This window comes from Roseibium salinum (assembly GCF_026240905.1).
GTDB lineage: Bacteria > Pseudomonadota > Alphaproteobacteria > Rhizobiales > Stappiaceae > Roseibium > Roseibium salinum.
Genome location: NZ_JAPEVI010000003.1, coordinates 2,345,723 through 2,574,698, shown reverse-complemented (window position 1 = coordinate 2,574,698; position 228,976 = coordinate 2,345,723). Strand labels below are relative to the sequence as shown.

Annotated in this window: 209 protein-coding genes, 5 pseudogenes and 2 riboswitches (2 of these 216 cut by a window edge); of the genes and pseudogenes, 123 read left to right on the top strand and 91 right to left on the bottom strand. The window is 62.5% G+C overall.

Annotated features, from left to right (window positions below; all coding sequences use genetic code 11):
- Positions 1-513: the 5' portion of a complex I NDUFA9 subunit family protein gene (locus ON753_RS16480; RefSeq protein WP_265963702.1), read on the bottom strand. The gene continues 408 nt to the left of window position 1, outside the view; the window shows 513 of its 921 coding nt (coding positions 1-513); its start codon is at positions 511-513; the stop codon falls past the left edge of the window.
- A 54-nt stretch (positions 514-567) separates the two neighbouring features.
- Positions 568-873 (bottom strand): DUF2934 domain-containing protein, encoded by a 306-nt coding sequence (locus ON753_RS16475; RefSeq protein WP_265963701.1) that lies wholly within the window; start codon positions 871-873, stop codon positions 568-570.
- Between the two features lie 124 nt (positions 874-997).
- Here ON753_RS16475 and ON753_RS16470 point away from each other — a divergent pair, with 124 nt between their 5' ends.
- The 10 genes from ON753_RS16470 to ON753_RS16425 all read left to right on the top strand — a co-directional run bounded on the left by ON753_RS16470 (position 998) and on the right by ON753_RS16425 (position 12,162).
- Positions 998-1,150, top strand: coding sequence for a hypothetical protein (locus ON753_RS16470; protein ID WP_265963700.1), 153 nt, complete (start codon positions 998-1,000; stop codon positions 1,148-1,150).
- Positions 1,151-1,165: 15 nt separating this feature from the next.
- Complete coding sequence (locus ON753_RS16465; RefSeq protein ID WP_265963699.1) at positions 1,166-1,822, top strand: hypothetical protein; 657 nt, start codon at positions 1,166-1,168, stop codon at positions 1,820-1,822.
- Between the two features lie 183 nt (positions 1,823-2,005).
- The gene (locus ON753_RS16460) at positions 2,006-3,946 is read left to right on the top strand and encodes an aconitate hydratase (protein ID WP_265963698.1); all 1,941 of its coding nucleotides are present in this window, start codon (positions 2,006-2,008) and stop codon (positions 3,944-3,946) included.
- Positions 3,946-5,721 (top strand): NAD-dependent epimerase/dehydratase family protein, encoded by a 1,776-nt coding sequence (locus ON753_RS16455; protein WP_265963697.1) that lies wholly within the window; start codon positions 3,946-3,948, stop codon positions 5,719-5,721. The genes ON753_RS16460 and ON753_RS16455 overlap by 1 nt, the downstream gene beginning before the upstream one ends.
- Complete coding sequence (locus ON753_RS16450) at positions 5,694-6,443, top strand: vitamin K epoxide reductase family protein (protein WP_265963696.1); 750 nt, start codon at positions 5,694-5,696, stop codon at positions 6,441-6,443. The genes ON753_RS16455 and ON753_RS16450 overlap by 28 nt, the downstream gene beginning before the upstream one ends.
- A 34-nt stretch (positions 6,444-6,477) precedes the next feature.
- A complete protein-coding gene (locus tag ON753_RS16445) occupies positions 6,478-7,512 on the top strand; it encodes a sodium:calcium antiporter (RefSeq protein WP_265963695.1) in 1,035 nt (344 codons plus the stop codon).
- A gap of 74 nt (positions 7,513-7,586) precedes the next feature.
- Positions 7,587-8,684 (top strand): pyruvate dehydrogenase (acetyl-transferring) E1 component subunit alpha, encoded by a 1,098-nt coding sequence (gene pdhA, locus ON753_RS16440; RefSeq protein WP_265963694.1) that lies wholly within the window; start codon positions 7,587-7,589, stop codon positions 8,682-8,684.
- Positions 8,677-9,657: an alpha-ketoacid dehydrogenase subunit beta gene (locus tag ON753_RS16435; protein WP_265963693.1), complete on the top strand. Its 981-nt coding sequence runs from the start codon at positions 8,677-8,679 to the stop codon at positions 9,655-9,657. Before pdhA ends, ON753_RS16435 begins: the two co-directional genes overlap by 8 nt.
- A gap of 22 nt (positions 9,658-9,679) precedes the next feature.
- Positions 9,680-11,149: a dihydrolipoamide acetyltransferase family protein gene (locus tag ON753_RS16430; protein WP_265963692.1), complete on the top strand. Its 1,470-nt coding sequence runs from the start codon at positions 9,680-9,682 to the stop codon at positions 11,147-11,149.
- Positions 11,150-11,241: 92 nt separating this feature from the next.
- Positions 11,242-12,162 carry a DMT family transporter gene (locus ON753_RS16425; RefSeq protein ID WP_265963691.1) on the top strand — a complete coding sequence of 307 codons (921 nt, stop codon included), beginning with the start codon at positions 11,242-11,244 and terminating at the stop codon, positions 12,160-12,162.
- Positions 12,163-12,228: 66 nt separating this feature from the next.
- Here ON753_RS16425 and ON753_RS16420 read toward each other — a convergent pair whose 3' ends face one another.
- Genes ON753_RS16420 through ON753_RS16410 form a run of 3 tightly spaced genes read right to left on the bottom strand, consistent with a single transcriptional unit; the run spans position 12,229 to position 15,624 of the window.
- Positions 12,229-14,259, bottom strand: a complete 2,031-nt coding sequence (locus ON753_RS16420; protein WP_265963690.1) for a CocE/NonD family hydrolase — start codon at positions 14,257-14,259, stop codon at positions 12,229-12,231.
- 19 nt (positions 14,260-14,278) lie between these two features.
- Complete coding sequence (locus ON753_RS16415; RefSeq protein WP_265963689.1) at positions 14,279-15,157, bottom strand: ATP-grasp domain-containing protein; 879 nt, start codon at positions 15,155-15,157, stop codon at positions 14,279-14,281.
- Entirely contained in the window at positions 15,154-15,624 is a 471-nt protein-coding gene (locus tag ON753_RS16410) for an ATP-grasp domain-containing protein (RefSeq protein ID WP_265963688.1), read from the bottom strand. The genes ON753_RS16415 and ON753_RS16410 overlap by 4 nt, the downstream gene beginning before the upstream one ends.
- 347 nt (positions 15,625-15,971) lie before the next feature.
- Between ON753_RS16410 and ON753_RS16405 the strand changes: the two genes are divergently transcribed.
- From ON753_RS16405 to ON753_RS16385, 5 genes are all read left to right on the top strand, one after another.
- Complete coding sequence (locus ON753_RS16405; RefSeq protein WP_265963687.1) at positions 15,972-16,997, top strand: sodium:calcium antiporter; 1,026 nt, start codon at positions 15,972-15,974, stop codon at positions 16,995-16,997.
- 137 nt (positions 16,998-17,134) lie between these two features.
- Positions 17,135-17,527, top strand: a complete 393-nt coding sequence (locus ON753_RS16400) for an ElaB/YgaM/YqjD family protein (protein WP_265963686.1) — start codon at positions 17,135-17,137, stop codon at positions 17,525-17,527.
- Positions 17,527-17,946 (top strand): phage holin family protein, encoded by a 420-nt coding sequence (locus ON753_RS16395; protein WP_265963685.1) that lies wholly within the window; start codon positions 17,527-17,529, stop codon positions 17,944-17,946. Before ON753_RS16400 ends, ON753_RS16395 begins: the two co-directional genes overlap by 1 nt.
- Positions 17,947-18,022: 76 nt before the next feature.
- Positions 18,023-18,274 (top strand): hypothetical protein, encoded by a 252-nt coding sequence (locus ON753_RS16390; protein WP_265963684.1) that lies wholly within the window; start codon positions 18,023-18,025, stop codon positions 18,272-18,274.
- Positions 18,275-18,402: 128 nt separating this feature from the next.
- Entirely contained in the window at positions 18,403-19,380 is a 978-nt protein-coding gene (locus ON753_RS16385; RefSeq protein ID WP_265963683.1) for an SDR family oxidoreductase, read from the top strand.
- Between the two features lie 48 nt (positions 19,381-19,428).
- Here the strand turns inward: ON753_RS16385 and ON753_RS16380 are convergent, their stop codons facing one another.
- The gene (locus ON753_RS16380) at positions 19,429-19,821 is read right to left on the bottom strand and encodes a VOC family protein (protein WP_265963682.1); all 393 of its coding nucleotides are present in this window, start codon (positions 19,819-19,821) and stop codon (positions 19,429-19,431) included.
- Positions 19,822-20,127: 306 nt separating this feature from the next.
- Here ON753_RS16380 and ON753_RS16375 point away from each other — a divergent pair, with 306 nt between their 5' ends.
- The 3 genes from ON753_RS16375 to ON753_RS16365 all read left to right on the top strand — a co-directional run bounded on the left by ON753_RS16375 (position 20,128) and on the right by ON753_RS16365 (position 22,127).
- Positions 20,128-20,955 carry a sulfite exporter TauE/SafE family protein gene (locus ON753_RS16375; protein WP_265963681.1) on the top strand — a complete coding sequence of 276 codons (828 nt, stop codon included), beginning with the start codon at positions 20,128-20,130 and terminating at the stop codon, positions 20,953-20,955.
- 157 nt (positions 20,956-21,112) lie between these two features.
- The gene (locus ON753_RS16370; protein ID WP_265963680.1) at positions 21,113-21,814 is read left to right on the top strand and encodes an AzlC family ABC transporter permease; all 702 of its coding nucleotides are present in this window, start codon (positions 21,113-21,115) and stop codon (positions 21,812-21,814) included.
- Complete coding sequence (locus ON753_RS16365; protein WP_265963679.1) at positions 21,807-22,127, top strand: AzlD family protein; 321 nt, start codon at positions 21,807-21,809, stop codon at positions 22,125-22,127. Before ON753_RS16370 ends, ON753_RS16365 begins: the two co-directional genes overlap by 8 nt.
- A 322-nt stretch (positions 22,128-22,449) precedes the next feature.
- Here the strand turns inward: ON753_RS16365 and ON753_RS16360 are convergent, their stop codons facing one another.
- Positions 22,450-23,997, bottom strand: a complete 1,548-nt coding sequence (locus ON753_RS16360; RefSeq protein WP_265963678.1) for a bifunctional aminoglycoside phosphotransferase/ATP-binding protein — start codon at positions 23,995-23,997, stop codon at positions 22,450-22,452.
- Between the two features lie 210 nt (positions 23,998-24,207).
- Here ON753_RS16360 and ON753_RS16355 point away from each other — a divergent pair, with 210 nt between their 5' ends.
- Positions 24,208-24,588, top strand: a complete 381-nt coding sequence (locus tag ON753_RS16355; RefSeq protein ID WP_265963677.1) for a hypothetical protein — start codon at positions 24,208-24,210, stop codon at positions 24,586-24,588.
- Positions 24,589-24,799: 211 nt separating this feature from the next.
- Entirely contained in the window at positions 24,800-26,464 is a 1,665-nt protein-coding gene (locus ON753_RS16350; protein ID WP_265963676.1) for a thiamine pyrophosphate-binding protein, read from the top strand.
- 9 nt (positions 26,465-26,473) lie between these two features.
- Here ON753_RS16350 and ON753_RS16345 read toward each other — a convergent pair whose 3' ends face one another.
- Positions 26,474-29,212, bottom strand: a complete 2,739-nt coding sequence (locus ON753_RS16345) for a bifunctional acetate--CoA ligase family protein/GNAT family N-acetyltransferase (RefSeq protein ID WP_265963675.1) — start codon at positions 29,210-29,212, stop codon at positions 26,474-26,476.
- A gap of 117 nt (positions 29,213-29,329) precedes the next feature.
- On the bottom strand, positions 29,330-30,163 hold the full coding sequence (locus ON753_RS16340; RefSeq protein WP_265963674.1) for a universal stress protein: 834 nt from the start codon (positions 30,161-30,163) through the stop codon (positions 29,330-29,332).
- Between the two features lie 144 nt (positions 30,164-30,307).
- On the opposite strand from ON753_RS16340, the gene ON753_RS16335 reads away from it, so the two are divergent.
- The 5 genes from ON753_RS16335 (at position 30,308) to ON753_RS16315 (ending at position 36,808) form a co-directional block, all read left to right on the top strand.
- Positions 30,308-32,074, top strand: coding sequence for a sensor histidine kinase (locus ON753_RS16335; protein ID WP_265963673.1), 1,767 nt, complete (start codon positions 30,308-30,310; stop codon positions 32,072-32,074).
- A complete protein-coding gene (locus ON753_RS16330; protein WP_265963672.1) occupies positions 32,071-33,468 on the top strand; it encodes a sigma-54-dependent transcriptional regulator in 1,398 nt (465 codons plus the stop codon). The genes ON753_RS16335 and ON753_RS16330 overlap by 4 nt, the downstream gene beginning before the upstream one ends.
- Positions 33,469-33,702: 234 nt before the next feature.
- Positions 33,703-34,719, top strand: a complete 1,017-nt coding sequence (locus tag ON753_RS16325; RefSeq protein WP_265963671.1) for a C4-dicarboxylate TRAP transporter substrate-binding protein — start codon at positions 33,703-33,705, stop codon at positions 34,717-34,719.
- A 77-nt stretch (positions 34,720-34,796) separates the two neighbouring features.
- On the top strand, positions 34,797-35,441 hold the full coding sequence (locus tag ON753_RS16320) for a TRAP transporter small permease subunit (protein WP_265963670.1): 645 nt from the start codon (positions 34,797-34,799) through the stop codon (positions 35,439-35,441).
- A complete protein-coding gene (locus tag ON753_RS16315) occupies positions 35,438-36,808 on the top strand; it encodes a TRAP transporter large permease (protein WP_265963669.1) in 1,371 nt (456 codons plus the stop codon). The genes ON753_RS16320 and ON753_RS16315 overlap by 4 nt, the downstream gene beginning before the upstream one ends.
- A gap of 101 nt (positions 36,809-36,909) precedes the next feature.
- On the opposite strand, the gene ON753_RS16310 is transcribed toward ON753_RS16315, so the two are convergent.
- A complete protein-coding gene (locus ON753_RS16310; RefSeq protein ID WP_265963668.1) occupies positions 36,910-37,353 on the bottom strand; it encodes a DUF805 domain-containing protein in 444 nt (147 codons plus the stop codon).
- A gap of 260 nt (positions 37,354-37,613) precedes the next feature.
- Positions 37,614-39,176: an exodeoxyribonuclease VII large subunit gene (xseA, locus tag ON753_RS16305; RefSeq protein ID WP_265963667.1), complete on the bottom strand. Its 1,563-nt coding sequence runs from the start codon at positions 39,174-39,176 to the stop codon at positions 37,614-37,616.
- A 245-nt stretch (positions 39,177-39,421) separates the two neighbouring features.
- Here xseA and ON753_RS16300 point away from each other — a divergent pair, with 245 nt between their 5' ends.
- The 4 genes from ON753_RS16300 to ON753_RS16285 all read left to right on the top strand — a co-directional run bounded on the left by ON753_RS16300 (position 39,422) and on the right by ON753_RS16285 (position 44,397).
- A complete protein-coding gene (locus ON753_RS16300; protein WP_265963666.1) occupies positions 39,422-40,180 on the top strand; it encodes a 16S rRNA (uracil(1498)-N(3))-methyltransferase in 759 nt (252 codons plus the stop codon).
- Positions 40,181-40,184: 4 nt separating this feature from the next.
- Positions 40,185-41,945 (top strand): adenylate/guanylate cyclase domain-containing protein, encoded by a 1,761-nt coding sequence (locus tag ON753_RS16295; RefSeq protein WP_265963665.1) that lies wholly within the window; start codon positions 40,185-40,187, stop codon positions 41,943-41,945.
- Positions 41,946-42,066: 121 nt separating this feature from the next.
- Positions 42,067-43,440 (top strand): glutamate--cysteine ligase, encoded by a 1,374-nt coding sequence (locus ON753_RS16290; protein WP_265963664.1) that lies wholly within the window; start codon positions 42,067-42,069, stop codon positions 43,438-43,440.
- 165 nt (positions 43,441-43,605) lie between these two features.
- Entirely contained in the window at positions 43,606-44,397 is a 792-nt protein-coding gene (locus tag ON753_RS16285; protein WP_265963663.1) for a DUF937 domain-containing protein, read from the top strand.
- 380 nt (positions 44,398-44,777) lie between these two features.
- Here the strand turns inward: ON753_RS16285 and ON753_RS16280 are convergent, their stop codons facing one another.
- On the bottom strand, positions 44,778-45,095 hold the full coding sequence (locus tag ON753_RS16280) for a DUF1127 domain-containing protein (protein ID WP_265963662.1): 318 nt from the start codon (positions 45,093-45,095) through the stop codon (positions 44,778-44,780).
- Between the two features lie 266 nt (positions 45,096-45,361).
- Between ON753_RS16280 and ON753_RS16275 the strand changes: the two genes are divergently transcribed.
- The gene (locus ON753_RS16275) at positions 45,362-46,237 is read left to right on the top strand and encodes a LysR substrate-binding domain-containing protein (protein ID WP_265967183.1); all 876 of its coding nucleotides are present in this window, start codon (positions 45,362-45,364) and stop codon (positions 46,235-46,237) included.
- Positions 46,238-46,406: 169 nt separating this feature from the next.
- Complete coding sequence (locus ON753_RS16270) at positions 46,407-47,297, top strand: LysR substrate-binding domain-containing protein (RefSeq protein ID WP_265963661.1); 891 nt, start codon at positions 46,407-46,409, stop codon at positions 47,295-47,297.
- Position 47,298: 1 nt separating this feature from the next.
- Here the strand turns inward: ON753_RS16270 and ON753_RS16265 are convergent, their stop codons facing one another.
- Positions 47,299-48,216 carry a DMT family transporter gene (locus ON753_RS16265; protein WP_265963660.1) on the bottom strand — a complete coding sequence of 306 codons (918 nt, stop codon included), beginning with the start codon at positions 48,214-48,216 and terminating at the stop codon, positions 47,299-47,301.
- Positions 48,217-48,374: 158 nt separating this feature from the next.
- On the opposite strand from ON753_RS16265, the gene ON753_RS16260 reads away from it, so the two are divergent.
- Entirely contained in the window at positions 48,375-49,073 is a 699-nt protein-coding gene (locus ON753_RS16260; RefSeq protein WP_265963659.1) for a type 1 glutamine amidotransferase, read from the top strand.
- Between the two features lie 4 nt (positions 49,074-49,077).
- On the opposite strand, the gene ON753_RS16255 is transcribed toward ON753_RS16260, so the two are convergent.
- Complete coding sequence (locus tag ON753_RS16255; protein WP_265963658.1) at positions 49,078-50,055, bottom strand: threonine dehydratase; 978 nt, start codon at positions 50,053-50,055, stop codon at positions 49,078-49,080.
- Positions 50,056-50,184: 129 nt separating this feature from the next.
- On the opposite strand from ON753_RS16255, the gene ON753_RS16250 reads away from it, so the two are divergent.
- Entirely contained in the window at positions 50,185-51,018 is an 834-nt protein-coding gene (locus tag ON753_RS16250; RefSeq protein WP_265963657.1) for an AraC family transcriptional regulator, read from the top strand.
- On the opposite strand, the gene ON753_RS16245 is transcribed toward ON753_RS16250, so the two are convergent.
- Complete coding sequence (locus tag ON753_RS16245; RefSeq protein WP_265963656.1) at positions 50,966-52,183, bottom strand: alpha-hydroxy acid oxidase; 1,218 nt, start codon at positions 52,181-52,183, stop codon at positions 50,966-50,968. The two genes, ON753_RS16250 and ON753_RS16245, sit on opposite strands and share 53 nt — an antisense overlap.
- 20 nt (positions 52,184-52,203) lie before the next feature.
- Positions 52,204-52,979 (bottom strand): annotated as a pseudogene (locus ON753_RS26740) (FadR/GntR family transcriptional regulator).
- A gap of 191 nt (positions 52,980-53,170) precedes the next feature.
- Between ON753_RS26740 and ON753_RS16230 the strand changes: the two are divergent.
- Complete coding sequence (locus ON753_RS16230) at positions 53,171-54,469, top strand: DUF3422 family protein (protein WP_265963653.1); 1,299 nt, start codon at positions 53,171-53,173, stop codon at positions 54,467-54,469.
- A 146-nt stretch (positions 54,470-54,615) separates the two neighbouring features.
- On the opposite strand, the gene ON753_RS16225 is transcribed toward ON753_RS16230, so the two are convergent.
- Together ON753_RS16225 and ON753_RS16220 are read right to left on the bottom strand one after the other, a co-directional pair.
- Positions 54,616-55,011, bottom strand: coding sequence for a c-type cytochrome (locus ON753_RS16225; RefSeq protein ID WP_265963652.1), 396 nt, complete (start codon positions 55,009-55,011; stop codon positions 54,616-54,618).
- Between the two features lie 167 nt (positions 55,012-55,178).
- Positions 55,179-56,120, bottom strand: coding sequence for a LysR family transcriptional regulator (locus ON753_RS16220; RefSeq protein ID WP_265963651.1), 942 nt, complete (start codon positions 56,118-56,120; stop codon positions 55,179-55,181).
- Between the two features lie 168 nt (positions 56,121-56,288).
- Here ON753_RS16220 and ON753_RS16215 point away from each other — a divergent pair, with 168 nt between their 5' ends.
- The 4 genes from ON753_RS16215 (at position 56,289) to glcF (ending at position 60,891) form a co-directional block, all read left to right on the top strand.
- Positions 56,289-57,770 carry an FAD-linked oxidase C-terminal domain-containing protein gene (locus ON753_RS16215; RefSeq protein WP_377046986.1) on the top strand — a complete coding sequence of 494 codons (1,482 nt, stop codon included), beginning with the start codon at positions 56,289-56,291 and terminating at the stop codon, positions 57,768-57,770.
- 10 nt (positions 57,771-57,780) lie between these two features.
- The gene (gene glcE, locus ON753_RS16210; protein ID WP_265963649.1) at positions 57,781-58,971 is read left to right on the top strand and encodes a glycolate oxidase subunit GlcE; all 1,191 of its coding nucleotides are present in this window, start codon (positions 57,781-57,783) and stop codon (positions 58,969-58,971) included.
- A 47-nt stretch (positions 58,972-59,018) separates the two neighbouring features.
- Complete coding sequence (locus tag ON753_RS16205; protein WP_265963648.1) at positions 59,019-59,378, top strand: DUF4870 family protein; 360 nt, start codon at positions 59,019-59,021, stop codon at positions 59,376-59,378.
- 175 nt (positions 59,379-59,553) lie between these two features.
- A complete protein-coding gene (glcF, locus tag ON753_RS16200) occupies positions 59,554-60,891 on the top strand; it encodes a glycolate oxidase subunit GlcF (RefSeq protein ID WP_265963647.1) in 1,338 nt (445 codons plus the stop codon).
- A 44-nt stretch (positions 60,892-60,935) separates the two neighbouring features.
- On the opposite strand, the gene clcA is transcribed toward glcF, so the two are convergent.
- From clcA to ON753_RS16185, 3 genes are all read right to left on the bottom strand, one after another.
- Positions 60,936-62,291, bottom strand: a complete 1,356-nt coding sequence (clcA, locus tag ON753_RS16195) for a H(+)/Cl(-) exchange transporter ClcA (protein ID WP_265963646.1) — start codon at positions 62,289-62,291, stop codon at positions 60,936-60,938.
- Between the two features lie 209 nt (positions 62,292-62,500).
- Positions 62,501-63,250, bottom strand: a complete 750-nt coding sequence (locus ON753_RS16190) for a L,D-transpeptidase (protein WP_377046890.1) — start codon at positions 63,248-63,250, stop codon at positions 62,501-62,503.
- A gap of 280 nt (positions 63,251-63,530) precedes the next feature.
- Positions 63,531-64,247, bottom strand: coding sequence for a DUF2927 domain-containing protein (locus ON753_RS16185; protein ID WP_265963645.1), 717 nt, complete (start codon positions 64,245-64,247; stop codon positions 63,531-63,533).
- A 338-nt stretch (positions 64,248-64,585) separates the two neighbouring features.
- On the opposite strand from ON753_RS16185, the gene ON753_RS16180 reads away from it, so the two are divergent.
- On the top strand, positions 64,586-65,230 hold the full coding sequence (locus tag ON753_RS16180; RefSeq protein ID WP_265963644.1) for a protein phosphatase CheZ: 645 nt from the start codon (positions 64,586-64,588) through the stop codon (positions 65,228-65,230).
- A gap of 192 nt (positions 65,231-65,422) precedes the next feature.
- Complete coding sequence (locus tag ON753_RS16175; RefSeq protein WP_265963643.1) at positions 65,423-66,097, top strand: DNA-3-methyladenine glycosylase I; 675 nt, start codon at positions 65,423-65,425, stop codon at positions 66,095-66,097.
- A gap of 317 nt (positions 66,098-66,414) precedes the next feature.
- Here ON753_RS16175 and hisG read toward each other — a convergent pair whose 3' ends face one another.
- Genes hisG through hisS form a run of 3 tightly spaced genes read right to left on the bottom strand, consistent with a single transcriptional unit; the run spans position 66,415 to position 70,159 of the window.
- Positions 66,415-67,383, bottom strand: a complete 969-nt coding sequence (gene hisG / locus ON753_RS16170; protein ID WP_265963642.1) for an ATP phosphoribosyltransferase — start codon at positions 67,381-67,383, stop codon at positions 66,415-66,417.
- A 3-nt stretch (positions 67,384-67,386) separates the two neighbouring features.
- Complete coding sequence (locus tag ON753_RS16165; protein WP_265963641.1) at positions 67,387-68,541, bottom strand: ATP phosphoribosyltransferase regulatory subunit; 1,155 nt, start codon at positions 68,539-68,541, stop codon at positions 67,387-67,389.
- Between the two features lie 4 nt (positions 68,542-68,545).
- Positions 68,546-70,159 (bottom strand): histidine--tRNA ligase, encoded by a 1,614-nt coding sequence (gene hisS, locus ON753_RS16160; protein WP_265963640.1) that lies wholly within the window; start codon positions 70,157-70,159, stop codon positions 68,546-68,548.
- Between the two features lie 371 nt (positions 70,160-70,530).
- Here hisS and ON753_RS16155 point away from each other — a divergent pair, with 371 nt between their 5' ends.
- From ON753_RS16155 to ON753_RS16140, 4 genes are all read left to right on the top strand, one after another.
- Positions 70,531-71,691: a glycosyltransferase gene (locus ON753_RS16155; protein WP_265963639.1), complete on the top strand. Its 1,161-nt coding sequence runs from the start codon at positions 70,531-70,533 to the stop codon at positions 71,689-71,691.
- Between the two features lie 12 nt (positions 71,692-71,703).
- Entirely contained in the window at positions 71,704-73,200 is a 1,497-nt protein-coding gene (locus tag ON753_RS16150; RefSeq protein ID WP_265963638.1) for an ArnT family glycosyltransferase, read from the top strand.
- Positions 73,201-73,305: 105 nt separating this feature from the next.
- Entirely contained in the window at positions 73,306-74,103 is a 798-nt protein-coding gene (locus ON753_RS16145; RefSeq protein ID WP_265963637.1) for a ChbG/HpnK family deacetylase, read from the top strand.
- Between the two features lie 185 nt (positions 74,104-74,288).
- Positions 74,289-74,981: a Crp/Fnr family transcriptional regulator gene (locus tag ON753_RS16140; protein ID WP_265963636.1), complete on the top strand. Its 693-nt coding sequence runs from the start codon at positions 74,289-74,291 to the stop codon at positions 74,979-74,981.
- 227 nt (positions 74,982-75,208) lie between these two features.
- Here the strand turns inward: ON753_RS16140 and ON753_RS16135 are convergent, their stop codons facing one another.
- Entirely contained in the window at positions 75,209-75,637 is a 429-nt protein-coding gene (locus ON753_RS16135; protein WP_265963635.1) for an RrF2 family transcriptional regulator, read from the bottom strand.
- Positions 75,638-75,713: 76 nt separating this feature from the next.
- Between ON753_RS16135 and ON753_RS16130 the strand changes: the two genes are divergently transcribed.
- From ON753_RS16130 to ON753_RS16120, 3 genes are all read left to right on the top strand, one after another.
- Positions 75,714-76,232, top strand: coding sequence for a group III truncated hemoglobin (locus tag ON753_RS16130; RefSeq protein WP_265963634.1), 519 nt, complete (start codon positions 75,714-75,716; stop codon positions 76,230-76,232).
- The gene (locus tag ON753_RS16125; protein WP_265963633.1) at positions 76,226-76,447 is read left to right on the top strand and encodes a hypothetical protein; all 222 of its coding nucleotides are present in this window, start codon (positions 76,226-76,228) and stop codon (positions 76,445-76,447) included. The genes ON753_RS16130 and ON753_RS16125 overlap by 7 nt, the downstream gene beginning before the upstream one ends.
- A gap of 234 nt (positions 76,448-76,681) precedes the next feature.
- Complete coding sequence (locus ON753_RS16120) at positions 76,682-77,026, top strand: acyl-CoA thioesterase (protein WP_265967181.1); 345 nt, start codon at positions 76,682-76,684, stop codon at positions 77,024-77,026.
- A 97-nt stretch (positions 77,027-77,123) separates the two neighbouring features.
- On the opposite strand, the gene ON753_RS16115 is transcribed toward ON753_RS16120, so the two are convergent.
- The 5 genes from ON753_RS16115 to ON753_RS16095 all read right to left on the bottom strand — a co-directional run bounded on the left by ON753_RS16115 (position 77,124) and on the right by ON753_RS16095 (position 81,139).
- Positions 77,124-77,351 carry a hypothetical protein gene (locus tag ON753_RS16115; RefSeq protein ID WP_265963632.1) on the bottom strand — a complete coding sequence of 76 codons (228 nt, stop codon included), beginning with the start codon at positions 77,349-77,351 and terminating at the stop codon, positions 77,124-77,126.
- Positions 77,352-77,452: 101 nt separating this feature from the next.
- Positions 77,453-77,576: riboswitch (SAM-I-IV-variant riboswitch) on the bottom strand.
- A gap of 234 nt (positions 77,577-77,810) precedes the next feature.
- The gene (locus ON753_RS16110; RefSeq protein WP_265963631.1) at positions 77,811-78,533 is read right to left on the bottom strand and encodes an ABC transporter ATP-binding protein; all 723 of its coding nucleotides are present in this window, start codon (positions 78,531-78,533) and stop codon (positions 77,811-77,813) included.
- Entirely contained in the window at positions 78,530-79,768 is a 1,239-nt protein-coding gene (locus ON753_RS16105; RefSeq protein ID WP_265963630.1) for an ABC transporter permease, read from the bottom strand. Before ON753_RS16105 ends, ON753_RS16110 begins: the two co-directional genes overlap by 4 nt.
- Positions 79,765-80,769 (bottom strand): efflux RND transporter periplasmic adaptor subunit, encoded by a 1,005-nt coding sequence (locus ON753_RS16100; protein ID WP_265963629.1) that lies wholly within the window; start codon positions 80,767-80,769, stop codon positions 79,765-79,767. Before ON753_RS16100 ends, ON753_RS16105 begins: the two co-directional genes overlap by 4 nt.
- A gap of 157 nt (positions 80,770-80,926) precedes the next feature.
- Positions 80,927-81,139 (bottom strand): SlyX family protein, encoded by a 213-nt coding sequence (locus ON753_RS16095; RefSeq protein ID WP_265963628.1) that lies wholly within the window; start codon positions 81,137-81,139, stop codon positions 80,927-80,929.
- A gap of 185 nt (positions 81,140-81,324) precedes the next feature.
- Here ON753_RS16095 and ON753_RS16090 point away from each other — a divergent pair, with 185 nt between their 5' ends.
- The gene (locus ON753_RS16090; RefSeq protein ID WP_265963627.1) at positions 81,325-82,029 is read left to right on the top strand and encodes a glutathione binding-like protein; all 705 of its coding nucleotides are present in this window, start codon (positions 81,325-81,327) and stop codon (positions 82,027-82,029) included.
- Positions 82,030-82,343: 314 nt separating this feature from the next.
- Here ON753_RS16090 and groL read toward each other — a convergent pair whose 3' ends face one another.
- From groL to ON753_RS16060, 6 genes and pseudogenes are all read right to left on the bottom strand, one after another.
- Entirely contained in the window at positions 82,344-83,987 is a 1,644-nt protein-coding gene (gene groL, locus ON753_RS16085) for a chaperonin GroEL (RefSeq protein WP_265963626.1), read from the bottom strand.
- Positions 83,988-84,043: 56 nt separating this feature from the next.
- Positions 84,044-84,331: a co-chaperone GroES gene (groES, locus tag ON753_RS16080; RefSeq protein ID WP_265963625.1), complete on the bottom strand. Its 288-nt coding sequence runs from the start codon at positions 84,329-84,331 to the stop codon at positions 84,044-84,046.
- Positions 84,332-84,644: 313 nt separating this feature from the next.
- Complete coding sequence (locus tag ON753_RS16075) at positions 84,645-85,217, bottom strand: hypothetical protein (protein ID WP_265963624.1); 573 nt, start codon at positions 85,215-85,217, stop codon at positions 84,645-84,647.
- A gap of 173 nt (positions 85,218-85,390) precedes the next feature.
- On the bottom strand, positions 85,391-86,242 hold the full coding sequence (locus ON753_RS16070; RefSeq protein ID WP_265963623.1) for a sigma 54-interacting transcriptional regulator: 852 nt from the start codon (positions 86,240-86,242) through the stop codon (positions 85,391-85,393).
- 322 nt (positions 86,243-86,564) lie between these two features.
- Positions 86,565-86,873, bottom strand: a pseudogene (locus tag ON753_RS16065) (sigma-54-dependent Fis family transcriptional regulator); the annotation flags it as partial.
- 172 nt (positions 86,874-87,045) lie between these two features.
- Positions 87,046-87,819, bottom strand: coding sequence for a hypothetical protein (locus ON753_RS16060; protein WP_265963622.1), 774 nt, complete (start codon positions 87,817-87,819; stop codon positions 87,046-87,048).
- Positions 87,820-88,163: 344 nt separating this feature from the next.
- Between ON753_RS16060 and ON753_RS16055 the strand changes: the two genes are divergently transcribed.
- The gene (locus tag ON753_RS16055; RefSeq protein ID WP_265963621.1) at positions 88,164-89,705 is read left to right on the top strand and encodes an EAL domain-containing protein; all 1,542 of its coding nucleotides are present in this window, start codon (positions 88,164-88,166) and stop codon (positions 89,703-89,705) included.
- A 313-nt stretch (positions 89,706-90,018) separates the two neighbouring features.
- On the opposite strand, the gene ON753_RS16050 is transcribed toward ON753_RS16055, so the two are convergent.
- The 5 genes from ON753_RS16050 to ileS all read right to left on the bottom strand — a co-directional run bounded on the left by ON753_RS16050 (position 90,019) and on the right by ileS (position 97,519).
- Positions 90,019-91,344: a M16 family metallopeptidase gene (locus ON753_RS16050; RefSeq protein WP_265963620.1), complete on the bottom strand. Its 1,326-nt coding sequence runs from the start codon at positions 91,342-91,344 to the stop codon at positions 90,019-90,021.
- Between the two features lie 3 nt (positions 91,345-91,347).
- Positions 91,348-92,718 (bottom strand): M16 family metallopeptidase, encoded by a 1,371-nt coding sequence (locus ON753_RS16045; RefSeq protein ID WP_377046987.1) that lies wholly within the window; start codon positions 92,716-92,718, stop codon positions 91,348-91,350.
- A 507-nt stretch (positions 92,719-93,225) separates the two neighbouring features.
- The gene (locus ON753_RS16040; protein WP_265963618.1) at positions 93,226-93,936 is read right to left on the bottom strand and encodes a hypothetical protein; all 711 of its coding nucleotides are present in this window, start codon (positions 93,934-93,936) and stop codon (positions 93,226-93,228) included.
- Between the two features lie 73 nt (positions 93,937-94,009).
- A complete protein-coding gene (gene lspA, locus ON753_RS16035; RefSeq protein WP_265963617.1) occupies positions 94,010-94,546 on the bottom strand; it encodes a signal peptidase II in 537 nt (178 codons plus the stop codon).
- A gap of 12 nt (positions 94,547-94,558) precedes the next feature.
- Positions 94,559-97,519, bottom strand: a complete 2,961-nt coding sequence (ileS, locus tag ON753_RS16030) for an isoleucine--tRNA ligase (protein WP_265963616.1) — start codon at positions 97,517-97,519, stop codon at positions 94,559-94,561.
- A gap of 374 nt (positions 97,520-97,893) precedes the next feature.
- Between ileS and ON753_RS16025 the strand changes: the two genes are divergently transcribed.
- Positions 97,894-99,195, top strand: coding sequence for a glycosyltransferase family 87 protein (locus tag ON753_RS16025; protein ID WP_265963615.1), 1,302 nt, complete (start codon positions 97,894-97,896; stop codon positions 99,193-99,195).
- On the opposite strand, the gene ON753_RS16020 is transcribed toward ON753_RS16025, so the two are convergent.
- Complete coding sequence (locus ON753_RS16020; protein ID WP_265963614.1) at positions 99,187-99,879, bottom strand: DMT family transporter; 693 nt, start codon at positions 99,877-99,879, stop codon at positions 99,187-99,189. The genes ON753_RS16025 and ON753_RS16020 overlap by 9 nt on opposite strands.
- Before the next feature lie 38 nt (positions 99,880-99,917).
- Between ON753_RS16020 and ON753_RS16015 the strand changes: the two genes are divergently transcribed.
- On the top strand, positions 99,918-100,082 hold the full coding sequence (locus tag ON753_RS16015; protein WP_265963613.1) for a hypothetical protein: 165 nt from the start codon (positions 99,918-99,920) through the stop codon (positions 100,080-100,082).
- A 28-nt stretch (positions 100,083-100,110) separates the two neighbouring features.
- Here the strand turns inward: ON753_RS16015 and ON753_RS16010 are convergent, their stop codons facing one another.
- Together ON753_RS16010 and ON753_RS16005 are read right to left on the bottom strand one after the other, a co-directional pair.
- The gene (locus tag ON753_RS16010) at positions 100,111-101,109 is read right to left on the bottom strand and encodes a bifunctional riboflavin kinase/FAD synthetase (RefSeq protein WP_265963612.1); all 999 of its coding nucleotides are present in this window, start codon (positions 101,107-101,109) and stop codon (positions 100,111-100,113) included.
- 194 nt (positions 101,110-101,303) lie between these two features.
- Positions 101,304-101,741: a MaoC family dehydratase gene (locus tag ON753_RS16005; protein WP_265963611.1), complete on the bottom strand. Its 438-nt coding sequence runs from the start codon at positions 101,739-101,741 to the stop codon at positions 101,304-101,306.
- A 249-nt stretch (positions 101,742-101,990) separates the two neighbouring features.
- Between ON753_RS16005 and ON753_RS16000 the strand changes: the two are divergent.
- A pseudogene (locus ON753_RS16000) lies at positions 101,991-102,375 on the top strand (response regulator).
- A gap of 128 nt (positions 102,376-102,503) precedes the next feature.
- Positions 102,504-103,238 carry a protein phosphatase CheZ gene (locus ON753_RS15995; RefSeq protein ID WP_265963610.1) on the top strand — a complete coding sequence of 245 codons (735 nt, stop codon included), beginning with the start codon at positions 102,504-102,506 and terminating at the stop codon, positions 103,236-103,238.
- Positions 103,239-103,376: 138 nt separating this feature from the next.
- On the opposite strand, the gene ON753_RS15990 is transcribed toward ON753_RS15995, so the two are convergent.
- Positions 103,377-104,252: a TIGR01459 family HAD-type hydrolase gene (locus ON753_RS15990; RefSeq protein ID WP_265963609.1), complete on the bottom strand. Its 876-nt coding sequence runs from the start codon at positions 104,250-104,252 to the stop codon at positions 103,377-103,379.
- A 116-nt stretch (positions 104,253-104,368) separates the two neighbouring features.
- On the opposite strand from ON753_RS15990, the gene mutL reads away from it, so the two are divergent.
- Both mutL and ON753_RS15980 read left to right on the top strand, forming a co-directional pair.
- Positions 104,369-106,273, top strand: a complete 1,905-nt coding sequence (gene mutL / locus ON753_RS15985; protein ID WP_265963608.1) for a DNA mismatch repair endonuclease MutL — start codon at positions 104,369-104,371, stop codon at positions 106,271-106,273.
- Between the two features lie 43 nt (positions 106,274-106,316).
- Positions 106,317-107,147 carry an alpha/beta hydrolase gene (locus ON753_RS15980; RefSeq protein WP_265963607.1) on the top strand — a complete coding sequence of 277 codons (831 nt, stop codon included), beginning with the start codon at positions 106,317-106,319 and terminating at the stop codon, positions 107,145-107,147.
- Between the two features lie 87 nt (positions 107,148-107,234).
- Here the strand turns inward: ON753_RS15980 and ON753_RS15975 are convergent, their stop codons facing one another.
- Complete coding sequence (locus ON753_RS15975; RefSeq protein ID WP_265963606.1) at positions 107,235-107,699, bottom strand: nucleoside deaminase; 465 nt, start codon at positions 107,697-107,699, stop codon at positions 107,235-107,237.
- Positions 107,700-107,893: 194 nt separating this feature from the next.
- On the opposite strand from ON753_RS15975, the gene ON753_RS15970 reads away from it, so the two are divergent.
- Both ON753_RS15970 and rsmD read left to right on the top strand, forming a co-directional pair.
- Complete coding sequence (locus ON753_RS15970) at positions 107,894-109,537, top strand: pseudouridine synthase (RefSeq protein ID WP_265963605.1); 1,644 nt, start codon at positions 107,894-107,896, stop codon at positions 109,535-109,537.
- A complete protein-coding gene (gene rsmD, locus ON753_RS15965) occupies positions 109,534-110,115 on the top strand; it encodes a 16S rRNA (guanine(966)-N(2))-methyltransferase RsmD (protein WP_265963604.1) in 582 nt (193 codons plus the stop codon). Before ON753_RS15970 ends, rsmD begins: the two co-directional genes overlap by 4 nt.
- On the opposite strand, the gene ON753_RS15960 is transcribed toward rsmD, so the two are convergent.
- From ON753_RS15960 to purD, 6 genes are all read right to left on the bottom strand, one after another.
- Positions 110,093-110,965 carry an MBL fold metallo-hydrolase gene (locus ON753_RS15960; protein ID WP_265963603.1) on the bottom strand — a complete coding sequence of 291 codons (873 nt, stop codon included), beginning with the start codon at positions 110,963-110,965 and terminating at the stop codon, positions 110,093-110,095. The genes rsmD and ON753_RS15960 overlap by 23 nt on opposite strands.
- Before the next feature lie 203 nt (positions 110,966-111,168).
- Positions 111,169-111,486, bottom strand: a complete 318-nt coding sequence (locus ON753_RS15955; RefSeq protein WP_265963602.1) for a hypothetical protein — start codon at positions 111,484-111,486, stop codon at positions 111,169-111,171.
- A gap of 140 nt (positions 111,487-111,626) precedes the next feature.
- Positions 111,627-112,406 carry a patatin-like phospholipase family protein gene (locus ON753_RS15950; protein WP_418068008.1) on the bottom strand — a complete coding sequence of 260 codons (780 nt, stop codon included), beginning with the start codon at positions 112,404-112,406 and terminating at the stop codon, positions 111,627-111,629.
- A 269-nt stretch (positions 112,407-112,675) separates the two neighbouring features.
- On the bottom strand, positions 112,676-115,846 hold the full coding sequence (locus ON753_RS15945; protein ID WP_265963601.1) for a putative bifunctional diguanylate cyclase/phosphodiesterase: 3,171 nt from the start codon (positions 115,844-115,846) through the stop codon (positions 112,676-112,678).
- A gap of 279 nt (positions 115,847-116,125) precedes the next feature.
- A complete protein-coding gene (locus tag ON753_RS15940) occupies positions 116,126-117,031 on the bottom strand; it encodes an alpha/beta fold hydrolase (RefSeq protein WP_265963600.1) in 906 nt (301 codons plus the stop codon).
- A gap of 20 nt (positions 117,032-117,051) precedes the next feature.
- Positions 117,052-118,320 carry a phosphoribosylamine--glycine ligase gene (gene purD / locus ON753_RS15935; RefSeq protein WP_265963599.1) on the bottom strand — a complete coding sequence of 423 codons (1,269 nt, stop codon included), beginning with the start codon at positions 118,318-118,320 and terminating at the stop codon, positions 117,052-117,054.
- A gap of 328 nt (positions 118,321-118,648) precedes the next feature.
- Between purD and ubiA the strand changes: the two genes are divergently transcribed.
- Positions 118,649-119,593 carry a 4-hydroxybenzoate octaprenyltransferase gene (gene ubiA / locus ON753_RS15930; RefSeq protein WP_265963598.1) on the top strand — a complete coding sequence of 315 codons (945 nt, stop codon included), beginning with the start codon at positions 118,649-118,651 and terminating at the stop codon, positions 119,591-119,593.
- A 325-nt stretch (positions 119,594-119,918) separates the two neighbouring features.
- Here the strand turns inward: ubiA and ON753_RS15925 are convergent, their stop codons facing one another.
- Positions 119,919-120,509: a DUF6101 family protein gene (locus tag ON753_RS15925; protein WP_265963597.1), complete on the bottom strand. Its 591-nt coding sequence runs from the start codon at positions 120,507-120,509 to the stop codon at positions 119,919-119,921.
- Positions 120,510-120,932: 423 nt separating this feature from the next.
- Here ON753_RS15925 and ON753_RS15920 point away from each other — a divergent pair, with 423 nt between their 5' ends.
- The 6 genes from ON753_RS15920 to lpxK all read left to right on the top strand — a co-directional run bounded on the left by ON753_RS15920 (position 120,933) and on the right by lpxK (position 126,450).
- The gene (locus ON753_RS15920) at positions 120,933-122,276 is read left to right on the top strand and encodes a TldD/PmbA family protein (protein WP_265963596.1); all 1,344 of its coding nucleotides are present in this window, start codon (positions 120,933-120,935) and stop codon (positions 122,274-122,276) included.
- A 34-nt stretch (positions 122,277-122,310) separates the two neighbouring features.
- On the top strand, positions 122,311-123,075 hold the full coding sequence (locus ON753_RS15915; RefSeq protein ID WP_265967179.1) for a 3'(2'),5'-bisphosphate nucleotidase CysQ: 765 nt from the start codon (positions 122,311-122,313) through the stop codon (positions 123,073-123,075).
- Between the two features lie 97 nt (positions 123,076-123,172).
- A complete protein-coding gene (locus ON753_RS15910; RefSeq protein ID WP_265963595.1) occupies positions 123,173-123,412 on the top strand; it encodes a DUF4170 domain-containing protein in 240 nt (79 codons plus the stop codon).
- A gap of 27 nt (positions 123,413-123,439) precedes the next feature.
- Positions 123,440-124,138, top strand: a complete 699-nt coding sequence (locus ON753_RS15905; RefSeq protein WP_265963594.1) for a lysophospholipid acyltransferase family protein — start codon at positions 123,440-123,442, stop codon at positions 124,136-124,138.
- Entirely contained in the window at positions 124,131-125,444 is a 1,314-nt protein-coding gene (locus ON753_RS15900) for a 3-deoxy-D-manno-octulosonic acid transferase (protein ID WP_265963593.1), read from the top strand. The genes ON753_RS15905 and ON753_RS15900 overlap by 8 nt, the downstream gene beginning before the upstream one ends.
- Positions 125,428-126,450 carry a tetraacyldisaccharide 4'-kinase gene (gene lpxK / locus ON753_RS15895; protein WP_265963592.1) on the top strand — a complete coding sequence of 341 codons (1,023 nt, stop codon included), beginning with the start codon at positions 125,428-125,430 and terminating at the stop codon, positions 126,448-126,450. The genes ON753_RS15900 and lpxK overlap by 17 nt, the downstream gene beginning before the upstream one ends.
- A 6-nt stretch (positions 126,451-126,456) precedes the next feature.
- Here lpxK and ON753_RS15890 read toward each other — a convergent pair whose 3' ends face one another.
- The 3 genes from ON753_RS15890 to ON753_RS15880 form a co-directional block, all read right to left on the bottom strand.
- Positions 126,457-126,675: a DUF2093 domain-containing protein gene (locus ON753_RS15890; protein ID WP_265963591.1), complete on the bottom strand. Its 219-nt coding sequence runs from the start codon at positions 126,673-126,675 to the stop codon at positions 126,457-126,459.
- A gap of 95 nt (positions 126,676-126,770) precedes the next feature.
- Positions 126,771-126,998 carry a hypothetical protein gene (locus tag ON753_RS15885; RefSeq protein ID WP_265963590.1) on the bottom strand — a complete coding sequence of 76 codons (228 nt, stop codon included), beginning with the start codon at positions 126,996-126,998 and terminating at the stop codon, positions 126,771-126,773.
- Positions 126,995-127,222, bottom strand: a complete 228-nt coding sequence (locus ON753_RS15880; protein ID WP_265963589.1) for a hypothetical protein — start codon at positions 127,220-127,222, stop codon at positions 126,995-126,997. Before ON753_RS15880 ends, ON753_RS15885 begins: the two co-directional genes overlap by 4 nt.
- A gap of 285 nt (positions 127,223-127,507) precedes the next feature.
- Here ON753_RS15880 and tldD point away from each other — a divergent pair, with 285 nt between their 5' ends.
- The 3 genes from tldD (at position 127,508) to ON753_RS15865 (ending at position 131,718) form a co-directional block, all read left to right on the top strand.
- A complete protein-coding gene (tldD, locus tag ON753_RS15875; RefSeq protein ID WP_265963588.1) occupies positions 127,508-128,932 on the top strand; it encodes a metalloprotease TldD in 1,425 nt (474 codons plus the stop codon).
- 24 nt (positions 128,933-128,956) lie between these two features.
- On the top strand, positions 128,957-129,571 hold the full coding sequence (locus tag ON753_RS15870; protein WP_265963587.1) for an HAD family hydrolase: 615 nt from the start codon (positions 128,957-128,959) through the stop codon (positions 129,569-129,571).
- 359 nt (positions 129,572-129,930) lie between these two features.
- On the top strand, positions 129,931-131,718 hold the full coding sequence (locus ON753_RS15865; protein ID WP_265963586.1) for a monovalent cation:proton antiporter-2 (CPA2) family protein: 1,788 nt from the start codon (positions 129,931-129,933) through the stop codon (positions 131,716-131,718).
- A gap of 26 nt (positions 131,719-131,744) precedes the next feature.
- On the opposite strand, the gene ON753_RS15860 is transcribed toward ON753_RS15865, so the two are convergent.
- Positions 131,745-132,269 (bottom strand): invasion associated locus B family protein, encoded by a 525-nt coding sequence (locus tag ON753_RS15860; protein ID WP_265967178.1) that lies wholly within the window; start codon positions 132,267-132,269, stop codon positions 131,745-131,747.
- A gap of 575 nt (positions 132,270-132,844) precedes the next feature.
- Between ON753_RS15860 and coxB the strand changes: the two genes are divergently transcribed.
- From coxB to ON753_RS15820, 8 genes are all read left to right on the top strand, one after another.
- Positions 132,845-133,747 (top strand): cytochrome c oxidase subunit II, encoded by a 903-nt coding sequence (gene coxB / locus ON753_RS15855; protein WP_265967177.1) that lies wholly within the window; start codon positions 132,845-132,847, stop codon positions 133,745-133,747.
- Positions 133,748-133,823: 76 nt separating this feature from the next.
- Positions 133,824-135,419: a cytochrome c oxidase subunit I gene (ctaD, locus tag ON753_RS15850; RefSeq protein WP_265963585.1), complete on the top strand. Its 1,596-nt coding sequence runs from the start codon at positions 133,824-133,826 to the stop codon at positions 135,417-135,419.
- Positions 135,420-135,569: 150 nt separating this feature from the next.
- Entirely contained in the window at positions 135,570-136,505 is a 936-nt protein-coding gene (locus ON753_RS15845; RefSeq protein WP_377046989.1) for a heme o synthase, read from the top strand.
- 4 nt (positions 136,506-136,509) lie between these two features.
- Positions 136,510-136,674, top strand: a complete 165-nt coding sequence (locus ON753_RS15840) for a hypothetical protein (protein WP_265963584.1) — start codon at positions 136,510-136,512, stop codon at positions 136,672-136,674.
- 20 nt (positions 136,675-136,694) lie between these two features.
- Positions 136,695-137,291, top strand: coding sequence for a cytochrome c oxidase assembly protein (locus ON753_RS15835; RefSeq protein ID WP_265967175.1), 597 nt, complete (start codon positions 136,695-136,697; stop codon positions 137,289-137,291).
- A gap of 48 nt (positions 137,292-137,339) precedes the next feature.
- Positions 137,340-138,212, top strand: coding sequence for a cytochrome c oxidase subunit 3 (locus ON753_RS15830; protein WP_265963583.1), 873 nt, complete (start codon positions 137,340-137,342; stop codon positions 138,210-138,212).
- A gap of 85 nt (positions 138,213-138,297) precedes the next feature.
- Positions 138,298-138,687 carry a DUF983 domain-containing protein gene (locus tag ON753_RS15825; protein ID WP_265967174.1) on the top strand — a complete coding sequence of 130 codons (390 nt, stop codon included), beginning with the start codon at positions 138,298-138,300 and terminating at the stop codon, positions 138,685-138,687.
- Between the two features lie 21 nt (positions 138,688-138,708).
- Positions 138,709-139,464, top strand: a complete 756-nt coding sequence (locus ON753_RS15820; protein WP_265963582.1) for an SURF1 family protein — start codon at positions 138,709-138,711, stop codon at positions 139,462-139,464.
- A gap of 255 nt (positions 139,465-139,719) precedes the next feature.
- Here the strand turns inward: ON753_RS15820 and ON753_RS15815 are convergent, their stop codons facing one another.
- Both ON753_RS15815 and ON753_RS15810 read right to left on the bottom strand, forming a co-directional pair.
- Positions 139,720-140,208 carry a peroxiredoxin gene (locus ON753_RS15815; protein WP_265963581.1) on the bottom strand — a complete coding sequence of 163 codons (489 nt, stop codon included), beginning with the start codon at positions 140,206-140,208 and terminating at the stop codon, positions 139,720-139,722.
- 162 nt (positions 140,209-140,370) lie between these two features.
- Positions 140,371-141,195: a protein-disulfide reductase DsbD domain-containing protein gene (locus ON753_RS15810; RefSeq protein ID WP_265963580.1), complete on the bottom strand. Its 825-nt coding sequence runs from the start codon at positions 141,193-141,195 to the stop codon at positions 140,371-140,373.
- A gap of 179 nt (positions 141,196-141,374) precedes the next feature.
- Here ON753_RS15810 and ON753_RS15805 point away from each other — a divergent pair, with 179 nt between their 5' ends.
- The 5 genes from ON753_RS15805 (at position 141,375) to ON753_RS15785 (ending at position 148,599) form a co-directional block, all read left to right on the top strand.
- Entirely contained in the window at positions 141,375-141,971 is a 597-nt protein-coding gene (locus ON753_RS15805; protein WP_265963579.1) for a YqgE/AlgH family protein, read from the top strand.
- A gap of 331 nt (positions 141,972-142,302) precedes the next feature.
- Entirely contained in the window at positions 142,303-143,709 is a 1,407-nt protein-coding gene (gene thrC / locus ON753_RS15800) for a threonine synthase (protein WP_265963578.1), read from the top strand.
- A 4-nt stretch (positions 143,710-143,713) separates the two neighbouring features.
- The gene (locus ON753_RS15795; RefSeq protein WP_265963577.1) at positions 143,714-145,003 is read left to right on the top strand and encodes a M16 family metallopeptidase; all 1,290 of its coding nucleotides are present in this window, start codon (positions 143,714-143,716) and stop codon (positions 145,001-145,003) included.
- A 16-nt stretch (positions 145,004-145,019) separates the two neighbouring features.
- Positions 145,020-145,658, top strand: coding sequence for a GNAT family N-acetyltransferase (locus tag ON753_RS15790; protein WP_265963576.1), 639 nt, complete (start codon positions 145,020-145,022; stop codon positions 145,656-145,658).
- 31 nt (positions 145,659-145,689) lie between these two features.
- Positions 145,690-148,599 (top strand): EAL domain-containing protein, encoded by a 2,910-nt coding sequence (locus tag ON753_RS15785; RefSeq protein WP_265963575.1) that lies wholly within the window; start codon positions 145,690-145,692, stop codon positions 148,597-148,599.
- 28 nt (positions 148,600-148,627) lie between these two features.
- Here the strand turns inward: ON753_RS15785 and ON753_RS15780 are convergent, their stop codons facing one another.
- The 4 genes from ON753_RS15780 to ispH form a co-directional block, all read right to left on the bottom strand.
- Complete coding sequence (locus ON753_RS15780) at positions 148,628-149,512, bottom strand: diacylglycerol/lipid kinase family protein (RefSeq protein ID WP_265963574.1); 885 nt, start codon at positions 149,510-149,512, stop codon at positions 148,628-148,630.
- 111 nt (positions 149,513-149,623) lie between these two features.
- A complete protein-coding gene (gene rnhA / locus ON753_RS15775; RefSeq protein ID WP_265963573.1) occupies positions 149,624-150,076 on the bottom strand; it encodes a ribonuclease HI in 453 nt (150 codons plus the stop codon).
- Positions 150,073-151,038, bottom strand: coding sequence for a homoserine kinase (gene thrB / locus ON753_RS15770; protein ID WP_265963572.1), 966 nt, complete (start codon positions 151,036-151,038; stop codon positions 150,073-150,075). Before thrB ends, rnhA begins: the two co-directional genes overlap by 4 nt.
- A gap of 4 nt (positions 151,039-151,042) precedes the next feature.
- Positions 151,043-152,041 carry a 4-hydroxy-3-methylbut-2-enyl diphosphate reductase gene (gene ispH, locus ON753_RS15765; protein ID WP_265963571.1) on the bottom strand — a complete coding sequence of 333 codons (999 nt, stop codon included), beginning with the start codon at positions 152,039-152,041 and terminating at the stop codon, positions 151,043-151,045.
- A 186-nt stretch (positions 152,042-152,227) separates the two neighbouring features.
- On the opposite strand from ispH, the gene ON753_RS15760 reads away from it, so the two are divergent.
- The 6 genes from ON753_RS15760 (at position 152,228) to gcvPB (ending at position 158,486) form a co-directional block, all read left to right on the top strand.
- Positions 152,228-152,809 (top strand): hypothetical protein, encoded by a 582-nt coding sequence (locus tag ON753_RS15760; protein WP_265963570.1) that lies wholly within the window; start codon positions 152,228-152,230, stop codon positions 152,807-152,809.
- 145 nt (positions 152,810-152,954) lie between these two features.
- A riboswitch (glycine riboswitch) is annotated at positions 152,955-153,047 on the top strand.
- Between the two features lie 183 nt (positions 153,048-153,230).
- Positions 153,231-154,382: a glycine cleavage system aminomethyltransferase GcvT gene (gcvT, locus tag ON753_RS15755; RefSeq protein WP_265963569.1), complete on the top strand. Its 1,152-nt coding sequence runs from the start codon at positions 153,231-153,233 to the stop codon at positions 154,380-154,382.
- Positions 154,383-154,402: 20 nt separating this feature from the next.
- Complete coding sequence (gene gcvH / locus ON753_RS15750) at positions 154,403-154,774, top strand: glycine cleavage system protein GcvH (RefSeq protein ID WP_265963568.1); 372 nt, start codon at positions 154,403-154,405, stop codon at positions 154,772-154,774.
- A 3-nt stretch (positions 154,775-154,777) separates the two neighbouring features.
- On the top strand, positions 154,778-155,281 hold the full coding sequence (locus ON753_RS15745) for an OsmC family protein (protein WP_265963567.1): 504 nt from the start codon (positions 154,778-154,780) through the stop codon (positions 155,279-155,281).
- Positions 155,282-155,550: 269 nt separating this feature from the next.
- Positions 155,551-156,897 carry an aminomethyl-transferring glycine dehydrogenase subunit GcvPA gene (gcvPA, locus tag ON753_RS15740; RefSeq protein WP_265963566.1) on the top strand — a complete coding sequence of 449 codons (1,347 nt, stop codon included), beginning with the start codon at positions 155,551-155,553 and terminating at the stop codon, positions 156,895-156,897.
- On the top strand, positions 156,894-158,486 hold the full coding sequence (gcvPB, locus tag ON753_RS15735; RefSeq protein ID WP_265963565.1) for an aminomethyl-transferring glycine dehydrogenase subunit GcvPB: 1,593 nt from the start codon (positions 156,894-156,896) through the stop codon (positions 158,484-158,486). The genes gcvPA and gcvPB overlap by 4 nt, the downstream gene beginning before the upstream one ends.
- 494 nt (positions 158,487-158,980) lie before the next feature.
- Here gcvPB and ON753_RS15730 read toward each other — a convergent pair whose 3' ends face one another.
- Complete coding sequence (locus ON753_RS15730) at positions 158,981-159,685, bottom strand: glutathione S-transferase family protein (RefSeq protein ID WP_265963564.1); 705 nt, start codon at positions 159,683-159,685, stop codon at positions 158,981-158,983.
- Between the two features lie 132 nt (positions 159,686-159,817).
- On the opposite strand from ON753_RS15730, the gene ON753_RS15725 reads away from it, so the two are divergent.
- From ON753_RS15725 to tyrS, 3 genes are all read left to right on the top strand, one after another.
- Positions 159,818-160,231 carry a MarR family winged helix-turn-helix transcriptional regulator gene (locus ON753_RS15725; RefSeq protein ID WP_265963563.1) on the top strand — a complete coding sequence of 138 codons (414 nt, stop codon included), beginning with the start codon at positions 159,818-159,820 and terminating at the stop codon, positions 160,229-160,231.
- Between the two features lie 122 nt (positions 160,232-160,353).
- On the top strand, positions 160,354-160,938 hold the full coding sequence (locus ON753_RS15720; protein WP_265963562.1) for a hemerythrin domain-containing protein: 585 nt from the start codon (positions 160,354-160,356) through the stop codon (positions 160,936-160,938).
- Between the two features lie 468 nt (positions 160,939-161,406).
- Entirely contained in the window at positions 161,407-162,684 is a 1,278-nt protein-coding gene (gene tyrS, locus ON753_RS15715; RefSeq protein WP_265963561.1) for a tyrosine--tRNA ligase, read from the top strand.
- Here the strand turns inward: tyrS and ON753_RS15710 are convergent.
- From ON753_RS15710 to ON753_RS15695, 4 genes are all read right to left on the bottom strand, one after another.
- On the bottom strand, positions 162,643-163,254 hold the full coding sequence (locus tag ON753_RS15710) for a DUF4166 domain-containing protein (RefSeq protein ID WP_265963560.1): 612 nt from the start codon (positions 163,252-163,254) through the stop codon (positions 162,643-162,645). The two genes, tyrS and ON753_RS15710, sit on opposite strands and share 42 nt — an antisense overlap.
- 127 nt (positions 163,255-163,381) lie before the next feature.
- Positions 163,382-163,591 carry a tautomerase family protein gene (locus ON753_RS15705; RefSeq protein ID WP_265967173.1) on the bottom strand — a complete coding sequence of 70 codons (210 nt, stop codon included), beginning with the start codon at positions 163,589-163,591 and terminating at the stop codon, positions 163,382-163,384.
- A gap of 2 nt (positions 163,592-163,593) precedes the next feature.
- Positions 163,594-163,974 carry a nuclear transport factor 2 family protein gene (locus tag ON753_RS15700; protein ID WP_265963559.1) on the bottom strand — a complete coding sequence of 127 codons (381 nt, stop codon included), beginning with the start codon at positions 163,972-163,974 and terminating at the stop codon, positions 163,594-163,596.
- On the bottom strand, positions 163,971-164,582 hold the full coding sequence (locus ON753_RS15695) for a glutathione binding-like protein (RefSeq protein ID WP_265963558.1): 612 nt from the start codon (positions 164,580-164,582) through the stop codon (positions 163,971-163,973). The genes ON753_RS15700 and ON753_RS15695 overlap by 4 nt, the downstream gene beginning before the upstream one ends.
- A gap of 132 nt (positions 164,583-164,714) precedes the next feature.
- Here ON753_RS15695 and ON753_RS15690 point away from each other — a divergent pair, with 132 nt between their 5' ends.
- Positions 164,715-165,089 carry a winged helix-turn-helix transcriptional regulator gene (locus ON753_RS15690; RefSeq protein WP_265963557.1) on the top strand — a complete coding sequence of 125 codons (375 nt, stop codon included), beginning with the start codon at positions 164,715-164,717 and terminating at the stop codon, positions 165,087-165,089.
- 100 nt (positions 165,090-165,189) lie between these two features.
- On the opposite strand, the gene adh is transcribed toward ON753_RS15690, so the two are convergent.
- From adh to ON753_RS15660, 6 genes are all read right to left on the bottom strand, one after another.
- Entirely contained in the window at positions 165,190-166,710 is a 1,521-nt protein-coding gene (gene adh / locus ON753_RS15685; protein ID WP_265963556.1) for an aldehyde dehydrogenase, read from the bottom strand.
- Between the two features lie 123 nt (positions 166,711-166,833).
- The gene (locus ON753_RS15680; RefSeq protein WP_265963555.1) at positions 166,834-167,766 is read right to left on the bottom strand and encodes a GAF domain-containing protein; all 933 of its coding nucleotides are present in this window, start codon (positions 167,764-167,766) and stop codon (positions 166,834-166,836) included.
- 545 nt (positions 167,767-168,311) lie between these two features.
- Positions 168,312-169,451, bottom strand: coding sequence for a site-specific DNA-methyltransferase (locus tag ON753_RS15675; RefSeq protein ID WP_265963554.1), 1,140 nt, complete (start codon positions 169,449-169,451; stop codon positions 168,312-168,314).
- An 85-nt stretch (positions 169,452-169,536) separates the two neighbouring features.
- The gene (locus ON753_RS15670) at positions 169,537-170,268 is read right to left on the bottom strand and encodes a DNA-3-methyladenine glycosylase I (protein ID WP_265963553.1); all 732 of its coding nucleotides are present in this window, start codon (positions 170,266-170,268) and stop codon (positions 169,537-169,539) included.
- A 79-nt stretch (positions 170,269-170,347) separates the two neighbouring features.
- Positions 170,348-171,154, bottom strand: coding sequence for an amino acid ABC transporter permease (locus ON753_RS15665; RefSeq protein WP_265963552.1), 807 nt, complete (start codon positions 171,152-171,154; stop codon positions 170,348-170,350).
- A gap of 96 nt (positions 171,155-171,250) precedes the next feature.
- On the bottom strand, positions 171,251-172,051 hold the full coding sequence (locus ON753_RS15660) for a transporter substrate-binding domain-containing protein (RefSeq protein WP_265963551.1): 801 nt from the start codon (positions 172,049-172,051) through the stop codon (positions 171,251-171,253).
- A 255-nt stretch (positions 172,052-172,306) separates the two neighbouring features.
- On the opposite strand from ON753_RS15660, the gene ON753_RS15655 reads away from it, so the two are divergent.
- Positions 172,307-173,818: an AMP nucleosidase gene (locus ON753_RS15655; protein WP_265963550.1), complete on the top strand. Its 1,512-nt coding sequence runs from the start codon at positions 172,307-172,309 to the stop codon at positions 173,816-173,818.
- Positions 173,819-174,079: 261 nt separating this feature from the next.
- Here ON753_RS15655 and bfr read toward each other — a convergent pair whose 3' ends face one another.
- From bfr to mutY, 3 genes are all read right to left on the bottom strand, one after another.
- Complete coding sequence (gene bfr / locus ON753_RS15650) at positions 174,080-174,565, bottom strand: bacterioferritin (protein ID WP_265963549.1); 486 nt, start codon at positions 174,563-174,565, stop codon at positions 174,080-174,082.
- 242 nt (positions 174,566-174,807) lie between these two features.
- Complete coding sequence (locus ON753_RS15645) at positions 174,808-175,185, bottom strand: 2OG-Fe(II) oxygenase (RefSeq protein ID WP_265963548.1); 378 nt, start codon at positions 175,183-175,185, stop codon at positions 174,808-174,810.
- 302 nt (positions 175,186-175,487) lie between these two features.
- Positions 175,488-176,555, bottom strand: coding sequence for an A/G-specific adenine glycosylase (gene mutY / locus ON753_RS15640; RefSeq protein ID WP_265963547.1), 1,068 nt, complete (start codon positions 176,553-176,555; stop codon positions 175,488-175,490).
- Between the two features lie 202 nt (positions 176,556-176,757).
- On the opposite strand from mutY, the gene ON753_RS15635 reads away from it, so the two are divergent.
- The 8 genes and pseudogenes from ON753_RS15635 to ON753_RS15600 all read left to right on the top strand — a co-directional run bounded on the left by ON753_RS15635 (position 176,758) and on the right by ON753_RS15600 (position 184,457).
- The gene (locus tag ON753_RS15635; RefSeq protein ID WP_265967172.1) at positions 176,758-177,291 is read left to right on the top strand and encodes a DUF721 domain-containing protein; all 534 of its coding nucleotides are present in this window, start codon (positions 176,758-176,760) and stop codon (positions 177,289-177,291) included.
- Between the two features lie 158 nt (positions 177,292-177,449).
- The gene (locus ON753_RS15630; RefSeq protein WP_265963546.1) at positions 177,450-178,085 is read left to right on the top strand and encodes a thioredoxin domain-containing protein; all 636 of its coding nucleotides are present in this window, start codon (positions 177,450-177,452) and stop codon (positions 178,083-178,085) included.
- Between the two features lie 87 nt (positions 178,086-178,172).
- Positions 178,173-181,632: pseudogene (gene smc, locus ON753_RS15625) on the top strand (chromosome segregation protein SMC).
- 207 nt (positions 181,633-181,839) lie between these two features.
- On the top strand, positions 181,840-182,229 hold the full coding sequence (locus tag ON753_RS15620; RefSeq protein ID WP_265963545.1) for an AtpZ/AtpI family protein: 390 nt from the start codon (positions 181,840-181,842) through the stop codon (positions 182,227-182,229).
- Positions 182,230-182,282: 53 nt separating this feature from the next.
- Complete coding sequence (locus tag ON753_RS15615) at positions 182,283-183,032, top strand: F0F1 ATP synthase subunit A (RefSeq protein ID WP_265963544.1); 750 nt, start codon at positions 182,283-182,285, stop codon at positions 183,030-183,032.
- 80 nt (positions 183,033-183,112) lie between these two features.
- Complete coding sequence (locus ON753_RS15610; RefSeq protein ID WP_008191441.1) at positions 183,113-183,340, top strand: F0F1 ATP synthase subunit C; 228 nt, start codon at positions 183,113-183,115, stop codon at positions 183,338-183,340.
- Between the two features lie 78 nt (positions 183,341-183,418).
- The gene (locus ON753_RS15605; RefSeq protein WP_265963543.1) at positions 183,419-183,967 is read left to right on the top strand and encodes a F0F1 ATP synthase subunit B; all 549 of its coding nucleotides are present in this window, start codon (positions 183,419-183,421) and stop codon (positions 183,965-183,967) included.
- A gap of 4 nt (positions 183,968-183,971) precedes the next feature.
- The gene (locus ON753_RS15600) at positions 183,972-184,457 is read left to right on the top strand and encodes a F0F1 ATP synthase subunit B family protein (RefSeq protein ID WP_265967171.1); all 486 of its coding nucleotides are present in this window, start codon (positions 183,972-183,974) and stop codon (positions 184,455-184,457) included.
- A 131-nt stretch (positions 184,458-184,588) separates the two neighbouring features.
- Here the strand turns inward: ON753_RS15600 and ON753_RS15595 are convergent, their stop codons facing one another.
- A complete protein-coding gene (locus ON753_RS15595; protein ID WP_265963542.1) occupies positions 184,589-185,260 on the bottom strand; it encodes a ribonuclease HII in 672 nt (223 codons plus the stop codon).
- A gap of 45 nt (positions 185,261-185,305) precedes the next feature.
- Complete coding sequence (locus ON753_RS15590; protein ID WP_265963541.1) at positions 185,306-186,439, bottom strand: PA0069 family radical SAM protein; 1,134 nt, start codon at positions 186,437-186,439, stop codon at positions 185,306-185,308.
- A gap of 114 nt (positions 186,440-186,553) precedes the next feature.
- Between ON753_RS15590 and ON753_RS15585 the strand changes: the two genes are divergently transcribed.
- Complete coding sequence (locus ON753_RS15585) at positions 186,554-187,246, top strand: glycosyltransferase (RefSeq protein ID WP_265963540.1); 693 nt, start codon at positions 186,554-186,556, stop codon at positions 187,244-187,246.
- 17 nt (positions 187,247-187,263) lie between these two features.
- Here the strand turns inward: ON753_RS15585 and ON753_RS15580 are convergent, their stop codons facing one another.
- Both ON753_RS15580 and moaB read right to left on the bottom strand, forming a co-directional pair.
- Positions 187,264-187,764 (bottom strand): GNAT family N-acetyltransferase, encoded by a 501-nt coding sequence (locus tag ON753_RS15580; protein ID WP_265963539.1) that lies wholly within the window; start codon positions 187,762-187,764, stop codon positions 187,264-187,266.
- 4 nt (positions 187,765-187,768) lie between these two features.
- Positions 187,769-188,326, bottom strand: a complete 558-nt coding sequence (moaB, locus tag ON753_RS15575; RefSeq protein WP_265963538.1) for a molybdenum cofactor biosynthesis protein B — start codon at positions 188,324-188,326, stop codon at positions 187,769-187,771.
- Positions 188,327-188,512: 186 nt separating this feature from the next.
- On the opposite strand from moaB, the gene ON753_RS15570 reads away from it, so the two are divergent.
- The 6 genes and pseudogenes from ON753_RS15570 (at position 188,513) to ON753_RS15540 (ending at position 196,122) form a co-directional block, all read left to right on the top strand.
- A complete protein-coding gene (locus ON753_RS15570) occupies positions 188,513-189,751 on the top strand; it encodes an aminotransferase-like domain-containing protein (RefSeq protein WP_265963537.1) in 1,239 nt (412 codons plus the stop codon).
- 26 nt (positions 189,752-189,777) lie between these two features.
- Positions 189,778-190,422: a hypothetical protein gene (locus ON753_RS15565; RefSeq protein WP_265963536.1), complete on the top strand. Its 645-nt coding sequence runs from the start codon at positions 189,778-189,780 to the stop codon at positions 190,420-190,422.
- A 126-nt stretch (positions 190,423-190,548) separates the two neighbouring features.
- Positions 190,549-192,846 carry an NADP-dependent malic enzyme gene (locus ON753_RS15560; RefSeq protein WP_265963535.1) on the top strand — a complete coding sequence of 766 codons (2,298 nt, stop codon included), beginning with the start codon at positions 190,549-190,551 and terminating at the stop codon, positions 192,844-192,846.
- A 99-nt stretch (positions 192,847-192,945) separates the two neighbouring features.
- Positions 192,946-193,281 (top strand): chorismate mutase, encoded by a 336-nt coding sequence (locus ON753_RS15555; protein ID WP_265963534.1) that lies wholly within the window; start codon positions 192,946-192,948, stop codon positions 193,279-193,281.
- Positions 193,282-193,371: 90 nt separating this feature from the next.
- Positions 193,372-194,489, top strand: a pseudogene (locus ON753_RS26825) (PQQ-dependent sugar dehydrogenase).
- A 331-nt stretch (positions 194,490-194,820) separates the two neighbouring features.
- A complete protein-coding gene (locus ON753_RS15540) occupies positions 194,821-196,122 on the top strand; it encodes a DEAD/DEAH box helicase (protein WP_265963532.1) in 1,302 nt (433 codons plus the stop codon).
- 1,200 nt (positions 196,123-197,322) lie between these two features.
- On the opposite strand, the gene ON753_RS15535 is transcribed toward ON753_RS15540, so the two are convergent.
- The gene (locus ON753_RS15535; RefSeq protein ID WP_265963531.1) at positions 197,323-198,999 is read right to left on the bottom strand and encodes an electron transfer flavoprotein-ubiquinone oxidoreductase; all 1,677 of its coding nucleotides are present in this window, start codon (positions 198,997-198,999) and stop codon (positions 197,323-197,325) included.
- Between the two features lie 314 nt (positions 199,000-199,313).
- Here ON753_RS15535 and ON753_RS15530 point away from each other — a divergent pair, with 314 nt between their 5' ends.
- From ON753_RS15530 to ON753_RS15510, 5 genes are all read left to right on the top strand, one after another.
- A complete protein-coding gene (locus tag ON753_RS15530; RefSeq protein WP_265963530.1) occupies positions 199,314-200,246 on the top strand; it encodes a uracil-DNA glycosylase in 933 nt (310 codons plus the stop codon).
- 265 nt (positions 200,247-200,511) lie between these two features.
- A complete protein-coding gene (locus ON753_RS15525) occupies positions 200,512-201,135 on the top strand; it encodes a PilZ domain-containing protein (RefSeq protein ID WP_265963529.1) in 624 nt (207 codons plus the stop codon).
- 239 nt (positions 201,136-201,374) lie between these two features.
- A complete protein-coding gene (locus tag ON753_RS15520) occupies positions 201,375-201,923 on the top strand; it encodes a PilZ domain-containing protein (RefSeq protein ID WP_265963528.1) in 549 nt (182 codons plus the stop codon).
- A 132-nt stretch (positions 201,924-202,055) separates the two neighbouring features.
- Positions 202,056-202,913 (top strand): S49 family peptidase, encoded by an 858-nt coding sequence (locus tag ON753_RS15515; protein ID WP_265963527.1) that lies wholly within the window; start codon positions 202,056-202,058, stop codon positions 202,911-202,913.
- Between the two features lie 45 nt (positions 202,914-202,958).
- Complete coding sequence (locus ON753_RS15510) at positions 202,959-203,144, top strand: hypothetical protein (RefSeq protein ID WP_265963526.1); 186 nt, start codon at positions 202,959-202,961, stop codon at positions 203,142-203,144.
- Between the two features lie 74 nt (positions 203,145-203,218).
- On the opposite strand, the gene ON753_RS15505 is transcribed toward ON753_RS15510, so the two are convergent.
- Positions 203,219-204,610 (bottom strand): MATE family efflux transporter, encoded by a 1,392-nt coding sequence (locus ON753_RS15505; protein ID WP_265963525.1) that lies wholly within the window; start codon positions 204,608-204,610, stop codon positions 203,219-203,221.
- Positions 204,611-204,954: 344 nt separating this feature from the next.
- On the opposite strand from ON753_RS15505, the gene ON753_RS15500 reads away from it, so the two are divergent.
- The 3 genes from ON753_RS15500 to ON753_RS15490 all read left to right on the top strand — a co-directional run bounded on the left by ON753_RS15500 (position 204,955) and on the right by ON753_RS15490 (position 208,543).
- Positions 204,955-205,896, top strand: a complete 942-nt coding sequence (locus ON753_RS15500; RefSeq protein WP_377046991.1) for a glycine--tRNA ligase subunit alpha — start codon at positions 204,955-204,957, stop codon at positions 205,894-205,896.
- Between the two features lie 140 nt (positions 205,897-206,036).
- A complete protein-coding gene (locus tag ON753_RS15495) occupies positions 206,037-206,594 on the top strand; it encodes a LemA family protein (RefSeq protein WP_265963523.1) in 558 nt (185 codons plus the stop codon).
- A 17-nt stretch (positions 206,595-206,611) separates the two neighbouring features.
- Positions 206,612-208,543, top strand: a complete 1,932-nt coding sequence (locus tag ON753_RS15490) for a DUF2207 domain-containing protein (RefSeq protein WP_377046992.1) — start codon at positions 206,612-206,614, stop codon at positions 208,541-208,543.
- Between the two features lie 44 nt (positions 208,544-208,587).
- On the opposite strand, the gene ON753_RS15485 is transcribed toward ON753_RS15490, so the two are convergent.
- On the bottom strand, positions 208,588-210,123 hold the full coding sequence (locus ON753_RS15485; protein WP_265963521.1) for a putative bifunctional diguanylate cyclase/phosphodiesterase: 1,536 nt from the start codon (positions 210,121-210,123) through the stop codon (positions 208,588-208,590).
- 264 nt (positions 210,124-210,387) lie between these two features.
- Here ON753_RS15485 and glyS point away from each other — a divergent pair, with 264 nt between their 5' ends.
- Together glyS and ON753_RS15475 are read left to right on the top strand one after the other, a co-directional pair.
- A complete protein-coding gene (gene glyS, locus ON753_RS15480; RefSeq protein ID WP_265963520.1) occupies positions 210,388-212,475 on the top strand; it encodes a glycine--tRNA ligase subunit beta in 2,088 nt (695 codons plus the stop codon).
- 266 nt (positions 212,476-212,741) lie between these two features.
- Positions 212,742-213,152, top strand: coding sequence for a type II toxin-antitoxin system death-on-curing family toxin (locus ON753_RS15475; protein ID WP_265963519.1), 411 nt, complete (start codon positions 212,742-212,744; stop codon positions 213,150-213,152).
- A 15-nt stretch (positions 213,153-213,167) separates the two neighbouring features.
- Here the strand turns inward: ON753_RS15475 and ON753_RS15470 are convergent, their stop codons facing one another.
- Positions 213,168-214,403 carry an MFS transporter gene (locus ON753_RS15470; protein ID WP_265963518.1) on the bottom strand — a complete coding sequence of 412 codons (1,236 nt, stop codon included), beginning with the start codon at positions 214,401-214,403 and terminating at the stop codon, positions 213,168-213,170.
- 450 nt (positions 214,404-214,853) lie between these two features.
- Between ON753_RS15470 and nadA the strand changes: the two genes are divergently transcribed.
- The 3 genes from nadA to nadC all read left to right on the top strand — a co-directional run bounded on the left by nadA (position 214,854) and on the right by nadC (position 218,603).
- Positions 214,854-215,936 (top strand): quinolinate synthase NadA, encoded by a 1,083-nt coding sequence (nadA, locus tag ON753_RS15465; RefSeq protein ID WP_265963517.1) that lies wholly within the window; start codon positions 214,854-214,856, stop codon positions 215,934-215,936.
- A 189-nt stretch (positions 215,937-216,125) separates the two neighbouring features.
- Positions 216,126-217,727: an L-aspartate oxidase gene (locus ON753_RS15460; protein WP_265963516.1), complete on the top strand. Its 1,602-nt coding sequence runs from the start codon at positions 216,126-216,128 to the stop codon at positions 217,725-217,727.
- Positions 217,728-217,739: 12 nt separating this feature from the next.
- Positions 217,740-218,603 (top strand): carboxylating nicotinate-nucleotide diphosphorylase, encoded by an 864-nt coding sequence (gene nadC, locus ON753_RS15455; protein WP_265963515.1) that lies wholly within the window; start codon positions 217,740-217,742, stop codon positions 218,601-218,603.
- A 212-nt stretch (positions 218,604-218,815) separates the two neighbouring features.
- Here nadC and ON753_RS15450 read toward each other — a convergent pair whose 3' ends face one another.
- The 6 genes from ON753_RS15450 to ygfZ all read right to left on the bottom strand — a co-directional run bounded on the left by ON753_RS15450 (position 218,816) and on the right by ygfZ (position 224,470).
- Positions 218,816-219,409, bottom strand: a complete 594-nt coding sequence (locus ON753_RS15450; RefSeq protein ID WP_265963514.1) for a HupE/UreJ family protein — start codon at positions 219,407-219,409, stop codon at positions 218,816-218,818.
- A 321-nt stretch (positions 219,410-219,730) separates the two neighbouring features.
- Complete coding sequence (locus tag ON753_RS15445; RefSeq protein WP_465269495.1) at positions 219,731-220,891, bottom strand: cell wall hydrolase; 1,161 nt, start codon at positions 220,889-220,891, stop codon at positions 219,731-219,733.
- 416 nt (positions 220,892-221,307) lie between these two features.
- On the bottom strand, positions 221,308-222,291 hold the full coding sequence (locus tag ON753_RS15440; RefSeq protein ID WP_265963512.1) for an NUDIX hydrolase: 984 nt from the start codon (positions 222,289-222,291) through the stop codon (positions 221,308-221,310).
- A gap of 40 nt (positions 222,292-222,331) precedes the next feature.
- Positions 222,332-222,838 (bottom strand): tyrosine phosphatase family protein, encoded by a 507-nt coding sequence (locus tag ON753_RS15435; protein ID WP_265963511.1) that lies wholly within the window; start codon positions 222,836-222,838, stop codon positions 222,332-222,334.
- Positions 222,839-222,892: 54 nt separating this feature from the next.
- On the bottom strand, positions 222,893-223,555 hold the full coding sequence (locus ON753_RS15430; protein WP_265963510.1) for an HD family hydrolase: 663 nt from the start codon (positions 223,553-223,555) through the stop codon (positions 222,893-222,895).
- 24 nt (positions 223,556-223,579) lie between these two features.
- Complete coding sequence (gene ygfZ, locus ON753_RS15425) at positions 223,580-224,470, bottom strand: CAF17-like 4Fe-4S cluster assembly/insertion protein YgfZ (RefSeq protein ID WP_265963509.1); 891 nt, start codon at positions 224,468-224,470, stop codon at positions 223,580-223,582.
- A 199-nt stretch (positions 224,471-224,669) separates the two neighbouring features.
- Between ygfZ and ON753_RS15420 the strand changes: the two genes are divergently transcribed.
- The 4 genes from ON753_RS15420 to ON753_RS26820 all read left to right on the top strand — a co-directional run.
- Complete coding sequence (locus ON753_RS15420) at positions 224,670-226,016, top strand: dihydroorotase (protein WP_265963508.1); 1,347 nt, start codon at positions 224,670-224,672, stop codon at positions 226,014-226,016.
- A 331-nt stretch (positions 226,017-226,347) separates the two neighbouring features.
- Positions 226,348-227,541: a L,D-transpeptidase family protein gene (locus tag ON753_RS15415; protein WP_265963507.1), complete on the top strand. Its 1,194-nt coding sequence runs from the start codon at positions 226,348-226,350 to the stop codon at positions 227,539-227,541.
- Between the two features lie 176 nt (positions 227,542-227,717).
- Complete coding sequence (locus tag ON753_RS15410; RefSeq protein ID WP_418067951.1) at positions 227,718-228,671, top strand: BtaA family protein; 954 nt, start codon at positions 227,718-227,720, stop codon at positions 228,669-228,671.
- Positions 228,602-228,976 carry the 5' portion of a DUF3419 family protein gene (locus tag ON753_RS26820; protein WP_418067950.1) on the top strand. It continues 3 nt past the right edge of the window, so the window shows 375 of its 378 coding nt (coding positions 1-375); it begins with the start codon at positions 228,602-228,604; the stop codon falls past the right edge of the window. The genes ON753_RS15410 and ON753_RS26820 overlap by 70 nt, the downstream gene beginning before the upstream one ends.

Sequence of the window (228,976 nt, the reverse complement as noted above, 5' to 3'; positions counted from 1 at the left end):
CATCCATTTGGCAAGCGAGAGGAAAGCGCTGAGAAGGGCATCGTCCGGCCCGAACATCGCGCTCGGGCGGAAGATCGTGGCATGTTCGAAACCGGTGTTGACTTCCTCCTCTCCCTGGGCGCGGCTGCGCACGTAGGATGAAGAAGAGGCAATGTCGGCGCCGATGCCGGACAGGTGTATCAGCCGCTCCGCGCCGCAAGCGCTGGCCGCCTCGGCGACCCGGCGGGCGCCCTCGACATGAATGGCGTTGAAGGTCAGCTCGCCGCGCTCCACGTAAAGACTGACCGCATTGACCACGCCGTCGGCGCCGTCGACCGCCTGTTCGACCTGGCTGCGGTCGCGGATATCCGTCCTCACGGGAACCATCCGGCCGGTCGCGTCCGCGGGCGGCCTCACGCTGTCAGGGTGACGCGATGCGATCCGCACGGTCACGCCGTTCCGCAACAGCTTGTTGCTGATTCTGTGGCCGAGGAACCCGGTGCCCCCGAATATCGTTACTTCTGTCGCAGGCATGCTGAAGTCTTCCGAGGGTATGACCCGTCGGGAGGGCAACGTGAGGGAATATGGTTATGTTCCATCATCATTCCGCTGCCGTGGCCATTTGGGCTCTGCCGTCGTCTCGCCCTGGTCCGTGAGGGTGGGAAATTCTCCCTGGTTCTCCAGGGCTATGCCGGACTCGGCCCCGTCGGTGTCGGCGGTGGCTTCCTTGACCGGCCGGGTGGCGAATTTCGGATCCTCCTCAAGTGCGATCAACTGGCGTGCCTCTTCCCGGAACTCGTCCATTTGCCCTTTCGGCTTTCCCGCAGCTTCCCACAAATGCCGTGCGCGCTCTTCGATGCGCCGGTCCAGTTCCCTGTCTTCCGCGTCGGACATGTTTCGGCTCCTTTTCAGTTATGGGCCTAACTGCCGAGTTGCCGGTCGGTTCCCTGGAACTCAAGTTGGAACTCAAGACGTTGTGATGGGTTGGTCAGGGGAACAATCCGTAAAGGAGGCCCTTATGCCACCGCGCAAGGAACCGCCCGAGCATTCGGCGCAGGATGTGAGCCAGGGCGAGATCATTCTCAAGAGACGCTGGCAACGAACGGTGTTTGTCGCCGGACTTGTCGGTATCGTCCTGCTGGTGCTGTTCCTGGCCGTGGCCGGACTATAGACAGGAAAGTCGACAATGCCCGAGCATGATCCCCAAAGCCTCGCCAAGTCGGTTCTGCGCCGCTATCCGCACAGCTTTGCCGACGAGTTGCATATGGACCTGAGCAGCAATACGCCGTCGCCGCTTTACCAGTGGCTGATCGCCTCGCTGCTGTTCAGCACCCGCATCGCCGCGCCGCAGGCTGCGAAGGCCGCCGAGGCCTTGTTTGCCGAAGGCTGGCGCACGCCGGAAAAGATGGCGGCAACGACATGGGAAGAGCGGGTCAAGGTCCTCAACCGCTCCGGCTATGCCCGCTATGACGAAAGCACCGCCCGCTACATCGCTGACACGACGCAATTGCTCCTGGATGAATACAAGGGCGACCTGCGCCGGCTGCGGGATGACGCCGACAAGGATCCGGCACGCGAGCGCACGCTGCTCAAGGAGTTCAAGGGCATCGGCGACGTCGGCGTCGACATCTTCTTCCGCGAAGTGCAACTGGCCTGGGACGAGCTCTATCCCTTCGCCGACCGGAAGGCGCTCGACACGGCACGCGATCTCGGCCTCGGCGACGACGCCGAAGCACTGGCGCGCCTGGTCGGCAAAAAGCGGGATCTGCCCCGCCTGCTCTCGGGTCTTGTGCATGTGTCGCTCGCCAAGGAGGCCGACGAGATACGCGCCGAGGCCGGCTGACTAGCGGAACATATCGCCCTGGCTGACGTTTATCGGACGGGGTCGCATTCGGCCGCGCAGATTACCGCGCATTCAGATTGAACCCGCTGGATGCTGATAAGTTGATGAATTTCAAGGCACTGGAGCAGCCCGGCCCGGCCGGACGCACAGTGCTCCAGCCAGATTTTCGCTGTGGGGAAGGCAATGGGAAAACCAGTCGCGCACAAACTGCTAGAGACGCATCTGGTCGACGGCCAGATGGAGCCGGGCGCCGAAATCGCGCTCCGCATGGACCAGGCGCTGCTGCAGGATGCAACCGGCACACTGGTCATGCTGACCCTTGAGGCGCTGGAGCTTGAACGCGCCGCGACCGAGGTCGCCGTGCAATATGTCGATCACAATCTGCTGCAGGAAGACAGCCGCAACCCGGAGGACCATCTTTTCCTTGAAAGCGCGGCACGCCGCTTCGGGCTGTGGTTCAGTCCACCCGGCAACGGCGTCAGCCACCCGCTGCACATGGCGCGCTTCGGCGTACCGGGCAAGTCGCTGATCGGTTCGGACAGCCACACCCCGGCTTCGGGCGCGCTCGGCATGCTGGCCTTCGGCGCCGGCGGGGTCGACGTCGCCATGGCCATTGCCGGCGAACCCTACACCATCACGATGCCGGAGATCTGGGGCGTTCATCTGACGGGCAGCCTGCCCGAAGGTGTCAGCGCCAAGGACATCATCCTGGAAATGCTGCGCCGGCACGGCGTGTCCGGCGGCCTCAAGCGCATTATCGAATACACCGGGCCGGGTCTCGACAACCTGACGGCCATGGACCGCCATGTCATCGCCAATATGGGGACGGAACTGGGGGCGACGACAACAGTGTTTCCGTCCGACGAGACAGTGAAGGCCTTCATGGTCGCGCATGGCCGTGAAGACGAGTGGGTGGAGCTCCTGCCGGACGAGGAGCCCGACTACGACCTGGAAGAAGAGATCGATCTCTCCGGGCTCGAACCGCTGATTGCCAAGCCGTCCAGTCCGGAAAATGTCGTGCCGGTGCGCGAACTTGCCTCTGAGCCGATCTATCAGGCCTACATCGGGTCGTCGGCCAATCCGGGTTATCGCGACTTTGCCGTTGCAGCCAGGATCGTCGCGGGAGAACGCATCCCGCCCGGCGTGTCGCTGGACATCAATCCCACCAGCCGAGTGGTCTTGAGCGAACTGTCGCGCAATGGCCATCTGGTCAACCTGCTGGCGGCCGGGGCGCGGCTTCACCAGGCCGGCTGCAACGGCTGCATCGGCATGGGCCAGGCCCCGGCCACGGGACGGATCAGCCTGCGGACCGTGCCGCGCAATTTCCCCGGACGGTCCGGCACAGTGGAAGATGCGGTCTATCTGTGCAGCCCGGAAACCGCCGCCGCCTCCGCCCTTGCGGGACGGATCACGGATCCCCGCACGCTCGGCGCCCGGGCCGCGCGTACCGGCATCGAGGATGGCCTGATGGCCGAGCCCGGCATGTTCGCCGCGCCGCCGCCGCCGGAAGACGCCGCGCAGGTGGAACTCGTGAAGGGCTCCAACATCGCCTCCCTGCCGTCCTTCTCCGCCCTGCCGGACGAGCTGGAACTCCCGGTGCTTCTAGTGGCGCCCGACGATATCTCGACGGATGAGATCATGCCCGCGGGCGCCGAGGTTCTGCCATTCCGCAGCAATATTCCCAGGATCGCCCGGTTCGTCTTCCGCGACGTCGATCCCGACTATCCCGAACGGGCGGACGCCGTTTTCCACGAGGGCGGGCACGCGGTCGTCGGCGGCGAAAACTACGGCCAGGGGTCGAGCCGCGAACATGCCGCGCTGGCCCCGCGATCGCTCGGCCTGCGTGCCGTGATCGCCCGGTCCTTTGCCAGGATCCACCGTCAGAACCTGATCAATTACGGAGTCCTGCCGCTGACATTGCCGGACGGGCAGGAGGCACCGTCGGAAGGACAGATCCTTCGCTTCGCCGGCCTCAGAAACGCGGTCACTGACGGGACCACCGTGCGCGCCTCGATCAAGGATGGGCCCGATATCGAACTGACACTTGAAGCCACGCGCCGCGAGCGGGACATGCTGCTCAAGGGCGGCGTGATCAACCGGTACCGCGACCAAAGGGCCGCCTGATGGCCAAAAAGACCACAAAGACCCCGAAAACAAAGCCGGCGGCCAAGCCGGTTGTCCTCATCACAGGAGCGGCGGGCGATATCGGTTCGGCGCTGATATCCGCCCTTTCGCCGAATTACACGCTGGCCGGGCTCGATCTTGAGGGAAAGAAGGCCGACTGCGAACTGTTCGGGCTCGACCTGTCCTCCGAGGATTCGGTGAAACTGGCTCTGCGCCGCTTTCGCGACAAATACGGCGGCAGGATCGCCTCTGTGATCCACCTGGCAGCCTATTTCGACTTCACCGGAAAGGACCACCCGTTATACGAAAAGGTCAATATCGAGGGCACGCGCAATCTGCTGCGCGGCTTGCAGGATTTCGAGGTCGAGCAGCTCGTCTATTCCGGCACCATGCTGGTCCACCGGGCAGGCAGTCCGGGAGAGCCTGTTGACGAACGCACTCCCGTCGAGCCGAACTGGGCCTACCCGCAGTCCAAGGCCCGGGCGGAGGAGGTGATACGCGAGGAGCACGGAGAAATCCCCTATGTGCTTCTGCACCTTGCCGGTCTCTACGACGAACGCACCGCGGTGCCGACACTGTCGGAGCAGATCAGGCGCATCTATGAACGTGATCCCAAGGCGCATGCCTATTCGGGGTCAACCGAGACCGGCCAGTCCTTCATTCACAAGGATGACATGGTCGATGCCTTCGTCAGAGCCGTCGACCGGCGCGCGAAGCTGCCCGCCGAGACGACCATCCTGGTCGGCGAGCCCGAGGCGGCCTCCTATCAGGCGCTGCAGGAAAAGATCGCCGATTTGATCCACGGTGAAGAGGACTGGCGCACCTACAAGATCCCCAAAACGCTCGCCGGGGCCGGTGCCTGGCTTGAGGCCAAGAGCGAGCCGATCATTCCCGACGATTTCGACCAGGGCGAAAAACCGTTCATCCGCCCGTTCATGGTGGAGATTGCCGACGATCACTATGAACTCGACATCTCCCGGGCGCGCGAGCTTCTGGGATGGGAACCGAAGCATTTCATCCTGGATACGATCCCGGACATGATCGCGAACCTCAAGGCGGATCCGCTTGGCTGGTACGAGGCCAACGGCATCACGCCTCCGCCCTGGCTGGAGACGGCCGGTGAACGGAGCGAGCGGCCGGACAAACTGCGTGCCGATGCCGAGGCAGCCTATCGCGACGCCCATGAGCGCTTCCGATGGGCCGCTTTCCTCAACATGGGCCTGGGCGCCTGGCTCATTACCAGCCCGCCGATGCTCGGTTATGAATCCCCCTGGATGTTCTGGAGCGACGGCATTTCCGGCGCCCTTGTGATTGCGCTCGCCTTCGTCTCGCTGTCCTGGCGCTTCGGGCTGATCCGCTGGCCGCTTGCGGCCGTCGGTGCCTGGGTCATGACGGCGCCGCTCGTCTTCTGGGCACCGACGGCGGCCGCCTATCTGAACGGCACGCTGGTCGGTGCGCTGATCTTCGGCTTTGCGGTGCTGACGCGGCCTCCGGCGGGCGTGAGCATTCCCGCCGCGACCACCGGGCCGACCATCCCGCCCGGCTGGGACTATTCGCCGTCGAGCTGGTTCCAGCGCTTGCCGATCATCATCCTGGCCGTCCTGGGGCTGTACGTGTCGCGCTACATGGCCGCCTATCAGCTCGGCCACATCGACGGCGTCTGGGAGCCTTTTTCGCAGGCGCCGCGGGCGATCCGAAGAACGGCACCGAGGAAATCATCACGTCCAGCGTCTCCGAGGCCTGGCCCGTGCCGGATGCCGGCCTGGGCGCGTTGACATACATGCTGGAGATCCTCACGGGGATCGTCGGTTCCTCGCGCCGCTGGCGCACCATGCCATGGCTGGTGGTCATCTTCGGGATCATGATCGTACCGCTCGGCGTGGTCTCCATCACCTTTATCGTCATCCAGCCGATCGTGCTCGGCACGTGGTGCACGCTGTGCCTGATCGCGGCTGCCGCAATGGTGATCCAGATACCGTATTCGGTCGACGAACTGATTGCCACCGGCCAGTTCCTGGCCCGCAGGCGCCGCGCCGGCCGGCCGATCCTGCGCGTCTTCCTGAGCGGCGACACGGACGAAGGTGACAGCCGCGAGGGCGAAGACAGCTTCGAGCAATCGCCGCTCGCCGTTATCCGGGAAATGCTCGCCGGTGGCATCGGCGTCACCTGGACGCTGGCGCTCTCCGCGCTGATCGGCGTGTGGCTCATGTTCACGCGGCTGACACTCGGCGCGAGCGGCGTAATGGCCGACGCGGACCATCTCATCGGGTCGCTGGTGATCACCGTGAGCGTGGCCGCCATGGCCGAGGCGGCGCGTGCCTTGCGGTTCCTCAATGCCCTGTTCGGGCTCGCCCTCATCATCATACCCTTCGTGGCCAGTGCGAGCGCATTGCAGACGGCGGTAGGCAGCCTCGCCGGGTTTGCCCTGATAGCGCTCTGCGTACCGCGCGGTCCTATCCGCAACCGCTATGGAAGCTGGAGCCGCGTCGTCGTGTGATGCCACGCAACAGCACGGACCATGAGAGTGATACATGCTAGCGTTCACCGGTTTCCCGATCTGGGTGAATATTGTCGCCTTCGCGATTTCGGCAGGCGCGGTCTGGGTGGCCGGAACACGGCTTTCCTATTACGCCGATGCGATAGCGCGCCATACCGGGATCGGCCACGCCGCCCTCGGCGTTCTCCTGCTCGGCGGCATCACGTCGCTGCCGGAAATCGCCGTGACCGGCGCCGCCACCATCGGCGGCAACGCCCATCTGGCGGTCAACAATCTGCTCGGTGGCTTTGCCATGCAGGTCGTGGTACTGGCCGTGGCGGATCTGGCCATCAGGCGCAATGCGCTCACCTTCGCGGTACCCGATCCGATCGTGTTGCTGCAGGGCACGCTGGGTATTCTGCTGCTTTCGCTCGTCTGCGCCGGCATCATCGTCGGGGATGTCGAATTCCTTGGGGCGGGCGCCTGGACCTGGGGCGTCTTCGCCCTCTTCCTGGTGTCGATCCGGCTTGTGGCGCACTCGGAGGGTCGTCCGTCCTGGCAGATTGTCGGCCAGCCCCCGGGGCCGGAAATCGGCCAGACCGAAGCGCAGGTCGAACACTCCTTGCGCTACGCGGTAACCGGAACGGTCATCGCGGGCCTCGTCATCCTTTTCTTCGGTGCCGTGCTGTCGCAAAGCGGCGAGGCGCTGGCCGAGCAGACCGGACTGGGGTCGAGCTTTTTCGGCGCCGTATTCGTCGCGATTTCTACTTCCTTGCCCGAAGTCAGCACGGTTCTGGCCGCCATACGACTGCGCCGCTACGTGATGGCGGTTTCGGACATTTTCGGCACGAACCTGTTCGACGTTGCCATCATCTTCCTGGTGGACGTTCTCTATTTCGAGGGCGCGGTCCTCAACGAAGTCGGCAACTTCTCGGTCCTGGCCGGGTTGCTCGGTATCCTGGTCACGGGCCTCTATGTCGTCGGGCTGATCGAGCGCAGAAACCCGACGATCCTTGGTGTCGGTGTGGATTCCATTCTCGTGACCGTCACGTATCTCGGCGGGATCGGAATTCTCTACACCATGCGCTGAAGGTTGAAAAACCAACCCCCCGCCGGGTGTGGAACGAACGCCGCCTGCGGGCATTAACAAGTCAGGAGGACGCGATGCCGCTGACCGAGACGGGACCGGATTCGAAAATCGAATACCTGTCGATCCTGAACGAGGATGGCGAGCTGGACAAAGAGCTGGCCCCGCAATTCACAGACGACCTCTTGTTGAAAGGCTACCGGACGATGCTGTTGGCGCGCCGTTTCGACGAACGGCGGCTGAAATTGCAGCGCTCCGGCCGGATCGGCACGTTCGCCCCGGTCAACGGCCAGGAAGCCGCGCAGGTCGGCACCATATCAGCGCTCAGGGAAGACGACTGGTTCGTCCCGTCCTATCGTGAGACCGCAGCCAATTTCTGGCGCGGCACCAACCCGGCGGACATGCTCGTGTTCGATGCGGGTTACAACGAAGGCATCGTTATTCCGGAAGGAGCGCGCAACCTGCCCAATTCCGTTCCGGTCGGCACCCAGATGCTGCAGGCCGCGGGCATCGCATACGCGGCGCGCCTGGAAGGCACCGGCGAAGTGGCCATGACCTATTTCGGCGACGGCGCCACCTCGCAGGGCGACTTTCACGAGGCGCTGAATTTCGCCTCGGTCTTCGATTGTCCCGTGGTCTTCGTCTGCCAGAACAATCAGTATGCGATTTCAGTACCGCGCGCGCGCCAGACGCGCTCGCAGACGCTTGCCCAGAAGGCGCTGGCCTACGGGATGGACGGCATCCAGGTCGACGGCAACGACATCTTCGCCTGTTTCGCAGCAGCGGATGACGCGGTGCGGCGGGCGAGGGAGACCTTCCGTCCGACCCTCATCGAATGCGTCACCTACCGGCTGGAAATGCACACGACGGCGGACGATCCAAGTCGCTACCGCGATGAGGAAGAAGTCGAAAAATGGGAAAAGCGGGATCCGATCGAGCGGTTCGGCAGCTTGCTGCGGGAGCGCGGCCTTCTGGACGACGGCAGCCTTGAGGATATGGAAGCAAAGATTGCCGAGACAATCGACGCGGCATGGGACGAGGCCGAGAAGCGTATCGAAAAGGCCGAGGGGGTAAGCGCCATATTCGACCATATTCTTGAACAGGAAACGCACGAGCAAGTCCGCCAGAAGCAGCAGATGAGCGACGGTCTCGGAGGTGTATCCGGTTATGGCTGAACTGACGATGGTCGAAGCAATCAACCTCGCCCTGCGCCAGGAGATGGAGCAGGACGAGAAAGTCGTGATCCTCGGCGAGGATGTCGGCTGGGACGGCGGCATTTTCCGTGTCACGGAAGGGTTGGTCGAGCAATTCGGCGAAGACCGGGTCATTGATACGCCGCTTGCCGAAAGCGGCATTCTGGGCTTTTCCATCGGCATGGCGATCCACGGCATGAAACCGGTGCCGGAAATGCAGTTCTCAGGCTTTTCCTATCTCGGTTTTCACCAGATCGAATCCCATGCCTCCAGGTTGCGCTGGCGCTCGCAAGGGCGGTTCACCGTCCCCATGACGGTGCGCATGCCTTATGGCGGCGGAGTGCGCGCGCTGGAACACCATTCCGAAAGCCGCGAAGTCTTCTATGCGCACATGCCCGGCCTCAAGTTTGTCGTGCCCTCCGGGCCGCGCAACGCGCGTGCCTTGCTGGTCGCGGCAATCCGTGATCCCGATCCGGTGGTTTTCTTCGAACCGAAGAAAAGCTACCGCGCCTTCCGCGAGGAAGTTCCGGACGAAGACGAGCCGGCGGAAATCGGTCCGGCCTCCATCGTGAGGCCCGGCGACGGGCTGACGATGGTTGCCTGGGGCTCGATGCTGCCGGCCACGCTGGAAGCCGCCGAGCGGATCGCCGAGGAAGAGGGTGCCGAACCGGAGGTCATCGACGTCACGACCCTGGCGCCGCTCGACTACGGGACCGTCGCCGGCTCCGTGAAGAAGACCGGCCGCTGCGTCGTCGTGCAGGAAGCGCCGCTGACCTATGGCCCGGCCGGCGAGATCGCGGCGCGCCTCCAGGAAGAGGCGTTCCTGCGGCTGAAGGCTCCGGTGGCAAGGGTCGCCGGTCCCGATGTCCACATGCCCTATTTCGCGCGCGAGAAGTCCTATCTGCCGGGTGCGGAGCGGATCATCCAGGCGTCGCGCGCCGCACTGCACTACTGATCGACCGCGGGGAGATGACGCAATGGCCTACGAATTCCGCCTACAGGATCCCGGCGAAGGCATTCACGAAGCAGAAATCATCGAACTCAAGGTTTCCAAAGGATCGCATGTCAAGGAAGGCGACGATGTGCTCGTGGCCGAAACCGACAAGGCGGCCGTCGATATCCCGACGCCGGTCTCAGGTGAGGTCATCGAAATCAGGGTTTCGGAGGGCGATATCGTTGAGGTCGGCGATGTGCTGATGGTGATCGAGGAAGAGGGAGCCGAAGCGGCGGAAGACGACGAGAAGGCCTCTGAAACACAGGACGGCGACGAAAAGGAGCAGGACCGGGAGCGGGACGAGGCCCGGGACGAGGCCCGGGACGAGGAAGAAGATCAGGACGAGAAAGAAGATCACGGGGACAAGGCGCAGGATGAGGGCCGGGACCGGCAGACAACCGGCAAGTCCAAGGCCGCCGAAGCGGAACCCGAAGCCGGCCGGAATAAGCGGAAAAGCGAGCCTAAAGATGCGCAGGAGAAAGAAACGGACGCCGGCGCTTCGGAGGAAGAGAAGGACGAAGACCGTGGCAAGGCCGAGGCCGGCAGCGAGAAGACGCAACGACCCGAGGACGGCGACGTTCAGGCGACGCCCGCGGTGCGCGGCCTTGCGCGCGAGCTGGGGGTGAAACTCGATGAGGTGACTGGAAGCGGCGAGGACGGGCGTATCCTGGAAGAGGATGTGCGCAAAGCCGCTGAAGGTGCGCAGTCGCGGGAAGGGAAGCAGGCTCCCGCAGAGGACGGGGTTTCCGAGCGCGTAAAGCTGCGCTCGCTTCGTCGCAGCACCGCGCGGCGCATGACGAAGGCGTGGCGCGAGATCCCGCATGTCACCCATCACGACGCCATCGACATTACCGAAATCGAGCGTATGCGCCGCAAGCATGCCGCCGACGCCGAGGAGAGCGGCATCAAGCTCACGCTGACGCCATTCCTCATGAAGGCGCTGGCCGGTGCGCTGGTCGAGCACCCGCGCTTCAACGCGCGTTTCGACGCCGAAAACCAGGAGATCGAACTTGTGCGCGCCGTCAATGTCGGCGTCGCGCTCGATACCGACCGCGGCCTGATCGTTCCTGTCCTGCGCGACGTCCGGCGCAAGACGCTGCTGGATCTGGCGGAGGAACTGACCGGTATCTCGCGGCAACTGGGCGAAGACCGCGCGAGCCCGGAAATGCTGAAGGGCGGCACGATCACGCTGACCAATGTCGGCAGCATTGGCGGCACCGGCTTTACACCGATCATCAATCCGCCCCAGGTGGCCATATTCGGGGCCGGGCGCGCCGAACTGCGCCAGGTTCTGGAAGGCGATATCGACCGGGCCACAGCGGTGACGAGGCTCATTCTGCCGGTCTGCATCGCTTTCGATCATCGCGTCAATGACGGCGCGGATGCCGCCCGCTTCATGAACAGCGTGAAGCTGCTGATGTCCGATCCGCAACAGTTCATGTTGCGGAGCTGAGATGATCTTGGCCGGTGAACCTGAACCCGCCGCGGCATCTCCAACCATTCGCCAGGCACTGCGATTGCCGCAACAGCATGTGGAAACCGGACATGGCCCGCTCTGACAAACTGCTCAGCGTCTTTTTCCTGTTTGCCGGCATGGCGATCTTCGGCAGCGCCACGCCGGTGAGCAAGCTGGTCGGGGAATCGTTTCCGATATTCGTCGCGTCCTTCTTCCGCGTGCTGTTGGGCGCGATCGTGCTTTTGCCGTTCGTCTACCGCGATCTTGTCGAGGAGTTCCGCGGCATCGGTGCGTGGGACTGGCTTTATATCGGTCTGATATCGCTTTTCGGCATGGTCGGTTTCACGGCTTTCCTCATCTTCGGCATGCGTTTCATTTCCGGTGTCGCGGGCAGCCTGATCATGAGCTTCACCCCGGCGCTTACCGCCGGCGCCGCCTATCTCTTCATGCAGGCGCCGCTCGGGTGGCGCCGTCTGACGGCGATCGCGTTGGGCGTTGCCGGTATAATCGTCCTGAGCCTGTTCAAGGGCAAATTCGGCGGTGAAGGGTCCGGCGCCGCTTTCTATCTCGGGGTGGTTCTGGTGCTGCTCGCGATCTGCTGCGAGGCTTCCTATACGCTGCTCGGCAAGAAGGTGACCCGGGATCTTCCGCCCGTCCTGACCAGCTTCCTGGCCTGTGCGCTTTCCATACCGCTGTTTCTGGTCCTGGCCGCGACACAGCTCTCCGGCTTCTCCTTAGCCGGACCGTCGCCCGGATCCTGGATCGCGCTGATCTGGTGGGGCGTCGGAACGCTCGGGGCCGGCTCGGCCTTGTGGTATTCGGGCGTTGCCCGGGCAGAAGGGACAACCGCCGCGGGCTTCATGTCGGTGATGCCGGTGACCGCCCTGCTGCTGTCCTATTTCCTTCTCGGCGAACAGTTCCATCCGGTTCATCTGGTGGGCATCGGGCTGGTGCTCGGGTCCGTCGTCATCATGAGCCTGGTTCACATGACCGGCAGTGATGACGAGTAGATGCCGTCATGTGCCGGAGAGCGCAGAGCGCCCTTCCGTCCCTCGAAAGCGAAGGCCCGGCCCCGCTCAGACCAGATCCCGGGGAATGGTTTCGTTCCAGCTCAGGCAACGGATCCGGGCGCCGTCTTCATAGGCGTCGAGTTCGGCCGTGACATAGAAATTCTCGCGGTCGGAGGTGAGGCGGGTCCGGGTCCGGGTTTCGATATGCCAGTCCTCCCGGCTGAGCGTGCGGACCCATTCGGTCTCGCCCGTCGACGAGGTGAAGTCCCCCGTCGCCACGCCATATTTCTCGATCCCGCATGCCCCCACCATCAGGTCGATATCGTTCAGCCGGAAGATGCCGCGATCGTCCGTCACCTTCAGCTCGGTCCACTGGTTGCCGAGATCCTGGCGGATCAGCCATTCGTGGGTCGGAGCCTCGATGACCGACAGCGTCGGACCGCGCGCCTGCACCGGTTCGCCGAACCCGGTGACGGCCTCGTCCTCGACCCGCTCGCGAACAGGCAGGGTGAGTGAGCTTTTCTCTGTGCGGATCGTCAGCTTGACCGGCTCCGGCGGCGTCCAGGCGAGCGGCCAGTAGACGGTGGAGATCGACAGCCGCACCCGGTGTCCGCGCGGCACGCGCTGCGCGATGTAGCAGAGCGGTACGCGCACCCTGTAGAACCGGCCGGGCTCCAGTTTCTCCGGATGCTGGCGGCTGTCGCGGTGGGTGAGGTTGAGCATGCCGTAGCTGATGCGGGTCACCTGGTGGTCGGGCCGCATGTCTGAGAGCCGCACCGCGACCAGCGCCACCGGCTGGTCGGCGGCCAGTTCGAGCTCGACATCGGGGCGGCCCAGCAGGTCAAGATCCTCCTCCAGCGGTTCGCTCTGGAATATCAGGCCGCCGCCGTCGTCCAGCCGCTGGTCGCCGGAAAGATCGGGGCCATTCGCGTAGGAACACCACTTGCCCGAATGCAGCCCGAGCGTGGCGGGAGACTGCACGTCCAGTTCGACCTGTTCTTCTTCTCCGGCCGGATACCGGTCTTCAGGCCGCAATGTTCGAGGCCCCGCAATGTAGCGGCGGTTGGAGACGCGCGGCGAGGGCCACTCGGCTTCGCTCGCCCAATGGCCGGGCCGGTAGTCGTAATCCGGGTTCGGCGGAACGCTGTCCTGCATCCAGGCGCAGATCATCGGGTCGTTCTCGATACCGGTTTCCTTGCCCTTCAGCCAGCGGTCCCACCAGCGCAGCAGTTCGGACAGGAAGTCTATGGCCGGGCCCGGCCGGCCGAAATGCGGATAGATGTGTCCCCAGGGGCCGACAAGCCCCTTGCGGGGCACATCAAGGTTCTCCATCAGCCGGAACACCGAATTGGTGTAGCCGTCGGCCCAGCCGCTGACCGCATAGACCGGGATCTTGATTGCCGAATAATCCTCGCAGACCGAGCCGTGCCGCCAGTAGGCGTCGCGCCGCTGGTGCTGCAGCCATGTCTTCAGCCACAGGCCGCTGTGGTCGAGACGCTCCAGCCACATGTCGCGCCAGCGGTCGCCGACAAGAGCCGGATCCGGAGGCATCGTGTTGTAGGAGAACATCACGGAAGACCAGCTCAGATTGTCGCCCAGAAGCGTGCCGCCCATGTGGTGGATGTCATCGGAATACCGGTCGTCGCTGGAGGCGATGGTGACGATGGCCTTCAGGGGCTCCGGCTGCATCGCTGCGATCTGCAGCGCATTGAAGCCGCCCCAGGAAATGCCCATCATGCCGATATTGCCGTCGCACCAGTCCTGTTCGGCAATCCAGTGGAGCGCGGCCACGCCGTCGTCCAGCTCGGACTGAAGATACTCATCGCTCAGCACGCCCTCGCTTTCGCCGCTGCCCCGGATGTCGAGCCGGATACAGGCATAGCCGTGGCCGGCGAGGTATTTGTGCGTGTGCTCGTCCCGCACAGAGGTTCCGAACCGCTTGCGATAGGGGATGTATTCCAGGATGGCCGGGACCGGCTGCTCGCTGGAGCCCTCCGGCCGCCAGATCCGCGCCGCGAGCCGCAGCCCGTCGGTTGCGGGAATGAATACGTTCTCCTCTTCGAGGATTTTGTACGGAAACTCCTCGACGGTCTTCATGTCGCCTCCTTTGCCGCTTCTACCGCACGGATTCCCGCGGCATCGGCTGGATCAGGAAACCCAGAGAATCGCGGCACCGCTCATAGGCGTCGCGGATCATCTCGGTGTTGTTGCCGCCCAGGAAGATGTCCATGAGTTCATAGGAGTAGCTGTCCTGGTCGGAGAGGTCGGACAGGCGTGCCCCTTCCTTGATCAGCACCTGCACCATCAGGTCCGGCAGAAGCTTCCGGAGTTCGTTGACCTCGGTGTCGCTTGGCACCCGCCTGACGATGCCGTCGGCTTCGTGCGAGCGGACCATGAACTTGGCCGCCATCTCGTCCTTGCCCTTGCCTTCCGGCAGTTTCGGGCGCTCCCCGAGGGCCGCCTGGATCGCCTGCCGGTGGTTCGAGGCGCCGTCGACCATGTGGAACAGCGGCGAATGCGATTTCGATATGCGCGGATTGATCTCCAGGAGCCGCAGCGTATTGCTGATCGGGTCGAGAAAGAGTTCGGCATTGAAGACGTCGCTGTCGAAACCGATCCGTTTCAGGACCTTGTCGACGATCACGCGGGCGTCCTCGATCACGTCGTCCGGCAGTTCGGCAGGATAGTGATAGCTCGACAGACTGGACATGTGCTGCCCGGTCCGCAGCGTCTCTATGGCGCCGTATACCACCGTCTCGCCCTGGTGGACGAAGCCTTCGATCGTGAACAGGCGCTCCTCGGAAATCAGTTCCTCGGCGATCGCATGATTGCCGTTTGCTTCCTTGGGAATCTTCGCATCTTTCGAAAGATGGCCGAGGAACGTGTTGAACGGCTCGCCGTAGAAGTGGATGGCCTGCCGGCAGGCATGCAATGCGCGTTCGTACTCGAACAGTTCGCGGATCTTGAACCCGAGCTTGGATGAATGCGCCTTCACCGGCTTGAGCCAGAAGGTGTAGGGCAGGGAGGTGCCTGCTGTGCCTCCGTCGAAAACGGGTTGAGCGCGCGCACCTTGGGGGTGGTTTCCGGCATCACCTCGCGCTGCAGCTTGCGCATCCAGAACTTGTGCTCGCAGCGGGCCACCGCTTCTGGCGATGCGCCCGGCAGGCCGTAATGCCGGCAGAGCAGGCTGACGAGCGCCGTGACCGGGAAGTCGAGATGGCCGACGATCGCGTCCGGCGCCTGATCCAGATCGTCGATAGTCTCCCGGGCGCGGTTGTAAAGCACGTCGAACTCGAAGAGGCCGTGTTCCGGCTGGACCTCGGTGCGGTGCAGAACCGGCACCAGCCGCCAGTCCTTTGCTTCGGGTATCTTGCCGATCAGTTTCTGATGGAAATCGTCCGTTCCCACCACGCAGATAAGTTTCTTTCTCTTCTGCGTACCGTTTGCAGGACTTTTCGCCATGATTCGGATCCAGTTTTTCGGTTGAGGTCCCTGCCTGTGGTGTTGCCCTTCAACGCAGTGGCGACGGTCTTTGTTCCAACCCGAATCCATGGCCGGTGCCATGGGAAGATCGGCTCCGGGTCGCTGCCACTCGTCGCCCGCACGGGGAACCAGCTGCCGGATCGCGCGTTCATCCGTTTACGAATGAAACCGCTGTTTTGCAGACGCACACCCCGCAAGCTCCCGGAGATGACCATTCCGTTCGAAAGCAACATCGAGGCGATAGGACCCGGACCGCATCGCGGACGTTGTCATGGCGCACGCGCGGCCCGATCCGCATGGGCGTACGGCGCGGATTGCAGCTCCCCATGCTGAGCGGTGTCTCCTACTGGATCCTGATCGCCGTCTTTGCCGGTGCGACGGTTGCCGTGGTGGTCGCCGGCGTCCGCGTCGCCCGGACCGCCGACACCCTTGCGGACAGGACGAACCTGGGCGAGGTCATTGCCGGGGCTCTGTTCGTGGGGGCAAGCACCTCGCTGCCCGGCGCAATCACGTCGGTCAGCACCGCGGCCCAGGGTTTCCCATCGCTCGCGGTCGGCAATGCGCTTGGCGGATTGACCGCGCAAACCGCCTTTCTGGTCATCGCGGACATTGCCTACCGACGGGCGAACCTGGAACATGCCGCTGCGAGCGCGACAGGCCTCACGCAGGGCGTGCTGCTCGTCGTGCTGCTGTCGCTTCCCCTTATCGCATCCGTTCAGCCGGCCTACACGATCTGGGGCGTGCACCCGGTCTCGATCCTGACAGTGCTTGCCTATGCCGCCGGACTGCGCCTTCTGAGGGACGTCAGCAACGAGCCTATGTGGAAGCCGGTCCAGACCTCGGAAACCCGGGAGGAGGTTTCCAGTGTCTCCGACGCGGAAGCCCGGCGGAGCATGTCGGGACTGTGGACGGAGTTCGCCATTGCGGCCGCCGTCACGGCGCTGGCGGGCTATGTGGTTGGACAGGTGGGGATCGAACTGGTGAACCGGTCCGGCATATCGGCCACGCTTGTCGGCACCGCGCTGCTTGCCGTGGTCAACTCCCTGCCCGAACTGGTGACCGCGATTGCGGCTGTGCGCATCGGGGCGGTCAGCCTGGCCGTCGGCGATGTGATCGGAGGCAACGCGTTCGAGGTCCTGTTCCTCAGCGCGGCGGATGTTGTCAGTGAGGGCTCGATCTACGCGGCCTTCACCTGGCAGGATCAGGCCACTGCCCTGTTTGCAATGCTGATGACCGGCGTGCTGCTCCTCGGGCTGATCCGGCGGGAAAGGTGCGGTTTCGGGGGCATCGGTTTCGAAAGCGCGCTGGTTCTCTTCCTCTATGCGGTTTCGATCGGGCAGCTTTTTCTCTGACCCTGTTCACCTGGCACAGAAGGCGGGAAACGCGGCTGGACCCTCCGACAAACTTCGTAGGGAACAATTACCAACCTGCGGCGTTGGAAAAGTGATGCCGTACGGCAGAAACTCATCCCAGAGCAAAAGGTGAAGTCATGGCCCCACGCAATACGACCACAAGCACGAGCGGCGACAACTCTGCGAAGCACGCGGCGACGCAAGAGAATTGGGATCAGGTTACCGAACAGCTCCAGAAATTGCGCGAGGACATCGGCAACGTCAGCTCGGCCCTCCAGGGACTGGCGAGGGCCGGCGTCACAGAAGGCCAGGATCGCGCCATGGCGCAGATGGACGGTTTTCTGCGGCACACGCGTGAAATGACAGACGAACTTACCGACCAGGGAAAGCGCGCCGCCCGGAAGGCGAGCGACACGGCCAACTCCGCGGCACGCGAAGCTGAAGATGCGATCCATCGCAATCCGCTGACGGCGCTGGCAGTTGCCCTCGGCCTGGGGTTCCTGATCGGCCTCATCTCGCGCCGCCAGTAATGGGCGCAGGTCAGATGCTCTACAATGTGGCAACCTCTATCGCCGCCAAGGCAGGCGACACGGTAAAACGCGCGGCGCGGAGCGCCGTGTTTGCCGTTGTCGGCCTGTTCTTTCTGACGTTTGCCCTGATCTTTGCGGCGATCGCCCTGTTTCTCTGGCTCGAGACGTTCATGGAACCGCCGCTTGCCGGCCTTGTCATCGCCATGGGCTTCCTGGTCGTCGCACTCATGTTCTTCCTGCTTGCGAGACGACAGCAGCGGCCGAAACCCGTAAGCCGCAGACCCGCGCAAACGGCGGAAGGCGCTCTCAAGGAGGCCGAAGCCCTGGGCCGTAATCTCGGCAAGAACGTCAGCGGCTATCCCATGGTCCTGACGGCCTTCATGATCGGCATCCTGCTCGGCGTCAAACGCGGCAAATGAGATGCCGCCTGAAACGGCATGATCGGATGGAACGCTTCGGACCTCTTTCCGTTAGGGACGCAGAAGGAGACTTGAAATGGCTGAGAAGCGCAAGGCTGAGACCGACAGGGACGTACGTGAAACAGATCTTGCCCAGCAACGCATGGGCAAGAACAGACTGCAGGGAGACGATCAGTCCAATGTGCGCAACGAGCGCCATGCTGTTTCCGACGTCAAGCAGGAACCCGACGATGACGTGATCGAGACTTTCGAGAAGCTCGACAAGGACAAGCGTGCCCGCGAAGATCTCAACAAGGGCGTGCGCAAGTCCCGCAATACCAAGGACTAGAAACGACGGACGCCGGGGATCCCCCCGGCGATCGCTTCAATACTTTCAGATCAGTCAGCTTCTGAACGTTCGATCGGTTCCGATTGAATGCTCTCCTGTGACGCACCCTGAAAGAGAGGTGACGAACCATGACGGACAAAAGGCAACGAGAAGCCGAGGCCGCGGCGGAAAACCAGCGCGACGTGCAGCGCCAGGTCGACCGGACCGAGGAGAAGAATCCCGGCGCCAAGGAAGACGGGCCGATGCAGGCCGGTGCACGCGAATACCCGGAACCTCCCTTTCCCGAACAGCACCAGCCCAAGCCGGGAACGGAACGCACGCTGGACCCCGAACCACTCTACGATGCGCCCTTCTACAAGGGATCGGGCAAGCTGGAGGGCAAGGTCGCGCTGATCACGGGCGGCGACTCCGGCATCGGACGGTCCGTGGCCGTGTTGTTCGCCCGCGAAGGCGCCGACGTTGCCATCACGTTCCTGACCGAAGAAGCCGACGCTGAGGAGACAAAGCGGGCGGTGGAAAAGGAGGGCCGGAAATGCCTGCTGCTGCCCGGCGATGTCAGTCTGCAGGAATACTGCGAAGACGCGGTGGAAAGGGTGATCGCAGCATTCGGGAAGCTCGATATCCTCGTCAACAACGCCGCCTTTCAGTACCATGCCCGTTCGCTGGAAGAACTGACGGCCAGGCATTTCGACACCACCATCAGGACCAACCTCGCGGGCTATTTCTTCATGAGCAAGGCGGCGGTGCCGCATATGAAGCCGGGGGCGGCCATCGTCAATTCCGGTTCGGTGACCGGTATTCGCGGCAGTACCGAGTTGCTGGACTATTCCATGACCAAGGGCGGTATCCACGCTTTCACGCGCGCGCTCGCATCCAATCTCGTTCCGCGCGGCATCCGCGTGAATGCCGTAGCTCCGGGCCCGGTATGGACGCCGCTCAACCCGTCAGAACGACCGCCCGAAGAGGTTGCCCAGTTCGGGTCCGGCACTCCGATGAAACGCCCGGCCCAGCCGGAGGAAGTCGCCCCGGCCTATGTCTTCCTCGCGTCACCGCAGTGTTCCAGCTACATCACCGGCGAGATCCTGCCGATCATCGGCGGATACTGATGACAGAGCCGGCCATTGGGCCGGCGGTCCGCCGGCCGTCTACGGATTTCAGCCGCCGCTTCCATACGGCCGGGTGAGGATTTCCAGGGAATGACCGTCGGGGTCGTCGAAATAGAGGCCGCGTCCGCCATCGCGGCGATTGATCTCGCCCGGCTTTTCTTTGGCCGGGTCGGCCCAGTACTGCATGCTCCGCTCCCGGATCCGCTTGAAAATCTCGTCAAACTCGGACTCGCTGACAAGAAAGGCATAATGCTGGGGCGTGATCTCTGCGTCCGTGTCCAGGAAATCGATGTTGACGCCGTTGCCGGTCGTTACGACCCGGAAGTGACTGAACGTCCTCGGCGACGGCAGTCCCAGGATTTCGGTCAGGAACGCTGCCGAGGCGTTCTTGTCCCGGGACCAGACGATCGTATGGTTGAAGTCGACACTCACCTTGTTCACCCTCGCTCATGTGTGGAAAGGCCGGACCGGCCTGCCAATGCCGGCTATCGGTTGGCGGCCGGAAACCGGTCCCGTCGGTAGGGGTTCCGGTATCCGCGGAACTCGCGTTTTCCAACGCGTGCCACCCTCGAAAGTTCCTGGAGGACGGCAGGCCCAAAGGAGGCTCACCGGCAGATTGTGTCCCGCGACTTGAAACTGATTGTCCGCGATACCCGCTGGTAAAAAACGTGGGACTCGGCTAATCGCTGCTGGAATGCCTATGCTGGCGCCGGTCGTGCGACGCTTTTCGGGAACAAGGATTTCAGCGTGGAAGATCTCAGCCTCTTATACCTCGGCCTGCTGGCCGCCGCTCTGCTGGCAACAGGCCTGGTGGCGGGGATCATCGCGGGCCTTCTCGGGGTCGGCGGCGGGATCGTCATCGTTCCGGTGCTCTATTACATGTTCATTGCGCTGAAGATCGACCCGTCTGTGCTGATGCATGTTGCCGTGGGCACGTCGCTGGCGACGATCCTGGCGACCGGAACCTCGTCCGCCCGCGCGCATTATCTGCGCGGCAGCGTCGATATGGACCTTCTGAAACGCTGGTGGTGGGCGATCGCGATCGGGGTCGTGGCCGGGGCGATACTCGCCGGCAACATTTCCGGCGGTGCGCTGACCCTGGTCTTCGGCTTCGTGGCCCTGGCGGTTTCCCTCAACATGATGTTCCGGAAAAACGTCCCGGCAGTTGCGGAGGCGTTGCCCGGAACCCCGCTCAAGGAGATACTCGGCTTCCTGATCGGCGGTATCTCCGTGATGATGGGCATCGGCGGTGGAACGCTCGGCGTGCCGACGCTCACCCTGTTCAATTATCCGATCCGCAAGGCCGTGGGGACGGCGGCCGCCATCGGCCTGATCATCGCGGTGCCGGGCACATTGCTGTCGATCTATTTCGGCTGGGACGTGGAGGGCCGTCCGCCGTTTTCGCTCGGCTACGTCAATCTCGTCGGCTTCTTCCTCATCATTCCCGCTTCGATCTTATCGGCCCCGCTCGGCGCCAAAATCGCCCATGCGATCGACCCGTCGAAACTCAAACTGGTATTTGCCCTCTTCCTCGGCTTCACGGGTCTGCGCATGATCTATGGGGTCATGGCTTGAGCGAGCCCGGCTGACTGCGCGCTCCGCGCTGCCTCGTGCTGCCAACACTATCTTTGATAGGTGCATCAAAAGGATTTATTGGTTCGGGGCGGGCTAATCAGGGATAGTGCCCTTTCTTTGCGCGGGCCGCTGCAGCGCCCGGAATTCGTGGACAGCCATGCTTGAAAAAAATGTCACCCTCAGCCTCAAAGGCTGTGTGCAGGGCGCTGCGATGTGCATTCCGGTGTCTCCCGGCATCATCGCGCTCGGCGCTGCCTTCGGCACCGTTGCCGTGCAAAAGGGGCTGACCTTTCTCGAAACCCTGATGATCAATTCGCTGGTCTTTGCCGGCGCAAGCCAGTTCGTCGCCATGGAGGTCTACAGCGATCCGCTCACCTGGGGCGCGCTGGTCGCCATGGTCGGGGTGACCGGCGCGGTCAACATGCGCATGCTCCTGATCGGCGCCAGCCTGCGGCCCTGGCTCGGCCGGGTGCCTGCTCACAAGACCTATCCGGCCCTGTTCTTCCTCACCGATCTCAACTGGCTGCTGGCGCTGTCCGAATACAACAAGGGCACCCGCGACTGGGGGATCTATCTCGGCAGCGGCCTCTTCACCTGGGCCGTCTGGTCGCTGTCGGTGGTGCCCGGCTATTTTGCCGGCAGCCTCATTTCCGATCCGAAGGCCTTCGGCCTGGATGTCATCCTGCCGGCTTTTTTCGCCGCGCTGCTGGTGCCGCTGTGGAAGGGAAAGCGCCAGACGGTGAGCTGGCTGATCGCCGGCGGCGTTGCCACGGTCACCTGGATGCTTGTCGGCGGCTACTGGAGCATCTTCACCGGTGCGATCGCCGGGGCCGTTGCGGGGGCCTACCTCGATGACTGACGCTGCCTTTTCCGCGGACCGGATGTTCATCCTGGCTGTCCTGGGCATGACCCTGGTCACCTACACGCTCAGGGCCGGCGGCTACTGGGTCATGGGCCGTCTGCCGATCACGCCGCGGGTCCGGCGCGGCCTCGAAGCACTTCCGGGCGCCATCATCGTCTCGACCGTTCTTCCCATCGTTTTGCAGGGAGGACTCGCCGTCGGGCTTTGCCTCATCGTTGCCGCCGCTGCCCAGGTGCGGCTGAGGAAGGAATACATCGCGGTGTTCTGCGCCGCAGCCGTCGCCGCCGGGCTGAGGGCCGCGGGGGTTTAGATTCGGAATTTCACCAGGCCGTTCGCGGTGCGAATGAATGGCTCGGTTGCAACAAAGACCCCATCCTGAGCAAGTGCGGAGCGGTGTCTCGAAGGACGGGGCCGCTTGAGCATGCCGCCCATGCTTCGAGACGGGCCTTACGGCCCTCCCCAGCATGAGGGAGGGGGAGTTTGGCCGGCCCTGAGTTCGCCATCTGCAACAAAGACCTCATGCTGAGGAAGTGCGCAGCGCTGTCTCGAAGCATGGGCCACTTGCGCGTGAGCATGCCACCCGTCCTTCGAGACGGACCTGTCGTTCCCAACTGACCGACCATATCGGCCGGTCAGGTCGCGAGGACGCTGCGGGCCTGCTCCGCGGTCTCTTCCATGCTGCCGCCGGCTTCGATTTCGCTCCAGGTCATCTTTCCGAGATCGTAACCGAGTTGCTGGTCGACGACAGCCGAAGTCGCGTCGGAGGCGTCGCTTTCGCGCCCGGCAACCCGCTCTTTCAGCACGTCAACCGGCGCCCGCAGCCACAGGCCGGTGAAATCGGCTTCGACATGACGGGCAATTTCCTCGGCCCGGTCCCGTTCGCTCTGCGCCGCGAAAACCGCATCGAATATGGCGCAGTGGCCGGCGGCCAGCACCGACTGGATCGACAGGTCCAGCGCATCGTAGACCTTCTTTGACGCCTCGGAGGTGTAGGCTTCCGGCGGCGCCTTGTCCGCCTCCGGGATATTCAGGATCCGCTTGCGCATCACGTCCGTGCGCAGCACCCGCGCGCCGGGCGCATGGCCGATGCCGGGGGCGATGGTGTAGGCAAGCGTGGTCTTGCCGGTGCCGGAGAGGCCGCCGATGGCGACCAGTCGGGGCTTTGATGGTTCGATGAAGGCAAGCGCATGCCTGAAATAGGTGCGCGCCTGCTCCCGCTGGTTCTGCTTCTGCGCCTCGTCGGACTGGTTGAGGGCCGCGGTTGCGGCGATCTTCGAGCGGATCGCCGCCCGCATCATCAGATAGAAGGGCAGCGCGGCCAGGCCTTCGGGATGGTCTTCGAGACGTGACTTGTCGAGATAGCGGTTGAACACCCGGTTCGCCGCCCGGTGCTGATCCCGTTCCCAAAGGTCCATCAGCAGGAAAGCAAGGTCATAAAGCACGTCGCCGGTGGCAATGGCGTCGGAGAACTCGATCGCGTCGAACAGGACGGGCTGGCCGTCGATCAGAACGATGTTGCGCAGATGCGCATCGCCGTGACAGCGCCGGACCAGGCCCAGTTCGCCCCTCTTCATGATCAACTCATGGATGGAAGACAGCATCGACCGCGACGCGTCGGTGAGATGACGCACCTCGTCAGCCGGAAACAGGTCGGGATGCTCATGAAACGCCGTGTCATTCTGCTCCACGTAGGAAGAAAGCTCGTCGTGAAAGCCGGGACCGCTGCGCAGCGGCGCTTCCTCGTGGGCATCCGCCATCATCTGCGCGAGCCGGTCGGCCAGATCGTCCGTCAAGGGGCCTTTGGCCGCCAGGATATCCAGTTCCATCGACTGATCGAAGCGGTTCATTTCAACCGCCCATTCCACCGGCTTGCCTTCGCCATCGAGCGCCAGGCCGCCATCGGGCTCCCGCGTTATCGGAACGGCTCTCAGATAGATTTGCGGCGCGTTCGGCCGGTTGACGGTGATTTCGGCCTTGCAGGCCTCCTCGCGCAACTCCAGGCTCGAATAGTCAAGAAAAGGAAACGTGACGTCCCGCTTGACCTTGTAGGCCTTGCTGCCGGCCAGGAAGACGATATTTGCATGGGTATCGATCCGCTTGACGTCCTCTTGCCCGGAGGTGCCGGAGAGCTCGTTCGTCAGGAATTCAAGGACTTCGTTTTGGGAGCGGGCCTGATCCATGGTGTGTCCTTTAAGTGCGCATTTGGGTCTCTGCCCGGAAGTCGGGGGCGATCAATTGGGTTTATTGTTTCTACAAACAGGTCAACCTTTCCGCTCTTGTCGCGTTCCACACAAAGCAGCCGGATCTTCGGTACGGCTTTGATTATTCTCAATGTGCAGTAACAGCGATGTGGCACATAAATCTTGGATTGTCAGTATAAGGAGGGTTCCATGAGCGATTATCCGGCATTGAAGAAGATCAGGCTGAACCTGGCCCGGACGAAAGAGTTTCCGCAGGGCTCGGCGCACCATGGCTACGAGTTCACCGCTCCTCTGGATGCGACCGGCCATATCGATGCCGCGCTCTGGAAAAAGAAGCGCGATCAGTGCCGTGTCCGCCGCTTCTGGGGCGACGAGGAAGAGGAAATCGGCCATCTGGTTCACCGTCCCGGCGGATCCTGGGCCTTTCACTATGACGTCAATGGCGAGGACGATGACGAAGCCGGCTACCGCTTCGGTGCCCATGCCTTCAATCCCGGAGAATATGTTTCCATCAAGGACGAGGACGGCGACCTGCACACGTTCCAGGTCGTGACGGTGCAGTCGATCTGACCCCGTCCCGCATCGCCGGAACTGCGGGGCACCAACAAACGCTGGTGCCCCGTGTTCGGGAGGCCCGTTACGCGATCGGTACCCGACCATTGCCGACTTCTTTCCATTCCGGAATGAATTCATTGCGAATTAATCTGGTTTTTGCCTCTGACGGGCCGATCTTTCATACGCTATAGAATGATCAATGGGTTATTCGAGCAGGAGTCGGGACATGAGCCAGAAGACCGGCGGTGAATTGTTGGTGGAAGCGCTTGAGCGTCACGGGGCGGAACGGGTGTTCTGTGTGCCCGGAGAGAGCTATCTGGCGGTCCTGGACGCGCTGTACGATGCCTCCATACCGGTCACCGTGTGCCGTCAGGAGGGCGGGGCCACGATGATGGCGGATGCCTATGGCAAGCTCACCGGCCGGCCGGGCGTCGCGATGGTCACCCGCGGCCCCGGCGCCACCAACGCCTCCTCCGGCGTTCATGTCGCCGCTCAGGATTCCACGCCGATGATCCTGTTTATCGGCCAGATCGAGCGCGGCATGCGCGAGCGGGAAGCTTTTCAGGAAATCGACTACCGTCAGATGTTCGGCGGCATCGCCAAATGGGTTGCCGAGATCGACCACGCGCACCGGGTGCCGGAATTCGTCTCCCGTGCCTATCACGTGGCTACCTCCGGGCGCCCGGGACCTGTCGTCCTGGCCCTGCCGGAAGACATGCTCGTGGAAACGGCGGACGCGCCGCAGCCGCCCGCCTGGAGCCAGGTGGAGACCCATCCGGGCCTGACGCTCATGGCCGACCTGCAAAAGCGCCTCTGGGCCGCCGAACGGCCGATCGCCATTCTGGGCGGCAGCCGCTGGTCGGCGGACGCGGTGTCCACCTTCACGCGTTTTGCCGAACGGTTCGACCTGCCGGTTGCCTGTTCCTTCCGCCGCCAGATGCTGTTCGACAATCTTCACCCGAACTATGCGGGCGACGTCGGCATCGGCATCAATCCGAAACTGCTGGCACGGATCAAGGCGTCGGACCTGATCCTGCTGGTCGGCGGGCGGCTGTCGGAGATGCCGAGCCAGTCCTATTCCCTCCTGGATATTCCAGGGCCCGCGCAGCAACTCGTGCATGTTCATGCGGATGCGGAAGAGTTCGGCCGGGTCTACCGTCCCGCGCTTGCAATCCACGCCAGTCCGGCGGCTTTCTGCAAGGCCGCCGAGGGCCTGCAGCCACCGAACGAAATAGAGGGGGCAGGCGAAGCCGCCAGGGCGCATCAGGACTATCTCGACTGGTCGGGCGCGCGGCCGGAAATCCCGGGAAGCCTGCAGATGGCCGGTGTGATGGACTGGCTTGAAAGCAATCTTCCCGAGGATGCGATCATGACCAACGGCGCCGGCAACTATGCCACCTGGCTGCACCGTTTCCACCGTTTCCGCCGCTACGGCACCCAGGCCGCGCCGACCTCCGGCTCCATGGGCTATGGCCTTCCCGCGGCTGTCGCGGCGAAGCTGACGTTTCCCGAGCGCGAAGTGGTCTGTTTCGCCGGTGACGGCTGTCTGCAGATGACCATGCAGGAATTCGGAACCGCCTGCCAGGATGGCGCCAACATCATTGTGCTGGCGATCGACAACGGCATGTACGGCACGATCCGCATGCACCAGGAGCGTCATTACCCGGGCCGGCCGTCGGCGACGAAACTGGTGAACCCGGACTTCGCCGCGCTTGCCCGCACCTACGGCGCCTTCGGGGAAACGGTTGAGACAACGGATGAATTCGGGCCGGCCTTCGAACGCGCCCGTGCCTCCGGTATGCCCGCCATTCTGCACCTGAAGCTCGACCCGGAGGCAATCACCCCATCGGCATCGCTGAGCCAGATCCGCGCGGCTGCAACGGCCAAATGAGCTGAAGTCTCAGCGCGGCTGGTCTTCGTCCGGCATCTCCGCCACCGGCATCGTCACCAGCGCAATCCCCGGATCGTCCGGAGAGGTGCCGATGGTGAAGCCGAGGGCCTGACACATGGATATCATTGAAGTGTTTTCCTTCAGGACTTCGCCCTTGATGGTCTCGATGCCGTCCGCCCTGGCATAGCGGATGATGAGTTTCATCAGCGCCCAGCCGAGCCCCTGGCCCTTGAGGTCCGAACGGACCATGACCGCATATTCGCCGGTCTGATGGTCCGGATCCGCATGGAGGCGGACGACGCCGAGCAGGCTTCCGGTGTCCGGGTCCACGGCCGCGAATGCAATGGCGCGGGCGTAGTCGAGCTGGGTCAGCCGAGCCAGGAAACGGTGGCTGAAGTCCCGCACGGGCGCGAAGAACCGAAGCCGCAGGTCTTCCGGCGTCACGGCTTCGAAGAACGCCTTGAACAACTCTTCATCCTCGGGCCGTACCGGCCGGACAAAGACCTCCCGGCCGCCTTTCAGGGCCAGTTGCTGTTCCCATTCCTGCGGATAGGGGGCTATGGCGAGCCGTGAACTTCCGGTGCGTCCGGGCCGCGTTTCCGGGCGGCACAGGGTCATGCGCGCATCGAGGCCGATCAGACCTGTGGGAAGGAGAACCAGCGGGTTGATATCCAGCTCCTGGATTTCCGGGATGTCGATGGTGATCTGCGACAGCCTGACGAGGGCTTCGGCCAGCGCTGCCCTGTCGAGCGGCGGGCGGGCCGGTCCGCCGCGCAGCAGCCGCGCGATCCGCGTCCGGCCGATTTGAGCGTCGGCAAGATTGAGATCGAGCGGCGGAAGCTCCAGTGCGATGTCTTCGCTCTCTTCGACGGACGTGCCGCCATGGCCGAAAACAAGCACCGGGCCGAAATCGGGCGTCTCGGCCAGGCCCATGTAGAGCTCCAGCCCGTGACGGTCCTCCAGCATCGGGTGAATGGAGACGCCGGCGATCCGGGCCTGAGGATAGTTCCTGCGCGTCTGAGTGATCAGCTCGTCGGCGGCCTGCGCGACGGCCTCCGGGCTCTCCAGGCCCAGCCGGACACCGTCGATATGCGATTTGAACGGCAGGTCCGGCGAGATCAGCTTGACGACGCAATGCCTCGCGGTCCGGAAAAACGGGCTGGCAAGCCGGGCGGCTTCTTCGGCGGACGTTGCCATCTCGGTTGCCATGATCGGGATATCGTAGGCCGCCAGCACCCGGCAGACGTCCGGCGGGCTGAGCCACGTCCGGCCTTCCGCCAACGCGGCTTCGACGATGCCGCGTGCGGTGGCGACGTCCGGGGTGAAGGTGGAGGGCAGGCTGGGCGGTGCCGCCATCAGGAATTCGCGCGCCTCGGCGTCGTGCGCCAGATGCATCAGGCTCCTGGCGGCCTCCGCCGGGCTGGCGTAGTTGGGAATCCTGGCGGCCGAAAGCTCGCCCCTGATCGTCCCGTCCTCGCCCATGAGACCGGCAACCAGCGCCTTGCGCCGGCCGGAGCGGCGGCGGTCGATGGCGGCGGCATCGGTGATTGCCTTGGCGATCGCGCTCAGCGGCTGAAAGGCGCTGGGGGCCTGCAGCACGAGGGCGCCGTCCACCTGCGGGTCTTTCAGGACGGTGGTGATCGCCCTTGTGATGTCTTCGGGCGTCACGTTTTCGCGCAGAATGATCGAACTCCCGGCTGCCGGAACCGCGTCCGGATCGGCGAAGTCTCGGGTCACTGCGGCAAGTTCGGCCCGCGTTTGCGAACCGAGTTCGGCAAACCGGCCGCCGAGATCCACCAGCTTGTCGATGGCAAGGCTCGCCAGGCTGCGGCCGTTTGCGATAACCGCGATCCGGTCGCAGCGCGGCACGCGAATATGCGAGAGGGTTTCCAGAGCCTCGAACATCTCGCCGAGGTCATGCACCCGCAAGAGCCCGACACGGCGGAACATCGTTTCATAAACGAGATCGGTCCTCGCCAGACGCCCGGCGTGGGTCCTGCCCGTCCCGCCGGTGTCCCGGCTCTTGCCGGAGCGGATGACGATGACCGGCTTGGTGCGCGCGGCCGCCCGCGCCGCGGAAATGAACTTTCGCGGATAGGCAATGCCCTCCAGATGAAAGACGATGGACCGCGTGTGGTAGTCCTGGGCGAAATAGTCGATGAGGTCGCCGGCATCCACATCGGTGCGGTCGCCGAGGGAGACGACGGCGGAAAAGCCGGTGTTGTGGGTCTTTGCCCAGGAAAGGGTCGCGTTGAGAACCGCGCCGGAGCGGGAGAAGAACGCCACATCCCCCTTGCCCGGCGCGTCCGCGCTCAACAGCGCATTCAGTCCGCTCGAAGGCACCGCCAGCCCCAGGCTGCCGGGTCCGATCAGGCGCAGATTGGTCTTTCTGGCCGCTTCCCGGCATTCCTGCAAAAGGGCCGCCGGCCAGCTTTCGTATCCCGGAGAGGGTATGAGAACGGCCCGGGTGCCGCCTGCGCCGACCTTCGCGATCGTCTCCGGCAGCGCTTCGGCCCTGGCGAGATAGATCGCCAGATCGGGCATCGCCGCGAGATCTTCCACACGGGCGATCCTGGTGCCGCTGAACGGCACGTCTTCCTCGATGCCGACCAGCGTCACGCGGTGTCCGGCTTCGATGTCGCGCAGGCAGGCGATCAGCTTGTGCGTCAAGACGCCCGGATGGCGGCAGGGACCGAGGATGGCGATGGAACCGGGGGCGAAGAACCCTTCAAGATTGCGAATGGTCACGAGCGCGGTCCTTTCGAAAACGGGAGACGACGCCAAAGGTAACAGGGCTTTGAGACAAAAATACCCGCGGACCGGATCGCATCGGGTCCGCGGGCCTGTGAATTTCCGCATTGAGGCTTAGTGGGCCATCAGGACCGGAATCGTCATTTCCTCGAGGATTTCCCGCGTGGCGCCCCCAAACAGGAATTCACGCATGCGGCTGTGGCCGTAGCCACCCATCACCACGAGGTCGTTTCCATTGTCGGAGACATGGTTCAGCACCGTGTCGGCGATGCTTGCCTGCGGATTGGTGACCACCGAGATGGTGACGTTCATGTTGTGGCGGGCGAGGTAATTGGCGACGTCGGCACCCGGCTGGCCATTGGCCGGGTTTGACTTTTTCTCGATCACCAGGACCGTGATGTCGTCCGCCCTTTCCAGGATGGGCAGCGCAGCGTGAATGGCGCGGGTTGCGGTGGAACTGCCGTCCCAGCCGATCAGAACCTTTTTCGGCTGGTAGGACTTGCTGCCGATATACGGCACCAGGAGAACCGGGACGCCGCTTTCGAACAGGATGGTCTCGATCAGAAGCTCGCGCATCGGTTCGGGCTGGTCCGGGTTGCTCTGGCCGATCACCACAAGGTCCGTCGGCCGGCAATGGACAAGCACGTTTTCCAGCGGTCCGCCGGTAAGAATTTCCGAGACCCGGCTTTCGCTCCTGACCCCGGCCCGCCTTGCCATTTCGTTGAACTGCTTCTGTGCGTCCTTTGCGGCCGATACGGCCTGCTCATGGGCGGCCTGCAGATAGTCGACCGGCATTGGAGCTGCCGCGAATGCGGGCACCACAGGTTCGAAGGACACCGCCAGCCCCGTGACATGTGCATCATAGTTGAGGCCGAATTCCATCGCGTATTTGGCGGCCGGTTGATCGCCGCTGAGATCGAGTACAGTCAGAATATCCTTGATAGGCATTTACCCCTCCTTGAGCTGGAAGAACCATCTTGATCAGCCTTGCAAATTACATATAGGGCACGTCAGGCGCGTGTCCTTGACGCGTATCAAATCCTCCGGGCGTTGCCGGCTGGCGATCCTGAAAAAAATACGCATTATGAGCGGATGTACAAACGCTGGTTCTATCTGGCGCTGCCGCCCCTCGTTCTCGTGGCCGCCGCATTCGTGCTGGTTCAGCTCTTTCTGGAGCTGGACGAGGACAGTGTCGACCGCACGGCGGCCGAACGTCTGACGCTCTATCGTCAGACAATCCTTGGCGAGTACCAGAAGTTCCGTTATCTGCCCTACATGATCGCACGCGACCCGCGGGCTACTTCCGCCCTCGGGCTCGGCCAGCCGGTGGAGAGCGCCAACCGCTTCCTGCAGGAAATGGCGGAAAACTCCGGCGCCGACCTGCTCTACGTGATGAACGCTCAAGGCACGACCCTTGCCGCCAGCAACTGGCAGGACCGTCTGTCGCTTGTCGGGCGGAACTATGGGTTCCGGCCGTATTTCAAAGCCGCGATCAATGGCGAGGAAGGCCAGTTCTTTGCCATCGGGGCAACGCTCGGCGAGCCGGGGCTCTTCCTTTCCCGGCCGACCCCGGTCTCCGGCGAACCCCTGGGCGTGGCGGTGGTCAAGGTCGATATGCGGCCGCTGGAAGAAGCCTGGGCGGAAGGCGGCGAGACGGTTTTCGCTTCCGACGCCAATGGCGTGATCTTTCTCTCCAGCCGGCCGGAATGGCGCTATCGCAGCATGTCGGCTCTGCCGGGCGACATCCGGCAGATGATCGAGGCCACAAAACAATATGCGGGCCAGAGCCTGGAGCCGGTTGGCGATCAGCCCGTCCAGTCCAAGGATCTCTTGACCATCGACGGCAATGTCTACCGGCACAATTCGGCGGATGTCGGCCTGCTCGGCTGGACATTGCATTTCCTGGTCCCGGTTGAAGAAACCCGCAAGAGCGTGCTGCCGATCTGGACGGCGACGATCACGCTTTGCCTTGTCTATGCGGTCATCGTGCTGGTGCTGCGCGGAAGGCGCCTGCGCAAGGCTTCGCTGCTGCTGCGCCGGGAATCCGCGGAGCTCAAGGAACTCAACACCCGCCTGGTGGAGGAAATCCAGGAACGCCGGCGCATCGAGCGCGCGCTCGCCCGCTCCAGTCGCCTGGCCGCGGTCGGCGAAATGTCGGCGGCCGTGGTGCATGAACTGAGCCAGCCGCTGTCCGCGCTCAGGATGTTCGTCGCCGGCACGCGCAAGTTTCTCGACAAGGGCGACACGCAGACGGCGGCCGAGAACCTCGACGAGATCGATTCCCTGCAGTTGCGGATGGCCAGCCTCACGCAGGAACTGAAACGCTTCGCGCGTCCGGGGGAAAGCCGGATCGAGAAGATCGACCTGCGGGAAAGCGTGCGGACGGCGGAGAAGATCGTGCGGCCCCGTTTCGAGGAAACCGGAGTTGCCCTCAGGCTGGACCTGCCCGAGGAGCCGCTGGAAGCGGAAACCGCGCCGCTGCGCATCGAGCAGATCCTGGTCAATCTGTTGCGCAACGGCGCGGACGCGGCTGCGTCCGAAGACGAAGGGATCGTTTCCCTGCGGGCGGGCCTCCAGGACGGTCACGTTGTCCTGACGATCTCCGACAACGGCCCTGGCATTCCGGAGGATCTTCGGGAGCGGATCTTCGATCCGTTCTTCTCCACAAAGAGCAGTTCGGGCGGCATGGGACTGGGCCTGGCCATCTCCATGCGGCTCGCCGAGGATCTGGGCGGCACCTTGTCAGTCTCCGCCAATATACCTAAAGGTGCGCAATTCGAGCTCAGTCTTCCGGGCGTTGCCGGTATGACGCCCGCAAGCAGCCCTTCCGGCAAACTGGAGACCGAAGCCGCCCAATGACAGACCAACCGGACAAAACACCCGTTCTGATCGTCGATGACGACCCGTCCATGCGTGCCGCCTTGCGCCAATGGATCAGACTGGCCGGATTCAGCACGCTGGAAGTGGCCACCGCGGATCAGGCTGTCTCGAAGCTCACGCCGGAGTTCGGCGGCTGCGTGGTTTCCGACGTGATGCTGGAGGGAGAAGACGGCGTGTCTCTGCTCCGCCGGACCGGCGATATCGATGCTGAGCTGCCCGTCGTGCTGATCACCGGCCACGGAGACGTGCCGATGGCCGTCGAAGCCATGCGGGCCGGAGCCTACGACTTCGTCGAAAAACCCTTCGACCCGGACCACATCGCCGAAGTGGTGCGCCGGGCCTGCGACAAGCGTGCCCTTGTCCTGGAAAACCGGGCTTTGAAAGGCCAGCTGGCCGGCAGTGCCGGCCTTGAAAGCCGCCTGATCGGCAACAGTCCGGCCATGCAGACGCTGCGCCAGCAGATCCTGCATTTTGCCCGTACGGACGCCGCGGTCCTGATCACGGGCGAGACGGGCACGGGCAAGGAAGTGATTGCCCAGGCGCTGCATGACTTCAGCCCGCGCCAGGACGGACCGTTCATCGCGATCAACGCCGCGGCCCTGCCGGAAAGCATGGTGGAGGCGGAACTGTTCGGACATGAGGCGGGGGCCTTTACCGGTGCGAACCGCCAGCGGACCGGCCGGATCGAAGCGGCCAGCGGCGGCGTCTTGTTTCTGGACGAGATCGTTTCCATGCCGCTCGGCCTGCAGCCGAAGCTTCTTAGGGTCCTGCAGGAAAAGCAGGTCGACCGCATCGGCGGGACAAGGCCGGTCGACGTCGATATCCGGCTGGTGAGCGCTGCCAATATGGATCCGAAGGAAGCGGTCGTCGCGGGGCGTCTGCGCGAGGACCTGCTCTTCCGGCTGAACACGATCGAACTCATGGTCCCGCCCTTGCGCGAGCGCGGCCGCGACAGCCTTCTGCTGTTCGATACGTTCCTGAACAGGTTTGCCGCACAATACGGCCAGGACGTGCCGGCACCGAGCGCCCGGGACGAGGCCTTCCTGCAGACCTATTCCTGGCCCGGCAACGTGCGTGAACTGCGCAACGCGGCCGAACGCTTCGTGCTCAATGCCGGTGTCGGACCGCAGCCGCTGGAGGCACTGGTCACCGGGCGCCGGGACACCGGACCGATCCCCGCGGAAGGCGGCCTGAAAGAGCTGATGGACGCCTACGAGCGCAATCTGATCGAAGGTGCACTGCGTCGCCACGGCGGACGCATGGCAGATGTCATGAGCGAGCTCAATCTGCCCCGCCGGACCCTGAACGAAAAGATGGCCCGCCTGGGCCTCAATCGCGAGCAGTCCGGCGTTGCGGATCTCGCCGAAACGTAATGCCATCGGCGGAATTTCGCCGAAAACTCCCGGGCATAGGCAAGATCTTGCCGAGCTGCATCGCAGCATTGGACAGGCAGGCCCGCCAAAAGCGCTGTTTTCGCTTGGCGGAGTGTTGTCAAGCCGGACTGGCACGGGTCATGCTAGGGACAGGCAACTTGGTACGGTCTGTTTCGTCATGAACGGCCAGGCCGAGGGGCCAAGGAACTGAGCCAACTGATCTGGGAGGATTTCATGCTCTTTTCAATTAAGTCCGCAACCGCGGTGTCCGCGGCTGCGCTTTCTCTTGTATTTGCGACAGAAACATTCGCGGCCGACGTCACCTGGAACGTTTCGCTCTGGGGCAAGCGGCGCGCCTTTACCGAACATGTCGAGAAACTCGCCGAAGAGGTCTCCGCAAAGACGGACGGCAAGTTCGAGTTGAATCTGCACTACGGCGAAGCCCTGTCGAAATCCCGCGAGAATCTCGACGGCATTTCCTTCGGTGCTTTTGAAATGGCGCAGATCTGTGCTTCCTACCATCCGGACAAGAACCCGAGCCTGACCGTTCTGGAACTGCCGTTCCTGGGTGTCGAGGATCTCAGTGAAGAGACCAAGGTCTCCATGAAGCTCTATGAGCATCCGGCGGTGAAAGAGGATCTCGGCCGCTGGAACGCCATGGCCCTGATGCCCTCGCCGATGCCGCAATACAACTTCGCCGGCAAGGGTGAAGCGCCGGAGGCCATCTCCGACTTCGAGGGCATGCGCGTGCGTGCGCTCGGCGGTATCGGCCAGCTGATGGAAGCCGTCGGCGCCGTGCCGACATCCGTGACGGCATCGGAAACCTACCAGGCGATCGACTCGGGCACCGTTCGTGCCGCCAGCTTCGCCCCTCATGCCCACCTGTCCTTCAAGGTGGTGGAAGTTGCCGACTGGTGGACCAAGAACCTCAATCCCGGCACCGTCCAGTGCCCGGTGGTGGTCAATATCGACGCCTATGAAGCGCTTCCGGACGACTTCAAGGCCGCCCTCGACAGCTCCGTCCAGCCAGCCCTTGCTCACTACATGGCGACCTACGACAAGGTCTATGAGAAGTGGTGGCCGGAACTGGAAAAGCGTGACGTCACGCAGGTCGAGTTCTCCGAGCAGGAACTGGCTGCCTTTTCCGAAAAGGCCGGCCCGATCCACAAGGCCTGGGTGGAAGAGCAGTCCGCGAATGGCCTTCCGGCTCAGGAAATCCTGGACATGGTCAAGTCGACCATCGCCGAATAGGCCCGCATAACCTGGCTTGATTTGAACGCTTCCCGGCGCATCCCGCGCCGGGGAGCCATCGCTCGGGGCTGACAATCATGAACATTACCGATCCCGGTGGACGTTCCGATCCGGAACGCCCGGTCGCCTATATCCGCTTCGACGGCTGGCTCGGACACGTCGAGAACGCCTTCAACCTGGTCGCCGCGTTCGCCATCCTGTCATTGATGCTGCTGGCCGTTGTCCAGGTGGTCGGCCGCCTGGCCTTCAACATGCCGGTTCCCGGCTTCATCGACATCACCGAACAGGCCATGGCGATCTTCGCCTTTGCGGGCGTCGCCTATTGCCAACGCGTCGGTGGTCACATCCGCATGGAGATCGTGCTCGGCACGTTGCGCGGCCGGACGCTCTATATCTGCGAGTTGCTCGGCGTGATCCTGATCGCCTTCACGGTTGCCTTGCTGATCTGGGGGTCCTGGTACCATTTCGACCGCTCCTGGACGATCGGCGACAGCACCATGGACATCCGCCTGCCCACCTGGCCGTCCAAGCTGGTTGTGCCGGTTGCCCTCGGCGTTCTCCTGCTCCGCCTTGTCCTGCAGGCTTACGGCTATGCCCGCCTGATCGCCGATCCCGCCCGCGAACCTCTCGCCGTGCCGGTGATCGAGAAAGTCGAAGAAGTCGCCAAGCACGAAATCGAAGAGGTCTTCGGTGACGAGCATATTGCAGGGGATGACAAATGACGCCGTTTGAAGTTGGCCTCATGATGACGGGCGTCTTGCTGCTGCTTGTCATCCTGGGTGTGCGCGTGGCCTTTGCGGCCGCTTTTACCGGCCTTGTCGGCCTGATCGTCCATTTTTCGATGCAGATGGGCTTTGAGCGCGGATTTTTCGTCGCCCTGAAGATGGCCGGTACGATACCGCATTCCAAATCCGTCACCTACGCCCTGTCGGTGCTTCCGACCTTTATCCTGATCGGGTTTCTGGCCTTCTACGCCGGCTTCACCCAGCAACTGTTCGAGGCGGCAAAACGCTGGCTCGGCTGGCTGCCTGGCGGCATGGCGGTGGGGACGGTCTTTGCGACGGCGGGCTTTGCCGCCGTCTCCGGTGCATCGGTCGCCACGGCTGCCGTCTTCGCTCGTGTGGCCATTCCCGAAATGCTGCAGGCCGGATATTCCAAGCGCCTGTCGGCGGCCGTCGTTGCCGCCGGTGGCACGCTGGCATCGCTCATCCCGCCGTCGGCGATCCTGGTGATCTACGCCATCCTGGTGGAACAGTCGGTCGGCAAGCTGCTGATCGCGGGTTTCCTGCCCGGCGTCTTTTCCGCCTTCATCTATGTCGGCATCATCGTGGGGATTTCCGCCTGGCGCGGGGACGCACCGCCGGTGCGGGGCTTTTCGTGGGGGCAGCGCTTTGAAAGCCTGCCTGGAACCCTGCCGATCATAGCCGTGGTGGCGATCATCTTCTGCGCCTTCTTCTTCGGCCTGGCAACGCCGACAGAGGCCGGCTCCCTCGGTGCTTTCGTCGTGCTGATGGTTGCCATCGTCAAGGGCATGAGATTGAAGCAGCTCGGCCAGGCCCTGCATGAAACCGCGAAGCTCACGGTGATGATCTTCACGCTCATCTGGGGCGTGCTGCTCTATGTGCGCTTTCTGGGCTTTGCCGGCCTGCCCGATGCGTTCGAGGAGTTCATCGTCAGCCTGGAATTCTCACCGTGGATCGTGATGGTCTGCATCCTGCTGTGCTATGCCGTCCTCGGCATGTTCATGGATGCGATCGGCATGCTCATCCTGACCCTGCCGGTGGTCTATCCGGCGGTGATGGCGCTCAATGGCGGCGAGACCGTTTCGGCGGCCGACAGCGCTTTCGGCATGTCGGGCGAAGCCTGCGCCATCTGGTTCGGCATTCTGGTCGTCAAGATGGCCGAGCTTTGCCTGATCACACCGCCCATCGGCCTCAACTGCTTCGTGGTCTCGGGTGTCAGACCCGATATCCCGGTCCAGGAGGTCTTCCGCGGCTGTGTCCCGTTCTTCATCGCCGACGTGCTGACGATCGCAGGTCTGCTGGCCTTCCCGTCGATCATCACCATCCTGCCGGAGCTGATGGGCTGACGCTTTGCGGGTTCACCCAGTGAAACGAAAGAACGCCACCGGATGATGCTCCGGTGGCGTTCTTGTTTGAGGGCTGTGTTGCCAAGGAAAAGGAAGCCGTATCAGTCAAAGACGTAGGCTTGGCTCTGCACTGTATCGAAGCGGTTCGGCCCGGGCGTGCCGCGGAAAAACAGGTTGGCGAAACTCTGATACAGGCTCAGGAACGATCCGACCACCGGGATGAACCAGGCGAGCATCCACCACCCCGAAACGTTCCGGTCGTGAAATCGTCTTACCTGATAGGACAGATTGCTGCCGCTAAAGAAGGCAAACACAATGAACATGGGCCACAGGGCGTCGAAGATTAATGGCGATTGGGCGTTCTCCAACGAGAAACCGTAGCTTGCGAGAATAAGGCTGCACAACATTATCATGAGGATGAAATTGAGCGTGGTCATGCCGAAAAAGGTCAGTCTGCCGACGCGGCCCTGAAAGCTGAACATGGTGCTGAACATGCCCCAGATCATGGTGCCTGCGGAAAAACGCGTACCGTCGTCAAATGTCACTGTGCCCGGCGTGAACGATCGAACGTCCGGAAGAGACCGTTGCGGTGTGGTTGTAGTCCACTGAGGTGTTGAATGCGCGCTCGCGCCACGCTTTCCAAACTCTTTCCTTTGCATTGTCCAGGTGCCCCCAATTCACAAAAAATCAATTATGCAACCATTGATAGGCGCCATGTTTTGAAATTGGCGTAAAGGAATTGGCTAAAATCTGATGAAATGACCGGCGCCGGGAAAGGCGGTTTCCGCAGCGCGCGCGGCGACAATCAGAACAGACTGCCCTGCTTGACCGGCGCCGCCTTGCCTGAGCCGCTTTTCTTCGGCTTTGCCGGCTTGGATGGGGCGCTGCCGCTCATTGCGACCGCGTCGACCGTGCCGTCGGCAAACTCGATTGACAGCGCCGCTCCGGAGGAAACGGTTTCGGCCGAGCGCACCGGCTGGCCGCCGTCATCACGCACGACCGCATATCCACGCGCGAGAACGTCCTTGTAGGAAAGCGATTTCAACAGCTTCTGCAGACCGTCGAGCCGCGCCTTTTCCTGGTTGACGCGCGCGAGATAAGAGCGGTCGAGCCGCTCGGCCAGTCCCGAGAGCCGTTCGCTGCACAGCGTCGTCTGCTGCCGGAGACGGCCGGGTGTCAGCCGTATGGCGCAGGCCTCGAACGCCTGGCGCTTCTGGGAGACCGCGACGCGCAGGGCCCGCTGCTGCCGCTCGCTGGTGGCAACGAGATCCTGGCGCGCCTTGGAAGTGAGCCGGGTCAGCAGGATCGGCGACAGACGGCCGGCGAAATTCTGATGGTGGGTGCGGTGGGTTTTCGTGCTGACGATCAGCGCCCGCTCAAGACTGCTCGCCAGCGTGTCGAACCGCTGGCGCGGCAGGGCCAGAAGGTCCTGCGGTGCGGGCAGGGCGGCACTGGCCGCGCGCAGTTCCGTGCGCCGCGAGCTGACGAAGCGGACCAGGCCCGAATTGAGCCGGCGGGACCGGTCGTCGATCATCGACATCAATTCAGATTTCACCGGCACGGCCATCTCCGCCGCGCCCGTGGGGGTCGGCGCCCTGCGGTCGGCGGCAAGATCGATCAGCGTCCAGTCGGTCTCGTGACCGACGGCCGATATCAGCGGGATCGCGCTTTCGGCGGCTGCGCGCACGACCGCTTCTTCGTTGAAGCCCCAAAGATCTTCGATGCTGCCGCCGCCGCGGGCGACGATCAGCAGATCCGGGCGCGGGATCGGGCCGTCCGGGGCGAGAGCATTGAATCCCTTGATGCCGTTCGCCACTTCCGCGCCGCACGTCTCACCCTGCACCCGTACGGGCCAGACCAGGACATGCAGGGGAAAACGGTCGGCGATGCGGTGAAGAATATCGCGGATGACGGCGCCGGTGGGCGAGGTCACGACGCCGATGACCTTCGGCAGGGGCGGCAGCGGCTGCTTGCGTTCTTCGGCAAACAGGCCCTCGGCGGCCAGCTTCTTCTTGCGCTCTTCCAGCAGCGCCATCAGCGCGCCGGCCCCGGCCGGTTCCAGCGCCTCGATCACCATCTGGTATTTGGATTGGCCGGGGAAAGTGGTGATCTTGCCGGTCGCGATCACCTCCAGCCCCTGTTCCGGCTGGATCTTCAGCTTGGACGCGACCCCGCGCCAGATGACGCCGGAAAGCACGGCGCGGTCATCCTTCAGGTCAAGATAGATGTGGCCGGACCCGGGCCGCGATATCCGCCCCAGCTCGCCGCGCACCCGCACGTAGCCGAAAGTGTCCTCCATCGTGCGTTTGATGGAAAAGGAGATCTCGGAAACGGTGAATTCGGCGGCGTTGGTGGCTTGCTCGGACACGGATGATTCCCTCTTGAGAAGTGAAAACTGGCCGTTAAGCGGCAAAGGGTCAAGTGCGCAGGATGAAAGGGCCGGCGGCAATCCGTTGGTGCCGCGGGCATCGCTGCATCCGGGTCGCGGCCGTCGATTTGCAAGGAAACGACAAGGGGGTGGGTCCGACTCGCATAATCGAATACTGTGAATGGATGCGATACGGACCCGGTCCGCCTTGAAACCCACATAATCGAGCGCCTACTTCTAAAATCATGGCAAAATACGAGTTCAAAATGCAGCGTCTATTTCTCCGACACATTCTCGCGGACGGCGCGCGGATAGAAGCGGACCGCGGCCAGTCGAACTACCTGTTGAATGTCCTGCGCATGAACGACGGGGACTACGTGCTTGTGTTCAACGGCAGCGACGGCGAGTGGCTTGCGAAGATTTCCAGCAACGGGCGCCGGGAATGCGCATTGCAGTTGATCGAGCGCACCCGCGAGCAGACCCGGCCCAACGACCTGATGTACATGTTCGCCCCGCTCAAGCATGCGCGCCTCGACTATATGGTGCAGAAGGCGGTGGAAATGGGAGCGGGCAGCCTGAAACCGGTCATGACCCAGCATACTCAGGCAAGCCGCGTCAACCTGGAACGCATGGAAGCGAACGTGATCGAGGCGGCCGAGCAATGTGGCGTCCTGTCCGTTCCCGAAGTTCTGGCACCCCAGCCCTTGAGCGAAGTGCTGGCCGTCTGGCCCGATTCCCAACCCGGGCGGCGCCTGCTCTTTTGCGACGAGGGCGAGGGCACCAACAATCCGCTTCTGACCCTTGCCCAGATCAAGGAGACCGGCCCCCAGCCGCTTGCCGTGCTGATCGGCCCGGAAGGCGGGTTCTCGGACGAGGAGCGCGAGCAGTTGCGCGGCCTGGATTTCGTCACGCCGATCCCGCTCGGGCCGCGCATCCTCAGGGCCGACACTGCCGCGGTCGCCGCACTCACGGTCATCCAGGCCGCTCTGGGCGACTGGAAGTGAGCTGATGGCAGGAGACATCGTTATTCCCGGCGAGGTGGGCGGTGAAGGCAGTTCAAGCCCCGCCGCATTGGAGGGGAGCCGCCGCTCCCGGGAACACGACGCGGGCCACCGGCGGTTCCGCCTGCCGGTCGGTGTGGCCCTGGGCCTGGTGTTTTCGGTCCTTCTTGTCATCATCTGCGGCATCATCATCGCCTATATGGCCGCCGCGGACCGCCGGATCGCCGGCAGGCTTCTGGACGAACAGGGCTTGGCCGTCCTCAAGGCCAACCAGGCCGTACTGACCGGTTTTTTCCAGGAGCAGGATCTGCTTTTGCGGTCCATTGCCGCCCGCACCCTTGAAACCGGAGCCCCGCTCAGCGAGGCGGATCTTGCGCCCTACCGGAGGCTTGCGCCTGAAGGCGTGACACTCGAACTTGGCCGCGCGGTGCTGAGCGAGGAGCCCGCAGACGAGATGCCCCAGGTCGCCTGGTCGAGGTTCCGCCACGTTCCCGGCTTCGAGACCGCTGTAAAGGTCGCCGAGATCGATCTTCGCAACGGCCAAACCCTGGCCGCCTATTACCCTCAGCCGGTCTTCGCGCGGCTTGCAGGCACCATGACCTGGGAGGAACGCCAGCAGGTGTTCATTCTCTCCGGACGCGACAAGGCGATCGTGGTGGATGGCCTTCCCCCGGAGGATTTCGCCGCCACGCCGGAACGGCCGCTTCCGGATCTTGCCGGCCTGACCGGCTCCCCGCTGCACCGGATATGGGCTGAACAGCAGCGCGGCCACGATATGGGCGGGCAGATCAGCGGCCGGGTGTTCCCGGCCGAGAACGGGATGTTCACCGCAATCTACGCCGAGATGCCCGCCGGACCGGCGGACGGCTGGGTCCTCGGTGTGCTTTACCGGGCCGAAAAATTCGGTGCCGCGCTCGACCAGACCAAGATCGTCCTCTATGCCGCGCTCATGGCGCTGTTCGTGGGGGCGGTTCTGTCCTTTTCGGTCGGCCGGATGCTGGGCCGCCCGCTGAGCCGACTGGCGCACACGGCGGCCGGGCTCCGCCAGCTCGATTTCGACGGCGCCGTGCGCCTGCCGCGCTCGCGGCTGGCCGAGTTGGACGACGTCAACCAGGCTTTCAACGGCTCCATCGGAGCGCTGAATGCCTTTGCCAAATACGTTCCGCGCCAGCTGGTGTCCCGCCTCGTCGAGGAGGGCATGACCGATGCCCGCAATGTCGAAATCAAGGAGATGACGATCGTCTTCGCCGATCTCGCGGGCTTCACGACCATGGCCTCGCAGATGTCGGCCGAGGAGACGGCCGCTTATCTCAACGGCTATTTCGAAACGGTCTCCGGCGCGATCGTCGAGCGACACGGCACGATCGACAAGTTTCTCGGCGACGGGGTCATGGCCTTCTGGGGCGCCCCGTCAGATCAGCCGGACCATGCCGCTCTGGCGATCGCGGCCGTCAAGGCGCTTGCCGAGACAATAGAGCAGTCGCCGTCCGCGGCCATGCGCGTGCGCATAGGGGTTCACACCGGAAAGGTGGTCGTCGGCGACATCGGCTCCTCGGCGCGCATGAACTACACCGTCATCGGGGACGCGGTGAATGTCGCTGCCCGGCTGCAGGAATACGGAAAGCAGGTGGACCCGGATGCCAAGGTCATCGCCCTCGCCAGCGGCGAGACGATGGCCGGGCTGCCGGCAGGAGCAGGGGCCGTAAGCCTTGGCCCGGTCAGCTTGCGCGGGCGCACGGAGCCTTTACAGGTCTTCAGAATCGCGTGAGCTTCACCAAGCCGGTATTCCCAGCTTGCATTCTCCTTTCAGGAAACCTAAATCACGCAAGCTCAATAAGCGCTTGTGATCACGGCAGCCCGACGGGCCGCGCATCAACTAGGACGGTTTCATGGCCCGCGATACGGTCGACTCCACACCGATTGAAACTGTTGCGGACCTGGCCGCGACCCTCGACGAGGGCAGCAAGCCGGAAGACCGGTTCCGGATCGGCACCGAACACGAGAAATTCGGCTTTTGCCTGAAGGAACTGACCCCGATCCCCTATGAAGGGTCCAACGGCGTCGAGGCGGTGCTCGCGGGTATGGAAGGTCTCATCGGCTGGGAGCGGATCGAAGACGCGGGCAAGATCATCGGTCTTGCGGACGACCTCGGCGGCGGAGCGATTTCCATCGAGCCGGGCGGCCAGTTCGAGCTGTCGGGCGCGCCGCTCGATAACCTGCACGAGACCTGCCGGGAAGCCAACCAGCATCTGGCCCAGGTGCGTCAGGTCGCCGAACCCCTGGGCATCGGCTTCCTCGGCATCGGCATGGCGCCGACCTGGTCGCGCGCGGACATGCCCCGCATGCCGAAATCCCGCTACGAGATCATGACCAACTACATGCCGAAGGTCGGCTCGTTGGGCCTCGACATGATGTACCGCACCTCCACCATTCAGGTGAATCTCGATTTTTCCAGCGAAGCCGACATGGTCAGGAAAATGCGTGTCGGCCTCGCGCTCCAGCCGGTCGCAACCGCCATCTTCGCCAATTCTCCGTTCACGGAGGGAAAGCCGAACGGCTTCAAGTCCTTCCGCGCCCAGATCTGGACCGATACCGATGGCGACCGCACCGGTGACATGCCGTTCGCTTTCGAGGACGGCTTCGGCTTCGAACGCTATGTGGAATGGGCGTTGGACGTGCCGATGTATTTCGTCAAGCGGGGCACGACCTATTACGACGTCACCGATACCACCTTCCGCCAGTTCATGAACGGCGCCCTGAAGGGCAGGATACCGGACGCGACCCCGAGCATCGGCGACTGGAACAATCACCTGTCGACCCTTTTCCCCGATGTGCGGCTGAAGAAATACATCGAAATGCGCGGCGCCGACGGCGGCCCCTGGCGGCGCATCTGTGCGCTGCCGGCGCTTTGGGTCGGGCTGCTCTACGACAAGGGGATTCTGGACCAGGCCTATGAACTGGTCCGGGACTGGACACAGGAAGAGCGGGCGGCGCTGCGCCGCGACGTTCCGCGGCATGCCCTGCAGACACCGTTCCGCAGCGGCACCGTGCTGGACGTCGCGAAGGACGTTCTGGCGCTGGCGCAGGAAGGCCTCAAACGCCGGAACCGGCTGAGCGACGGCGATCTGGACGAGCGGGTTCATCTCGCGCCCGTCGAGGAGGGCCTGGCCTCGGGCATGTGTCCGGCAGACGTTCTTCTGCAGCGTTACCACGGATCCTGGAAGGGCGATATCTCACAGGTCTTCCGCGAATACGCCTATTGAGCGCCCTTTATCCTGACGGGCGCTGACGTGAAGACTACGCCCTTTTTGGTCAACGAATTGACCTTGCGTGCACAAGGGTTCACTCTGTTCCCGACCACCCCGTTCCCTTGCGCTCGCAGGGAGGCGGACAGGTGATCGGACACAGGGCAGGACCGGAGCAGTGCAATGACAGGCAACGATAAGGCAGCTCCTCCATTCGACATCTTCACCGTCATGGAAGATGTACGAGAACGGTTTGGCTGGTCCGATACGGATTTGAGCCGCGTGATGGAACAGCTGATGCCGGCTGCCTTCAACGGCTTTCGTCATTTCGGCGGTGCGATCCCCGGCTTCAACGAATTCCTGAGCCAGTCCTCGCCGCAGGCGGCGGCCGAGCAAAATCCGTTTGCTGGCTATACGCGCCTGTTCCAGAGCCCGTCAGACGCGGCGCTTACCCCGTTCTTCGGTCCTGAGGCGGTGCAGCAGGCAGTGGCCGCGCAGGTCTCGGCGTTCACCGGCCTGCAGCGCGACGCCATTCAGGAAATGATGCCCGTGGCTGCCACCCTCGCCATGGGGCAGATCGCCCGGCCCTTCGTGCATGGCGAGGCGCGCAACCTCCTGGACGCCTACCTGCGCGGCTTTGCCCGTGGCCGGCCGAAGCCGCAACCGACGCCCGTGGACTATCTGCAGGGCTATGCGGACGCCATGCAGTCCTTCTGGGGCGCTTTCCTGCAACCGGCGAGCATCGTTCCCGACAGCGCCGAGCCTGAGGAAGAGCCCGGGCCCGAGCCGGAAGTGAAAGTGACCCCCGAGGAAGACGAACTTCCCCCGGCCGAGCAAGCGGCCGGCGACAAGACGTCCGAATTCGACGAGATGGTCTCGGGCTGGATGGAGGCCGGCCGGGATTTCCAGTCCAGCCAGTTCAAGGCCTTCGACAGCTTCTTCGAACGGGCGGCCCGGGATTACCGCAATCCTTAGGGTACGGATCCATAAAATTGAACGCACTGGCGTCAAAACGGCATGGAGCAGGGAGGAAAAGTCCGCAGGTCGATGCTTGTGCATCGGCCAAGGGCTTTGACGCTGCTGCTCGCAGCCGTTTTGGCGTCCGTCGGATCTCTCTGGAGCGGACTGTCTCCTGCGTTGCGAAGTCTTGAAAACCGGCCGGGTTTCCCGCGCCTTCGCGCCTTGGATACGGTCCGCTCCAGAGAGACCAGTGCATTCAATTTTATGGATCCGTACCCTAGGGTACGCACCCTAGAAAACGACGCTTGTCTGCCTGTTCAACGGTCAAAAAAGACCCGCCGGAAGGCGGGTCAGTTGTGTCAGCAAGGCTTGCCGACAGGGGCTGCATGTAGAGGTCAGGCGGCCAGCTTCCCGTCGCTCTTGCGGGTCTCGACAAGCGTGAGTTCCGGCTTGTCGGTGGGGGCGTTGGCTGCGCTGTAATTCGGGGCCTGGCGGAGCGCCGGGGAGGCGTTCAGAACAGATGTCGGGTCCGAGTAGAAAGGCTGAGCCAAGGCTCGTCGAACATCGCTCCGCGTCAGTCCGATGTCCTTCAACTGATCATCGGTCCAGTGTTTGAGCTCTGCGATCTGGCGGCGGTTGCTATATACGCGCCATGCACGGACAGCCGCCTGCCCGAGAAGAGCGAAGAAGGGGGTGCTTGCAGAATGTGTCATGGCATAGGTCTCCTGTGAGCGGCCGGAGAAATTTCCGGCAGCCTGTTCCGCGCCAGTTGTGGCTATCCTCGTCTTTGGAACACTCTCTAAATGGACATTCTCAAAACATTAATCCAACGAATGTTTGTGATGACATTGATCATAACTTGTGATGTTGAAGGGCGCGCCGTATCTCGCCGGCCCGGTCTGCGGGTCGTGGAATAAAACATTTCATATGTGAATGTGTTCTATGCTAAGTATGAGCTTCGCTTATGTTTGAGGTGCTTATGCTCGACCTGGACCAGCTCAGAACCTTCGTCGCCATTGCCGAGGGCGGCAGCTTCACGCGGGCTGCGGACAACGTGCACAAAACCCAATCCGCCGTCTCCATGCAGATGCGCCGCCTGGAAGAGCGGATCGGGAAACCGCTGTTCGTACGGGTCGGCCGTCAATCCCGGCTGACCGAACATGGCGAGCGGCTGCTCCACTATGCGCGCCGCCTGGTTCAGCTGAATGACGAGACCCTGGCCGCCTTCGACGATACGGAACTGGCCGGTCTCGTGCGGCTCGGCACGCCGGACGACTATGCCGACCGTTTCCTGCCTGAAATCCTGGCGAGGTTCTCCAGATCAAATCCCAAGGCGGAGGTGAGCGTCGTGTGCGCACCGACCCCGAACCTTGCGGACATGATCGCCGAAGGCGAGCTGGATGTCGCCATCATCACGCACGTTCAGAGGAAGGGCCGCAAGAACGTCGATCTGGTTCGCCGGGAACCGCTTTTGTGGGTCGCCTCTGCCCGCCACGCGGTGGAGAACGAGTCGCCGCTTCCGCTCGCGCTCGGGCGCGCAACCTGCGACTGGCGCAAGGCGGCCATCAACGCGCTGAGCGACCAGATGCGCGAACACCGGCTGCTTTATTCGAGCTGGAACTCCACTGCGGTCGGTGCCGCCGTGCTCGCCGGGCTTGCGATTTCCGTGCTGCCGGAATCCGCCCTGAGGTCGGGCATGCGGGTGCTGACGGAGTCCGACGGCTTTCCGCGCCTTCCCGAATGCGAAATCGGCATCATGCGCTCCTGGCATAACAGCTCCAGGGTCACCGACGCTCTGGTGGAACATATCGTTTCTTCACTCGATAACCTTTCTGTCCCGCAAGCGGCCGAGTGATTCTCGGAGAAGGCGGATTACACCTCGCATTTCAATGAGTTGCACTGCGTTGCGTTGAGGTATCGCAGGCAATTTGCCGTTGAAACGTGAATAAATGTGATATATCGTTCCATGATCAATTCGATTCTCAAATTGCCGGCTGATCTGTGGATCATTTATGGGGTCTTGCATGAATCACGCACTAGATATTGATCAGTTGCGTACGTTTTTGGCGATAGCTGAGCTGGGAAGTTTTACCAAGGCCGGTGAGGCGGTTCACAAGACGCAGTCTGCGGTCTCCATGCAGATGCGCCGGCTGGAAGAGCGGGTCGGACAGCCGATCTTCATCAAGGATGGCCGTCAGTCCAGATTGACCGAGGACGGCCTGCGCCTGGTCGAATTCGCCCGGCGCATGATCCTTCTGAACGACGAGACCCTGTCGGCCTTCAACGGCCAGAAGGAAGTCGGCCATGTGAAGCTCGGCGTGCCGGACGATTACACCGACCGGCTGCTGCCTCAGGTTCTGGCGGCATTCAACCGGCTCAATCCGTCGATCGAGGTTCTCGTCGAGTGTTCGTCGAGCGCCAAGCTTACCGAAGCGATCCGCGACGGGGCGCTGGACGTTGCCATCACCACGTCCGGCGACACGTTGAACATCCGCGGTGAAATCATCCGGCGCGAACAGCTCTACTGGGTTACGTCCAACCAGCATTCCGCCCACACCCAGGACGTCATTCGGCTCGCGCTCGGACCGGCGACCTGCTGCTGGCGGCGCATCTCCATGGACGCGCTGGACCGGGCCGGGCGGCCGTACCGGGTGTCCTATACCAGCTCGAGCGCGGCAGCTCTTGTCGGCGCCGTGCAGGCGGGCCTTGCCGTCACCGTGTTCCCCGAAAGCGCCATCCGCGAGGGCATGCGCATCCTGGACGAGCGGGACGGTTTCCCGTCCCTGCCGTTCTGCGACATTGCGCTGCTGCGGTCGGATTCGGCCCGGGAGAACATGCACGACAAGCTCTGCAATCACCTGATCGCCGCGATCGGCAATGTCGGCAATGGCGCAGGCCAGCTGGCCGCGGAATAGGTCACCTGGCGCGCAGCATCATCAGGTTGCCGCCCAGGACGCAGAGCACTCCGGCGGCGGCGAGCGGCGTCCATTGATAGCCTTCGAATAGGGTCGACAAGGTCAGCGCGACAAGGGGGAAGAGAACGGTGGCGTAACCGGCCCGCGCCGAACCGATGCGGCCCAGCAGCGTCAGGTACGAGGCAAAGGCGATCACCGAGGCGATGACGGCCAGGTAGACGAGGCTGCCGAGATAGCTGGCCGACCATTCGATCGCAAAGCTCTGTCCCCTCAGCGCCGAAACGACCCCCAGAAACACCATGCCGTAGACCATGCCCCAGGCGGTTGCGGGCGTCACGGCGATGCCGCGCCGCTGGGTATCGGCGGACAGCATATTGCCCAGGCAGAAGGACAGCGTGCCGCCGATACACATGGCAAGGCCGAAAGCGCCGCCGTCGTTGAATTCGGCGCCTGCAAGCTGCGGCCAGAACATCAGCCCTATGCCGGTAATCCCGAGGAGACCGGCCGCCAGTGCCAGCATGTTCGGCCGCTGGCCGAAGAGGATCAGCCCCAGAAACAGGTTGAAGATGGACGTGGTGGAGAAGATCACCGCGAGCAGGCCCGATGGCAGATGCGAGGCGCCATAGTAGAACAGCGTAAAATTGGTCGAAAACAACAGCGCGCCGAGCCCTGCGAAGCGTAAATGGTCCTGCAGCCGGAACGTCATTCTGTGCCCGCGGTATCTCGCCCAGGCCATCATGATCGCGGCCGCCAGGACGAACCGCCAGAAGACCGACACTTCCGGCGCGACCGTCGCAACCTGTCCCTTCATGGCAATCCAGCTGAAGCCCCAGGCAAGCACCGTGATGGCGTAAAGCCCGTAATCGGCGGGCGTGAATGCAGACGATTGATTGCGAAAGGCAGGTGCGGCAACGCTCATGGCGGTGTCATCCGAATGGGGAATGATAAGCCAGTCTGGAACCGCCAACACTTCAAGACAAATGATTGTTTTTGATGTTCCCATAACCGGGGCAGATGAGTAGTTTCGTGCCGAACCGCGATTCTGAACATCCGCTTTTGCACCGGGCAGGGGGCACGATGACCTTTCTCGTCATTGAGAATTACCAGAACACCCGGCTCGGCCTGCTGGGACGAACCGCCCGTACGGCCGGGCACGACTGGACCACCGTCCAGGCTTATCTTGGCGAGCCCCTGCCGCAGGAAGCCGGTGAGTACAGCGGCGTCGTGGTGCTTGGGGGAGCGCAGGACGCCCTGGCGGATGACGCCTATCCGCACATGCCCGGCGTGTGCGAACTGATCAGGACGTTTCACCGGCAAGGCAAGCCGGTTCTCGGCATATGCCTCGGATCGCAGCTGATCGCCCGGGCGTTCGGCGGCGGCAACATTCTCGGCCGTCCCGTCGAATTCGGCTGGCACGAGGTTCTCCCGACCGCCGAAGGGGCCGCCGATCCCGTGCTCAAGGAGTTGGGCGCCGGGGGACCGCAGTTTCACTGGCACAGCGATACGGTGAGCCTGCCCCGGGAGGCGGTGCATCTGGCGACAAGCGCCATGACGCCCGTCCGGGCCTTCCGCGTGGGCCGGGCCACCTACGCGGTCCAGTTCCACTTCGAAACGGGACTGGAGGACGCCCGTGCGTGGTCCGATGTTTTCGCCGATGATATCCGCGCCCATACGCCCGACTGGGACCAGCGCTTCGAGACCGACGCGGAGCGTCACGCGGCAAGAGCGGATGCGATCGGGGCAGCCATCTCCGGAGCCTGGCTGGCGCTGCTCTAGACGTTCAGACCGATGGCGTCCCGCCGGCCAGGACGGTGCGCATGGCCGCCTCGTCGAGGTTGCCACCCGAGAGGATGACGCCGGCCTTCCGGCCCTTGAGCCTCGCCGCGTCCTGGCGCAGGGCGGCCAGCGCGGCGGCGCCGGCACCTTCGGCCAGGTTGTGCGTATCTGCGTAAAGAATGCGGATGGCTTCGGCGATTTCGTCGTCGCTCACCGTGATCATGCGTTCTGCGCCGGACTTGAGAATGTCCAGCGCCTCCTGAACGGGCTCCCGGCACGCCATGCCGTCCGCGAATGTTCCGGCGGTCTCCGTGGTCACGATCCTGTCCGCTTCAAAGGAGAGCCCGTAGGCCGGGGCCTTTTCGGTGACAACAGGAACGATTTCCGTTTTGAGGCCGAGAAGATTGCGCACGGTGATCAGCCCGCAGGCGCCCGAGCCCATGCCGACCGGCACGTAGACAACATCGAGGTCCGGATGGGTGCGGAAGAATTCCAGCGCATAGGTCGCAACGCCCATGACGATGTTCTTGTGAAAGGACGGGATCATCAGGAACCCGCTTTCCTTGGAAATCCGTTCCGCCGTGCGCTTGGCGATATCGAAATCGCGGCCGTCGATGACAAGTTCGGCGCCGAAGGCCCTCATTGCCCGGTTCTTGCCTTCCGCGTTGCCTTCGGGGACGACGATCCTTGCGGGAATGCCGAGGCTGCGCGCGGCGAGAGCCATTGATTGCCCGTGATTGCCCCGCGTTGCGGATACGACGCCGCTCGGCCGTCCGTGCGCGTCGATATGCTTCTGGATGAAGACGATCGAACTGCGCGCCTTGAAGGCGCCGATCTGTGTGTGGTTCTCGTGCTTGACGGCAACCTCGAACCCGAAGCGCTCCTGCAGCAACGGCCAGCTATAGGCCGGCGTTTCGGGCACGAGCCGCCGGACAACCGGAAAAACGGCTTCAAGCTCATCCATTGAAAAAATCGGTGTCATGGGGCGTCTCTTGCTGAAAACCTTGATGTCAGGCTCTTCTTGTAATCCGTCGCGAAGAAGCGCGTCTTTCAGGATCCTGAACCAAAAGAGGCTTGTACGTTCACCCGCGGCAGTTAAATTCACCCGGCCATGTATCCTTTATCAGATCACCCAGGTGCGGCAAGCGGGCCGATATCTCTGTCGCTGGCAGGTCACCAGCTGTCCCTCCTGCCCGCTGCCGGCTACGATGTCGGCTTTACCGCGCCGGCCGACAGCCTCGGCTTTGCCTTCGATGCCCAGACGGGACGTCATGCGGTCGGGTCGGATAGGGTCGGGCCGTTTTTCCGCCTGCCGAACACGCTGGCGCTCACGCCGCACGGCTGCGACATCCGCTCCGCCTCGGCGGCAGGCGGGGAGTATCTTGTCGTCAGCGGCGCCTCGATCGAGGTGAGGGCGCATGCCTACCGGACCAATATCGGCGGCGCCGATGCCTTGCCCGCGGCGGCTAGGCTGAGGAAATGGCTGCTCGCCGGCAGCTGCCCCGGGCAGCTCGACCTGGAAGAGTGCCTGCGGGCCTTCAGCGCGGCCGCGCAGGGCGGAGGAAATCCCCGCAAGGCGTCCAGATGGATGACTTCGGGACGTTTCCGGCGCCTGACGGAGCTGATCGAGGAAAATCTCGGCTCGGGCCTGACGGTGGCGCGCCTTGGCCGGGAAATCGGCGTATCCGCCAGTTTCCTGAGCCGGGCGTTTTCCGCCTTCTGCGGCCAGACGCCTTACGACTTCATCCTGACCCGCAGGGTCCAGCGCGCCCGGCGCCTGATCGCCACGACGGACTGTCCCCTGCCGGAGATTGCGCTTCAGGCCGGCTTCTCCTCGCAAAGCCATATGACGGCAAGCATGAAGGCCCGGCTGGGTCTGCGTCCGTCGACGATCACGAGGCCGCGGCAGATCCGGCGACCGGTTGCGGGCGGCCGCCCTGTGTGAGGGACCTTGCGTCCCTTGCCTGCCCGTCCTTGAGAACCAGATTGTGCCGGCCGACATTTGCAATGTCGGTTTCCCCGCAAAGGCCCATGGTCACGTCCAGTTCCTTGTGGATGATCTCCAGCACCCTGGTTACGCCCGGCTTGCCCATTGCGCCGAGACCGTAAACGAAGGCCCGGCCGATATAGGTGCTGCGCGCGCCCATGGCGACGGCTTTGAAAACGTCCTGGCCGGAGCGGATGCCGCCGTCGAAATGAACTTCGACCTTGTCGCCCACCGCATCGACGATGTCTCCCAAGACCTCGTAGGAGGCAAGAGCTCCGTCGAGCTGACGTCCGCCGTGATTGGAAACCACGATGGCATCCGCGCCCAGATCCGCGGCGATCTTCGCGTCTTCGACGTCGTTGATGCCCTTGAGGATCAGCTTGCGGTTCCAGTGCTTTTTCACCCATTCGACGGATGACCAGTCAAGCGTCGGATCGAACTGGCTGGCGGTCCATTCCGATAGCGAGGTCATGTCATGGACGCCGGTAACGTGGCCGTGGATGTTGCCGAACTGGCGCCGTTTGGTGAGCAGCATGTTCCAGCACCAGCGCGGCTTGAGCGCAAGGTCGAGCAGCACGCGTGCCTTGGGGTTCGGCGGCGTGGAAAGGCCGTTCTTGATGTCCTGATGGCGCTGGCCGAGAACCTGCAGATCGAGAGTGAGTACCAGGGCCGAACAGTTCGCAGCCAGCGCCCGCTGCATGAGGCTTTCGGAAAAGCCGCGGTCGCGCATGACATAGAGCTGGAACCAGAACGGATTTTTCGTGTGCTCCGCGACGTCCTCGATGGAGCAGACGCTCATGGTGGAGAGCGTGAAGGGCACGCCGAATTCTTCCGCGGCCTGCGCGGCGAGGATTTCCCCGTCGGCATGCTGCATGCCGGTGATGCCCACCGGCGCCAGGGCGACCGGCATGGAGACCTCCTGGCCGATCATCGTGGTCTTGACGGACCGGTTGTCGATGTTGCGGGCGACCCGCTGGCGCAGCTTCTGGCGCTGAAGGGCGGCTTCGTTCTCCCGGTAGGTGCTCTGTGTCCAGGAGCCGGTATCGGCATAATCGTAGAACATTTTCGGTACCCGGCGCTTCGCCAGGGCCTGCATGTCCGCAGTATCGGTCACAACTGTCATGGTATTTCCTCCCGGTGAGCTCAGGTGCGAGCCGGAGTTTTGGGTTTTTTCAATCGTCTCAGGCCGGCAAGTTGTTCCCGCCGGTCCATTTCCCTGGTGTCGTCGAGCGTGCCACGCACATAGTCGATATGGTCTTCAGAGGCCTTGCGCGCCCTGTCGGGATCTGCCTGCCGGATGGCATCGGCGATCGCCTTGTGCTGCTGCAGGAGCTCGATCCGTGCGGTCGGGTGGTCGTAGAGCCGTCCGCGATTATAGAAAACGCCGTTTTCAAGCAGCCTGTAGCAGGACCGCAAGGTGTGCAGCATCACGACGTTGTGGGCAGCCTCGCCAACGGCGTGGTGGAAGGCGACATCCAGCCGGCTTTCCGCCGCCAGATCTGCACTGTCGTGCGCTGCTTGCATCTCGCGGATGATCTCGTCGAGCCGCGCAATGTCGGAGGGCGCCGCGCGCCCGGCGGCCTGTGCGGCGGCCTGGCTTTCGATGCCGCGCCGGAATTCGAAATAGTCGTTCACGGCGGTTGGATGGCGGGCGATCAGCTGAACGATGGCTTCGGAGAAGATCGGTCCGATCAGGTCCGCGACGAAGGTTCCCCGCCGCGGCGGGCCTCGATCAGCTTCCTGTCTTCCAGAATTTTCAAGGCATCCCGCAGCACCGGCCGTGATACCGCCAGCTGTTCCGCGAGATCCCGCTCGGCAGGCAGCTTGTCGCCGGATTGCAGCACGCCTTTCAGGATCAGATCTTCGATCTGCTCCACCACGGCGGCAGCCGTTTTCTGATGATCGACGGGTTGAAACATGCGGACGGCTTCCTCTGCTTGCGGGGGAAAATAGCGGCTAATTCGCAATTGGTCAATTTATTTGTCCAATATCTTGTTGCTCAAATGCCGCGCCCCGGCGACCAATCGTCGCCGGGGCGAGAATCCGATGGTTTCCTGCGGGTCTTGAGGGCAAGCTGACGCCGAAAAACATGCAGGTCGGAGTTGGTTCCGTGGATCAGGCTTCAGAAAACGGATCGTCCTTTCCCTCATTCCGGACCTCGCCGCTGCGGGAAAAGGTCGTGGGGGAGGTGCACGCGCGTCCTTTCCGGCCGATCACGAGCCCGCGGACCGTTCTGCACTACGCCTTCCTGACCCACGGGGACGAGGCAGCGCAGGATCACGCCTGGCTCGCGGACTTCTGCGTCTCCCACGGCGGGCACGTCCCGGCCCAGGGAGCGCGCCACCATACGCTTGCCTTCGGCGGCGGCACGCTGAGCTGGGAACAGCACGCGGAATTCACCACCTACACCTGGGACGGTGCCGCCAGCCCTGATACGATTTTCGGGAAGGTTCCGGCGACGCATCCCTTCGGGGCCGCCTTCCGCGCGCCCGGCGATCTGCTGGTGGCCGTCCGCCTGGAGTTGCGGGCCCCGCACGAGGGCGACCAGTGGCGGCACCACTTCGACGGCAGCAGCCTGACTGTTTCGACATTGGAGGGCGGGGCCGCGGTGGTGGCGACCGATTTCCGCCAGGACGGCGACGGGCTCACCCGGTTCCTGGTCTTCAACCATTCCCTCAACGACGTTCAGGCGGGGGCGGTCGTCCAGCGCCTCCTGGAGGTAGAGACCTACCGGACCCTTGCCATGCTCGGGCTGTTCGAGGCAACGGGCCTTCAGCCGGACATCAGGCGGTTTGAAATCGAGCTGGCGGACCTAACCGGCCAGATGAAGGACGCCTCCGCGCTTGGCACCAACCAGGAATTGCTCGACAAGCTGACCACGCTGGCAGCCGCGCTGGAAGCCGGAGCGACGGCGAGCACGTTCCGCTTCGGCGCCAGCCGGGCCTATGATGAAATCGTCAAAGCGAGACTGAGCGCGTTGAGAGAGGAGGCGGCACCCGGGGACCTTTCGATGGCGGCCTTCCTGACACGGCGCCTTGCGCCCGCCATGCGCACATGCCAGGCGATCGAGGACCGTCAGGCCATGCTCTCCCGCAAGCTCGCCCGCGCCACGACGCTGTTGCGCACGAGCGTGGACGTCGAACTGGAGGAGCAGAACCGCATCCTGCTGCAATCCATGAACCGCCGCGCACGTCTGCAATTACGGCTCCAGCAGACGGTTGAAGGACTGTCGGTGGCCGCGGTGAGTTATTATGTGGTCGGGCTGATTTCGTATCTGGCAAAAGCGGCGAAGGAATCCGGATTGCCGGTTCCCAACGCGAACGTGACAACGGGCCTTGCCGTTCCGCTCGTTGTGCTTCTCGTCTGGTGGCTCGTCCGGCGGATCCGCAAGCATCACGGCGAACATTGACAAGACCGGGGGAACCGCCTCCGGACTTCCGGCAAAACCGCTGCGCTGCCGTCCCGGCGCGCACTGCACCCGGGAACCAGCGTATTGGTCATTTCTCTGGGCCGGGTTTTCCCGGCCCATCCGAGCTCTTCACAGGAAGACCGGCCTTATTTGGTCGTGCCGTCTTCGTTGAACTGCGCCAGATAGGCAATGACGTCGGCGCGGTCCTCTTCCTTCCTCAGGCCCGCAAACGCCATCTTGCCGCCGGGGATGACATCCTTCGGCTTTTCCAGATAGGCGCTGAGGGTCTCTTCGTCCCACACCTTGCCTTCACCCAGCTCCAGGAGCGCCTTTGAATACTTGTAGTCTTCCACCGTGCCCCACTGGCGGCCAACGACGCCATTGAGCTGCGGACCCACCTTGTTTTTGGCGTCAGGACCGACGGCATGGCAGGCGCCGCATTTCCTGAAGACTTTTTCACCTTTTTCAGCATCACCCTGGGCGCTGGCCTGAACGGTCATGGCCAGAAGCGCTGTTCCGGCGATCATCAGCAGTCGCTGCATATGTTCTCTCCCTCAGTTTGGGCGTAGTAACCCCGGGACCAAATGAACAGGATGTGAGCGAAGGATGCAAGCGGCGCACGGTCGCATGGACATGGCGGCCGGTTTGCGGAGGTCACCAGGCCGAGACGACGCCGATGGTTCGTCACCTGGTTTGCCGGCAAGCGCGCTCAGTCTGCCAGCGCATCGCCCGGCAGGCGTAGCCAGTCGTCCAGCCCTTCGTCCCAGTAGGGCGAAGAGCCATAAAGGTTTGCCAGAAAGTCGATGAAGACGCGGACCTTTGCCGGAAGGAACTGCCGGCTCGGATAGACCGCGTAGATCCCGACGTCCTTCAGGGCCCTGTATTGCGGCAACAGGACCTGCAGCTTGCCCGCACGAAGTTCAGGCCCGACATCCCAGGTCGAGCGGAGCGCGACGCCGACCCCGGCAAGAAGACACTCACGCACGACCTCGTTGGAATTGGTCTTGATCGGTGCATGGGTGCGGATGGTTTCGATGCCGTCGGGGCCGGACAGCCGCCAGGGATCCTGATTGGTTGCGGCGATGGTGACGTGATTGGCCAGGTCCCCAATGCTAAGCGGCTCGCCGTGCTTGTTCACATAGTCGGGGCTGGCGCACAGGATCCGGTGGACCGGCGCCAGGCGCCGGGCAACGAGGCTGGAATCGGAAAGTTCGGCGATACGGATCGCCAGGTCATAGCCTTCGCCGACAATGTCGACAAAATCGTCGGAGAGATCGAGATTGATGGTCAGATCGGAGTTCTCGGCAAGAAACTTGCCCAGGTGCGGGGCGATGTGCAGCCGGCCGAAAGAGGTCGGCACGGCGACCTTCAGGTTGCCGCGGGCTTTGGCGGAGCCTCGGGCGACGAAGGACTCGGCTTCTTCCACCGAGGCCAGGATGGCAATCACCCGTTCGTAGAAGCCTTGCCCGGCCTCCGTCATGGCAATCTGCCGGGTCGTCCTCTGCAGGAGCCGTGTCCCGAGCTTTTCCTCCAGCCGCCGAATGCGTTTGGAGACAACGGCAGGTGACAGGTTCATTTCGCGACCGGCCGCCGACATGCTGCCGGCGCTCACGACCCGTGCGAAAATCTCCATGTCGGTCAGATTGCTCATTTTCAATCTCTCAGAAAGACAATTACAATTCGCCGAACGTTTTTCCGATTGCCGGGACTTGCAAGAATTCGGCGAAGCCGTTGATCTACCAGCTTCGATCACATGAGAGCAAATGTGTGGATCAGAAAACGCAAATCGAAAGGAGTGCCCTCTGTGACCGCGATTGCGATGCCCGCCCCGGACAAGGACGTTATTGCCCGCCGCCAGGAAATCCTCAGAGCGCTTCAGGCGATCGTCCCGGGAGAGGGCGTGATCCACGACGAGCGGGAGATGCGCGCCTATGAAACCGATGCGCTGACCGCCTATCGCCAATTGCCGCTGATCGTGGTGCTGCCGCAAACCGTCGACCAGGTCTCCAGGGTTCTCAAATACTGCTACGACAACAACGTCAAGGTGGTCCCGCGCGGTGCGGGAACCTCGCTTTCCGGCGGCGCCCTGCCGCTGGCGGACGGCGTGTTGCTGTCGATGATGAAGTTCAACCAGGTACTGGATGTGGATTTCGCCAACCGGGCGGCGGTCGTCCAGCCGGGGGTGACCAATCTCGGCATTACCCGGGCGGTCGAACACGAGGGCTTCTACTACGCGCCGGATCCGTCCTCGCAGATTGCCTGTTCCATTGGCGGCAACATCGCGGAAAACTCCGGCGGCGTGCACTGCCTGAAATACGGCCTGACCACCAACAACGTGCTCGGCCTGGAAATGGTGCTGATCAACGGCGAGGTGGTCCGGCTCGGCGGCAAGCATCTGGACAGCGAAGGCTATGACTTGCTGGCGCTGATGACCGGCTCGGAGGGCCTGCTCGGCGTGGTGACGGAGGTGACCGTGCGCATCCTGCAGAAACCGGAAACCGCGCGGGCCCTGCTGATCGGTTTTCCGACCAGCGAGGACGGCGGGCGCTGTGTCGCCGACATCATCGGTGCGGGCATCATTCCCGGCGGCATGGAGATGATGGACAAGCTCGCCATTCACGCGGCGGAGGATTTTGTCCACGCCGGCTACCCGCGGGACGTCGAGGCTCTGTTGATCGTCGAGCTGGACGGGCCGGAAGGCGAAGTGGATCTCCTGATCGGCCGTGTCGAGGAAATCGCCAGGACCAACCAGGCCAGCCATCTGCGCGTCTCCGAAAGCGAGGAGGAGCGCATGACCTTCTGGGCCGGCCGCAAGGCGGCGTTTCCGGCGGTCGGCCGTATCTCGCCGGACTACCTTTGCATGGACGGCACGATCCCGCGCCGGGAGCTGCCCAGGGTTCTCGCCCGCATGCGGGAGCTGTCCGTCAAACACGGCCTTGCCGTGGCCAATGTCTTTCATGCCGGCGACGGCAATCTGCACCCCCTGATCCTCTACGATGCCAACAAGCCCGGCGAACTGGACGCCGCCGAGGCGTTCGGAGCGGATATTCTCAAGCTGTGCGTCGAGGTCGGCGGAGTGCTGACCGGTGAACACGGGGTCGGCATCGAAAAGCGTGACCTGATGAGCGAGATGTTCACCGAGGAGGACCTGAAGCAGCAGCAGCGGGTGAAATGCGCCTTCGATGAAAAGCACCTGCTCAATCCCGGCAAGGTGTTCCCCGTGCTCAACAGTTGCGCCGAGCTCGGCAAGATGCATGTACACAAGGGAAAGCTGCCGTTTCCCGACATTCCACGGTTCTGAGGGCCAGCATATGGACGCCAATTTCAAACCGCGGGATGCGCGGCAGGTAGAAGAAGCGGTGAAATGGGCCGCCGGCGAGGACCAGCCGCTGGAGATTATCGGGCAGGGTTCCAAGCGGGCGCTCGGCCGTCCGGTCCAGGCCGCCCGTTTCCTGGACCTGTCGGATCTGTCAGGCGTGGAGAACTACGAACCGGCGGAACTGATCCTGACAGTGAAGGCGGGCACCCCCATTGCCGAGGTCGAGAAGCTGGTCGAGGACAATGGCCAGGAGTTGTCCTTCGAACCGATGGACTATGGCCCGCTTTTCGGAGAGAGCTCCGGCCGGGGAACGATCGGCGGCGTGCTGGCGGCAAACCTCTCCGGTCCCCGCCGCATCAAGGCGGGGGCCGCGCGGGACCATGTTCTGGGGATGGAAGCCGTTTCCGGCCGCGGCGAGATCTTCAATTCCGGCGGCAAGGTGGTCAAGAACGTGACCGGCTACGATCTTCCACGGGCGCTCTGCGGGTCCTACGGCACGCTGGCCGTCACCACCACGGTGACCGTCAAGGTCAATCCCAGGCCGGAAAGCTCCGCGACGTTCATGCTCTCCGGCCTGAGCGAGGACGACGGCATCAAGGCGCTGTGCGCGGCGATGGGCTCGTCGGCGGAAGTCTCCGGTGCCGCGCATCTGCCGGCCGGAGTGAATGGCGGTACCAGCAACACCGTGCTTCGCCTGGAGGGCTTCGCGGCGTCGGTCGACTACCGGTTCAACACGCTGCAGAGCCTTCTGCGCGATTTCGGATCGGCAACCCGCCTTGACGAAGACGGCTCGAAAGTGCTGTGGCGCTCCATCCGCGACGTGGAGCCGTTTGCCGGATCGGATGCGCCGGTCTGGCGGGTATCCGTGGCCCCGACGGCGGGGCCGCAGCTGTTGAGGATTCTGCAGAACAGGATGTCGGCGCAGGCCTATTTCGACTGGAGCGGCGGACTTGTCTGGCTCTCCAGCGCGGACGGGGAAATTCATGACGCGGACATCCGCGCCGCTGTCGGCGAGGTTGGCGGCGGACATGCAACACTTGTGCGCGCCGGACCGTCGGTGCGCTCGAATGCCGCCGTCTTTCAGCCCCAGCCCGGACCGCTTGCCGCATTGTCCCGCCGCCTCAAGGAGCAGTTCGATCCGAAGGGCATTCTCAATCCTGGACGAATGGTCAGCGGCGTGTAGTCTGTCGCCGCACTGTTTTGCGCAAAGACTTTGAGGGGAAGAGGAGTATGGAACGACAGTCCGAAATCTCAGGCTATATGGATCCCGGCGGCAAGAACGTCACGCTGATCTATATCCTCTATCTCGTCAGTCTGCTGGTCGGTTTGACGGCTCTCATCGGTGTCGTGTTTGCCTATATCAACCGGGGCAAGGGCGTCACCTGGGCCGACAGCCACTACACCTACCAGATCCGCACCTTCTGGATCGGCATGCTGTACAGCCTCATCAGTGTACTGCTGATGTTTGTCTTCATCGGCGTCCTGATGCTGATCGCAGTGGCGGTGTGGGCGATCGTCCGCTGCATAAAGGGCCTGCAACTGGCCTCGCGCGGCGAGCCGGTCCCCAACCCTGAAACCTGGATGTTCTGATCCGGTCAACAACAAACACGGCGGCCGGTGACGGATGTTCAAGACGGGACAGATTGTCCCTGGCGGCGAAACGCTTCTACCCGAATGGCGTCTTGTGCGGGCTGCCGCCGGCCCGTAGGGTGCCGCCCGGTATGGAGAGGCCCGTGGCGCGCGGGCATTGAGGAACGCCTGACAGATGCAGACCAATTTCACAGCCGAGCAGTTGAAAGACAGCCCTGTCGCGGAATCGGAAAAGATCCTGCGCAAATGCGTGCATTGCGGCTTCTGCACCGCAACCTGTCCGACCTTCGCGCTCCTGGGCGATGAGCTCGACAGTCCGCGTGGCCGGATCTACCTGATCAAGGACATGCTGGAAAACGACCGCCCGGCGGACGAAAAGGTCGTCAAGCATATCGACCGGTGCCTTTCCTGCCTTGCCTGCATGACGACCTGTCCCTCGGGCGTGCACTACATGCACCTAGTCGACCATGCCCGCGTTCACATCGAAAAGACCTACAAGCGGCCGCTTTCAGACCGGCTGATGCGATCCCTTCTGGCCTTCGTGCTGCCCTATCCCCGGCGGTTCCGCCTCGCCCTGATCGGCGCGTTTTTCGGCCGGCCCTTTGCCCGTCCGCTCAAGGCCCTTGGCGGCCCGCTGGCAAAGGTCGGCGCGATGCTCGAGCTTGCGCCGGCCCGTGCGCCGGGGCGCGGCCAACTGGAAGGGCCGGGCGTATTCAAGGCCGAAGCTCCCGCACGCAAGGGCCGGGTCGCCCTGTTGAGCGGCTGCGCCCAACCGGTCCTCAATCCCGGCATCAACGACGCCACCATCCGCCTCCTGCGGCGGGCGGGCTACGATCTCGTTCTGCCGGAGGGGGAAGTCTGCTGCGGCGCGCTCGTGCATCACATGGGCAAGGAAGACGCTTCGCTGGAAAACGCCCGCCGCAATGTCGATGTCTGGACGCGCGAGCTGGAAGGCGAGGGGTTGGACGCAATCGTGATCACCGCCTCCGGCTGCGGTACGACGATCAAAGACTACGGCTACATGCTGAGGGAAGATCCGGCCTATGCGGAAAAGGCCGCCAGGGTCTCCGCGCTGGCAAAGGACGTGACTGAGTTCCTGACCGGCATCGAGCTCGGCGGGCCCGTGGTTCAGCCGAAGCTGACCGTTGCCTATCACTCCGCCTGTTCCATGCAGCACGGCCAGAAGATCACGAGGCAGCCGAAAGATCTTCTGAAGGCGGCCGGCTTTACCGTGAAGGATGTTCCGGAAGGGCACCTGTGCTGCGGTTCGGCGGGCACCTACAACATTCTCCAGCCCGAGATCGCCCGGCAACTGCGCGACCGGAAGGTTGCCAACATCGCCAAGACGCAGCCCGATGTCATCGCCACCGGCAATATCGGCTGCATGACCCAGATCGGCCTCGGCACCGCGACGCCGATCCTGCACACGGCGGAGCTGCTGGACTGGGTCTATGGCGGCCCGCAACCGGAAAGCCTGTCCCCCGTGCTGCGGCGCCTGGAGGCGGCGGAGTAACGGAATGGCCCGGCAGCCCGCCGGCCAGGATACGGGAGAAGCCGCTAGGCGTCCCGGGTCCCCAGCAGAACCGGCGTCTTCTCGGTTTCCGTATCGGCGGGCTGGCCTGCCAGCCGCAATGTGCGTTCCAGAAGCTGCTCGTAGATCGGCCGGCCGCCCAGGTGATGGGCGGTGAGGGAGGCCGTGGTGCAGGTGACGAGGACCGGCATGATCAGGGCATAGGCGCCGGTCAGTTCCATGACCAGCACGACGCCGACAAGCGGCGCGCGCACGGAGGCCGCAAAGAAACCGCCCATGGCCGCCACCGCGCAGGCCGAGCGGAAATCGTCTTCCAGCGGCAGAAGCTCGATTGCCGCCACGCCAAAAGCCAGCCCGGCACAGGTTGCGATGGAAAGCATCGGTGCGAAGATGCCGCCCGGCACGCCGGAGGCGTAGGAAAACAGGACGCCTGAAAAGCGCAGGAGCGTGAGGACCAGAAGCGCCAGGATACCGAATTCTGCGGAAATCAGGTTTGGCACCAGATCCTCGCCGCCTCCGGTCGCTTCCGGAAAGGCAATGAGGAGCCCGCCCGTTGCGGCGCCGATGGCCAATGCGGGAAGCCAGCGCAGACCGGAAGGGATCTTCTGAAACAGATCCATGACCCCGATCAGCGCCCGGTTGAACAAGACGCCGAGCGCGCCGAGGAGCATGCCGAGCAGCCCGAGCAGCAGAAAACTCCAGACCGGAACGTAGGAAACCTCCACCAGCAGCGGCGGACCGATGTGGGTGAGCTGCTCGGTCACCGCGGCGCTGAGCAGGGAGGCGATGATGACGGCCATATAGGTGCGGTAGCCGAAGGGAAACTGCCGCCGGGTTTCCTCCACGATGAACAGGATCGCCGCAAGCGGCGCATTGAAAGCGGCGGCGAGACCGGCGGCAGCCCCGGCCGCCAGCAAGCCCTTGTGGTCGGACGCGCTGATGTCGTGGGATCTGGACAGCGCTTCGGCCGTCATCGCGCCCATGTGGATGGTCGGCCCTTCCCGGCCGAGCACGAGCCCCGAGCCAAGGGCAAGCAGGCCGCCGAAGAACTTGGCAACCAGGACACTGGCCCAGTTGAGCGGCCGCTTGTCCTCCATGGCGCCTTCGATTTCCTGAATGCCGCTGCCCGCCGCCTCGGGCGCAACGCGCCGCACGAGCAGAAAGGCGGCGGTGACGCAGACAGCGGACACGCCGATCGAGACCGCATAGGGCAGGAGGCCTGTGCCGAGTGTGGCCCTGAGGGCGGCGTAATAGGCAATCACGGAATTGAGGCCCGAATGGAAACCTGTGGCGAGGCCGCCGACCAGCAGACCGGTCAGGGCGGCCTTCAGGAAATAGGCCGCATCCGATCCGGCAGAAAAGGGTTTTGTGCGTTTTGTCATGCCATGCCGGCTGTTTCGGGTCGGAGCCCCAGGTTTGCGACCGCCGATTCGGTCCTTGTCCAAGTCAAACTGCAGGTAAAGACTCGCTCTTGCAAGTAATGACAGGTGACAGGGTGAATTTTGGGCAAAATAAAACGCGCGGAGGCCGCGCGTTCGATAGCTGAGAGCGTGTTTTGCTTTGACCGGCCCTTGTCTGTTGGGCCTTCCGGTCAGATCACAATCACGGTGGTGCCGACGCCGACACGCTCGTAAAGATCGGTCACGTCCTCGTTGCGCATGCGGATACAGCCCGAGGAGACCGCATGGCCGATGGTCCAGGGCTGGTTGGAGCCGTGAATGCGGTAAAGCGTCGATCCGAGATAGAGAGCGCGGGCGCCGAGCGGGTTTTCCGGACCGCCGGCCATGAAGGTCGGCAGATCGGGGCGGCGCTTGCGCATTTCCGCCGGCGGGCGCCAGTCCGGCCATTCGGCCTTGCGGGAGATCCTGTGCCTACCGGCCCATTCGAAGCCCGGCTTGCCGACCCCAACGCCGTAGCGCCGGGCCGTGCCGTCCTTCTGCACCAGATAGAGATAACGGGCGTTGGTATCGATCACGATCGTGCCCGGCTTGTACTTGCCGTCATACTTGACGATCGTCGGCAGGAATTGCGGAGCGATCTGGCGTGACTGCGTGGTGCGGGCCTGCGGCTGCTGGCGCACGGGCTGCTGGCGCGGCGACCACCAGTTGGCGCGGCGAACCTGGGGCTGCTCGACCTGCCGCCGCTGAGCCGGGGCAACGGCACGCCTGTTCACGCGCGGCTGCAACTGCATGGTCCAGGGTTCCGTGAGGTTCGGGCTGAGAACGAGCGGCGGCGGAGCGACCTGTCCGGCGCTCGCCTGAGACCCGGCCAAGCCGGCTCCGATCAGCAATGCGCCGGTGAACAGCACAATCCTGGAAGACGCATTACGCATAAAGAACATTGCGGTCCCCTTGAATCCCCTCATCAATCACGTGCAGCGGTCTGCCAGGATCTGAGCGGGATGCGCCCGGACCCTTGAGCCGCCGGTTAATGGATTGACAAGAAGGATAGGGGCGAGCGATCAGCCAAAGATGAATCCGGCACGCAGAAATCCGGCAATTCTTTCTTATGGTTAGCCGTTTCTTGAAGAACAGGCTTAATCAATTGCCACTCTGGGGGATGACTGCCGCGATCGTGCGGAAGGCCCGATTGAAAACCTTGAACTTTCCGCAAATCCTTGGTTAACGCACCCGGTTACGGGCGTCGCGCACCACCAGGGGCAGGATCGGCTTGACCTGCTCGATCGACATGCCCGGTTTGATGCGAGGATCATAGAGCATGTTCAAGATCAGCTGGTCGAAAACCGTGAACCGGCTGTGGCGCGAGGAATCGTTAAAGACCGAGTGGGTGAGCGATTCGTCGTCGTTCATCGGACCGAGGCCCTGAAGGACTTCCTCGACAAGGCAGCGCTTGAACAGAAACTCGCCCTCGTCCGAGACGATCACTGCCGAGGACCGCTTGATGCCGTTCCCGCCCGATACCACCCGCACCAGGCACCGCCCCGGGACGCTGGCATGATCGCTTTTGTAGACGTCCTTTTTCACCACCGGTGCATATTGCTGGCGGTCGACCACATAGATCTCGAAATTGGCGTTTGCGGGATCGTCCGCAATGGCGACCGTCAGCCCGTTCACCCGGCTGCCGATTTCCCTCAGGAAGCGGTGGACGATCGGCTTCCGGTCGGTTGCCGACAGGTTGTGAACATAAAACAGCACCGGCCCGGTGAATTTCTTCACCAGGTAGGGCCGCCAGCTCCAGCTGCGGTATTCCAGCCCGAAGACGGTCTTTTCAAATCCGTCCAGAAGCTCCTCGGTCGTGAAGGTATTGTTGCCGCCGTGTGCGGCAGGTGCGGCAATCAACAGTCCGGACAACAGGAAAACAGTCTGCAGGAAACGCATGGCTCTTTAGATCGAATCGCTGGTGAATAGCTTATTCATGCGCTGTCCTTGAAAGTGTCTGCGGAGGATAACCAAAGGTCCGGGCGGTGGAAAGCGGGAAACAGTTACCAAAGACCGAATCCCGTCCCCGACTCCAGCAAGCGTTGGAAAAACAATTCCTTAAGCTTCCCAAGCTATAAGCGGCCCTGTTGGGAACTGAAGGCACCTGCAGGGGCACAGGGGACGGGAGAAGGCATGGCCGCGGTAAAGAGGTCCTTTCGAGCGGAAAGCTTGATACGTATGAATTCCGGGGGAATGACAGCACCAGCTTTGCAGAAGACCGCCGTCACCAGGAACTCATGGCGGAAATCGCCGGGCTGAAATCCCTGCTTCAGAAGGGGGAGGCCAAGCAGTCTGCGATCGATCCGCAGGCCGTCAGCGAAAAGTTCATGGCCGAGTTCCGCAAGGAACTGTCCGAGGCAGGCAAGCTGAAGGTCGAGCTGGACGCCATCTATGAAGCGATTGCCCAGACCAAGAAGGAAATCGCGACCCTGCACCACACCACCGGTGCCAAGGGCGAGGAAATGACCCGCGTCACCAATGAACTGGACGCCGTGGTGATCGGCACCGAAGGGGCGACGGAAACAATCCTGTCCGCGGCGGAATTCATCGACGAAACCGCCAACACCCTTTCCGCACGGATGAAGGGTCAGGACGCGGAACTCGCCGGCGATATTCAGGACAAGGTGGTCCAGATTTTCGAAGCCTGCAACTTCCAGGACCTGACCGGCCAGCGCATCACCAAGGTGGTGAACACCCTGCGCTTCGTGGAAGACCGCATCATGCAGATGATGGATATCTGGGGCGGCATCGAAAGCTTCAAGGACATCGAGGTCGATCAGCGCGAGCGCAAGGACGGCGACGCGGCCCTGCTCAACGGCCCCGCTTTGGAGACAGACGTGGACGTTGCCACGCAGGACGATATCGACGCCCTGTTCGCCTGATATTCCGACTTTCATCTGAGCACCAGCCCGGCCTCGCGCCGGGTTCAGCCTGTCTGCATGGGATCATTTGCTTCCGTCGACGCAGTCCGGGGGTATTGATCCCCAATTCCACATTCGGATGGTCATCCCCTTGCACTTCAGGTTGTTCGGCTTTAGGCAGGTGAGAACAAAGAGTGAATATGAGGTGTCGTCATGGCCGAACAGAACACTGGCGCAAAAGCTGAAAGGGATCCGGTCACCGGGCTGCTGACCGGAAACGACGGGCGGGAGCGGTGCTGGTGGCACGGCGGGCTGGACGACTATCAGCTCTATCACGACACGGAATGGGGCTGGCCGGTCGATGAGGACCGGCGCCTTTTCGAGAAGGTCTGCCTGGAAGGCTTCCAGTCGGGCCTGTCCTGGCTGACGATCCTTCGCAAGCGCGATGCCTTTCGCGCGGCGTTCGCCAATTTCGAGTTCGAAGAGGTCGCCCGGTTCGCGTACGCGGATGTCGAGCGCTGCCTGAACGACAGCGGCATTGTCCGACACCGGGGCAAGATCGAATCGACCATCAACAACGCCAGGCGGGCGCTGGAGCTGAAGGCCGAGTTCGGCACGCTCGCGGCCTATTTCTGGTCGTACGAGCCGGAACCGCAGAACCGGCCGCAAAGGCTTGATTTCGCGACCGCCCGAACACTCGGCAAGACGGCGGAAAGCACGGCCCTGTCAAAGGATCTCAAGAAGCGCGGCTGGAGCTTCGTCGGCCCGACCACGGTCTACGCCTTCATGCAGTCGATGGGCATGGTCAACGACCATCTTGAAGGCTGCTGCTGCCGGGAGAATGTCGAAAAGGCGCGGCAAGCCTTTGTCAGGCCGGTAAAGGGCTGAACGCGAGCCTTGCGGCACGGCGCGATTCCCTTCCCCGTGCGGGGAAAGGGTTGGGGAAACAGCGAAGCCGCGTTCTGCAGAGGTGCTGCAATACCCCCACCCCCGACCCCTCCCCTCAAGGGGGAGGGGAGCTACGCCGCAGGCGCTGGAGGTAAAGTCGGAAACCGCGATTTCGGGAGCGGCGATTTGCAAGCACCACCATCCCGGCCGAGGAATCGTTGCGAATTGAGCACCAGCCCTGCGCTACGGCACCGCGCGATCCCCTTCCCCCTTGTGGGGAAGGGTTAGGGATGGGGGTACACGGCGAAGCCGTTCCTTTACCCGCCGACTTTTTCCTTCAACGGCGTGAACAGGCGGTTTTCCTTCGTGAACACATAGTCCAGCGTCTCGACCGTCACCGTCTCCGCGCCTTCGCCGATCAGAAGCTCGGCACAATCGGCAACGGCGTCCTTCGGGCAGAGCACGCTGACATGGTGTGCGTCGTTGATGTCGGAGAAGCGCTGAATGGCTCCGATCTGGCTGACGGCCCGCAGCGCCTGGGTGCGGTCGTGGACGACGGCCTTGACGAGCTTGACGCCCCGGGCCGTTTCTTCCGCGGCCACCCGGTCGAGGATCGACCGTGCGGCGGCGAGCGCGGTTGCCGACCAGTCGGCGCTCAGCGAGGCGACGAGATTGGCCTGGCTCTTCAGCATCACCCCGTCGGAAAGGATCTTGAGATTGTTGGCGTGCAGCGTCGAGCCGGTCGTGGTGATGTCGACGATCAGTTCCGCGGATCCGGCCGCCGGCGCCCCCTCCGTTGCCCCCGCGCTCTCCACGATCCGGTAATCGGCAATGCCGTAGCGCGCAAAGAACGAGCGGGTAAGGTTCACGTATTTGGTGGCGACGCGCAGGCGGCGGCCGTGACGGTTGCGGAAATCGGAGGCGACGTCGGAAAGATCCGCCATGGTTTCCACATCGATCCACGCCTTCGGCACGGCAACGACCACATCCGCCGAGCCGAAGCCGAGCGGGGTGACGATATGCACGGTGTTCTGCGGATCGGTGATGTTCTCATGCACCAGATCGAGCCCGGTGATGCCGAAATGGACCGAGCCGTCGGCAAGCGAGCGGGCGATTTCCGAGGCAGACAGGAAGGCGATCTCCACGTTGTCGAGCCCCTTGATGGCGCCGCGATAATTGCGCGCGCCGCCCGGCTGCTCGACCTTCAGGCCCGCGCGGCCGAAGAAGTCGTGGGTGTTTTCCTGCAGGCGCCCCTTGGACGGGATGGCGATGATCAGCTTGCTCATGGCTTATCCCTTCACGCTCGCGGCAATCCGGTCGAGCCACATGGAAAACCCGATGGCCGGAACGTCGCGCTCGGCTCCCAGAAGCGTCACCAGCTTGTCGTAGCGGCCACCGCCGACAAGCGGCCCCTCCACGGCGCCCGCAGCGGCGTGAATTTCGAAGACGAAGCCGGAGTAATAGTCGAGACGGCGGCCGAATTCTGCGGCAAAGGTCAGCCGGTCCGGATCGATGCCCTTGGCCTGCAAGGCGGCCAGGCGCTGCTCGAAGGCGGCCAGCGGCGCATCGAGGGCAAGGCCGGATTTCCTGGCGAACTCGCGCAGCGCACTGCCGGCCTTGGAACCGTCCGCTTTCAGGGACAGATACGCCGTCAGCGTTTCCGCGGCCTTGTCATGGCCGCGCGCACCGGTTGCCAGCGCCGCCTGCTCCAGGAACCGGTCGGCGATTTCGCTCGGCGTCCGCCCGCCCACGGCGGAAATGCCGGCGATCGAGAGAAGGTCTTCGACGACCGCGTGGGCCGCTGCCGGATCCGCGCCCTCGAGCGCCGACAGGAAGCCGAGCCGGACGTCGCGGCTCTCGTCGTCCGACGCTGCGCCGCCGGCCATGCGCCCGATTGCGGCGGACAGCTTGTCGGTTTCGCCAAACAGGTCCCGCAGGCGGCGGCGCCAGACGGCAGGCAGGTCGAGGTCATCCAGAACCGCGGCGAACAGGGTTTCGTCACCGATCCGGATCGAACTGTTTTTCAGGCCGAAGGTTTCGAGCGCCTTGACGGAGAGGGCAAGCAGATCCGCATCGGCTTCCGCGATGTCGCTCCGTCCCAGGCTTTCCGCGCCAAGCTGCGCAATCTCGCCCAGGCCATCGGCGCGCTGGCGGAAGACCGGGCCGCTGTAGCAATAGGCAGCCGGCAGCCTGGCGTTTTTCCGTGCCAGGTGATGACGGCAGACCGGAATGGTAAAGTCGGGCCGCAGGCACAGGTCGACGCCGTCCGTGCCGTTGGTCAGGAACAGGCGCCGGCGGATATCCTCGCCTGTCAGGTCCAGAAAGACGTCGGCCGGCTGCAGGATCGGAGGGCTGACCGGGCTGTGTCCGGCCGCCTTGAACATCTCCAGAACCGCATCGATCTTGGCCGGGTCCAGTCCGATGGTGTCAGCCGCCGCTTTCATCAAATCAACCCTCGCTCGCCCGTCTGCGGTCCTCGGCCTGGCCGTCCAGGATGCCGCGGATCGTCTCGATCAGGTCGGTTTCCTTCACGGTGACCTGCGCCGGGCGGCTTTCGCGCCACGTGATGTTGTCGGTGATTTCCTCCGACAGGCGTTTGCCCTCGATCAGGTCCTTGACCTGGATCTCGCCGGCCTGGCGCTCGTCGGAGCCCTGGATTATGGCGACCGGACAGCCGCGCCGGTCGGCATATTTCAGCTGGTTGCCGAACTTCTTCCAGTTGCCCTGGTACATTTCCGCGCGGATCCCGGCATTGCGCAGATCCTGAACCATTTTCTGATAGCGGCCAAGCGCCGCCACATCGCCGTCCATCACGGTGACGAGCACCGGCGCCACCACCTCGGACGCGCTCAGCTTGCCGAGGTTTTTCAGGGCGGTCATCAGCCGGGAAACGCCGATGGAAAAGCCGGTCGCCGGAACGTCGCGACCGGTGAAGCGCTTGACGAGCCCGTCATACCGCCCGCCGCCGCCGACCGAGCCGAACTGGACCACTTCGCCCTTTTCGTTGGTAACGTCGAACAGGAGCTCGGCTTCGTAGACGGGGCCGGTGTAATACTCCAGACCACGGACGACGGAGGGGTCAAATCTAATGCGCTTTGAACCATATCCGGACAAAGACGTAACTTTGAACAGAACGTTTAGTTCGTTCAGTGCCGCGCGCCCGCTGGCGGTATCTCCGACAATTGCTTCGAGGCCGGATATCGTAGCTAGATTTGAGTAGTACAAACCCGGTGATGATTCCTGCTCATCGCCTTCTACATACCCTTCAACGTCAGCAGGCTTCTGGAAATGCTCGATCCCTGAATCTGTGCCATAGCCGGAAGCGAATACGTATCCTTTGATAACATCTATTTGGGTGCTGGAGAGATTGGCACCGGAGGTGAAATCGCCGCTTTCGTCCTTCCGCCCTTCGCCCAACAACTTAGCGATTTCGTCCCAGTCAAACTTATCAAGCTTGTCGAGTGCGCGAAGCACCGTGAGGCGGGTTTGGCTATTTTCATCGCCGCCAAGACCGACAGCTTCCATCAGCCCGTCCAGAACCTTGCGGTTGTTGACGCGGATGACGTAGTCGCCGCGCGGGATGCCGAGGGCCTCCATCGTATCCGCCATCATCATGCACATTTCCGCGTCCGCCTGAACGCCCGGCGCACCGACCGTGTCGGCGTCGAACTGCATGAACTGGCGGTACCGGCCCGGGCCCGGCTTCTCGTTGCGGAACACCCAGCCCGCACGGTAGGTGCGGTAGGGCATCTGGATTTCATTGATGTTTTCAGAAACATGACGCGCAAGCGGCGCCGTCAGGTCGTAGCGCAGGCTCATCCACTGCTCGTCGTCGTCCTGCACGGAAAAGACGCCGGCATTCGGCCGGTCGGTGTCCGGCAGGAACTTGCCCAGGCAATCGGTATATTCGAAGGCGGGCGTCTCGACGGGGTCGAAACCGTAGCGCTCGAAAACCGTGCGGATATTGGCCAGCATCTCGTCGGTCGCACGGATGTCTTCGGCAGAGCGGTCAACGAAGCCGCGCGGCAGGCGGGCTTTCAGTTTATTCGGTTTTTGGGCCATGAGGTCTTAATGGGTCCTGGCAGGTTCCGTACCCGTTGCGGCGAAAAACGGTCCGGCAACCGGGCGTTATGCATGTTGCGGTTTTCCTAGACGAAACAGGGCCCGAGAGCAAGGCGGCCGATGCCCGGAAGGGCGCGTGCGACCGGCGCGCGCGCTGCGGCGGAAGGGGAAAGTCCGCCCCGTGCCTTGTTTGTATCACAGTTGCGGCTAAAAGGTCTGCGATGGATACTGCATACCGCCAGCCGCAGGAAACAATGCGCGCCATCGCAGGCGGGCCGTCATGCGTGTCTTTTCTTGTAATTAATCTCTGGCAGGCTATGTTCCGCGCGCAATTACGGTAGAGGACGCCGGCCGGCGGACAAGGATCGAGAATGGACAGTGCGGCGCGCATCGCAGAGGACAAGGCCTTGAACGGCGGGTCGGAGAGCCGGCATGTCCGGCCGGCAGAACCTGCTGAACTCAGCGTTATCCTGCCCAGCTTCAACGAAGCCGCCAACATTCCGATCCTGGTCGGTCTGCTCGACACGGCCCTTGAGGGCATTGCGTGGGAAGCCATCGTCGTCGACGACAATTCGCCTGATGGCACGGCGGGCGTCGCACGCGCCATTGCGCAGACGGATGCCCGCATCCGGGTGATCCGCCGCATCGGCCGGCGCGGGCTGTCCGGCGCCTGCATCGAAGGCATCCTTGCCTCCTCGGCGCCCTATGTCGCCGTCATGGATGCCGACCTGCAGCATGACGAGACGATGCTGCCGAAAATGCTGGCGGAACTGAAGACAGGGGACACCGACCTCGTGGTTGCCAGCCGCAAGATCGACGGCGGCACCGCGGGCGAGGGGCTCTCGTCGATCCGCGCCTGGGGCTCCAACATTGCCAACTCGCTGGCCCAGAAGCTCCTGAACATAACCTTGACGGACCCGATGAGCGGGTTCTTCATGATCCGCCGGGAAAAGGCCGAAGCGCTGGCGCCGAAACTGTCGCCGCAGGGGTTCAAGATCCTGCTGGATCTCGTCTCCAGCGCTGCGGGAAGCCTGAAGATCACGGAGCTTCCGTTCACCTTCCGCGAGCGCCAGCACGGCGAAAGCAAGCTGGATACGCTGGTCACGCTGGACTATTTCGGCCTGCTGCTCGCCAAGTATTTCGGCAATGTCGTCTCCGTCCGTTTCCTGATGTTCGGCCTTGTCGGCGCCAGCGGTCTCGTCGTTCATCTGGTGGCCCTCAGGATGCTCCTGCTCGGCGACGTGGAATTCAATCTCGCCCAGACCGGGGCCTCCTTCGTGGCCATGACGTCGAACTTCTTTCTCAACAACCAGCTGACCTACCGCGACCGCCGCCTGCGCGGCATGCAGGCCCTGATCGGCCTCTTCACATTTTATGCCGTCTGCTCGGTCGGCGTGCTGGCCAATGTCGGCGTCGCCAACCTGATCTATACCGACCCGTCCTACTGGTGGTTCGCCGGTACGGCCGGCGCGATCATGGGTGCGGTCTGGAACTATGCGGCCAGCTCGGCTCTCACCTGGCGCAAATCGTAAGAGCGCCCGCCGATGACACTTGAAAAGACAGACGACCTGCCGTTCTTCCTGCGTCCGGCGGGGCTGGTTGTGGTCGTCGGCCTGCTGACGGCCCTGAAGCTCTTTGCATCCGCCAACGCCCATTTCGTCGAGGACGAAGCCTATTACCGCCTCTGGGGTCTTTATCCGGCCCTCAGCTACTACGACCATCCGCCGATGATCGGCTGGTGGATCGCCGCTGGGCAGGCGGCCTTCGGCGATACGGTGTTCGCGGTCCGGGTGCTCGTCATCGTCTCCGGCCTGATCGGCACCGTCGCGCTCTGGCGCACCTCCGCCATCCTGTTCGACCGAAAGGTCGCAGGTTGGGCGGTGCTGTTTCTCAATACCAGCCTTCTCGTCGGCATCGGCGGCATACTGGCGACGCCCGACGCGCCGTCCGTCTTCTTCTGGGGGCTCACCCTGTGGGCGCTGGCCGAGCTCTCCGTTTCGAAAAACCCGAACTGGTGGCTGCTCGTCGGCCTGATGGCGGGCTGCGGCCTCCTGTCCAAATATTCCGTGCTCTTTCTGGGCGCGGGAATCGTGCTGTGGCTCGCCTGGGTGCCGGCAGCCCGCCGCTGGTGGGGTGCCTGGCAGCTCTGGGCGGGCGGCGCCATCGCCATTATGTGCTTCAGCCCCGTGCTTTACTGGAACCACGCCCACGAATGGGCGAGCTTCTACAAGCAGTTCGGAAGAGCCGCGAACGGCGGTTATACGGCGAAATATATCTTCGAGTTTCTGGGCGCCCTCATCGGCCTCGCCAATCCGCTGATCGCAATCCTGGCGGCCCTGGGCGCGGTGAAACTGTTCTGGGGATTGCGGGCACGGGAAATCGCGCCGTCGCTGCTGCTCCTCACCGTGCTGCCGTTTCTCCTCTACCTGCTCTATCACTCGCTGCACGCGCGTGTGCAGGCGAATTGGCCGGCACCGCTCTTTCCGGCCTTTGCGCTGATGGCCGCCGTGTTCGTGGCCGGGCTTGGTCCGGACCGGACGTTCTGGCGGCGCTTCGCGGCTGGGGGCGTCGTTCTTGGCCTTCTGGTCGCCGTGCTGGTTCAGCTTCACGCGGTCCGCCCGTTTACCGGCCAGTTTGCCCGCAAGGATCCGACGTTCCAGCTGCGCGGCTGGCCGGAGATCGGCGGGCGGATCAAGGAAATGGCGGCCCGGGAAAATGCCGCTTTCGTCGTGACGTCCAGCTACGGTCTCAACGGCCAGCTCGACTTTCTCCTCAAGGACACCGCGCCGGTCATCCAGATCAACGAGCGCATCCGCTATGTGATGAAGCCGGAGCCGGTCCCGGACCTCTTCGACCGGCCGGGCCTTTATGTCACCGAAGGACGCCGCGACCGGGCGGACCAACTGAGCAGCAGTTTCCGGACCGTCGAAGAAATCGCCGAACTGGAGCGTCAGGTCAAAGGCATCGGACTGGAAAAACTTGTCGTCTACAAGGTCGAGGGACGGATCGGCCCTGTTCTCGAACCGCTTTCGTACCGGTAAACCGGCCACAGGCTCAAGGCTCTCGCAAGAAGAGACTTGCAAACAAGCAATGAATGCCGCAGGGAAGTAGGACATTTCCACCGTCCGGTCCGCCTGCGGAAGTTCATGAAGCGAATTACTCTTGGAGCATTGGACTACGGCCTCGCGTTCGGGGTCGACCGCGCATTGCGTCAGCTTGCCGAGCACGGACGCCTGAGCGCCGTTGGCGCGATCGTCGCGACTGAGCTGTGGCCACGGGAGTTCCGTCCGCTTCAGGAAACGGCGGAGATGGTCGGCAAGTCCGTCCACTTCGGCGTGACGCTGGCCTTCAGCGGCGACCGGGTGTCTCCGGTCAGCACCCGCATGCAGGAGATCTACGGCGAGCGCATGTTCAGGCGCGAAAAGCTCCAGCGCCGCGCGCTCCTGAGGCTCCTTCCGGACGAACTTCTGCTTGACGAAGCCAAGGCACAGCTTGCCCGCTACAGCGTGCTGATGAAGCGCCAGCCCGATTTCGTTGCCGTGCGCGAAGGGCTGCTGGAGAGAACGGCCCTGGCGCGCCTCGTCTTCAAGGCGATCGAGCATGCCGATTTCGACGTGCCGCCACTGCTGATCTCGCCTGTGTCGCCGGGGTTCAAGGCCTCGCGGCTGGCCCGCCTTGCCAGGCCCTTCGGGCTGCAGATCCTGCAGAAGGCGGCCCCGCTGCCGGAAATCGCCAACCGGGAAGAATTGCACCGGCTCTTGCACAACCATTTCGACGGCATGACCGACCGCAGCTTCGTGGCCGCAATACCAGGCCGCCCCGACGACCGTCTGCGGCGGGACGAACCCCGCAGGAAAATCGCCATCCGCGAGTGCCAGTATGAAGTCCTGGCCAGCGACCGCTTTTTCCGAACGCTGGACAAGAAGGATGTTTTCTTGAGCTGAAACGAAAAAACGGCTCTGTGGGGAACAGAGCCGTTTTTCGTGGAGGCCAGGAAGAGGGGGAGGGGCGCCCCCGCTTCCATGACTTGAGATATAGGGATATTTTGCTTGATTGCACGTGATGGAAATCACAGGATTGCGCTTGATCCTCGTGAATTCATGGTGGCAGCGTACGGCAGGGGGACCAGGTGGCTGAAATCAAAAAGGATTTTCTGAAAAATAGCTTTTCGTTGGAGGGGCTCGACCCCGAACTGGCGGTCGGTTTGTCGCGTCTGGCACGACCGATGAAAATACCGGCGGGTACAATTCTTTTCGAGAACGGCGATCCTGGAAACGGCTGCTATGCGGTGCTTGAAGGGTCGCTGAAGGTGTCCTTGATGTCGATTGACGGCGATGAACAGCTCCTGGCGGTTCTGGGCCCGGGCGACCTTGTCGGCGAACTGGCATTGCTCGACGGCCGCCCGCGCTCCGCGACGGTCATCGCCCTGAAGGAAGCCCAGCTTGCCTTCATCGACAAGGCGGCGTTCCAGCGCTTCGCCGACGAGAAGCCGGCGGTCTACCGCCACATGCTGTCGATCGTCGGCAAGCGCCTACGCCATGCCAACGACGTGCTGGCCGCCCGTTCCTTCCTGCCGCTGCCGGGCCGCGTCGCGCAGACCCTGTTGCAGCTTTCGGAAACCTTCGGCAAGCCGCTCGACAACGGCCGGGTGCTGATCCACTACAAGCTCAGCCAGGCGGACATCGCCAACATGGCCGGCGCGGCCCGTGAGAATGTCAGCCGTGTCCTGAACGACTGGAAACGCTCGGGCACGATCAGCCGGATCTCCGGCTACTATTGCCTGGAGCAGGTCGCGTTCCTGGAACAGGCGTCCACGCTGTAGGCAACATCCCACACTTGTCTTCAGTCTCCATCATCATCCCGGCCAGGCGCAGCGCGAGCCGGGATCGGGGAACCGAGTGGTATCGGTTCGAAGAACGAAGGCCTGCGGCTCTGCGATCCCGGATCTCCGCTGCGCTCCGTCCGGGAGGACGCCCGAAGCGGTGGCGCGGAAGGCGTCATGGCCCGAAGCCTGCCTGATCAAGTCGGAAATGACCGCGGGAAGGTTCTTCAGTATTCTTTCTGCAGCTCCGCCATCTGCGTGCCCACCAGGATCGATGCCAGCGTTTCGGTATTGAGGCTGTCCAGGAAAGCCTCGGATGCTCTTGCCATGGCGCCTTTCAGCGCGCAGCGGGGCAGGAAGGCGCAGGTGGTCGGTTGCGGCCTGAGGCACGCGACGACGCCGAGGTCAGGCTCCATCAGGCGCACGACGTCGCCGAGCCTGATCGCTTCCGGCGCTGTTGCCAGCCGGATGCCGCCGCCGCGCCCGCGTGTCGTTTCCAGATAGCCGCCTCTTGCCAGTTGCGCGACGATCTTCATGACATGCGATTGAGCCAGTCCCAGCTGCGTGGTCAGCTTGGCAACCGTTTGAGCCTCGTCGGACTGGCCGGTCGCCATTAGAATTCTCAAGGCAAAATCGCTGGCCTGACTGAGGCGCATGGCTGACATCCATTAAACATTCATCTTAGATGTTGATTTTAGCGCGACGATGTGAGATTTAAAAGATGCATATTAGATGAATGTTATGGAGACGGTGATGGAAGCCCGCAATTCCGTTCCAGGGCAAGCTCTCCCGGGGAGCGTCGGCGCAGACGGGGAAGACCGGCTGCGGCGCTATGAAAGCGTGAGCGAGCAATCGATCCATGTGATGGTGCACACGTTCTACGGCTGCATCCGAGAGCATCCGCGGCTCGGCGAGATCTTCTCCCGCCGCCTGGACGGCAGGTGGGACGAGCACCTGCCGAAGATGGAGGCTTTCTGGCAATCCGTTCTCCTGAAGAACGGCGCCTACAGTGGCAAGCCCGTGCCGGCGCATGTCAAGCAGACGGAACTGGTGAGCTCCGATTACGGTGAGTGGCTGAGCGTGTTCCGTCCGGTCGTCCGGGAGCTTTACGTTCCCGAGCTCGCCGACGAGATCATCGCGGTGGCCGAGCGCATCGCGCAGAGCCTCTGGCTCGCCACGTTCGGAGTTGCCGGGGCGACCCCGCCGGAGAATCTTTCCACCGAACATCGCGAAGGGCACGCATCATGCTGACGGCTGTCGTTCTTGTGGCGGAGGCCCTCGTGGTGGTCTGGTTCGCCGGGTTCTCGATCATGGTGACATCCATGTATCTGGACTCCCGCAAGTTGCCCCTGCCGAAGCTCGATGTGGCGGGCCGCACGCTGCTGGGAAGCGCAAAACTCGCCTTTGTCACCGGCATGGCGGCCCTTGCGGTTCTGACCGTGCTTGAAATCCCGTCCATCGGATAGGAAGGATCTTTCCAAATGACCCGCTCGACCTTTCTGCATCGAAGCCTTCCGATCCTGCTGATCTGGGTCGCCGCACCGCTTCCCCTGTGGATCATGGCCATCCTGCTGCTGGTGATGCGTTAAACGGCTATTGTGATCTTCACGCTGGCGGTTAGTCTTTCGCGACTGAAAGATTTGGGGGGCTCAGGCGTGAATGATGACGAGCAGCCAAGCGGCGATCTGACACTGCGAACCATGGCCATGCCGGCCGACACCAATGCCTCCGGAGACATTTTCGGCGGCTGGGTGCTGTCGCAGATGGATCTTGCCGGCGGCATTGCCGCCGGGCAAAGGGCTCAGGGCCGCGTGGTGACGATCGCGGTCGACAAGATGAAGTTCATCCGTCCGGTCCATGTCGGCGACGTCCTGTGCGTCTACGCCGACATTGTCCGCGTCGGCACGTCCTCGATGGAAATCAAGCTGGCAGCCTGGGCTCTGCGGCACCGCTATGGCCACCGGGAAAAGGTGACCGAAGCGATCTTCACCATGGTGGCCGTCGACGACAGCGGCAAGCCGCGCCCGGTTCCGAGGGTCGTTTAGCGGCGCCTGGGACGAAGCACGGAATGCCTATCCCTCGCTGCTTGACCAGCCTCACGCCAGGGAGGGGCGAAGGCCGCCAACTGAAAGCTCACTTCGGTCACGGCCGGTAGCGGTTGAGGATATCGGCAAAAAGATCCTCGTCGACCGCGCAGGTGCAGCCGTTTGCCCAGAGCTGAAGCAACCCCCGCAGACGTTCAAGACGCGCCTGACCATCGAGCGGCGCCTTGTGCCGGGGCACGCCGCCGATCAGGCGCAGGGAATTGATCTCGCGCCAGGACGCAGTCTTCGGCCGCCTGCTCCCAGGGACCGGAGCCGATGTCCGCATTTCCGGCGAGCTGATTATCGATCAGGTCTGCCGCACGTCCGGCAAAAGGCTGTTGAGACAAAAAATCCTCCATCGGTTGCCCGAGGAGGACTGGCGCATGAGAACAACCGCTTAGTTGCCGATCAGCCTCTCTTGAGGTTCTGTCCAGCCGCATCCCGTTGCGGAAACCACCTTGCCCGGTCAGGCAGGTTGGCGAGGGCGCCAGCCCTTCTCTTGATGATTGCGCGCTTATGCCATGACATCAGGCACTTGGCAAGCGGCTGCGTGCATGGCACAGGTTTTTGCTGGAAAAGTGGCAAGCTGTTGAGCGAATGCCGGTTTCCGCGCAGGGGCGGGGAAAAGCCGGTGTTGGACAGATTTGATTTCCACTGCAGCCGCCCGCTCATCCCGGTCGGCATCCTGCTTCTTCTGGCCGCCGTCCAGCCCGCGCATGAAGGACAGGGCAGTCTCTCTGAAGGGCTATGAAGATCCTTGCTGACGGTCGTAGTCGATCCGGCCATCCACAAGGTGGATGCGCCGTTCCATCCTCCCGGCCAGTTCCAGGTCATGGGTGACCGCCACCACGGTGGTCTTCTGCGTATCGACGATTTTCTGCAGGCTCTCGAACACCTGCTCGGTGGAGGCTGAATCAAGGCTGCCGGTGGGCTCGTCCGCCAGGATAAGATCCGGAGAATTGGCGAGCGCCCTGGCGACCGCGACACGCTGGCGCTGTCCCCCGGAAAGCTGGTCGGGCCGGCGGTGCAGAAAGTCCCCGAGACCCAGACTGGCGAGAAGGTCAGTGGCATGGTCCTTCTGCCGCGCCGGGCCCAGCTTGCCGAGCTTCTGCATCGGGATCATCACGTTCTCAAGCGCGGAGAACTCCGGCAGCAGGAAGTGGAACTGAAACACGAAACCGAGTTTTTCCAGGCGCATGCGGGCAAGTTCACTCGCGCTCATGTCCCCCGTGTCCTGTCCCGCGATGAGCACATGTCCTTCCGTCGGCCGGTCAAGCAGGCCCAGCAGATAGAGGAGCGAGGATTTGCCCGATCCGGAGGGGCCGGTAATCGCCACGAATTCGGCCGCACCGATCCTGAAATCGACGTCCTTCACCAGGGTCACGGGAACGACGGCCGGCAGGATGCGCGTGAGCGATCTTGCTTCCAGCAGCGGGGCAGGGCTGCCCGTATCTGCGGCCGCGCTCATGCCGCACCTCTGATGATGTCGACCGGATTGAGCCGGGCCGCCTTGCGGGCGGGAATGTAGCCGGCGATGCCCGCCGAAAACAGGGCCAGCACGCTGGAAACGGCATAGTGCAACGTGGAAAAGTAGATCGGCAGGCGGGTCATTTCCACGTCCTGGGTGAATTCGAACTTGATCGTGGCGAGGTAGCTCGACAGCCCGAAGCCGAGGGCGCATCCGGCAATGGCGCCGAGCACGCCGATGACGAGGCCCTCCAGGACGAAGATCTGCTGAATGTCTCCTTCCGGAAATCCCAGCGACTTGAGGATGGCGATATCCCGCGCCTTCTCGTGCACGATGGTCGAGACGATGTTGAAGATGCCGAACCCGGCCACCACCAGAATGGCGCCGACCACGGTGTACATGATGACGTTGCGCACGAAGAAGGCTTCCATCAGGCCTTCATTGGCTTCCTCCCATGAGATCGCCTTGTAGCCCAGTTGGCGCTCGGCACGGGCGGCAACGTCGTTCGCCTGCCTGATGTCGGTCAGGCGGATGGCGATGCTGTTGATGATGTCCGGCTTTTCCAGCAAGATCTGAACCGCCTTGAGCGGTGCATAGGCCAGTCCCTCGTCCTTCGTGGTAATGCCGGAATGGAACAACCCGACGATCCTGAACCGCTTGGCCAGCCCGTTTGCCGATGTGAGTGTAACCGTGTCGCCGACGCCCGCCCCCAGACGTTCGGCGGCCTGGTCCCCGATGACGAGCCCGTTTGCCGTGGTATCCAGATCGTCAAACGAGCCTTCACGCATGTCTTCCCTGATTTTCGAAACGCTGAGTTCGCGGCGGGGGACGACGCCGACAAGGTTCATGCCGATGTCCTGGCCGCTGTAGCGCAGCACCGCCTGGCCGCTCAGCCTTTGCGCCATGTTGCCGTCCACCCAGTCCCGCAGCGACGCCAGGGCCTCGGTCGGGTTGCGGATGCCGCGCAGGTCTTCCCGCGGCCTCAGGCCGTGAAAGGCGACCGCGTTGTAGACGACGCTCGCGGGCTGTTCGGCCGGGGCGCGCTGTTCATCCAGAATTTCGACATGGGGGATGGCATCGATCAGGGTTGCCGTGAAGTCCCGCTGCGAGCCTTCCATCAGGCTGGCCATGGCGATCGAGAAACCGACGCCAAGCGCAACCCCGAATATGGAGACCACCGTCTGGCGCATGCGGCTTCGGATGTGAGTCGTCGCAATCCGCAGGAGCAGCATCACCGCGGCTCCCCGGTTCTGGGACGAACCTTCTGCCCTTCGGTGAGCTCCGCGTTGAACGGCATGACGATGCGTGCATCAGGGGCCAGCCCCTCGAGGATCTCTATGGCGCGCGTGCCGCGGATACCGGTCTCGACCGTTGCCAGTGCAATCCGGCCTTCCGCGCCGACCACCTGCACGGTCGAGCCGTCGAAAGCAGCCGCCGACACCAGGAGCGCATCGTCCTTCTCGCGGGTGATGATGTTGATCTCGGCGGTCATGCCGATCCGCAGCGGCGTCTCTTCGGGCAGGTCGAGATAGACGCGGTAGTTCTTCAGAACCGGATCGCCCTTGGGCGTGATCCGTGAGACGGTCGCCCGCAGATCCTTGTCCGGGAAGGCGTCCGCACGGATAAGCGCCATATGCCCCTCGCTCACCTTGGGAATGTCTTCCTCGTTCACTTCCGCAACCAGCTGGAGGGGCCGGGGCTGCCCGATCCAGAAGAGAATGTCCCCCGGTTCCGCCACTTCGCCGACAGAACCGTCCTCGCGCAATACGACGCCATCCATCGGGGCGGTGATCTGGTAGTCGCTCAGCCGTTCCTTCTGCGCGGCGATCAAGGCGTTCACCCGGGCCAGTTCGCTTTGCGCCCTGTCGTAAACCTGTTGGCTGCCCACCCGCCGCTCCAGAAGCTGCAGGGCCCGCTCGCTTTCCGATTGCGCAAGAACCTGCCGGGCCTCCAGTTCGGCCAGCGTCGCGCGCGCATCGCCGCTGTCGAGCACCGCCAGCACGTCTCCCTGGCTCACCCGTTTGCCCTCGCAGCCGCACAGCGAAATGATGCGCTCGCGGATGATGCTGGTCACCTTGGCCCATCTCACCGGTTCCACGACGGCTGTCGCGTAGACGACGTCGGCGGCGCGGCCCGTGTAAGGAGTGGTGACATAAACCTCCGCCGGTCGGCTGGACCACCAGTAGGCACCGGTAGCCGCGAAGCCCAGGACGAGGAGTAGAAGCAAAAAACGCATGTCGCACCTTCGCAGATCTGCAGTCTAGCCGGATTGAAAGACTTTCGTCACGGATGCCGCCACCCGTGGCTCGGACCGGAATCTCGGCAGACCCTAACCCTGCAGTGCTGCGCTGCCATGCGCTGGATCAAATGATCCGGCGTCAACAGCATGAGTGCTAGTAGTGGGGCGGCTTGTCGATCCGGTGACCGGGATGGGAGCTTTCCATCATTTCCTCGACCTGTTCGGTCATGTTGGACAGAAGCCGTGTCATCCGCTCGATCTGTCTGCCCTGCTGGATAACGACGCCGTTAAGGTCATCGATCGTATTTAGGGCGTGGGCAAGGTCGATCTCAAGCTTTTCCAGCCGGGCTTCTTGATCATCGGCCATGAACGGTCTCCTGACGAAAAGGCAAAGGCACGAAACTTCCGGCGACCTTATAGAGTTATCTTCCCGAAAGGACAAATTCATCCATCGTCAACAGACGATGGGTTTAAATGCTCCGTAAAACGACCTATATCCGAACCGGATATCCCGGCAGGGGCCGGGGCGCAACGATTGATGGTGAGTAGCATATGTCTGCACTGTTCGAATTCCTGGTCACGCAGCGGTGGCCCGCCAAGCATCCGGAACGGATCCAGCTCTATTCCCTGCCGACCCCGAACGGGATCAAGATTTCGGCGATGCTTGAGGAAACCGGGCTGCCCTACGAACCTCATGTGGTGAATTTCGGATCCAACGATCAGATGAGCCCGGAGTTTCTGTCGCTGAACCCGAACAACAAGATCCCGGCCATCATCGATCCGCACGGCCCGGACGGCAGGCCCCTCCAGCTTTGGGAATCGGGCGCCATATTGCACTATCTTGCTGAGAAATCCGGCAAGTTTCTGCCACAGGAACCGGCGGCGAAATACGAGACCATACAGTGGCTGATGTGGCAGATGGGCGGCTTCGGCCCCATGACGGGCCAGCTCGGTTTCTTTCACAAGTTCGCCGGGCGCGAATATGAGGATCGGCGCCCCTTCGAGCGCTACCGGGACGAGGTCAAGCGGCTGCTCGCGGTCCTGGATAAACGCCTGGAAGGGCGGGACTTCATCATGGGCGGCGAATACACCATCGCCGATATCGCGACCTGGCCCTGGGCCCGCACGATCGACGGCTTCTACGAAGCAGGCGAGGCCGTGGGGTTCGCCAACTTCGAGAACGTGGTGCGCTGGCTTGAGGAGTGCAAAGCCCGGCCGGCAAGCCAGAACGCGGTCAATATCCCGAAGCGCAACTGATTTGCTTCTGGACGGGCACTTTCCGACCGGCCGCGGGAAGATCTCGCCCTGAGGTCCCAAACCGAAAGGCGCCTTGGAAGCCCGTCCCGCGTGTCGCACAGCGGCACAAGCTGACAATGATGGGCGGCCTTGAACGCAAAAAGGGCGGCCCGAAAGCCGCCCTTTCCGTAAAGTTTCTGGGCTTTGGGCTTCTTTGAAGGCCAGTCGTCCCCGTGCCGCACAGCGGCACAAGCTGACAATGATGGGCGACCTTGAACGCAAAAAGGGCGGCCCGAAAGCCGCCCTTTCCGTAAAGCTTCTGAGCTTTGGGCTTCTTAGAAGCCCATGTCGCCCATACCGCCCATGCCGCCGCCGCCCGGCATTGCCGGAGCATCTTTCTTCGGCAGCTCGGCAACCATGGCTTCGGTGGTGATCAGGAGACCCGCGACGGAAGCTGCGTCCTGCAGAGCAGTACGAACAACTTTGGTCGGGTCGATGATCCCGGCTTCGATCATGTTGACGAATTCTTCGGTCTGAGCGTTGAAGCCGAAGGTCGGATCGTCGTTTTCCTGGATCTTGCCAACCACGATGGAGCCTTCGACACCAGCGTTTTCGGCGATCTGGCGGATTGGAGATTCCAGAGCGCGCAGAACGATCTTGATGCCGGCAGCGATGTCCGGGTTGTCGTTCGTCAGAGCCTCGACAGCCTTCTTCGCACGCAGCAGAGCGACGCCGCCGCCCGGGACGATGCCTTCTTCAACGGCAGCGCGGGTTGCGTTCAGCGCATCGTCGACGCGGTCTTTTTTCTCTTTCACTTCGATTTCGGTTGCACCGCCAACGCGGATGACTGCAACACCGCCGGCGAGCTTGGCAAGACGCTCCTGCAGCTTTTCACGGTCGTAATCGGAAGTGGTTTCTTCGATCTGGGCCTTGATCTGGGAAACGCGGCCGTTGATGTCTTCCTTGGCACCGGCACCGTCGACGATGGTCGTGGTTTCCTTGGTGATGGTGACCTTCTCGGCGGTGCCGAGCATGTCGAGCGTCACGTTTTCCAGCTTGATGCCGAGATCTTCGGAGATCACGGTACCGCCGGTCAGGACCGCAATGTCTTCAAGCATTGCCTTGCGGCGATCGCCGAAGCCCGGAGCCTTGACGGCAGCAATCTTCAGGCCGCCGCGCAGCTTGTTGACAACCAGGGTTGCCAGGGCTTCGCCTTCAACATCTTCAGAGATGATGAGCAGCGGACGGGAAGACTGAACCACAGCTTCCAGGATCGGCAGCATGGCCTGCAGGTTGGAGAGCTTCTTCTCGTGCAGCAGGATGTACGGCTTTTCCAGGTCAGCCAGCATCTTGTCGGCGTTGGTGACGAAGTAGGGAGACAGGTAGCCGCGGTCGAACTGCATGCCTTCGACGACTTCAAGCTCGGTCTCGAGGGACTTGGCTTCCTCGACCGTGATGACGCCTTCGTTGCCGACGCGCTGCATGGCTTCGGCAATGTCCTTGCCGACCTGCTCGTCGCCGTTGGCGGAAATGGTGCCGACCTGGGCAACTTCGGCGGAGGTTGTGATCGGCTTGGAAGCGGCGGTCAGGGCCCGGACGGCTTCTGCGGCAGCAAGGTCGACACCGCGCTTCAGATCCATCGGATTCATGCCGGCGGCAACGGCCTTGGCGCCTTCCTTGACGATGGACTGGGCCAGGACGGTTGCAGTGGTGGTGCCGTCACCGGCGACGTCGTTGGTCTTAGAGGCCACTTCGCGCACCATCTGGGCGCCCATGTTCTCGAACTTGTCTTCCAGTTCGATTTCCTTGGCAACGGAGACACCGTCCTTGGTGATGCGCGGAGCGCCGAATGCCTTGTCGAGAACGACGTTACGGCCTTTCGGGCCGAGGGTCACCCTGACTGCGTTGGCAAGCGTGTCAACGCCGCGCAGCATGCGCTCACGGGCGTCCGTTCCGAATTTTACTTCTTTGGCAGACATGTAATCGTCTCACTTGTTCTGGAATGGAGTTGAAATCAGAAGCGGTTCGCGGATGGTTACGCGATCACGCCCATGATGTCGGATTCCTTCATGATCAGGAGGTCTTCACCGTTGATCTTGACTTCGGTGCCGGACCACTTGCCGAACAGAACGCGATCGCCTTCCTTGACGTCGATCGGGATCAGATCGCCATTGTCCTTGCGAGCGCCGGTGCCAACGGCAACGACTTCGCCTTCCTGCGGTTTTTCTTTTGCTGTGTCCGGAATGATGATGCCGCCGGCGGTCTTCTCTTCAGAGTCTACGCGGCGGACGACGACACGGTCGTGCAGTGGACGAAATGCCATAAGACTGTTTCCTCTCATGAGCGCGCCCCACACTTTAGGCAGCGCGCGAGACATGAACATTGGGTTTGAACCGCACGGGAGAAGCTGGGTCTCCCGCGGCTATTAGCACTCCCACATGGCGAGTGCTAGCAGCGTCTCCGATTTATGTAGCTGAGAGGGTGTTGTCAATGCTTTGCGAGGAGATTTTCCGCGCCGGCCTCCCCTTGGCGGGGGCTGGCGATGCAGAACGCCTGCCGATGGGCGGACCCTGCCTTTGAATAGTGGCAGGATTTTGGGCAAGGCCGGCTTCGAGCGGACGCGTGTTCCAGCCCGGTCAGTCCGCCGCGGATATTGTGAAGGGCAAAACGAAGCCGGACCGGCCGCCACCGACCGTGTCGGTGAAGTCCGTTTCCAGCCTGTACTCGCCCGCTGGCAATCCGCTGAACCGGAAATTCAGGGAGGCTGCGATTTCGCGTTTCTTCGAACGGCCGTTGCCGGAGAAGACCGCGAAATTGTCCTCTTTGGCCAGAACCTGACCGGAAAGGTTCAAGAGCTTGTAGCTTGCCGTCAGCTCATACGCATATTCAGAGCCGTTCTCCTGAAAGCCGTAGCCGACCGGTTCGGCATAGATGAAAAGCGCCTCGCCATCGGAGAAAGTCGCGTTTTCACGCGGTCTGTACTGTCCGTAGCCGGTACTGGCGCCTTCCGTGAAGGTCGTTTTCGTGAAGGCAAGGTCCGCTGCTTCCCAGGCCTGGTCGTAAGCGTTCAGGGCCTCTGCGAATGCTTCGGAAGGGGCGGTGCTGGTCTCCGTGGTTGCCTGCGCGGACAGAATGCCTGTCAGTGTTGCAGTCGCAATAAGAACAGCGGACGCAATCCGCCGATGTGTAGTTCCAGCCAGCAAAGCCATATTTCCCCGCACGCCCTTAAGTCTTGTCTTTTATTAGCGATTTGGCCGATCGATATAGACTGACTTCCCGCGCAAGACAAGGAAATGTGTGCAATGCAGTAAACGTTAGCCGGAAATGCTAAATTCCAGACCGCATATCTCCCGCGCCCTCTGCTTGGCGTGAGAAATGCGGATCAACCGCTGCGTGCCAGCCACGACTGGCGTTTGCGGTAGATGGTGGACGGACTGATCTCGAGAGCCGCCGCTGCCATGGCGATGTTGCCGTCAAAGGCATCCAGGGCATCCTCGATGATCCGTCGTTCCTGTGCCCAGAGAGGCTCTATCGAGCCGAAGGCGCGGATCGGCGCTGCCGCGCGGGAGCGTTCGCGGGACAGGTCGATAATCGAGTTCGGGCGGCTGCTCTGGTCGCGAATGGCCATCGGCAGCATGTCGAAGGTAACGGCGGCACCATCGTTCATGACGACGATCTGCCGGATGGTGTTTTCAAGCTGCCTGACGTTGCCCGGCCAAGCATAGGAAACGACCCGGGATTCCGCGTCCGCGTCAAACCCCCTGAAGCCGCGCCGCTCCTCGTGGGAGTAGCGCTCCAGGAAAGCCTTGGCGAGCGGCAGAATATCGTCGCGGCGTTCGCGTAGCGGGGGCAGGTGGACCGGCAGGACATGAAGGCGGTAGTAAAGATCCTCGCGGAACCGGCCGGCCGAGATTTCGGCAACCGGATTGCGATTCGTCGCACAGATGATGCGCGCATTCACTTTCCGCGTCTGCGTGTCGCCAAGGCGCTGGAACGTACCTGTCTGGAGGAACCGCAGCAGCTTGCTTTGCAGCAACAGGTCCATTTCGCCGATCTCATCCAGAAACAGCGTTCCGCGATCTGCCTGTTCCGCGGCCCCGGCCCGGTTGTCGGTCGCCCCGGTAAAGGCGCCCCGGACATAGCCGAAGATCTCGCTTTCGATCAGGTCGCGGGGAATGGCGGCACAATTGAGCGTGACGAACCGGTTCGGACGCCGGTCCGACAGGTCGTGCACCGCTTTGGCGCACAGCTCCTTGCCCGTACCGGATCTCGCCGGTGATGAAGACGGGGGCCTGCGAGGGGGCCATTCGCCTGATCTGGTCATGGACATCGCGCATTTGCGCGGAGTGGCCGATCAGGCGGTCAAGGCCGCCGGGCTCGGCAGCATCCGGAATGCTCCTGGGCAGTGCCTCGCGTCTCTCCTGAACGGGACGGATCTCCTGCGGCTTCGGAACCACCGCGGCCGGGGTTGGCCGGCGCTGCTTGAGTTGAAAGGCGATCTTCGTGGCAAGCGCATCCAGGGAAAACGGCTTGGTGAGGAAATCATGCGCACCGGCGCGCATCGCGCTGACGGCCCGCGACACGGACCCCATCGCCGAGACGGCGATGATAACGGCCTTGGGGCATCTGACAGCGTAGGCGACCAGGGCCTCGTCGCCGCCGATGGTTTCCAGGTCAATGATGAGGATGTCGGTTGATTTGTCTGCAAGGTCCTGCAGGCAGGAGGCGGATTCCGTGTACAGGATCGGATCCGTGCAGGACTGAGGCAATTTTGCACAAACCGCGGATGTCCGTGCGGCCTCGGAAGCCGATGCATCCAGTACGCGTACAACTACAGGCAGTTCTTTGCCCTCAATACTCCCCATCGCTGGGCAACTCCCATGGTTTGACCTGGGTCATTCGGAAATCAAAAGATTCGTCAACCTGATAATTCTCCGAACAGGGTAAACAAAGCGTTGTCAGATTGCGCAATTTGCATTTTTGGCTGGCGAGGCGGAATGGAAGGAACCGCCGCGTCATGTGCAGCGCCGGACAGAATTACTGTGAGGCAGCCAGGAAACCGGCCAGAAAGCAGGCCAGGCCAAACGCAAGGGCAAAGGGTAGGGGGATGCGATGCCGCATCGTGTTGCGCACCGGCAGTGCCGGCATGGTCGGGAGAAACCTGACGAAGTGCCTCGGGAGGCCGGGCAGATCAGCCGCGCCGGAAGCGGCCGCAGGCACGATATTCACGCCGCCGGTGGCGTCTGGTGCTTCATCGGGTGCGACGGTGGAGCGAGGCGGGGGAGGAGGCTGCCCGGCTGAAACCGGGTGATCTTCCGTGTGTCCGGCGAGCGGTTCCTCGCAGGACGATCCGGCAGGCGCAGCATGGAAGTCGGGCGCGTAACTGCCCTTGGGAATGGTGATGTGGATCGGGTCCGACGAGCCTGATCCTTCATAGTATTTCGTCAGCCTGCGGCGCAGACGGGCGGCTTCCACCCGAACGATCGGGTCCGTGACAGGGTTGAAATCGTCAGGGCGGCCAAGGGCTCCCACGGCGATGGTGTACCCCTTTATCTTCTCCCGGTCGTTGTCGAGCGTGGCCTTGACCACATAATCCAGAAACGCCCGAAGCTGGGGAACGGAGTGGAACTCCGGGCTCTCCAGCGTTCTGGCGAGCGCGGTGCGGATCTGGTCGTCGGATAATGGGGCGGTATTCGGACGCGTTTCGCGCCTGGATACGCCGTTCTGCTGAACGGACGCACGGAACTCCCTCGTGGCACGCGATGCTGCCTGTGGTGCTGAACGCCGGGACGTTTGTCCGGCAGCAGGCATACCGGCCTCCTCAAGCCACAGTGCCGCAACACTGTATTTCCCTAGCGGAAGTTTAGCGAAGTCCGGTGCGAATGCAAAGGCTAAATGAGGTCCGCGTCACGAGGGCGGACGTTGTCTGTCAAGCCTTTTTGAGACATTCTGGGCGCATCCGGCGTGCTTTGAATTGACGGATTTCCATTACAAATTGAGCATAGTCGGGGACAAGTCACGGATTCCACACCGTAAAGCGGGTTGCGGATTCGGTGGTGGATGCTTCTTAAGGCATGATTAACCAGTAGCTTTTGATTCGACTTGGAACAATCACGCGCATGGGCCGGACAGGGACCATATTTGTAGCAATCTGCATGGCTGTTATCGCACTGTCGTCGGCGACGGTGCTGATCTTTCAGTTTGGCCGTCCCGTCGCGGAGGCGGTCTCCCTGTCGCTTGCGCTCATGTGCACCATGATCCTCGTCCATCTCCTGATCGGCCGTGCCCGCGACCGGGGGGCCGTCAGCGAAGCCGTTGACCGGCTGGAAGAGCGCATGGCGGATCTCGACGAGGATGTCGGCAATCTTGAGGGGCGGCTGACCGGCATGGAGCATACGATGCCCCGTCGCACCCGGGCGGAAATCGATCCTCTGTTCGCCGAAGTGGAAGTGCTGGGGACTCTGGTCAAGCAGATGGCCGAGGCCATGTCCGACCTGGAGGCGAAGGTGGAAGACCAGCAGGCCCTGGCCCCGCCCCCGCAGATGCAGAGCCTGCCGCGCTATCCGCAGGCGCCGCCGACATTCCACAACGATCCGCCCGAACAGCGTGCGCCCCATCCCTTGCGTGATGCTCCCGCCCGTGAGCGGGCCGGGCCTGCGCATCAATTGTACGGTCACTTTCCGCAGCCTTATGAAATGCAGGGTGCGCAACAGGAAGAGCCACCGTCCGGCCGCCATGACATGGCGGACCGGCGTTATGGTGTGCTTGCGCCGCAGGCCGGGGATGCCGCGGCCCATTACGGCGGTCCGCATGAGACCAACGGCCGCGGCTACCACGACGCCTACATGTCGGATGCGAACCCGCCTTCCATCGAACGTGCGGGCATGCAAGCGGAAAAGCCGAAGCCGAACATGGCCATGCGTGAACTGATCGCCTCGGCCCTCAACGCAAACCGTGTCGAATTGCATCTGCAGCCGATCGTGAGCCTGCCGCAGCGCCAGGTGAAATACTACGAAGCCTTCACCCGTCTGCGCGACGCCAACGGCAATTCGGTCGAGGCGGCAAGGTTCCTGCCCGAAGCATTGCTGTCCGGCCAGATTGCCCGCATCGACAACCTGCTCCTGTTCCGGTCGATCCAGGTCATCCGCCGGCTGACGTCGCGCAACCGGAATGCGATTTTGTTCTGCAACATCTCCTCGCTGTCGCTGGGCGATGAAACCTTCTTCCCCGGCTTCCTGGAATTCGTGAAGGCCAACCGGAACTTTGCCGATGTGCTGGTCTTCGAATTCTCCCAGGCCGATGTCGCCGAGATGGGGCCGATGGAACTGGAAAGCCTGAGCGCCCTCTACGACGTCGGCTTCCGCTTCTCCATCGACCAGATCGTCGACATGAAAATGGATTTCAATTCCCTGGCGGGACGCGGCTTCAAATACGGCAAGCTGCATGCGGACTACCTGATCGGCCGCCGGGAGGCCAAGCACGGCCACATCCACCCGTCGGATTTCGGCGATCTTTTGCACCGCTACGGCATGGAGCTGATCACGGACCACGTAGAAACCGAATCCCAGGTCCTGGAATTGCTCGACTACGACGTGAAGCTCGCCCAGGGCAATCTCTTCTCACCCCCACGGCCGGTCAGGGCGGAAGTCCTGCAAGGAGCGCCCGCACCGGGCCCTAGAAAATCAGCGGCGGGCTGATACCCGCCGCACAGGTTCGTCTGGTGGCTTCGAGACCCGGAACGGGGGGCTGTGATCTCGTCCGGCCTGTCAGACCCAGGTTCGACGTGTCGACGCCAACACCGGGCTTACGGTGCTCCCAGGTGCCGGCGACCTGAAATCACGCTATCGGAAGTCTTCCGAATGATCCATCCGTCATCCTTCTGCCCCGCACGGGGAAGCGGGATGCGCGGCTTATGGGCAGATTTCCTGTCGAAGGAAGCCCGACGCACGGAGTGATCGGACCGCTGCAACGACCGTTGGATATTGGACGGAGGAAGCTTTCAGTCCGTCGTCACCCCTGTCCGGGACCGACAGTGACGATCGTCGGTTCCCTGTCCGTAAGCAGCCGTCGGGCAACCCGCCTGACATCCTCCAGCGTGACCGCTTCGATCTCGGCGTTGCGGCGTTCGAAATAGTCGATGCCGAGGTCGGAATTCTGCAAGGCGACGAGCTGTCCGGCGATCTTGCCCGAACTGTCGAAGCGCAAGGGGTAGGAGCCGGTGATATATTGCTTGGCCGCGCGCAGTTCTTCTTCGCTCGGGCCGTCCGTCGCCATACGCTCGAACTGCTCGAGCATCACTTCGACGGTCTCTCCGGCCCGCTCCGCTTTCGTCGCGGCCGATCCGATCAGCAGGGCCGAATGTTCATAGGGGGAGAGGGAGGTGCCGGCACCGTAGGAAAGCCCGCGCTTTTCCCGCACTTCCTCATACATCCACGAAGTGAAGCTGCCGCCGCCCAGAATGTGGTTCATCACGTAGGCGGCCTGATAGTCCGGGTCGTTCCTCTTGAGGCCGGGCAGCCCGACAAGGATGGTTGTCTGCGGAACCGAGAGTTCCCGGTGCACTTCCTCGCCCAGATCCGGCTCGACCTCGGCGACGGGTTTGAGGTCGGACTTTTCGGGAAGGGACGCAAACACCTTGTCAAGGATGGGCTTGAGCGTCTCCGCATCGATCGCGCCGACGACACCGACGGTAAGCGCGCTCTTGGAAATGAGCTTCCCGTGGTGCGCGGAAAGGTCTTCAGGGGTAAGGCCCTCGATCGTCTCGACGGTTCCAAGGGTCGCGTGGGCGTAGGGATGACTGTCGAACATGGCATCGGCAAGAGCCCGGCCCGCGATCGCATCCGGGTCGGTTTGATTGCGCCGCGCCCGCGCGGACAGTTGCGCCTTCATCCGCTCGACGGGGACGGCGTCGAAGCGGGGCTCGTTCACGGCGAGGGTCAGCAGGTCCGCTGCCTCCGGCAAGGTCGAGGTGAGGGTGCGCAGGCTGCCGTAGAACCTGTCCTTGCCGGTTTCGAAGCTGATGCTGATCGCCAGCTCTTCCATCCGGGCCTGGAAATCTTCCGAGGTGAGGTCGCCCGCTCCCTCATCCATCGTTGCCGCGAGCAGGCGCGTCAGTCCCTGCTTTGCCTCGGGATCCTGGACGGAACCGCCTTCAAAGGAAAAGTTCATGGCGACGAGGGGAACGGTGTGGTCCTCGACCAGCCATGCCTCGATGCCCCCGGGGCTGGTGACCCTCTGGATCTCCACCGCCTGCGCGGGCAGGACGAACGTCAGCGATGCGAAAAGGGCGAGCACGAGAACGGGAAATCCTTCCCGCAAGGAAAGTTTTGTAGCCATGGGTCAGGACTTGTCCTTGGAATTGCTGTGGTCGGTCAGGGAAGCTGCCGGGTCCGGGGCGGGCTCTGCGCGCAGTTCGCCGACAACCGGCGGCGAGGCGAGATAGGCGCGCGCGGCGTCCAGGACATCCTGAGGCGTGACGGCCTCGACCTGGGCGGGCCAGCTTTGAACGTCTTCAACCGTCAGCCCGGTCGTGAGCGCACTGCCGAACAGGCGGGCGAGTCCGGTCTGGCTGTCCTGGGCGTAGATCGCGCTGGAAATCAGGCTGTTCTTGGCGCGTTCCACGTCCTCATCGCTGACGCCTTCTTTCAGGATTTTTTGAAGTTCGGCATTGATCAGCTCTTCCATCTCCTCCAGCGTCCGGCCGGGACGGGGTGCGGCGTAGAGCCCGAACTGCCCGTCATCCAGGGCGGTGCCGCGGTAGTAGGCGCCGGCGCTGATGGCGGCTTTCTCGTCAAGAACCAGAGACTTGTGCAAACGGCTCGTCGGCCCTTCGCCCAGGATATAGGACAGCACATCCAGCGCTTCCGGGGTGCTGCCCTCGCCCGTGGACTGGCTGGGGACGATCCAGGTCTGAAACAGGGTCTCCTGTTTCACGCGCGGGTCGGAGACCGCAATACGGCGCTCTCCGGCAAGCGGCGGTTCCGCGGGTCGCACGCGCTCTCCCGGCTCCGCCCTTCTGGCAACCTTGCCGTAGGTTTCTTCGGCGAACTTGCGAACCTCGTCGGCGCTGACATCGCCCGCAATGACCACCACGGCATTGTTGGGCGTGTAGAAGCGGTCATAGAAGGCAATCGCCGACTTGTCGTTCAACGCCTCGATCTCGCTTTGCCAGCCGATAACCGGCGACCCGTAGGGGTGGTTGACGAAGGTGATGGCGTCCATCGCCTCGCGCAGCCGGGAGGAGGGCTCGCTGTCGACCCGCATGCGCCGTTCTTCCAGAACCACGTCCCGCTCCGGAGCGACGATCTCTTCGCTGAGGACCAGGTTTTCCATCCGCTCGGCTTCCATCTCCATCATCAACGGCAGGTGCTCCTTGGCGACCCGCTGGAAATAGGCTGTGTAGTCCGAGCTGGTAAAGGCGTTTTCCTGGCCGCCGCGTTCGGCCACCATTTGCGAAAACTCGCCATTCGGATGTTCGGAGGTGCCCTTGAACATCAGGTGTTCCAGAAAATGGGCGACACCGGACTGGCCTTCCGGCTCGTCGGCCGAGCCCACCTTGTACCAGATCATATGCGTGGCGACCGGCGCCCTGTGGTCGGGAATGACCACGACCCGAAGCCCGTTGTCCAGCGTGAAGCTTTCCAGGTTCGGCGCGATGACCATTTCCTGCGCCGCAACGCTTTCCGCGCGGACCGGGCCCGCTCCGGGCATCGAACCGCTTGCGAGCAGGAACGCAGGCAGCAGCAGGACGCAGGCCGACTGCCGCAAACGGAATTGGAGGGACGATGGGCGATACATTTTTCTGAGCGGGTTCACGTGCAACTCCCGTTTGGGTCAACCTGCAACCGGGCGGTTCGCCTGGATGCGGAACGTTGATCGCTTTCAATGTGATGGAGCATCCTGCCCGCGTTCTTGCGAACATGAAGCCAAATGCTCCGGAAGGTCTCGGCAATTTCCGTCCGTCGTGGGTGACCGGCTGAACCTTGCGTTCCAGGGCCCTGGAATACTGTCCGCCGCAAAGTTACCTGCGGACAAACTCCAACGCGCGAAACCGCGCCGTGGTTCAGTGACGATTGCTGTTCAAGCCTCCCGCGCTTCCGGAACGCGGAAAAGCTGGTCTGAATGCACGAAGACCTCCGGACCTTGTCCTTCCATACAGGAAGGGGTGCCCGAAGGTCTCGTTACAATTTCGTCATGGACGGTTGGGCCACCGGACTGTCAGTTACAGTAAGACGAGTCGCCTTCAAGACACCGCGGATGGAGCGGTGTGGAATCGTAGATGTCGCGATTGGCCGCCTTCTTGTCGTTCTTCACGATCTCGGGCATCGGCGCATCCGGCGAAGGCGTGCTGTAGGTCGTCGGCGGTTCGGTCAGATAGCGGCGATTGGCCAGACCGCTCTCGTCGAGACCGGCCTGTTGCGCCTTCAGCTTCTGCAAGCGCTCCCATTCCGCGCGCTGCTCCTCGCGCGTCAGCAATTCGCCCTGACCAAGCTCCGCATCGCGCTGCTCCTGTTCCAGATTGCGATTCTGGCCGGTCACTCCGGTGATCTTGAACCCGCGCATCTGTTCGGGGTTGAGCGGTTCGCTGTTCATGCTGCCCCGCTTGCCCGAGCTGGCATAGATCTTCTTGAGATCGTTCAGCTCCTGGCTCTCGTCCTGCTTCGGCCAGTCCGCGGAGTTCACCCCGGCGACATTCGTTTCGGGCTCCGGCAGCTTGGACGCCTCGGCAGGCATTGCAAGGGGGCCGCGCGGCTTGTAGTCGATCGGCTTTTCGTTCGGATCAACGGCGCCAAGGCCTTTCATCATCGAGTTCACAATGGCGACATCCGGCGCCTGGCTGGTGCCGTCCGCAGCCTGACAAGCGGCAAGCCCGGCCAGTATGGCCAGCACAGCAGAATTCTTCACCAACGCAATTATGGTCCGCGCCACAGCAGACTCCTCGATTCTCAATGAAAATGCCGGCAGCGTCCCACCAGCAGACCGTTTGTCCCGTGTTAGACCGCTATTTTGCGGCTGAATTAGGACCGTTTCTGAAACTGTCATACAGGAGACCAGCCACGCCCGCAACGATCCACACGTCTGCCAGGTTGAAGACATACCAGGAGAATGTCCCGACGTGGAAATGCACGAAGTCGACAACGGCGCCAAAGGCCATCCGGTCGATGCCGTTGCCGATCGCACCGCCGATCACCAGAGCCAGCGCGAGCGCCACCAGCCTGCTCTGGCAGCGCGCTGACCAGATCCACAAGCCGATCGTGACGGCCCCTGTCAGGACGACCAGAAGCCAGCGACCGAGGTCGCTGTTCTGCTCGAACAATCCATAGGAAATGCCGCGGTTCCAGACAAGGACGAGGTCCAGAACCGGCAACAGCTCGACCGGTCCGTTGACCGCGAGCTTGAAGCCGTAGACGAGCCACAGTTTCGTCACCTGATCCAGGATAACGCCGGCGAGCGCGATCAGGAAGACAAGCGCGCTGTAACGGCCCCAGAAGAGGGGCCGTCCTGCCTGTGTCGATGCGTGTTGATCCGGATCGCTCATTGGGCCGGCCGCTCACGCCGCGGCGTGAGCTGCATCCCATTCGCGCAGCGCTTCCGCGTCGCGCAACGTCACGTCCGGATAATCCGGATCCGAACCGACTTCCGGCAGGATCTTCCAGGACCGGGCGCATTTCCGGCCTTCCGCCAGACCCGGAACCACGGCAACGCCCCTGGTGTCGTCCAGCGTGAAGGCGCCTGCCGGTGCGGGCTCGGCGCTGAGCGTCAGCTGGCTGGTGATGGTGATATCGGCCATGTCCTTGTCGGCGAGCGCCGCCATGAGTTCGGGATCGGTGACATGCACCACCGGGTGGGCCTCGAGCGAAGAACCGATCCGCTTTTCACGGCGTTCGACTTCCAGCGCGCCGGTGACGACCCGGCGCACGGTCTTGATCTTCGCCCACTTGGCCGCCAGCGCCTCGTCCCTCCACTCGGCGGGAACGGCAGGGAACTGCTCCAGGTGCACGCAAGCGTCCTCGCCATAGCGGGAGACCCAGGTCTCATCCATGGTGAAGGGCAGCATCGGCGCCATCCAGGTCACAAGGCAGTTGAACAGCTTGTCGATCACGAACAGCCCCGCCTTCCGGCGTGTGGACGACGCCGGATCGCAGTAAAGCGCGTCCTTGCGGATATCGAAATAGAAGGCCGACAGCTCCACGGTCAGGAAGCTGAAGAGCTGATGGAAGATCTTCTTGTAGTCGAACTCCCAATAGGCTTCACGGATCATGCCGTCGAGTTCGCTCAGGCGATGCAGCATCAGCCGCTCCAGCTCCGGCATGTCGGCTAGGGCGACTTCCTCGCCGGTTGCATGGGCGAGAGAGCCCAGCATCCAGCGTAGCGTGTTGCGCAGCTTGCGGTAGCTGTCGACATTGGTCTTGATGATTTCCTGACCCAGGCGCTGGTCCTCCCAGTAGTCCGTCGAAGCGACCCACAGGCGCAGGATATCGGCACCGTACTGCTTGATCACGTCCTGCGGGAACACCTGGTTGCCGAGCGACTTGGACATCTTGCGCCCGTCTTCGGCCATGGTGAAGCCGTGGGTCAGGACCGTGTCGTAAGGCGCATGGCCGCGCGTGCCACAGCTTTCCAGGAGCGAGGAATGGAACCAGCCGCGGTGCTGGTCCGAGCCTTCCAGGTAAAGAACGTGGTCCTCGCCGCCCGCAGTCTTGCGGTTCGGCGCGAGATCCGGGCGTTTTTCCAGCACGAAGGCGTGGGTGGAACCGGAATCGAACCACACATCCAGGATATCCCTGACCATGTCCCAGTCTTCGGGGGCATAGTTGCCGGCCAGGAAACGCTCCTTCGCCCCGTCCGCGAACCAGGCATCCGCGCCTTCGGCCTCGAAGGCGTCGAAGATGCGCGCGTTGACCGTCTCGTCCTTGAGGATCTCGCCGCTGTCCTTGTGCACGAAGACGGTGATCGGCACGCCCCATGCACGTTGGCGGGAGAGCACCCAGTCCGGGCGGTTCTCGATCATCGAGCGCAGACGCTTCTGGCCGCTGCCGGGCACGAAGCGGGTCTCGTCGATGGACGTCAGCGCGCGGCTGCGCAGCGTGTCGCCTTCGCCGGCAAGCGGCTTGTCCATGTAGACGAACCACTGCGGAGTGTTGCGGAAGATCACCGGTTTCTTGGACCGCCAGGAATGCGGGTAGGAATGGCTCAGACGGCCGAGGCCGATCAGGTTGCCGCTTTCCTTCAGCTTCTCGATGACCGCCTTGTTTGCCTTGCCCTTTTCCCCCTTGTGGGTGATGACTTCGCAGCCTTCGAAGCCCGGCGCGTCTTTGGTGTAGAAACCGTCGTCGGCGACCGTGAAGGGGATCGCCGTGTCGATGCCGCGCGCATCCAGCTCGGCGCGCCGTTCCATCCAGATTTCAAAGTCGTCCGTACCGTGGCCCGGAGCCGTGTGCACGAAGCCGGTGCCAGCGTCATCGGTGACGTGGTCGCCGTCGAGCAGGGGAACGTCGAATGTGTAACCGCCGAGGTCGAGCTCGGCCAGCGGATGCGCGCAGGTCACCGTCGCCAGTTCGTCCGCCGTGACGGCGCGAACCTGCCTGAAATCGGTGATGCGGGCGTTCTTGAAGACGTCTGCCGCCAGTTCGTCGGCCAGGATCAGCTTGTCGCCCTTCTGCACCCAGTTGTCGTCCGCAAGACCGTCCTGGGTGACTTCGAAGAGGCTGTAGGCGATGCGGTGCGAATAGCTGATCGCCCGATTGCCCGGGATGGTCCATGGCGTGGTGGTCCAGATCACCACCGCTGCTTCCAGAAGCTCCTCGACGGCCGCCTCGTCGCGGCCCCCGGCGCTGATGACCGGGAACTTCACCCAGATCTGGTCCGACTGATAGTCCTGGTATTCGATTTCGGCTTCCGCGAGGGCGGTCTTTTCGACGACCGACCACATGACCGGCTTGGAACCGCGGTAAAGCTGGCCGGACATGGCGAACTTCATCAGTTCGCCGGCGATCACCGCTTCGCTTTCAAAGCGCATGGTCAGGTAAGGATTGTCCCAGTCGCCCTCGATGCCGAGCCGCTTGAACTCCTCGCGCTGCACGTCGATCCAGTGCTCGGCGAATTCACGGCACTCCTTGCGGAATTCGTTGATCGGCACCTCGTCCTTGTTCTTGCCCTTTGCCCGGTACTGCTCCTCGATCTTCCATTCGATCGGCAGGCCGTGACAGTCCCAGCCCGGAACGTAGTTGCTCTCGAAACCCATCATCTGCATGGAGCGGGTGACGATGTCCTTCAGGGTCTTGTTGAGGGCATGACCGATATGGATGTTGCCGTTGGCATAGGGAGGGCCGTCATGCAGGATGAATTTCCTGCGGTCCTTGCCCTGGTTCCGAAGCTTTTTGTAAACGCCCAGAGTCTCCCAGCGTTGCAGGATCTCCGGCTCCTTCTTGGGAAGGCCCGCGCGCATGGGAAAGTCGGTCTGGGGCAGGTTGAGCGTTTTTGAGTAGTCGCGTTTGTCTGTCTCGGTCATCGTCAAATCGATCCGGTCGTGCGGGCGTTGCGTCCGCGTGTCTGATGCAGGAAAATCGCCGGCCCCTCGTAAGGCGGCTGCGTTAAACAGGAGGATCCCGGTCCCTGGCGCCGCGCTGGCCGCGTCAGCCGAAGGCCGGGCAAGTAATTCGCGAAATTGGGGTCGTCGCTGACCCGATGACTATGAGAACCGTTTTCTGCATGGCATGGGACATAGCAGCACTTTGCCCGTGAATAAAGATGTTCTCTCGATGCGCGGAGTTGTTTGTTTGTATTCGTCGGTCGCAATGTGCGCACGGGTAACCGAATATAGATGACTTGCGGGCATGGATGGGCCGATTGGTCAATCCGGCAGAAACAGGACAACCGCAGCCGATGGGTTCACAGACGAAAATCGAGACCGAGTTTCCCGGCAAGGCCGCGGCCGTCAAAGAGCAAAAAGCCGGCTTGTGGCAGCGGGGCATCCGCTCGGGGGACTGGCTGACCTGGGACAGGATCGGTTTCGCCTGCCTGTTTTCCGGCATTGCCTCCTTGCTCGGCCTGGTCTGGATGCTGTTCATCCCGAACAATTTCGGATCGCCCAACGGCACGTTGATGATGGACTACCTGAGTTTCTGGCTGGCCGGAAAGCAGGTCCTCCTGGGCACGCCGGAACTGGTCTATGTGCCATCGGAATTCGCCGCCATTCAGAAAGACCTGTCAGGGAGCGACACCACGTTCGGATTCTTCTATCCCCCGACTTTCCAGCTGATGCAGAGCCTCTTTGCAGTCCTGCCCTACAAGGCGGCCTTCATAAGCTTTGTGGCGCTCACCACTGCCCTGCTTTTTTTCGCCTGCCGGCTGATCACCGGCCAATGGCTGCTGGCGGCCTGTCTGATTATCGTCCCCGCCTGCGCCAACAATGCCTTCCACGGTCAGAACGCCGCCCTGACGGCGGCTCTTTACGCTTTTTTCCTGGTCGGCATGGAGCGCAACAGGACGGTCTGGGCCGGCATCGCCATCGGCATTCTGACCATCAAACCCCAGCTCGGCATTCTCATTCCGGTCGCGCTGATTGCCGGCATGCACTGGCGTACATTCCTGAGCGCGTCCGTGACGACGCTTCTGTTTGCTGGGCTCAGCGCTGCCGTGCTCGGTATCGGCGTCTGGCAGGCATTCTGGACCCAGGCGCCCGTCGCCTCCGCCGTGATGGAACTCGGCGGGGTGGAGTGGGGCAAAATGATCTCCGTCTACGGCTCGGGCAGAATTGCCGGCCTCGGGTACGAAGCGTCGATGGCCGTCCAGATCGCCTTCAGCATTGCCGCGCTTGTCAGTGTCTTTGTGGCCTGGCGCCGGTCGGACGCGCTGGTGGTGCGGGCGCCGGTTCTTGTCGGCGGCGCCCTGCTGGTCACCCCCTTTGCCATGTCCTACGACATGACATTGCTGATCGTGCCTTGCGCCTTCCTGATCCGCGAGGGATTGAAAAACGGCTTCCTGCCGTATGAAAAGGTGGCGCTCTTCGTGGTAATCGCCCTGTCCGCGTCCACCAGCCCGATGGCTCTGTGGCTCGGCGTTCCGATATCTCCCTTGTTGCCCCTGTTGATCCTCTGGATGGGGCTGCGCAGGCTGATGCTGGACGGGAAAGCAGCGCCGGCCGGCGGCGGTCTTGATGCGGCGCGCGGCGTGACGTCAGGCTGAGGCGGGCGATTTCTGCTTCCGCTCCCGATGGGTGATGTAGAGCCCGCTGCCGATGATCAGGGAAATGCCGACCCAGGTCGGCCCGTCCGGAAAATCGGAAAACACCAGATATCCGAACAGTGTCGCGCTGACGATCTCCATGTATTGAAGCGGTGCCAGCAGGCTGGCGCTGCCGCGCTGGAAGGCCGATACTACCAGGCCGTGGCCGGCAAAGGAAATCAGCCCGATAAGCGCCAGAAGTCCTGATTGTGGACCGCTCGGCAGGGTGAATTCCACGCCCTCCAATCCGACCAGATTGCCGATGAAAAGCGCACCCGCGAGCATCAGCGTTGCGGAAAGGCCGGCGCTGAACTGGATCGTCAGCAGGTCGTCTCTCGCCGGATAGAGCCGGTTGATCAGAAGGTAGAAGGAAAACAGGACAGCGGTGACGACGGGCAGCAGGCTCACCAGTCCGATCTCCGCAAGGTTGGGCCTGAGAACGACGATGGCGCCGATGAGGCCGACAAGAATGGCGCCGATCCGGCGCGGTCCGACCTGTTCCTTCAAAAGCAGCGCGGCCAGCACCGTCAGCACCATCGGCTCCACGAAGAAGATCGATATGGCCGTGGCGACCGACATGTATTTCACCGCGGTGAAAAAGCAGAGCGATGCCGAGCCCAGGAGCATGCCGCGCAGATAGTTCACAACCGGCTGGCTGCCTCCGAGGCGCGTGATCTCGGCCGGTGACGAGGGCGATCGCCAGGCAGATCAGAAACTGGAAGAAGAACCGTCCGAAGGTGATCTCAAGCGGCGGAAGCTCCATCGACAGGTACTTGGCAATGATGTCCATGACCGGGATCATCAGCATTGCCGAGGACATCAGGAAAATCGCCAGGAGCGGGTTCTGATCGATGCCTCCCGCGGCCATGGGGCGCGTCACGAGGCCAATTCCAGGAGTTTCAGGTCGATTTCAGACAGGGGCCGGATCGAGGCGAGAGCGGCGCGGGCCTCCTCGCTGTCCCTGTCCATCTGCGCGACCAGCGCCTCAACAGTGTCGAATTTTTCCTCGCCGCGCAGGTAGGAGACCAGATGAACCCTCAAGGGTTCCCCATAAAGATCGCCCTTGAAATCGAACAGGTGGACCTCGAACAGCGGCGCGCCGTTGTCGAAGGTCGGCCGGCGGCCGTAGCTGGCAACGCCATCGTGCCAGCCGTCGCCGGTCTTCACCTTCACGGCGTAGATGCCGTGACGCAGCGGACATTCCTCGCCCAGTTGCAGGTTGGCCGTCGGATAGCCCAGATCCCGGCCCCGCTTGTCGCCATGCCGGACATCCGCCTCGAAAAACCAGCGGTATCCCAGCAGGCCGTTCGCACTGGCGACATCGCCTTCGCTCAGGCACTCCCGGATGCGGGACGATGAAATGACGTCTGCGTTTTCGTCTTCCTCGCGCTGGACGATCGTGACGCCGAAGCCGTGTCTGGCACCGGCCTCGCGCAGGTAGTCCGGCGTGCCTTGCCGGGCCCGGCCGAAATGGAAATCATAGCCGGTGACCGCGTGCGATATGCCGAGCGTGCCGATCAGGATGTCCTGCACGAAGGCGTCGGCTTCGATGCCGGCGAATTCCCGCGTGAAGGGCAGGATCAGCGCCCCCTCCAGTCCGCACACGCGAAGGATTTCAAGTTTGACCTTCAACGGCGTCAGCCGGAAGACCGGGCTGGACGGATTGAAGACGGTCCTCGGATGCGGTTCGAAACTCATTGCAAAGACCGGATGATGCGTGCCGTGGCCAAGTCCGAGCGCTGCATCGAGAACGGCCCGGTGTCCCCGGTGAACCCCGTCGAAATTGCCGATCGCGACGATGCCGCCTTTCAGTTCCTCCGGAAAATCATCCAGATTTTCGATGATCAGAAACTCGGAGGAAACAGACTGGTTCATGCGGCAAACCTTTGCGCAATGTATCGGCGAGGACAGACCTTAGGCGATGTCCGGAAGAAATGCAGCCGAGCAGATCGTCCCAGGATCGTTACGGGGAATACCTTCGGCGCTAGCGTGGAACCTGCCGTCAAGTGGCGCAAAGGTCAAGATCGTGCGTGCCGGTGTTGCAACGCGACCGGCCGGGCCGCTCGCCGTCAGCCTTCGTCGCCGCGCCTTGGCACCTTGACCAGGGCTTCTCCCTCCAGAACCACCGTGTCGCCGACGCTGCAGATGCAGGACAGCCGGGCGCGATTGCCGCGTTCCATCAGTTCTTCGACCCGCACGACGACCTTCACGTCGTCGCCGATCTTCACCGGCGCCTTGAAGTTCAGGGTCTGGGACAGGTAGATGGCGCCGGGCCCCGGCAGGCGGGTGCCGAGCACCGCGGAAATCAGGCTGGCGGTATAAAGTCCGTGCGCAATCCGGGTCTTGAAGGGAGTGCGGGCGGCAAAGTGCTCCGACAGGTGGATGGGGTTCCGGTCTCCCGAGACTTCCGCAAAGCCGACCACGTCCGAAGAACTGACATGTTTGACGAGTTCTTCACTCATTCCGGTTTTCAGATCTTCGAAACAGAGTTCTTGTAGTTCCAGCATTACGGTTTCCGCTCAGAAGGACCTTTTGGACGCCGTTTAGACGCTAGGCTTTGCAAGGTTTTCTGGCAATAGTCCTTTGGGTGGAGAAAAAAGCGCCTGTTATTAACGGTCTTTTCAGGGGCGGCGGCTAGATTGCTTCGAGTGTGGGGGGTGAGGTCACGATAGCATGTGTATCTCTCCTCAAAGTCATAACGCGTTTCCATCGGCCCACGGCCAGGGGCCGCGCAATTTGACAGTATGGAGTAGACAATGGCCCTTGATCTTCAGATGCCGGTCCTCGTGGTCGATGACTACAAAACGATGATCTCGCATCATTCGGAACCTGCTGAAGCAACTTGGTTTCGAAGACATCGATGACGCTGCGGACGGCACCGAAGCATTGGAAAAAATGAAGCAGCGCCGCTATGGCCTGGTGATTTCCGATTGGAACATGGAGCCGATGACCGGATACGAGCTGCTCAAGCAGGTACGCTCGGATTCAGGCCTCAGCAAGACGCCGTTCATCATGGTGACGGCGGAATCCAAAACGGAAAACGTGATCGCCGCCAAAAAGGCCGGCGTGAACAACTACATCGTGAAGCCCTTCAACGCACAGACCCTGAAAGGCAAGATCGAAGCCGTCTTCTCCGACTGACTTGTTGCGCTCCGGCGGGGACAGGCGTGGCACGCTTCTCCGCCAGTGCAGAACGGAGTACATGATCGGCGCGGTTTCGCTGGACAGGCGGGCCGGGTCAGTCCTGGCCTATCCGGAAAGTTATATCGGTGTCTGCACTGCAGATCCGTGTTTCGGGGGATGCTTTCACCATGGAAGGGCTCGACCTGATGGCTAACATGAAAAAAGAAAACGTTGCCCGCGTCATAGACTTCCTTCAGGAAAACAAGCATCGGGAAGGCGAAGTCTCGCTGACCGACGTGATGCATCTCGCAGAGGTCATGTCGGGCTCCATGTTCGACTTCCTGTCGACCGTTCAGCCCGCGGTCACGGATGAGCTAACCGCGATCTCCAGGGAAATCACGCGCATGAAGGAGGAAATCTCCAATCTGCGCGCAAACCACATGACCGGCAGCAAGATACCCGATGCCGGCCGCGAACTGGACGCAATCGTCGAGGCGACCGAGGAGGCCACCAACACGATCATGGAAGCGGCCGAAGACATCATGGGCGCCGACACGAGCGATACCGAGGCCTATCAGGAACTGGTCAGCAACAAGATGATCAGCATTTTCGAGGCCTGTACTTTCCAGGACATCACCGGCCAGCGCATTTCGAAGGTCGTGGAAACGCTCAATTACATTGATGAACGCGTGACGTCCTTCATCGGCCATCTCCGCCTTCCTGAAGATCTGGATGCCGAGATCGAGGAAACGGAGGCCGACCGCCGCAAGCGCGAGCTGATCCTGCACGGTCCGCAGCTTTCGGGAGAAGGTGTTTCCCAAGACGATATCGACGCGCTCCTGCGCGGCGCCCAGGCGGATATCGACAAGCTGTTCGACTGAGTTGTTTTCAGGTTTCAGGTGCATGAAGGCGGCTCGGGCCGCCTTTTTCATGGCCGGGCGAGGCGTTTTCCATCCTCGTCCCGGACGGAGCGAAACGATGATCGGGGGCCCGACAGTCCGCCGCCCTGCTTCAGAGCTTTACCACCATAGCCGCGGCAGCGCGGCGCTTGCGCGCAGGCCTTCTTCCGCCAGGCGGCGGCGGATCAGGTGTTCGTCGGGCGCATCGCTCGGGCCGAAATCCGCGGCATGGATGCCGGCCGTGATGAACAGCACGTCGATATCCTGGGAGACCGCGCCGCGGATATCCGTCGGCAGACCGTCGCCGATCGCAAGCACGTCCCTCTTGTCGATCTTTTCGCCGCTCAGCCGTTCCATCTCCTGCAGCGCCGCCTGATAGATCGGCGCGTGCGGCTTGCCGAGAATGATGACCTCGCCGCCAAGATCCTCGTAGAGCCGGGCCAGTGCACCGGCGCACCAGATCAGCCGCTCGCCGCGTTCGACAAGGATGTCCGGATTGGCGCAGATCATCGGCAGCTTGCGCTCGGCCAGCTTTTGCAGGCGGTCGCGGTAGTCGTCCGGCGTTTCGTTTTCATCGTCCTCCAGGCCCGTGCAACTGATCGCCTCGGCCTCTTCGTCCCGCGACGTGAACCTGGCTTCAAGATCCCAATAGAGGGGCTGGTCGCGGTTCGGGCCGAGATGCAGCATGGTCTTGCTGCCCTGGGCTTTCAGGACATCGCGGGTGACGTCCCCGGACGTGACGATGGCGTCATAGGCGGTTTCGGGAACGCCGAGCTCGGCAAGCATCTCGCCGACCTGTTTGGCCGGACGCGGCGCATTGGTGATCAGGATCACCTTGCCGCCGGTTTCCTCCCCGTAGGTTCGCAGGGCCTTGTGAGCATGATCGAACGCTGCCACACCATTGTGCAGAACGCCCCAGACATCGCACAGGATGCCCTTGTAGGACGGGGCAAGGGAACGAAGCCCCTCAACAAGAAGCGGTGCAGAAATGGTCATGGCGGGTCACCCGGATAGCGGTAGGTCTGATAAGCTTGGCGTAGAATCGAAGCAGACTCGGCGCGGATCTTAATATAGGAACCGGCCGCGGTGCGAAACCGAGTAGAGGGAGTTTCATGCAGGTCAGGCAACTCGGCGAACAGGTGATCAACCAGATCGCGGCCGGCGAGGTGATCGAGCGCCCGGCCAGCGTCATCAAGGAACTGGTGGAAAACGCTGTCGATGCCGGGGCATCGAATGTCGAGATCGTCACCGCCGCCGGCGGCAAGACCTTGATGCGGGTGACCGACGACGGCGACGGCATGCGCCGGGACGATCTGAAGCTCGCCATCCGCCGCCACTGCACCTCGAAAATCTCCGACGACGACCTTTTCGATATCCGCACGCTGGGCTTCCGCGGTGAAGCGCTGCCGTCGATCGGCTCCGTCGCCCGGCTCGCAATCCAGACGCGCCACAAGGAGGAAGTCCACGCCTGGACCATCGCCGTGGAAGGGGGCAGGGAGCAGCCGGTGGTTCCCTCCGCGCGGGCCAGGGGCACCCAGGTCGAGGTCCGGGACCTGTTCTTTGCAACGCCCGCCCGACTGAAATTTCTGAAATCCGACCGCGCGGAAGCGTCCGCGATCACCGATATCGTCAAGCGCATCGCGCTCGCCTATCCGCAGATCGGGTTTTCCCTGTCCGGCGCCGACCGTCAGGCGCAGAACTGGCCGGCGGCAAGGGGTGGTGAACCGCATCTTGCCCGCATCGCACAGATCCTGGGCCAGGAGTTCGTAGACAATGCCATGGAGATCGATGCGGAGCGGGAGGGCGTCCGGCTGTCGGGCTTTGCCGGCCTGCCGACCCACCATCGCGGCAACGCACAGCACCAGTTCTTCTTTGTGAACGGCCGTCCCGTGAAGGACAAGCTGTTGCTTTCGGGTCTGCGCGGCGCCTATGCGGATGTGCTGGCACGCGACAGGCATCCCGTCGTGGTGCTGTTCATCGATCTTGATCCCGGCCAGGTGGATGTGAATGTGCACCCGGCCAAGGCGGATGTCAGGTTCCGCGACGGCCAGTTTGTGCGCGGACTCCTCGTCGGTTCGATCAAGCATGCGCTTGTCCAGTCCGGACACCGCGCATCGACCTCCAATGCCGCTGTTGCGCTCGATGCGTTCAGGGCAAGGTCGCCCGGTCATTCGCCGTCATCTCCGGGCGCTGCCGCCATGCGCGGCAACGGCTATGGCGGCGGCTTCACGCCCTCCGCCGCCGCTGCGCATTGGAATCCGGATGCTTTCCGGCCCCTCGAGACCGGCGACGCATCCCCGGCGCCCGACGCCTTTCCGGCCGGTTTTGCCGAACAGCCCCAGGCGCCATTCGAGGGACACAACGGCTTTGCGGATCTTGCCCGCCCTTCAGCCGACGCCCGGGCCCACGAGCTGCCGGCCGGGATGGAAAGGACGCAGCTGCCCCTCGGCGCCGCGCGGGCGCAACTGCACGAGACCTATATCATTGCCCAGACGGGAGACGGCATCGTCATCGTCGACCAGCATGCGGCCCATGAGCGGCTTGTCTATGAACGCCTGAAGGAAGCGCTGGCTCAAAAAGAGATTGCGCGGCAGATCCTGCTGATCCCCGAAATTGTCGAACTGCCGGAGGAGGACGCCGCACGCCTGGCAGAGCGGGCGGAGGATCTGGAAAAGGTCGGCCTGTCGCTGGAATCCTTCGGCCCCGGCGCCATTGCCGTCAGGGAGACGCCGGCGATCCTCGGCGACATGGACATCCAGGGCCTGGTGCGAAACCTCGCCGACGAGCTTGCCGAGTGGGAAACGGCGGATGGACTCAAGGAAAGACTTGATCACGTTGCCGCCACCATGGCCTGCCATGGTTCGGTTCGTGCCGGACGGCGCATGCGGCCGGAAGAAATGGATGCGCTGCTGCGCGACATGGAAGCAACACCCCTGTCGGGCCAGTGCAATCACGGACGGCCCACGTGGGTGGAGCTGAAATTGTCGGACATCGAGAAACTCTTCGGCCGCAGATAGCGCAGCAAGCCGTTCAATCGTCACCATAGCCTGAAGGCAGGAAATGCAGGGTAATGGATTTTGGAAGAAGGCGGCGCAGCTGACGGCACGCCTGGCGGTGATCCTTGCGATCGGCTACGGCACGGCGGCCGGCTACATGTATCTCACGCAGCGCGGCTTCATCTTCGTGCCGACCGGAGACCTGTCGTCTCCCGAGGAAAAGGGCCTGGAAGAGATCGTCGTTGAAACGCCCGACATGGCGGACGGGACGCAGGTCACCGTCTGGCGCGCCGAACCTGCCGCCGAGGGAAATCCCACCGTCCTCTATTTCCATGGCAATGCCGGCAATATCTCGTCCCGGTGGCAGCGGTTCAGGCAGATCCTCGACAGCGGCTTCGGCCTGTATGCGCCAAGCTACCGGGGATATGCGGGAAGCGAAGGCAAGCCGTCGGAAGCAGCCCTGATCTCCGACGGGCTGGAACATTTCGACCGCCTGGCGGCTAGTGGAACGCCGATCATCGTCCATGGTGAAAGCCTGGGCACGGGCGTCGCCGTCGCGGTCGCCGCCAGACGGCCGGCCGCGGATCTGCTGGTGCTGGAGGCGCCTTATACCGGGCTCGCGGACATGGCCTCCGAGCAGTATCCCTGGCTGCCTGTAGACCTTTTGATGAAAGATCCGATGCCGTCCAGCGAGCGCATCAAGAATGTCGAGGCCCCCGTCGTGATCGTTCATGGAACGGCTGACAGCATCATTCCCGTCGAGCATGGAAAGAGGCTCTTCGAACGGGCCGGGGATCCGAAGCAACTCCTGATCGTGGAAGGCGCCGGGCACGGCGACTTGTGGCGCAACGGGCTGTGGCCGGCGGTGCTGGAGGCATGGAAGCGGACCCGCTGATCCGGAAAAACACCCGGAAGCCCCGGCGTCAGGACGCAGGACTGTCCGCGGGACCGGCATTCTTGTCTGCCCCGACTGCGAACGATCCTATCGTTTCGACTGGAAGAAATCCTTCAGGATGTCGGCCGCGCGCGTCTCGGCAATTCCGGAATAGACGTCCGGGGCATGGTGGCAGGTCGGCTGGCTGAAGAAGCGGGTGCCGTGGTCGACCGCGCCGCCTTTCTCGTCTCCGGCTCCGTAATAGAGCCGCCGGATGCGCGCAAAGGATATGGCGCCGGCGCACATCTGGCAGGGCTCGAGCGTGACATAGAGATCGCAATCCGGAAGGCGCTGGGATCCAAGTTCGGCACAGGCCGTCCGAATGACCAGGATTTCCGCATGGGCGGTCGGGTCATTCAGCTCCAGTGTCCGGTTGCCATTGCATGCAAGGACCCGGTCTCCCAAGACCAGCACGGCCCCCACCGGCACTTCTCCCCTGGCCCCAGACTTTTCCGCCTCTTCCAGGGCGAGCTCCATGAAGGATCTTTGATTGCCTGTATCAATGACGGTCATTGGGTGCGAATCCGATCAGCTGCAAACCGGGATATTGCCAACGGGTTTAATCGGATTTCATCCTCGCGTCAGCCCCGGCCGGCCAAATCCGGCAGGACGAGGGATCGAGCCATGCAATCCGAAAACAGCGCCCATGCATGAAATGGTGAAAACAAGCGATTCCCGAAACGCTCCGGCTCTGCTATGACGCGCGCATGACGACAAAAAAATCTCCTCCCACACGCCCCGGCTTTTCGAAAGGTCAGGGGCGGGACAAGCGCGCACCGGAAAAACGCCGGTCCGCACCTGAGCGTACCGCCAAGGCGGCTCCGAAGCCGGTTGTCGCGCGCGCATCCGATGATACCGAGAACCGCGGTGAACGCATCGCCAAGGTGATGGCGCGGGCCGGGCTGTGCTCGCGTCGTGAGGCCGAGACCTGGATCGAGAACGGCCGCGTCCAGCTGAACGGCCAGGTTCTGACCACGCCGGCCGTTACGGTAACGGCCGACGACACGGTGCTCGTCGACGGCAACACGCTGCCGACCCGTGAGCGCACGCGTCTGTGGCTCTACCACAAGCCGCGCGGTCTCGTGACCACCAACAAGGATCCCGAGGGCCGGCCCACGGTGTTCGACAGGCTGCCGGAGGACCTGCCGCGCGTGCTGACCGTCGGCCGCCTCGATATCAACACGGAAGGCCTGCTGCTGCTCACCAATGACGGTGGCCTCGCCCGCGTGCTGGAGCTGCCCACCACCGGCTGGCTGCGCCGCTACCGCGTGCGCGCCTTCGGCAGGGTGACACAGGCGGGTCTTGACAGCCTAAAAGAGGGCATTGCCATCGAAGGTGTCCTTTACGGGGCCATCGAGGCGACCCTCGACAAGGAGCAGGGCGACAATGTCTGGATGACTGTCGGACTGCGTGAAGGCAAGAACCGGGAGGTCAAACGCGTTCTGGAGCATATGGGCCTGACGGTGAACCGGCTGATCCGCGTGTCCTACGGTCCGTTCCAGCTCATGGAGTTGCCCGAGGGCCAGGTTCGCGAAATCCGGGGCAGGGTTCTGCGGGACCAACTCGGCGATACGCTGGCGGAAGAGGCGGGAGCGGATTTTGACGCGCCGCTCTTCCACGTGCCAAAGCCGGAAGCCGAGAAGAAGCCGACGGGCGCAAAGCGCGCCGGTGGCGGCCCCGGTGAGCGGAACACGGGCGAGCGCAGCACGGGAGAGCGCCGTGAGGGCGGGCAGGGCAAATGGCTCACCGCGCGCGAAGGCAAGAGCGAAACCGACCGCCGCAAGGCGGTGAAGTCGGAACGTGCCGATCAAAAGCAGGCAAAACGAAAGCCTTCCGGCCCGAAGCTCGAAAAGGTTTCACCGCGCTCGCGCTTCCGCATGACGTCGGACCCCAGGCCGCGCAAGAAGAACTATGACGACGACGGCCACACCCCGCCGCCGCGCCGGATCTGGGCAGATGACGGACTGGTTGAGGACAAGCACCAGCAGAGCCGGACCGAACGTGACAGCCGGAGCGGCCCGCCGAAAGGCGGCCGGAGTGGTCCGCCGAGGGGCGACCGGAGCGGCCCGCCAAGAGAAGGTCGGAGCGGCCCGCCAAGAGAAGGTCGGAGTGGTCCGCCAAGAGAAGGCCGGAGTGGCCCGCCGAGAGAAGGCCGGAGTGGCCCGCCGAGAGAAGGCCGGAGTGGCCCGCCAAGAGAAGGCCGGAGTGGCCCGCCGAGAGAGGGCCGGAGCGGCCCGCCGAAAGGCGGCCGGAGTGGTCCGCCGAAAGGCGGCCGGAGTGGTCCGCCGAAAGGCGGCCGGAGCGGCCCGCCCAAAGTCGGACGGGGTCCGCGCGGCGGGGGCCGTTCGTGAGAATTGTTGCCGGCCGTTACAAGGGGGCGGCGCTTGCCGCTCCCAAATCGCAGGACACGCGTCCGACGAGCGACCGGCTGAGGGAGACGATCTTCAACATTCTCGCCCATGGTCTCGATGTCGATCTGGACGGCGCCCGGGTTCTGGACCTGTTTGCCGGAACCGGGGCGCTGGGCTTTGAGGCCATCAGCCGCGGTGCCCGCCATTGCACCTTCATAGAAGAAGGGGCGGAAGCACGCGGTGCCATCCGCCGCAACATGGAAACGCTCGGGCTGAACGGTGCGGCAAAGATCTTCCGCCGGGATGCCGTGCGCCTCGGCAGCGCCGGAACCATCGAGCCGTTCGACCTGGTGTTTGCCGACCCGCCCTACGGCAAGGGGCTCGGCGAAAAGGCGCTTGCTTCGGCAGCCGCCGGAGGCTGGCTGAAACCGGGCGCCGTCTGTGTGCTGGAAGAACGCGCATCCGCTGATATCGAAATTCCGGACGGGTTCAGCGGCCTCGACCGGCGCAAGACGGGGGACAGCCAGGTGGTGTTCCTGAGCTTCGGAACGCCTGCTACGGACCTCCCGGCAGCATGACGTAAACCGTCTTGCGCACGGGAAGGCTTCCCCGGCTGACGACCAGCTTCGGCCTGTCCGCCCGCACAATCTCGTATCCGGCCTCGGTCGCCCGCCCCACGAAGGCCTCCAGGGCGCCGGCAAAGTGAAAATGCATCGGGATGACCATGGCCGGCCCGATGTCTGCCAGCACGTCCATCAGGCTGTCCAGCCGCAGGGTCGAGGAATTGTCGATCGCGGCGAAGACGATATCGATCTGTCCGAGCCGCTTGAGGTCTTCATCGGTCAGCCGGTGATGCAGATGGCCGAGATGGGCGAGGCAGAGATCGGCGACTTCGAAAATGAAGATGGAATTGCCCAGGCGGCGCGTTTCCCCGTCCCAGCCGCGAATATTCGTCTGGATGTTCCGGATGCGGACGTCTTGAACCGTCAGGTCGTGGTCCAACGGTCCGCCGCCCGGGTCCCAGCCGAAGAGAAGGTGTTCGATACTGGGATCGGGATTGCGCGCGTAATGGGTGCTGTGGGCACCGTTCATGGTCGCGACGGTCGGGGGCAGAAAAGGCCGGACACTGTCGTTGTAATCCGTGGCGATGCGCACGCCCTTCGGGGTTTCCAGCTCGAATGTGGAGTGGCCGATATAACGGATCTGGACCTCGCCGGGCCCGAGCGCGGCCTGCCATACGCGCGCCTCACCGGGCAAGAGGTCCCGGTAAGGGGCGTCGGCAACCAGCTGGCAAACGGCAAGGGCAGGCTGTGCCGCCGCCAGCAAGAGCGGCAGGCCGACGAGTGACGCTGCCGCGTGCTTGAAACGGCGCACGCGCCAGAGAGCCTGGGACATACAGGCCAGAATTGCGGAAACGACTGCTGCCATGATTCGCCACCCCGAGATCAGTGCGCCCCATTAAGGGTAGAGAGAAGTTCCCATTCGGCAAGTATAGCCGAAACTTTCGGGCATTGATCGTGAAGCGCATCGGGAGACAAGAAAAAGGCAACCGGCTTACGCAGCGGATCTGCGAAGGCGGTTGCCTGAGGTGGGGGCTGGCGGGAGGAAGGACCGGCCCCGGATTGGGTAATTCAAACGATGTGCAGGCTGACCGGTGGCTTGCCGCCTCGCGGGGATTCGGGTCTTTCGAATTCCGGAACGGGGCCCGCACTGAGCGCCTGCGCGTGGATCATTTCCCCCGCATGGCCGGCTTCCCTCACCAGGGCCGGACGGCTGCACAGGCGCGCAAGCGAAAGGCCCAGTTTGCGGAAGTGAGCGCGCCGGTAGCAATAGACCGCCAGGGCCGCGCGCTGGTTTTCCGGAAGCTGGGTGCCCACATCGGATACCGCGTTCAAGGTGGCGTTCAGCAATCTCTTCAGCACATCGTCCGATACCGGACAGTTTTCCAAATCTGTAGATCCAATGGGTCGCATCGACCTTGCTCCTGATAGTCGAAGAAAAGTATTTAGTGATTGCATTAATGCTTCATTAAATTGGAGCTTGGATCTAATAAAATTAATTGATCTGGAGAATTATACGTATGTTGTGATCAAGTAAGTTCCATTGGCTCTTTTATCAATAGCTCGAGTTTCTCCTTCGTAGTTTCCCGTAAAGACTCCGCGGTATTCAGAATGTGTTCCGCTTTCATGAAATCCAGGACGCGGATTGCGTCATGTGGCGGGCGCACCAGGATATCCGGCTGATCTATTTTGAGTTTTTGATTTGTGATGGTCTGCATCAGGATCTGCGACGAGCCGAAGAGCGAGTCCAGCATGCTGATATCGTCCTTGTTCGCCCGTGGAACAGGGGCGCCCACGACATCGACAGCAATGACGATGTCGCAGGTCGCGCGCAGACCGTCAAAAGGTAGTGGATTAACCACCCCGCCATCGATCAGGATACGGCCGTCGAGTCTGACGGGCCGGAAAATGGCGGGAATCGCTATTGATGCCGCGATGGCCGGAAGAAGGGGGCCGGTTTCGAAATCGACTTCCTCACAGCCGTAAAAGTCGGTCGCCAGCACGCGCAGGGGAATATGAAGGTCCTCGAACCGGTCCGGCAGGTAGCTGGCCAGAAAGACTTCCAGAACCCGTTCCGGGTCGAACTGAACGGGCCCGGGTCGGAACACATCGGCAATCCGCCGGGGCCTGAGCTGCCAGAGCCGGGACAGCACGCTGTTGCGGTCGGCGAAAATCTCCAGGGCGATCTGCCGGACCTCTTCGCCGCTAAGCCCGCTGGCATAGGCCGCGCCCATGATCGCGCCTATGGACGAGCCGGCGATCCTGGTGGGCTTCAGGCCGAGATCGTCCAGCGCTTCCAGAACCGGGATATGGGCAAGTCCGCGCGCCCCCCGCCACCTAGAGCAAGGCCGATGCGGGGAAGGTCGGGTGCAGTCATCGTGGCTCCGGGTTCAGCTCGCATTTCCATACCAGATCGACCAGCATTCGGAATGAATGGTCTGCATTTCTTTGAACGCAGCATGCTGGTTCTGACATAGGACCAGATGGGGATCTTGATGTCACCTGCCAAGCCGAAAAGATGATGCGGTGGTCCACGTCGCGGCCTGGGGCCGGAAGGATCGGCTCCCGGGATACCGGTTCAGATGACGAAGTAGAGATCGTCGGCCGACTCGCGCATCCAGTTCGTCATGGCGTCGAAGAACATCGGTTTGGCAATCAGGTAGCCCTGGATCGAGAAGTTGCCCATCATCCGCAAGCGGTCATACTGGGCTTCGTTCTCCACTCCTTCGCACACGATCCCCATGTTCAGCGAACGCGCCAGATGGATCAGCTGGTTGACCACGGCTTCCTTCTTGGGATCCTCCAGCATCTGTTTCGTAAAGGATCTGTCGATCTTCAGGCCGTTGATCGGCAGGTCCACGACGTGAGATAGCGATGCGTAGCCGGTGCCGAAATCGTCCAGTTCGATGTGGATGCCGAGTTCGTAAAGTTCTTTGAGGGCCGCCAGGTGGCCGGAACCGTTGTCGTTCAGAAAGACGGATTCCAGAACTTCCGCCGTGATGCGCTCCGGGCCTATGTCGTGTTTGGCCATCGCGGATTTGAAATGGTCGACGACCTGTCCCGAGGCCAGATGGCTCGGGGAAATGTTGACCGAGATACGGCCGAAATCGAAGCCGGATTCAAGCCAGTATTTCGCGGCGGCAAGGGCCTTGTCGATGACGATTTCACCCAGAACGGGCGCGAGGCGGGACTTCTCGACGACCGGCAGGAACTCCGCCGGCGACAAGAGCCCGCGCTCCGCGTGGTCCCAGCGGACGAGGGCTTCCACGCCGGTAATCGTCTGGGACCTGAGGTTCACCTGCGGTTGGAACGCCAGAACGAAGCGATCGGTCTTGACCGCCTCGTCCAGTTCGAGCTCGATCTTCGCCTCGGTCTCGCTATTGGCCTTCATGTCGGCCTGGAAGAAGGTGTAACGGTCCTTGCCGTTTTCCTTGGACCGGTAAAGCGCCAGATCCGCATTCACCAGGAGCGTGTCGAAATCGTTGCCGTTTTCCGGGCACAGTGCAATGCCCATGCTGACCGTCGGCCAGTAACGGTTGCCGTCGAACTCCATGGGCGCGCGCATCAGTCGGCGCGCGCGCTCGCAAAGTTCATTCGGATCGCTGCTGCTGTTGGCAAGTATGACGAATTCGTCGCCGCCCCAGCGATAAGGAGTGCCGAGGCCACGGCAGACGTCCCTCAACCGCCGACCCGTCTCTTCCAGGCACTGGTCGCCGGCAAGGTGGCCCAGCGTATCATTGACCCGCTTGAACCCGTCCATGTCGACGTGAACGAGGAATGCCGGCTTGTCCGCGCTCGCAAAGTGGCTCTTCGCGTCGCGCTGGCAGCCCGCCCGGTTCGACAGTTTCGTAAGCGGGTCGAAATAGGCCAGGCGCTCCGCGCGGACCTTGGCCTCGCGGGTTTCGTTTTCCCGTTGAACCCGTTCGGAAACGTCATTCGCGATCGCCACTAACAGGTCCCGGTCGTGGTCCTTGAGGATCTGCACCCTGAGATCGACCGGATATTCGGAACCGTCCTTGCGTCTGTGCAGGCTTTCGATCGAAAGACTGTCCCGTGCACCCCTGAGCAGGGGGGCGACATGGCGGCGGACTGTTTCCTGGTCGTAGACCGGGTTGATGTCCCAGATCCGCTGCGCCTCGAGTTCTTCAAGGCTGTAGCCGAGATTGGTGAGGGCGCATTTGTTCGCGAATTCGATGCGGAAGGTATCGGTGTTCAGGATATAGATTTCGTTAAGCGAGGACTCCAGGATGTTGGCCAGGAGATTGTTCCGGCGCTCCGCCAGGCAGCGGTCCGTGATGTCATGAACCGTTCCGATGACCGTTGCCGGTTCACCAGTGGGACCAGGGAGGACGTAGCCGCGCACATGCATGTAGCGGACGTCGCCGTCTTCCAGCACGAGCGAGTGCTCCAGGTCGAATTCGCCGCAAGTCGCCATCGCCTTGCCGACCATGGCCTGGGTCGCATCCAACTGGTGCGCTGGAATTCGCGAAAAGATCCTTTTCTGGACCTCTCTCGCGGACAGACCAGGGGGAACATCCATGATGCGATGGAACTCTTCGGAGCCCCAGATCTCGTTGGTGGCGATGTCGCGCTCCCAGCTGCCGACGCTGGCGATACGCTGTGCTTCCATCAGCTGAAGGGCACTGCGTTCGAGCTTCCTGGTGTTTTCGCGTACTTCGGCTTCCAGCCGGTCGCGGGTCATCCGCACGGACGTCTGCAGCCTGGAGAGCAATCGGTGAATGACGGTCCAGGACAGGAGCGCCAGTGCGATCCCGGCAAGAAGTGCAAAGAGCGTTCTCTCCAAAAAGGTCCAGACGTTGCTCGTGGCATCCTTCACCAGGACCAGCTTGACGTTGCCGTCGGTTCCGGTAATCGGGATCGGCAGGTCATGCACGACGAACACTCTGCCCGCGTGCAGATGAAATCCGTTGAGGCCGTCAAGGCCGCCCGGACCGGCGATCTCCGCAACGTTGAGTGTCTCCGGCCCCGGTCCCCCGAGCGCCTTGTACCGAACCGCGCCGGCGCCTGCGTCCGATCCGCCGGATTTGTGAACCTTGACGATCTGCGCGTTCACCGCGGAACCGGCAAGTGCAAGCGTGTGTTCGATATTGATCGACAGCTTCAGGTAACCGAGCATCTGTCCGTCGGAAACCCAGGACCTGAGAACGCCGACCACTATCTGGTGGTCCGGCCGGAGCTCGATGCCGTTGGACTTGCGGAGCGGGTTTGCGTTGAGATCGCTTTGTAACGACGCATCGGGTGCAGCGGAAATGCCTGGTCCCTGCGCTCTGTAGACGATGTTCCGGTCCGCGCCGTAGATCGTGAATTCGGCAATCTCCAATCCGTGATGGTCCTTGGCGAACACCTTGTCGGCAATCTGCCTGACCTTGCCGCGGTCCTGGTCCCGGATGGCGGCTTGCAGTTCCTTGTCGGCACTGATGGTGCGGGCCACCCGATCGAGCGTTTCGGCCCCAAACGCCCTTTGCTGCATCAGCAGTCTTTCCGCCGTTTGCACGATAACGTCCTGTGGCTCGCTCAGGCTGCGGAACTCCGAGGCGACGTTCTGAAGGGTAAGGACGGCAACAGTGAGCCCGAGGATGGAGAGAAAGACGGTTCTCAGCGGCTTCTCGAACCGGGTGTCGTCGGCGCACCACCGGGAAAGCGTATGGTCGAAGCGCGTGCTGAACCCACGAAGGCGACGCCGGCCTTCCCGGAAGCGATGTCCATCACCTGCTTCTTGCTTTCCCACGCGTCACACCTATTCCCGGAGCAGCCTGAGCTGCGGACTGATCAGCATGACTGAACGCTTTCTGGGTAGATGCGCGCCGGACGGCGACAGTCGATGCAAACAATCATTGCCAGTATCCTCAGTAGTCTTGAAACGTTAAATTGTCTTGAATAGATTGTTTATGGAGTATTAAAAGCAACAGTATATTCAGGGTGACTGTGCGGCATGCCTGCGCTGATAGCGCGAAGTCTCCAAGACTTGCAATCGCTCAGGTCTTCAAGTTTCTGGGTCAGTATTTGATCACGGGCGGAAGAATTTCAGCAGGGCTTTGGAGGTCTCCTGCGGCGCTTCTTCCGGCAGGAAATGTCCACAGGGCATGGCCTGGCCCTCCACCTCAGGACACCAATTCCGCCACACGTCCAGCGGATCCCTGACGCTGGTCGCAATGCCCTTGTCGCCCCACAGGGCAAGCAGGGGCACTGCGATCTTTCTGCCGGCTTCGAGATCCGCCTTGTCGTGCTCGTAATCGATCGCCGCGCCCGCCCGGTAATCCTCGCATGTGGCGGCGATCCGGTCGGGGTCGCAAAACCAGTCGCGGTTGTGGACGAGGGCCTCTTCGGAAAAGCAGTTCAGGTTCTTTTCGGCAGTCCAGCTCGCCAGCGTGTGTTCCAGGAAACGGATGGGCGCCGCGCCGATGAGTTTTTCCGGAAACGGCGCCGGCTGCGCCAGGAACATCCAGTGATATATCTTCAGCGCGAACGTGCGGTCCATCCTGTCCCAGTAGTCGGATGTCGGCAGGATATCGAGAATTGCGAGCCGCTCGACCACCTCCGGATGGTCCATGGCGAGGCGGTAGGCCACGCGGCCGCCGCGGTCGTGTCCGGCAAGAGAAAACCGCCGGTGGCCCAGCACCTGCATCATCTCGACCATGGCATTTGCCATGGTCCGTTTGGAATAGGCGCCATGATCGGCGCTTTGCAGCGGGATGGAGGATCGGCCGTAGCCGGGCAGGTCCGGCAGGATCAGGGTAAAATGCTTTTTGAGCGGCACCGCGATCTTGTGCCAGATCACGTGGGACTGCGGATAGCCGTGCAGCAGCAGGAGCGGCGGGCCGGAGCCGCCTATCCGGCAGAACAGCGCGGCCTCAGCGGTCTCCACGCTGATGGTCTCGAACCCTGGAAACAGCTCCGGCAAGGTGCTCTTCAAGTCCGTCTCCTACCCTGCGTCTAATCGCGCGCGATCGCCCTCCAGCCGATATCCGTCCGGCAGAAGCCGTCCGGCCAGTCGATCCTGGCAACGGCATCATACGCGTTTTGTTGCGCTTCGCGTACCGTCGATCCGAGCGCCGTGACATTCAGAACCCTGCCGCCATTCGAAACAACGCGGTCGCCTTCGCGTTTCGTGCCGGCGTGGAACACCTCGAGCCCGTCACCCGTGAGCGGGTCGAGCCCGCGGATTTCCGTGCCCTTGGCATAGCTGCCCGGATACCCCTTGGCGGCCATCACGACGGTCAGCGCCACGTCGTCGCGCCAGTCGGCCGAGGCTCTATCAAGCGTGCCGTCGACGCTGGCGATAATGAGATCCAAGAGGTCGCTTTTCAGGCGCATCATCAGGACCTGGCATTCCGGATCGCCGAAACGGGTATTGTATTCGATGAGTTTGGGTCCGTCCGCGGTGATCATCAACCCGGCATAGAGCACGCCCTTGAACGGCGTGCCGCGCTTTGCCAGCGTGGCAATGGTCGGCTCGATGATCTTTTTCATGACTTCCGAAGCCAGCGCGTCGGTCATGACGGGAGCCGGCGAATAGGCGCCCATGCCGCCGGTATTCGGCCCTTCGTCGCCGTCATAGGCGCGCTTGTGATCCTGGGCTGTGGCGAGCGGCAGGGCGTGGGTGCCGTCGGAAAGGACGAAAAAGCTGGCTTCTTCGCCTTCCAGGAACTCTTCGACGACCACTTCCGCCCCGGCGGCCCCGAACGTACCTTCGAAACAGGCGGTGACCGCGTCTTCGGCTTCCTGCTGCGTCATGGCCACGACCACACCCTTGCCGGCCGCCAGCCCGTCGGCCTTGACGACGATCGGGGCGCCCTTTTCCCGCACATAGGCGAGGGCGCCCTCCGCGGCGCTGAAGCGGCCGTACCCGGCGGTCGGAATTCCGGCTTCATCACAGACGCCCTTGGTGAACGCCTTGGAGCCTTCCAGCTGGGCAGCCGCCTTGCCCGGTCCGAAGGCCTTGATGCCTGCCGCGTCCAGATCATCCACCAGTCCCGCCACGAGCGGGGCTTCCGGGCCGACGACCACCAGGTCGATTTCCTTTGCCCGGCAGAATTCGATCACGGCCTGGTGGTCTGAAACGTCCAGATCGGAAAGCTCGGCCAGCTTGGCGATGCCGGCGTTGCCCGGCGCGGCATAGAGCCTGGTCAGCCTGGGAGATTTCGCCAGCGCCCAGGCCAGGGCATGTTCGCGGCCACCGGATCCGATGAGGAGAAGTTTCATGAATGTGCAGTCTCTTGAAGCTGGTTGATGCCGGAGCTGAACCCGGCGCGTCTGGGCAGGTCAGCTTGAATGCAGCGCGATCTACCACGGGCGCCTGAATGCTGCAAATGGCTGGACCGATAGCGGGCGCTACGGCACGGGATGAAATCCGACCCGAATAAGGTTAGAAGGGCTGGACGTGGACCGCCGGTAGGGGCGTTTGACGTGTCCCGGACCGGGGCGATGCGGATATGCATCCGTATTCCGGCACGGTATATCCATTGAGTGCAGACACGGGTGCTCCGGCATCGGATCCAAGGCGAAGCAGAGATTTTCGGATAGGGCGGACATGTTTTTTTCAACCAAGGACACCGGGCCGGTCGCGGATGCGGTGAAGTTGCACTGGGTGGACACGCGGCTGCCGGTTTCGCTGCGGCCCTATGCGCGCCTGGCACGCTGGGAGCGTCCGATCGGCTGGTGGCTGCTGCTTTTCCCCTGCTGGTGGTCGGCGGCACTGGCGGCGATTGCCGGCGGCAACGGCTGGCCTAATCCCTGGCATCTCGTCCTGTTTCTGATCGGTGCCGTCGCCATGCGCGGGGCGGGCTGCACCTATAACGACATCGTCGACGTGGAGATCGATGCAAAGGTCGCCCGCACCCGGTCCCGGCCCATTCCGGCCGGCCAGGTCACCAGGTTCCAGGCAAAGGTTTTCATGCTGCTGCAATGCCTGGTCGGGCTGGCGGTGCTCCTGCAGTTCAATGCCTTCACGGTCCTGCTCGGCATCGCGTCGCTGCTGGCGGTGGCCATCTATCCGTTCATGAAGCGCTTCACCAACTGGCCGCAGCTGTTTCTGGGCTTCGCCTTCTCCTGGGGCGCCTTCATGGGCTGGGCCGCCGAATTCGGCTCGCTGTCCTGGGCTCCGGTCTTTCTCTATGTGGGCGGGATCTGCTGGACGATCGGTTACGACACGATCTACGCCCATCAGGACAAGGAGGACGACGCGCTGGTCGGCGTCAAGTCGACGGCGCGCCTGTTCGGCGACCGCACGAAACCGGCGCTGATCGCCCTTTACGCCCTGGCCTCGGGTCTATTCGCCGCGGCAGCCATGCTGGCGGATGCGGGACCGGCGGCATTCATCGGCATTCTCGCCGGCGTCGTCCATCTGGGCTGGCAGATCGTGGTTCTGGACATCGACGACGGCGACCAGTGCCTGAAGCTGTTCCGCTCGAACAAGATCTACGGCTGGATCCTGTTTGCCGGGTTCGTCGCGGACGCGTTCATAGCCTGGCTCTAGGGTGCGGACCGATAAATGAGGACGAAATGGCATGAGAAATGGCGAAACACCGTTAGGAAGGGTGCGCAGAGCGGGCTGTATGCCCGGTCAAGCGCGCTGACGAAGCGAGGTGAAGCCATTTTCATGTCCTTCGGATTTGACCGGATTGCGCCTCCTCTACGTCGCGAAAGGCTTGAAAATGAACCACATTTCCTACGCTTCCGCTTCTTGAGGACGCGCAATCCGCCTCAAACCATTTCATCCTCATTTATGGGTCCGCACCCTAAGCCGGCACAAAAAAGGCCCCGCCAAGCGGAGCCATTTTTGATACCGGCCTGACGGGGCCTCAGGAGCGGGCGATGATTTCCCGCTCGTTGCCGTGATTGGCCGCATTCTCGCCCATTCGGCCGGGAATGCGCCGGTTGAGGAAGCGCGGGCGCCGGCCGGTCAGCATGCGCATTTTCCGGCGCGGTGCGGGGCTTGACGCCGGCATGGCGCTGTACGCCTCGATCGGTTTGACCTTGCCGCCCAGATCACAGACCAGCATCGGCAGGTTGAAGGTCTGGGCCCAACGGCTCCACAGAACCGCCAGACTGTCGGAATTCTCGGTTTCGGCAAGTGTGATGGACAGGGCGCTGTCCGGATGTTTCAGGATCAGCGCCGCGATGATCTCGCCGGGAGCCGCCCCGGGCACGATGCGGACCATGACACCGTCGAATCCGCAGGCCGGAACGACGACCGTGACCGGTACGCCGGCGACCCGCCGCTTGATGACCGCCCTGTCGCGGTCAAGATAAATGTCTGCAGGAAGTGAGGGCGTTCCCGGCCGGCATTCCAGGCGCTGCTGGAAGTGGGCCGGCAGGCAACCGGGGTGGGGCATCTCTTGTGCGCCGATCCCGGTTGCTGCCGTTTCCTGTATTTCTGTTTGACGTCTCAATTGACTCTCCACCGGACCTTTTGGTCTCTCGATGGGTTCAAAGGTAGCTGAGAAAGATCGTGAACGGCTTAAGAGACACGGTTAAGAAAGTTTGATTTTCAAGAGGGTTACCGGAATGTAATCGCTCAGATAACGCCTGATTCACACGTGTGGCAGAAGGCGCGGAACACCACCATGGGGCGAGTGCCGGCCGGTGCGCAAAACAGTAGTCGACATATAGGCGTTAGAGCTACTTTCGTTCCGCCTGGACAAGAACCATATGCAGCGTGCGCCGGGCCGGGTTGCGCTTCCCTTTTGTTAAGGCAGGTACATATTTCCCGGCAGGTCTGAACCGGAATGATACAGCTTGCCGGGAATTCGTCCTGGCGGTTGCAGTCGCCATGTGCGGAGCGTAAACAACAGCCGAAACAAAAGGCGGAACATATGTCGGAACTGATTGACCAAAGCGAATTGCAGTCCAGGGCTGCACGTCTCGTCGAAGCGGCCCGCAAGGCGGGCGCGGATGCCTGCGATGCGGTTGCGGTCACGGGCGTGTCGCTGGCCGTGGACGTCAGGGAGGGCAAGGTGGAAGAGAGCGAGCGCGCGGAGGGCGACGACTTCACGTTGCGCGTCTTCGTCGGCAAGCGCACCGCCGCCGTTTCCGCCAACCAGCTGGACGATCCCGACAGCCTTGCCGAACGCGCGGTCGCCATGGCCAGGGTCGCGCCGGAGGATCCCTTTGCGGGTCTGGCCGATCCGGACCTGCTGGTGAAGGACTTTCCGGCGCTGGAACTTCTCGATCCCAAGGAGATGACCGCCGAGAGCCTTGCCGAGATGGCGCTGGAAGCGGAGGCTGCCGGCCTTGCCGTCGACGGCGTCAGCAAATCCGGCGGGGCAGGCGCCTCCTGGCGGCTTGGCGGCGTCGTGCTCGCCACAAGCCATGGTTTCCTCGGCTCCTACATTGCCTCCCGCCACGGCCTTTCCATGACGGCGGTTGCCGGCGACGGCACGTCGATGGAGCGCGACTACGATTTCGACAGCCGCACCTTCTTTGAAGACCTGGAGGCGCCGGCCGAAATCGGCCGCCGGGCCGGAGAACGGGCGGTGCGCCGGCTCAATCCGCAGAAAATGTCGACCCGGACCGCCAATGTCATCTATGAATCGCGCGCGGCTCGCAGTCTCCTCGGCCACCTTGCGGGAGCGATCAACGGTGCTTCGGTCGCCCGCAAGACCAGCTTTCTGAAAGACCGGATGGGAGAGGCGATCTTCGCACCCGGCATCATGGTGGTCGACGATCCGTTTAAACGCCGCGGCGCGGCCACGCGCCCCTTTGACGGTGAAGGCACGAGCGGGCCGGTTCTCAACGTGATCGAGAACGGCGTTCTGAAGGACTGGTTCCTGGACGGGGCAACGGCGCGCGAACTCGGGCTGAGACCGAACGGCCGGGCCCATCGCAGTGGCAGCGGGACGTCTCCGGGCTCGACCAACATCACGCTGATGCCGGGCGAAAAATCCCTTGAAGAGCTCATGGCCGAAGCGGGCGAGGGGCTGCTGGTGAGCGATCTGATCGGCCACGGCGTCAACGGGCTCACCGGCGACTATTCGCGCGGTGCCGCCGGGTTCTGGTTCGAAAACGGCGAAATCGTCCAGGCGGTCAGCGAGATCACCATCGCCGGCAACCTGAAGGACATGTTCAAGCGTCTTGTGCCGGGCAGTGATCTGGACAACCGCTATTCCACTGCGACGCCATCTGTCTTTATCGAAGGAATGGCTCTTGCAGGAAGTTGACAACGGCATTCTCAGCCCGTCTCCCGATCTGGACATGCGCCTTCTGGAAACCGCCGCGCGCCAGGCCGGCGACGTTGCCCTGAGCTATTTCGGTCAGGATCCGGAAACCTGGTTCAAGGGCAACAAGTCGCCGGTCTCCGAAGCCGACCTGGCGGTGGACAGGTTTCTGGCGGACCGGCTGCGCAACGGCCGGCCGGATTACGGCTGGCTGTCGGAGGAAACCGTGGACGATCCGGAGCGGCTGACGCGCGACCGGGTGTTTATCGTCGATCCCATAGACGGGACACGCGCCTTTCTCGCCGGTGGCAGCGAATGGACGATCTCCATCGCCGTTGTCGAAAACGGACGTCCCGTGGCCGGTGCCGTGTTCTGCCCGCGGCGGGAAGAGATGTTCGTCGCTCTTTCCGGCGGCGGCGCGTGGCTGAATGGCAGCCGCCTCGAAGTCTCCGCTCAGCGCAATGTCGCGGGCGCGACCCTCACCGGTCCGCATTCAATCATTGCCAATCGGGACGTGAAGGCGGCGGGGCTCATCGGCACGGATATCCTGCGCTCTCTCGCCTACCGCCTGGCGACCGTGGCGGCCGGCAGGGTCGATGTGGGCACCGCGCGGGGCGGGCCGAGCGATTGGGATCTTGCGGCGGCGGATCTTTTGGTGCAGGAAGCAGGCGGCAGATTGACCGACCTGTCGGGAAACAGCCTTATCTACAATCGCGCCAGGACCGGCCACCCCGCCCTGATCGCAGCACCAGAAGCGCTGATCGGGCCCGCGCGCGACGTGCTGGACAAGCTGATCAGATAGGGCGGCGTCGGCAAACGTGAATTGCGTCCATGCGGTTACGGGCCGCCTGGCGACGAGTTGGCAACTGAAATCGCATTGATGAAAAGCGAGGATGTTCATGAGTGAAACCGACACCCCGAAACAGCTTCTGCACCTGGTATTTGGCGGTGAACTGGTGTCGCCGGAAGGACTGACGTTCCGCGATCTGGACGAACTGGATATCGTCGGCATCTATCCGAACTATGCAGAAGCCTACAAGGCCTGGAAGGCGAAGGCGCAGTCAACCGTCGACAACGCGCATATGCGCTACTTCATCGTTCACATGCACCGCTTGCTCGATCCGGAAACGGCAAACTAGGCAAGGCATTTTCAGGCAACAAGAAACATGATGAAACGCCTCGCCCGCCATCCCTGGGTCCTGTCAGGTGTGGGCACTTTGCTTGCCGGCTACCTTAAACTGGTTTACCTCACAAATCGGTTTGTCCTGGACCCGGAAGGCGTCCACGAGGACACCGAGCAGCATCTGCCGGTCATCGTGGCCATGTGGCACGGTCAGCATTTTCTGGTTCCGTTCGCCAAGCCGTCCCATTGGCCCGCAAAGGTGATGATTTCCCGGTCCGTCGACGGCGAGGTCAACGCCATTGCGGCCCGCAAGCTGGGGCTCGGCCTGATCCGGGCGTCGGGCGGAAAAAGCGCGCGCCAGATCAAGAAGCGCGGCGGCATGCGCGGTTTCATCGAGGCGCTGAAATCGCTGAAGGAAGGCTACAGCATCGCCATGACCGCGGACGTCCCCAAGGGACCGGCAAGAAAGTCCGGCATCGGCATTGTCCAGCTCGCCAGGCATTCCGGCCGGCCGATCCTGCCCGTCGCCGTGGCCACCAGCCGCAGCAAGGAGCTGGACAGCTGGGACACGGCCAGCGTCAACCTGCCCTTCGGTCGCGGCGCCATTGCCGTGGGCGATCTGATCTGGGTGCCGTCCGAGGCGGACGACGATTCGCTCGAAACCTACCGCCTGCAGGTCGAAGAGCGGTTGAACGTGGCCACCAGGCGGGCCTACGAACTGGTCGGCAGGACGGATGGCTAAGCCCCCGTTCATCAGCTTCTATCGCGGCCTCTCCCGGGCTCTGGTGCCCCTGTTCCATCTTCTGTTCTGGTGGCGGAGCCGGGCCGGCAAGGAGATCGGCCAACGAAAGGGCGAGCGGTTCGGCTGGTCCCAAAGGCAGCGCCCGTCCGGCCGTCTCGTCTGGATTCACGCTGCAAGCGTCGGCGAAACCATGTCGGTGCTGCCGCTGATCGACGCCCTGTCCGCTTCGGGAAACAGGGTGCTGCTGACGACGGTCACCGTCACGGCCGCCGATATCGCCGCAAGCCGCCTGCCGGAAGGATCGGTCCACCAGTTCATTCCTTTCGATTCCCCCGGCCCGATGGCGCGGTTTCTCGACCATTGGTCACCCGATCTGGCGATGGTCGTGGAGTCGGAAGTCTGGCCCTGCCTTTTTGACGAATTGCGAAGCCGCGGCATACCCTTCGTGCTGGTGAACGGCCGGTTGTCTGACAAGTCCCACAGGAACTGGTCGATGCTGCCGGGAGCCTCGGGCTATATCTTCAGGTGCCTCGATCTGGTGCTGGCGCAAAGCGCCGCCGACGCGCAGCGCTTCCGGCGCCTCGGCTGCCGGCGGGTGGAAACGCCGGGCAACCTGAAATTCGACGCAAGCGAGCCCCTGGCGGACGAAGGGGAAGTTTCCGGTCTTCAGGCGCGGATCGGCGATCGGCCCGTCTGGCTTGCCGCGCTCACGCATCCCGGCGAAGACGAGATAGCGCTTGATGCCTATGGCAGGCTGCGGAGGGAGTTTCCCGATCTCCTCCTGCTGCTGGTACCGCGCCACCCGGTTCGCGCGGATGACATCCTAGGCCTGGTCGGCCAGCAGGGCCTGAACGGCGTCCTGCGCAGTTCAGGCCGGAAAATCGAACCGTCAACACATGTCTATCTTGGTGATACACTCGGAGAGATGGGACTTTTCTACAGGCTGGCGCCGGTCACCTTCCTGGGTGGCTCCTTTAATGATGCAGGGGGACATAATCCGTTGGAAGCAGCTCTTGTGGGATCCGCTCTGGTGACCGGTCCGAGGGTCTCCAACGCGCGCGCGATCTACAAGGAGTTCTGGAACGGCGGCGCGGCGTTGAGGGTGCCCGATCCCGTTGATCTGGCAGAGCACGTGGCAGGTCTGCTGCGTGATCCCCGCAAAGCCCGCGACCAGGCCGCGAAAGCCAGGGCAATGGTCGAGGCCGGCCGCGGTGCGCTGGAGAAAACGCTGTTCCTGCTGCAGCCCTATCTGCCGCGGGATGGTGCCGGGCGAACGCCGGAGGCCCTACGTGAGCACGGCTCCTGACTACTGGTGGAAACCCGGGTTCTCGCTTCCTGCCCTGCTGCTCGCGCCCGCGGCCTGGATATACGGTCTGGTCTCGGGCCGCCGCATGCTCGCCAGGCCGAAGGCAAAATGCCGGTTGCCGGTCATCTGCATCGGCAATTTCGTCGTTGGCGGCACGGGCAAGACCCCGTTCGCGATCGAGTTGGCCTGCCGTCTCCAGGAAGAGGGCTACAAGCCGGGATTTCTGTTGCGCGGCTATGGCGGGCGTCAGAAGGGCCCGCTGCTGGTCGACCTGGCGATCCACGGAGCCGGGGACGTCGGCGATGAAGCCCTGCTGCTGGCCCGGTTCGGCCCGACGGTCGTTGCGGCCAACCGGCCTGCCGGAGCCGCACTGGCGGAGACGCAGCCGATCGACCTTCTGCTGATGGATGACGGGTTCCAGAACCCTTCGCTCGCCAAGGACCTGAGCCTTGCCCTGGTGGATTGCACGGTCGGCTTCGGCAATGGCCGCTGCCTGCCGGCCGGGCCCTTAAGGGCGCCGCCTCAAAAGCAGATCCTCAAGGCGGACTGTCTCGTGCTGATCGGCGACGGCGATGCGGCGGAACCGGCCGTGCATCTTGCCGGGCGTCGGGCCCTGCCGATCCTGCATGCCCACCTGCGGCCGCAGCCGGATGAAGATCTCGCGGGACACAGGCTCTACGCCTTTGCCGGGATCGGACGTCCGCAGAAGTTTTTCGCCGCGCTGAAGGATATGGGCTACGACGTGAAACGGACCCGCGCCTTTGCAGATCACCACATTTATACCGAATCCGACGTCCGCGATCTCCTGACGGAGGCCGAAGAGGCGAGCCTGCAGCTGGTCACCACGGCCAAGGACATGGCAAGGCTGGAGACGGCGGATGGAGAACTGTTCCACTGGATCTCGTCCACCACCCATGTGCTGGACGTGCGTATGGAGATCGACGACGAGGACCGTCTGATGAGCCTGATCAGGGAAAGGTTGAAGCGCCGGAAACTTGCCGGATAGTCCCGGCTATCCCTGCGTTTCGAGATGCCGCTTCATGGATGCCTTGGCATCGACATAGGCTTCCTGGCGCTCGACGGACCAGTATTTCAATTCATCGAGCGGAATGGCCGTGCCGGTCACCGCGCAACGCACGAAGGTTCCCGGTGTTTCCACCTGAAAGTCGCCATCCAGGTAGCGGACACGGGCTTCACTGGGAATTCGCGGGTTTTCGTAGCGGTTCATCATCGCCGATTCTGATGCCTTGCGGGAAGTGGTGACTGTCTTTTACGGCAGTTTACCCCGATTGGGCAAGCCGTTGCATTGACCTGATCCGCCGGAAGTCAGAACATCCGCGCGGAGCGATGGTCGCGAGCGATGAGATAGCGGCAGCGGGACATCACCACCGCCCAATCGGGCACCCGTTGTTCCGTGCGGGCCATTTCAGCTCCGCGATCCCGATGGCACGAGGCCATGTCCACCCATCTTTTGGCATCGGCTGACATATCCTCGCATATCAGCAGGTTGGGTTGGCATGCGACCAGGTGCAGGGCGACAAGAACCGTTTTCATACCGACGACGCCTGTTTTTTCGCTCCGGAGCGGCTCTTGGAGACAAACTCCAACCGGACGATATTTTCGTTGGACTGTTGCGAAGGGGCCGGAGGACCCGATGCCGCGCCGGTCTTGGCAAGCGCTTCGAGAAAACGCGGATGCAGTCCGTCACCACGCCGTGCAGCAAGTTCATGGAACGCCGCGAGTGTTGTTGCCACAGGAGGTTTGGACGGTTTCTGCATGCGCCAATAACTCTTTCTGCCGCGAAAGGTTCGCAGTTCTGTTTTTCGAAGATTGAGCGGGAGATGGCTGGGTCCGTACCCTGGCTGATCGCGAGCCGCCTCTGGAAGGGCGGCTCATAAAACATGAGTATTATATTCAAGTTAAAAATCGGGCAAGTGGAATTCTGCCGAATTGGGGTGAATTGTGTGCCAAAAACCCTATCTTGGTGATAACCCGGCGTATTCGCCGCATGAACTTGAGCGAAGGCGCAAACCCGCATTGCCCGGCAGAACCAGGACGCAAATATGACCCTTTCCACGACTGACCTTATCGAATCGTCCGGCCTCGGACTGGACACGGCCAAACGGATCACCGAAGAGGCGTTGTCGGGCGCGGACGACGGCGAACTGTTTGTCGAATACCGGCAGACCGAAGGACTGGTTTTCGATAATGGCCGGCTCAAGGCCGCCAATTACGACACGGCGCAGGGGTTCGGCCTGCGCGCGGTTGCGGGCGAAGCTGCAGGCTATGCCCATGCGGGCGACATTTCCGAAGCGGCCCTCAAACGCGCGGCCGAAGCGGTCGGCGCGGTCAAGAGAGGCTATTCGGGCAGCTATGCGGCAGCTCCCGCCAGAACCAACCAGCAGCTTTACACCGACGTCAATCCGCTCGGCGGGCCGAGTTTCGAAGACAAGGTCAAGCTGCTGCAGGAAATCGACGCCTATGCGCGGGCACGCGATCCGCGCGTGCGCCAGGTATCGGCTTCCCTGGCCGGGTCCTGGCAGGTGGTGGAGATCTTGCGCGCCGACGGTCATCTGGTGCGCGATATCCGCCCGATGGTGCGGTTCAACATCTCCGTCGTGGCGGGCAATGACGAACGTCAGGAAAGCGGTTCTTTCGGCTGCGGCGGGCGTGAAGGCTTCGAGCGCTTCATCACGATCGAAAACTGGCAGAGCGGCGTGGATGAGGCGCTGCGCCAGGCGCTGGTCAACCTGGAAGCCGTTCCGGCCCCGGCCGGTACGTTCGATGTGGTGCTCGGCCCGGGCTGGCCCGGCATTCTGCTGCACGAAGCGGTCGGCCATGGCCTGGAAGGCGACTTCAACCGCAAGAAAACCTCCGCCTTTGCCGGCCTGATGGGGCAACGTGTGGCAGCGCCCGGCGTCACCATCGTTGACGACGGCACCATCCCGGACCGCCGGGGTTCGCTGACTGTGGACGACGAAGGCACCCCTGCCGGCCGGACGGTGCTGATAGAGGACGGTATTCTCAAGGGCTACATGCAGGACCGCCAGAACGCCCGGCTGATGGGCATGGAGCCGACCGGAAACGGCCGCCGCCAGTCCTACGCCCATATCCCCATGCCGCGCATGACCAACACGGTGATGATGTCCGGCGACAAGGACCCGGAAGAGATCCTGAGTTCCGTCAAGGACGGCATATACGCGGTCGCCTTCGGCGGCGGCCAGGTCGACATCACGTCCGGCAAGTTCGTGTTCTCCTGCACCGAGGCCTACAGGGTGGAAAACGGCAAGGTCGGCGCGCCGGTCAAGGGAGCCATGCTGATCGGCAACGGGCCGGATGCACTGACGCGCGTCAGCATGATCGGCAACGACATGAAGCTCGATCCGGGCATGGGAACCTGCGGCAAGCAGGGGCAGGGCGTGCCCGTCGGCGTCGGCCAGCCCTCGATGCGCATCAACGGCCTGACGATTGGCGGTACGGCGGTCTGATACCTGTGGAGTTAAGAGCGGATCATGGCGGACATCAAATTTGTCATCTTTGATCTGAACGACGTGCTCTATGACGCGGATCCGGAGATCCGGCTCGAACTGCTGGAGGACCTGACCGGCAGGCCGGCGGCTGAAATCGATGCCGCGGTCTGGGGTGGGCCGCACGAGGAAGAGGCCGAGGCCGGCAATCCCGGCACGTCCGAGGGTTATCTTGCACAGTTTGCCGGCTTGCTTGGCTATCCGATCGATTTCGAAACCTGGGCGGAAATCCACCGCAGGATGCTGCGTCCGCGGCCCGACGTTTTGAACCTGGCCCGCGAAACCGGCAAACGGGCCGACATAGCGATGCTGACGAACAACGGGATGCTGCTGAAGGCCGCCCTGCCGGTCTGCGCGCCCGAGATAATCGAGATATTCGGCGACAACGCGCATGTCTCGGCGGAGTTCAAGGTCCGCAAGCCTGATCCGCTCGTCTATCGGCGGATCTGCGAGGCATACGGTCACTCACCTGAACGCAGCGCCTTCATCGATGACAAGGAGGAAAACGTAACCGGCGCGCAAGAGGCCGGGCTCCACGGTCATCTCTACACTTCGCCGGAAGACCTCAGAGACTTTCTGCGAAGCCATGGCCTTATCTGAAATCCGCCACGCCTGACAGATATCCGGATGGCAATGGACTGCCGGTCCGCCCAATAACCGCGCCGTACCGTGTTTTTTGTTTGAAATGCAAAGCGGTTTCGGTTCGAGGCGCTGGATTTGTCGCCGCCGGCACGCATATTCTTGATCATCCGGAACGTTCGCGCCCGAAAAGAGTCGGACAACACGCCCCGGCATCCGTGACAGGTCTGCTTCGGCCTTTGCCCCGACACGAAGGCGCGTTGATCCGGATTGCAACCAGGTTCGTTTACCTGAATGCAGTAAAGTCGTTCGCACTTATTAATGCGAACGCATGCTGATGTCTTGGGAACGCGCGATGCACTCGTGACAAGGGAGAAAAAATGGCCGCAGAAGCTGCGCCTCCGTTTTTCGCAGAAGCGATCGTGTTCTTGGCCGCGACAGTCGTGGCTGTACCGATTGCCAAACGCCTCGGGCTCGGGTCGGTGGTCGGCTACCTGGCAGCGGGCGCGGTTGTCGGTCCTCATGGATTGCAGCTCCTGGGCTCGGGGGAAGACGTGCTTCACGTCGCCGAACTGGGTGTTGTCCTGCTTCTGTTCGTGATCGGTCTCGAGCTGGATCCGCAAAAACTGTGGCGGATGAAGCGGGATATCTTCGGGCTCGGGACGGCCCAGGTCATGCTGACCGGCATATGTCTCTATGCGATTGCCCGCTTGTACGGGTTCCCCTATTCCACCGCGATTGTTGCCGGATTCGGCCTTGCCTTGTCGTCAACGGCCTTTGCCTTGCAGATCCTGCAGGAGCGCGGGCAATTGTCATCCGCCTACGGCCAGCGGGCGTTCGGCATCCTCCTGCTGCAGGACATCGCCATCGTGCCGCTTCTGGCCATGGTGGCTATCCTCGCCCCAAGCGAAGAGCCCATGACGGCGGCCGACATTGCCGGTGAAATCGTGATCATTCTGGGGGCGATCGCTGCAGTGGTGGTGACGGGACGCTATCTGATCTCGCCGATCTTCGCGCTTCTGGCGGCGAGCCGGGCCCGGGAGGTCATGCTGACGGCGGCGCTGCTGGTGGCACTGGGAAGCGCCGGCATCATGCATTCCGTCGGGCTGTCCATGGCACTCGGCGCGTTCCTGGCAGGCGTGCTTCTCGCCGAATCGAGCTTCCGGCATACCCTGGAAGCCGACATCGAGCCGTTCCGCTCTCTCTTGATGGGGCTGTTCTTCGTGGCCGTCGGCATGTCGCTCGACGTCTATCTCGTCATGGACAACTGGCAGGTTCTCGCGGCCGGTGTCGTGGTCGTCATGCTGCTCAAGGGTGTCTTTCTGTGGGGCCTGTCCCGCGGCACCGGCTCGTCGAACTCCGATGCCCTGCGCATCGCCGTAACCTTGCCGCAGGGGGGAGAGTTCGCCTTTGTCCTCTTCACCGCCGCTGTCGGCGTGAGGCTGCTGGACTACCAGACCGTCAACCTGCTGAACGCGATCGTCATTCTGACCATGCTGTTCACGCCGCTTGCCTGTCTCGGGTTGGACGCACTCGCGGCACGGGCCAAGGCACGCGGCGTCGAGAACCCGTCGATCGAAACTTTCGAGGAAGCGACACCGACGGTGCTTGTGGTCGGGTTTGGCCGGTTCGGCATGGTCGTCGCGCAGTTCCTGACGTCCGAAGGACTGGAGATCACGGCCATCGACAACCGTCCGGAACGGATCGCCTATGCCCGCAAGCAGGGCTACAGGGTCTACTACGGCGATGCGACGCGGGCCGACGTTCTGGCTGCTGCCGGCGCCGGAAAGGCGGCGCTGGTGGCGATGTGCATCGAGAACGAGAAGGTCATGGCAAAGGCCATAGACCTTATCCGGGATGGTTTCCCAAATACGCTGATCTTCTGCCGGGCCACCGACCGCGCGCATTCGCTGGATCTCGCCAGGCGCGGGGTCGATTTCCAGATCCGCGAGACGTTTGAATCAAGCGTCGTGTTCGGCCGCGCCGCCCTGGAAGCGCTTGGCATACCGCTCGACCGGATCGATCAGGTGGAGGAGGATGTCCGCTACCGCGACGAAGAACGCCTGGCAATGCAGATGACCGACGGCCTCTTTGCCGGTTCCGACAAGCTCCACAAGGTGACACCGCGCAAGCCGGCAAAGGACAAGGAAGATATTCCGGCCGAATGACAGGGCCCGGTCGGGCTCCAGGCACGTCAGGGCAGGGCGTCGAAGCCCGCGGAAAATCCGTTGAGCGAAATCGGGATGCCGATGCCTTCCTCGGGCGTCTGGAAAATGATGAACGTCGCCTGGGATCCGCCTTTCATCTTGGTCAGCAACTCGTCTTCCAGGATCACTTCGGCGATACAGCCGTTCGGCAGGCAGCGGACGAAGCCCGCGCGGCCGATATCCGCATTGTCGACCCGCAGACCCAGACCCGAAGGCAGCAGCACGCCCAGAGGTGCGAGCACCCTGAGAATGCGCGCCTGCTTGTCGGCGGTTTTCAGGATGATCACCGACAGCCCGACATTTTCCCGGTCCGCGGCCGTCACGTTCTGAATGAGCGCGCATTGCTCGCCGGAAGCGCCCGGAGGCGTGTCGCAGCGCATTTGCCAGTCCCCGTGAGTGGCACGCACCTCGCCTTGTGCGAGGGCAGGAGAATGTCCCTGCGCGAGCGCGCCGAGAATGATCCCGGCGGCGGTGGCAACCTTCAGCAAAGCGGATCTGGAGCGTCTGCCCATGCGGGCGGAAAGCGGCTGCGGCAGATGGGCTGACAAGAAATCCTCCAGTCGATCGTTGTCCGGTCCTTCAGGCGGCCCGCCGGTACGCTGAATGCGGCAGGCCCTGCGAATCACGGGTGTTGTCCCGGCCAGACATTGCCGCATGACGGCGCGCGTTTCCAGTCTGACGGGGCGGCGAAGCGCACGAATATTCGGATTTCTTGTCGAAAATCAGCCTGTCCTTGACGCTTGTCAAACGAGCAGGCTGCGCCGGCGGCTCTGAAAAGTCGGAAATTCCGTTGCAGCCCGGCGTTTCTTGTGGTTTTTGTGCGCCACGGTCTGCCGGCAACGGGATGCGGCACATCGCCGCTCTGCCCGGTGATAACCATCGCCCTGTGTGCGAGTTTATGGTTATATTCCGGCAATCTAGTGACCCTGTCGGATGCCCGGACGCGGCAGAATTGGCTTGCGAAGCGACGCCAAGCCCGCTACTGCCGCATCGGATTGGCCGGATAGGGTCCGGTAGTTTTGCATGTGCCGCTACGGAGCGGCTGAGGGAAGGGAGCGCGGACGTGAAGTCAGTCTTCAAGCGTCTCATGACTATGGCCGGAATGGCGGCAACATTTGCTGGAGTGTCCACTGCGGCCCTGGCAGCTGAGCCCGGTTTCAAGGAGTGGCAGCTCGGTTTTCAGAGGTCCGTGACCGACGTCATGGATGACATCACCTGGTTCAACGGTTTCACGCTGGTGATCATCGCGGTCATAACGCTACTCGTCCTGGCACTGCTCATCATCTGCATCGTGCGGTTCAATTCGAAATCGAACCCGGTGCCGTCCCGCACGTCGCACAACACGCTGATCGAGGTGCTGTGGACCGTCGCGCCGATCCTGATCCTGGTGATTATCGCCATCCCGTCCTTCCGCCTGCTCTACAAGCAGCTGGACATTCCCGAGTATGAGATGACCATCAAGGCCACCGGTTACCAGTGGTACTGGGGGTATGAGTACACCGACGAAGGCATGGGCGACCTCTACTTCGATTCCCTCATGGTTCAGGAAGCGGACCGGCAGGAAGTGGCCGAGGCGCGCGGCGTGTCCCTGAGCGAGGTCCCCCGTCTTCTGGCCGTAGACTATGATCTTGTCCTTCCGGTCGACACGACGGTCCGCCTGCAGGTGACTTCCGAGGATGTGATCCACGCGTTCGCCATGCCGGCATTCGGCGTCAAGATCGATGCCATTCCGGGCCGGCTCAACGAGACCTGGTTCCACGCGCGTGAGGAAGGTGTCTATTACGGGCAGTGCTCCGAGCTTTGCGGCAAGGACCACGCGTTCATGCCGATTGCCGTCCGTGTGGTTTCCAAGGAACAGTACCAGACCTGGGCCTCTGCCGCTCAGGAAGATCTGGACACGGCAAACCAACAGCTGCTGGCTTCGATTGCGGCCGCGAAGAAAGTCGCCGCAAACGGTAAGCTGGATGAAATTTCCGTCGCCGCGCAATAACGCGGCGGCGAGCCTGTTTGGCAATGCGCGCGATGACACGCAGCGCCGCTAAGAGAGACTAGAGAGGGAGCCTGATATGGCTGCGAGCGAAGCACATGCGGGACATGACCATCCGACCGGATGGCGCCGGTGGGTCTATTCGACCAACCACAAAGACATCGGCATGTTGTATCTTTATTTCGCGATTTTTGCAGGAATCGTAGGCGGCGCGCTCAGCGTTGGCATGCGGATGGAACTGCAGGAACCGGGAATGCAGATCTTCAGCAATCCGCACACGTTCAACGTCTTCACGACGTCGCACGGTCTGATCATGATCTTCTTCATGGTCATGCCGGCGATGATCGGCGGCTACGCGAACTTCTTCGTGCCGATCATGATCGGCGCGCCGGACATGGCGTTCCCGCGGATGAACAACATCTCCTTCTGGCTTCTGCCGCCGGCCTTCCTGCTCTTGATCCTCTCGCTGTTCGTCGAGGGCCCTCCGGGCGCCAACGGCGTCGGCGGCGGCTGGACGATCTATCCGCCGCTATCGACCTCCGGCCAGCCCGGCCCGGCAATGGATCTTGCGATCCTGTCCCTGCACATCGCCGGTGCCTCGTCGATCCTGGGTGCGATCAACTTCATCACGACGATCTTCAACATGCGTGCCCCGGGCATGACCATGCACAAGATGCCGCTGTTTGCCTGGTCCGTGCTGATTACCGCGTTCCTGCTGCTTTTGTCCCTGCCGGTACTGGCAGGTGCCATCACCATGCTGCTGACGGACCGCAACTTCGGCACCACTTTCTTCGCCCCGGCGGGCGGCGGTGATCCGATCCTGTTCCAGCACCTGTTCTGGTTCTTCGGCCACCCGGAAGTCTACATCCTGATCCTGCCGGGCTTCGGCATCATCAGCCACATCATCTCCACCTTCTCCCGCAAGCCGATCTTCGGGTACCTCGGCATGGCCTACGCCATGGTCGCCATCGGCGTCGTCGGCTTCATCGTGTGGGCACACCACATGTACACCGTCGGCATGTCCGCCGAGACCCAGGCCTACTTCGTCGCCGCCACCATGGTGATCGCGGTGCCGACCGGCGTGAAGATCTTCTCCTGGATCGCCACCATGTGGGGCGGTTCCATCGACTTCAAGACGCCGATGGTCTGGGCGGTAGGCTTCATCTTCCTGTTCACCGTCGGTGGTGTGACGGGTGTGCAACTCGCGAATGCCGGTCTCGACCGTTCGTTTCACGACACCTATTTCGTTGTGGCGCACTTCCACTACGTTCTGTCCCTCGGTGCCGTGTTCGCCATCTTTGCGGCCTGGTACTACTGGTTCCCGAAGATGTTCGGCTACATGTACAACGAGACGATCGGCAAGGCTCACTTCTGGATCACCTTCGTGGGCGTGAACCTGGTCTTCTTCCCGCAGCATTTCCTTGGGCTTAACGGCATGCCGCGCCGCTATGTCGACTATCCGGATGCGCTTTCGGGCTGGAACTTCGTTTCCTCGATCGGTTCCTACATCTCCGCCTTCGCGGTCCTGGTGTTCATCTTCGGCATCGTCGAAGCATTCGCCAAGAAGCGTGCCGTCGGCAACAACCCGTGGGGTGAAGGGGCAACGACGCTGGAATGGACGCTGACGTCGCCGCCGCCGTTCCACCAGTTCGAAACGCTGCCGCGTATCAAGTAGATCGTGGCCGGAGGTTTGCCCTCCAACTCAAGATCGACACCGCGCCGGGGCCCGGCGCGGTGGATATTGCTAAAACTGTCGGGATGGCGTGCCGCCATTCAGCGCAACACGAAAGCGCAGACAGCAATGGGTAATTCAAAGGACGCGCCCATGTCGCTCATAGAGCGCCAGGATACGATGAGGCAGGATGCCGCCGTCTGGAACGGCGGAATGGGCTCGGTGAGCGACTATGTGGCGCTCCTGAAACCCCGTGTCATGTCGCTGGTGATCTTCACTGCCTTTGTCGGCCTGATGCTGGCTCCCGGCTCCGTGCATCCGGTGCTGGGTGCGGTCGCGATCCTGTGCATTGCCATCGGAGCAGGGGCCTCCGGAGCGTTGAACATGTGGTACGACGCCGATATCGACCAGATCATGTCGCGCACCAGGAAGCGCCCGATCCCGGCCGGAAAAATCACCCGGGAAGAAGCGTTCGCCTTCGGCATGACCTTGTCGGTCGGCTCTGTCGTCCTGCTCGGTCTCTTGGTCAACTGGTTCGCAGGCGCGTTCCTGGCCTTCACCATCTTCTTCTATGTCGTCATCTACACCATGTGGCTGAAGCGCTCCACACCGCAGAACATCGTCATCGGCGGCGCCGCCGGCGCCTTTCCGCCGATGATCGGCTGGGCGTCGGTTACCGGAGGCGTCAGCGTGGAAAGCTTCGCGCTGTTCCTGATCACCTTCATGTGGACACCGCCGCATTTCTGGGCGCTGGCACTGTTCAAGAGCGGCGACTACCGCGCCGCCGGCATTCCCATGCTGCCCGTGGTCGCCGGGGAAACCAGCACGCGGCATCACATCCTGGTCTATGCGCTGCTGCTCGCACCGGTTGGTGCCGGACCGTACTTCCTTGGGTTTGCGAGCCCGGTCTACGGGGCCGCCTCCGCCCTGCTTGGCCTGACATTCGTCGCCATGGCAGCGGATGTCTGGCGCAAGCGGGAAGGCGACGCTGCCCGGCTGGCTTGCGTGCGGTTGTTCAAGTTTTCGATTTTCTATCTGTTCATGCTGTTCGCCCTGCTTCTGGGCGAGAGCCTGATTGTCGGGGTCTGAGGCGATGGCGGACGACGAGGACAAGGGCATCCGGCTGACGGAAGAGCAGAAAAGGAAGCGCCGTTCACGGTCGATCGCAATCGCCATTGTCCTGGCCGCGCTGGTTGCCCTGTTCTATGTGGTCACCATCGTCAAGCTGGGGCCCGGCGTCATCGACCGGCCGCTTTGAGGGGATGTAAGGTGAGCAACATGGACAACGGCCAGAACCTGTCGCGCAGCAACCGCAAGGTGGCGGTGGTGTGTGCCGGCGTGTTCGCCGTTATGGTCGGCGCGTCCTATGCGGCCGTGCCGCTCTACAATCTGTTTTGCCGCGTGACCGGCTTTGGCGGAACCACGCAGGTGGCCGAGGCGGGGAGCGATGTGGTCATCGACCGGATGATCACCATCCGTTTCGACGGCAACGTCAACCATGAGCTGTCCTGGAAATTCAAGCCGAAGCAGCGTTCCGTGACGCTGAAGATGGGTGAAACCGCCCAGCTTGAATATCTGGCAACCAACACCGGCGACATGACCACAGTGGGAACCTCCACGTTCAACGTGTCGCCGCCGACCGCCGGCATCTATTTCAACAAGCTGGATTGCTTCTGCTTCACCGAGCAGGAGATCAAACCCGGCGAAACCGTCGAAATGCCGGTCGTCTTCTTTGTCGACCCGGAAATGGACAACGATCCCGAGCTGAAAACCGTGAAGGAAATCACTTTGTCCTACACCTTCTTCCCGGTAGAAGAGCCGGAACGTCCTGTTGCAGCGCGGACCGAAGAACCTGCTGCTGAAACGAATTTGTGATTGGCGCGAGTACCGCGCTTGAGATGACAGTGTTTGGGGAGCTTGCCGATGGCTGAGGCACATACCAAAAATCACGACTACCACCTCGTGGATCCGAGCCCGTGGCCGTTTATCGCGTCTATCGGCGCGTTTCTTATGGCCCTTGGTGCCATCGGCTTCATGAAGTCGGCACAGGGCAGGGAGTTCGTGCTCCTGGGCATCGATCTCACCGGATGGGGCCTGTTTGCGATCGGCCTCCTGATCATCCTTTACGTGATGTTCGGCTGGTGGCGCGACACTATCCGCGAATCCCGCGAAGGTCATCACACCCGGGTCGTTTCACTGCACCTGCGCTACGGCATGCTGTTGTTCATCGCGTCGGAAGTGATGTTCTTCGTCGCCTGGTTCTGGGCCTATTTCGATGCGGCGCTCTTCACCGGCGAAGCCATTCAGTTCGCCCGTGTGGAAGCCACGGGCGGTCATTGGCCCCCCGAAGGTATCGCGACCTTCGATCCCTGGCACCTGCCGCTGCTCAACACGCTGATCCTGCTGTGCTCCGGCACCACGGTCACCTGGGCCCACCACGCGCTGCTGCACAACGACCGCGAAGGCCTGAAATGGGGCCTGGCCCTGACGGTCATGCTCGGCGTGATCTTCACGCTCTGCCAGGCCTACGAGTATGCCCACGCCGCGTTCTCCTTCGGCGGCAACATCTATGGCGCCACCTTCTTCATGGCGACCGGGTTCCATGGCTTCCACGTGATCGTCGGAACCATCTTCCTGGCAGTCTGCCTGTTCCGTGCGCTGGCCGGCCACTTTACGCCGGAGAAGCACTTCGGCTTCGAGGCCGCCGCCTGGTACTGGCACTTCGTCGACGTCGTCTGGCTGTTCCTGTTCGTCTCCATCTATATCTGGGGCGCAGGCACTCCGGCAGCTCACTAAGGCGCCGTAGCCCGAACATCGTTCGCGCCCGATCCGGTTTCCGGATCGGGCGCGATTTCGTTCAATGATTGCAGCGAGGCTGGACATGGAAGACAAGGCGCATTTTCCCGCGGTCAACCCGGTTTCTGCAGGCCTTGCCGGCAAGTGCCCGCGCTGCGGTCAGGGAAAGCTGTTCGACGGCTTCTTGAGCGTCAAGACCTCCTGCGCGTCCTGCGGCCTGGATTACTCCTTTGCCGACAGCGGCGATGGTCCGGCCGTCTTCGTCATCATGCTCGTCGGCTTCATCGTCGTCGCCCTGGTTCTGTTCGTGGAACTCGCCTATCAGCCGCCGATGTGGCTTCACATGGTCATCTGGCTGCCATTGACGGTTCTTCTGGCCGCAATGGTATTGCGGCCGCTGAAAGGCCTGCTCATCGCCCTGCAGTTCCGGCACAAGGCGCAAGAAGGCCGTCTTGACGACGGCGGGGAAACGTAAAGACGGAAGACTTTCCCGCCCATGGGACCCATCCGAAAACTTCTGCTACCGGCTGCCGCCGCTGCTGCAGCCCTCGTTATCCTGCTCAGCCTCGGCTTCTGGCAGCTTGACCGGCTGGCCTGGAAGGAAAGCCTTATTGCCAAGGTCGAAGAGGCCGTTTCCGCGCCTGCGGTCGAAGCGCCGGGCCCTGCCGAATGGGGCAGCCTTGAGGAAGAGGACGACTATCGCCACGTCAGGGTGACCGGCAGCTTCCTGGAAGACGCGGTCTTTTATTACACCGCCCTGGCGGACCCGGCCGGACCGATAGGAGGCCCGGGCGTCATGGTCTACGCGCCGTTCAGAACATCCGATGGCTGGGTGGTGCTGGTAAACCGCGGTTTTCTTCCGCAGGCCCTCGCCGAAGACCAACGCCGCGCCGCCACACTGCCGCCCGAGGGCCGGCTGGAACTCACCGGACTGCTGCGCCTCAGCGAAAAACCCAACTGGACGACACCTGAGCCAGACATGAGCGACCGGATCTGGTTTGCACGCGATACCGGGGCGATGGGTGAGGCTCTCGGCGTCGAACCGGCCGCCCTTGCGCCTTACAGCATCGACCTCGACGCCGAATTCACGCCTTCGAGCGGCCTGCCGCAGGCCGGAGAAACGATCGTCCGCTTCAAGAACGATCATCTCGGCTACGCGCTCACCTGGTTCGGCCTGGCCACCACGCTGGTCGGTGTCTTCCTGACCTATGCAGCCGGCATTCTGTGGCCGCGCAACCGCAAGACCGGCTGACAAAACGAAGACGGAGCCCGCACTGGGTTCTCATTCAGGCCGACAAATCTTCCGGTCGTCCTCCCGGCCAAGCGCAGCGCGAGCCGGGACCGGAGCGCCCCAAGCCTTCGCCTGCCATCCGACAGACACCCGGCTCCCCGATCCCGGATCTCCGCTTTGCTCCGTCCGGGACGACGATGGAGGGGAGGCGCCTTGTCGGCAACCGAGAGAGCCCGCACGGGGCTCTCTCTGAGACTTCGGCTATCCGGGTTCAGCTCAGCCGAGCGCTTCCAGGATTGCGGCCGCACCGGTCCTGGTCGCTTCACTCGGGGTTTCTTCAACGGCCAGGAAAGTCACGACGCCGTCCTTGGCGATCAGGGCGAAACGCTGGGAGCGCACATGGCCGAAGATCGGCGCGGGGCCAAGGCCAAGACCTGCCGCCTCGACGAATTCGGCCGCCGTATCGGCGAGGAAAGTGATCTTGTTGCCGGTGTTCGAGGCCTTCTGCCAGGCATCCATGACGAAGACATCGTTGACGGCGACGACGGCAATCTCGTCGACACCCTTGTTCTTCAGCGTTTCGGCATGCTCCACAAAGCCCGGCAGGTGGTTCATGTGACAGGTTGGCGTGAAGGCACCCGGCACCCCGAACAGGACAACGGTCTTGCCGCTGGTCAGGTCGCTGGTGGTCATCTCGCCAGGTCCGTCGGCGGTCATCGTTTTGAACGTGGCGTCCGGCAGGCGGTCCCCAACCTTGAGTGTCATAGCATTCATCCCTTTTCTCTATGGCTGCAGAAACGAAAGGCAACCCGCAGCACAGATAGGGCGTTCCGCTGCGCCCGTCGAGTGAAGCTTCGGCAAAAAGGGGAGTTCGACCGGCAAATCGCGTTCCGGTTTGGTGTCGGAGCTTCGCAGGTGGCGAGGTGCCTATTTCACCCAGTCCGGACCGATCGGCTGCAGATGTTCGACGGCCTTGTCGCCGGCCGTCAGAACCAGGCGGAGCATGTTGTCGCCGGCGGAAGCCGCAAGGCCCTTGGTCGACAGGCGCCAGGTCGCCCTGCCTGCCGATTGGCCGGTGAATTTCGGAAGCCCGATGTAAGAGCCTTCAGGAGCGGCCGCGAAGAGATCCGGGCTCTGGCCGTCCCGCACTTGCGCCTCGATGACAAGGCTGTCCCGTTGGTCCGACAACGTGACCGAACTGATCCTCAGGTCCCCGTCCGCACCTGCTTCAGGCACTGCCGCAAGATCCCGTTCGATCAGCCTTGATGCCAGTCCGTCCGTTTCCGCTGCCGGGTCGAGGTCAAGCGACAGGGCCGCGTCGCCGGGCACGCAGATTTCCTTGCAGATGCCGAAGAAGACATCCACCGAGAGACGGACCCTCCGCTCGGCATGCTCGGGTGTCACCCTGATCGGCAGCACGATGCCGTCATGATAGACGATCGATTCCGAAAAGCCGTCATCGTAGCGCTCGGGAGCGGGGTACAGCACCTCGGCGTCCGCGAGGTTTTCGGCGCCTTCGAAGCTGATCTGCGGCGGAATGCCCGCGTCTCCCGGATAGCGCCAATAGGTGTGCCAGCCGGGCTCCAGAAGAAACTCCAGGCCGGCCAGGTATTGGCCGTTTTCCAATGGGCCTGCCGCAATAAGCCGCACGGCGCCGCCCTGGACTTCCGTCCAGTCCGTCATCTCGGCCCGGGCCGGGGAGGAGACCGCGGTCATCACCGCGGCGGCGAGGGAAATGGCGATCCGTTTCATGTGTTTGTGCTACACGAGTTTCAGACAATCGTCATGTGCGGCAATACGCAATCCGGGTCATTTCCTCGTGACGGTTTCGTGAGATGCGCCGTGATCCGGGCAAACAGACATTAACAAACCATCTCAAAAAGGATATGCTTCCAGCGGAGGCAGAGGGCGCCAACATAAACGAGGTACTCATGGCCGGAGCCGAAGCAACAGAATCCCTTGAGGGACACTTTCTGATTGCGATGCCGAGCATGGCGGACAGCCGGTTCGAACACTCCGTGATATACGTTTGCTCTCATACCGAACAAGGGGCCATGGGATTGGTCGTCAACCAGGTTGCCCGGCACCTATCCCTGGAAGAGCTGCTGATCCAACTGGACATCGTGAATGACGACGACGCCATACGCCTGCCGCCCCGCGTGCGCGACATGAATGTCCACAAGGGCGGTCCTGTCGAGGTGGAGCGCGGTTTCGTGCTCCATAGCGACGATTTCATTTTGAACCAGTCCACCCTTCCGATCGACAACGGCATCTGCCTCACCGCGACACTCGAAATCCTGCGGGCACTGGCGCTTGGCGAAGGCCCCTCTCGGGCGATGCTGGCTCTGGGCTACTCGGGCTGGGCGCCGGGACAGCTGGAACACGAGATCCAGTCCAACGGCTGGCTCACCGCCCCTGCCGACCCCGGCATCCTGTTCGACAGGGATTTCAGTTCGAAATGGCATCGGGCTCTGGGTACCCTGGGTATCGACCCGGCCATGCTGTTTTCCGATGCCGGCCACGCCTAGGATGCGGCCAATGGGTGCGGACCACGTTTACGGCGGCCAGGCGCTGGCGCATCCGGTCCACCCGCAGTCACCATTTTGCCCAAAAGCGACTTGCGCTTGAATGTTATGGCGCGTAAGTCGCAACAATGGCATGGTTTGTTTCAAATCGACCGGGATTCAAGTAGGCTGGACGTCTGGCGCGGGGTGAAGACTGCCCGGCATGTCAATCCGCTGCCACCGGAAACTGCATGACGGCGAAGCGGTTGATCGATCATGAGATATTGCAGCATCCTGTGTGCGCCTGCCGGCGCCGGATGTTGCGGAAGGCAAGAACAAAAAGGGAAGTGACGCGGTGAAATACGTCAGTACGCGTGGTGAGGCGCCAGTCCTGGAGTTTTCCGATGTCCTGCTGCAGGGGCTCGCGCGTGACGGCGGTCTATATATTCCCGAAACCTGGCCGCAATTCGACGCCGCCACTATCGCCTCCTTCGCCGGAAAGTCCTATCAGGACGTCGCCTTTGCGGTCATCCGCCCGTTCATCGGCGATGCCATTTCCGAAGACGATCTGAAGGTCATGATTGCCGACGCCTATGCCGGCTTCCGGCATCCGGCCGTCACGCCGCTGGTGCAGACCGGGTCCAACACTTTCATTCTGGAGCTCTTCCACGGCCCGACCCTGGCCTTCAAGGACGTGGCCATGCAGCTGCTCGGCCGCATGATGGATCACGTGCTTGCGGAGCGGGGGATGCGCGCCACCATCGTCGGCGCCACCTCTGGCGATACCGGGGGCGCCGCCATCGAGGCCTTCCGCGGGCGCGACCGCACGGATATCTTCATCCTGTTCCCCGACGGCCGTGTCTCCAGCGTCCAGCGGCGCCAGATGACCACGCCTTCGGAAGCCAACGTCCATGCCCTGGCGCTGACCGGGAACTTTGATGATTGCCAGGCGATCGTCAAAGGCATGTTCAACCATTTCGCCTTCCGCGACCGGGTCGGGCTCTCAGGGGTCAACTCGATCAACTGGGCGCGGATCCTGGCGCAGATCGTCTACTACTTCGTCGCGGGCGCCGCCCTGGGGGCGCCGCACCGGAAGATCTCCTTTACCGTGCCGACCGGCAACTTCGGCGATATTTTCGCTGGCTATGCGGCCATGAAAATGGGGCTCCCGATCGAGAAACTGGTCGTCGCAACGAACGTGAACGATATCCTTGCGCGCACATTGGAAACCGGCCGCTACGAGAAGCGCGGTGTGACGCCGACAATCTCGCCTTCGATGGACATCCAGGTCTCGTCGAATTTCGAGCGGCTTCTGGCCGAGGTCTGCGGCCGCGATGGCGAAGCGGTCCGGCGAATGATGAACCAGCTCGGCCAGTCCGGCAGCTTCGCGATCGACGCGGGCCCGCTCGGCGAGATGCGCGCGGTATTCGGCGCGGGCCGGTGCAACGAGGACCAAACGGCGGCAACCATCGCCGACATGTGGTCCGAGGCGGGCTACCTGCTTGATCCGCACACGGCGATCGGCGTGCATGTTGCCAGGGAACACGATGATGGTTCGGCCCCGATGGTGGTGCTGGGCACGGCGCATCCGGCCAAATTCCCGGATGCAGTCGAGAAGGCTTCCGGCATTCGGCCGGAACTGCCTGAAAACCTGAAAGAAATGATGAGTGCGGAGGAGCGCCAGCAGGTTTTGGCGGCAGATCAGCGTGTGGTGGAGCAATTCATCGAAGACCACGCCCGGGCCGTCACCGCAGGGGTGTAACTATATGAATGTAAAGACTACTGTGCTTGAAAACGGGTTGACGGTCGTAACCGACCAGATGCCTCACCTGAAAACCGCGGCGCTGGGAGTGTGGGTCCGGACGGGCTCACGGGCGGAGACCCCCAGCCAGAACGGCATTACCCATCTTCTGGAACACATGGCCTTCAAAGGCACCGGCAGCCGCACGGCCCGTGGCATCGCGGAGGAGATCGAGGCGGTCGGCGGGGAGCTCAACGCCTCCACCAGCATCGAACACACCAATTACTATGCCCGTATCCTGGCCGAGGACATGCCTCTGGCGGTCGATCTCCTTGCCGACATCCTGCAGAATTCCACGTTCGATGCGCAGGAACTGGTCCGCGAACAGCACGTGATCCTGCAGGAAATCGGCGCGGCGAACGACACGCCGGACGATCAGGCCTTCGACCTCTTCCAGGAAACCGCCTGGCCGGATCAGGCCATCGGACGGCCGATCCTCGGAACGCCGGAAACGGTGAAGGGTTTCGACCGCGATGCGCTGAACGCCTATCTCGCCGAGCGGTACCGGGGTCCGGACATGGTACTGGCGGCCGCCGGCGCCGTCGATCACGATGCATTCGTTGCGCTGGCGAAAGAAAAGTTCGGCGGCTTCAGCAGTGAAGCGGCGGCTCCGGAATCGCAGGCCAGCTATTGCGGCGGCGAGGCCATGCGCAACAAGGACCTGATGGAGGCGCAGATCCTCATCGGCTTCGAGGGCCGTCCCTACAAGTCGAAGGACTACTACGCGATCCAGATCCTGGCATCGGTCCTGGGCGGCGGCATGTCCTCGCGCCTCTTCCAGGAAATACGCGAGAAGCACGGTCTGTGCTACGCCATCTACAGCTTCCACTGGGCGTTTTCGGACACCGGCCTCTTCGGCCTGCACGCGGCGACCAGCCATGACGACCTTGCGGCTCTCATGCCGATGATCGCCGATGAACTCGTTGCGGCAACGCAGACCATCACCGATGAGGAGGTTGCCCGGTCACGCGCCCAGATCCGCGCGGGCCTCATGATGGCACTGGAAAGCCCGGCCGCACGTGCAGGGCAGATTGCACGGCAGATCCTTGTCCATGGCCGCGTGCTGACCCCGGACGAGATTGCCCGAAAGATCGAGGCGGTGACGGCGGCGGATATCCGCCGCGTGGCGCATGAGACCTTTGTCGGCACCACGCCGACGCTGACCGCGATCGGCCCGATCGACGGCATCATGAATGCAAGCGAACTGGCGGAGAGGTTACAGCAAAGCCCGGTTCTGCGGGCTGTATCAATGTAGGCACGGAGAGCGGGGCATGGCGCTGCTGCGGCCGGGATCATCGACAGATACGGAATTGCTGATCGAGGCCGGGGGATATTATTTGCGTCCGCCGGTCATGTACGACTTCAGGAACTGGTCGAGCCTGCGTGCGGAGAGCCGCGCCTTCCTGAAGCCCTGGGAGCCGCTCTGGCCCTCCGACGACCTCACCAGATCCGGCTTCCGCCGACGCTTGCGCCGCTATGCCAGGGACCGCAAGGAGGGGCGCAGTCTTTCCTTCCTGCTGTTCCGTGCCCGCAACGATGAGCTCCTTGGTGGCCTGACCCTGAGCAACATCCGCAGGGGTGTCAGCCAGACTGCGACACTTGGCTACTGGATGGGGCAGAGATTTGCGGGAAAAGGGCATATGTCCTCCGCCGTCGCCATGATCCTGCCGTTTTGTTTCGACGTGTTGAATCTTCATCGAATTGAAGCGGCATGTCTGCCGACCAACTCGCCATCCATCCGACTGCTCGAGAACGCTGGGTTCCACCGGGAAGGATACGCACGCAACTATCTGTTGATCAACGGAAGCTGGCAGGATCACCTGCTGTTTGCGTGTTTGGCGGAAGACCACGCGTCGCGGCCTGGAAGAGTGGCACCGAGTATCGAGGGCATCTTGAAAGAATTCTTGTGACATGCGCCACAACCCGGTAGTTCTTCGCCCCATGTCGATTTTGTTACCGGGCCCAATCAACAGCGTGTTCAAAAGCCTCGTCATTGCTCTTTGTCTGATTGTCTCGGCGCTGGCGGCAATTCCCGCCCAGGCGCTCGAGCCGATTCCCGTACCGCTCGACATCGAAGCGCTGGACATCACCAACTCGATCGAGTTTCACCGGGACGCCGGGACCCGCCTGCAGGTGTCGACGGCACCGGGCGCCGATGGCATCGTACGCCGCATCGAGGTGCCCTCGCGCGAGGGGACAAACACCAACTGGGCCGTCTTCGCTCTGGCCAATACCAGCGACGAGCAGATCGACCGGCTGATCGTTGCTCCGAACTACAAGCTGGCTGGATCCGATCTCTTCTGGCCGGATCTGGGCTCCTCGCGCATCGCGGCGATCACGCCGAGCCAGGGCATCGCCCCCGCGCGGCAGAAAAGCATGGAAGCCGATGTCTTCCTGGTCACCCTGGACCCCGGGTCGATCGTGACGTTCGTGGCCGAACTGACGACACCCAACCTGCCGGAAGTCAGGATCTGGGAGCCGGATGTCTACGAGGAAACCATCAACGCCTATACGCTCTACCGCGGCATCATCCTGGGAATCTCCGGCCTGCTGGCGCTGTTCCTGACGATCCTGTTCGTCGTCAAGGGCACCGTGATGTTTCCGGCGACCGCGGCGCTGGCCTGGTCGGTTCTGGCTTATCTGTGTATCGACTTCGGCTTCTGGAGCATGGTGTTCAACCTGGGCGGCGGCGGCAGCCAGCTGGCGCGCGCCTGTGCGGAGGTCATGCTGGCCGCCAGCTTGATCATCTTCCTCTATGCCTATCTCAACCTCAATCGCTGGAACATCCACTATTCCCATCTGGCGCTGACGACGCTGATCCTCATTCTGGGGCTTCTGGGCGTTGCCGTGTGGGATCCGTCGATCGCGGCCGGCATCGCACGGCTTTCCCTTGCAGTAATCGGCGTGCTGGGCTTTGTGACGATCGCGGTTCTGGCATTCCAGCATTACGACCGCGCGATCCTGCTGATCCCGACCTGGTGCCTGCTGATGGCCTGGCTGGTGGGCGCGGGCATGACGGTCACCGGCCTCCTCGTCAATGATATCGTCCAGCCTGCCCTTGACGGCGGTCTCGTGCTGATCGTCCTGCTGATCGGCTTCACGGTGATGCAGCATGCCTTTGCCGGCGGCGCCATCGCGCAGGGCCTGATCTCGGACGTGGAACGCAAGGCCCTGGCCCTGACGGGGGCAGGGGACATCATCTGGGACTGGGATATCGACCGGGACCGCATCTATACGGGCAACGAGGTCGAAGACCTGCTCAACATCAAGCGCGGCACGCTCGACGGTCCGGCCCGCGACTGGCTGGACGTTCTCCACCCGCAGGATCGGGACCGGTTCCGGGCAACGCTCGATGCGGTGATCGACCAGCGCCGCGGCAAGGTCGTCCAGACGTTTCGCCTCAGGTCGGAAGACGGACATTTCCGCTGGTTCCGCCTGAGGGCGCGCCCGATCATCGGCTCGGACGGCGAGGTGATCCGCTGTGTCGGCACGCTGCTCGATGTCACCGAGGAACGCACGGCCGAAGAGCGGCTCCTGCACGACGCCGTTCACGACAACCTGACCGGCCTGCCGAACCGCGAACTCTTTGTCGACCGCCTGCGCACCTGTGTCGTCCGCTCGAAAGCGGAGGAATCGTCGAAGCCGACCCTCATGGTGCTCAATCTCGACCGGTTCAAGCAGGTCAATGACAGCATTGGCCTGTCCGCCGGCGACAGCATTCTCCTGACCGTGGCCCGCCGTCTCGGCCGCCTGATCGGCCAGCAGGATACGCTCGGCCGCCTGTCGGGAGACCAGTACGGTCTCGTCCTGCTCTCCGAACTGGAGCCGGACCGGATCGTCACCCTGGCCGATTCCCTGCGCAAGGCCGTGCGGGCACCGATCACGTTCGGCGACCGGGAGATTTTCCTCACCTGCTCCGTCGGCATCGCCTTCTTCGAGGGCGGCAAACAGGGCGTGGAGGATTTGCTCACCAACGCGGAAATCGCCCTCAATCATGCCAAGCGCCTGGGAGGCGATCGCCAGGAAGTGTTCCGCCCGATCCTGCGCCCGCTGGACAGGAACATCGTCGATCTGGAAGCCGATCTGAGGGAGGCCATCAAGAAGGAGACCCTCGGTGTCTTCTTCCAGCCGATTATCCGCCTGCAGGACCAGTCGGTCGCCGGCTTCGAAGTGCTCGCCCGCTGGAACCATGCCAAGCGCGGCAAGATCTCTCCGTCCGAGTTCATTCCGGTGGCCGAACAGTCCGGCCTCATCAACGAGCTCGGCATGTACATGCTGGACAAGGGCGCGCAGCAGCTCGCCCTGTGGCAGCGCGAATTCGGCACGCCGCAGCCGCTTTTCGCCTCGGTCAACCTGTCATCACGCCAGTTGCTGAAGCAGGACCTGATCAACGACGTGAAGGCCGTCCTGTCGAGAACGTCGCTTGAACCGGGCACACTGAAGCTGGAGCTGACGGAATCCCTGGTGATGTCCAACCCGGAATATTCCGCCAAGGTGCTGGAGCGCCTGCGCGGACTGGGAGCGGGACTGTCGCTGGACGATTTTGGCACCGGACATTCCTCGCTGTCGTACCTGCAGCGCTTCCCGTTCGACACGATCAAGATCGACCAGTCCTTCGTCAAGCCGAACGGCTCGGCGGCGAGGCCGGTCCTGTTGCGAACGATCGTGGCAATGGGACACGACCTGGGCATGTCGGTCGTGGCGGAAGGCGCCGAAAGCGAGACCGATGCGCTGGAGCTCTATCAGCTCGGCTGCGAATTCGCGCAGGGCTATTTCTTCGGCGAAGCGGTGTCGGCGGCCGAGGCGACCAAGATGCTGCGCAAAATGCCGGCTGAAGCGGAAAGCGCATAGGGCTCGCCGCCCGTCACCCGGTGCATGATCACGGCACCAGGACCGGCACCGTCCGGTCCGTCTGGCGGATTTCCAGAGGCGTGGAACCGAAAGCATCGCCGTCGATCTGGGCCGCAACCGGGCCCGTCGAGGTGATCGTTGCCGACGAAAACGGCCTTACGGTCACCCCGCGCGCCTTATGGATCCGGCCCAGCAGCAGCGCAAGGCCGTAACCGAACGACGACAAGGGGTCGTCCCTCTCCAAGACCAGCATGTGCAGTCCGGGGTGGGTCGCCCCGCCCGGACAGATGACGAAGGGGCCGCCATAGTGCCGGGCGTTGCTGGCAACGGCGAATTTGCCGGTGAGTTGTTCTCCGTCCAGCGTGATCGTGAGATCCGTACTCTTGCGCTTCACGCCGGTGCGGATCGCCGTGATCACATAGGCGAGTTTACCGAGCCGGCGCTTCAGGTGAAGCGGCACCGCATGAACGACCTCCGCATCGAAACCGCTGGACACCATCAGCACGAAGGGGCGGCCGTTGCAAAGGCCGTAATGGAGCGCGCTTGTCTTCCGTTGGAGGATCATGTCCGCAATCGCGGCGGCATTGCGGGGCAGGGAAAGTTCCAGGGCTAGGACATTGGCCGTGCCGAACGGAATGACGGCAAGCGGCGGCGGGTCGGGATGGGTCTGAAAGCCGGTCAGCGCCTCGTTGATCGAGCCGTCGCCTCCCGCCACCACGAAGGTTCCCACCCGCAGATCCGGATCGCAGCAGACCTCACCGATTTCGCCGGCATGGCGGGTGAGCCTGATCTCGGTGCTGCAGCCACGCTTCTCGAGCCGGTCCCGGACGTCGCTCAGAACCCGGGCGTTGTATCCGCCGGAGGTTGGATCTCGCCATGATAAGCACCGGGCCAGCGTTTTCCCGCTCGGCAAGGCGAGTCGATGCAGTGGCTGACCACCAGGAAACTCTCACGTGAAATCCCCTGCTAGAGCATTTCTCGACAATATTGAATCATTTGACCGCGGCGAGGTTCGGTTTCGCGGCTATGCGCCATTCTTATACGGGGCCATGCCGCCCCGCGCCAGCGCATCCGCACGTTCATTTTCCGGATGGCCCGCGTGGCCCTTGACCCAGTGCCAGGTTACGTCGTGGCGTTGCCTTGCCGCGTCGAGAGCCTGCCAGAGATCCGCGTTCTTCACGGGCTTGTTGGCCGCGGTCCGCCAGTTCTTGCGTTTCCAGCCGTCCAGCCACTCGTGGATGCCGCTGCGGACATAGGTGCTGTCGGTATAAAGATCGATCGCGCAGGGGCGGGTGAGGGCGTTGAGGCCCTCTATGGCGGCGGTCAGTTCCATGCGGTTGTTCGTGGTGACGGCTTCGCCGCCGCACAGCTCTTTCTCGTGTTCGCCAAAGCGCAGGAGTGCACCCCATCCGCCCGGCCCGGGATTTCCCGAACAGGCCCCGTCGGTGTAGATCGCCACGCGCCTGACGCTGCTCATCGTTCCAGCCCGTATGCTTGTGCGTTGCCGACCGTCTGGTGGAAGCGGAGTTTTTTCAGATACTCCAGCGGGTCCTTCGGGGTCACCAGCGCGCCTTGCGGAACGCTCAGCCAGTCATAGAGCCTTGTCAGCAGAAACCGCAGCGCCGCGCCCCGGCAGAGGATCGGCAGCGCCTCATATTCGTCCGTTTCGAGCGGCCGGACGGATGCATATCCCTTCAGCAGCGCCCGCGCCTTCGTGACGTTGAACGAGCCGTCGTGCTCGAAGCACCAGGCATTGAGGCAGATGGCGATGTCATAGGCCAGGGCGTCGTTGCAGGCGAAATAGAAGTCGATCAGGCCGGAGAGTTCGTCGCCGAGAAAAAACACGTTGTCCGGGAAAAGATCCGCATGGATCACGCCCTTCGGCAGGTCCGCCGGCCAGTTGGCTTCCAGATAATCGAGTTCCCGGGAAATCTCCGCGCCCAGTCCCGCATGGACGCTGTCGGTGCGCGCGCCGCACTGCTCGAACAGCGGCCGCCAGCCGGTGACGTCCAGCGCATTCTTGCGGTAGCCCTCATAGTCCATGCCGTCCAGGTGCAGCTCCGCCATGGCCTTGCCCAGCTCGCTGCAATGGTCGACCCGCGGGCGCTTGACCCACATGCCTTCCAGGAAGGTCACGAGCGCGGCGGGGCGTCCCGCCAGCGTACCGAGCAGCTTGCCGTCCCGTGAGGGAACGGGCGTGGGGCAGGAGAGCCCCTTGCGCGCAAGATGCTGCAGGAGATTGAGGAAATAGGGCAGGTCGTCCGGGTTCACACGCTTTTCGTAGAGCGTCAGGATGTAGGAGGCCTTGTCCGTGTGAAGCAGGAAATTGCTGTTCTCGACCCCTTCGGCGATGCCCTTGAAGGAGAGCAGGCGCCCGACATCGTAGTTGCCGATGAAGCTGTTGAGTTCCTCATCGGTGACTTCGGTATAAACAGCCATATTCTTATCCGCTGGCGGCCTGAGCCTGGGAAAGCATGTCCCGGAGCTCGCGCGGCAGGTTGAAGGAAATCGTTTCTTCCGCTGTGCGGACGGTTTCGACGGTCACATCGAACCGGTCGGCGAAGGCGTCGATGATTTCCTCTACCAGGGTCTCGGGCGCCGAGGCACCGGCCGTCAGCCCCAGGGAGCGGATCCCCTCGAAATCCTGCCAGTCGATGTCGCTGGCGCGCTGTATGAGCACCGCGGTCCTGCAGCCCGCACGCTCGGCGACTTCCCGAAGGCGCTGCGAATTCGAGGAGTTGGGGGCGCCGACCACGATCATCGCCTCCACCCTGGGCGCCACATGCTTGACCGCTTCCTGGCGGTTCGTCGTCGCATAGCAGATGTCTTCCTTGTGCGGGGCGACGATTTCCGGAAACCGCTCCTGCAGGACGGCGACGATCCCGGCCGTATCATCGACCGAGAGCGTGGTCTGGGTGATATAGGCGAGCGTCCGGCCGGTTTTCGGCGTATAGGCGCGGGCGTCTTCTTCGGTTTCGATCAGCGTCACCGTGCCTTCCGGCAACTGGCCCATGGTGCCGATCACTTCCGGATGGCCCGCGTGGCCGATCAGGAGGATTTCCCGGTCGCGCCGGAAATGGATGACCGCTTCCTTGTGGACCTTCGAAACCAGCGGGCAGGTGGCGTCCAGATAGAACATCTTGCGCGTCTGCGCGTCCTGCGGAACCGCTTTCGGCACGCCATGGGCCGAGAACACCACCGGTCTGTCGGTGTGCTCGGCCGGAATCTCTTCCAGTTCCTCGACGAATACGGCGCCCTTGGCCTTCAGGCCGTCCACCACGAATTTGTTATGCACGATTTCGTGGCGCACATAGACGGGGCTACCGTATTTCTCCAGCGCAAGTTCCACGATCTGGATCGCCCGGTCCACTCCGGCGCAGAAGCCGCGTGGGGCGCACAGGTGGATGGAGAGGGCTGGTTTTGCTGTCGCGGTCTCTGACATGATGCACTTTCGACAAACCTTTATGCGCGCAATAAGGGCTTGCAGGTCCGCTCTGTCAAGGGAGCCGCGTCGATCTGCGCACCGATTCAGTCATATTGGCTGGACATGGCTCTACAAGTCTCGCCAAGCAAATACGTAGCTGCTATGAAGCGCAGCCAGATTGCGTTGCGTTCAAATGGGTAGAAGATGATCAGTGCATTTCAAGCCGTAGCCAAATCCAGACTGAAAACGATGTTCACCCTTGGTATCTGCGCGGCGGCTTTGAGCGGATGCGGCGCGGGTTCGGACAGTGTTGCAGGAAAGATCATCTCCGGCGGCCAGGAGCCGATCGAAATCTCTCCTGAAACCTTTGCGCCTCCGGTTTCCTGTCCGCCGATGCAGCTGAAGACAAACACCTTTCTGATCATGAAATACGCCCGGGGCAAGGAAGACCAGGCGGAAGGCCTGCTTTACCAGGCAACCATCGAGGACTGGGCAAATACCTGTACGCAGGGCGCCGACGGCCAAAGGCAAATGAAAGCCGGGTTCTCCGGCAATGTCACGCCGGGACCGGCATGGCAGGGCGGGGAAGTGATTCTGCCGCTGCGCATCGCGATCGTACCCGGCGGCAGCGGCGCGAAGCCGCTTTCCTCCGAGGTCCTGAAGGTCCCGGTGACGCTCGGCGCCGGGGCTCCGAGTGAAAAATGGACCCTGATCGAAGGGAACTTAACCGTACCGGCAAACGAGAGCGTGAAGGTCGTCTTCGGTTTTGACGAGGGCGGCCGCTGACGCCCCCTCACGGAAGAGCTGCCGGAAAAACTTGTGCACCGGCAAATATCCGGCATCAGAATGTCGCATGTTGACAAGATCATGTCTGCCTCGCACAATCGCGCCCTAAATCAGGGTCGTCCCCTGGTTGGCGTGGCAACACGCTGAAGCTTGTGCGGGAGAGGCCGGGTGAAAGGATCCCGGCGCCGAAGGAGCAACCGCCCCGGAAACTCTCAGGCAAAAGGACCGCACACTCGAAAACGCTCTGGAAAGCAGTGCTCCGCGCGAACGGATCTCGCGGACTGCTCACCGAAGGAGTAACCGCCGGGAGCCGCAAGGCGCCTTCGGGAAATCTCTCAGGTACTCGGACAGAGGGGGTGCAGACGGACGAGGCCCGCAAGGGATAGTCCGGGACTGCGCAACCCCAACGCGAGGACCCTTTATGGCGGATAACGTTGCAGACAGTGATCTGAAACAAACGCCTCTTCACGACCTTCACACGGAACTGGGCGCACGCATGGTGCCTTTCGCGGGCTATTCCATGCCGGTGCAGTACAAGTCCGGCATCATGGCCGAACACCAGCACACCCGCACGAAGGCAGGACTGTTCGACGTCTCCCATATGGGGCAGGCGCTGCTGACCGGGCCGGACCACGAGACCACCGCCCGCGCCCTGGAAGCCCTGACGCCCTCCAATTTCGTCGAGCTCGGCCGGGGCCGCCAGCGCTACACCGTGCTTCTCAACGAGGAAGGCGGCATCATCGATGATCTCATGGTCACGCGCCCGGTTTCCGAGGAAGACGACGGCAAGCTGATGCTTGTCGTCAATGCCGCTCGCAAGGAGGTCGACTACGCCCATTTCCGCGCCAATCTTCCCGAGAATGTCGAGCTTCAAGTGCTCGAGGACCGTGCGTTGATCGCAGTGCAGGGGCCTGAGGCCGTGGCGGCCGTTGCCGCCCACGCGCCCGAGGCCGCGGAGCTCGCCTTCATGTCGGCTGCGCCGATGGAATTCGACGGCATCGCCTGCCACATTGCCCGCGCCGGCTATACCGGCGAGGACGGGGTGGAGATGTCGGTGCCGGCCGGGGCGGCGGAGGCGATCGCCCGGGCGCTTCTTGCCGACAATCGCGTTGAACCGGTTGGCCTGGGCGCCCGCGACAGTCTGCGCCTGGAGGCCGGGCTCTGTCTCTATGGCCACGATATCGACGAAACCACCTCTCCGGTGGAAGGGGCCATCACCTTCTGCATGCAGAAGCGCCGCCGCGAAGAAGGCGGCTTTCCGGGCGCCGAACGTATTCAATCGGAGCTGAAGGACGGGCCGGGCCGCATCCGCGTAGGTCTTGCACTGGACGGCAAGGCGCCGGCGCGCGAGGGCGCCGAGATTGCGCTGCCGGACGGACCGGTGGTCGGAACCGTCACCTCCGGCGGCTTCGCCCCCACCGTCGGCGCGCCGATCGCCATGGGCTATGTGCCCGCGAACCACGCTGCCACCGGCACCCGGCTGGAACTGATCGTGCGTGGCCGCCGTCTGCCGGCCACCGTCGCGGACATGCCCTTCGTGCCGAACCGCTATTACCGCAAACCAAAATCCTGATTTCAACTGGACACCGAACAATGACAACCTATTACTCCAAAGACCACGAGTGGATTTCCGTGGACGGCGATGTCGCCACCGTCGGCATCACGGCCTATGCCCAGGAACAGCTCGGCGATGTCGTTTATGTCGAGCTGCCGGAGGCAGGCAAACAGCTCTCCCAGGGCGATGAAGCCGCCGTCGTGGAATCCGTGAAAGCGGCCAGCGAAGTCTATGCGCCGATTGACGGCGAAGTCGTTGCTGCCAACAACGTGCTTGCCGACGAACCGGCCAAGGTCAATGAAGATCCGGAAGGCGCCGCCTGGTTCCTGAAACTGAAGGTCGGCAATGCGGACCAGCTCAGCGAGCTGATGGACGAAGCCGCCTACAAGGCCTACGTGGAGACGCTCTGAGCGATGGCGGGGCATTATCACTCAGCCGAGGTGGATTGGACCTGCGCCGGCGACTTTGCCGCCAATGCCTATTCCCGCGCGCATGTCTGGCGCTTTGACGGCGGACTGGAAGTCCCCGCAAGCGCCTCGCCGAGTGTTGTGCCCCTGCCGTATTCGGTCGAGGCAGCTGTCGATCCGGAAGAGGCCCTCGTTGCCGCCATCTCCTCCTGCCACATGATGTCCTTTCTGCATCTGGCGCGCCGGGCAAATCTGAACGTGTCCGGCTATCGCGACCGGGCGCGGGGTGAATTGAACCGTGTGGCCAGGGGCAGAATGGCGATCACGAAGGTGGTGCTTCGGCCGGAAGTCACGCTGGCCGGCGGGGACGAGCCGGATCCGGCCCGGCTGAGCAATCTGCACGAAGAGGCGCATGGCATCTGTTTCATCGCCAACTCGGTGAAATGCGAGATTGTGGTGGAGCCCGCACCTCTCCGCCGCGTCGCGCCATCGCGCCACGCAGACGTCTGAAGGACGGGCAACCGCCAGTGTCCCACCGCACCGCGTGCGATCGCAAATCCGGCGCCTGCCCGCCGACCGTCTTGCCGCCGTGACGGCGGGTGAGACGCCGGCATTGAGACATTGGCACCGAGACTCTGGAAACGGCCACTGGCTCTTGGAAACGATTAACCGCTCCGCGAACGAGTGGGTCCCGGCTCGGCACTGCGCCCGGCCGGGACGACTGCCGGGCAATCGGCACGCCGTTCGCGGGAACAAACCTAACCTTGGGAGCAGCCCATATGCGCTACCTGCCTTTGAACGATACCGACCGCAGCGACATGCTTGCGCGGATCGGCGTCAAATCGATTGACGAGCTCTTCGCGGACATTCCCGAGAATGTCCGCCTGGAGCGCCTTTTGGACCTACCGAAACGTGCCAGCGAACTGGAAGTGGAGCGCAAGCTCTCGCACATGGCCGCGAAGAACACCTCTGCGGGCTCCGTGCCGTTCTTCGTCGGTGCCGGTGCCTACAAGCACCACGTTCCGGCTACGGTCGATCATCTGATCCAGCGGTCCGAGTTTCTGACCTCCTATACGCCTTACCAGCCGGAAATCACGCAGGGCACGCTGCAATACCTGTTCGAGTTCCAGACCCAGGTCGCCCGTCTCACCGCCATGGATGTCGCCAACGCCTCCATGTATGACGGCTCCACCGGCACCGGCGAGGCGGTGCTGATGGCGCACCGGGTGACCAAGCGCAACAAGGCGGTGCTTTCCGGCGGGCTCCATCCGCAATACCGGGAAGTCGTCGAGGGTCTCTCCAACATGGCCGGCGACAAGGTCGTCAGCCTGCCGGCCGACCCGACGGGCACCGAGGACATTCTTGCCCAGATCGATGACGAGACCTCCTGCGTCGTGGTCCAGTCGCCGTCCTTCTACGGCCAGCTGATCGACCTGAAGCCGATTGCCGAAAAGGCCCACGAGCACAATGCGCTGCTGATTGCTGTCTTCACCGAGGTGGTATCGCTCGGCCTCATCGAGCCGCCGGGAACGCAAGGCGCGGACATCGTCGTCGGCGAAGGCCAGTCCATCGGCAACGGCCTCAACTTCGGCGGCCCTTACGTGGGCCTGTTTGCCACGCGTCAGAAATATGTCCGCCAGATGCCGGGCCGGCTCTGCGGCGAGACCGTCGACGCGGAAGGCAAGCGCGGCTTCGTGCTGACGCTGTCGACCCGCGAGCAGCATATCCGCCGCGACAAGGCGACGTCCAACATCTGCACCAATTCCGGCCTCTGCTGCCTGGCGTTCACCATCCACATGTCGCTTCTGGGGCAGGCGGGTCTGACCAAGCTCGCCCGCATCAACCACGCCAATGCGGTGAAGCTGAAGAAACGCCTCGCGGACGTTCCGGGCGTGGAAGTCCTGAACAAGGCCTATTTCAACGAATTCACCATCGCCCTGCCGAAAGTGGCGGAGGATGTGGTCGAGCAGCTCAGCCAGCGCGGTATTCTCGCCGGCCTGCCGGTCTCGCGCCTGGAACCGGGCAACAAGGACCTGGCCAATCTGCTGGTCGTAGCCTCGACCGAAGTCAACACGGACGAAGACCGCGCCGCCTTTGCGGACGCACTGAAGGAGGTGCTGGCATGAGCATGAACACCCAGGGCCGTCCCACCAAACCGGGCGAATCCGACGGAGCCTTCCACCCCAAGACCTTCACCGGCAACCGCGGGCTCGACATGGAAGAGCCGCTGATCTTCGAATTCGGCTCGCTGGAAACCACCGGCGTCGATCTCGATGAAGACGAAGGTGCCGAATTCGAGCTCGGCAGCCATCAGCGCCGGTCCGAAATCGGTCTGCCGGGCCTTGCCGAACCGGAAGCCATGCGCCACTACGTGCGCCTGTCGCGCAACAACTATGCGATCGACAGCGGTCTCTATCCGCTCGGCTCGTGCACCATGAAGCACAATCCGCGGCTGAACGAGAAGATGGCCCGCCTGCCGGGCTTCGGCGACATTCATCCGCTGCAGCCGGTCTCTTCCGTTCCAGGTGCCCTGGAGCTGATCGACGAACTGGCGCACTGGCTGATGGTCTCCACCGACATGTCAGCCGTTGCCATGAGTCCGAAAGCGGGCGCCCATGGCGAACTGTGCGGCATGATGGCGATCAAGGCGGCCCATACGGCGGCCGGCCGCGATCCGAAGATCGTGCTGGTTCCCGAAAGCGCTCACGGCACCAACCCGGCCACCGCCGCGCTGCTCGGCTACAAGGTCGTCTCCATCGATGCCAAGGACGACGGCACGGTCGATCTCGGCGCCCTGAAGACCACCATTGCAGAGCACAGCGGCAACATCGCCGGCATCATGCTCACCAACCCGAACACCTGCGGGCTGTTCGAGCGGGACGTGAAGCAGATCGCCGATCTGATCCATTCGGTGGACGCCTATTTCTACTGCGACGGCGCCAACTTCAACGCCATTGTCGGCAAGGCCCGTCCCGGCGATCTCGGCGTCGATGCCATGCACATCAACCTGCACAAGACCTTTTCGACGCCGCATGGCGGCGGCGGTCCGGGCTCCGGCCCGGTGGTCCTGTCGGAGCGCCTCGCGCCCTTCGCGCCGCTGCCCTTCATCCGCAAGAGGCAGAAGGGTCTGGAACTGGTCGAGACGGAAGCCGCCACGACGAAGGATGAAAAGCCCTTCGGCCGTATGACCGCCTTCCACGGCCAGATGGGCATGTATGTGCGCGCGCTCTCCTACATGATGAGCCACGGCTCGGACGGGCTGAAACAGGCCTCGGAAGACGCGGTGCTGAATGCCAACTATATCCGCGTCGGCCTGCAGGACCTGATGAGCCTGCCTTTCGGCAAGCGTCCCTGCATGCACGAGGTGCTGTTCGACGACAGCTTCCTGAAGGACACCGGCGTCACCACACTCGATTTCGCCAAGGCGATGATCGACGAGGGCTACCACCCGATGACCATGTATTTCCCGCTGGTCGTTCACGGCGCGATGCTGATCGAGCCGACGGAGTCCGAAAGCCGGGCTTCGCTCGATCTTTTCGTCGCCACGATGCGCGATCTGGTCATGAGCGCCAAGCGCGGCGAAACGGAACGCTTCTCCGGCGCCCCCTATCTCGCCCCGCGCCGCCGCCTCGACGAAACCACCGCCGCCCGCAAGCCGGTCCTGAAATGGACCGAGCCCGAACCGGCCGAGGTGACCCCGGCCGCGGCGGAATAGTCGGACCGGCGACCAACGATCGAGAAGAAAATCTCGGCTTGAACGACCCCCCGAAAGTTGGACACGACTTTCGGGGTTTGCCGGTAAAAGCACTCTCTTTCCATCGTCCTCCCGGCCAAGCGTAGCGCGAGCCGGGATCGGAGAGCCACGAGCCCTCGCGTTGTGTTCGACAGACCTCGGTCCTCCGATCCCGGATCTCCGCTCCGCTACGTCCAGCCTCCTCTCCGAGTCACCTCGGGCGAACGACAGTGAGGCCCGGGGCCTACTCATTTCCAGAGCGCTTACAAATTGAAGCAGGAGGTCCGCCTGCAGCGTCGTTACACGCTGCGGCAAGCGGACTAGCGAGTAGGCCCCGGCTCTGCGCTGGGCCGGGGTGTCTCGGTGCCTGAACCCAGAAGTCACCACATAACGCAAGCCCGGCGCTCCGATAAGCAGGGATGACGTAGCATGTGATTTGCCACTGATCCTGCTCCCGGACATATGCAGAATTGCTTCTACTGCATCGCCACAATCCTCTCCCCGCGCTCGGCAAGGTCGAGCAGGTGAGACATCCAGCTCTCCCGCCTGCGCAGAAACTCCCGCAACAGGCCCGGATAGTCCTCAGTTACGGCCCCGATGACGGACGGGCGCTGCGAAAGCTGTTGCCGCCAGCGCCGGACACGGTCCAGCCCGTCGAAAACCCCGAGATCCGTAAACCCCTCTAAGACGTCGAAATAGCGGAAAACCGGACCGAAGGCCGCATCGACGAGGGAGAACGAAGCCCCGGCGAAGAAGGGCCCGTCCATGTCGACATGCTCCTCCAGATGGCTGAACTTCGTGCGCAGCGCCTCGGTGGCGGCCTGAAAGCCGGTATTGTCCCTGGCGTTGTAGAGCGCGCCGATGCCGTTCAGGATCTGCGAGGCGAATTCGACATAGGCCCGGTGCTTGGCCCGCTCAGTGGGATCCTGAGGATGCAGCTTTCCCGGCTGGGTTTCGTCCAGGTATTCCACGATCGGAGCCGACTCGAACAGATACCTGTCTTCGCCGACCTTCAACAGCGGCACCTTGCCGAGAGGCGAGGCGGCGCGGAACCAGTCCGGCTTGTTGCCGAGGTCGACATGGATCCGCTCGAAGGGAACGTTCTTTTCGTCGAGAACGATCGCGGCGCGCTGCACGTAAGGGCAGAGCGTGTGACTGATCAGGGTGAGAGGTAAGGACATGAGGATCTCCGTTTACATGCATCTGCATTAAAAATATATGCATTTGCATATAAATTCAATATTGATGCAACTGCATAAAGATCCTATGCCTCGAATATGAGCGAAAAGTCCTGCGAACCATCGGACCCGACAATGGTCGACGCCTGGGCTCGGCTGCAGCGCGCCAGCGGTGCCGTGCTGTCGCGGGTGGAGGCGAGGCTGAAGGCCGAAGGCTTTCCGCCGCTCGGCTGGTATGACGTGCTGCTGGAACTGCGCCGCGCGGAGAACCGGACCCTGCGCCCGGTGGATATCGAGAAGCGCACGCTGCTTGCCCAGTACAACGTCTCCCGCCTGATCGACCGGCTGGCCGCGGCCGGCTACGTGGAGAAACTGAAGGCGCCGGACGACCGCAGGGGCGTGGTCGTCCGCCTGCTTCCGGAGGGAGAGTCGCTGCTGAAATCCATGTGGCCGGTGTACCGCCAGGCCATCGAAACGGAATTCGCCACCCGTCTGGACGCGGAGGATGCGGAAGCCCTCTGGAAGATCCTGACCAAGTTGCTGCCCTGATCGACAGCCTTGAAGTTCGAAGGACCCCTGTTCGATATTGGTGAACGCACTGTTTTCGGAACTGTAACGGAGGAATGCGTATATAGACCGAAGACACAACGCGGACCCGACACAGGCAAGCCATGACCAATTCGAACCACCTCGATAAAAGAGACGGCCTGCCGGAAGAATGGCTGTATCTTCTGAAGGAATATCCTCGTGAGCGGTGGGCCTCCAGCCGCAACCTCGGCCCGCTGACGGAGTTCTGGCTGGCGCGTCACAACGGTTTCCGCCAGCTTGGGCGCAGCCTTGATGATCTGCTGGTCAAATTCCGCGAGGGGAAGATGCCGGTGAAGCAGTTCGGCGGAACCTTCGCACCGCGCCTGCAGCAGTTTCTCTCCGAGCTGCACCACCATCACATGATTGAGGACGAACACTATTTTCCTGTTTTCATGGCGGCGGAGAAGCGTCTCGTGGCTGGCTTTGAACTTCTGGAAAACGACCACGAGCTGATCCATCACCGCATCGAGACCGTCATCGGCAGCGCCAACAAGCTGCTCGGCCGGTTGCGCGAAGGCAACCGGGACAAGATTCGCCGCGCGTCCGACGACTATGCGGCAACCAGCAGCACGCTGGTCACCGGCCTGATGCGGCACCTGGACGACGAGGAAGACCTGATCGTACCGCTGATCCTCGACCGCGGCGAACACGACCTTGGTCTGTCCTGATTTGATCTTTCAGCCGTTCGCTGCGGGCAATTGAGAAAAGGAAGGTAACTCAGCGTTCTGAGGGCACTGTTCAGCGAATGGATCCCAGATCCTTCCCCCGGCGGTCATCCCCGACTCGATCGGGGATGACCTCAAGAGGTGATGTGTTGCCACTTGCCTCTCCGGGTCTCACTTGCCTTCGCCGATGAGAGCAAGAATCTCTGGTTCATGTCATGTCCTCCGGCCTCACCGGAAATTGCGTCGACACGAAGATGAACAAGAAGCTTGACTTCCGCCGGGCCGTCGCGCATTAAAAATGGCATGACCAAGACGAGCGCATCCTTCGTGTATTTTTATTACGTCACCGATATACCGGCGGCTGCGTAGGATCTTGTCAACCTCATAGAACCCTCAAAAGCCGCCGCGTCAGGCGGCTTTTTGGTTTCTGAGGAACCCGGGCTTCCTGGCGGGAAAACCAGGAAAGCGAAAATGACCAGACACATGATCGAAGCCGGGAAGCCGGCGTCTAAACTCAGATCCGAGGCGCTTGCCGTGCTTCTGGAGCGCGGGCTCGTGCACCAGTGCACGGATATCGAAGCGCTCGACAAGACCCTGTCCGACGGTCCGCTCACCGCCTATGCCGGGTTCGATGCCACGGCGGCAAGTCTGCATGTCGGCCATCTGATGCCGCTGATGACCATGCGCTGGCTGCAGAAACTCGGCCATCGGCCGATCATCGTGCTTGGCGGCGGAACCAGCCGGATCGGCGATCCGAGCTTCCGCAAGGATGCCCGGCCGATGCTTGAAGAGCGGCAGATTGCCGCCAATATCGCCACCATCCGGCGTTCGGTGGAGCGCCTTGTCGATATGGACGGGCCGGAGGGCGCGCTGCTGGTCGACAATGCGGAATGGCTGAACGAATTCCGCTTCCTGGAATTCCTGCGTGACTACGGCTCCCAGTTCACCGTGAACCGCATGATGACCTTCGACAGCGTCAAGTCGCGCCTGGAGGCGCAGCTGCCGCTGACGGTGCTGGAATTCTGCTACATGATGCTGCAGGCGGTGGATTTCCTGGAACTCGCCAAGCGCCACGACTGCGTTCTGCAGGTCGGCGGCTCCGACCAGTGGGGCAACATCGTCAATGGCGTGGAACTCGGCCGCCGGGACGGGCGCAAGCTCCACGGTCTCACCGTGCCGCTGATCACCACCGCAAGCGGTGCGAAGATGGGCAAGACGGCGGCCGGTGCTGTCTGGCTGCATCCCGAACACTTGTCGCCTTTCGGCTTCTGGCAGTTCTGGCGCAATACGGCGGACGCGGATGTCGCAAGGTTCCTGCGGCTCTTCACGGAAATCCCCATGAGCGAGATCGAACGGCTCGCCGCCCTGGAAGGAGCGGAACTGAACGAGGCCAAGAAGATCCTGGCGACCCAGGTGACGTCGATCGTCCACGGGCCGGAAGAAGCACGCGCGGCGCTGCAGCAGGGCGATGCGCTCTTTGCCGGAGACAGCGACATCCTGGAGCCGACACACACATTGCCGTTGAAGATCCTGGCGGACGGTCTGGGGCTGCTGGAACTTGTGGTGGCTGTCGGCTTTGCCACCTCCAACGGCGAGGCAAGGCGGCTTGTGGAAGGCGGCGGCGTGCGTCTCAACAATCACATCGTCGAGGATGTCCGACGGCGCATCGCGATCGGCGATCTTCAGGCCAATGACAGGCTGTCGGTTTCAGTCGGCCGCAGGCGCAAGGCGCTGGTGGGCTTCGAGTGAGGATGGATCCGCGGCGGGCTCAGCCTCCGCGACGAACTCGCTCGGCTGAAGCGTGCCTTGATATCCGAATACCTTCCCGATGAGCGGGAAGCGCACCTCGACGGAAAAATGATAGTGGCCATCAACCACACGCTCGCGCCCCAATGGCCTGGGCGCGAGCGCCGGCGGTATCCTGAGCGGGCCCAGGAGGACCTGTTCCGGCGTGAGGTCGATCCCCTCTGCGGTTGCCGTTACCCGCATCTTGAAGAGAAACGGCCCGAGCCGTTCCAGCATGCAGGGAAAGCTCTCGCGCGTGCCGGGCAACATGTCGGTCTGAAACGGTTGGCCGTCGAAACGCCGCGTCCACCGTTCGCCGGTTTCAAGTGGTTCGAAACTCGTTTCAACGGGAACGTTGCTCGCGGGCCGCGGCAGTCTGGTCAGGCGGCAGATCAATCGTGCCGCCCAGGATCGGCCCTGAGAGACGCCGGCCGTGCCCTTGGCACGTGCGGCGAAGCGGTGCATATCGCGGATCTGCGGCGGCAGCCGGTCAAATTCCTCACCCAATATGGCCCGGTAGAGAATGCGAGACATGACACCGCCCTGTCGTGCGTGAATATTTTGTGCCAGACAGATCACTGAAATGGATCCGGTGCAACCTCCGATTGGACGTGCGACGGATGGAGCCGGGCATCTTTACGGCTCCCTCCGTCGCCCGGCTCTATTCCGATCCTGGCCGTGCCCGGTATTCCTGCACCGGCAGTCCGCCGATGCCCCAGTTCTCAAACTCGACCTCCTCGATGACCACAAAGGTGGTCGATGGGTTCTTGCCGAGCACGTCGGCCAGCAAGTCGGTCGCCCCCTTGATGAGACGGGCCTTTTGGGCCGGCGTGACGCCCTCGCGGGTCACTTGGATGTTGACGTAGGGCATGCTCATGCGCTCCGGCTGGGTTTGATGTGAAAAACCTTCGACATGATCTGCCAGCGGCCGTCTTCGCGCACGAAAGTCAGGAAGTCGACGAAATCCTTGTCGCCGATGCTGCAGCGGACCCTGGCAAAGGCGGTGTTCTCGCCGGCAAGCTGGATTTCATCGATCGCGTCTTTGCGTTGTTCGCCGCGCGAGGCCGGCGACTGGCGGGCAGCGACAACCGGCACGTAATCCTCCATCGTCCGGTGCAGCGGCGGCGTCTCGTCGGCCGTCGCATAAACAGCCCTTGGGTGAAACACTTCCTGCAGAAGGGCGGTGTCGCAATGATGAAGCGCGTCGAAATAGTCCGAGAGGACGCCTTGGAGTGCATTCAGAGCGTCGCTCATGCCGCCAGTCCCTCCGCCGCGAGGGCCTTTTGGGCGGATGGCCGGGCCCTGATACGGGCGACATAGACCTCGGTGCGCGGCCAGTCGGCCAGCGAAACGCCTATGAAACCCGTCCAGTTCAGGATAACGAACGCGTAGGCATCCGCGACGGTAAAGGCACTCCCGAGGAGATAGTCGCCGCCTTTCGCCAGAAGCGCGTCGAACTGGCTGATCCTGGTCTTGAGTTTGCGGAGATTGTCGGCTTTTTCCGCCTCTGAGGCGTCCACGCCGGAGAAGTACGGGCCGAACGCCTTGTGCAACTCCGCGGTAAGGAAGCTGAGGATTTCCAGCTGCCGGAAGCGCGCGAGGCCGCCATCTTCCGGACCGGCAAGATCAGGATTCCGCTCCGCCAGCCAGGAGAGGATCGCGACGTTTTCCGTCAGCACTTCGCCGGTTTGAAGTTGCAGGGCCGGGACGTAGCCGCGCGGATTGGTAAGGGAGTATTGCGCACCCGTTTCGGTGATCCCGGCTCCGGTATCCACCTTCTCCAGTTGAAAGGACGTACCGGTTTCATTCAGCAGAATGTGCGCCGCCATGGAACAGGCGCCGGGTTTGTAGAAGAGTTTCATCGGTTGGCTCCATCGTTGGTGTCGATGGCAGGAAGGTGTTTCTAATAGTCACCATTGACAAGTAGGTAACTAACGGTAACCTCATTATCGAGTTACCGGCGAGTAACCTGATTTCACAAGCGAGACCTCAAGATGCCGCTCAAGATGCGCAGGAACCTGAGCCCCAAGCCGCCCGAGCCTTGCATGCTGACGGAATGCATGCAGGTGATCGCCGGAGCCTGGGCGCCCAACGTAATCTGGAGCCTGCGGGCCGGGCGACGCCGCTTCAGTGAACTCAAGGCCGACATTCCGCCGGTTTCCTCCAAGGTCCTGTCCGCGCGCCTGTCGGAACTGGAAGAGCGCGGCGTCCTTTCGCGTCACGTCCGCCCGACATCCCCACCTTCCGTCGAATATGAACTGACCGAACTCGGCCAGGAACTGATCCCCGCACTTGAGGCGATTGTTCAGGTAGGGCACAAGCTGAAGCTGATGCGCGCTCATGAGCTCGATTCCGAGGCGGCCGAGTAGGCGAACCCCGAGCGTTGCGCGACGCACTCGGATACAACGAAAAGGGGCAGCCTGAATTCAGGCCGCCCCTCTTGTCTGCATTCGGTGGAATTCCCGGTTTCTAGAAGAAACCCAGCTTGTTCGGGTTGTAGCTGACCAGCATGTTCTTGGTCTGCTGATAGTGATCGAGCATCATCTTGTGGGTTTCGCGGCCGATGCCCGACTGCTTGTAGCCGCCGAAGGCCGCATGGGCCGGGTAGGCGTGGTAGTTGTTCACCCACACGCGTCCGGCCTCGATGGCGCGGCCGAAGCGGTAGCAGCGGTTGGCGTCGCGGGTCCAGACGCCGGCGCCGAGGCCGTACATGGTGTCGTTGGCGATCGCGAGCGCTTCCGCTTCATCCTTGAAGGTGGTGACGGAGACGACAGGGCCGAAGATTTCCTCCTGGAACACCCGCATCTTGTTGTGGCCTTTCAGGATGGTCGGCTGGATGTAGAAGCCGCCCGAGAGTTCGCCCTCAAGCCTTGCTTCCGCTCCGCCGCACAGTACCTGGGCGCCTTCTTCCACCCCGATGGAAAGATAGGACAGGATCTTGTCCTGCTGCTCGCGGCTGGCCTGGGCGCCGACCATTGTGTCTGGCAAGCGCGGGTCGCCCTGCTTGATGGCCTTGACCCGGGCGATCGCCCGCTCGATGAAGGCCTCGTAGATGTCTTCCTGGATCAGCGCACGGCTCGGGCAGGTGCAGACTTCGCCCTGGTTGAAGGCGAACAGCACGAAGCCTTCGATGGCCTTGTCCAGGAACGCGTCGTCTTCCCGCATGACGTCGGAGAAGAAGATGTTCGGGGATTTGCCGCCCAGTTCCAGCGTCACCGGGATCAGGTTTTCCGTCGCGTACTGCATGATCATGCGGCCGGTCTGCGTGGAGCCGGTAAAGGCGATCTTGGCAATGCGCGGTGATTTGGCAAGCGGTGCACCGACCTCGGCGCCATAGCCGTTGACGATGTTCAGAACGCCCGCGGGCAGCAGGTCGCCGATCAGTTCGGCCAGCACGAGGATCGCGGCCGGCGTCTGCTCGGCCGGTTTCAGGATGACGCAGTTGCCGGCGGCCAGCGCCGGAGCGAGCTTCCAGGCGGCCATCAGCACCGAGAAGTTCCAGGGAATGATCTGGCCGACCACGCCGAGCGGCTCATGGAAGTGGTAGGCAACCGTGTCGGCATCGATTTCGGACATCGTGCCTTCCTGGCCGCGGAGCACGCCGGCGAAATAGCGGAAGTGGTCGATGGACAGCGGTATGTCGGCCGCGGTGGTTTCGCGGATCGGCTTGCCGTTGTCCCATGTCTCCGCCTGTGCCAGCAGATCAAGGTTGTCTTCCATGACGTCGGCGATCTTGAGCAGGATGTTGGCACGCTCGGCCGCTGCCGTCCGGCCCCAGGCCTCCCTGGCGGCGTGGGCGGCATCCAGGGCCAGTTCCACATCGGCGGCGTCCGAACGGGCGACCTCGCAGACGGTCTTGCCGGAGATCGGCGTGATGTTGTTGAAATAGCGGCCGTTCACCGGCGGCACGAATTTCCCGCCGATGAAGTTGTCATAGCGGCTCTTGAAGGGCGAAGCGGTCTCTTTCGCGAAACTGGGCATTTCATTCATGATGGTTCCTCCACTTGTCCTGGTCCTCCACCAGGGGATGGGAGGAATGTGCAGAATGGAGCGCGTGCGAACCAGACGGGGGCGAACGGTTCCAGGGCGAACCTGTCTCAGTTGTGAGACACTTCAGGTGGGGTTTTCGCCGATCCCCAGGCGCTTCATCCGGCGGTAGAGCGTTGCACGCCCGACACCAAGCGCCCGGGCGGCTTCGGAGACATTGCCTCCGGCCCGGGTCAGGGCGCGGATCACCGCAGTCCTTTCGGCTTTTTCAAAGCCGCTGTGTCCGTCGTCCCTGCCCAGCAGGTCCGCGGCCGGAAGAGGCTTGATCGCGCCGGTCGGGCCGAGATCGAAGGCCTTGCGTGCGGCCCGTGTTGCGCCGACCACGATGTCGTCGGCATCGACGGCAAGCAGCACCGCAGGTTCCGTGCCGCCCGAGTCCGCGTAGACGATCCGGGCATTGGGAAACGCGGCGCGGAACGTGTCGACCTCGATCTGCCTTGCCGTTTGAGCCACCATGGCCGCGATCAGCCGGTTGAAAGCCTCGGTCTGGTCGGAGCGCGCGGACGAGACGTCCAGGGCGCCGGCGATCCTGCCGTCGGGGCCATAGATCGGCGCATCCATGCAGCTCATGTTGGAATTGCGTGCCAGGAAATGTTCCCGTCCGTGGATGATGACGGTGCGCTCCTCGGCAAGACAGGTGCCGATGCCGTTGGTGCCCACGGCCGCTTCGCTCCAGTCGGCGCCCTGGCAAAGCCCCCATTCCTGAAAAACGCCGTCATCGGCGGCCGTGCAGCGCTGATCCAGAACGACGCCGTCGGCATCGGTCAGGATGACGGTGCAGCCGGACTGGCCGACAAGGCCGAAAAGCTGGTCCAGCTTGGGCGCGGCGATCTGCAGAAACGAGCCGATTTCCTCGCGGCGCTGGCGAAGCTGGGTTTCATCGACACGGTGCGGGGCACTGTGGGCGCCCGGATCAAGCCCGTGCTTGTCGAGCGACCGCCGCCAGGACGCGGCGATGCGGGAATGGGCAGGCGCCGATCCCGACTGTACGGTCCGCAAGACTGTTTGGATATGATCCTGCATTTTCGCGATATGACATCTCCGGTTGACGCCGCGTCTGCTTGGGGCGCCGACAGGAGATGAGCTCCTCCCGATCTCTTCTTGTCGTTCGCCCAAGATGGCCTTACCGGCCAAGGACTTCAACCTGTCTTAAGGTCTACAGCCCTTGCCGTGAGCGTATCCATGAGAGCGGTTTGAGGGGCCGCAATCAAGTCGGGGAGAGTACAGAGGAATTTTAATGCGTCAGTTGTCATCCCTGCGAAGGCGCGGATCTAGGCTCCCGATCTTGCTGCTGGCGCGTCAGACCGGCAATGTTGGTCCTGGGATTGCCCAACAGAGTTGATGACCGTTGCCGTTGAGGCGTCCGGAGAGATCACCGCGACTTAGGGCCCGTGGAATGGAGTGAATGCCGGATCTGGCGGCAATCTGAAACCTGGGCAAGTAGCCGGACACCCAAGAAAAAACCCCGCCTCCTTTTCTGGGAGACGGGGCTGAAGTGGATCTATCGCGGGGATCGCGAAGGTCGCTTCTGCTTTAAAACCTGCTTATGCCTGCAGGCGCGATCTGATTTCCTTGCGCAACTCGTCGATCGGCGCTTTCTTGCGGCCGTCCTGGATGTGCCAGAAGGTCCAGCCGTTGCAGGCTTCCTGGCCCTGGACCAGCGCGCCCACCTTGTGGATTGAGCCGGTATGGTCGCCGGATTTCAGCGAGCCGTCCGCGCGGACGATGGCCAGATGCCGGCCCTTCGGGCAGGTCAGTTCCGTTCCCGGCTGCAGAAGACCGCTTTCCAGAAGCGACCCGAAGGGAATGCGCTTCTGGGAGCGTTTGCTCTGCTGCATTTCAAGGGATGCCGCATCGCCCGGTTCGATCGCCGCGATACGGGCGGTGGCGGCATCGATATAGTCCTGCTCGCGTTCCACGCCGACATAGTGCCGGCCGAGCTTCCTGGCCACCGCTCCGGTCGTGCCCGTGCCGAAGAACGGGTCGAGCACCACGTCGCCCGGCCTGGAGGAAGCGGTCAGGACCCGGTAGAGCAGGGATTCCGGCTTCTGGGTCGGGTGCACCTTCAGGCCGGCCTTGTCCTTCAGCCGCTCGGTACCCGTGCAGATCGGCAGATGCCAGTCTGAACGCATCTGCAGATCCTCGTTGAAGGTCTTCAGCGCGTCGTAATTGAAAGTCGGCTTGGCATCCTTGGATTTCACCGCCCAGATCATCGTCTCGTGGGCATTGGTGAACCGTTTGCCGCGGAAATTCGGCATCGGATTGGATTTCAGCCAGACAATATCGTTCATGATCCAGAAGCCGAGATCCTGCAGGATCGCGCCAACGCGGAAGATATTGTGATAGGAGCCGATGACATAAAGCGAGCCGTCCGGCTTCATCACCCGGCGCACGGCCAGGAGCCAGGCCCGGGTAAAGCCGTCATAGGCCTCGAAACTCTCGAACTGGTCCCAGTGATCGTCGCAGGCATCCACCTTCGACTGATCAGGCCGGTGCAGGTCTCCGCCCAGCTGAAGATTATAGGGCGGATCCGCAAAGACCAGGTCGACCGAACGGGACGGCAGTTTCTCAAGGGCGGCCACGCAGTCGCCCTTCAGGATCGTGTTCAGCCAGGAAGCAGACGCTTCCGTATTTTCGGTTGTGTGGGGTGCCGCTAAGGACACCCCGGTACGCACTACACTCATTGCGACGCATTACCTCACGCAATTTCGAGTGTCATGGTTACCGGTTTTGGTAAATCAGCAGTTAAGCGATGAAAACAAAAATTCTCTATGAATCAATGCTTTGTTTACCATCGTAAAAGCTGAATGAGAAGTTAATGACTTGTGCCGACCGAAAAGGCCAGAATTCTGCTGATTTCGTTGAGGGGACGACCTGTAGTTGCTTTCCAATCGTTAAATGCAGCCTGGATTGCCCGCAGATTTTTTTCGACATGCTGGTGCCGTCGATGACGTTATCGCGGATCAGGGCGTTAACCACGTCGCCGGACAGGATAAAACTCTCCTTGCCCATGAAGCGCAGGGCGATCTGCCCGGTATTGCCGCCGAGCCGGCTGCCCCGCCGTTTCAGCACGTCCATCAGCCCGATCTGATCGGTTGCGGGATGGCGTGCGAAGAATTTCGCCGCGCTGCCGTGTTCGGCGGCAAGGTCCTTCAGAAAGATCGCGTTGGCCTGGACGGACTTGATCTTCATCGCATTGCGGACGATGCGCTTGTCGTTCAGGAACGCCTCGAAATCCTCGTCCGGCAGAAAGGCGAGGCGGGCGACGTCGAACCCTTCGAAGACCTCTTCAAATCCCGGCCATTTCTGATCGATGACCTTCCAGCTGAAACCGGCCTGGAATACGCATTTCGTGAACATGGCGAGCCAGCGGTCGTCACCGGTCGCCTCGAGCTCTTCGGTGGGCTTCGGCGAATTATGCTGGGCCAGCAGCGCGGCCAGCGCATCCGTTCCGCCCTTTTTCCGCGCGGCCAGTGCTTCGATCTCTTCAAAGGAACGCATTCAGGGTCTCCATCTGCAACCCACGCCGCTACTCTTCCGCAGTTTCTGCCTTCGCGGGAGGTCGTCCAAGGGTGTCAGGTTAGCGCCGGGGCACCTCTCTTGTCCGCTCAAATCTGCGCAGGGCGAGAGACAGAGTGATCGTCATCATCAGGTAGATCAACGCGACGACATTATAGGTTTCGAAATAGCGGAACGAGCCGGCCGCATAGACCTTGCCGAGCTGGGTGATATCGGCAACGCCCAGAACGGAGACGAGAGAGCTGTCCTTGATCATGGCGACGAAGTCGTTGCCGAGCGGCGGCAGGATCGTCTTGAGCGCCTGGGGAAAGATGATCAGCCGGAACCGCTGCCAGCGGTTCATGCCAAGCGCCTTGGCTGCCTCGATCTGGCCGCTGTCGACCGCCTGAATGCCGGCCCGGAAAACTTCCGCGATAAAGGCAGAATAGCCGATCATCAGCGCAACGATGGCGCGCCAGAGCAAGGGGAAATCACGGCTGCGCATTGCGTCGATGCCGAGCGGTTCGATCACGGCGTTGACGCCGGCGACGATCAGCGGCGTTGCGACGAAGGCAATATAGAGAAGCAGCACCAGGACCGGCAGCCCGCGGACGATCTCGACATAGAACCGGGCGGCCTGCCGAAGGACGACCGATCCGGACAGCGAGGCGAGGGCAAGCAGCAGACCCAGAACGGAGGCCAGAAAAAAGGCGGTCAGCGTCACGAAAACGGTCAGGCCGATCCCGCGGGAAACGGTCGCCATGACCTGCGAATAAATGTCGTCGGTGGCGATCTGGAAAAGCATGAAGACGGCGATCCCGCCGGCCGCCAGCAGCCAATAGGGAAAATCCTTCTGAGACGTGCCGGTCTGGGTTCGTTTGCGGAACATGGATCTGACTTGGCTGGAGTGGATGGACAGGGCTACATGCGCAAATGGCCGGCAGCGGACTGAACGCCCGGCCGCCGGCCATCCGGATGATTGCGCTTACTGGGCAATCTTGTAGTCGAAGAACCACTTCTTGTTGAGCGCATCCAGCGTGCCGTCGGCGCGCATGCTGGCAATCGCCGCATTGAAGGGTTCGACCAGATCGGAGCCTTTCGGGAAGATGAAGCCGAAATCCTCCGACCCCATCGGCTCGCCGATCAGCTTGAACGTGTCCGGGTTGGTGGTGACATAGCCCTGTCCGCCCGTGCTGTCGGTCAGGACCAGATCGACATCCCCGACCTTCAGCGCCTGGACGGCTGCCCCGAACGTCTCGAACAGCTTGATGCGCGGATTGGCTTCATCGCCATCGAGAACGTCATAGACCGTGACATAGAAGGGCGTCGTGCCCGGCTGGGCGCCGGCGAGAAAGTCGGGGTTGGCGGCAAAGCTCTCGGGATCTGTGAAGCGCTCTTCGTCGGCGCGCACCAGCATGAACATTTCCGAACGCATGTAGGGATCGGAGAACGCCACTTGCTCCGCCCGATCCGCGCGGATCGTGATGCCGTTCATGGCAACGTCGTATTCACCGGCTGAAATGGCCGGGATCATCGCATCCCAGCTTACGTTCTCGAAGGTCACCTTCATGTTGAGGCGCTTGGCGATTTCCGCGATCGCGTCATATTCCCAGCCGATCGCCTCTCCGGATTTGGGATCAACGAACTGCAACGGCGGATAGGTGTTTTCCGAGGCGATCACCACTTCCCGCCCGCCGAGGTCAGGCAGCGTGTCGGCAAGGGCGGAAAGTCCTGCGCTGAACAGGATCGAAGCGGCGGCCGCGAGAGTTGGCAGGGTATGGTTCATGAGGAACTCCTGGAGACAAGCCTGTGGTTCATGTGACGCTGGAACATCCGCTGGCGAACGGGGAGGTTCTACGCAAAATTCCCGAGGACTTTATCGGGGACCGGCCCTGCGGAAAAGGCCATTTCCCGGCCTGTTGCTCCCGAGTGCAAAGTTTTTCTCATTGCGAAAAAAAATTCAAAATCTGCCGCCGGATCTATTGACCCGGAAGGGACTTGGCGGGAGTGTGAGGCCATAACAAAAATAAGGAGACAGTGTATGTCCAACACCAGTAGCAGGAACGTGAGGCCGCCGGTCCGCAGGACCCGGTTCGCCCCTTCCCATCCGCTGGAAGTCTTTACCGATCCGGGGAAGGCGGTCGACCGGCTGATCGAAATATTCGAAGCGAACACGGCGTTCCTGCGCTCATATTTCCTGGACCTTCTGGATGGCAAGCCGATCGACGGGCGGATCCGTGCGTATTACCCGCAGGTGCAGATCGTGACCGACAGCCACAGCCGTCTCGACAGCCGTCTGTCCTACGGCTTCGTCTCCCGCCCGGGCACGCACTCCTCCACCATCACCCGTCCGGATCTGTTCCAGAATTACCTCAAGACCCAACTGTCGCTGCTCATGAAGAACCATGACGTGCCGATACTCGTCGGTGACAGCGACATGCCGATCCCGCTGCATTTCGCCTTTTACGACGGCACGCATGTCGAAGGCGGGGCGGCGGCGGCAAATCTGGACCGTCCGCTCGCCGATATATTCGACCTGCCGGACCTGACCGTGATGGACGATTCCATCGCCAACGGGACCTATGAGCCGGCGGACGGTGTCATGCCGCTGGCCTCGTTCACCGCGCCCAGGGTCGATTATTCCCTGCACCGGCTGCAACACTACACGGCGACGGCTGCGGAGCATTTCCAGAACTACATTCTTTTCACCAACTACCAGTTCTACATCGACGAATTCTGCCGCATGGCCATGGACCTGATGGCGGACAAGGAAGGCGGCTACGAGGCTTTCGTGGCGCCGGGCAATCTGATCACCGAACCCGGTCACAGCGAACCGTCCAGCGGCACGGTTCTGCCCAAGCTGCCGCAAATGCCGGCCTATCACCTGAAACGGCGGGACGGCAGCGGCATCACCATGGTCAATATCGGCGTCGGCCCGTCCAACGCCAAGACCATCACGGACCACATCGCCGTCCTGCGCCCGCATGTCTGGCTGATGCTGGGCCATTGCGCAGGCCTCAGGAACAGCCAGACGCTCGGGGACTACGTGCTCGCCCACGGCTATGTGCGCGAAGACAACGTGCTCAATCAGGACCTGCCGATCTGGGTGCCGATCCCGCCGCTGGCGGAAGTGCAGGTGGCGCTGGAGCAGGCGGTCGCCGAGATCACCGGCTTTGACGGCTATGACCTGAAGCAGGTGATGCGCACGGGCACCGTCGTCTCGCTCGACAACAGAAACTGGGAACTCTGGAACCAGCCGGAGCTGGTCAAACGCTTCTCCCAGTCGAGAGCGATCGCCCTCGATATGGAATCGGCCACCATTGCCGCCAACGGTTTCCGCTTCCGCGTGCCTTACGGCACCCTCTTGTGCATTTCGGACAAGCCGCTTCACGGCGAACTGAAGCTGCCGGGCATGGCGACGGATTTCTACAAACGCCAGGTCGCCCAGCATCTGCAGATCGGCATCAGGGCAATGGAGAAAATGCGGGACATGACCGCAGAGCGCCTGCATTCACGCAAGCTGCGAAGCTTTACCGAGACGGCCTTCCAGTAGGCTCACGGAGGGTCGGCGGACAGCCAGTCTTCGGAAACAAAAAAAGCGCGGCTCCGGGCCGCGCTCCGCGTTCTGGCAAACCAAGCCTCTCTCATCGTCATCCCGACCAAGCGCAGCGCGAGCCGGGATCGGAGAGCCAGAAGCCTTGGCTTTTGCCCACGCAAAAATCTCCGCCCCGAACCCTCTGTGACGACGACCTGAAGGGCCGTCGGCTTGAACGCGGCCCCGGGGCCGCGCCTTGCGATTTGAATGCGGGAAACGTCAGTCCGCTTCGTCCGCCGGCGCGGAGTTCAGCATGCCGTAGCGCTCGACACCGATCTTTTCCAGAAGGTCCAGCTGGGTTTCCAGGAAGTCGATATGGCCTTCCTCATCCGCCAACAGCTCTTCGAAAAGCTGCATGGAAACATAGTCGCCTTCGTCCCGGCAGACATCGCGGGATTTGGTATAGGAGGCGCGGGCGTCATATTCCCCGGCAAGGTCCGATTCCAGAACTTCCTTGATGTTCTGCCCGATGCGCAGCGGAGCGACCTTCTGCATGTTGGGATGACCTTCCAGGAAAATGATGCGGTCGGTCAGCTTGTCCGCATGATGCATTTCCTCGATGGACTCCTCGCGTTCCTTTTTCGCGAGCCGGGTATACCCCCAATCCTTGAGGAGGCGGTAGTGAAGCCAATACTGGTTGATCGCGCCGAGTTCCAGAAAGAGCGCTTCGTTCAGCCGCTTGATGACTTTGTCATTACCCTTCATGGCAGTGCCTCCTAAGAATCCTGTGATTTTGATAGTTTAGAACAATTCTAATATTGAAGTCCAGAGCGAACTTGCGCAGGGTTGCTTTCGTCCGATTTCGCATCAAACCAGAAAAGCCGATCAGATTTAAGACTTTAAAGTGCTTTTTGATATGCCTCCGGTTTGCGCGGGCCATAGTTCGCGCGGGCAAACAGCAACGTCGGCAGGCGCCGCCGGACGGCTGCGCCTTTTCACGGACCGGTTTACCTGAACCGGGGCCCGTGGCTCCAGCAGGTGAGCGAATAGCGGGTTCCCTTCGTGACGGGGACCACCCTGTGCAGCATGAAGCTTGCGAACAGCGTGGCGCTGCCTTGTTCGCGGGACGCGGTCAGGATCCGCGGCCCGAGGCTGATCTCCAGCGCGCCGCCTTCATAATCTTCCGGACGCGACAGCTGGGTGACGATCGTCGCCTTGCGATACTGGGCAATCGGCCCCTCGCCGACATCCGAATGCCAGTCGTAATGACCTTCCTCGCTCTCGTCATAGATCGCGACCTGAAGCCTTTCCTTGAACTCGGTGATATCGAAATCGAGGACCTCCCGGTTGGCTTTCGCGACGGCGCCGATGATCCGTTCCAGCACCCAGCCGGCGGAGCCTTCGTCATCCAGCCATGTGATCTTCGCACGGCGGATTTCACTTTGCTGCTTGCCGCCTACAAGGCCGCCCGAGATCCGGCGTTTCCGCCCGGCTCAGGCGAATGATTTCATCGCAGTCCGCTCTGGAGAAGAGTGCATCATGGGTATAGGTGAACATCGATGTGGGGATCCGAGGATTGAACGCGCTCTTCAACATCCGTTTCAGAAAAACTGCAACTGTTTTCTTGAGACGGGAAACGGCGCCTGCGCCGGGAAGTTCCACGGACACTCTTTCGGGTGCGCGCGCTTCAATCCAGCGCGGCCGACAGCGCCTTGCGCATGACTGTCGGCAACGCCTCGCTTCCAAGACTATCGGGCGCGGACCACCAGGCGGCGCCGAGCTGCGGAACGCTTGCGCCGTCAAGGTCGGCGCGGAAGACGGAAAGCCTCAGATGGAAGTGGGTGAACGTGTGCTTCACCTCGCCGGTCCGCCGGCGCCAGTCGGCCGGGAAGGGGGCGCTGCCGATTGCCTCCGACTGGTCGAACTCAGCCGACCAGGCCGTCCCCGGCACCTCCGTCATGCCGCCAAGCAGCCCCTTGGGCGGCCGGCGGCGCAGGAGCACCGCACCGGTCTGCCTGTCGACCGCGACGAAAGCAGCGCCGAACCGCGTCGGCTTCTCCTTCTTCGCCGCCTTGCGGGGCAGTGTCTCCGCCAACGGTGACCCCTGGACCTTGCACGACGGCCGCCAGGGGCAAAGCACGCAGGCCGGGCGCTTCGGTGTGCAGATGGTGGCGCCGAGATCCATCACGCCTTGCGCGAAGTCGCCGGGCCGCTCCTGCGGAGTCAACTCCGCCATCAGCGCCCTGATTTCAGGCTTGGCATCGGGAAGCGGCGTTTCGATCCGGGCAAAACGGGTGAGAACCCGCTCCACATTGCCGTCGACAACCGCGGCATGGCGGTCGAAGGCAATGGCAGCGATCGCAGCCGCCGTGTAAGGGCCGATGCCGGGGAGCTTCAGAAGGTCTTCTTCCCGGTCCGGAAACCGTCCCTGATGGTCCGCCGCCACCGCATCGGCGCATTTTTTCAGGTTCCGGGCCCGCGAGTAATAACCAAGCCCCGCCCAGGCCTTCATGACGTCTTCTTCCAGCGCTTCGGCAAGATCTTCTATCGTCGGCCAGGCGCGCGTGAATTTTTCGAAATAGTCCTTCACCGCGGCCACGGTCGTCTGCTGCAGCATGATTTCCGACAGCCAGATACGGTAGGGATCGGGCACTTCGCCGACTTTCCGGTTCTCGGGACTGACGCGCCAGGGCAGCTTGCGGGCATGCCGGTCGTACCAGTCCAGAAGCGCTTGGGCGGCGGAAGCAGAGTTCATGGGGCCAGTTGAATAAGCGCGGCGGTTCTAAAGCGCAAGACGCTGGATAGCCTGGGGACAACTTGGGTGGAAAGGCGGTGCTGTTTGGCCTGGAGAAAGTATTCGTCGTGATTTTGTCGTATTCTATTGGGACAAAATGTTCAATCCATGAGAAAGGTCCGCGCCGGACCTGACGGCAATCGGTGGGTAGAGGAGGCAGGCTATAACCGCGGCAAAGGCAAATCCTGCGCGCAGGCCCAATGGGGCCAGGGCAATTGCCGATCTTGTCGGCAAGGCGATGACGCCTGCCTGCAAGAAACGCGGCTTCGCCTCCGTGGATATCATTGCCTCCTGGGCCGATATCGTCGGCGAGCGCTACGGTACGCGGGTCCAGCCCGATCGCCTGATCTGGCCGCGCCAGCCCGAACTGACCGATCCGGACAGGCCGCCTCAGCCGGCGACCCTGGTCGTTCACACTGACGGCGCCACCGCGCTGCTGCTGTCCCACGACAGCGCCCAGGTCATCGAACGCATCAATACATTCTACGGCTGGGCGGCGATCGGACGCATCAAGATCCTGCAAAGACCCGTGCTGGTGAAACAGCCCGAGCCCAGCAAGTCGCTGCGCGCCCTGACCCGGTCGGAGGAGCAGAGGCTGGAAGAGCGTCTGGAAGGTGTCGAGAACGACCGTCTGCGCCAGGCCCTCAAGAAACTCGGTGCCCAGGTGATCGCGCGCGGCGCCGGCGAGCCGGCCTGATCCTGCTTGCGGCGATAACAACACTGTGAAACGAAGCTTTTCCGCGTCCTCGCTCCTGCCACATTTGAGAAGCCTTGTTGACGTTTCGTGCCTGAAGGGGCACATGAAGGAACGCACCGCCGGTGCAATACCCTTGAATTCGTGACAGGACGCTTTTCGTGACTCAGACCCGTAGACAGTTTCTCAAAACCACTGCCCTGGCGACGGCCGCGTTCGGCTTTTCCGGGGCTGTTCCAGCGTTTGCACAATCGGTCGATGCGGACGAACTGCTGAAAGCGGGCCCGCTGGACGAAAAGGTCCTGGGCGAGGAAGACGCACCGGTGACGATTGTCGAATATGCGTCCATGACCTGCAGTCACTGCGCGAATTTCCACAAGCGCACCTATCCGGAACTGAAGAAGAACTATATCGACACCGGTAAGGTCCGCTTCATCTTCCGCGAATTTCCGCTGGATCCGGTTGCCGCCGGCGGGTTCATGCTGGCTCGCTGCGCGCCGCAGGACAAATATTTCGAAGTTGTGGACACGATGTTCGAAAACCAGCGCGCCTGGGCGTTTACCGACAATCCCTATCAATCCATGCTCGACTTTTCCAAGCAGATCGGATTTACACAAGAGTCCTTTGAGCAATGCTTGACAAACCAGGAATTGCTTGACGCAGTGAATGCGGTGAAGGATCGCGGTGCGAACGAGTTCGGGGTGACCTCCACGCCGACATTCTTCATCAACGGCGAAAAGCACTCGGGGGCGCTTTCGATTGAAGAGATGGGCAAGATCATCGAGGAAAAGCTTTAAGCTGGCGGCATTGCTGCCGGCCGGAAAGGCTTCGCCTGATCTGATGCTTGTTTCATTGGCGGCCGGCTCCGGCGGAGGCGGGCGCCAATGAAGTTTTCCAAACTCCGCATCGTCGGCTTCAAATCCTTCGTCGAGCCGATGGAGTTCATTATCGGCAACGGCCTGACCGGCGTTGTCGGGCCGAACGGCTGCGGCAAGTCCAATCTCGTCGAAGCCCTGCGCTGGGTGATGGGGGAGAACTCCTACAAGAACATGCGCGCGTCCGGCATGGACGACGTGATCTTTTCCGGAAGTCTCAACCGGCCGGCCCGCAACACGGCCGAAGTCACGCTCTATCTCGAAAACCCGAACCGCACCGCTCCGTCTGCCTTCAACGATGCCGACTCGCTGGAAGTCAGCCGACGCATCGAGCGCGAGCAGGGCTCCAATTACAAGATCAACTCCAAGGATGTGCGCGCGCGCGACGTGCAGCTCCTCTTTGCCGATGCCTCCACCGGCGCCCGCTCGCCGGCCATGGTCCGCCAGGGGCAGATCGGCGAGCTGATCGCCGCCAAGCCGACCTCGCGCCGCCAGATCCTGGAAGAGGCGGCCGGCATTTCCGGCCTTCACTCCCGCCGCCACGAGGCGGAGATCCGGCTTCGGGCGGCGGAGCAGAACCTGGAGCGTCTCGAGGACGTGCTGGTCCAGATCGACAGCCAACTCGACAACCTGCGGCGCCAGTCCCGGCAGGCTTCGCGCTACCGGAACCTGTCCTCCGAAATACGCGCGGCGGAAGCCTCGATCCTCTATATCCGCTGGTGCGAGATCCCGCGATGCGCTTGCCTCGGCCGAGGCCCATTTTGCCGATGCCCAGAAGCAGGTGAACGAGGCCACCAGCCTTCAGGCGGAAAGCGCCCGCGTGCAGGCCATTGCCGCGCACAAACTGCCCTCGCTTCGCGACGAGGCCGCCAGGGCCGGCGCCGCCCTGCAGCGCCTGGTCATTGCCCGCAACGAGCTGGACGCGGAAGAACGGCGCGTCAAGGAGCGCCTGCAGGACCTGGAACGGCGGCTGGTGCAGCTGGCCGAGGACATCCGGCGCGAACAGGTCATGATTTCTGAAAATGACGAGGTCCTTGAGCGCCTGTCGGAAGAGCGCGCGGAGCTTCTGGAAGAAAACGAAATGGTGCAGGAGCGCACCGAAAGCGCACGCGAGAAAGTGGCCGAGGCCGAGGAGACGGTCCGCACCCTGGAAACCCGGCTTTCGGAGCTCACCGCGGCCGAAGCGCGTGCGAGCGCCGAGCGCAGCCAGTTGGAGCGCGCGGTTGCCGACAGCCGCCAGCGCGCCGACAGGCTGGTTACCCAGGCACAGGAAGCCCGGCAGGCGCTGGCGGACCTCGACGCACAGATGGCCGAAGACGACGGCGTCGCGGAAAACCGTGAGGCGCTGGAGCTTGCCGAAGAAGCCCTTGCCGAGGCCGAAGCTGCGGTTGAAGGGGCGGAAGCCGCCACAAGGCAGGCCCGCGAGCAGGAGCAGGCGGCCCGCGCCCCCTTGAGCGATGCCCAGCAGATGCTGCAGGGGCTTGAAACCGAAGCGCGCACTCTGGGGCAGGTGCTCAACGTCCATTCGGACCACGACCATACGCCGGTCGTCGAACAGCTCCGCGTCGAACAGGGGTTCGAAACGGCTCTCGGCGCCGCGCTGGGTGAAGACCTCGACGCGTCGCTGGATGAGGCGGCGGCGGTCAAATGGGGCAGTGCCTTGCCCGGCGAGGACGACCCGGCTCTGCCCGCTGGCGCCCGCCCGCTTGCGGTCGTCGTCGAAGCCCCGCCGGAACTTGCCCGCCGCCTGCGGCAGATCGGTATTGTCGACCAGGGGCAGGGCGCCGCCTTGCGCGCCGCGCTCAAGCCGGGACAAAGACTGGTGTCCAAGGAAGGGGATCTCTGGCGCTGGGACGGCTTCGTGATCGCCGCCAATGCGCCGACGCCCGCCGCACAGCGGCTTGCCCAGAAAAACCGGCTCGCCGAGCTCGCCGACGAGATCGAGACGGCCCGCCGGAACCTGGAAGACCGGCAGCGGACGCTGGAAGAGGCCGCCGGGCGCGTCCGCCAGACCGCCGAATTCGAGCAGAACGCCCGCGGCAAGGTCCGCGATGGCCAGCGGCAGGCCGCGGCCGCGCGCGAATCTCTTGCGGCCGCGGAACGTGCCATCTCCCAGCTTGCGGCCAAGAAGGCGGCGGCGGAAGACCGCGCCGGGCGCTTCGGCGAAGAGGCCGAGATGGCACGCGAGCAGGTGATCGAGGCCGAGGAGCGCCTTCGGGACGCCCCCGACAGCAGCGGCTACCGGGACCAGATCGAGGAACTGCAGGCCAAGGTCGGCACGGCGCGTGGAGCATTGGCCGAAGCGCGCGCGGTCTCCGAGGGACTGGCGCGCGAGCAGCAGATGCGCGACCGGCGCCTGGAGGCGATCGCGCGCGAATATGACGGCTGGAAAACCCGTGCGGCCAATGCGGCCCAGCAGATTGCCGTGCTGAAGGAACGCCGGGAGGAGGCCGAGGAAGAGCGCGTGGAACTGGTCGAGGCCCCGGAAGAGATCGAGATCAAGCGCCGGGAGCTCTTTTCCGCGATTGCCAAAGCCGAAGAGGAGAAGAAGGCCCGGGACGATCAGCTTCAGCAGGCGGAACTGGATCTTGCGGAAGTGGACCGGGCCGCCAAGGCGGCGATGGAAGCCATGGCAGGCGCGCGCGAACAGAAGATCCGCGCCGAGGAACGTCTGGAGGCGGCCCGCGAACGCAAGAGCGCACTGGAGCGCCGGGTCGACGAAGACCTGGAAGTCTCGGTTGCGGCGCTCCCCGAACTTGCCGGCCTCAAGGACGGCGCGCCGCTGCCGGATCCTGACGCGACGGAGCGCAAGCTGGAACGGCTGAAGGCGGAACGGGAGCGCCTTGGCGGGGTGAACCTGCGCGCCGAGGAAGAGCTCAAGGAAATCGACGAACAGAAAACCACCCTGACGTCGGAGCGGGACGACCTGATCGAGGCGATTCGCCGCCTGCGTACCGGCATCTCCAATCTCAACAAGGAGGCGCGCGAGCGCCTGCTGGCGTCCTTCGAAGTGGTCAATGGCCATTTCCAGCGGCTGTTTGCACATCTTTTCGGCGGCGGGACCGCGGAACTGCAGCTGGTCGATTCCGACGATCCCCTGGATGCCGGCCTTGAAATCATCGCCCGGCCCCCGGGCAAAAAGCCGCAGACCATGACGCTGCTGTCCGGCGGCGAGCAGGCGCTGACGGCGATGTCGCTGATCTTCGCCGTTTTCCTCACCAATCCGGCGCCGATCTGTGTGCTCGATGAGGTGGACGCGCCGCTCGACGATGCCAATGTGGAGCGCTATTGCGACCTTCTCGACGAAATGTCCAGGACCACCGAAACGCGATTTGTGGTGATTACCCATAACCCGATCACCATGGCCCGCATGAACCGGCTCTTCGGCGTCACCATGGCCGAGCGGGGCGTTTCCCAGCTGGTTTCGGTCGATCTTGAGACCGCGGAGCGATTCCGGGAAGCCGGCTGAGCCTGTGCGGAAAGCCGCTCCCGGGCGGTTTTCGTGTAAGACTAAGGTCAGACAAAAACCGTTCGTGCGAAAAATATCCTTTTAAATCAAGAAAATAGCACGTTTCTAAGCGTTCTTGACAGGGCTTGGGCCCCCGACTATGGTGCGCGCGGCTTAAGGGGGTGACCAAGGGCTGGGTCGTAGGTCTGGACGGGGTGCGGGGACAACATGAGTGGCTCTTCGCAAAACGACGGGAAAGACGGTCCACCTGAGGAGACCTCCGAGGCGGATCTGTCGGAACGGCGGGACCGGCTAAACCGGATGCTGGAGGGGCAGCGCGCGGCGGAAGATGCCGAACGTGCTTCCCGCAAAAGCGATACGTCCGGCTACGCCCAGGCGGTGAAACACTCTTCGGAGTTCATTGCGGGGATCGTGGCCGGCGGCGGTATTGGCTGGCTCTGCGACCAATGGCTGGGGACATCGCCTTTCGGGCTGATCGTCTTCTTGCTTATCGGGTTCTTGGCGGGCGTTCTGAACGTCTTGAGAGCAGCGGGCGAGATTTCCCAGCCCGGCACGCGGATCAAGCGTGACGATACGCAAGACGACGGAAAAAAATGAGTTTTCGCGTGCTATACGCGCCCTGAAATGTTCTGAGCGAAGAAGGCTGACCGGTGGCGAACGATCCGATCCATCAGTTCCAAATCCAGAAACTCTTTCCGATTGAAGTCGGGGGTATGGATTTCTCATTCACCAACTCTTCGCTGTTCATGGTCCTGACCGTAGCAGCGGCATCCGCCTTCCTGATCTTCTCCACCAGCGGCCGCGGCCTGGTGCCGAACCGGGTGCAGTCGTTGTCCGAGATGGCTTACGAGTTCGTCGCGGGAATGCTGCGAAGTTCCGCGGGAACGGAAGGCATGCGCTTCTTCCCGCTGGTATTCTCGCTGTTCATGTTCGTCCTTGTGGCCAACCTTATCGGCATGTTCCCGTATTTCTTTACGGTCACCAGCCACATCATCGTCACCTTCGCGCTCGCCATGCTGGTCATCCTCACGGTGACCATCTACGGCTTGATGCGCCATGGCCTGAAGTTCTTTCACCTCTTCGCGCCGGCCGGCGTTCCGCCGCTTCTGCTGCTGATCGTTGCGCCGATCGAGGTCGTGTCCTTCCTGTCCCGTCCGATCAGCCTTTCCGTTCGTCTGTTCGCGAACATGCTGGCCGGTCACATCACCTTGAAGGTTTTCGCCGGGTTTGTCGTCAGCATGGGTGCCGCAGGCGCTCTCGGCGCAGCCGGTGCAATTCTTCCGCTCGGTATGACGGTCGCGCTGACCGCGCTGGAGTTCCTCGTCGCCTTCCTGCAGGCCTACGTATTCACGGTCCTGACCTGCATGTATCTCAACGACGCTCTTCACCCGTCACACTAGGCAATCCCCTTCTTGCGGCGGCCTGAAGCTGCTGCTTGGAAAAATCTGAAATCTGCAAAACACTATTAGGAGCACGTGTCATGGAAGCAGAAGCAGCAAAATACATCGGCGCTGGTATCGCATGCCTCGGCATGGGTGGCGCAGCTATCGCACTCGGCACCATCTTCGGTAACTACCTGAACGGCGCTCTGCGCAACCCGACAGCTGCTGACGGTCAGTTCGGCCGTCTGGTGTTCGGCTTCGCCGTTACCGAAGCTCTGGGCATCTTCTCCCTGCTTATCGCTCTTCTCCTGCTCTTCGCCGTCTAAGTCTCTCATTCCCAGAGATATCTGACGCGACTCCGGGGGCGGCGGCACCGCCGCCCAACCGGATTTTGGAGATAGGACATGGCAAGCAACGCCGAAAACACGAACACGGAACTTCATATTCCGTCGGAAGAACACGGCGCTGGGTTTCCGCCCTTCGACGCGACCACCTATTCTTCACAGATCCTGTGGCTGGCCATTACCTTCGGCTTCTTCTACTGGATCATGAAGAACGTGGCTGTGCCCCGGATTGCCGGTATCCTGGAAGACCGCAAGGACCGCATCGCCGGTGATCTTTCCGAGGCCAACCGCCTCAAGGAAGAAACCGACGCAGCGATCGCGGCCTATGAACAGGCTCTGGCCGAAGCCCGAAACAAGGCGCATGGCATCGCCCATGACACGCGAGCCAAGCTGAAGGCCGATCAGGAAGCTCGCCGCGAAAAGGCGGAAGCCGAGCTGAGCGAGAAGCTGAAAGCCGCAGAAGCGCATATTACCGGGATCAAGAACGAGGCCCTGTCCCAGATTGGCGACATTGCCGGAGAAACCACCTCAGCGCTCGTCGAGAAGCTGATTGGCAAGGCTCCGACCAAGACCGATCTGACCAAGGCGCTCAAGACGGCTATGAACTGAGGAGATCATCATGGACGCTACTTTTTGGGCCCTGATCGGTCTCATCCTGTTCTTTGCCCTGATCGCCTACGTCAAGGTCCCGGGCAAGATCGGCAGTGCTCTGGACAGCCGTGCCGATTCCATCCGCAAGGATCTGGAAGAAGCACGCCGGATGCGTGAAGAAGCCCAAGCGCTCCTGTCGGAATACCAGCGCAAGCGCCACGCGGCCGAAGCTGAGGCCGAGGCCATCATCGCCGAAGCAAACACGGAAGCCGAACGCCTGACGCTGGAAACCAACCAGGCGCTGGAAGAGATGATGGCCCGGCGTTCGAAGGCCGCGGAAGAAAAGATCGCCCAGGCCGAAACCCAGGCGATCGCCGAAGTCCGCGCCAAGGCTGCCGACGTCGCGGTTGCCGCGGCAGAACAGATCCTCTCTGCCAAGGTCAAGGACAAGGTCGCCGACGACATTCTTTCCAAGAGCATTGCTCAAGTGAAAGAACGGCTGAACTGACCCGGTTCTCACAATAACTTTTCGAAAAGCGGCCTTTCAGGGCCGCTTTTTTGTTGGCAGGAGAAACCCGGGAGAGGGCAGGGCGCGAGGTGCAGGGCGGAGCCTGTCTCGGATTGCTCAGAAGCGACGGGTTATAGGCGGCCGCCTAATCCGGGACTCCCGCAGCCAGCCTCACCGGCCTGAACGACATGCGGTGATACTGGGACGGTCCCAGCCTGTCGAGCGCCGTCTGGTGCTGCGGCACGCCGTAGCCCTTGTGCTGCGCGAGATCCGTAGCCGGGGACAAGCTTTTCCAGTGCCACCATCATCCGGTCCCGCGTGACCTTGGCGACGATCGAGGCGGCGGCGACGCACAGGCATCGGCCGTCTCCCTTGACGAGCGCCTGGCCCGGCTGCTTCAGACCCGCAGGAACATCCCGCCCGTCGACCAGCACATAGTCCGGGATCCTGACCAGCCCGTTGACCGCCCGGACCATGGACGCAAGCGTCGCGCCGCGAATGTTCAGCCTGTCGATCGTGGCGGGAGAGGCGCTGGCGACGGAGACGTGGCCGCTGAGCAGAATTTTCTCATAGAGGTCTTCGCGTCTTTCTTGCGTGAGCAGCTTGGAGTCGTTCAGTCCTTCGGGGATGCGGTCGTAATCCAGGATCACCGCCGCCGCGACCACGGGACCGGCCCAGGGGCCCCGCCCGGCCTCGTCCACACCGCACAAGAGGCCCTTGAAACCGGCCGCGTGGTCGCGTTCCAGCGCAGGGTCAGGGCTATCGGGAAAGGCAAGGTCGAAGAGGGAAAGACTGTCGGCCATGGGCCGCACCCTGCCGTTGACGGCCCGTTTCCGCAAGCAGGATCTTCAAAAAAGGGACAGTTGCACACCACCTTTTTGCGGCTGGATGAAGTCGTCCGTGTTCAGTTTTTTGCGGCGCAGGTTGAGACCGAACCGTTTGGCTGCAAGGGAAAACCGTTTGGAGATCTGGTCGGCGTAAGGTCCCCGGCCGCGCATCCGTTCTCCCCATTTGGCGTCATAATCCTTGCCGCCGCGCATCGCGCGGATCAGGTTCATCACATGGCGGTATTGCCCCGGGCGTTCGCGCAGCAGCCAGTCGCGGAAAAGTTCGGAAACTTCCAGCGGCAACCGCAGCAGGATGTAGGCGGCCTCCGTCGCCCCGTGCTCGGCCGCGGTTTCCAGCAGTCTCTCGATCTCGCTGTCCGTCAGGGCGGGAATGACCGGCGCCATCATGACGGACGTCGGGATGCCGGCCGCCGACAGGGCTCGGACCGCGCCGAGGCGCTTGTGCGGCGCGGAGGCCCGGGGCTCCATTGCCCGGCATAGTTTGGTGTCGAGAGTGGTGATCGACAAGGCGACCTTGACGAGGTTGCGCTCGGCCATGCGCGACAGGATGTCGATGTCCCGGGTGATCAGCGCGGACTTGGTCACGATCGCCACGGGATGGGCGCAGTTTTCCAGCACCTCCAGGATCTCCCGCATCAATGTGTAGCGGCGCTCCAGCGGTTGATAGGGATCGGTGTTGGTGCCGATGGCAATCGCGCGCGGGACATAGCCCGGCCTGGAAAGTTCCCGCTCCAGGAGTTCGGCGGCATTCGGCTTGGCGAACAGCCGCGTTTCGAAATCGAGGCCCGGGGACAGCCCCATATAGGCGTGGCTCGGCCGTGCAAAGCAATAGATGCAGCCGTGCTCGCAGCCTCTGTAAGGGTTTATCGAGCGGTCGAAGGAAATGTCGGGCGACTCGTTGCGCGTGATGATCGTGCGCGCGCGCTCCTCCTGTACCGTCGTCTTGAGTGGCGGCAGGTCTTCCAGGCTGTCCCAGCCGTCATCGAAGCTTTCACGGCCAAGCGGCTCGAACCGGCCGCTCTTGTTGAGAGCCGCGCCGCGGCCGCGCCTGCGGTCCTCGGCCAGGCGGCGAGGGGCCTGCTCGAGGTCCTGGATGTCCGGAACTGCGCCGGGAGATCGTGTTGCGCCACTCATGAGAGCCTGTCGCGAGATGAGGAATAGAACATAACAGGAACACTAGCTCATCCCCGCGCTTTAACAAGCCCCCTGGCTCGCACTTCCGAATTATTTCATGTAAAACTCCGGAACATGATCAGTGTCATTATTCCGACAAGAAACTCAGAAACCGGCCTGGTGCACGCGTTGGCGGCCCTGGTGCCGGCTGCGGCCGAAGGCGTGGTCCGCGAAGTGATCGTCGTGGATGGAGGATCTTCAGACCACACCGAACAGGTCGCAGACGCGGCCGGCTGCGAATGGGTGAGCATGGATGCGCCGCGAAGCGTAAGGCTTGCCCATGGGGCGTCGCTGGCAAGGCGGGGCGAATGGCTGCTGTTCCTGCAGCCCGACTCGCTGCTGGAAGCGGGCTGGCATCATGAAGCCCAGGCCTTTATCGAGCGGGCGATGAGAGCGCCAAACGGTCCCCGGACAGCGGCCAGCTTCCGGATGCGTCATGAGGCCTTCGGCCTGAGCGCCAGGGTGAGCGAATCCGTCGCCGCCCTCCGGTCCCAGCTCCTCGGCATGCCCTACGGCAATCAGGGGCTCCTGATCTCCCGTCAGTTCTACCAGGTCGTCGGCGGCCACCGGCCGTTGCCGGAACTGGAAGACCTCGACATCGCCAAGCGCATCGGCCGGAGCAGGATAGTCTTCTTGCGGGCGGCGGCGGTTTCCAGCGGTGCACCGGAGCGCGAGGGACGCGTATCCCGCCTGCGCCAGTCGCTCGCCCGCTTTTGCGTCGGCACCCTGCGCCTTCCGGCAAGGCTGGCGGTCAAGCTTCACGGGTAGCCGGCTGGGGCCATACCCTAAAGCTTTCTCACCATCCGGACCGAGGGAAATACGACCCCGCCCGGCAGCTCGATCGGGAAGTCTTCCACCGACTCAAACCCGCAGGCGGCATAAAAGCTCTCGCCGTTGAGAGTCGAGTAGCAGTTGAGCTCAGCAAGGCCGGCCTTCGAGGCCTCTTCGATACATTGCGCCATCAGTGTCCGGCCAATGCCCTTGCGGGCAAAATCCGGGTCGGTGGCGAAATGACGGATATTGCCGTTGGTGGCGGTTTCATTGCGTCCGGTGGGAGAATGTCTGGTCCAGCCGCCGGCTCCGACAATTCGCCCGTCGCCGGTTTCGGCCACATAGTAGCTGCCGCAGCTCAGAAGGTCGGGGCGCGCGGTGGTGATCAGCGGCAGGGCTTTTTCCAGGACCTGCGCCTCATAAGCCGTGCGGAGCAGTTCGGAGTAGCTCTTCAGGAGCAGGCCGGAGACCGCGTCGCTGTCTTCCGGAGCGCTGGCACGGACGATAAAAGTCATCGCTTCAGGCTTCCCGCAGCTTGCCGCGTTTGAGGTGCTCGTCGAGCCGCGGCATGATCTCGACGAAATTGCACGGCATATGCCGGTAGTCGAGCTGCCACTTCAGGATGCCGTCCCAGGCGTCCTTGCAGGCGCCGGGCGATCCCGGAAGCACGAAGATATAGGTTGCTCCCGCCACACCACCGGTTGCCCGGGACTGGATCGTCGAAGTGCCGATCTTGTCGTAGGAAATGCGGTGGAATACTTCGGAAAACCCATCCATCCGCTTTTCGAACAGGGGCTCCATCGCTTCCGGCGTGACGTCCCTGCCGGTAAAGCCGGTGCCGCCGGTGGAGATGATGACATCCACGCCTTTGTCCGCGATCCAGGCTCTTGCGATCTCCTGGATCGCCGGAATGTCATCCGTGACGATCTTCCGGTCCGCGAGTATATGTCCGGCCTTTTCGATCCGGTCGGCAAGCGTGTTGCCGGACCTGTCTTCGGCCGGCGTCCTGGTGTCGGAAACCGTCAGAACGGCGATGTTCAGCGGGACGAAGGGGCGGGATTCATCAAGGCGGGACATGGATATCTCCTCTGTCCTCAACAGATAGGCGATTGTGAGCTGAGGTTCCAGAGCCCGATTGACACGCGCTTGCGACAAAACGCGCGAAACAAAATTACAAAAAATAACAAGTTCGAGACACTTGCAATACAGTTAGGTCAGTATTATTGACTTAAATAACCTGAACCCGAATGCCAAGAGCCTCTCATGACCGCCTGGGACAGCCTGTATGCCAAGCGCGCCGGTAGGATGCGCGCTTCGGAAATCCGTGAACTTCTGAAGCTGCTGGACCAGCCGGACGTGATTTCCTTTGCCGGCGGCATTCCTGACGCCACGCTGTTCCCGGCGGAGGCCTTCCAGAAGGCCTATGCGGATATCCTGGGCGGCGAGGAGGCCGGCAAGGCCCTGCAATATGGCGTCAGTGAAGGCAGCCTGCGGCTGCGGCGCTGGATCGTCGCGCACATGCAGGATCTGGGTGTCGCTTGCGGACCGGAAAACATCCTGGTCACGTCCGGCTCCCAGCAGGCACTGGATTATATCGGCAAGCTGTTTCTGTCCGCCGGGGACACGGCCCTCGTCCAATCGCCGACTTATCTCGGCGCCCTTCAGGCCTTCAATGCCTATGAACCCGCTTTCGACAGGCTCGGGGCAGGGACAAACTTCGCGGCCTCTGAATATACGGCCCGGGCGGCCGAGGCCGGCGGCAGTGTAAAGTTCGCCTATCTGTCGCCGGATTTTGCCAATCCGACGGGCCTGACCCTTGATCTGGAGGAGCGGCTGCAGGTTCTGTCGCTGGCCGGGGAATTGTCATGTGCGGTGGTCGAGGATGCGCCCTATCAAAGCCTGCGCTACGACGGCGACCCCGTCCCCTCCTTGCTGGCGCTTGATTGCGACGCGTCCGGCGGCATCGAGAGCGCGCGGACGCTTTATTGCGGCAGCTTTTCCAAGTCCCTGTCGCCAGGGCTGAGGCTCGGCTGGATCTGCGCGGCCAGCGAAGTGATCTCCAGACTGGTGCTGATCAAACAGGCGAGTGATCTCAACACGCCCGTCCTCAATCAGGAAGCCATGGCGCGCGTCGCCGAGAGCGTCTACGAAACCCACACCGCCAGCACCAATGCGGTCTACAAGGCGCGCCGGGATGCCATGCTGGCGGCCCTGGAGAGGCATATGCCGCAAGGCACGCGCTGGACGAAGCCGGGCGGCGGCATGTTCATCTGGGTCGAGCTGCCTGACGGGATGGACGGCGCCGCGCTGCTGGCGAGGTCGGTCGAGATGGCGCGGGTCGCCTTTGTTCCGGGAAGCGCCTTCCATCCGGACGGCAGGGGGGCGAACACGATGCGCCTCAGCTTCTCCTGCGCCGATCCGGACAGGATCGAGACAGGTATCGCGCGTCTGGGGAAGGTCATTGCCCAGGCGGTGACATCCGCGCAGCATTCGGCGGCCTGAAGGCACCGGTAAGGGAAAACGGGCTCATGGCGCTGACTGATAGGATAGACTATTACTGCGAGCGGATAGCACCGGAGTTCTGGTCCGAGCCGCTCAATGCCGTCACCAACGCCACCTTCCTGGTTGCGGCCTTGCTGGCCTATCTGATGTGGCGCAGGAAAACACCGGATGATACTGCCGGACTTCTTCTGATCGGCATCGTCTTTGCCACCGGGCTGGGCTCCTTCCTGTTCCACACCTTCGCGACCAGGTGGGCGATGCTCGCGGACGTCATTCCGATCGCGCTCTTCATCCACGTCTATCTGTTCTTCGCGCTGAAGCGTTTCCTTGCAATGCCCTGGTGGGCCGCGCTCGCCGTCGTGATCGGCTTCTTTGCCGCATCCCCGCCGGCAGCAGGGCTCATCGCGCCGCTGATCGGGTCCTCGGCAGGCTACGTTCCGGCCCTGCTGGCGATTTTCGTGGTGGGCGCGCTGTTTTGCCGGCGCGACGCCAAGCTCGGAATGCAGGTTCTTCAGACGGGCGTCGTCTTCGCGATTTCACTGAGTTTCCGGATAATGGATGAGCCGCTCTGCGGGCAATGGGAAATCGGCACGCATTTCCTGTGGCATATCCTCAACAGCATCGTACTGTTTGCATTAATGCGGGTTCTCATTTTACATCGCGCCGGGTAAGAGCATCAGCCATTAGTATAAGTCGTCGAGATAACTCAGAAATCCGCATGTTTCTCAAAGGCTCCGGCCGAAGCAGTGCGGATCGGGAAAACATCCAGGGAAGCAAGGCAGGGGACAGCGACCGTCATGAGCGACAGCAAGAATACCGAAAGCGATCTGACTGAAGCAGCCCTGTTCTATCATGAACAACCGCGGCCCGGGAAACTGGAGATCCAGGCGACCAAACCGCTCGGCAACCAGCGCGACCTGGCGCTTGCCTATTCGCCCGGTGTGGCGGCTCCCTGTCTTGCAATCGCCGAGGACCCGGCAAAGGCCGCCAACTACACCTCACGCGGCAACCTGGTCGCGGTGATATCCAACGGCACGGCTGTTCTCGGCCTGGGCAATATCGGTCCCCTTGCATCCAAACCCGTGATGGAGGGCAAGGCCGTCCTCTTCAAGAAATTCGCCGGCATCGATGTCTTCGACATCGAAGTTGCCGAATATGATGTCGATCAGTTCGTTCACGCCGTGTCGGTTCTCGAGCCGACCTTCGGCGGCATCAATCTGGAAGACATCAAGGCACCGGAATGCTTCATGATCGAAAGGAAGCTCCGGGAGAAAATGAACATCCCGGTCTTCCATGACGACCAGCACGGCACGGCGATCATCGTCGGTGCCGCGGTCCGCAACGGCCTGGATCTCGCCGGCAAGAAGATCGAAGACGCCAGGATCGTCGCCTCCGGCGCCGGCGCGGCCGCGCTCGCCTGCCTGAACATGCTGGTCTCCCTCGGCGCCAGGCGGGAGAACATCTGGGTCACCGACATCGAAGGCGTCGTCTATGAGGGCCGTGAAACGCTCATGGATGAATGGAAGGCGGCCTTCGCGCAAAAGACCGACAAGCGGACGCTGGACGAGGTGATCGACGGCGCCGACGTCTTCCTCGGCCTGTCGGCCGCCGGCGTACTGAAGCCGCACATGGTCGAAAAGATGGGCAAGGGACCGCTGATCCTCGCGCTGGCCAACCCGAACCCGGAAATCATGCCGGAAGCGGCCAAGGCCGTGCGTGATGACGTGGTCATGTGTACCGGCCGCTCCGACTATCCGAACCAGGTCAACAACGTCCTGTGCTTCCCCTACATCTTCCGCGGCGCGCTGGATGTGGGCGCGACCACCATCAACGAGGAGATGAAGCGTGCGGCGGTCGAGGCGATTGCAGGCCTTGCGCGCGAGGAGCCGTCCGACGTGGCGGCCCGGGCCTATGGCGGCAGGACGGAGACGTTCGGGCCGAATTACCTGATCCCGTCGCCCTTCGACCAGCGTCTCATCCTGCGTATCGCTCCGGCCGTCGCCAGGGCGGCGATGGCCACTGGCGTTGCGACCCGGCCGATCGAGGATTTCGACGCCTACATGGATCGGCTGAACCGCTTCGTGTTCCGCTCCGGCCTGATCATGAAGCCGATCATCCAGAACGCCAGCAAGGATCCCAAGCGGATCATCTATGCCGAAGGCGAGGACGAGCGCGTGCTCAGGGCGGCGCAGGTGCTGCTGGAGGACAAGATCGCCAAGCCGATCCTCGTCGGGCGCCCGGACGTTCTCAAGACGCGCTGCGAGCGCTTCGGCCTCAGGATCCGTCCGGATGTGGACTTCGAATTCATCAATCCGCTGGAAGATCCGCGCTACCGCGAATATGTCGACGAATATTTCGAGTGTGTCGGCCGCAAGGGCATGCCGCCCAATGCCGCGCGAACCGTGGTGCGCACCAATTCGACGGTGATTTCCGCACTCGCCGTGCGGCGCGGCGATGCGGATGCCGTCATTTGCGGTCTGGAAGGCCGCTTCATCCGCCATCTGCGCGATATCAAGCAGGTGATCGGCGTCAGGGAAAATGTCCGCGATCTGTCGGCAATGTCGCTGCTGATCAACAGCCAGCAAGGGGCGGTCTTCCTGTCCGACACCTTTGTCACGGAAGATCCGACGGCGGAGGAAATCTCGGAAATGGCGCATCTGGCAGCGGATGAAATCCGCCGCTTCGGCATCGAGCCGAAGATCGCCTTGCTGTCCCTGTCGAATTTCGGCTCCCGCGACACCGCCTCCTCACGCAAGATGCGTGAGGCTCTGGAGCTGATCTGGAAGCGCTATCCGGATCTGGAAGCAGATGGCGAAATGCACGGCGACTCGGCCTTGAGCGTCGCCTTGCGCGAACGTGTGATGCCGACCAGCAAGCTGACCGGCGAGGCCAACCTGCTGCTCTTCCCCAACCTGGACGCGGCCAATATCGCCCACAATCTTCTGAAAGTGGCGACCCAGGCGCTCCATGTCGGCCCGATTCTGCTGGGTGCGGCCAGACCTGCGCATATCCTGACGCCGTCCGTCACCTCGCGCGGGGTGGTCAACATGTCGGCCCTGGCCTGTGTCGAGGCGCAGACCTGGTCGGCCGACTGATTTCCTTGCCGGCTGGGTCAAATCGCGCATTCAATCGATCGGTGCGGACCGGTAGAACCGGTCTGCGATCGAATTTCGGAAAACCCGGGACAGTGACTGATGAGCGATGTGAAGCCGCCAGAGGAGTGCGTGAGCAAGGCCGACATCCGCACCGCCATTGACGCCATCGACGAAGAACTCCTCAAGATCTTCGCCCGCCGCCAGGGCTATGTGCGCCGCATGGCGCAGCTGAAACAGCACCCGGATGAAGCCTTCGACCACGAGCGCATCGAAACGATGGTGGCACTGATCAGGGCACGTGCCGAAGAGCTTGGCCTTGAGGGCGATCAGGCCGAACACGTGTGGCGCACGCTGATCGACTGGAACGTGACTTACGAAAAACGCGCGATTTCGCTTCGGCTTGAAACGCGGGATCGGGCCGGACGGCACGGCTGACGCATTTTTTGCGCAAGTTCTTCTGTACTGTCCGCTCAAGGCTCCTAGGTAGAATGGCAGCAGTGCCCGACGTCCCGGTATGGAGCCATCATGACTTTCAAGACGCTATTCGTTTCCTTATTCGCCGCTTCCGTGTCGGCCTTCGGATTTTCCGGGACGGCGGCCGGGCAGTCTTCCATCGACCTTGAGACGGTCGCGAGCGACTTGTCCTATCCCTGGAGCGTCGCCTTCCTGCCGGACGGCGGGTATCTGGTTACCGAACGGGACGGGGCGTTGAAGCACGTCTCGCAAGACGGCGAGCAGAGCGTGGTCGAGGGAACGCCTGACGTCTTTGCGCAAGGGCAGGGCGGTCTCCTGGATGTGGTGCTCAGCCCGGACTTCGAAAACGACAGAACGGTCTACTTGACCTTCTCGCAGGGCTCGCCGGAAGGGGCCGGTACGTCGCTCTTCAAGGCGACCCTCGCCGAGGGTGACGGGGGGCTCCGGCTCGAGAACGGCGAAACCATTTTTGCGGCCAACAATAAATCCTATGGCGGCCGTCATTTCGGCTCCCGCCTGGCCTTCGCACCGGACGGCACACTGTTCATGACAGTCGGCGAGCGGGGGAGAGCGAGCGTGCGCAGGACCCCGCGGACCACGCCGGTTCGGTCCTGCACCTGACTGCCGAGGGAGAGCCGGCACCGGGCAATCCCTTCATCGGCCAGCCCGGTCACCAGCCGGAGATCTGGTCGACAGGCCACAGAAATCCGCAAAGCGCGGCCATCCATCCGGACACGGGCAAACTGTGGACCGTCGAGCATGGCGCCAAAGGGGGAGATGAAGTCAACATTCCGGAAGCCGGCAAGAACTACGGCTGGCCGGTTATTTCCTACGGCCGCCACTATTCCGGCGGCCAGATCGGCGAGGGCACGTCCAAGCCGGGGATGGAGCAGCCGATCCATTACTGGGATCCGTCCATCGCCCCGTCCGGCATGGCCTTCGTGACCTCCGACACCTATCCGGACTGGCAGGGCGATCTTCTGGTCGGCGCGCTGGTGGGGCAGCATCTGGCGAAGCTTGATCTCGACGGCCGTGACGTCGTCGGCGAGGAAAAACTCCTGACGGGACTGGGTGAACGTATCCGGGACGTGCGCCAGGGACCGGACGGCTTCATCTATGTTCTGACCGATGACGACCCGGGACGCCTCATCCGGCTGGTGCCGCAATGAGGCGACGGGCACCTGCCCAAATGCGGATGGTCCACAAGGACCGCTTGACATTCGGACCAAGGCCGACGATATAGCAGTCTGCAGTCGGTGCCGCGTGAGCACACAGCGCGCCTAAAGAATTGAAAGTGAACGCTTTCACGGCAGCTTCCTTTTAGATTGCAGACTTACGGGGCCCAATGAGGGGCCCGACCATTCCCATTTCACGCGCGGGTCTGGCGGCACAGAGCCTGGTTTCGAAACAAACCGGCTGCCGCAATCCAACACGATCCGCTCGGAAGCCTCCTTGCGGATATACGAGCGCGTTTGCCGCGCTTGAACCAAGGAATTTATATTGACTGACTTTCAAAGCCTGGGACTATCCGAAGGCCTTCTGACCGCCGTTGCCGAAAACGGCTATGACACTCCTACACCGATCCAGAAACAAGCCATCCCGTTGATCCTGGAAGGGCGCGACCTTATGGGGTTGGCGCAAACCGGGACGGGTAAAACGGCGGCTTTCGGCCTGCCGCTGATCGACCGTTTGCTGGATGAAGATCAAAGACCCCGGCCCAGGGGCACGCGGGCGCTGATCCTGGCACCGACGCGCGAACTGGTGAACCAGATCGCCAAGAACCTGACGTCCTTCCTGAAGAAGACGCCTCTTCGCGTCACGTCCGTTGTCGGCGGCGTGTCGATTGCCGGCCAGATCAAACGCCTTTCCAAGGGCACCGATATTCTGGTTGCGACCCCGGGCCGCCTGCTCGACCTGGTCGACCGGCAGGCTGTGGACCTGCGTTCGGCATCCTATCTCGTCCTCGATGAGGCCGACCAGATGCTGGATCTCGGCTTCATCCACGCCTTGCGCCGGATCGCCGGGCTGGTGGCCAAGGAGCGGCAGACGCTGCTGTTTTCCGCCACGATGCCGAAACAGATCAACGAACTGGCACGGTCCTATCTGTCCAATCCCGAGCGTGTGGAAGTTTCGCCGACCGGCAAGACTGCGGACAAGGTCACCCAGTGCGTCCATTTCATGGACAAGAACAGCAAGACCGACTTCATGGTCAACCTGTTGCGGTCGAACCCGAAGGACCTCTCGCTGGTTTTCTGCCGCACCAAGCATGGTGCTGAGAAGCTCATGCGCAAACTGGCGCAGAGCGGCATAGCGGCAAGTTCGATCCACGGCAACAAGAGCCAGAACCAGCGTGAACGGGCAATCCGTGACCTGCGCGAAGGCAAGATCAACGTGCTCGTGGCAACCGATGTCGCGGCGCGCGGCATCGATATCCCTGGTGTGAGCCACGTTTATAACTTCGAATTGCCGGAAGTCGCCGAAGCCTATGTGCACCGGATCGGCCGGACGGCCCGTGCCGGGGCCGAAGGCGACGCGGTCGCACTCTGCTCACCGGAAGAGATCGGTCTGTTCCGGCAGATTGAAAAGCTGATCGGCATCGAAATCGCCGTGGCAAGCGGTGAAACCCCGCCTCTTTCGGCTGCCAGCCGGGAAAAGCGCGGCGGCGGCGGCAACAATCGCGGTGGCGGCAGGAAGATGGTTCAACATCGTGCGTCTTCCAGCGACAACGACAACCGCGAGCAGGCCAGACGCCAGCGGCGGCGGCGCCAGAACGGCAGCGGCGGCCGGCAGAACGCGGCCTGACCGCGACCTCCGGGTCGCTTAGGCTGAAGCTTAAAATACGAGCTTAAAAAAATGCACCGGGAAGTGGCCTTCCCGGTGCAAACCTTGTGGTCGATGGGGTTCAGAGCAGCAAGAAGCCACTCTGAACAGAATTGCGAAAGTCACCAGGCTCGTAACCGAAACCGCCGCTGTCCGGCCATGGCCCCCGTGTACTTCCAAGTCCACAAGGCACCCCAACCGCAGTATTGCGGCCGGAATTCCTGATATTTTCGGGAATATCGCGCCGAGCGCGCGAATGCTATGAAGACTCCGCCAGTATTCAGGAGGATCTCATCCAAATCAGCCCCATTGAAATTAGAGATAAATTAACCAAGATGAATCTGCAATTGCAACCGGGTTTGGGATGTTCAGGTGTGTGGATAAAGTGAAAAGCCTTAGAAAACAATTACTTGATTGGCTCTTGATGTGACGGCGTATCTTGGAAGGGCGACTTATGGTTGCGTTTGTGAGTTTCTGTTGTACGGATAGCCCTAAAACGCCCGAAAATTATACCGACCTATTTGCTTTATTTATTAAGATATAGGAAAAATCTATGAGGCTGCAGCGGTGAAGATTCGTCTGTTAAGTAGTTGAAAAATTGCAAGAAATGGGATTTTGTCCGTTGAGTATACGGTCGCGGTATACTGCGTTCAACTTTCCCGGCCTGCGCCGCTCCGGTTCAATCTTCGGTCGGATCGTGGCCTGCAGGCCGAAACCTGACCGCCTGGTGTAAATCTCTTCCGGGGTTATAGATTTTTTTATCGGCACACAATTTTATTGACCTAGGGGTCAGGGCCGCATAGATCGGCGGCATCGCGGTTATGGTTAACAAGGGTTTGCCAGGCCGGGATCCAATAACAATCCGGATCGAACTCCGGGATATACGTGCGCGTCGGCTCCAGACGGACCCCGACCCCCATAGACAATTGCCTGCATAAGCAGGCAGACCCCTTGTGGCGCGGAGGATCATTGCGCGGCAGTCTGCGGCTCGTCCGCTTGGCTCGCCATGTGCAACGGACTACCGCAACAGGCTGGCTCCCCCGATCTTTGCCGGCCTGCTACGACCCATCGGCCACAAGACTGCGGCACCGGCAGGTTACCTGCCGGTGCCGTTTTTTCTGGGGCAGATCAAGATGTGTGAGCTGTTAACGCAGCTCACACATCTTCCTTGCGGTGATCGGGTCACATATTCGGGTAATTCGGCCCGCCGCCGCCTTCCGGAACGGTCCAGTTGATATTGCGGTTGGGATCCTTGATGTCGCAGGTCTTGCAGTGGACGCAATTCTGCGCGTTGATCTGGAACCGCGGCGCATCGGCGCCTTCTTCCACCCATTCATAGACGCCGGCCGGGCAGTAGCGGTTGGAGGGACCGGCAAAGACGTCATGTTCGGAGGTCTTCTGAAGGACCGGGTCCTCGACCTTCAGGTGTATCGGCTGGTCTTCCGCATGGTTGGTATTGGAGAGGAAGACGGACGACAGCTTGTCGAAGGTGAGGACGCCATCGGGTTTCGGATATGCGATCTTCTTGCAGTCCTTTGCCGGCTTCAGGGTTTCGGAATCCCGCTTGCCGTGCTTCAGAGTGCCGAAGAAGGAGAAGCCGAACAGCTCGTTGGTCCACATGTCGAGGCCGCCGAGAGCAATGCCGAGCCAGGTGCCGTACTTGGACCACAGCGGCTTTGCATTGCGGACCTTCTTGAGGTCCTTGCCGATCGGGCTCTCGCGCCAGGCGGTGTCGAAATTCGTCAGCTCGGTATGCGCTTCCCCGCGGCCAATGGCGGCCATGACCTCTTCGGCGGCCAGCATGCCGGAGAACATGGCGTTGTGAGAGCCCTTGATGCGCGGCACGTTGACGAAGCCGGCGGAGCAGCCGATCAGGGCGCCGCCCGGGAAGGTGAGCTTCGGAACGGACTGATAGCCGCCCTCGGTAATCGCGCGCGCGCCGTAGGAAATCCGCTTGCCGCCTTCGAACGTGTCGCGGATGGCGGGATGGGTCTTGAAGCGCTGGAACTCGTCGAAAGGCGACAGCCACGGATTTTCGTAGTTGAGGTGAACCACGAACCCGACCGCGACCTGATTGTCCTCCAGGTGATAGAGGAAGGAGCCGCCGCCGGTCTTGCCATCCAGCGGCCAGCCGAAGGAGTGCTGCACCAGGCCCGGCTTGTGCTTTGCCGGATCGACCTCCCAGAGCTCCTTGAGGCCGATGCCGAATTTCGGCACGTCGCTGTCCTTGTCGAGCTCGAACCGCTGGATCAGCTGCTTTGCCAGCGATCCGCGCACGCCTTCGCCGATCAGCGTGTATTTGCCGCGCAGTTCCATGCCGCGGGTGAACATCGCGTTCGGCGTGCCGTCGCGGCTGATGCCCATGTCGCCGGTCGCAACGCCGACGACCTTGCCCTCGTCGTCGTAAAGCACTTCGGCCGCCGCGAAGCCGGGGTAGATTTCAACGCCGAGCGCTTCGGCCTTTTCGGCCAGCCAGCGGCAGACATTGCCGAGCGAGACAATATAATTGCCGTGGTTGTTCATCAGCTTCGGCATGAATATGTTCGGAAGGCGCATGGAGCCCGCCGGGCCCAGAACCAGGAAATGGTCATCCGTTACAGCGGTCTTGAGCGGCGTGTCTTCCTCGCGCCATTCGGGAAGCAGCTGATCGAGAGCGATCGGATCGATGACGGCGCCGGACAGGATGTGGGCGCCGACTTCCGATCCCTTTTCCAGGACCACGACGCTCAGTTCCTCGCCTTTTTCGTTGGCGATCTGCTTCAGCCGGATGGCGGCGGCAAGTCCCGCGGGGCCTGCGCCCACGATCACCACGTCCACTTCCATGCTCTCGCGTTCGCCAAGCGCTTCTTGTTCGCTCATATTTTTCTCCCTCTGGCCGAAGGGCCCACGCTCCTATCGCCCTGTTTGCCTCATTTTGCACTGCGAGACACGACATTTTCGTCGTCATATGCGAAATCGGGCGACCTTTCTCGTCAATTGCGGCACAGATAGACCAAAGCGCAACAGAACCGTCAAGGGCAGGCATTACGTTTACGTAAAAGTGATGTATGGAGATGTCGTCCCAAAGACATGTGCATAGCGATTGGAAAACCGGTCCGATGCCCTGTGAGCCTGCCCATGGTTCTTGTGCTCACCGTCCATCCGGCTAAACTCCGCCACCGGAGGCACGACCCTTGGAACAGACACCGCACGACCTGCGCCAGATTGAAGCTCTGCTGGACTTCTACACCGCCTCCGGCGTCGATTGCTTTTTGGGCGATGAGCCGGCGGACTGGTTCGAGTTGACCAGCCGGCAGGCTGCCGAGCGTGCCCAGAGCCCTGCGCCGGCCGTCCAGGCGCCGCAAGGGCGGCCGCCCCGACAGCCGGATGCTCCAGCTCCAGCTCCAGCGCCCGCGAGCCGGATGCCCGCGCCCGAGGCCGGCCCGCAGGCCAGGCAGCCCGCAATGGCGCCTGCCACGGCGCAGACCGGTGCCTTTGGCCAGCCCGGAGTGCTGCCCGACCGGGAAATCATCGAGGCGGCGCGTGACCTGGCCTCTTCGGCCGCAACGCTGGAGGATTTGCGCCAGTGCCTGGAAGCCTTTGACGGCTGCAATCTGAAGCTGACCGCCAAAAGACTGGTCTTTGCCGATGGCAATCCGCAGGCGAGGCTCATGTTTGTGGGCGAAGCGCCGGGACGGGACGAGGACCTTCAGGGCAAGCCATTCGTGGGCCGCTCGGGCCAACTCCTCGACCGGATGCTGGAGGCGATCGGCCTCGACCGGTCATCGGTCTACATTGCCAATGTGGTGCCCTGGCGTCCGCCGGGCAACAGAACGCCGACCCCTCAGGAAACCGAGATCTGCAAGCCCTTCATCAGGAGGCAGGTCGAACTGGTGAAGCCCGACGTGCTCGTCTTCCTCGGCGCCGCTTCTGCCAAGACGTTGCTGGGCGTTCAGGATGGTATCCGGAAGATGCGCGGCCGCTGGATGACCTATCCGGCCAATGGCGGCGAGATCGCGGCCGTCGCCACGTATCATCCGGCCTATCTTCTGCGCAGCCCGCTGGAAAAGCGGCTCTCATGGCGTGACTTCCTGGCGATCCGGCAACGCCTCAACACTAATGCGTAAGGAAAGCAACCAAAGGTTGCTTTATTGGGCGAAGAACACTTCTTCTCGACCTTAAGTTCCCGGAAACCATTGTCGGTTCGAGAACTGACAGAGTAGAGCCAGCAAAAGCTGTTCAGTATCCGAATAACTGCCGAGGTTCAGCCGCCGGTTTATTCATTATTAAAAGAACTGTGTCTTTCTATCATCGGTGATGCACTGCGTTGTGCTTGTGGAGCGGAACAGCCTGAACGCGTTGATTGACGAGGGTGAATTGTCCGGGCCGGAAATGAACATTCCAGACCAAGCGGTTCTGCAAATTCTGGTCCTGGACTTCGATACCCTTGCCTGCGAGGAGGTCTCGGCGTCCGGGTTCGACAAGAGCGGTTGCCGTGTGCAGACAAGCAATCACAGGGAAGTCGGAAAGATCATCGGTTTGCGCGTCGCCGGCTTTGAGCAGATGATCAAGGCTCGGATTGCCGAGCTCCTCGACGCGGAAATTGTCGTGTCCTTCGATTTCGAGGAATCGCCTGCAGTTGAAAAGCGCGCGGAGCGCCGCCGCAAGGTTTCCATTCCCGCCTGGGTCAGCGGCCGCAAGTCCCAGGCAGGCGTCAGCTGCAAGATCATCGACGCGAGCCACTCGGGCTGCCGCCTCGCCAGCCCCAAGCTTCAGGATTTGCCCGAAGAGATTCAACTGCAGATCCCCGGCCTGGACTTGCCCGTCGTCGGACGGATTGTCTGGCGCTCGCCGGAACATGCCGGCGTGAAACTGATCTGGCAGTTTTCGAACGGCAAGGAGATCGAACAAAAGCGCTATCGTCCGCCGGATCTGGCCGGAAAGGTTGGAGCCAGAAACAAGGGCAAGGCGGATTCATCCGGATTTGGCGTCAAGCGGAAGCGGCCGACCAACTGATCCCTATGTCAAAGCGCTTCACTCTTGCTGCTGTTTTTGCATCTTGCACGGATGAGGGCCTGCGGCTTCTGACATGGCAAGCTGCGGCCCTGCCTTCTTTGCTAACCTAACGTTAACTTGGTGTTTAGACTTCTGGTTGCAAAGTGACTCCAATGCGTATGGGGGATAATTTGAGCAATCTTGCCATGGTGCCAGATCGATCGACCAGTGTTACAGCGTTCGTTGTCGATCTCGCCGATATGTCATGCTTTGAAGCAATTGCGCATGATCTGACCGAAAAGGGCTGTTGGATCACATCCGACAAGGTTGACCTGCTCAAGGAGGATGTCGGGCTCAGGCTGCAGGGCGTTGACCGGCTGGTGCGCGGCACGGTTGTCGCGTATGGCGACAACCAAGCGCAAATCTCGTTTGAAAACAGCGCCCAACCCATAGGCGAACACCGCCGTGAAACCCGCAGGCCCGTCTGGATAACCGCGATCGTCTGCGGCCGGACAAATCCGGTTACGATGAAGTGCCGGATCGTGGACGCAAGCAAGTCCGGCTGCCGGCTGGAAGGCGACAGGCTGAACCGTCTGCCGGCCGAAATCGACGTTTCCATCCCCGGTCTCGATCTGCCGATCGCCGCCGACATCGTCTGGCGCAAGGACAACCAGGCCGGCGTCCGGTTGCACTGGCCTTTCTCCTCAGGGTCGTCTTCGAAGCAGCAACCGGTTGCAGACGGGCCGGAAAGCGAAAAGACGAAACCCGCCCCAGGACCCAAAAAGCGGATCAGTGCCTTCGGCAGTTAGATCTGGTATATGGGACTCGCTGGAGAGACGATCCTGCATTCAGGTGCCTTTCCTCTCTGCGGTATCTTTGCAAACGCCCGCCTGATACATATATGCGGTGAAGTTTAAGATCATTGTCAGGGCTGCCACCGCGTGCTTTCAACTTTCCGCCGTTTTCTTCCCAGACCGTTTCGTAGCGACAAACCGGTGGTTCCGGTCGTCCGCCTGCAAGGTGCGATCGGCACCTCCGGGCCGCTTCGGTCGATGCTTTCCCTCGCGACTGTTTCACAACCTCTGGAGAAGGCCTTCTCGATGAAACAGGCGCCGGCCGTCGCCCTGATCGTCAACTCGCCGGGCGGCTCGCCCGTCCAGTCGCGGTTGATCTTCAAGCGGATCCGGGACCTGGCAAAGGAAAACGAGAAGGACGTGCTGGTTTTCGTGGAAGATGTCGCGGCCAGCGGCGGCTACATGATTGCGGTTGCCGGTGACGAAATCTTTGTCGACCCGTCGTCGATCGTCGGTTCGATCGGCGTCGTCGCCGCCGGTTTCGGCTTTACGGACATGATCGGAAAGATCGGCGTCGAACGCCGTGTCTATACGGCCGGCGAGAAAAAGGTCATCCTCGATCCGTTCCAGCCGGAAGTGCCGGAAGACATCGAGTATCTGAAGGGCCTGCAGCAGGAAATCCACGAGACCTTCATCGATCTGGTCAAGTCTCGCCGTGCAGACGTCCTGGCCGACGATCCGGATCTTTTCTCGGGCAAGTTCTGGACCGGTCGCACGGGCATCCAGCTTGGACTGGCGGATGCGGTCGGGGATTTGAGGGCCGTTCTGAAGGAGCGTTACGGCGACAAGGCCGAGCCCCGGCTGATCTCGGCACCGCGCGGCCTGTTTGGTCGCAAGGCCGGTACCGGTGTTAATCTATCCGGCCAGCGGCTCACGGAGGGTCTGGGCGAGGACCTGATGTCTGCAGTGGAAAACAGGGCGCTCTGGATGCGCTATGGCCTTTAATCGGACCGCATCGGGGACGCGGGACGGACGATAAAGGGGAACGGGATGACGGAATTGATTGGTGTGGCCGCTCTGGCCGTTGGCGGCTACTGGATCATGCAACGGGTCAAACGCAAGATGGCGGAGGTCGAAAACCAGATCTCCAAGGCGGCCGCAAAGGCCGACCCGAACGGACGCGGCGCCAAACTGGTCCAGGATCCTGTATCCGGCAAATACAAGCCGCAGGCCTGATCGGTCGAACTTGCTACTTCATTCGCATGACGGAGCGGGCAGGATGCACCTGCCCGCCTGTATTCGTACCCATCTTAACCGGCTGCGGCCGCACGGAAGAGGCCCCAGCGGGCCGGGCTGCTGCGCGCAGTGATGGCCAGCACGGCCAGCGTCAGCACAAGCAGCAGCGTTTCCCCGGACGGGCTTGCAAGCCAGATGCCGCGTTCCCCGACGAACGCCGGCAATGTGATGACCAGCGGAATGAAGAACACATACGGTTTCGCGAGGCTCAGCAATACCGCGCGTTTGGCGTCTCCGATGGACTGGAAATAGGTTGCCACGATAAAAAGCGGTCCGGCCATGAAATACATGGCAATGATCGACGGCAGGATACGCGCAACTTCCCCAGCCACTGCGGTGTCGTCAACAAACAGGAGGCCGATCGGCCGCGCGAAGACAGACAGGACGGCCTGCACGCCCGCGCAATAGACGAACGCGACAGCCAGGCCGAGGCGAACGGTGTTGTCCGAACGCTGATAGAGCAGGGCACCGAAATTGTTGCCGATCATGGATTGCAGGGCCTGGGCGAGACCCAGGAGCGGGAGATACGCGAACGTCATGATCCGCGTTATGATCCCGAACGCGGCAACGGTGGTCTCATAACCGTCGGCTCCAATGCGTTGCAGCATCGTAAAGGTCGCGGCGGAGCCAAGCGCAATTCCGATGAAACTCAGGCTCTGCGGCGTTCCCAAAGACAGAATTGAAGGCCAGTTCGAGGTCAGGCTGAACGGGGTCAGAGCGTTCGGGCGCAGCAGCGTCTTGCCAGTCAGCCGGAAGGCCAGCAGAGCGGTGAAGGCTAGTGTTTGAGCCAGAACCGTCCCGTACGCGCTTCCGGCCACGCCCAGATCGAGGATGACGATCAGCACGTAGTTGCAGGCGATGTTGGCCAGCGACACGAACAGGCTGAGCGCCGCCATCAGCGTGACCCGCCCTTCGTTGCGCAGCGCGTCCGCATTGATCGACAGCACGAAAAGCAGCGGTGAAAACGTCACTGTGATCGAAAGGTAGGTGTAGGCCATCTCCGCGACCGATACCGCTCCTTCGGCGGCTGCAAGCGTCACCTGCCGGCCGAAGATCCAGAAAAGGACCATGGCGAGAGCGCTGAGGCAAAGGGCCAGTCCGTGGGCTCCGGCAAAGACGGCCCCGGCGTCACTTGCCCGGCCGCCGCCGAGGTGCCGGGCAAGGATGCTAGACATGCCGCTTGATACCAGCACGGCAAGTGCGGCCAGCAGCATATAGGCCGGAAACATCAGGGTGACCGCGCTCAAGGCATCGGGCCCGACAAAAGTACCGAGGAAAATGGCATCCACGACAGTGAGCAGGCCGTTCATGCTCATGACAAAAATGATGGGCAGGGCGGTTTTGAACAGCGTGGGCAGAAGCGCCCCGCTGATATACGCGTTCGCGCGGGAAGTGTCCGACGACATTCCGGTCTCCAGATCTGTCATTTCGAATAGGGGGAGGGGCCCGCATTGCCCCCGGCACGAAATGCTTGGGACGGAAAGGTCGTCAAAGTCAGAACTTCACCAGGACGGAGTGTCCGCGGGCGGCAGGCATCTGAAACCGGACCAACTAGCTACCGGCCTGCCGCCACATCGTCAATCCCGTTTCGACAGCCGGCAGCGAACGACGGAGCAAGGGCCGGGCTGCGACAGCCAGCTTGACCTTCCCGGCGCATCGTGGCACCTGTCGCCGGGAATGGCGGATCCTGTCCGCCTGGCCAGCCAATTTGCGGAATTCATCCATGTCGACCGAAAACGTCCCGGCGCATATGCGGCCGGAAAATTCCTTTCAAGGCCTGATCCTGACCCTGCAGCGCTACTGGGCCGACCAGGGCTGCGTGGTTCTGCAGCCTTACGACATGGAAGTCGGTGCAGGAACGTTTCACCCGGCCACCACGCTGCGTTCCCTGGGCCCGCGCCCGTGGAAAGCCGCCTATGTGCAGCCCTCCCGCCGTCCCACAGACGGCCGCTACGGCGAGAACCCGAACCGGCTGCAGCACTATTATCAGTTCCAGGTAATCCTGAAGCCGTCCCCGTCCGACCTGCAGGACCTTTATCTCAACTCGCTCTATGCGATCGGCCTCGATCCGAAACTGCATGACATCCGTTTCGTCGAGGACGACTGGGAAAGCCCGACCCTGGGCGCCTGGGGGCTCGGCTGGGAATGCTGGTGCGACGGCATGGAAGTCTCGCAGTTCACCTATTTCCAGCAGGTTGCCGGCTTTGAGTGTTCCCCGGTCTCCGGCGAACTGACCTACGGCCTTGAGCGTCTCGCCATGTATATCCAGGGCGTCGATAACGTCTATGACCTTAACTACAACGGCATGGAAGGCGACGACAAAGTCACCTATGGCGATGTCTTCCTGCAGGCCGAACAGGAATACTCCCGGCACAATTTCGAGCATGCCGACACGGAAATGCTGTTCCGCCATTTCAAGGACGCGGAAACGGAATGCCGCGCGCTGCTGGAGGCAGGCGCCAGGGCCCGCGAGGAAGCCGGTGCGGACGTGCATCAGGTGGTGCTGCCGGCCTACGACCAGTGCATCAAGGCCAGCCACGCCTTCAACCTGCTGGATGCCCGCGGTGTGATCTCCGTGACCGAACGCCAGAGCTACATTCTGCGGGTTCGCGAACTCGCCAAGGCCTGCGGCGCGGCCTTCCTGGAAACACAGGCCGGCGGCGTCGGCTATCACAATCAGGCAGCCGAATAGTCTGCCCCCGGGTTCACCGGCACCGGCAAAAGTGTGTTCCAGATTACAGTTTGTTTTCCGCGACTTGTCCAGACCGCGTAACCGGATGACAAGCCGCGCGGCAACAGGTAGCCTCCGGTTCGGCTAATGCGGAGGTATTCATGTTCACCTGGTTCATTCTGGCGCTGCTGATTGCGCTCACCCTGTTTGCGATCATCCTTTACAACGCCCTGGTCAAGAAGCGGCAGATGGTAGAGGAAGGCTGGAGCGGCATCGATGTGCAGCTCAAGCGCCGGGCCAACCTGATCCCCAATCTGGTGGAGACGGTCAAGGGCTACACCTCCCACGAAAAGGACACGTTGGACGCCGTCACGCAGATGCGCACACGCGCCGCGGCGATGCCGAAGGACGATGTCGCCGGCCGGGCCAGGGTGGAAGGTCAGCTCTCTCAGGCGCTCGGCCGGCTCTTTGCCGTCGCCGAAGACTATCCGGATCTGAAGGCCAGCCAGAACTTTGCCGATCTCCACCAGTCCCTTGACGAAATCGAAGACGCCATTCAGATGGCCCGCCGCTACTATAATGGCGCCGTGCGGGGGCTGAACGTGGCCGTCGAGAGTTTCCCTTCCAACCTGATCGCCAATCAGTTCAAGTTCGAAAAGGCCGAGTATTTCGAGATCGAGGACGAGGCGGACCGGACCGTTCCCAAGGTTCAGTTCTGAGGAGAGGGCCGATGACACTGCACCGCCTCCTTGCAGGCTGCCTTGCCGCGCTTGCGCTGCTTCTGACAGGCCTTGCCGCGCAGGCCGACGAACGCATCCATCGCTTCCAGTCCGATATCGAGGTCGCGGCGGACGGAACGCTGACCGTCACGGAGACCATCACGGTCCGGGCGGAAGGAGATCAGATCAAGCGGGGGATCTTCCGCGACATTCCGCTTACCGCGGAAGGGCCGGACGGCCGGCTCTACGATGTCGGTTTCGACCTGGTTTCGGTCCAGCAGGACGGCAGGCCGGCACCGCACTTCACGCGGCGCAATTCCGGCGGGGTGCGGATCTATGTCGGCGAGGAGGGGGTCTTTCTGCGTCCCGGTGACTACACCTATACGATCACGTACGAGACGGACCGCCAGGTGCGGTTTTTCGACAACCACGACGAGATCTACTGGAACGTCACCGGAAACGAATGGGCCTTCCCGATCGATGAAGCCGTGGCGCGCGTGGTTCTGTCCGAGGGCGTGACGGCCAAGGACTGGACCGCCTTTACCGGCGGCTATGGCCAATCCGGCACCGATTTTCAGGCGCGCACCGCCGAGGGCGGACGCGAGGTGATCTTCACCACCACCAGAACCTTGCGGCCGCATGAGGGGCTGACGGTTGTCGTCAACCTGCCGAAAGGCGCTGTCGCGCCACCCTCTGAAGGCCAGCAACTGCGCTACTTCCTGAGCGATTATCTTTCGGAGCTGATCGGAGGCGCCGGGATTGCGCTGGCGCTCTTCTATTACCTGCTCGTCTGGTGGAAAGTCGGCAGGGACCCGGACGGGGGCGTTGTCTTCCCGAGGTTCAAGGCACCGGAGGGTGTCTCTCCCGCGCTGGCAAGATACATCACGGGCCATGGCTTCGGCGACGGCGGCTGGGTGGCGCTGTCGGCAGCCTGTCTCAATCTTGCGGTCAAGAAACGCCTTCGCCTGCAGGACGATGACGGCGAGGTTACCCTGGTGCTGCAGCGGGACGGGCAGGACGACCGGATCCCGGGCTTCGGGCTGCCAAATGGTGAGGCCGCCGTTGAAAAATATCTGAACGGCCGCAACAACGCGCTGACGCTCAGCAAGAAGAACGGCACCTCCGTCCAGACCCTCGGATCGAAGTTCCGCGGCGCCATCGAGAAGGAAAGCCGCAACGTGTTCTTCAGGACGAACCGTGCCTATCTCATTCCCGGCGTCGCTCTCAGCATCATTACCATTGCCGCGCTTTTCATCTTCGGCCGGATGTCTCCCGATCAGGAAGGCTTTGTCTTCCTGTTCCTGGTGTTTTCGGTCTTTGCCTCGGTTCTCTCGGTATCGCTCGGCAAGATCGCCTTCCGTTTCGCCAGCCTGCAAACGCGCATGGCTGTGATCTTCTGCTTCTTCGCTGTTGCGATCGCGGCAGTAGGCTTTGGCGCTTTTCAGGTTTCCGGTGGCGTCGACACGGTTCCGGCCCTGCCGGTGATTGCCGTCGTTCTGGTCGCGATGAACATCCTGTTCTTCTTCCTGATCGGTGCCCCGACGGCGCTCGGGCGCAAGGTGATGGATGAAATCGAGGGGCTGCGGCTCTACCTGTCGGTCGCGGAAAAGGAACGCCTCAACATGGCGGCGCCCGACATGAGTACGAAGCATTTCGAGGCGCTTCTGCCCTATGCGGTGGCTTTGGGGGTGGAGCGGCCCTGGGCAAAGGCCTTCGAAGGCTGGCTCGCAACCGCAGCCGGCGCCGCCGCGGCGGCCAGCTATCATCCTGACTGGTATTCCGGCAGGGCCTTTGATGCGCGCCATATCTCCGACAGTGTGGGCGCCACGGCAAGCTCCATGGCCGGCTCGTTCCGCTCTTCCCTGCCGGCCCCCAAATCGTCCAGCTCCGGATCTTCGGGAGGCTTCTCAGGCGGCGGCGGTGGCGGCGGCGGTGGTGGCGGCTGGTAAGTCAGGCCGGGACGGCAGTGCCATCCACACTGACCGAGAGAATGTCAGGCCGCGTCCGTTTTTTCGCCGAAAGGCAGGCAGCCGTCCTTTTGCGAGGCAATAAGCCCGATGGCCTCGTCCGCGGACACTGCAGCGGCATAAAGGAAGCCCTGGCCGTAATGGCAACCGGCGGAGCTCAGGGCCTTGTGGACGTCGTTCTGTTCCACACCTTCTGCCACCGCGTCGATGTCGAGGCCCTTTGACAGGACCAGGATGGCCTCGACGATCGCGGCACATTGCTTGTCGACCAGCATGCGCTCGGTGAACGACTTGTCGATCTTCACTTTCCTGATTGGAAAATCCCGCAGGTAGCTCAGGCTGGAATGACCGGCTCCGAAATCGTCGAGCGCAATGAAGATGCCCGCTTCGGTCAGGTCCGTCAGAATGCGCCTGGCTGTTTCCGGGTTCTTGACCAGCGAGGTTTCGGTGATTTCCAGCGACAGTCTCTTTGCGGGAAGGCCGCATTCTTCCAGGATAGCAACGATCTGGTCGGGAAGGGACAGGTCCTGCAGCTGCACGGGAGACAGGTTGAAGGAGAGATAGAGCTCTTCCGGCCAGGATTTTGCCGCTTCGCAGGCTTGTGCCAGGAGGTGACGGGTCAACTCATGGATGATGCCGCAATCTTCCGCGATCGGTATGAACTCTTCGGGCTGTACATCGCCGAAATCACTGTCGGACCAGCGCGCCAGAGCCTCGAACCCGGCAATGCGGCTGGTGTCCATGTCCAGGATGGGCTGGAAGTGCACCAGGACCGCCCCATCCGCGATCGCCAGGCGCAGCCGCTGCTCCAGCAGGGTCCGGTGCAGGATCGAGGCGTCCATGTCCACTTCGAAGAAACGGTAGGTCGAACGTCCGGAGGACTTGGCCCGGTAAAGGGCGATGTCGGCCCGGCGCAGAAGTTCGGTGATTGCGTAGCCGTCCTGCGGATGAAGAGCGATGCCGATGCCGGTACCCACCGAAATCTGCCGGCCGCCGATTTCGAACCGGTCGCCGATCCGCGTCAGGAGGCGCCGGGCAAACCCCGAGGCTTCGGATTTGTCCCGGAAGATGGGTGAGACGATGGCGAATTCATCGCCGCCCAGGCGCGCCACGATGCCTTCCTTGCCCACGGTTTCGCTGAGCCGGTCGGCGAAGCTGCGCAGGAGATTGTCGCCGAACGCATGGCCGTAGACATCGTTGATGGGCTTGAAGCCGTCCAGGTCGAGCATCATGACCGCCCGGAAACTATCGGGGTCCAGCCCACGCGTCAGATCGCCAAAGGCGGCCAGAAGTCGGCGCCGGTTCGGCAGGCCGGTGAGCGGATCATGCTGGGCAAGTTCCAGCGCCTCCGAATGGGCCGAAGACCTGACCTTCAGCTCCTTCTGCAGCTGCCGGGTCGCCCATATGCCGTATCCGAGGCCGAAAACGGCAACGAAAAGCAGCACGCTTGCAAAGATCTCGAAATTTCGGGGACCATAGCCTGGTATCGCGTCGGGAAATGCGTAGATGGAGATCTGAAGGCTGGTAAAACTGACGATTACTACGGAGAGAAGTGCAACCATCGAGCGAGTCAAGTGACGATTATCTGCTGCTACCCGGTTCGTCACGTAATCTTTCCTGCGAGATCATGCTGCTGTTTCGCGCTCAACTTGGCATGTATTTGTTGAAGAAGAATGAAACCAGCGTCATGCACCCGCCGAAAAGGCCGTTGGGTGAGCCATGGCGGGTCGGAAATGGAAAAGGGGTGACAAGACGCCAATGTCTTGGTAACGGACGCCCAATCCCTCTCCGGTGGCGTCCCACCAACACCAAAGGCCAAATTTTCCATGCCCGATCTTCTTCTTGAGCTGTTCAGCGAAGAAATTCCGGCCCGTATGCAACGCAAGGCGGCCGAAGATCTGAAATCGCTTGTGACCAATGCCTTGGTGGACGCCGGTTTGCATTATGAGGGCGCACGCGCCTTTGCCACGCCGCGGCGCCTGGCGCTGCATGTCGCCGGCATTCCGGCCGGCTCCGCTGCCACCCGGGAGGAGCGCAAGGGCCCGCGCGTCGGTTCCCCGGAAAAGGCGGTCGAAGGATTTTTGCGCGGTGCGGGCCTGTCTTCCATCGAGGAGGCAAGTGTTCACAGCGACCCCAAGAAGGGCGACTTCTATGTGGCGGTGATCGAAAAGCCGGGCCGCGCCGCGATCGACATCATCGCGGATTTCATGCCGGGCATCCTGCGCAATTTCCCTTGGCCGAAATCCATGCGCTGGGGATCTGCCTCCACACGCTGGGTTCGCCCGCTCCATTCCATCGTCGCGACCTTCGGCCCGGAAACGGAAGAACCGGATGTCGTCCCCTTCGAATTTGACGGCATCCAGGCCGGCAAGACGACCCGCGGCCACCGGTTCCTCGCCAATGAGGCCTTCGGCGTGCGCCGGTTCGACGACTACGCCACCGGTCTGGAGAAGCACAAGGTCGTGCTCGACGCGGACCGGCGAAAGGACATGATCCTCAACGACGCCAAGGACCGGGCGCTGGCGCTGGGGCTGGACCTGGTCGAGGATCCGGGCCTTCTGGAAGAGGTTGCGGGCCTGGTGGAATGGCCCGTGGTCCTGACCGGCACGTTCGACGAGGACTTCCTGACGATCCCGGACGAGTGCATCCGGCTGACCATCCGTGCCAACCAGAAATGCTTCGTCCTGAAGAACCCGGCGACCGGGCGGCTTGCCAACCAATTCGTGCTGGTGTCGAACATCGTCGCCGCGGACGGCGGCAAGATGATCGTCGCCGGCAACGAGAAGGTAATCAGGGCACGGCTTTCGGACGCGCGCTTCTTCTGGGATACGGACCTGAAGACCGATCTCTCCGCCAACCTGCCGAAGCTGGACGAAGTCAAGTTCCACGAAAAACTGGGCAGCGTCGGCGAGCGCGTGCAGCGCCTGATCGCGCTTTCCGCCGAACTGGCGCCGCTCGTCGGCGCCGATGACGCAAGAGCCAGGCGGGCCGCCGAACTTGCCAAGGCGGATCTTGTCTCGCAGATGGTCTATGAGTTTCCCGAGCTGCAGGGCCTGATGGGGCGCTACTATGCGCTCGCCCAGGGCGAAGACGCCTCGGTGGCAGCGGCCATTGAGGAACACTACAAACCGCAGGGCCCCACCGACAGCGTGCCGTCGGACCCGGTCGCCATCGCCGTTGCACTGGCGGAAAAGCTGGACCTGCTCGCCGGCTTCTGGGCCATCGATGAAAAACCGACCGGCTCCAAGGACCCTTACGCGCTGCGCCGCGCCGCGCTTGGCGTGATCCGGATCGTTCTGGAAAACAATCTGAGGCTCGGGCTCGGAGAGGCCATCCTGTCGGCCTCGAACCGGCTCTCTGTCAAAACCGAAGATCCGACAGCGCTCGTTGCCGACCTGCTCACCTTCTTCGCCGACCGCCTGAAGGTGCACCTGAAGGACGAGGGCGCCCGTCACGACCTGATCGATGCCGTCTTCGCGCTGGATGGGCAGGACGACCTGCTCATGGTGGTCAGGCGCGTCGAGGCGCTCGGCGCGTTCATTTCCTCCGATGACGGCGCGAACCTGCTTGCCGGCTACAAGCGCGCGGTCAATATCCTGAAGGCGGAAGAGAAGAAGGACGGCGAGCCGGTCACCGGCAGGCCGCATGCGGATCACTTCCTGGAACAGGCGGAAATCGACCTCGCCGCCGCCATCGACACGGCCCGCGCCGAAGCCGCCAGGGCCGTCGAGGCCGAGGATTTCGAGGGCGCCATGGAAGCCCTTTCCAGGCTGCGCGCGCCCGTGGACAGGTTCTTCGAAGAGATACTAGTCAATGCGGACGACCCGGCGCTGCGCATGAACCGCCTGCGTCTCCTCGACGAGATCCGCGACGCGACCCATGTTGTGGCGGATTTCTCCAAGGTGGCCGGGTAGGAGCAATCTCGCTTCGGCTATGGTGAATCCCTAAGTTGGTGTATGATCGAAACAACTATTCGTTGGACTGGAACGTGCATGAACACCAAGTCGAAGAAACAACGCGACAAATCGGAATGGAAGATGTCACCGCGAAACGAGTCTAAGCCCAACCAGAAGCAAGAAAAATTGGGTAGCAGAAACAGCGTAACAGGGCGACGGAGTATTCGTGAGATGGTGCTGGAGAACAATCGGCGGTTTGCCGCGACCATGAGGTCGTTGGGAGAATGAAACTGCCGGGAGAGCCGGAGTGGCTGTCCTTCGATCAGCTTGCGGAAATCATAGAAGTTGTCGCGGAACTCTATCCTTCCCACCGTGTGGAACTCATTCGCCCGGATGATCTTGCCGCCGCATTGGAACGCCCCGTGAATAGATACCACTATGGGGGAACAGGCAGCCGATTCTTGCTTGCAAGCGAATATGTCTATGGGATCGGAAAGGCTCATGCACTGGTTGACGGGAACAAACGGGTGGCGTTCCAGTCAGCCCTGGTGTTTCTCGAACTGAACGCCACGCGACTAAATGAGCCGGCCGACGAGTTCTTTGCAGTTTATATTAAAGCGCTCATGGCGGATCGCATCAATATTGAGATGCTATCAACGGTCTTCTCTGTATTTTCCGAGAACCTCGATTCCTAGATTGTTCCGGTCCCACTATTCCGCTGCCTGCTGTGCCAGCCGTGGCACCGGTTTTTCCTCGATCGGCCAGTGGATGATTGCCGCGAAGATGCCGAGGGCAATGCCGCACCACCAGATGGCGTCATAGGAGCCGGTTTCGTCATAGAGCCTGCCGCCCAGCCAGACGCCGAGGAAGGCGCCGATCTGGTGGGAGAGGAACACGAAGCCGAACAGGGTGGCCATGTAGCGCGGGCCGAACATGACCGCGACGAGCCCGGATGTCGGCGGCACGGTGGAAAGCCACAGCAGCCCCATGACGCCGGAAAAGACCAGCACCGAAACCGGCGTGACCGGCAGCATGATGAAGGCGAAGATCGCGATCGCCCGTCCGATATAGATCAGCGACAGGAACATCGGCTTCGAATAGCGGCCGCCGATATAGCCGGAGGCGAGCGAGCCGACGACGTTGCACAGGCCGATCAGCGCAATCGCGGTGGCTCCCCAGGCCGGATCCAGACCGAGATCGGCGATATAGGGCGGCAGGTGGACGGTGATGAAGGCGACGTGAAACCCGCAGACGAAGAAGCCGAGGGTCAGCAGAATGAAGCCCCTGGTGCCGAAAGCTTCCGCCATGGCGGACATCAGCTTTTGATCGTGCGCCGGATTGCCGCCCTTCGGGTATTCCGACTTCCCCTTGAGCGCGATGGCCAGAAACGGCACGAGGGCGATCAGCCCGGTGAAGACGATCAGCGTGTCCTGCCAGCCGATATTGGCGATCAGCGCCCCGCCAAGCGGTGCGAACAGGAACTGTCCGAGCGAACCGGACGCCGTTCCGATGCCGAAGGCGAGCGAACGCTGTGCCGGCGTCACGGCGCGACCGAAGGAGGCCAGGACCAGGGAAAACGACGAAAACGCGATGCCGAGACCGATGAGCACGCCGGCGGAGACGTGGAGGGCGACCGCGCTTGTGGCATCGATCATCAGGATCAGGCCGGCCGCGTAGAGAACGGCGCCGATCGTCATGGTCTTCCATGTGCCGAAGCGGTCGGCCATCATGCCGGCGACCGGCTGGCCGATGCCCCACATCAGATTCTGGATGGCAATCGCCAGCGCGAAGATTTCGCGGTTCCAGTCGCGCGCCTCGGTCATGGGCTGGAAAAACAGCCCCATCGCCGAGCGTGGCCCGAAGGAAATCAGCGCAATCAGACAGCCGCAGGCAATCACCAGCGGAATGTTCGGGCCGGCACGTCCGGCTGGGACCGCAGCAGTCATCGGTATCCTCTCATCGTAGATTGACGATAAGATAATCCGCGGCGCCGGCTTGATAAAGCGCGTAATTTTGATCGATGCATCAAGAAATGGAATGGATGCTATGGAGAATGCTTTTCCACCTGCTCCTGTCATCGACTGAGGCCAGTGATTTGCTACAAAGCCTTCGATCACGGCGGTCATTCCCGATCCGGCTCCGGATGGCCGACTGGACCCGGAGGGGAAATTTCGGGTAACCTTCTGCGGGAAAAGAGGAAAATTTTATGATGTCGAAATTATCAGGAAAGTGATGGATTTTTGAGGCCGGGACCATTATATAAGCTCTGAAAGAGCAAAAGGTATGGGCCTCAGTGCCCGTTTTCTTTTGTTTCTAATATGCTCAAACTGAGTATAAGTGTTTACACGGACCCGATGCAAACGTTCTGCGGTCCGTAAACAAAAACGGAGGTCGTCATGACCATTGCCCAGACAACTGTCCCGGTCGGCGCACCGATCGAACGCGGTCTGACTGCTTTGGAGCGCTTCGGCAAGCTGGATCGGCCGGATCTGCGCTATACGCCGGAGATCGCGGAAGCGACCGCGCCGATCTACGAAAAGGTCAAGCACATCATCCCGGCCATCGAATGGCCGGCCCTGGCGCCGACCATCCATGCGATCAACGAGCTGAAGAAGAAGCGCAACGCGGTCGTGCTGGCGCATAACTACATGACACCCGACATCTATCACGGTGTCGCGGACATCGTCGGCGACAGCCTGCAGCTCGCCATCGAGGCAACCCGGACGGACGCCGATGTGATTGTCCAGTGCGGCGTGCACTTCATGGCCGAAACTTCGAAGATCCTGAGCCCGGAAAAGACAGTCCTCATTCCGGACATGAAGGCGGGCTGTTCGCTGGCCGAATCGATCACCGGAGCCGACGTGCGGGCCCTGCGCGAACGCAATCCGGGCGTGCCGATCATCACCTATGTGAACACATCTGCGGAAGTGAAGGCCGAGTGCGACATCTGCTGCACCTCTTCAAATGCTCTGCAGGTGGTCGAAAGCTTCGGCGTCGACAAGGTGTTCCTGATTCCGGACAAATACCTGGCGGCGAATGTCGGCAACAAGACCGATGTCGAGGTCCTGACCTGGGACGGCGCCTGCGAGGTCCATGAGCGCTTCACCGGGCAGGAACTTCGCGACTACCGCAAGATCGAGCCGGGCGTGAAGATCATCGCGCACCCGGAATGCCCGCCCGAGGTCGTGGCGGAAGCCGATTTCTCCGGCTCGACCGCCCATATGATCAACTGGGTCAAGACCGAGCGGCCCAAGAAGGTGATGATGGTCACCGAGTGCTCGATGGCCGACAACGTCGCCAGCGAGACGCCGGGGGTCGATTACATCCGCCCGTGCAACCTGTGCCCGCACATGAAGCGGATCACGCTGGACAAGATTCTCGACGCATTGCTCGAGATGAAGGAAGAAGTTGTGGTTGACCCTGCGGTCGCCGAAAAGGCCCGCGTCGCCGTGGAGCGGATGATCAACTTGAAAATCTGAGCGGCCACACCCTAAACCGCGTAAGAAGCATCCTGCGTTCAGTTGGACGCAGGATGCTCGGCAACACCGATCAGCTATTGGACGTTTGGTCGCATCCGATTGAGCCTTTGCTGATCTTGCGTTTTCTTCCGGCGCAGCCACGTACGGAAGTCCTTCGGGCGATGCCCACACTGTTCCAGGAACGATCCCATGGCCGTCTCGGTAGCCGATTTTGCACCTGCCCATCTCGGCAAGGATGTGGATGATGTCGTCATACTGGGGGGAGGTCTCGCGGGCCTCTTCTGCGCGCTGAAGCTCAGTCCGCGACCCGTCACGGTGATCACCAATGCGCCGATCGGGCAGGGGGCGTCCTCGGCCTGGGCGCAGGGCGGCATCGCTGCGGCCATTTCCGAACAGGACTCGGTCGAAAAGCACCGGGACGACACGCTCGCGGCCGGTTGCGGGATCTGCGAGCAAAAGATCGTCGACCAGATGACCCGCGAGGGCAGCCAGCGGGTCCATGACCTGCTGTCCTATGGCGTTCCGTTCGACCACGACCTGGAGGGGCGGCTGAAATTCTCCCGCGAAGCGGCCCATTCCCAGAGCCGTGTTGTGCGCGTGCGCGGCGACATGGCCGGCAAGGCGATCATGGATGCGCTGATCGGCGCCGTCCGCAAGACCCCCTCCATCCGCATCCTTGAAGATTATATCGGCGAGACCTTCCTCGGCGAGGGCCGGTATGTGACCGGCGTCCTGGCACGCCGTCGTGGCGGCATCGAGCGCCTCGCCTTTCCGGCAAGGGCCGTCGTTCTGGCCTCCGGCGGTATCGGCCATCTCTTCGCCATGACCACCAACCCGCATGAGGCAAACGGCCACGGTCTTGCCATGGCCGCGCGGGCCGGGGCCGTGATCGCGGATGCCGAATTCGTCCAGTTCCACCCGACGGCACTGGATGTCGGCAGGGATCCGGCACCGCTTGCAACGGAAGCCTTGCGCGGCGAGGGAGCAACTCTCGTCAACCGGGCCGGAGAACGCTTCATGGCGCGCGTCCATCCGGATCTGGAACTTGCCCCGCGCGACGTCGTCGCCAGGGCGATCTTCAGGGAAATCGCGGCTGGCCGCGGTGCGTTCCTGGATTGCCGGGAAGCGGTCGGAGCCAGGTTCAAGGACGATTTCCCGACCGTTTATGCCGCCGCAAGCGCCGCGGGCATCGACCCGGCAACGGATCTGATCCCGGTCGCGCCTGCCGAGCACTACCACATGGGCGGCGTGCTGACCGATGCCAATGGACGCACATCGCTGGATGGCCTTTGGGCCGCGGGAGAAGTGGCCTCCACCGGCGCTCACGGGGCCAACCGGCTTGCGTCCAATTCCCTGCTGGAAGCTGTTGTCTTCGCCGCGCGTATCGCCGAGGACATTCAGGGGCTGATGCCGACCCCGCGCAGTGCCTTCTGGAACGAAATGGACGACGAGCCGGGCCTACCGACCCAGCGCAACGTGGAAGAGCGCGAAGCCATCACCGTGCTGCGTGAGACCATGTCGAGGAATGTCGGCGTGCTGCGCGATGCGGACAGTCTCAAAGCAGCGCTGGCGGATATCGCCAGGTCGGAAAAGGTCTGCGTGCGCCAGTCCATCAGAAACATGATGGTGGCCGGCAAGATCATCGCGGCCTCGGCCCTGAAGCGTCAGGAGAGCCGTGGCGGTCACTTCCGCAACGATTTTCCGGAGGAAAACCCGGATATGGCCAAAAGGTCCTACACCACGCTGAAAGAGGTCGAGGCGATTACCGCCGAGGCCCTCGAAACCGCCTGATCCGGGGGATACATGAGCGCTAAGAACCTGCCCTGCCTGCCGCAACTGATGATCGATGACGCGGTCAAGGCGGCGTTGCTGGAGGACTGGGGCCGGGCCGGCGACATAACCAGCCAGGCGACCCTTCCGGCGGAGGCTCAGGCAACCGCCGTCATCTCGTCCCGCAAACCCGGCGTTCTGGCAGGGATCGGATTTGCCGAAAGCGCCTTCCGGCAGACGGACACCGCCTTGCGTTTCGAGCAGATTGGCCAGGATGGCGACCGGCTTGCGGCGGGGGACGTGGTTGCCCGGATCGAAGGCCCCGCGCGCGCCCTGCTTTCCGCCGAACGCGTCGCCCTGAACTATCTCGGCCACCTGTCCGGCATCGCGACGGCAACGTCCAGGTTCGCCGACCTGATCGCGCATACGAAGGCGGATATAGTCTGCACCCGCAAGACGACGCCCGGTTTGCGCGCTTTCGAGAAATACGCGGTCAGATGCGGTGGCGGTGCCAATCACCGTTTCGGGCTGGATGACGCCATCCTGATCAAGGACAATCATATTGCCGTCGCCGGTGGCGTGGCCTTGGCCGTCAATGCGGCCAGGGCCTTCGCCGGGCACCTTGTCAAGATCGAGGTGGAAGTCGATACGCTGGAACAGCTGGAAGAGGCACTGACCGCCGGTCCCGATGTCGTCATGCTCGACAACATGCCGCCGGAAATGCTGAAGCAGGCGGTCGGCATCGCCGCGGGCCGGGTGCTGCTGGAGGCGTCCGGCGGCATCGAACTCGACACGGTCAAGGCCGTGGCCGAGGCCGGGGTGGACCTGATTTCCTCAGGCTGGATCACCCATTCGGCGCCAGTTCTGGATCTCGGGCTCGATATCGCGATCTCCTGATCCGGCGCGTTGCCTATAATTTTTCTGGTTTTCCGTCGTCATCCCGGCCAAGCGCAGCGCGAGCCGGGATCGGAGGGCCACAGGTCTTTGACGTCTTATAGGTTTAAGCGACCGATGGACCCAGGTTCTCCGAACCAGGATCTTCACTTCGCTGCATCCGGGCTGACCAGGCCAAAGACCTGCAGATCAATGGCTGCCTTGGCGGCCTTTACCTAACCTGCGGTCAGGTAAAGGCCGCCAAGAGCGGTTACCACGCCAAGACCGCGGATGACCCGTGTCGCCCAGGCCGGATCGTTGCGGGCGGCGATATGCGCGCCATGGCCGATCAGCAGCCCTGCGGCATGCAACAGCGCCGTTGCAAGGACAAATCCCGCTGCGTAGCCGAATTCGCCGGCCGAGCCGATTTCACCGCCATGAGCATATCCGTGACAGACGCCGAAAGCGGCGACAAGGGCCGCCGAGAACCCGAGTGGCAAGCGCAGGGCCAGCGCGACCGCGACACCGAAGACAATCACCGATGCAAGGATGAGGGGCTCGACATAGGGCAGCGGTGCACCGGCCAGGGACAGTGCAAATCCGGCGATCATCGCACCCACGAACGCGGTCGGCAGGGCCCAGAGCGCGCGCCCGCCGAGAAGAGCGGCCCACAGACCCACGGCAATCATCGCAAGGACGTGATCCGTCCCGAACAACGGATGGGTGAAGCCCGCCGCAAAGGAGCCATGCACGGACGGGTCCACATGAGCCAGGGCGGGGGAGGCGGCAGAAACGGAAAGTGCGGCCGCAAGGGCCAGGCGGATTATCATGAAACGATCCTTTGTTTGGTCATTCCGGTGCCCCGGGATGGGTCGCACCGTTCATGCGGTCTGACAGACCGTTCCATACTGATAGCGATTCCCGGCAGCGTGCGAAACAGCTCATGTTCGCTTTTCCGGCCAGTTCGGTTCGATTGGGGGAAGGGGAGAGCTCGCAGGGAAAACCGGGGCTTATCCGTCTCCGGAGCGGTCGTGTTGGAACGGGGACCTGCCCAAATCCATCAGGCGTCTCGCGGAGCGGACCCGGGGCCGCGCTGACGCGCGTCCCAGACGAGATCCTGGGAGATCAAGCGCGGCGACAGGAAGCCTGGATCAGTTCCAGCCGCCGGCATAGGTCTTGTAGAAGATGTGCTCGCCCACCTGGCCGCGTTTTGCCATCGATCTGGCCCACCGCGGGCTGACATAGGTCGCGTGGTAGTGGGTCGAGGCGTCGACCATCTTCAGGTACTGCTTGCCGTCGAGGACTTCCAGGGCAAGGCGCTGCGCGGTTTTCCAGGCCACCGGGCTGGCGATCCGGTCCTTGATGCCGTCACAGGCGAAGGAGAACTGGCAGCGGTTGCGCTTGTGCCTGTTCTGGTAGACGACGCCGCAGATGGAATCGGGATAGGACGGGTTCTTCACCCGGTTCAGCACCACCTGCGCGACGGCGACCTGGCCTTCTTCGCTTTCACCGCGGGCTTCGAAATAGATGGCTTCGGCCAGGCAGAGCTGTTCTTTCTTCTTGCCGACGGAAAGCGGCAGAGGCTTCTGTGCCCACCAGTGCGGATTGTCGGGATCTTCCGGGGGCGGAGGATCCTGCTCGTATTTCGAGGCGCCGAAGAGCGCGTTGAACGGATCGTTGGAATCCCGGACACTGTCCGGAGCATAGGCGGAGGCCAGCGAGAAGCTGGCGGCGGCGGCGTTGCGCGCCATCATCACCTTCTGCAGGTCGAGAGGGCCGTCTTCCAGCAGCCCGTCCTCCTTGGCTTTCGCAAGAGCCGTGGTTTCCCTTTCGCTGAACGGGTGCGCCTTGACGAAGGCGACGCGGGGCAGGTCTTCGTGCTTTTTCTCCGTGGAGATCAGGCTCGACATGGCGTAGAGACTGCCGGCGGCCCTGTCCACCATGTGCCGGTCCGGCGCCATGGTCATCTGGCGGTCGCCCTTGGCGGATGCGTTTGTCGTGATCTGGTCCGGCACTTCGGTCGGGCGGACGCCATAGGCCACGTCCTCCAGTCCGATGATCGGCCTTGCTTCAAACCCTTCGTCCGCGGAGGTGAGGGTCAGCACCGGTCCGCTTGCGTAGTTCGGGACGGGCGTTGCGCCGAGTGCCAGCTGCGGCGTGATCTTGGAAGTGAAATTCGCCGGCTCAAGGGCCATCATCCAGCGCGGCGTCTCGTTTTCGCGCGCATTGATGAGAGCGAAGATATCCTGCTGCCCGATGGTGCCGCCAAGTCCCAGATAGACCAGCGGACAGGCAACGAGCACGTGTTTCAGCCGGCGCATGCGCGCTCGGACGGGGCCGTAGTCTTGTGTCACAGCAGATGTAGTCCGCTTGTCTTTGCGGGTTTTGAGGCCAATCATACGCAGCCAGCTCCAACTCGTTACACATCGCCCCGATACGCCGGACGGTCAGATCAACCTGCTTTCAAGGCGAAACGCCTGAAGGCCGATTGCTTTCAATGTGCTGGAGCAACTTGTTCCGCGTCCGGTCGAACGCGGATCGCTCCAGAGTCAATGCCGGGTTAACGGCAATGCTGGAATTGAAGATGTGCGCTTAACCTTGAAAGAGCGTTAATAAGCGAAGAATTCGAGCAATTACCTGAATGTTTGGGTGTTCAGGTCCTGTTCATGGTTAATATCACTAAGTACTTGTAACCATGATCGGGCAAGAAACCGCACGCTTGCGGTCCCTAGCGCCCGCCGAGTCGCAGGCCGGGGGCGGGGCGTTCGCTCATGAGTTGATGGCGGAAGCGGAAGAGAGCCGCCGGGCGCCCGCCGGTGGCCGTGGATGTCGCCCCCGTCGGCTCGACGAGATCGGCATTTTCCACCAGCCGGCGAAAGTTCTGCTTGTGCAGATGGCGCCCGGAAATCGCTTCGACGGAATTCTGCAGTTCGGTCAGCGTGAAGGTTTCCGGCATCAGCTCGAAGATCACCGGGCGGTATTTCAGCTTGCCGCGGAGCCGGGAAATCGCCGTCGCCAGCACCCGCCTGTGGTCGAAGTTCATCGCCGATCCGAGGAACGGAAGGCTCTTGCGCGCAAGCGCGGCCGGGCGGCCGTCTCTTTGGGCCTCGAGGACAAGGCCGGCCTCGTAGAGCAGTTCGTAACGCTCCAGCGCCCGCTCCTCGTCCCAGCTGCCGCCGCCCGTGCCGAAGGCAAGGCAGATGCGCTCGCCCCGGCCAAGCGCCTTGGGCGCTTCGCCCGGCGTTGGCGGTTCCTTGGCCCAGGCGTTGAGCGCAGGCAGGATTTCCCGGTCCAGAAGGGCCGGCCGTCCGCTGCGCCAGTCCTCCCAGGGAAAATAATCGTACCAGGACCGCCAGGCCGAGTTGTGCCGGGCGAGCGTGTTTTCCGAATCCGCCGTCTGCCGCGTCAACGCCAGATAGACGACGGAGACGACATGCGGGCCCTCGTCGCCCGACACCCGGTGACGGCCCCGGTCCCCGAAGGTATAGAGTTGTTCCACGTAGCCGAGCCTGAGGGCGGTCTGGCTCTCCACCCAGGCACGCAGGCCGATTTCGAAGGTGCGGTGGCGGATCGGATCGAACGGACCGAAGGGCAGGCTGTCGAGACCGGTGTTTTCCGGATCTCCGACGTGGACGATCTGCGGCATGCCGCCGGACACCGCAACGATGACGGCGTTCAACCCGATCTCGATATTCGCTTGCCGGTGCGGCATCGTTTCTCCGCTCGTTCAGGTCTGACGACAAATGGGCCGATTAGTCGAGTGGCATAACAAATGGTGTGCCTTCAAAAGCGTTCGCGCCCCGGCCGATGCCGCGGATCGCGTCGATCATCCGTCCGTCCCGGCCAAGATGCCTGTCCGCCATGGCAACGATCCGCGCATTCGGCGTCGCCGATGGCGACTGCCTGCGCAGGATCGCGGCGAGCCGGTATTCATCGGCTTCCGGATTGAGGGTGCAGGCGGCCACATAGGCGCCGGCGGTCGACCGGCTGATGCCGGCCCAGCAGTGAATGACCAGCGGTGCCTCGCGGTCCCATGTGCGGATAAACCCGATAAGATCGTCGATATGCCGCTCGCTGACCGCAATCAGGCCGCCCACCGGATCGACAATGTCGTTGAATGCCAGATTGAGATGCCTGTCCGGCGCAATGCCCACTGGGGTCGGCACCTCCATCTCGGCGTTGATTAGGGTGACGAGCGACTTCGCGCCGGTGGCAGTGACCGTTTCAGGCAATCTCGACAGCGAGCATACGTGCAGCATGGCAGAACCAATTATCCGTTTCCGCCGATAAACTAAGGCTATTCGCTGCCAAGGTCACCCGTTTGCGCGCTGGCTCTTGGCTTTGTTACCAGCTTCGCGCAGCGCCTCGATCTCGTTGAAGCGTTTCATGAACGTTTTTTGCGCAACGGCAACCGGCTGCGGCTCAAGCCCGTAGCGCAGCTTTCCCTCTCCGTTGAGGGGAAAACCGCGTGGACGGCCGAAGAGCCTGGCCGCTTCCTCGTCATCGAACCCGGCAAGTTCGACGGCTTCGAAATAGGCACAGATGATATCGGCCCGTTTGGCGAGCTTCTTCACGGCCAGCGGGATTTCCGCGGGCAGGCCGAACCGCAGGTGAATGGCGCCCTGCAGGCGCGCCTCGACAGCCTTGTAGGCTTCGCCGATGACCGCCTTGAACGGCGAGATCATGTCGCCGATCACATATTCCGGCGCATCATGCAGCAGCACCGCCAGGCGCCAATGCGGCGGCAGGTCGGGCTTCAGCCTGAGGGCGATTTCTTCGACGATCAGCGAGTGTTCGGCGACCGAAAAGGCATGATTACCGAATGTCTGCCCGTTCCACCGGGCCACCCGGGCAAGACCGTGGGCAATGTCGGAAATCTCGACATCGAGCGGCGAGGGATCCAGCAGGTTGAGCCGCCGGCCGGACAACATGCGCTGCCATGCGCGCGGCGGCTGATCGGGTCTGGCAGAGGGCATCGGTCCTCAGGTCATGGCGCGGTTTCAGTCCGCGGTGTTCGGCTCCGTCCAGGTAAATGTCGCCCAGTCGGGAAGTCTGGCCGCAAGCTCCGCATCACCGCATTGAAGTGGGCTGCCGTTGTCCTTGGCTTGGGCAACCTTGTCAAGACGAACCAGGGCCAGGCCGATGATTTTGCCGTCGACAAGGGCGGTGGAGCCAAGCGTGCCGACCGACTTCCCGCCGGCGGTGATATCGGACCCTTTTCCGGAAAAGGTATCGGAGCCTTCCACCAGGACGAAGCGCTTGCGGGCAGTGCCGCGGTGCTGGACCCGTGACACCACTTCCTGTCCTACGTAACAGCCCTTGGAGAAGGAGACGCCGCCAAGCTGGTCGAGATCGGCATCATGGGGGAAGATGTCGGAATAGTCGAAATCCTTCAGCCCTTCGGGCACGCCCTGGCGGATGCGGTGCGCGTCATAGGCCGCCATGCCCGCCTGCTCCGCGCCGAGTTCGCCGGGAAGGGCGGCAACGGGGCCGACAATCCGCAGGCCAAGCGCGGGAGCGCGCGGGTCGGTCACGCTCAGCAACGCACTGGCGGCCTCCGCCTCTCCTCCCCACACGGCAAAGACGCCGGTCTCCTCGGGCAGCCGCTCCAGGTCCACCTTCGAGCGCAGACGGTAGAAGGTGAGGCGCTTCAAAAGATCCTCCGCCACGGCGGCGGGGCAGTCGACAAGATATTCCTCGCCCGACCTGTAGATCAGAAAATCGAACAGGATCTTGCCCTGGGGCGTCAGCAGGGCGGACGCGGTCGCGCCGTTACGGTCGGCGCTTTCGATGTCCGAGGTCACCAGGTTCTGCAGGAAATGATGTGCATCCGCTCCGCCGACCCGGATCAGGGTGCGGTCGGTGAGGTGGGTGTAGCAGGGGGTCGGCAAGGAACACTCCTCGGTCTGGCCGGATCAGGGCCCGTTGATAGGAGGCGGCAGGACTCATCCCGCTCTAATCTAATGGCCACATAGGCGCTTTGCACCATGTGGGCAAGATATGGATCAGGCGATCGGCATCTGGTCCTTTTTGCGGAGGGCGCGTATAAGCCCGGAGAAACCGACACGCACAATTGCCGGAGGAAGCCTCATGAGCGAGACCTATGACCTGATCCTGAAGGGCGGAACCGTTGTCAATCAGGATGGCGAAGGCGTCCGTGACGTCGCGGTCCGCAACGGGCGCATCGCCGGCATCGGTGTCTTCGACAAGTCGCAGGCCGGCGAGGTGATCGACTGCGCGGGCCTGCACGTTCTGCCGGGGGTGATGGACACGCAGGTGCATTTCCGCGAGCCCGGGCTCGACCACAAGGAAGATCTGGAATCGGGGTCCCGTGCAGCGGTCATGGGCGGCGTTACCGCGGTCTTCGAGATGCCCAACACCAATCCGCTGACCACATCCGAGGCAGCGCTTGCCGACAAGGTGAAACGCGGCCACCACCGCATGCATTGCGATTTCGCCTTCTGGGTCGGCGGCACGCGCGACAATGTGAAGGACATTCCCGAACTGGAACGCCTGCCGGCCGCTGCCGGCATCAAGGTGTTCATGGGCTCGTCGACCGGCGACCTGCTGGTGGAGGACGACCAGGGGGTGCGGGAAATCCTGTCGGCCACCCGCCGGCGGGCGGCCTTCCACTCCGAGGACGAATTCCGCCTGCGCGAACGGCTCGGCGAACGGGTCGAGGGGGATCCCCGTTCGCATCCGGTCTGGCGCGACGAGGTCGCTGCCCTGCAGTGCACACAGCGCTTGGTGGGCATTGCCCGGGAAACCGGCGCCAAGATCCACATTCTGCACCTGTCGACGGCCGAAGAAATCGATTTCCTCGTCGACCACAAGGACGTGGCCTCCATCGAGGTCACCCCGCACCACCTGACACTGACCGACGAGGCCTATGAGCGCCTCGGGACACTGGTGCAGATGAACCCGCCCGTTCGTGCACCGCGTCACGCCGAGCGTCTCTGGTGGGGACTGCAGCAGGGTATCCTGGATATCTTCGGCTCCGACCACGCTCCACATCTGTTTGAGGAAAAGCAGAAGCCCTATCCGGCGTCACCCTCCGGGATGACCGGCGTGCAGACACTGGTCCCGATCATGCTGGACCATGTGAACGCAGGCCGTCTCAGTCTTGCCCGCTTTGTGGACATGACCAGTGCCGGCCCGGCCCGCCTGTTCCAGACGGCGCGCAAGGGACGGATCGCAGCCGGCTACGATGCCGACTTCACCATTGTCGATCTTGGCCGCAAGGAAATCATCCGCAATGAGTGGATTGCCTCGAAATGCGGCTGGACACCCTATCACGGCAAGGAGGTCACCGGATGGCCGGTCGGCACCGTGGTTCGTGGCCGGCGCGTGATGTGGGACGGTGAGTTGGCGGAACCTTCCCGCGGCGAGGCCGTTGTCTTCATGGACGGGCTGAAGCGAATCGCCGGCTCGCCGTAACTACCCGGCGCGGGCTCTGTGAGCCCGCCGGCCAGGCATCTCGCCGCGCCAGCGGCGCACCAGCCCGTTTCACGTATTTTTCACTGTGGATTGAACGCGGTACACGCCACAATGACGCGGATACCGACCAGCGTTTTTGTGACGTGAATAACAGCGTGAAGCTGGCTTACGTGAGAAGACAAAGGGAAATCAGAAAGGAAACCAATGGGTAACCGTGTTTCCTAACCTGATCTACACCGATCCCGATTACAGGTTAAGTCGAGCTTTAAGGGTTTTTGAGTTGGGGAGCTCCGAGATGCATTTACATAGGTTTCACAACCGGAATAAACGGATGGGCATGCTTGCAGGCCTCGCCGGCGCTGCATTCCTGTCCGTTGCCGCTCTTTCACCCGCGGCTGCTCACGATGCATCATCGGACACGAGCGAAAACCCGTCCAAACAGGCGCCGCTGCATATGCTGGTGTCGCTCGACGACCAGCAGATCAAGGTCTATCGCGGTGCGGACCTGATCGAGACCTCGCCGATTTCTTCCGGTATGCGCGGTTATTCGACGCCGACCGGCGTCTTCTCGATCCTGGAAAAACGCCGCAAGCATTTCTCCAACCTCTACGACGATGCCCCGATGCCGTTCATGCAACGGCTCACGTGGTCCGGTATTGCTCTGCATGTGGGCAAGCTTCCGGGCTATCCGGCATCTCATGGCTGCATCCGCCTGCCGCGCAATTTTGCCCAGACGCTTTACAGCACGACCGAGCGCGGCATGCATGTCGTCATCACTAGGCAAGCGGCCGAACCCGTCCGTGTGTCTCACACCGTTCTGCCCCAGCCCTTTGCGCCTGAAACCGCCGTTGCCAGCCTTTCAGAGAAGACGATCGAGGCGGACCCGGCCCTGCGCGGGGCAATTCCGGAAGCTTCGCTGGAGACCTCCGTTCCGGCGATCCTCCCCGAAAACCCGTATTTCGACCAGCCGCTGCGCATGATCATCACGCCGCAGGAGCCGCCGAACCGCGTCAAGGTTCTTCAGGATCTTCTCAACCGGATGGGCTTTGATGCCGGCCCGGTGGACGGCGTCATGGGCCGCAAGACCCGCGCCGCGATCAGCCTCTTTCAGGAAGGTGCCGACCTTCCCGTGACGGGCAATCTCACCGATGCACTGGAAGCGCGCATCCAGGCGGATGGCGGGTATGAAAAGCCGCAGAATGCCATGCTGCGCATCCGCCGCAAATTCCGCGATATCTATGCCACACAGGTCACCGTGAAGAATATCGACCGGGAAATCGGCACGCATGTCTTCACAGCGCTGGATTTCAGGCCGGGGGATGCCGCCGTCGACTGGATTGCGGTGTCGGCCGAAGGGCAGCGCGGCGGTTCGCCCAAGGATGTGCTCGACCGGATCGAAATCTCCGCAAAGGTCGCCGACGAACTTGCGAAGATGCTGACACCGGGAACGTCGCTGACGGTCACCGACCGGGAGTTCGCACGCAACACCGGCCTCGGCACCGACTTCGTGGTGATCACCCGCTGATCGCTCAGGATTTTGCCAACGGTCGCGATTGACGGCCGTTGGCATCTTTTCTTTCCCGCCTCATGGCGGAGATAATCTTCCGGAAAACCGGCCTTTCTCCCCAAACGTCACCAAACTGTCGCGTCCCTGCCGTATCGGGAGGCAGTTCATTTGCGTGGCTCAATCGGGAGAACAAGATGGCGCACGGCACGCTGACGGCTTCGAAGAAACGTCTCGGTAACGCGGTTCACCGCTCTGAGGCTACGTCCCGGGATGGAATTCTCGAGCGGCTGTTCACATTCGTCTTCAAGGGTCTGGTCTATCCGCAGATCTGGGAGGATCCCGATGTGGACATGAAGGCCCTGCGCCTGACCCCCGACAGCAGAATGATCACGATCGCTTCCGGCGGCTGCAACGTCATGTCCTACCTCACCGCCAATCCGGCGGAAATCACCGCGGTGGATCTGAACCGGGCCCATGTGGCTCTCGGCCGGCTCAAACTCGCCGCGGCGCGATATTTTCCGAACTACGAGACCTTTTACCGCTTCTTCGGCGAGGCCGACGAGAAGGCCAACGTGGCGGCTTATCACCGCTTCCTGAAGGACAACCTGGACGCGGAAACCCTTGCCTATTGGGAAGGCCGGGACCTGGCCAACTGGGGCCGCAAGCGCATAAGCCTGTTCTCGCGCGACCTCTATCATCACGGCCTGCTCGGCTATTTCATCGGCATCGGCCATCTGGTGGCGCGGCTTTACGGCATCGATCCCAGGCACATGGTCAAGAGCAAGTCGCTGGAGGAGCAGCGCACATTCTTCGATACCGCCCTGGCGCCGCTTTTCGACAAGCGCCTCGTACGCTGGGCGACCTCCAAGAAGATGTCCCTTTACGGTCTCGGCATCCCGCCGGCGCAATATGATGCGCTGGTCTCGGCAAATGCGAACGGCGACATGTCGGCGGTTCTGCGCCAGCGGCTGGAAAAGCTCGCCTGCGATTTCTCGATCCGGGACAACTATTTCGCCTGGCAGGCCTTCGGCCGCGGCTACGCGCCGGACGCCGGCGGGTCGACGGGGAATCAGGTCCCTTGCCGCCTTACCTCAAGCGGCAGCATTTCGAGCAGATCCGCCAGCGCGCCGGCCGCGTGCGGGTCTTGAACCGGAACTTCACCGAGCATCTGCAGACCCTGGCCGGCGACACGCTGGACGCCTATGTGCTGCTCGACGCGCAGGACTGGATGACCGATCATCAGCTCAATGCGCTCTGGACGGAAGTCACCCGCACCGCCCGTCCGGGCGCCCGGGTCATCTTCCGGACCGCGGCCGAACCGACGTTGCTGCCGGGCCGTGTCGCGGACCGGCTCCTCGACCGCTGGACCTACGAAGAAGAGGAAAGCCTGAACCTCGGCGGGCAGGACCGGTCGTCGATCTATGGCGGCTTCCATCTCTACATCTTCAAAGGC

Coding starts and splice junctions, on each gene's coding strand:
- ON753_RS16475 (WP_265963701.1), bottom strand. CDS start 873: ATGTCCGACGCGGAAGACAGGGAACTGGACCGGCGCATCGAAGAGCGC.
- ON753_RS16470 (WP_265963700.1), top strand. CDS start 998: ATGCCACCGCGCAAGGAACCGCCCGAGCATTCGGCGCAGGATGTGAGC.
- ON753_RS16465 (WP_265963699.1), top strand. CDS start 1,166: ATGCCCGAGCATGATCCCCAAAGCCTCGCCAAGTCGGTTCTGCGCCGC.
- ON753_RS16460 (WP_265963698.1), top strand. CDS start 2,006: ATGGGAAAACCAGTCGCGCACAAACTGCTAGAGACGCATCTGGTCGAC.
- ON753_RS16455 (WP_265963697.1), top strand. CDS start 3,946: ATGGCCAAAAAGACCACAAAGACCCCGAAAACAAAGCCGGCGGCCAAG.
- ON753_RS16445 (WP_265963695.1), top strand. CDS start 6,478: ATGCTAGCGTTCACCGGTTTCCCGATCTGGGTGAATATTGTCGCCTTC.
- pdhA (WP_265963694.1), top strand. CDS start 7,587: ATGCCGCTGACCGAGACGGGACCGGATTCGAAAATCGAATACCTGTCG.
- ON753_RS16435 (WP_265963693.1), top strand. CDS start 8,677: ATGGCTGAACTGACGATGGTCGAAGCAATCAACCTCGCCCTGCGCCAG.
- ON753_RS16430 (WP_265963692.1), top strand. CDS start 9,680: ATGGCCTACGAATTCCGCCTACAGGATCCCGGCGAAGGCATTCACGAA.
- ON753_RS16425 (WP_265963691.1), top strand. CDS start 11,242: ATGGCCCGCTCTGACAAACTGCTCAGCGTCTTTTTCCTGTTTGCCGGC.
- ON753_RS16420 (WP_265963690.1), bottom strand. CDS start 14,259: ATGAAGACCGTCGAGGAGTTTCCGTACAAAATCCTCGAAGAGGAGAAC.
- ON753_RS16410 (WP_265963688.1), bottom strand. CDS start 15,624: ATGGCGAAAAGTCCTGCAAACGGTACGCAGAAGAGAAAGAAACTTATC.
- ON753_RS16405 (WP_265963687.1), top strand. CDS start 15,972: ATGCTGAGCGGTGTCTCCTACTGGATCCTGATCGCCGTCTTTGCCGGT.
- ON753_RS16400 (WP_265963686.1), top strand. CDS start 17,135: ATGGCCCCACGCAATACGACCACAAGCACGAGCGGCGACAACTCTGCG.
- ON753_RS16395 (WP_265963685.1), top strand. CDS start 17,527: ATGGGCGCAGGTCAGATGCTCTACAATGTGGCAACCTCTATCGCCGCC.
- ON753_RS16390 (WP_265963684.1), top strand. CDS start 18,023: ATGGCTGAGAAGCGCAAGGCTGAGACCGACAGGGACGTACGTGAAACA.
- ON753_RS16385 (WP_265963683.1), top strand. CDS start 18,403: ATGACGGACAAAAGGCAACGAGAAGCCGAGGCCGCGGCGGAAAACCAG.
- ON753_RS16370 (WP_265963680.1), top strand. CDS start 21,113: ATGCTTGAAAAAAATGTCACCCTCAGCCTCAAAGGCTGTGTGCAGGGC.
- ON753_RS16365 (WP_265963679.1), top strand. CDS start 21,807: ATGACTGACGCTGCCTTTTCCGCGGACCGGATGTTCATCCTGGCTGTC.
- ON753_RS16360 (WP_265963678.1), bottom strand. CDS start 23,997: ATGGATCAGGCCCGCTCCCAAAACGAAGTCCTTGAATTCCTGACGAAC.
- ON753_RS16355 (WP_265963677.1), top strand. CDS start 24,208: ATGAGCGATTATCCGGCATTGAAGAAGATCAGGCTGAACCTGGCCCGG.
- ON753_RS16350 (WP_265963676.1), top strand. CDS start 24,800: ATGAGCCAGAAGACCGGCGGTGAATTGTTGGTGGAAGCGCTTGAGCGT.
- ON753_RS16340 (WP_265963674.1), bottom strand. CDS start 30,163: ATGCCTATCAAGGATATTCTGACTGTACTCGATCTCAGCGGCGATCAA.
- ON753_RS16335 (WP_265963673.1), top strand. CDS start 30,308: ATGTACAAACGCTGGTTCTATCTGGCGCTGCCGCCCCTCGTTCTCGTG.
- ON753_RS16330 (WP_265963672.1), top strand. CDS start 32,071: ATGACAGACCAACCGGACAAAACACCCGTTCTGATCGTCGATGACGAC.
- ON753_RS16325 (WP_265963671.1), top strand. CDS start 33,703: ATGCTCTTTTCAATTAAGTCCGCAACCGCGGTGTCCGCGGCTGCGCTT.
- ON753_RS16320 (WP_265963670.1), top strand. CDS start 34,797: ATGAACATTACCGATCCCGGTGGACGTTCCGATCCGGAACGCCCGGTC.
- ON753_RS16315 (WP_265963669.1), top strand. CDS start 35,438: ATGACGCCGTTTGAAGTTGGCCTCATGATGACGGGCGTCTTGCTGCTG.
- ON753_RS16300 (WP_265963666.1), top strand. CDS start 39,422: ATGGCAAAATACGAGTTCAAAATGCAGCGTCTATTTCTCCGACACATT.
- ON753_RS16295 (WP_265963665.1), top strand. CDS start 40,185: ATGGCAGGAGACATCGTTATTCCCGGCGAGGTGGGCGGTGAAGGCAGT.
- ON753_RS16290 (WP_265963664.1), top strand. CDS start 42,067: ATGGCCCGCGATACGGTCGACTCCACACCGATTGAAACTGTTGCGGAC.
- ON753_RS16285 (WP_265963663.1), top strand. CDS start 43,606: ATGACAGGCAACGATAAGGCAGCTCCTCCATTCGACATCTTCACCGTC.
- ON753_RS16280 (WP_265963662.1), bottom strand. CDS start 45,095: ATGACACATTCTGCAAGCACCCCCTTCTTCGCTCTTCTCGGGCAGGCG.
- ON753_RS16275 (WP_265967183.1), top strand. CDS start 45,362: ATGCTCGACCTGGACCAGCTCAGAACCTTCGTCGCCATTGCCGAGGGC.
- ON753_RS16270 (WP_265963661.1), top strand. CDS start 46,407: ATGAATCACGCACTAGATATTGATCAGTTGCGTACGTTTTTGGCGATA.
- ON753_RS16265 (WP_265963660.1), bottom strand. CDS start 48,216: ATGAGCGTTGCCGCACCTGCCTTTCGCAATCAATCGTCTGCATTCACG.
- ON753_RS16260 (WP_265963659.1), top strand. CDS start 48,375: ATGACCTTTCTCGTCATTGAGAATTACCAGAACACCCGGCTCGGCCTG.
- ON753_RS16255 (WP_265963658.1), bottom strand. CDS start 50,055: ATGACACCGATTTTTTCAATGGATGAGCTTGAAGCCGTTTTTCCGGTT.
- ON753_RS16250 (WP_265963657.1), top strand. CDS start 50,185: ATGTATCCTTTATCAGATCACCCAGGTGCGGCAAGCGGGCCGATATCT.
- ON753_RS16245 (WP_265963656.1), bottom strand. CDS start 52,183: ATGACAGTTGTGACCGATACTGCGGACATGCAGGCCCTGGCGAAGCGC.
- ON753_RS16225 (WP_265963652.1), bottom strand. CDS start 55,011: ATGCAGCGACTGCTGATGATCGCCGGAACAGCGCTTCTGGCCATGACC.
- ON753_RS16220 (WP_265963651.1), bottom strand. CDS start 56,120: ATGAGCAATCTGACCGACATGGAGATTTTCGCACGGGTCGTGAGCGCC.
- ON753_RS16215 (WP_377046986.1), top strand. CDS start 56,289: ATGCCCGCCCCGGACAAGGACGTTATTGCCCGCCGCCAGGAAATCCTC.
- glcE (WP_265963649.1), top strand. CDS start 57,781: ATGGACGCCAATTTCAAACCGCGGGATGCGCGGCAGGTAGAAGAAGCG.
- ON753_RS16205 (WP_265963648.1), top strand. CDS start 59,019: ATGGAACGACAGTCCGAAATCTCAGGCTATATGGATCCCGGCGGCAAG.
- glcF (WP_265963647.1), top strand. CDS start 59,554: ATGCAGACCAATTTCACAGCCGAGCAGTTGAAAGACAGCCCTGTCGCG.
- clcA (WP_265963646.1), bottom strand. CDS start 62,291: ATGACAAAACGCACAAAACCCTTTTCTGCCGGATCGGATGCGGCCTAT.
- ON753_RS16190 (WP_377046890.1), bottom strand. CDS start 63,250: ATGTTCTTTATGCGTAATGCGTCTTCCAGGATTGTGCTGTTCACCGGC.
- ON753_RS16185 (WP_265963645.1), bottom strand. CDS start 64,247: ATGCGTTTCCTGCAGACTGTTTTCCTGTTGTCCGGACTGTTGATTGCC.
- ON753_RS16180 (WP_265963644.1), top strand. CDS start 64,586: ATGGCGGAAATCGCCGGGCTGAAATCCCTGCTTCAGAAGGGGGAGGCC.
- ON753_RS16175 (WP_265963643.1), top strand. CDS start 65,423: ATGGCCGAACAGAACACTGGCGCAAAAGCTGAAAGGGATCCGGTCACC.
- hisG (WP_265963642.1), bottom strand. CDS start 67,383: ATGAGCAAGCTGATCATCGCCATCCCGTCCAAGGGGCGCCTGCAGGAA.
- ON753_RS16165 (WP_265963641.1), bottom strand. CDS start 68,541: ATGAAAGCGGCGGCTGACACCATCGGACTGGACCCGGCCAAGATCGAT.
- hisS (WP_265963640.1), bottom strand. CDS start 70,159: ATGGCCCAAAAACCGAATAAACTGAAAGCCCGCCTGCCGCGCGGCTTC.
- ON753_RS16155 (WP_265963639.1), top strand. CDS start 70,531: ATGGACAGTGCGGCGCGCATCGCAGAGGACAAGGCCTTGAACGGCGGG.
- ON753_RS16150 (WP_265963638.1), top strand. CDS start 71,704: ATGACACTTGAAAAGACAGACGACCTGCCGTTCTTCCTGCGTCCGGCG.
- ON753_RS16145 (WP_265963637.1), top strand. CDS start 73,306: ATGAAGCGAATTACTCTTGGAGCATTGGACTACGGCCTCGCGTTCGGG.
- ON753_RS16135 (WP_265963635.1), bottom strand. CDS start 75,637: ATGCGCCTCAGTCAGGCCAGCGATTTTGCCTTGAGAATTCTAATGGCG.
- ON753_RS16130 (WP_265963634.1), top strand. CDS start 75,714: ATGAATGTTATGGAGACGGTGATGGAAGCCCGCAATTCCGTTCCAGGG.
- ON753_RS16125 (WP_265963633.1), top strand. CDS start 76,226: ATGCTGACGGCTGTCGTTCTTGTGGCGGAGGCCCTCGTGGTGGTCTGG.
- ON753_RS16120 (WP_265967181.1), top strand. CDS start 76,682: ATGGCCATGCCGGCCGACACCAATGCCTCCGGAGACATTTTCGGCGGC.
- ON753_RS16115 (WP_265963632.1), bottom strand. CDS start 77,351: ATGCGGACATCGGCTCCGGTCCCTGGGAGCAGGCGGCCGAAGACTGCG.
- ON753_RS16110 (WP_265963631.1), bottom strand. CDS start 78,533: ATGAGCGCGGCCGCAGATACGGGCAGCCCTGCCCCGCTGCTGGAAGCA.
- ON753_RS16100 (WP_265963629.1), bottom strand. CDS start 80,769: ATGCGTTTTTTGCTTCTACTCCTCGTCCTGGGCTTCGCGGCTACCGGT.
- ON753_RS16095 (WP_265963628.1), bottom strand. CDS start 81,139: ATGGCCGATGATCAAGAAGCCCGGCTGGAAAAGCTTGAGATCGACCTT.
- ON753_RS16090 (WP_265963627.1), top strand. CDS start 81,325: ATGTCTGCACTGTTCGAATTCCTGGTCACGCAGCGGTGGCCCGCCAAG.
- groL (WP_265963626.1), bottom strand. CDS start 83,987: ATGTCTGCCAAAGAAGTAAAATTCGGAACGGACGCCCGTGAGCGCATG.
- groES (WP_265963625.1), bottom strand. CDS start 84,331: ATGGCATTTCGTCCACTGCACGACCGTGTCGTCGTCCGCCGCGTAGAC.
- ON753_RS16075 (WP_265963624.1), bottom strand. CDS start 85,217: ATGGCTTTGCTGGCTGGAACTACACATCGGCGGATTGCGTCCGCTGTT.
- ON753_RS16060 (WP_265963622.1), bottom strand. CDS start 87,819: ATGCCTGCTGCCGGACAAACGTCCCGGCGTTCAGCACCACAGGCAGCA.
- ON753_RS16055 (WP_265963621.1), top strand. CDS start 88,164: ATGGCTGTTATCGCACTGTCGTCGGCGACGGTGCTGATCTTTCAGTTT.
- ON753_RS16050 (WP_265963620.1), bottom strand. CDS start 91,344: ATGGCTACAAAACTTTCCTTGCGGGAAGGATTTCCCGTTCTCGTGCTC.
- ON753_RS16045 (WP_377046987.1), bottom strand. CDS start 92,718: ATGCCCGGAGCGGGCCCGGTCCGCGCGGAAAGCGTTGCGGCGCAGGAA.
- lspA (WP_265963617.1), bottom strand. CDS start 94,546: ATGAGCGATCCGGATCAACACGCATCGACACAGGCAGGACGGCCCCTC.
- ileS (WP_265963616.1), bottom strand. CDS start 97,519: ATGACCGAGACAGACAAACGCGACTACTCAAAAACGCTCAACCTGCCC.
- ON753_RS16025 (WP_265963615.1), top strand. CDS start 97,894: ATGGGTTCACAGACGAAAATCGAGACCGAGTTTCCCGGCAAGGCCGCG.
- ON753_RS16010 (WP_265963612.1), bottom strand. CDS start 101,109: ATGAACCAGTCTGTTTCCTCCGAGTTTCTGATCATCGAAAATCTGGAT.
- ON753_RS16005 (WP_265963611.1), bottom strand. CDS start 101,741: ATGCTGGAACTACAAGAACTCTGTTTCGAAGATCTGAAAACCGGAATG.
- ON753_RS15990 (WP_265963609.1), bottom strand. CDS start 104,252: ATGACCATTTCTGCACCGCTTCTTGTTGAGGGGCTTCGTTCCCTTGCC.
- mutL (WP_265963608.1), top strand. CDS start 104,369: ATGCAGGTCAGGCAACTCGGCGAACAGGTGATCAACCAGATCGCGGCC.
- ON753_RS15980 (WP_265963607.1), top strand. CDS start 106,317: ATGCAGGGTAATGGATTTTGGAAGAAGGCGGCGCAGCTGACGGCACGC.
- ON753_RS15975 (WP_265963606.1), bottom strand. CDS start 107,699: ATGACCGTCATTGATACAGGCAATCAAAGATCCTTCATGGAGCTCGCC.
- ON753_RS15970 (WP_265963605.1), top strand. CDS start 107,894: ATGACGACAAAAAAATCTCCTCCCACACGCCCCGGCTTTTCGAAAGGT.
- ON753_RS15960 (WP_265963603.1), bottom strand. CDS start 110,965: ATGGCAGCAGTCGTTTCCGCAATTCTGGCCTGTATGTCCCAGGCTCTC.
- purD (WP_265963599.1), bottom strand. CDS start 118,320: ATGAAACTTCTCCTCATCGGATCCGGTGGCCGCGAACATGCCCTGGCC.
- ubiA (WP_265963598.1), top strand. CDS start 118,649: ATGTTTTTTTCAACCAAGGACACCGGGCCGGTCGCGGATGCGGTGAAG.
- ON753_RS15920 (WP_265963596.1), top strand. CDS start 120,933: ATGTCGGAACTGATTGACCAAAGCGAATTGCAGTCCAGGGCTGCACGT.
- ON753_RS15915 (WP_265967179.1), top strand. CDS start 122,311: ATGCGCCTTCTGGAAACCGCCGCGCGCCAGGCCGGCGACGTTGCCCTG.
- ON753_RS15910 (WP_265963595.1), top strand. CDS start 123,173: ATGAGTGAAACCGACACCCCGAAACAGCTTCTGCACCTGGTATTTGGC.
- ON753_RS15905 (WP_265963594.1), top strand. CDS start 123,440: ATGATGAAACGCCTCGCCCGCCATCCCTGGGTCCTGTCAGGTGTGGGC.
- ON753_RS15900 (WP_265963593.1), top strand. CDS start 124,131: ATGGCTAAGCCCCCGTTCATCAGCTTCTATCGCGGCCTCTCCCGGGCT.
- ON753_RS15890 (WP_265963591.1), bottom strand. CDS start 126,675: ATGATGAACCGCTACGAAAACCCGCGAATTCCCAGTGAAGCCCGTGTC.
- ON753_RS15885 (WP_265963590.1), bottom strand. CDS start 126,998: ATGAAAACGGTTCTTGTCGCCCTGCACCTGGTCGCATGCCAACCCAAC.
- ON753_RS15880 (WP_265963589.1), bottom strand. CDS start 127,222: ATGCAGAAACCGTCCAAACCTCCTGTGGCAACAACACTCGCGGCGTTC.
- tldD (WP_265963588.1), top strand. CDS start 127,508: ATGACCCTTTCCACGACTGACCTTATCGAATCGTCCGGCCTCGGACTG.
- ON753_RS15870 (WP_265963587.1), top strand. CDS start 128,957: ATGGCGGACATCAAATTTGTCATCTTTGATCTGAACGACGTGCTCTAT.
- ON753_RS15865 (WP_265963586.1), top strand. CDS start 129,931: ATGGCCGCAGAAGCTGCGCCTCCGTTTTTCGCAGAAGCGATCGTGTTC.
- ON753_RS15860 (WP_265967178.1), bottom strand. CDS start 132,269: ATGGGCAGACGCTCCAGATCCGCTTTGCTGAAGGTTGCCACCGCCGCC.
- coxB (WP_265967177.1), top strand. CDS start 132,845: ATGACTATGGCCGGAATGGCGGCAACATTTGCTGGAGTGTCCACTGCG.
- ctaD (WP_265963585.1), top strand. CDS start 133,824: ATGGCTGCGAGCGAAGCACATGCGGGACATGACCATCCGACCGGATGG.
- ON753_RS15845 (WP_377046989.1), top strand. CDS start 135,570: ATGTCGCTCATAGAGCGCCAGGATACGATGAGGCAGGATGCCGCCGTC.
- ON753_RS15840 (WP_265963584.1), top strand. CDS start 136,510: ATGGCGGACGACGAGGACAAGGGCATCCGGCTGACGGAAGAGCAGAAA.
- ON753_RS15835 (WP_265967175.1), top strand. CDS start 136,695: ATGGACAACGGCCAGAACCTGTCGCGCAGCAACCGCAAGGTGGCGGTG.
- ON753_RS15830 (WP_265963583.1), top strand. CDS start 137,340: ATGGCTGAGGCACATACCAAAAATCACGACTACCACCTCGTGGATCCG.
- ON753_RS15825 (WP_265967174.1), top strand. CDS start 138,298: ATGGAAGACAAGGCGCATTTTCCCGCGGTCAACCCGGTTTCTGCAGGC.
- ON753_RS15820 (WP_265963582.1), top strand. CDS start 138,709: ATGGGACCCATCCGAAAACTTCTGCTACCGGCTGCCGCCGCTGCTGCA.
- ON753_RS15815 (WP_265963581.1), bottom strand. CDS start 140,208: ATGACACTCAAGGTTGGGGACCGCCTGCCGGACGCCACGTTCAAAACG.
- ON753_RS15810 (WP_265963580.1), bottom strand. CDS start 141,195: ATGAAACGGATCGCCATTTCCCTCGCCGCCGCGGTGATGACCGCGGTC.
- ON753_RS15805 (WP_265963579.1), top strand. CDS start 141,375: ATGGCCGGAGCCGAAGCAACAGAATCCCTTGAGGGACACTTTCTGATT.
- ON753_RS15795 (WP_265963577.1), top strand. CDS start 143,714: ATGAATGTAAAGACTACTGTGCTTGAAAACGGGTTGACGGTCGTAACC.
- ON753_RS15790 (WP_265963576.1), top strand. CDS start 145,020: ATGGCGCTGCTGCGGCCGGGATCATCGACAGATACGGAATTGCTGATC.
- ON753_RS15785 (WP_265963575.1), top strand. CDS start 145,690: ATGTCGATTTTGTTACCGGGCCCAATCAACAGCGTGTTCAAAAGCCTC.
- rnhA (WP_265963573.1), bottom strand. CDS start 150,076: ATGAGCAGCGTCAGGCGCGTGGCGATCTACACCGACGGGGCCTGTTCG.
- thrB (WP_265963572.1), bottom strand. CDS start 151,038: ATGGCTGTTTATACCGAAGTCACCGATGAGGAACTCAACAGCTTCATC.
- ispH (WP_265963571.1), bottom strand. CDS start 152,041: ATGTCAGAGACCGCGACAGCAAAACCAGCCCTCTCCATCCACCTGTGC.
- ON753_RS15760 (WP_265963570.1), top strand. CDS start 152,228: ATGATCAGTGCATTTCAAGCCGTAGCCAAATCCAGACTGAAAACGATG.
- gcvT (WP_265963569.1), top strand. CDS start 153,231: ATGGCGGATAACGTTGCAGACAGTGATCTGAAACAAACGCCTCTTCAC.
- gcvH (WP_265963568.1), top strand. CDS start 154,403: ATGACAACCTATTACTCCAAAGACCACGAGTGGATTTCCGTGGACGGC.
- ON753_RS15745 (WP_265963567.1), top strand. CDS start 154,778: ATGGCGGGGCATTATCACTCAGCCGAGGTGGATTGGACCTGCGCCGGC.
- gcvPA (WP_265963566.1), top strand. CDS start 155,551: ATGCGCTACCTGCCTTTGAACGATACCGACCGCAGCGACATGCTTGCG.
- gcvPB (WP_265963565.1), top strand. CDS start 156,894: ATGAGCATGAACACCCAGGGCCGTCCCACCAAACCGGGCGAATCCGAC.
- ON753_RS15730 (WP_265963564.1), bottom strand. CDS start 159,685: ATGTCCTTACCTCTCACCCTGATCAGTCACACGCTCTGCCCTTACGTG.
- ON753_RS15725 (WP_265963563.1), top strand. CDS start 159,818: ATGGTCGACGCCTGGGCTCGGCTGCAGCGCGCCAGCGGTGCCGTGCTG.
- ON753_RS15720 (WP_265963562.1), top strand. CDS start 160,354: ATGACCAATTCGAACCACCTCGATAAAAGAGACGGCCTGCCGGAAGAA.
- tyrS (WP_265963561.1), top strand. CDS start 161,407: ATGACCAGACACATGATCGAAGCCGGGAAGCCGGCGTCTAAACTCAGA.
- ON753_RS15710 (WP_265963560.1), bottom strand. CDS start 163,254: ATGTCTCGCATTCTCTACCGGGCCATATTGGGTGAGGAATTTGACCGG.
- ON753_RS15705 (WP_265967173.1), bottom strand. CDS start 163,591: ATGCCCTACGTCAACATCCAAGTGACCCGCGAGGGCGTCACGCCGGCC.
- ON753_RS15700 (WP_265963559.1), bottom strand. CDS start 163,974: ATGAGCGACGCTCTGAATGCACTCCAAGGCGTCCTCTCGGACTATTTC.
- ON753_RS15695 (WP_265963558.1), bottom strand. CDS start 164,582: ATGAAACTCTTCTACAAACCCGGCGCCTGTTCCATGGCGGCGCACATT.
- ON753_RS15690 (WP_265963557.1), top strand. CDS start 164,715: ATGCCGCTCAAGATGCGCAGGAACCTGAGCCCCAAGCCGCCCGAGCCT.
- adh (WP_265963556.1), bottom strand. CDS start 166,710: ATGAATGAAATGCCCAGTTTCGCGAAAGAGACCGCTTCGCCCTTCAAG.
- ON753_RS15675 (WP_265963554.1), bottom strand. CDS start 169,451: ATGAGTGTAGTGCGTACCGGGGTGTCCTTAGCGGCACCCCACACAACC.
- ON753_RS15670 (WP_265963553.1), bottom strand. CDS start 170,268: ATGCGTTCCTTTGAAGAGATCGAAGCACTGGCCGCGCGGAAAAAGGGC.
- ON753_RS15665 (WP_265963552.1), bottom strand. CDS start 171,154: ATGTTCCGCAAACGAACCCAGACCGGCACGTCTCAGAAGGATTTTCCC.
- ON753_RS15660 (WP_265963551.1), bottom strand. CDS start 172,051: ATGAACCATACCCTGCCAACTCTCGCGGCCGCCGCTTCGATCCTGTTC.
- ON753_RS15655 (WP_265963550.1), top strand. CDS start 172,307: ATGTCCAACACCAGTAGCAGGAACGTGAGGCCGCCGGTCCGCAGGACC.
- bfr (WP_265963549.1), bottom strand. CDS start 174,565: ATGAAGGGTAATGACAAAGTCATCAAGCGGCTGAACGAAGCGCTCTTT.
- mutY (WP_265963547.1), bottom strand. CDS start 176,555: ATGAACTCTGCTTCCGCCGCCCAAGCGCTTCTGGACTGGTACGACCGG.
- ON753_RS15620 (WP_265963545.1), top strand. CDS start 181,840: ATGAGTGGCTCTTCGCAAAACGACGGGAAAGACGGTCCACCTGAGGAG.
- ON753_RS15610 (WP_008191441.1), top strand. CDS start 183,113: ATGGAAGCAGAAGCAGCAAAATACATCGGCGCTGGTATCGCATGCCTC.
- ON753_RS15605 (WP_265963543.1), top strand. CDS start 183,419: ATGGCAAGCAACGCCGAAAACACGAACACGGAACTTCATATTCCGTCG.
- ON753_RS15595 (WP_265963542.1), bottom strand. CDS start 185,260: ATGGCCGACAGTCTTTCCCTCTTCGACCTTGCCTTTCCCGATAGCCCT.
- ON753_RS15590 (WP_265963541.1), bottom strand. CDS start 186,439: ATGAGTGGCGCAACACGATCTCCCGGCGCAGTTCCGGACATCCAGGAC.
- ON753_RS15585 (WP_265963540.1), top strand. CDS start 186,554: ATGATCAGTGTCATTATTCCGACAAGAAACTCAGAAACCGGCCTGGTG.
- ON753_RS15580 (WP_265963539.1), bottom strand. CDS start 187,764: ATGACTTTTATCGTCCGTGCCAGCGCTCCGGAAGACAGCGACGCGGTC.
- moaB (WP_265963538.1), bottom strand. CDS start 188,326: ATGTCCCGCCTTGATGAATCCCGCCCCTTCGTCCCGCTGAACATCGCC.
- ON753_RS15570 (WP_265963537.1), top strand. CDS start 188,513: ATGACCGCCTGGGACAGCCTGTATGCCAAGCGCGCCGGTAGGATGCGC.
- ON753_RS15565 (WP_265963536.1), top strand. CDS start 189,778: ATGGCGCTGACTGATAGGATAGACTATTACTGCGAGCGGATAGCACCG.
- ON753_RS15560 (WP_265963535.1), top strand. CDS start 190,549: ATGAGCGACAGCAAGAATACCGAAAGCGATCTGACTGAAGCAGCCCTG.
- ON753_RS15555 (WP_265963534.1), top strand. CDS start 192,946: ATGAGCGATGTGAAGCCGCCAGAGGAGTGCGTGAGCAAGGCCGACATC.
- ON753_RS15535 (WP_265963531.1), bottom strand. CDS start 198,999: ATGAGCGAACAAGAAGCGCTTGGCGAACGCGAGAGCATGGAAGTGGAC.
- ON753_RS15525 (WP_265963529.1), top strand. CDS start 200,512: ATGAACATTCCAGACCAAGCGGTTCTGCAAATTCTGGTCCTGGACTTC.
- ON753_RS15520 (WP_265963528.1), top strand. CDS start 201,375: ATGTCATGCTTTGAAGCAATTGCGCATGATCTGACCGAAAAGGGCTGT.
- ON753_RS15510 (WP_265963526.1), top strand. CDS start 202,959: ATGACGGAATTGATTGGTGTGGCCGCTCTGGCCGTTGGCGGCTACTGG.
- ON753_RS15505 (WP_265963525.1), bottom strand. CDS start 204,610: ATGTCGTCGGACACTTCCCGCGCGAACGCGTATATCAGCGGGGCGCTT.
- ON753_RS15500 (WP_377046991.1), top strand. CDS start 204,955: ATGCGGCCGGAAAATTCCTTTCAAGGCCTGATCCTGACCCTGCAGCGC.
- ON753_RS15495 (WP_265963523.1), top strand. CDS start 206,037: ATGTTCACCTGGTTCATTCTGGCGCTGCTGATTGCGCTCACCCTGTTT.
- ON753_RS15485 (WP_265963521.1), bottom strand. CDS start 210,123: ATGGTTGCACTTCTCTCCGTAGTAATCGTCAGTTTTACCAGCCTTCAG.
- glyS (WP_265963520.1), top strand. CDS start 210,388: ATGCCCGATCTTCTTCTTGAGCTGTTCAGCGAAGAAATTCCGGCCCGT.
- ON753_RS15475 (WP_265963519.1), top strand. CDS start 212,742: ATGAAACTGCCGGGAGAGCCGGAGTGGCTGTCCTTCGATCAGCTTGCG.
- ON753_RS15470 (WP_265963518.1), bottom strand. CDS start 214,403: ATGACTGCTGCGGTCCCAGCCGGACGTGCCGGCCCGAACATTCCGCTG.
- nadA (WP_265963517.1), top strand. CDS start 214,854: ATGACCATTGCCCAGACAACTGTCCCGGTCGGCGCACCGATCGAACGC.
- ON753_RS15460 (WP_265963516.1), top strand. CDS start 216,126: ATGGCCGTCTCGGTAGCCGATTTTGCACCTGCCCATCTCGGCAAGGAT.
- nadC (WP_265963515.1), top strand. CDS start 217,740: ATGAGCGCTAAGAACCTGCCCTGCCTGCCGCAACTGATGATCGATGAC.
- ON753_RS15450 (WP_265963514.1), bottom strand. CDS start 219,409: ATGATAATCCGCCTGGCCCTTGCGGCCGCACTTTCCGTTTCTGCCGCC.
- ON753_RS15440 (WP_265963512.1), bottom strand. CDS start 222,291: ATGCCGCACCGGCAAGCGAATATCGAGATCGGGTTGAACGCCGTCATC.
- ON753_RS15435 (WP_265963511.1), bottom strand. CDS start 222,838: ATGCTGCACGTATGCTCGCTGTCGAGATTGCCTGAAACGGTCACTGCC.
- ON753_RS15430 (WP_265963510.1), bottom strand. CDS start 223,555: ATGCCCTCTGCCAGACCCGATCAGCCGCCGCGCGCATGGCAGCGCATG.
- ON753_RS15420 (WP_265963508.1), top strand. CDS start 224,670: ATGAGCGAGACCTATGACCTGATCCTGAAGGGCGGAACCGTTGTCAAT.
- ON753_RS15415 (WP_265963507.1), top strand. CDS start 226,348: ATGGGCATGCTTGCAGGCCTCGCCGGCGCTGCATTCCTGTCCGTTGCC.
- ON753_RS15410 (WP_418067951.1), top strand. CDS start 227,718: ATGGCGCACGGCACGCTGACGGCTTCGAAGAAACGTCTCGGTAACGCG.